The organism is Streptomyces sp. NBC_00212, from assembly GCF_045206365.1.
Classification (GTDB): Bacteria; Actinomycetota; Actinomycetes; order Streptomycetales; family Streptomycetaceae; genus Streptomyces.
On sequence record NZ_CP108115.1, the window covers coordinates 1,243,294 to 1,473,175 of the forward strand.

General features: G+C 70.4%; 198 protein-coding genes, 1 tRNA gene and 3 pseudogenes (2 of these 202 running past the window's edge). 98 read left to right on the forward strand and 104 right to left on the reverse strand.

What is annotated here, in order from left to right; all coding sequences use genetic code 11:
* Positions 1-474, forward strand: the 3' portion of a protein-coding gene (locus tag OHA17_RS05770; RefSeq protein WP_406504625.1) for a MerR family transcriptional regulator. Its footprint begins 315 nt before the window's first position; 474 of the gene's 789 nt are visible here — the last part of the coding sequence; its start codon lies beyond the left edge, outside the window; it ends in the stop codon at positions 472-474.
* Here OHA17_RS05770 and OHA17_RS05775 read toward each other — a convergent pair.
* Genes OHA17_RS05775 through OHA17_RS05790 form a run of 4 tightly spaced genes read right to left on the reverse strand, consistent with a single transcriptional unit; the run spans position 461 to position 6,269 of the window.
* Positions 461-2,635: a 3-hydroxyacyl-CoA dehydrogenase NAD-binding domain-containing protein gene (locus OHA17_RS05775; RefSeq protein WP_406504627.1), complete on the reverse strand. Its 2,175-nt coding sequence runs from the start codon at positions 2,633-2,635 to the stop codon at positions 461-463. The genes OHA17_RS05770 and OHA17_RS05775 overlap by 14 nt on opposite strands.
* Positions 2,636-2,685: 50 nt before the next feature.
* The gene (locus tag OHA17_RS05780) at positions 2,686-3,900 is read right to left on the reverse strand and encodes an acetyl-CoA C-acetyltransferase (protein ID WP_053725591.1); all 1,215 of its coding nucleotides are present in this window, start codon (positions 3,898-3,900) and stop codon (positions 2,686-2,688) included.
* A gap of 40 nt (positions 3,901-3,940) precedes the next feature.
* Positions 3,941-5,083, reverse strand: coding sequence for an acyl-CoA dehydrogenase family protein (locus tag OHA17_RS05785; protein ID WP_406504629.1), 1,143 nt, complete (start codon positions 5,081-5,083; stop codon positions 3,941-3,943).
* Between the two features lies 1 nt (position 5,084).
* Positions 5,085-6,269 carry a CaiB/BaiF CoA transferase family protein gene (locus OHA17_RS05790; RefSeq protein WP_406504631.1) on the reverse strand — a complete coding sequence of 395 codons (1,185 nt, stop codon included), beginning with the start codon at positions 6,267-6,269 and terminating at the stop codon, positions 5,085-5,087.
* Between the two features lie 212 nt (positions 6,270-6,481).
* Between OHA17_RS05790 and OHA17_RS05795 the strand changes: the two genes are divergently transcribed.
* Positions 6,482-7,663, forward strand: coding sequence for a saccharopine dehydrogenase family protein (locus tag OHA17_RS05795; RefSeq protein WP_406504633.1), 1,182 nt, complete (start codon positions 6,482-6,484; stop codon positions 7,661-7,663).
* Between the two features lie 3 nt (positions 7,664-7,666).
* Here the strand turns inward: OHA17_RS05795 and OHA17_RS05800 are convergent, their stop codons facing one another.
* Positions 7,667-8,380, reverse strand: coding sequence for an endonuclease V (locus OHA17_RS05800; RefSeq protein ID WP_406504635.1), 714 nt, complete (start codon positions 8,378-8,380; stop codon positions 7,667-7,669).
* Between the two features lie 61 nt (positions 8,381-8,441).
* On the opposite strand from OHA17_RS05800, the gene OHA17_RS05805 reads away from it, so the two are divergent.
* Both OHA17_RS05805 and OHA17_RS05810 read left to right on the forward strand, forming a co-directional pair.
* Complete coding sequence (locus OHA17_RS05805; RefSeq protein ID WP_406504637.1) at positions 8,442-8,861, forward strand: GNAT family N-acetyltransferase; 420 nt, start codon at positions 8,442-8,444, stop codon at positions 8,859-8,861.
* Positions 8,862-8,903: 42 nt separating this feature from the next.
* Positions 8,904-9,209 carry a YciI family protein gene (locus tag OHA17_RS05810; protein WP_398872533.1) on the forward strand — a complete coding sequence of 102 codons (306 nt, stop codon included), beginning with the start codon at positions 8,904-8,906 and terminating at the stop codon, positions 9,207-9,209.
* A 26-nt stretch (positions 9,210-9,235) separates the two neighbouring features.
* Here OHA17_RS05810 and OHA17_RS05815 read toward each other — a convergent pair whose 3' ends face one another.
* A complete protein-coding gene (locus OHA17_RS05815; protein ID WP_406504639.1) occupies positions 9,236-10,309 on the reverse strand; it encodes a WD40/YVTN/BNR-like repeat-containing protein in 1,074 nt (357 codons plus the stop codon).
* A gap of 346 nt (positions 10,310-10,655) precedes the next feature.
* Here OHA17_RS05815 and OHA17_RS05820 point away from each other — a divergent pair, with 346 nt between their 5' ends.
* The 3 genes from OHA17_RS05820 to OHA17_RS05830 all read left to right on the forward strand — a co-directional run bounded on the left by OHA17_RS05820 (position 10,656) and on the right by OHA17_RS05830 (position 14,291).
* Positions 10,656-11,072 carry an SsgA family sporulation/cell division regulator gene (locus OHA17_RS05820; protein WP_053725598.1) on the forward strand — a complete coding sequence of 139 codons (417 nt, stop codon included), beginning with the start codon at positions 10,656-10,658 and terminating at the stop codon, positions 11,070-11,072.
* Positions 11,073-11,427: 355 nt separating this feature from the next.
* On the forward strand, positions 11,428-13,068 hold the full coding sequence (locus OHA17_RS05825) for an ABC-F family ATP-binding cassette domain-containing protein (RefSeq protein WP_406504642.1): 1,641 nt from the start codon (positions 11,428-11,430) through the stop codon (positions 13,066-13,068).
* Positions 13,069-13,322: 254 nt separating this feature from the next.
* A complete protein-coding gene (locus tag OHA17_RS05830; RefSeq protein WP_406504643.1) occupies positions 13,323-14,291 on the forward strand; it encodes an acyl-ACP desaturase in 969 nt (322 codons plus the stop codon).
* 63 nt (positions 14,292-14,354) lie between these two features.
* On the opposite strand, the gene OHA17_RS05835 is transcribed toward OHA17_RS05830, so the two are convergent.
* The 4 genes from OHA17_RS05835 to OHA17_RS05850 form a co-directional block, all read right to left on the reverse strand.
* The gene (locus OHA17_RS05835; protein WP_406504645.1) at positions 14,355-14,624 is read right to left on the reverse strand and encodes a GMC oxidoreductase; all 270 of its coding nucleotides are present in this window, start codon (positions 14,622-14,624) and stop codon (positions 14,355-14,357) included.
* A 231-nt stretch (positions 14,625-14,855) separates the two neighbouring features.
* Positions 14,856-15,107, reverse strand: coding sequence for a WhiB family transcriptional regulator (locus OHA17_RS05840; RefSeq protein ID WP_053725602.1), 252 nt, complete (start codon positions 15,105-15,107; stop codon positions 14,856-14,858).
* Between the two features lie 127 nt (positions 15,108-15,234).
* On the reverse strand, positions 15,235-16,026 hold the full coding sequence (locus OHA17_RS05845) for a VOC family protein (RefSeq protein WP_406504647.1): 792 nt from the start codon (positions 16,024-16,026) through the stop codon (positions 15,235-15,237).
* Between the two features lie 227 nt (positions 16,027-16,253).
* On the reverse strand, positions 16,254-17,009 hold the full coding sequence (locus tag OHA17_RS05850; protein WP_406504649.1) for a GntR family transcriptional regulator: 756 nt from the start codon (positions 17,007-17,009) through the stop codon (positions 16,254-16,256).
* A 247-nt stretch (positions 17,010-17,256) separates the two neighbouring features.
* On the opposite strand from OHA17_RS05850, the pseudogene OHA17_RS05855 reads away from it, so the two are divergent.
* Positions 17,257-18,425, forward strand: a pseudogene (locus tag OHA17_RS05855) (PTS transporter subunit EIIC); the annotation flags it as partial.
* A 198-nt stretch (positions 18,426-18,623) separates the two neighbouring features.
* A complete protein-coding gene (locus OHA17_RS05860; protein WP_406504651.1) occupies positions 18,624-19,676 on the forward strand; it encodes an SIS domain-containing protein in 1,053 nt (350 codons plus the stop codon).
* A gap of 1 nt (position 19,677) precedes the next feature.
* On the opposite strand, the gene ligD is transcribed toward OHA17_RS05860, so the two are convergent.
* Positions 19,678-20,694, reverse strand: a complete 1,017-nt coding sequence (gene ligD, locus OHA17_RS05865) for a non-homologous end-joining DNA ligase (protein WP_406504653.1) — start codon at positions 20,692-20,694, stop codon at positions 19,678-19,680.
* 55 nt (positions 20,695-20,749) lie between these two features.
* On the opposite strand from ligD, the gene OHA17_RS05870 reads away from it, so the two are divergent.
* On the forward strand, positions 20,750-21,826 hold the full coding sequence (locus OHA17_RS05870; RefSeq protein WP_406504655.1) for an ATP-dependent DNA ligase: 1,077 nt from the start codon (positions 20,750-20,752) through the stop codon (positions 21,824-21,826).
* Here OHA17_RS05870 and OHA17_RS05875 read toward each other — a convergent pair.
* The 14 genes from OHA17_RS05875 to OHA17_RS05940 form a co-directional block, all read right to left on the reverse strand.
* The gene (locus OHA17_RS05875) at positions 21,812-22,915 is read right to left on the reverse strand and encodes a lytic transglycosylase domain-containing protein (protein WP_406510641.1); all 1,104 of its coding nucleotides are present in this window, start codon (positions 22,913-22,915) and stop codon (positions 21,812-21,814) included. The genes OHA17_RS05870 and OHA17_RS05875 overlap by 15 nt on opposite strands.
* 89 nt (positions 22,916-23,004) lie before the next feature.
* Positions 23,005-23,769: a hypothetical protein gene (locus OHA17_RS05880; protein ID WP_406504657.1), complete on the reverse strand. Its 765-nt coding sequence runs from the start codon at positions 23,767-23,769 to the stop codon at positions 23,005-23,007.
* 31 nt (positions 23,770-23,800) lie between these two features.
* The gene (locus OHA17_RS05885; protein ID WP_406504659.1) at positions 23,801-24,328 is read right to left on the reverse strand and encodes a nuclear transport factor 2 family protein; all 528 of its coding nucleotides are present in this window, start codon (positions 24,326-24,328) and stop codon (positions 23,801-23,803) included.
* A gap of 46 nt (positions 24,329-24,374) precedes the next feature.
* Positions 24,375-24,986 carry a hypothetical protein gene (locus OHA17_RS05890; protein WP_406504661.1) on the reverse strand — a complete coding sequence of 204 codons (612 nt, stop codon included), beginning with the start codon at positions 24,984-24,986 and terminating at the stop codon, positions 24,375-24,377.
* Positions 24,987-25,011: 25 nt separating this feature from the next.
* Positions 25,012-25,521, reverse strand: coding sequence for a hypothetical protein (locus tag OHA17_RS05895; protein WP_406504663.1), 510 nt, complete (start codon positions 25,519-25,521; stop codon positions 25,012-25,014).
* On the reverse strand, positions 25,518-26,810 hold the full coding sequence (locus tag OHA17_RS05900) for an MCE family protein (RefSeq protein ID WP_406504665.1): 1,293 nt from the start codon (positions 26,808-26,810) through the stop codon (positions 25,518-25,520). The genes OHA17_RS05895 and OHA17_RS05900 overlap by 4 nt, the downstream gene beginning before the upstream one ends.
* Positions 26,810-27,934, reverse strand: coding sequence for an MCE family protein (locus OHA17_RS05905; protein ID WP_406504667.1), 1,125 nt, complete (start codon positions 27,932-27,934; stop codon positions 26,810-26,812). The genes OHA17_RS05900 and OHA17_RS05905 overlap by 1 nt, the downstream gene beginning before the upstream one ends.
* Positions 27,931-29,079 (reverse strand): MCE family protein, encoded by a 1,149-nt coding sequence (locus tag OHA17_RS05910; protein WP_406504668.1) that lies wholly within the window; start codon positions 29,077-29,079, stop codon positions 27,931-27,933. The genes OHA17_RS05905 and OHA17_RS05910 overlap by 4 nt, the downstream gene beginning before the upstream one ends.
* The gene (locus OHA17_RS05915) at positions 29,076-30,080 is read right to left on the reverse strand and encodes an MCE family protein (protein ID WP_406504670.1); all 1,005 of its coding nucleotides are present in this window, start codon (positions 30,078-30,080) and stop codon (positions 29,076-29,078) included. The genes OHA17_RS05910 and OHA17_RS05915 overlap by 4 nt, the downstream gene beginning before the upstream one ends.
* A 149-nt stretch (positions 30,081-30,229) precedes the next feature.
* Positions 30,230-31,261: an MCE family protein gene (locus OHA17_RS05920; protein ID WP_406504672.1), complete on the reverse strand. Its 1,032-nt coding sequence runs from the start codon at positions 31,259-31,261 to the stop codon at positions 30,230-30,232.
* The gene (locus tag OHA17_RS05925) at positions 31,258-32,511 is read right to left on the reverse strand and encodes an MCE family protein (RefSeq protein WP_406504674.1); all 1,254 of its coding nucleotides are present in this window, start codon (positions 32,509-32,511) and stop codon (positions 31,258-31,260) included. The genes OHA17_RS05920 and OHA17_RS05925 overlap by 4 nt, the downstream gene beginning before the upstream one ends.
* Positions 32,508-33,311, reverse strand: coding sequence for an MlaE family ABC transporter permease (locus OHA17_RS05930; RefSeq protein ID WP_406504676.1), 804 nt, complete (start codon positions 33,309-33,311; stop codon positions 32,508-32,510). The genes OHA17_RS05925 and OHA17_RS05930 overlap by 4 nt, the downstream gene beginning before the upstream one ends.
* A 3-nt stretch (positions 33,312-33,314) precedes the next feature.
* Entirely contained in the window at positions 33,315-34,154 is an 840-nt protein-coding gene (locus tag OHA17_RS05935; RefSeq protein ID WP_406504678.1) for an MlaE family ABC transporter permease, read from the reverse strand.
* 2 nt (positions 34,155-34,156) lie between these two features.
* A complete protein-coding gene (locus OHA17_RS05940) occupies positions 34,157-35,140 on the reverse strand; it encodes an ABC transporter ATP-binding protein (protein ID WP_406504680.1) in 984 nt (327 codons plus the stop codon).
* Between the two features lie 783 nt (positions 35,141-35,923).
* Between OHA17_RS05940 and OHA17_RS05945 the strand changes: the two genes are divergently transcribed.
* The 9 genes from OHA17_RS05945 (at position 35,924) to OHA17_RS05985 (ending at position 50,389) form a co-directional block, all read left to right on the forward strand.
* Positions 35,924-36,556, forward strand: coding sequence for a hypothetical protein (locus OHA17_RS05945; protein ID WP_398880220.1), 633 nt, complete (start codon positions 35,924-35,926; stop codon positions 36,554-36,556).
* Between the two features lie 130 nt (positions 36,557-36,686).
* On the forward strand, positions 36,687-38,213 hold the full coding sequence (locus OHA17_RS05950) for a DUF6801 domain-containing protein (RefSeq protein ID WP_406504682.1): 1,527 nt from the start codon (positions 36,687-36,689) through the stop codon (positions 38,211-38,213).
* Between the two features lie 111 nt (positions 38,214-38,324).
* On the forward strand, positions 38,325-39,272 hold the full coding sequence (locus OHA17_RS05955; protein WP_406504684.1) for a hypothetical protein: 948 nt from the start codon (positions 38,325-38,327) through the stop codon (positions 39,270-39,272).
* A gap of 228 nt (positions 39,273-39,500) precedes the next feature.
* Complete coding sequence (locus tag OHA17_RS05960) at positions 39,501-40,709, forward strand: helix-turn-helix domain-containing protein (RefSeq protein ID WP_406504686.1); 1,209 nt, start codon at positions 39,501-39,503, stop codon at positions 40,707-40,709.
* Positions 40,710-40,874: 165 nt separating this feature from the next.
* Positions 40,875-44,810, forward strand: a complete 3,936-nt coding sequence (locus OHA17_RS05965; RefSeq protein WP_406504688.1) for a Pls/PosA family non-ribosomal peptide synthetase — start codon at positions 40,875-40,877, stop codon at positions 44,808-44,810.
* Positions 44,807-46,225: a M1 family metallopeptidase gene (locus OHA17_RS05970; protein ID WP_406504690.1), complete on the forward strand. Its 1,419-nt coding sequence runs from the start codon at positions 44,807-44,809 to the stop codon at positions 46,223-46,225. Before OHA17_RS05965 ends, OHA17_RS05970 begins: the two co-directional genes overlap by 4 nt.
* Before the next feature lie 317 nt (positions 46,226-46,542).
* Positions 46,543-47,541, forward strand: coding sequence for an urea transporter (locus OHA17_RS05975; RefSeq protein ID WP_406510642.1), 999 nt, complete (start codon positions 46,543-46,545; stop codon positions 47,539-47,541).
* A 74-nt stretch (positions 47,542-47,615) separates the two neighbouring features.
* Positions 47,616-49,688, forward strand: coding sequence for an MDR family MFS transporter (locus tag OHA17_RS05980; protein WP_406504692.1), 2,073 nt, complete (start codon positions 47,616-47,618; stop codon positions 49,686-49,688).
* Between the two features lie 83 nt (positions 49,689-49,771).
* Positions 49,772-50,389, forward strand: a complete 618-nt coding sequence (locus OHA17_RS05985) for a TetR/AcrR family transcriptional regulator (protein ID WP_406504694.1) — start codon at positions 49,772-49,774, stop codon at positions 50,387-50,389.
* Between the two features lie 9 nt (positions 50,390-50,398).
* Here OHA17_RS05985 and OHA17_RS05990 read toward each other — a convergent pair whose 3' ends face one another.
* A complete protein-coding gene (locus OHA17_RS05990) occupies positions 50,399-50,821 on the reverse strand; it encodes a hypothetical protein (protein ID WP_406504696.1) in 423 nt (140 codons plus the stop codon).
* Positions 50,822-51,062: 241 nt separating this feature from the next.
* On the opposite strand from OHA17_RS05990, the gene OHA17_RS05995 reads away from it, so the two are divergent.
* Positions 51,063-53,939 (forward strand): glycoside hydrolase family 2 TIM barrel-domain containing protein, encoded by a 2,877-nt coding sequence (locus tag OHA17_RS05995; protein WP_406504698.1) that lies wholly within the window; start codon positions 51,063-51,065, stop codon positions 53,937-53,939.
* Here the strand turns inward: OHA17_RS05995 and OHA17_RS06000 are convergent.
* Positions 53,929-54,348, reverse strand: coding sequence for a YchJ family protein (locus OHA17_RS06000; protein ID WP_406504700.1), 420 nt, complete (start codon positions 54,346-54,348; stop codon positions 53,929-53,931). The two genes, OHA17_RS05995 and OHA17_RS06000, sit on opposite strands and share 11 nt — an antisense overlap.
* Positions 54,349-55,018: 670 nt before the next feature.
* On the opposite strand from OHA17_RS06000, the gene OHA17_RS06005 reads away from it, so the two are divergent.
* The 5 genes from OHA17_RS06005 to OHA17_RS06025 all read left to right on the forward strand — a co-directional run bounded on the left by OHA17_RS06005 (position 55,019) and on the right by OHA17_RS06025 (position 60,785).
* Positions 55,019-56,266, forward strand: coding sequence for a hypothetical protein (locus OHA17_RS06005; protein ID WP_406504702.1), 1,248 nt, complete (start codon positions 55,019-55,021; stop codon positions 56,264-56,266).
* Positions 56,267-56,362: 96 nt separating this feature from the next.
* Entirely contained in the window at positions 56,363-56,971 is a 609-nt protein-coding gene (locus OHA17_RS06010; protein ID WP_406504704.1) for a GPP34 family phosphoprotein, read from the forward strand.
* Between the two features lie 49 nt (positions 56,972-57,020).
* Positions 57,021-58,055, forward strand: a complete 1,035-nt coding sequence (locus OHA17_RS06015; RefSeq protein WP_406504706.1) for an alpha/beta fold hydrolase — start codon at positions 57,021-57,023, stop codon at positions 58,053-58,055.
* Between the two features lie 197 nt (positions 58,056-58,252).
* Positions 58,253-58,912, forward strand: a complete 660-nt coding sequence (locus OHA17_RS06020; RefSeq protein WP_406504708.1) for a hypothetical protein — start codon at positions 58,253-58,255, stop codon at positions 58,910-58,912.
* A 100-nt stretch (positions 58,913-59,012) separates the two neighbouring features.
* Complete coding sequence (locus OHA17_RS06025) at positions 59,013-60,785, forward strand: FAD-dependent oxidoreductase (protein WP_406504710.1); 1,773 nt, start codon at positions 59,013-59,015, stop codon at positions 60,783-60,785.
* Between the two features lie 31 nt (positions 60,786-60,816).
* Here the strand turns inward: OHA17_RS06025 and OHA17_RS06030 are convergent, their stop codons facing one another.
* From OHA17_RS06030 to OHA17_RS06040, 3 genes are all read right to left on the reverse strand, one after another.
* Positions 60,817-61,623, reverse strand: a complete 807-nt coding sequence (locus OHA17_RS06030; protein WP_406504712.1) for an SAM-dependent methyltransferase — start codon at positions 61,621-61,623, stop codon at positions 60,817-60,819.
* Positions 61,624-61,691: 68 nt separating this feature from the next.
* Complete coding sequence (locus OHA17_RS06035; RefSeq protein ID WP_053725635.1) at positions 61,692-61,958, reverse strand: DUF397 domain-containing protein; 267 nt, start codon at positions 61,956-61,958, stop codon at positions 61,692-61,694.
* The gene (locus OHA17_RS06040) at positions 61,959-62,819 is read right to left on the reverse strand and encodes a helix-turn-helix domain-containing protein (RefSeq protein ID WP_406504714.1); all 861 of its coding nucleotides are present in this window, start codon (positions 62,817-62,819) and stop codon (positions 61,959-61,961) included. It lies immediately after the preceding gene.
* A gap of 206 nt (positions 62,820-63,025) precedes the next feature.
* Between OHA17_RS06040 and OHA17_RS06045 the strand changes: the two genes are divergently transcribed.
* Complete coding sequence (locus OHA17_RS06045) at positions 63,026-63,499, forward strand: ATP-binding protein (RefSeq protein WP_053725637.1); 474 nt, start codon at positions 63,026-63,028, stop codon at positions 63,497-63,499.
* A 107-nt stretch (positions 63,500-63,606) separates the two neighbouring features.
* The gene (locus tag OHA17_RS06050; protein WP_398880182.1) at positions 63,607-63,975 is read left to right on the forward strand and encodes a hypothetical protein; all 369 of its coding nucleotides are present in this window, start codon (positions 63,607-63,609) and stop codon (positions 63,973-63,975) included.
* A 50-nt stretch (positions 63,976-64,025) separates the two neighbouring features.
* On the opposite strand, the gene OHA17_RS06055 is transcribed toward OHA17_RS06050, so the two are convergent.
* Positions 64,026-64,883 carry an alpha/beta fold hydrolase gene (locus OHA17_RS06055; RefSeq protein ID WP_406504717.1) on the reverse strand — a complete coding sequence of 286 codons (858 nt, stop codon included), beginning with the start codon at positions 64,881-64,883 and terminating at the stop codon, positions 64,026-64,028.
* Between the two features lie 156 nt (positions 64,884-65,039).
* Here OHA17_RS06055 and OHA17_RS06060 point away from each other — a divergent pair, with 156 nt between their 5' ends.
* Positions 65,040-65,924, forward strand: a complete 885-nt coding sequence (locus OHA17_RS06060) for a helix-turn-helix domain-containing protein (RefSeq protein WP_406504719.1) — start codon at positions 65,040-65,042, stop codon at positions 65,922-65,924.
* 49 nt (positions 65,925-65,973) lie between these two features.
* On the opposite strand, the gene OHA17_RS06065 is transcribed toward OHA17_RS06060, so the two are convergent.
* The 3 genes from OHA17_RS06065 to tdh form a co-directional block, all read right to left on the reverse strand.
* A complete protein-coding gene (locus OHA17_RS06065) occupies positions 65,974-66,888 on the reverse strand; it encodes a LysR family transcriptional regulator (protein WP_053725640.1) in 915 nt (304 codons plus the stop codon).
* A 96-nt stretch (positions 66,889-66,984) separates the two neighbouring features.
* Positions 66,985-68,166, reverse strand: a complete 1,182-nt coding sequence (locus tag OHA17_RS06070; protein WP_406504721.1) for a glycine C-acetyltransferase — start codon at positions 68,164-68,166, stop codon at positions 66,985-66,987.
* 41 nt (positions 68,167-68,207) lie between these two features.
* Complete coding sequence (gene tdh / locus OHA17_RS06075; RefSeq protein ID WP_053725642.1) at positions 68,208-69,236, reverse strand: L-threonine 3-dehydrogenase; 1,029 nt, start codon at positions 69,234-69,236, stop codon at positions 68,208-68,210.
* A gap of 387 nt (positions 69,237-69,623) precedes the next feature.
* Here tdh and OHA17_RS06080 point away from each other — a divergent pair, with 387 nt between their 5' ends.
* Positions 69,624-70,559 carry a siderophore-interacting protein gene (locus OHA17_RS06080; RefSeq protein WP_406504723.1) on the forward strand — a complete coding sequence of 312 codons (936 nt, stop codon included), beginning with the start codon at positions 69,624-69,626 and terminating at the stop codon, positions 70,557-70,559.
* Positions 70,560-70,588: 29 nt separating this feature from the next.
* Here OHA17_RS06080 and OHA17_RS06085 read toward each other — a convergent pair whose 3' ends face one another.
* The gene (locus tag OHA17_RS06085) at positions 70,589-74,323 is read right to left on the reverse strand and encodes an AfsR/SARP family transcriptional regulator (RefSeq protein ID WP_406510643.1); all 3,735 of its coding nucleotides are present in this window, start codon (positions 74,321-74,323) and stop codon (positions 70,589-70,591) included.
* Positions 74,324-74,479: 156 nt separating this feature from the next.
* Between OHA17_RS06085 and OHA17_RS06090 the strand changes: the two genes are divergently transcribed.
* Positions 74,480-76,300, forward strand: coding sequence for a hypothetical protein (locus tag OHA17_RS06090; RefSeq protein ID WP_406504725.1), 1,821 nt, complete (start codon positions 74,480-74,482; stop codon positions 76,298-76,300).
* Positions 76,301-76,313: 13 nt separating this feature from the next.
* On the opposite strand, the gene OHA17_RS06095 is transcribed toward OHA17_RS06090, so the two are convergent.
* Positions 76,314-77,282, reverse strand: a complete 969-nt coding sequence (locus OHA17_RS06095; RefSeq protein WP_406504727.1) for an alpha/beta hydrolase family protein — start codon at positions 77,280-77,282, stop codon at positions 76,314-76,316.
* Between the two features lie 235 nt (positions 77,283-77,517).
* Between OHA17_RS06095 and OHA17_RS06100 the strand changes: the two genes are divergently transcribed.
* Entirely contained in the window at positions 77,518-78,111 is a 594-nt protein-coding gene (locus OHA17_RS06100) for a TetR/AcrR family transcriptional regulator (protein ID WP_406504729.1), read from the forward strand.
* Between the two features lie 13 nt (positions 78,112-78,124).
* On the opposite strand, the gene OHA17_RS06105 is transcribed toward OHA17_RS06100, so the two are convergent.
* On the reverse strand, positions 78,125-80,257 hold the full coding sequence (locus OHA17_RS06105; protein WP_406504731.1) for a tetratricopeptide repeat protein: 2,133 nt from the start codon (positions 80,255-80,257) through the stop codon (positions 78,125-78,127).
* Between the two features lie 113 nt (positions 80,258-80,370).
* Complete coding sequence (locus tag OHA17_RS06110) at positions 80,371-81,147, reverse strand: hypothetical protein (RefSeq protein ID WP_398880168.1); 777 nt, start codon at positions 81,145-81,147, stop codon at positions 80,371-80,373.
* A 263-nt stretch (positions 81,148-81,410) separates the two neighbouring features.
* Here OHA17_RS06110 and OHA17_RS06115 point away from each other — a divergent pair, with 263 nt between their 5' ends.
* The 7 genes from OHA17_RS06115 (at position 81,411) to OHA17_RS06145 (ending at position 88,819) form a co-directional block, all read left to right on the forward strand.
* Positions 81,411-82,076, forward strand: a complete 666-nt coding sequence (locus OHA17_RS06115) for a helix-turn-helix domain-containing protein (RefSeq protein ID WP_406504733.1) — start codon at positions 81,411-81,413, stop codon at positions 82,074-82,076.
* Positions 82,077-82,301: 225 nt separating this feature from the next.
* On the forward strand, positions 82,302-82,832 hold the full coding sequence (locus OHA17_RS06120; RefSeq protein WP_053725650.1) for a hypothetical protein: 531 nt from the start codon (positions 82,302-82,304) through the stop codon (positions 82,830-82,832).
* Between the two features lie 3 nt (positions 82,833-82,835).
* Complete coding sequence (locus tag OHA17_RS06125; protein ID WP_406504735.1) at positions 82,836-84,023, forward strand: MAB_1171c family putative transporter; 1,188 nt, start codon at positions 82,836-82,838, stop codon at positions 84,021-84,023.
* On the forward strand, positions 84,020-85,480 hold the full coding sequence (locus OHA17_RS06130; RefSeq protein ID WP_406504737.1) for an FAD-dependent oxidoreductase: 1,461 nt from the start codon (positions 84,020-84,022) through the stop codon (positions 85,478-85,480). Before OHA17_RS06125 ends, OHA17_RS06130 begins: the two co-directional genes overlap by 4 nt.
* Before the next feature lie 71 nt (positions 85,481-85,551).
* Complete coding sequence (locus OHA17_RS06135; RefSeq protein ID WP_053725653.1) at positions 85,552-86,835, forward strand: VWA domain-containing protein; 1,284 nt, start codon at positions 85,552-85,554, stop codon at positions 86,833-86,835.
* Positions 86,836-86,870: 35 nt separating this feature from the next.
* Positions 86,871-87,644 carry a hypothetical protein gene (locus OHA17_RS06140; RefSeq protein WP_406504738.1) on the forward strand — a complete coding sequence of 258 codons (774 nt, stop codon included), beginning with the start codon at positions 86,871-86,873 and terminating at the stop codon, positions 87,642-87,644.
* Between the two features lie 293 nt (positions 87,645-87,937).
* Positions 87,938-88,819, forward strand: coding sequence for an NAD(P)-dependent oxidoreductase (locus OHA17_RS06145; protein WP_406504740.1), 882 nt, complete (start codon positions 87,938-87,940; stop codon positions 88,817-88,819).
* Between the two features lie 19 nt (positions 88,820-88,838).
* On the opposite strand, the gene OHA17_RS06150 is transcribed toward OHA17_RS06145, so the two are convergent.
* Positions 88,839-91,076 (reverse strand): glycosyl hydrolase, encoded by a 2,238-nt coding sequence (locus OHA17_RS06150; RefSeq protein ID WP_406504742.1) that lies wholly within the window; start codon positions 91,074-91,076, stop codon positions 88,839-88,841.
* A gap of 527 nt (positions 91,077-91,603) precedes the next feature.
* Between OHA17_RS06150 and metG the strand changes: the two genes are divergently transcribed.
* Positions 91,604-93,328: a methionine--tRNA ligase gene (gene metG, locus OHA17_RS06155; RefSeq protein ID WP_406504743.1), complete on the forward strand. Its 1,725-nt coding sequence runs from the start codon at positions 91,604-91,606 to the stop codon at positions 93,326-93,328.
* Between the two features lie 68 nt (positions 93,329-93,396).
* Here the strand turns inward: metG and OHA17_RS06160 are convergent, their stop codons facing one another.
* Entirely contained in the window at positions 93,397-95,460 is a 2,064-nt protein-coding gene (locus tag OHA17_RS06160; protein WP_406504747.1) for a phosphocholine-specific phospholipase C, read from the reverse strand.
* Positions 95,461-95,635: 175 nt separating this feature from the next.
* Complete coding sequence (locus OHA17_RS06165) at positions 95,636-96,307, reverse strand: DUF6445 family protein (RefSeq protein ID WP_406504750.1); 672 nt, start codon at positions 96,305-96,307, stop codon at positions 95,636-95,638.
* A 505-nt stretch (positions 96,308-96,812) separates the two neighbouring features.
* Here OHA17_RS06165 and OHA17_RS06170 point away from each other — a divergent pair.
* The gene (locus OHA17_RS06170) at positions 96,813-98,057 is read left to right on the forward strand and encodes an ROK family protein (RefSeq protein ID WP_406504752.1); all 1,245 of its coding nucleotides are present in this window, start codon (positions 96,813-96,815) and stop codon (positions 98,055-98,057) included.
* Between the two features lie 107 nt (positions 98,058-98,164).
* On the opposite strand, the gene OHA17_RS06175 is transcribed toward OHA17_RS06170, so the two are convergent.
* The 3 genes from OHA17_RS06175 to OHA17_RS06185 all read right to left on the reverse strand — a co-directional run bounded on the left by OHA17_RS06175 (position 98,165) and on the right by OHA17_RS06185 (position 100,596).
* Complete coding sequence (locus OHA17_RS06175) at positions 98,165-98,584, reverse strand: PIN domain nuclease (protein WP_406504754.1); 420 nt, start codon at positions 98,582-98,584, stop codon at positions 98,165-98,167.
* Positions 98,584-98,838 carry a type II toxin-antitoxin system VapB family antitoxin gene (locus OHA17_RS06180; RefSeq protein ID WP_398880146.1) on the reverse strand — a complete coding sequence of 85 codons (255 nt, stop codon included), beginning with the start codon at positions 98,836-98,838 and terminating at the stop codon, positions 98,584-98,586. The genes OHA17_RS06175 and OHA17_RS06180 overlap by 1 nt, the downstream gene beginning before the upstream one ends.
* A gap of 114 nt (positions 98,839-98,952) precedes the next feature.
* The gene (locus OHA17_RS06185) at positions 98,953-100,596 is read right to left on the reverse strand and encodes a cytochrome bc complex cytochrome b subunit (protein WP_406504756.1); all 1,644 of its coding nucleotides are present in this window, start codon (positions 100,594-100,596) and stop codon (positions 98,953-98,955) included.
* Between the two features lie 279 nt (positions 100,597-100,875).
* Here OHA17_RS06185 and OHA17_RS06190 point away from each other — a divergent pair, with 279 nt between their 5' ends.
* The gene (locus OHA17_RS06190) at positions 100,876-101,943 is read left to right on the forward strand and encodes a polyprenyl synthetase family protein (RefSeq protein ID WP_406504758.1); all 1,068 of its coding nucleotides are present in this window, start codon (positions 100,876-100,878) and stop codon (positions 101,941-101,943) included.
* 289 nt (positions 101,944-102,232) lie between these two features.
* On the opposite strand, the gene OHA17_RS06195 is transcribed toward OHA17_RS06190, so the two are convergent.
* From OHA17_RS06195 to OHA17_RS06210, 4 genes are read right to left on the reverse strand one after another with little or no spacing between them, the layout of a single operon-like run.
* Positions 102,233-103,138, reverse strand: a complete 906-nt coding sequence (locus OHA17_RS06195; RefSeq protein ID WP_406504760.1) for a ribokinase — start codon at positions 103,136-103,138, stop codon at positions 102,233-102,235.
* A 57-nt stretch (positions 103,139-103,195) separates the two neighbouring features.
* A complete protein-coding gene (locus OHA17_RS06200) occupies positions 103,196-105,148 on the reverse strand; it encodes a substrate-binding domain-containing protein (protein WP_406504762.1) in 1,953 nt (650 codons plus the stop codon).
* Positions 105,138-106,697: a sugar ABC transporter ATP-binding protein gene (locus tag OHA17_RS06205; RefSeq protein WP_406504764.1), complete on the reverse strand. Its 1,560-nt coding sequence runs from the start codon at positions 106,695-106,697 to the stop codon at positions 105,138-105,140. Before OHA17_RS06205 ends, OHA17_RS06200 begins: the two co-directional genes overlap by 11 nt.
* Positions 106,694-107,710: a LacI family DNA-binding transcriptional regulator gene (locus OHA17_RS06210; RefSeq protein WP_406504766.1), complete on the reverse strand. Its 1,017-nt coding sequence runs from the start codon at positions 107,708-107,710 to the stop codon at positions 106,694-106,696. Before OHA17_RS06210 ends, OHA17_RS06205 begins: the two co-directional genes overlap by 4 nt.
* Positions 107,711-107,916: 206 nt before the next feature.
* Between OHA17_RS06210 and argG the strand changes: the two genes are divergently transcribed.
* Entirely contained in the window at positions 107,917-109,365 is a 1,449-nt protein-coding gene (gene argG, locus OHA17_RS06215; RefSeq protein WP_406504768.1) for an argininosuccinate synthase, read from the forward strand.
* A 165-nt stretch (positions 109,366-109,530) separates the two neighbouring features.
* Here the strand turns inward: argG and OHA17_RS06220 are convergent, their stop codons facing one another.
* Positions 109,531-110,565, reverse strand: a complete 1,035-nt coding sequence (locus tag OHA17_RS06220) for a helix-turn-helix domain-containing protein (protein WP_406504772.1) — start codon at positions 110,563-110,565, stop codon at positions 109,531-109,533.
* A 107-nt stretch (positions 110,566-110,672) separates the two neighbouring features.
* On the opposite strand from OHA17_RS06220, the gene OHA17_RS06225 reads away from it, so the two are divergent.
* Complete coding sequence (locus OHA17_RS06225; RefSeq protein ID WP_406504774.1) at positions 110,673-111,581, forward strand: alpha/beta hydrolase; 909 nt, start codon at positions 110,673-110,675, stop codon at positions 111,579-111,581.
* 42 nt (positions 111,582-111,623) lie between these two features.
* Positions 111,624-112,034, forward strand: a complete 411-nt coding sequence (locus OHA17_RS06230; RefSeq protein ID WP_406504776.1) for a cupin — start codon at positions 111,624-111,626, stop codon at positions 112,032-112,034.
* 232 nt (positions 112,035-112,266) lie between these two features.
* Here OHA17_RS06230 and OHA17_RS06235 read toward each other — a convergent pair whose 3' ends face one another.
* From OHA17_RS06235 to OHA17_RS06270, 8 genes are all read right to left on the reverse strand, one after another.
* The gene (locus tag OHA17_RS06235; RefSeq protein WP_406504778.1) at positions 112,267-113,523 is read right to left on the reverse strand and encodes a serine hydrolase domain-containing protein; all 1,257 of its coding nucleotides are present in this window, start codon (positions 113,521-113,523) and stop codon (positions 112,267-112,269) included.
* 162 nt (positions 113,524-113,685) lie between these two features.
* Positions 113,686-114,693, reverse strand: coding sequence for a lysylphosphatidylglycerol synthase transmembrane domain-containing protein (locus OHA17_RS06240; RefSeq protein ID WP_406504780.1), 1,008 nt, complete (start codon positions 114,691-114,693; stop codon positions 113,686-113,688).
* Entirely contained in the window at positions 114,690-115,277 is a 588-nt protein-coding gene (locus OHA17_RS06245; protein ID WP_406504782.1) for a hypothetical protein, read from the reverse strand. Before OHA17_RS06245 ends, OHA17_RS06240 begins: the two co-directional genes overlap by 4 nt.
* Positions 115,278-115,311: 34 nt before the next feature.
* Positions 115,312-117,903: a PEP/pyruvate-binding domain-containing protein gene (locus OHA17_RS06250; protein ID WP_406504784.1), complete on the reverse strand. Its 2,592-nt coding sequence runs from the start codon at positions 117,901-117,903 to the stop codon at positions 115,312-115,314.
* Positions 117,896-118,933 (reverse strand): Rieske 2Fe-2S domain-containing protein, encoded by a 1,038-nt coding sequence (locus tag OHA17_RS06255; protein ID WP_406504786.1) that lies wholly within the window; start codon positions 118,931-118,933, stop codon positions 117,896-117,898. Before OHA17_RS06255 ends, OHA17_RS06250 begins: the two co-directional genes overlap by 8 nt.
* Positions 118,930-119,973 carry an aromatic ring-hydroxylating dioxygenase subunit alpha gene (locus tag OHA17_RS06260; protein WP_406504788.1) on the reverse strand — a complete coding sequence of 348 codons (1,044 nt, stop codon included), beginning with the start codon at positions 119,971-119,973 and terminating at the stop codon, positions 118,930-118,932. Before OHA17_RS06260 ends, OHA17_RS06255 begins: the two co-directional genes overlap by 4 nt.
* Positions 119,970-121,115 carry a Rieske 2Fe-2S domain-containing protein gene (locus tag OHA17_RS06265; RefSeq protein WP_406504790.1) on the reverse strand — a complete coding sequence of 382 codons (1,146 nt, stop codon included), beginning with the start codon at positions 121,113-121,115 and terminating at the stop codon, positions 119,970-119,972. The genes OHA17_RS06260 and OHA17_RS06265 overlap by 4 nt, the downstream gene beginning before the upstream one ends.
* A gap of 4 nt (positions 121,116-121,119) precedes the next feature.
* Positions 121,120-122,082: a polyprenyl synthetase family protein gene (locus OHA17_RS06270; protein ID WP_406504792.1), complete on the reverse strand. Its 963-nt coding sequence runs from the start codon at positions 122,080-122,082 to the stop codon at positions 121,120-121,122.
* A gap of 894 nt (positions 122,083-122,976) precedes the next feature.
* Here OHA17_RS06270 and OHA17_RS06275 point away from each other — a divergent pair.
* From OHA17_RS06275 to OHA17_RS06290, 4 genes are all read left to right on the forward strand, one after another.
* Entirely contained in the window at positions 122,977-123,774 is a 798-nt protein-coding gene (locus OHA17_RS06275; RefSeq protein WP_406504794.1) for a hypothetical protein, read from the forward strand.
* Positions 123,771-124,493 (forward strand): hypothetical protein, encoded by a 723-nt coding sequence (locus OHA17_RS06280; protein ID WP_406504796.1) that lies wholly within the window; start codon positions 123,771-123,773, stop codon positions 124,491-124,493. Before OHA17_RS06275 ends, OHA17_RS06280 begins: the two co-directional genes overlap by 4 nt.
* Positions 124,494-124,667: 174 nt before the next feature.
* On the forward strand, positions 124,668-125,918 hold the full coding sequence (locus OHA17_RS06285; protein WP_406504798.1) for a cytochrome P450: 1,251 nt from the start codon (positions 124,668-124,670) through the stop codon (positions 125,916-125,918).
* A gap of 121 nt (positions 125,919-126,039) precedes the next feature.
* Positions 126,040-126,468 carry a protein-tyrosine phosphatase family protein gene (locus tag OHA17_RS06290; protein WP_406504800.1) on the forward strand — a complete coding sequence of 143 codons (429 nt, stop codon included), beginning with the start codon at positions 126,040-126,042 and terminating at the stop codon, positions 126,466-126,468.
* An 18-nt stretch (positions 126,469-126,486) separates the two neighbouring features.
* Here the strand turns inward: OHA17_RS06290 and uppS are convergent, their stop codons facing one another.
* A complete protein-coding gene (uppS, locus tag OHA17_RS06295) occupies positions 126,487-127,272 on the reverse strand; it encodes a polyprenyl diphosphate synthase (protein WP_406504802.1) in 786 nt (261 codons plus the stop codon).
* Between the two features lie 173 nt (positions 127,273-127,445).
* Here uppS and OHA17_RS06300 point away from each other — a divergent pair, with 173 nt between their 5' ends.
* The 3 genes from OHA17_RS06300 (at position 127,446) to OHA17_RS06310 (ending at position 131,125) form a co-directional block, all read left to right on the forward strand.
* The gene (locus tag OHA17_RS06300; protein ID WP_406504804.1) at positions 127,446-128,507 is read left to right on the forward strand and encodes a methyltransferase domain-containing protein; all 1,062 of its coding nucleotides are present in this window, start codon (positions 127,446-127,448) and stop codon (positions 128,505-128,507) included.
* A 78-nt stretch (positions 128,508-128,585) separates the two neighbouring features.
* On the forward strand, positions 128,586-129,827 hold the full coding sequence (locus tag OHA17_RS06305) for an MFS transporter (protein ID WP_406504805.1): 1,242 nt from the start codon (positions 128,586-128,588) through the stop codon (positions 129,825-129,827).
* A 131-nt stretch (positions 129,828-129,958) separates the two neighbouring features.
* Positions 129,959-131,125: a copper resistance D family protein gene (locus OHA17_RS06310; protein WP_406504807.1), complete on the forward strand. Its 1,167-nt coding sequence runs from the start codon at positions 129,959-129,961 to the stop codon at positions 131,123-131,125.
* 120 nt (positions 131,126-131,245) lie between these two features.
* Here OHA17_RS06310 and OHA17_RS06315 read toward each other — a convergent pair whose 3' ends face one another.
* The 3 genes from OHA17_RS06315 to OHA17_RS06325 all read right to left on the reverse strand — a co-directional run bounded on the left by OHA17_RS06315 (position 131,246) and on the right by OHA17_RS06325 (position 133,782).
* Positions 131,246-131,950: a rhomboid family intramembrane serine protease gene (locus OHA17_RS06315; RefSeq protein ID WP_406504809.1), complete on the reverse strand. Its 705-nt coding sequence runs from the start codon at positions 131,948-131,950 to the stop codon at positions 131,246-131,248.
* A gap of 165 nt (positions 131,951-132,115) precedes the next feature.
* Entirely contained in the window at positions 132,116-133,204 is a 1,089-nt protein-coding gene (locus OHA17_RS06320; protein ID WP_406510644.1) for an alcohol dehydrogenase catalytic domain-containing protein, read from the reverse strand.
* A 179-nt stretch (positions 133,205-133,383) separates the two neighbouring features.
* A complete protein-coding gene (locus OHA17_RS06325) occupies positions 133,384-133,782 on the reverse strand; it encodes a VOC family protein (RefSeq protein ID WP_406504811.1) in 399 nt (132 codons plus the stop codon).
* A 96-nt stretch (positions 133,783-133,878) separates the two neighbouring features.
* On the opposite strand from OHA17_RS06325, the gene OHA17_RS06330 reads away from it, so the two are divergent.
* Positions 133,879-134,889 carry a helix-turn-helix transcriptional regulator gene (locus OHA17_RS06330; RefSeq protein WP_406504813.1) on the forward strand — a complete coding sequence of 337 codons (1,011 nt, stop codon included), beginning with the start codon at positions 133,879-133,881 and terminating at the stop codon, positions 134,887-134,889.
* Between the two features lie 49 nt (positions 134,890-134,938).
* Here OHA17_RS06330 and OHA17_RS06335 read toward each other — a convergent pair whose 3' ends face one another.
* Positions 134,939-135,385 (reverse strand): RICIN domain-containing protein, encoded by a 447-nt coding sequence (locus tag OHA17_RS06335; protein WP_398880110.1) that lies wholly within the window; start codon positions 135,383-135,385, stop codon positions 134,939-134,941.
* A gap of 68 nt (positions 135,386-135,453) precedes the next feature.
* Positions 135,454-135,918, reverse strand: coding sequence for an RICIN domain-containing protein (locus OHA17_RS06340; protein WP_406504815.1), 465 nt, complete (start codon positions 135,916-135,918; stop codon positions 135,454-135,456).
* Between the two features lie 402 nt (positions 135,919-136,320).
* Here OHA17_RS06340 and OHA17_RS06345 point away from each other — a divergent pair, with 402 nt between their 5' ends.
* A complete protein-coding gene (locus OHA17_RS06345; RefSeq protein ID WP_406504817.1) occupies positions 136,321-136,842 on the forward strand; it encodes a putative immunity protein in 522 nt (173 codons plus the stop codon).
* Positions 136,843-137,038: 196 nt separating this feature from the next.
* The gene (locus OHA17_RS06350) at positions 137,039-137,605 is read left to right on the forward strand and encodes a GNAT family N-acetyltransferase (RefSeq protein WP_406504819.1); all 567 of its coding nucleotides are present in this window, start codon (positions 137,039-137,041) and stop codon (positions 137,603-137,605) included.
* Here the strand turns inward: OHA17_RS06350 and OHA17_RS06355 are convergent.
* On the reverse strand, positions 137,560-138,306 hold the full coding sequence (locus tag OHA17_RS06355) for a class I SAM-dependent methyltransferase (RefSeq protein WP_406504821.1): 747 nt from the start codon (positions 138,304-138,306) through the stop codon (positions 137,560-137,562). The two genes, OHA17_RS06350 and OHA17_RS06355, sit on opposite strands and share 46 nt — an antisense overlap.
* Positions 138,307-138,447: 141 nt before the next feature.
* On the reverse strand, positions 138,448-139,371 hold the full coding sequence (locus tag OHA17_RS06360; protein ID WP_406504823.1) for an alpha/beta hydrolase: 924 nt from the start codon (positions 139,369-139,371) through the stop codon (positions 138,448-138,450).
* Between the two features lie 42 nt (positions 139,372-139,413).
* Here OHA17_RS06360 and OHA17_RS06365 point away from each other — a divergent pair, with 42 nt between their 5' ends.
* Positions 139,414-139,884: a MarR family winged helix-turn-helix transcriptional regulator gene (locus OHA17_RS06365; RefSeq protein WP_398880098.1), complete on the forward strand. Its 471-nt coding sequence runs from the start codon at positions 139,414-139,416 to the stop codon at positions 139,882-139,884.
* 71 nt (positions 139,885-139,955) lie between these two features.
* Positions 139,956-140,693 carry an SAM-dependent methyltransferase gene (locus OHA17_RS06370; protein ID WP_406504825.1) on the forward strand — a complete coding sequence of 246 codons (738 nt, stop codon included), beginning with the start codon at positions 139,956-139,958 and terminating at the stop codon, positions 140,691-140,693.
* 55 nt (positions 140,694-140,748) lie between these two features.
* On the opposite strand, the gene OHA17_RS06375 is transcribed toward OHA17_RS06370, so the two are convergent.
* On the reverse strand, positions 140,749-141,243 hold the full coding sequence (locus OHA17_RS06375; protein ID WP_406504827.1) for a hypothetical protein: 495 nt from the start codon (positions 141,241-141,243) through the stop codon (positions 140,749-140,751).
* A 341-nt stretch (positions 141,244-141,584) separates the two neighbouring features.
* Here OHA17_RS06375 and OHA17_RS06380 point away from each other — a divergent pair, with 341 nt between their 5' ends.
* The gene (locus tag OHA17_RS06380) at positions 141,585-142,208 is read left to right on the forward strand and encodes an RICIN domain-containing protein (protein WP_406504829.1); all 624 of its coding nucleotides are present in this window, start codon (positions 141,585-141,587) and stop codon (positions 142,206-142,208) included.
* 110 nt (positions 142,209-142,318) lie between these two features.
* Positions 142,319-143,164, forward strand: a complete 846-nt coding sequence (locus OHA17_RS06385) for a peptidoglycan-binding protein (RefSeq protein ID WP_406504831.1) — start codon at positions 142,319-142,321, stop codon at positions 143,162-143,164.
* A gap of 300 nt (positions 143,165-143,464) precedes the next feature.
* On the opposite strand, the gene OHA17_RS06390 is transcribed toward OHA17_RS06385, so the two are convergent.
* On the reverse strand, positions 143,465-144,133 hold the full coding sequence (locus OHA17_RS06390; protein ID WP_406504832.1) for an antibiotic biosynthesis monooxygenase: 669 nt from the start codon (positions 144,131-144,133) through the stop codon (positions 143,465-143,467).
* A gap of 380 nt (positions 144,134-144,513) precedes the next feature.
* Between OHA17_RS06390 and OHA17_RS06395 the strand changes: the two genes are divergently transcribed.
* Together OHA17_RS06395 and OHA17_RS06400 are read left to right on the forward strand one after the other, a co-directional pair.
* A complete protein-coding gene (locus tag OHA17_RS06395; RefSeq protein WP_406504834.1) occupies positions 144,514-147,051 on the forward strand; it encodes a collagenase in 2,538 nt (845 codons plus the stop codon).
* Between the two features lie 244 nt (positions 147,052-147,295).
* Entirely contained in the window at positions 147,296-148,510 is a 1,215-nt protein-coding gene (locus OHA17_RS06400; protein WP_406510645.1) for a M20 family metallopeptidase, read from the forward strand.
* A 101-nt stretch (positions 148,511-148,611) separates the two neighbouring features.
* On the opposite strand, the gene phsA is transcribed toward OHA17_RS06400, so the two are convergent.
* On the reverse strand, positions 148,612-150,507 hold the full coding sequence (gene phsA, locus OHA17_RS06405; protein ID WP_406504836.1) for an O-aminophenol oxidase PhsA: 1,896 nt from the start codon (positions 150,505-150,507) through the stop codon (positions 148,612-148,614).
* Between the two features lie 289 nt (positions 150,508-150,796).
* Between phsA and OHA17_RS06410 the strand changes: the two genes are divergently transcribed.
* The gene (locus tag OHA17_RS06410) at positions 150,797-151,279 is read left to right on the forward strand and encodes a flavodoxin family protein (protein WP_406504838.1); all 483 of its coding nucleotides are present in this window, start codon (positions 150,797-150,799) and stop codon (positions 151,277-151,279) included.
* A gap of 50 nt (positions 151,280-151,329) precedes the next feature.
* Here OHA17_RS06410 and OHA17_RS06415 read toward each other — a convergent pair whose 3' ends face one another.
* The 3 genes from OHA17_RS06415 to OHA17_RS06425 form a co-directional block, all read right to left on the reverse strand.
* A complete protein-coding gene (locus OHA17_RS06415; RefSeq protein ID WP_406504840.1) occupies positions 151,330-151,779 on the reverse strand; it encodes a hypothetical protein in 450 nt (149 codons plus the stop codon).
* Positions 151,780-151,781: 2 nt separating this feature from the next.
* The gene (locus OHA17_RS06420; protein WP_406504842.1) at positions 151,782-152,465 is read right to left on the reverse strand and encodes a hypothetical protein; all 684 of its coding nucleotides are present in this window, start codon (positions 152,463-152,465) and stop codon (positions 151,782-151,784) included.
* A gap of 111 nt (positions 152,466-152,576) precedes the next feature.
* Positions 152,577-154,286, reverse strand: coding sequence for a purine-cytosine permease family protein (locus OHA17_RS06425; protein ID WP_406504844.1), 1,710 nt, complete (start codon positions 154,284-154,286; stop codon positions 152,577-152,579).
* Between the two features lie 704 nt (positions 154,287-154,990).
* Here OHA17_RS06425 and OHA17_RS06430 point away from each other — a divergent pair.
* Positions 154,991-155,626: a histidine phosphatase family protein gene (locus tag OHA17_RS06430; protein WP_406504846.1), complete on the forward strand. Its 636-nt coding sequence runs from the start codon at positions 154,991-154,993 to the stop codon at positions 155,624-155,626.
* A 142-nt stretch (positions 155,627-155,768) separates the two neighbouring features.
* On the opposite strand, the gene OHA17_RS06435 is transcribed toward OHA17_RS06430, so the two are convergent.
* From OHA17_RS06435 to OHA17_RS06450, 4 genes and pseudogenes are all read right to left on the reverse strand, one after another.
* Positions 155,769-156,848 (reverse strand): hypothetical protein, encoded by a 1,080-nt coding sequence (locus tag OHA17_RS06435; protein ID WP_406504848.1) that lies wholly within the window; start codon positions 156,846-156,848, stop codon positions 155,769-155,771.
* A 201-nt stretch (positions 156,849-157,049) separates the two neighbouring features.
* Positions 157,050-159,359 (reverse strand): annotated as a pseudogene (locus OHA17_RS06440) (hypothetical protein).
* Between the two features lie 3 nt (positions 159,360-159,362).
* Positions 159,363-159,435: transfer RNA gene (locus tag OHA17_RS06445), tRNA-Arg, on the reverse strand.
* Positions 159,436-160,618: 1,183 nt separating this feature from the next.
* Positions 160,619-161,230: a TetR/AcrR family transcriptional regulator gene (locus OHA17_RS06450; RefSeq protein ID WP_406504850.1), complete on the reverse strand. Its 612-nt coding sequence runs from the start codon at positions 161,228-161,230 to the stop codon at positions 160,619-160,621.
* 151 nt (positions 161,231-161,381) lie between these two features.
* Here OHA17_RS06450 and OHA17_RS06455 point away from each other — a divergent pair, with 151 nt between their 5' ends.
* Entirely contained in the window at positions 161,382-161,840 is a 459-nt protein-coding gene (locus OHA17_RS06455; protein WP_406504852.1) for a cupin domain-containing protein, read from the forward strand.
* Between the two features lie 62 nt (positions 161,841-161,902).
* Positions 161,903-162,709 (forward strand): alpha/beta fold hydrolase, encoded by an 807-nt coding sequence (locus OHA17_RS06460; protein WP_406504854.1) that lies wholly within the window; start codon positions 161,903-161,905, stop codon positions 162,707-162,709.
* 691 nt (positions 162,710-163,400) lie between these two features.
* On the opposite strand, the gene OHA17_RS06465 is transcribed toward OHA17_RS06460, so the two are convergent.
* From OHA17_RS06465 to OHA17_RS06495, 7 genes are all read right to left on the reverse strand, one after another.
* Complete coding sequence (locus tag OHA17_RS06465) at positions 163,401-166,088, reverse strand: ATP-binding protein (protein ID WP_406504855.1); 2,688 nt, start codon at positions 166,086-166,088, stop codon at positions 163,401-163,403.
* 130 nt (positions 166,089-166,218) lie between these two features.
* Positions 166,219-166,566 (reverse strand): YciI family protein, encoded by a 348-nt coding sequence (locus OHA17_RS06470; RefSeq protein ID WP_406504857.1) that lies wholly within the window; start codon positions 166,564-166,566, stop codon positions 166,219-166,221.
* A 76-nt stretch (positions 166,567-166,642) separates the two neighbouring features.
* On the reverse strand, positions 166,643-167,299 hold the full coding sequence (locus tag OHA17_RS06475) for a CatB-related O-acetyltransferase (protein WP_406504859.1): 657 nt from the start codon (positions 167,297-167,299) through the stop codon (positions 166,643-166,645).
* A 115-nt stretch (positions 167,300-167,414) separates the two neighbouring features.
* Positions 167,415-168,356, reverse strand: coding sequence for a GNAT family N-acetyltransferase (locus OHA17_RS06480; protein WP_406504861.1), 942 nt, complete (start codon positions 168,354-168,356; stop codon positions 167,415-167,417).
* Positions 168,357-168,364: 8 nt separating this feature from the next.
* Positions 168,365-168,934 carry a dihydrofolate reductase family protein gene (locus tag OHA17_RS06485; protein ID WP_406504863.1) on the reverse strand — a complete coding sequence of 190 codons (570 nt, stop codon included), beginning with the start codon at positions 168,932-168,934 and terminating at the stop codon, positions 168,365-168,367.
* A gap of 595 nt (positions 168,935-169,529) precedes the next feature.
* Complete coding sequence (locus OHA17_RS06490) at positions 169,530-170,504, reverse strand: FG-GAP repeat domain-containing protein (protein ID WP_406504864.1); 975 nt, start codon at positions 170,502-170,504, stop codon at positions 169,530-169,532.
* The gene (locus OHA17_RS06495) at positions 170,501-171,289 is read right to left on the reverse strand and encodes a glycoside hydrolase family 16 protein (RefSeq protein WP_406504866.1); all 789 of its coding nucleotides are present in this window, start codon (positions 171,287-171,289) and stop codon (positions 170,501-170,503) included. The genes OHA17_RS06490 and OHA17_RS06495 overlap by 4 nt, the downstream gene beginning before the upstream one ends.
* Before the next feature lie 617 nt (positions 171,290-171,906).
* Here OHA17_RS06495 and OHA17_RS06500 point away from each other — a divergent pair.
* The 5 genes and pseudogenes from OHA17_RS06500 to OHA17_RS06520 all read left to right on the forward strand — a co-directional run bounded on the left by OHA17_RS06500 (position 171,907) and on the right by OHA17_RS06520 (position 176,465).
* Positions 171,907-172,709 (forward strand): annotated as a pseudogene (locus tag OHA17_RS06500) (IS5 family transposase).
* Between the two features lie 210 nt (positions 172,710-172,919).
* Entirely contained in the window at positions 172,920-173,711 is a 792-nt protein-coding gene (locus OHA17_RS06505) for a GNAT family N-acetyltransferase (protein WP_406510646.1), read from the forward strand.
* On the forward strand, positions 173,708-173,932 hold the full coding sequence (infA, locus tag OHA17_RS06510; protein WP_406504868.1) for a translation initiation factor IF-1: 225 nt from the start codon (positions 173,708-173,710) through the stop codon (positions 173,930-173,932). Before OHA17_RS06505 ends, infA begins: the two co-directional genes overlap by 4 nt.
* Positions 173,933-174,809: 877 nt before the next feature.
* A complete protein-coding gene (locus OHA17_RS06515) occupies positions 174,810-174,932 on the forward strand; it encodes a hypothetical protein (protein ID WP_406504870.1) in 123 nt (40 codons plus the stop codon).
* A 624-nt stretch (positions 174,933-175,556) separates the two neighbouring features.
* A complete protein-coding gene (locus OHA17_RS06520) occupies positions 175,557-176,465 on the forward strand; it encodes a LysR family transcriptional regulator (protein WP_406504872.1) in 909 nt (302 codons plus the stop codon).
* Positions 176,466-176,510: 45 nt separating this feature from the next.
* Here OHA17_RS06520 and OHA17_RS06525 read toward each other — a convergent pair whose 3' ends face one another.
* The 4 genes from OHA17_RS06525 to OHA17_RS06540 all read right to left on the reverse strand — a co-directional run bounded on the left by OHA17_RS06525 (position 176,511) and on the right by OHA17_RS06540 (position 182,217).
* Positions 176,511-177,800 (reverse strand): aspartate aminotransferase family protein, encoded by a 1,290-nt coding sequence (locus OHA17_RS06525; protein ID WP_406504874.1) that lies wholly within the window; start codon positions 177,798-177,800, stop codon positions 176,511-176,513.
* Positions 177,797-179,095: an MFS transporter gene (locus OHA17_RS06530; protein ID WP_406504876.1), complete on the reverse strand. Its 1,299-nt coding sequence runs from the start codon at positions 179,093-179,095 to the stop codon at positions 177,797-177,799. Before OHA17_RS06530 ends, OHA17_RS06525 begins: the two co-directional genes overlap by 4 nt.
* Positions 179,092-180,360, reverse strand: coding sequence for a 5-aminolevulinate synthase (gene hemA / locus OHA17_RS06535; RefSeq protein ID WP_406504878.1), 1,269 nt, complete (start codon positions 180,358-180,360; stop codon positions 179,092-179,094). Before hemA ends, OHA17_RS06530 begins: the two co-directional genes overlap by 4 nt.
* A gap of 138 nt (positions 180,361-180,498) precedes the next feature.
* Positions 180,499-182,217, reverse strand: a complete 1,719-nt coding sequence (locus OHA17_RS06540; protein WP_406504880.1) for an acetolactate synthase catalytic subunit — start codon at positions 182,215-182,217, stop codon at positions 180,499-180,501.
* A 689-nt stretch (positions 182,218-182,906) separates the two neighbouring features.
* Between OHA17_RS06540 and OHA17_RS06545 the strand changes: the two genes are divergently transcribed.
* The gene (locus tag OHA17_RS06545; RefSeq protein ID WP_406504882.1) at positions 182,907-183,440 is read left to right on the forward strand and encodes a hypothetical protein; all 534 of its coding nucleotides are present in this window, start codon (positions 182,907-182,909) and stop codon (positions 183,438-183,440) included.
* A 28-nt stretch (positions 183,441-183,468) separates the two neighbouring features.
* Here OHA17_RS06545 and OHA17_RS06550 read toward each other — a convergent pair whose 3' ends face one another.
* From OHA17_RS06550 to OHA17_RS06560, 3 genes are read right to left on the reverse strand one after another with little or no spacing between them, the layout of a single operon-like run.
* Positions 183,469-184,440: an amidohydrolase family protein gene (locus tag OHA17_RS06550; RefSeq protein WP_406504884.1), complete on the reverse strand. Its 972-nt coding sequence runs from the start codon at positions 184,438-184,440 to the stop codon at positions 183,469-183,471.
* 30 nt (positions 184,441-184,470) lie between these two features.
* Positions 184,471-185,271 carry an arylamine N-acetyltransferase gene (locus OHA17_RS06555; RefSeq protein WP_398878841.1) on the reverse strand — a complete coding sequence of 267 codons (801 nt, stop codon included), beginning with the start codon at positions 185,269-185,271 and terminating at the stop codon, positions 184,471-184,473.
* Entirely contained in the window at positions 185,271-185,753 is a 483-nt protein-coding gene (locus tag OHA17_RS06560) for a cupin domain-containing protein (protein ID WP_406504886.1), read from the reverse strand. The genes OHA17_RS06555 and OHA17_RS06560 overlap by 1 nt, the downstream gene beginning before the upstream one ends.
* A gap of 201 nt (positions 185,754-185,954) precedes the next feature.
* Between OHA17_RS06560 and OHA17_RS06565 the strand changes: the two genes are divergently transcribed.
* Positions 185,955-186,716, forward strand: coding sequence for an SDR family NAD(P)-dependent oxidoreductase (locus OHA17_RS06565; protein WP_406504888.1), 762 nt, complete (start codon positions 185,955-185,957; stop codon positions 186,714-186,716).
* A 99-nt stretch (positions 186,717-186,815) separates the two neighbouring features.
* On the opposite strand, the gene OHA17_RS06570 is transcribed toward OHA17_RS06565, so the two are convergent.
* Positions 186,816-188,033 carry a Cmx/CmrA family chloramphenicol efflux MFS transporter gene (locus tag OHA17_RS06570; protein ID WP_406504890.1) on the reverse strand — a complete coding sequence of 406 codons (1,218 nt, stop codon included), beginning with the start codon at positions 188,031-188,033 and terminating at the stop codon, positions 186,816-186,818.
* Between the two features lie 82 nt (positions 188,034-188,115).
* Positions 188,116-188,958 carry a helix-turn-helix domain-containing protein gene (locus OHA17_RS06575; RefSeq protein WP_406504892.1) on the reverse strand — a complete coding sequence of 281 codons (843 nt, stop codon included), beginning with the start codon at positions 188,956-188,958 and terminating at the stop codon, positions 188,116-188,118.
* A gap of 269 nt (positions 188,959-189,227) precedes the next feature.
* On the opposite strand from OHA17_RS06575, the gene OHA17_RS06580 reads away from it, so the two are divergent.
* The 14 genes from OHA17_RS06580 (at position 189,228) to OHA17_RS06645 (ending at position 202,962) form a co-directional block, all read left to right on the forward strand.
* Positions 189,228-190,199 (forward strand): alpha/beta hydrolase, encoded by a 972-nt coding sequence (locus tag OHA17_RS06580; protein ID WP_398878851.1) that lies wholly within the window; start codon positions 189,228-189,230, stop codon positions 190,197-190,199.
* Positions 190,200-190,238: 39 nt separating this feature from the next.
* Positions 190,239-190,649, forward strand: coding sequence for a RidA family protein (locus OHA17_RS06585; RefSeq protein ID WP_406504895.1), 411 nt, complete (start codon positions 190,239-190,241; stop codon positions 190,647-190,649).
* An 86-nt stretch (positions 190,650-190,735) separates the two neighbouring features.
* On the forward strand, positions 190,736-191,314 hold the full coding sequence (locus tag OHA17_RS06590) for a TetR/AcrR family transcriptional regulator (RefSeq protein WP_406504897.1): 579 nt from the start codon (positions 190,736-190,738) through the stop codon (positions 191,312-191,314).
* Between the two features lie 97 nt (positions 191,315-191,411).
* Positions 191,412-191,714, forward strand: a complete 303-nt coding sequence (locus OHA17_RS06595) for a helix-turn-helix transcriptional regulator (RefSeq protein ID WP_406504899.1) — start codon at positions 191,412-191,414, stop codon at positions 191,712-191,714.
* A 342-nt stretch (positions 191,715-192,056) separates the two neighbouring features.
* A complete protein-coding gene (locus OHA17_RS06600; RefSeq protein ID WP_406510647.1) occupies positions 192,057-193,229 on the forward strand; it encodes a 3-deoxy-7-phosphoheptulonate synthase in 1,173 nt (390 codons plus the stop codon).
* A gap of 50 nt (positions 193,230-193,279) precedes the next feature.
* On the forward strand, positions 193,280-194,050 hold the full coding sequence (locus tag OHA17_RS06605) for a 2,3-dihydro-2,3-dihydroxybenzoate dehydrogenase (RefSeq protein ID WP_406504900.1): 771 nt from the start codon (positions 193,280-193,282) through the stop codon (positions 194,048-194,050).
* A gap of 22 nt (positions 194,051-194,072) precedes the next feature.
* Positions 194,073-194,729 carry an isochorismatase family protein gene (locus OHA17_RS06610; RefSeq protein WP_406504902.1) on the forward strand — a complete coding sequence of 219 codons (657 nt, stop codon included), beginning with the start codon at positions 194,073-194,075 and terminating at the stop codon, positions 194,727-194,729.
* A gap of 29 nt (positions 194,730-194,758) precedes the next feature.
* A complete protein-coding gene (locus OHA17_RS06615; RefSeq protein WP_406504904.1) occupies positions 194,759-196,651 on the forward strand; it encodes an anthranilate synthase family protein in 1,893 nt (630 codons plus the stop codon).
* Entirely contained in the window at positions 196,639-196,968 is a 330-nt protein-coding gene (locus tag OHA17_RS06620) for a hypothetical protein (protein ID WP_398878863.1), read from the forward strand. The genes OHA17_RS06615 and OHA17_RS06620 overlap by 13 nt, the downstream gene beginning before the upstream one ends.
* Positions 196,969-197,074: 106 nt before the next feature.
* The gene (locus tag OHA17_RS06625; RefSeq protein ID WP_406504906.1) at positions 197,075-197,587 is read left to right on the forward strand and encodes a shikimate kinase; all 513 of its coding nucleotides are present in this window, start codon (positions 197,075-197,077) and stop codon (positions 197,585-197,587) included.
* 243 nt (positions 197,588-197,830) lie between these two features.
* Positions 197,831-199,105, forward strand: a complete 1,275-nt coding sequence (gene aroA, locus OHA17_RS06630) for a 3-phosphoshikimate 1-carboxyvinyltransferase (protein ID WP_406504908.1) — start codon at positions 197,831-197,833, stop codon at positions 199,103-199,105.
* 44 nt (positions 199,106-199,149) lie between these two features.
* Entirely contained in the window at positions 199,150-200,355 is a 1,206-nt protein-coding gene (locus OHA17_RS06635) for a 3-hydroxybenzoate 6-monooxygenase (RefSeq protein WP_406510648.1), read from the forward strand.
* Positions 200,352-201,536 (forward strand): chorismate synthase, encoded by a 1,185-nt coding sequence (aroC, locus tag OHA17_RS06640; RefSeq protein WP_406504910.1) that lies wholly within the window; start codon positions 200,352-200,354, stop codon positions 201,534-201,536. The genes OHA17_RS06635 and aroC overlap by 4 nt, the downstream gene beginning before the upstream one ends.
* A 262-nt stretch (positions 201,537-201,798) precedes the next feature.
* Entirely contained in the window at positions 201,799-202,962 is a 1,164-nt protein-coding gene (locus OHA17_RS06645) for an IS701 family transposase (RefSeq protein ID WP_406504912.1), read from the forward strand.
* Here the strand turns inward: OHA17_RS06645 and OHA17_RS06650 are convergent.
* From OHA17_RS06650 to OHA17_RS06660, 3 genes are all read right to left on the reverse strand, one after another.
* Positions 202,938-204,896, reverse strand: a complete 1,959-nt coding sequence (locus OHA17_RS06650; RefSeq protein WP_406504914.1) for a helix-turn-helix domain-containing protein — start codon at positions 204,894-204,896, stop codon at positions 202,938-202,940. The two genes, OHA17_RS06645 and OHA17_RS06650, sit on opposite strands and share 25 nt — an antisense overlap.
* Positions 204,897-205,030: 134 nt before the next feature.
* The gene (tkt, locus tag OHA17_RS06655) at positions 205,031-207,169 is read right to left on the reverse strand and encodes a transketolase (protein ID WP_406504916.1); all 2,139 of its coding nucleotides are present in this window, start codon (positions 207,167-207,169) and stop codon (positions 205,031-205,033) included.
* Between the two features lie 227 nt (positions 207,170-207,396).
* A complete protein-coding gene (locus tag OHA17_RS06660; RefSeq protein WP_406504918.1) occupies positions 207,397-208,284 on the reverse strand; it encodes a BTAD domain-containing putative transcriptional regulator in 888 nt (295 codons plus the stop codon).
* Between the two features lie 256 nt (positions 208,285-208,540).
* Here OHA17_RS06660 and OHA17_RS06665 point away from each other — a divergent pair, with 256 nt between their 5' ends.
* Complete coding sequence (locus tag OHA17_RS06665) at positions 208,541-208,930, forward strand: ArsR/SmtB family transcription factor (protein WP_406504920.1); 390 nt, start codon at positions 208,541-208,543, stop codon at positions 208,928-208,930.
* Positions 208,931-209,193: 263 nt separating this feature from the next.
* On the opposite strand, the gene OHA17_RS06670 is transcribed toward OHA17_RS06665, so the two are convergent.
* From OHA17_RS06670 to OHA17_RS06685, 4 genes are all read right to left on the reverse strand, one after another.
* On the reverse strand, positions 209,194-209,838 hold the full coding sequence (locus OHA17_RS06670; RefSeq protein ID WP_406504921.1) for a DsbA family protein: 645 nt from the start codon (positions 209,836-209,838) through the stop codon (positions 209,194-209,196).
* Positions 209,838-210,320, reverse strand: coding sequence for a nucleoside deaminase (locus OHA17_RS06675; protein WP_406504923.1), 483 nt, complete (start codon positions 210,318-210,320; stop codon positions 209,838-209,840). The genes OHA17_RS06670 and OHA17_RS06675 overlap by 1 nt, the downstream gene beginning before the upstream one ends.
* Positions 210,321-210,412: 92 nt before the next feature.
* On the reverse strand, positions 210,413-210,814 hold the full coding sequence (locus OHA17_RS06680) for a DMT family transporter (RefSeq protein ID WP_406510649.1): 402 nt from the start codon (positions 210,812-210,814) through the stop codon (positions 210,413-210,415).
* Positions 210,815-210,859: 45 nt separating this feature from the next.
* Complete coding sequence (locus tag OHA17_RS06685) at positions 210,860-211,180, reverse strand: DMT family transporter (protein WP_398878887.1); 321 nt, start codon at positions 211,178-211,180, stop codon at positions 210,860-210,862.
* A gap of 217 nt (positions 211,181-211,397) precedes the next feature.
* Here OHA17_RS06685 and OHA17_RS06690 point away from each other — a divergent pair, with 217 nt between their 5' ends.
* The 8 genes from OHA17_RS06690 (at position 211,398) to OHA17_RS06725 (ending at position 217,280) form a co-directional block, all read left to right on the forward strand.
* Positions 211,398-211,847, forward strand: coding sequence for a MarR family winged helix-turn-helix transcriptional regulator (locus OHA17_RS06690; protein ID WP_382594674.1), 450 nt, complete (start codon positions 211,398-211,400; stop codon positions 211,845-211,847).
* Positions 211,848-212,099: 252 nt separating this feature from the next.
* Positions 212,100-213,569, forward strand: a complete 1,470-nt coding sequence (locus OHA17_RS06695) for an AMP-binding protein (protein ID WP_406504926.1) — start codon at positions 212,100-212,102, stop codon at positions 213,567-213,569.
* Positions 213,566-213,832: an acyl carrier protein gene (locus tag OHA17_RS06700; protein WP_053724010.1), complete on the forward strand. Its 267-nt coding sequence runs from the start codon at positions 213,566-213,568 to the stop codon at positions 213,830-213,832. Before OHA17_RS06695 ends, OHA17_RS06700 begins: the two co-directional genes overlap by 4 nt.
* A gap of 60 nt (positions 213,833-213,892) precedes the next feature.
* The gene (locus OHA17_RS06705) at positions 213,893-214,267 is read left to right on the forward strand and encodes an ectoine synthase (RefSeq protein WP_406504928.1); all 375 of its coding nucleotides are present in this window, start codon (positions 213,893-213,895) and stop codon (positions 214,265-214,267) included.
* Positions 214,268-214,375: 108 nt separating this feature from the next.
* The gene (locus tag OHA17_RS06710; protein WP_406504930.1) at positions 214,376-215,494 is read left to right on the forward strand and encodes an acyl-CoA dehydrogenase family protein; all 1,119 of its coding nucleotides are present in this window, start codon (positions 214,376-214,378) and stop codon (positions 215,492-215,494) included.
* A gap of 17 nt (positions 215,495-215,511) precedes the next feature.
* Complete coding sequence (locus OHA17_RS06715) at positions 215,512-216,195, forward strand: transglutaminase family protein (protein ID WP_406504932.1); 684 nt, start codon at positions 215,512-215,514, stop codon at positions 216,193-216,195.
* Positions 216,196-216,207: 12 nt separating this feature from the next.
* The gene (locus tag OHA17_RS06720; protein ID WP_406504934.1) at positions 216,208-217,020 is read left to right on the forward strand and encodes a maleate cis-trans isomerase; all 813 of its coding nucleotides are present in this window, start codon (positions 216,208-216,210) and stop codon (positions 217,018-217,020) included.
* On the forward strand, positions 217,017-217,280 hold the full coding sequence (locus tag OHA17_RS06725) for a DUF6253 family protein (RefSeq protein ID WP_406504936.1): 264 nt from the start codon (positions 217,017-217,019) through the stop codon (positions 217,278-217,280). Before OHA17_RS06720 ends, OHA17_RS06725 begins: the two co-directional genes overlap by 4 nt.
* A gap of 102 nt (positions 217,281-217,382) precedes the next feature.
* Here the strand turns inward: OHA17_RS06725 and OHA17_RS06730 are convergent, their stop codons facing one another.
* Entirely contained in the window at positions 217,383-218,627 is a 1,245-nt protein-coding gene (locus OHA17_RS06730) for an IS701 family transposase (RefSeq protein WP_406504938.1), read from the reverse strand.
* 628 nt (positions 218,628-219,255) lie between these two features.
* Between OHA17_RS06730 and OHA17_RS06735 the strand changes: the two genes are divergently transcribed.
* Positions 219,256-219,852, forward strand: coding sequence for a TetR family transcriptional regulator (locus OHA17_RS06735; RefSeq protein ID WP_406504940.1), 597 nt, complete (start codon positions 219,256-219,258; stop codon positions 219,850-219,852).
* 21 nt (positions 219,853-219,873) lie between these two features.
* On the opposite strand, the gene OHA17_RS06740 is transcribed toward OHA17_RS06735, so the two are convergent.
* Positions 219,874-220,653: an SDR family NAD(P)-dependent oxidoreductase gene (locus OHA17_RS06740; protein ID WP_406504942.1), complete on the reverse strand. Its 780-nt coding sequence runs from the start codon at positions 220,651-220,653 to the stop codon at positions 219,874-219,876.
* Positions 220,654-220,775: 122 nt separating this feature from the next.
* Positions 220,776-221,405: a ScbR family autoregulator-binding transcription factor gene (locus OHA17_RS06745; protein WP_406504944.1), complete on the reverse strand. Its 630-nt coding sequence runs from the start codon at positions 221,403-221,405 to the stop codon at positions 220,776-220,778.
* A 136-nt stretch (positions 221,406-221,541) separates the two neighbouring features.
* Between OHA17_RS06745 and OHA17_RS06750 the strand changes: the two genes are divergently transcribed.
* Together OHA17_RS06750 and OHA17_RS06755 are read left to right on the forward strand one after the other, a co-directional pair.
* Positions 221,542-222,501 carry a ScbA/BarX family gamma-butyrolactone biosynthesis protein gene (locus OHA17_RS06750; protein ID WP_406504946.1) on the forward strand — a complete coding sequence of 320 codons (960 nt, stop codon included), beginning with the start codon at positions 221,542-221,544 and terminating at the stop codon, positions 222,499-222,501.
* Positions 222,502-223,291: 790 nt separating this feature from the next.
* Positions 223,292-224,359 carry an integrase core domain-containing protein gene (locus tag OHA17_RS06755; protein ID WP_406504948.1) on the forward strand — a complete coding sequence of 356 codons (1,068 nt, stop codon included), beginning with the start codon at positions 223,292-223,294 and terminating at the stop codon, positions 224,357-224,359.
* Positions 224,360-224,463: 104 nt separating this feature from the next.
* On the opposite strand, the gene OHA17_RS06760 is transcribed toward OHA17_RS06755, so the two are convergent.
* Both OHA17_RS06760 and OHA17_RS06765 read right to left on the reverse strand, forming a co-directional pair.
* Positions 224,464-225,825 (reverse strand): DUF4157 domain-containing protein, encoded by a 1,362-nt coding sequence (locus OHA17_RS06760; RefSeq protein ID WP_406504950.1) that lies wholly within the window; start codon positions 225,823-225,825, stop codon positions 224,464-224,466.
* Between the two features lie 685 nt (positions 225,826-226,510).
* A complete protein-coding gene (locus tag OHA17_RS06765) occupies positions 226,511-226,828 on the reverse strand; it encodes a hypothetical protein (RefSeq protein WP_406504952.1) in 318 nt (105 codons plus the stop codon).
* 539 nt (positions 226,829-227,367) lie between these two features.
* On the opposite strand from OHA17_RS06765, the gene OHA17_RS06770 reads away from it, so the two are divergent.
* The gene (locus OHA17_RS06770; protein WP_406504954.1) at positions 227,368-228,660 is read left to right on the forward strand and encodes a CAP domain-containing protein; all 1,293 of its coding nucleotides are present in this window, start codon (positions 227,368-227,370) and stop codon (positions 228,658-228,660) included.
* A gap of 181 nt (positions 228,661-228,841) precedes the next feature.
* On the opposite strand, the gene OHA17_RS06775 is transcribed toward OHA17_RS06770, so the two are convergent.
* Positions 228,842-229,882: the 3' portion of an IS701 family transposase gene (locus tag OHA17_RS06775; protein WP_406503360.1), read on the reverse strand. It continues 204 nt past the right edge of the window; 1,041 of the gene's 1,245 nt are visible here — the last part of the coding sequence; its start codon lies beyond the right edge, outside the window — the gene reads right to left on this strand; the stop codon is at positions 228,842-228,844.

Genomic DNA, 229,882 nt, shown 5'->3' on the forward strand with positions numbered 1-229,882 from the left:
GCGAGCCGCGCCGAGCTGGAGCGGCGGGCCGGGCGGTCACTGTCCACCGACGACATCGACCGGCTCGCCGCGATGAACGTCCTGGAGCGGATTCCCGGCTCCCCCGACACCTTCCGCGTCGACCCCGGGCTCCTCGCGCTCGGGGTCCAGCTCCTGGACGTGCCGATCGCGCACGAGACGATCCTGGCGGCCCGTACGGTGCTCATGGAGCACACCCGCTCGGCCGCGCACGAGCTGACCCGGCTCTTCCGCGACGAGGTCTGGAACCCGTACCGGGAGCGGGAGTCGGACCCCGATCACGTCGAGGCGATGAAGTCCCTGTCCGCGCACATGCAGCCGATGGTCCTCCAGGCCCTGGTCACCGCCTTCCAGCGGTCGCTCAAGGAGGAGCTGCGGGCGGCGTTCGGATCGGCCGGAGGGCGCCCCGGGGAACACGACCCCGAGGCGCCCCCCGCGCGGGCTACGCGTCCTTGAACTTCTCGCCCTTCGCCGCCTTCTCCACCAGGAGGGCCGGCGGCTGGAAGCGCTCTCCGTACCGCTCGGCGAGCTCGCGGGCGCGGGCCACGAACCCGGGCAGGCCGCCCTCGTAGCCGTTGATGTACTGGATGACGCCGCCGGTCCACGCCGGGAAGCCGATGCCCATGATGGAGCCGATGTTGGCGTCGGCGACCGAGGTGAGCACGCCCTCCTCGAAGAGGCGGACCGTGTCCAGGGACTCCGAGAAGAGCATCCGCTCCTTCATGTCCTCGAACGGGATCTCGTACCCGGGCCGCGCGAAGTGCTCGCGCAGGCCGGGCCACAGCTTGCCGCGCTTGCCGTCCTCGCCGTACTCGTAGAACCCGGCGCCGCCGCTGCGGCCGGTGCGGCCGAACTCGTCGACCATGCGGTCGATGACCGCGTCCGAGGGGTGGCCGGGCCAGACGCCGCCCGCCTCCTCGACGGCGCGCTTCGTCTCGTTGCGGATCTTGCGCGGCAGGGTCAGGGTCAGCTCGTCCATCAGGGACAGGACCTTGGCCGGGTAGCCGGCCTGGCCCGCGGCCTGCTCGATGGACGCGGGCTCGATGCCCTCGCCGACCATCGCGACGCCCTCGTTGATGAAGTGGCCGATGACGCGCGAGGTGAAGAAGCCGCGCGAGTCGTTCACGACGATCGGCGTCTTCTTGATCTGGCGGACGAGGTCGAAGGCGCGGGCCAGCGCCTCGTCGCCGGTGCGCTCGCCCTTGATGATCTCGACAAGCGGCATCTTGTCGACCGGCGAGAAGAAGTGCAGGCCGATGAAGTCGGCCTGCCGTCGGACGCCCTCGGCGAGGCCGGTGATCGGCAGCGTCGAGGTGTTGGAGCACAGGAGCGCGTCCGGCTCGACGATGTCCTGGATCTCCTGGAACACCTTGTGCTTGAGCGCGGTGTCCTCGAAGACCGCCTCGATGACGGCGTCGCAGCCCGCGAGGGCCCCCGGGTCGGCGGTCGGCGTGATCAGCGCGAGCAGCGCGTCCCGCTTGGCCTCGGTGGTGCGCCCGCGTGAGAGCGCTTTCGCGAGGAGCTTCTCGGAGTACGCCTTGCCCTTGTCGGCGGCTTCCTGCGACACGTCCTTCAGGACGACCTCGATGCCGGCCCGCGCGCACGAGTACGCGATGCCCGCGCCCATCATTCCGGCGCCCAGGACCGCGACCTTGCGGACCGGGCGCGGCTCGATGCCCTGGGGGCGGCTGAGCCCGGAGTTGACGGCCTGGAGGTCGAAGAAGAACGCCTGGATCATGTTCTTCGCGGTCTGCCCGGTGACCAGCTCGGTGAAGTAGCGGGCCTCGATGGTGAGAGCGGTCTCGAAGTCGACCTGGGAGCCCTCGACGGCGGCCGCCAGGATGTTGCGCGGCGCCGGGTAGGGGGCGCCCTGGAGCTGCTTCTTCAGGTTGGCCGGGAACGCGGGCAGGTTGGCGGCGAAGCGCGGGTTGGACGGCGTGCCGCCCGGGATCTTGTAGCCCTTGACGTCCCAGGGCTGCTGGGACTCGGGGTGGGCGTCGATGAACGCGTGCGCCTTGGCCAGCATCTCCTCGCGGGTGGCCGCGACTTCGTGGACGAGGCCGTTTTCGAGGGCGCGCTGCGGGGAGTACTGGGTGCCCTGGAGCAGCACCTTGAGCAGGGCGTCCGCGATGCCCATGAGGCGTACGGTGCGGGTCACGCCGCCGCCGGCCGGGAGCAGGCCGAGGGTGACCTCGGGCAGGCCGATCTTGGAGCCGGGCGCGTCGAGGGCGACGCGGTGGTGGGAGGCGAGCGCGATCTCGTAACCGCCGCCCAGGGCCGCGCCGTTGATGGCCGCGACGACCGGCTTGCCCAGGGTCTCGATGCGGCGCAGCGAGCTCTTGATGGCGGTGCCGGTGTCGAAGGCCTGCTGGGCGAGTTCGGGGCCGACCTGGATCATGTCCTTGAGGTCACCGCCCGCGAAGAAGGTCTTCTTGGCGGAGGTGTAGATGATGCCCCGGATGGAGTCCTTCTCGGCCTCGGCGCGGTCCGCGACGGCCGCGATGGAGTCCTTGAAGGCCTGGTTCATGGTGTTGGCGGACTGGTTGGGGTCGTCGAGTACGAGGGTGACGACGCCGGTCTCGTCCTGTTCCCAGCGGATGGTCGTGCTCTTCGTCATTGCTGAAATCTCCGTATGGGTCCGTATGAGGGGGTGCCGGGACAGGACGGTCAGAGACGCTCGACGACGGTGGCGATGCCCATACCGCCGCCGACGCACAGCGTGGCGAGCCCGTAGCGCAGGTCGCGGCGCTCCAGCTCGTCGACGAGGGTGCCCAGGATCATCGCGCCGGTCGCGCCGAGCGGGTGGCCCATCGCGATGGCGCCGCCGTTGACGTTGACCTTGTCGAGGCTGAGGCCCATGTCCTTGACGAAGCGGAGCACGACCGCGGCGAAGGCCTCGTTGATCTCGACGAGGTCGATGTCGTCGATGGTCAGGCCGGCCTTGGCGAGTGCCTTGCGGGAGGCGGGCGCGGGGCCGGTCAGCATGATGGTGGGCTCGGAGCCGGAGACGGCCGCGGAGACGATGCGGGCCCGCGGGGTCATCCCGTACCGCTCACCGACGGCCTTGGAGCCGATGGCAACGAGGGCCGAACCGTCGACGATCCCCGAGGAGTTGCCCGCGTGGTGGACGTGGTTGATCTCCTCGACCCAGTGGTACTTCTGCAGCGCGACGGCGTCGAAGCCGCCCATCTCGCCGATCGCGGCGAACGAGGGCTTGAGGCCCGCGAGGGAGTCCGCGGTGGTGCCGGGGCGCATGTGCTCGTCGTGGTCGAGGACGACGAGGCCGTTGCGGTCCTTGACGGGCACGACGGACCGCGCGAAGCGGCCGTCCTTCCACGCCTCGGCGGCCCGCTCCTGGGACAGCTCCGCGTACTCGTCGACGTCGCGGCGCGAGTAGCCCTCGACGGTGGCGATGAGGTCGGCGCCGATGCCCTGCGGGGCGAAGTTGGTGTCGAAGTTGGTCATCGGGTCGGCGAACCAGGCGCCGCCGTCGGAGGCCATCGGGACGCGCGACATGGACTCGACGCCGCCCGCGAGGACGAGGTCCTCCCAGCCCGAACGGACCTTCATTGCGGCCATGTTGACCGCTTCGAGGCCGGAGGCACAGAAGCGGTTCTCCTGGACGCCGGCGACCGTGTCGGGCAGTCCGGCGGCGATCGCCGCGATGCGGGCGATGTCGGAGCCCTGGTCGCCGACCGGGCCGACGACGCCGAGCACGATGTCGTCGATGGCGGCCGGGTCGAGGCCCGGGAAGCGCGCCTGGATCTCGTGGATCAGGCCGACGACGAGGTCGATCGGCTTGGTCCCGTGCAGGGCGCCGTTGGCCTTGCCGCGGCCGCGCGGGGTGCGGATCGCGTCGTATACGTACGCTTCGGTGCTCAACGTCAAGCCTTTCGGATGAGGGTGATTCTGGGGAGCGTGGTCAGCCGAGCAGGGAACGGCCGATGATCTCCTTCATGATCTCGGTCGTGCCGCCGTAGATCGTCTGGATACGGCCGTCCGTGAAGGCCTTGGCGACCCGGTACTCGGTCATGTAGCCGTAGCCGCCGTGCAGTTGGAGACAGCGGTCGGCGACGCGTTTTTGCAGTTCGGTGGCCCACCACTTGGCCATCGAGGCGTGCACGGCGTCCAGCTCCCCGGCGGAGTGGTCGACGATGCAGCGGTCCAGGAAGGTGCGGGTGACGGCGCACTCGGTGGCCATCTCCGCGATCTCGAACCGGATGTGCTGGAGCTTGGACAGCGGCCGGCCGAAGGCCTCGCGCTCCTTGACGTAAGTCGTGGTGATCTCCAGGAGGTGTTCGGCGGCGGCGATGCCGGCGACCGCGATGCCCATCCGCTCCTGCGCGAGGTTGGTCATCAGATGGATGAAGGCGCCGTTCAGCTCGCCGAGGAGATTGTCCTTCGGGACGCGTACGTCGTGGAAGAACAGCTCGGCCGTGTCCTGCGCCTTCTGGCCGATCTTGTCGAGGTTGCGGCCCCGCTCGAAGCCCTCGGCGCCGCGCTCGACGACGATGAGGGACAGCCCCTTGGCGCCGCCCTCGGGGGTGGTCTTGGCGACCACGACAACCAGGTCGGCGAGGATGCCGTTGGAGATGAACGTCTTGGAGCCGTTCAGGAGCCAGTGGTCGCCCTTGTCCTCGGCGGTGGTGCGGATGCCCTGGAGATCGGATCCCGCACCCGGTTCCGTCATCGCGATGGCGGTGATCAGGGAGCCGTCGCAGAAGCCGGGCAGCCAGCGCCGCTTCTGTTCCTCGGTGGCGAGCCCCGTCAGATAGGGCCCGATGATGTCGTTGTGCAGGCCGAGCGCGAGGCCCGCCGCCCCGGCGCGGGTGAACTCCTCGGCGAGGACGGCGCTGTAGCGGAAGTCCGCGTTGCCTCCGCCCCCGTACTCCTCGGGCACGGCCAGCCCGAGCAGCCCCTGCTTACCGGCCGCGAGCCAGGCCTGCCGCGAGACGATGCCGTCCTTCTCCCACTGCTCGTAGTGCGGCAGGACCTCCTTGGCGAGGAAGGTGCGGACGGTCTCGCGAAACGCCTCGTGCTCGGCGGTGAAGATCTGCCGTTTCAACTCAAGCCTCCTGTACGGGAGTTGACGCCGGGCCCGCCGAGAGCGCCGGCAGGTCCCAGTCGCGGGCGACGTCCGCCGTGTCGGCGCCCGGCATCGCGGGGGGCCGCCGGATGGATCCGGGGGTGGCGGAGAAGCGGGGTGCGGGCGCGGGCTGGGTGATGCCGCCGTGCCCGGTGAAGGTGGCGCGGGCCGCCAGATGAGGGTGGTGCGGCGCTTCCTTCAGGGACAGCACGGGGGCGACGCAGGCGTCCGAGCCCTCGAAGACGGCCGTCCACTCCTCGCGGGTCCTGGTGCGGAACCGGTCGGCGATGGTGGTGCGCAGTTCGGCCCAGCGGGCCAGGTCCTTGCGGGCGGGGGCCACGTCCTGGATGCCGAGGAGCCGGATGAACTCGTCGTAGAACTGCTGCTCCAGGGAGCCGACCGCCATGTACTGGCCGTCCGAGGTCTCGTACGTGCCGTAGAAGGGGCAGCCGCCGTCGAGGAGGTTGGCGCCGCGCCGGTCCTGCCAGCCGCCGGCCGCCACCATGCCGTGGATCATCGTGGCGAGATGGGCGGCGCCGTCGACGATGGCCGCGTCCACGACCTGGCCCACTCCCCCTCCCCGGGCGTGCTGGAGGGCGGCGAGGACGCCGATGACGAGGTAGAGCGAGCCGCCCGCGTAGTCGCCGACGAGGTTGGCCGGGACGGTCGGGCCCTCGTCCGGGCTGCCGATCATGCCGAGGGTGCCGGTGATGGCGATGTACGCGATGTCGTGCCCGGCCCGCTGGGCGAGCGGCCCGTCCTGGCCCCAGCCGGTCATCCGGCCGTAGACGAGCCCGGGGTTGCGGGCCAGGCAGTCCTCGGGCCCGACGCCGAGGCGCTCGGCGACGCCGGGCCGGTAGCCCTCGATGAGGATGTCGGCGCGCTCGACGAGGTCGAGGACCAGACCCGGCCCCTCGTCCGCCTTGAGGTCGATGATCACGGAGCGCTTGTTGCGGTTGGTGAGGTCGTACGCCGGGTCGATGCCGAGGCCGGCGCCCCCCGGACGGTCCACGCGCACCACGTCGGCGCCGAGGTCGGCGAGGAGCATGGCGGCGAACGGGCCCGGCCCGATGCCCGCCAGCTCGACCACGCGCACCCCGGCGAGCGGGCCGGTTCCTGTCGCTGTCATCAAGCCCCCAGCACTGTGACACAACTGATGTAACATCAATGATGCTAAGAACACGTTCCACTCCGCACAAGCCCCAATGAGCAACCGCTCAGCATGTCGGGCAGCCGCACGGGCGCCGGTTGCCCGATACGCCGGGCTTGCCCATGCCCGATGGTGACCCGGGTGCCCCGACCGGGGGCCGCACGCTAGCCTCACAACCCGGCATCGGCCGACGGCGTCACCAGGCAGCTCAAGTGCGGAGGCACACGGTGGAACCCTCGAAGCGGAATTACGACATCGTGCTGTTCGGCGCGACGGGTTTCGTCGGGTCGCTGACCGCCCAATATCTCGCGACCCACGCCCCCGACGAATGCCGCTGGGCGATCGCCGGCCGCAACCGCACCAAGCTGGAGCGGCTGCGCGAGCGGCTCGCCGAGCTCAACCCGGCGTGCGCCACGCTGCCCCTGGTCACCGCCGACTCCACCGACCCGGCCTCGCTGCGGGCCCTTGCCGAGTCGGCGCGCGTCGTCGCCACCACGGTGGGCCCCTACGTCTGGTACGGCGAGGGCCTGGTCGAGGCGTGCGCCGAGGCGGGCACGGACTACCTCGACCTGACCGGCGAGCCGGAGTTCGTGGACACGATGTACGTACGCCATGACGCGCGGGCCCGCGAGCGCGGCGCCCGCCTGGTGCACGCCTGCGGTTTCGACTCGGCGCCGCACGACCTCGGTGTCCAGTTCACCGTCCAGCAGCTCCCGACCGGGGTGCCGCTGCGGATCGACGGCTTCGTGCGGACCAACGCGACGTTCTCCGGCGGAACGCTGGCCTCCGCGCTGACCTCGCTCGGGCGCGGCGCACAGACCGCGCGGGCGGCCAAGGAGCGCCGGCTGCACGAGCCGCGCCTGGTGGGCCGGCGGGCCCGCGCCCCGCTCGGCGCCCCGCACTTCAGCAAGGAGACCGGCACCTGGGCGCTGCCCATGCCCACCATCGACCCGCAGGTCATCGCCCGCTCGGCGGCGGCCGACGAACGCTACGGTCCCGACTTCCGCTACCGGCACTTCGCCGCGGTGAAGCACCTCCCGGTGGCCATCGGCGGGGTGGCCGCGGTGAGCGCCGTGGCCGCCGCCACTCAACTCCCGCCCGCGCGCGCGTGGTTGATGAGCCGATACGAGGCGGGCAACGGCCCGGACGAGGCGCGGCGCCGGCGCAGCTGGTTCACGGTCCGCTTCGTCGGCGAGGGCGGCGGCCGCCGGGTCTTCACCGAGGTGTCGGGCGGCGACCCCGGCTACGACGAGACGGCGAAGATCCTCGCCGAGGCCGCGCTCAGCCTCGCCTTCGACGAACTCCCGGAGCTGGCAGGCCAGTTGACGCCCGCGACCGCGATGGGCCCGGCCCTGACCGAGCGGCTCCAGAAGGCCGGGATGCGCTTCCGGGTGGCCGACGCGCGCTGAGCGTCAACTACCGCCGGGCCGCGCGGCCTGTTGGGCTTCCTTGAGTGCTCGGCGGCACAGGGAGTCGGCGTGCCGGGTGGACTCGGGGAGGCGGTAGCGCCGGGCGAGTTCGAGGGTGTGGGCACAAGCGCCGTCGAGGCTCACCCGGTGGCCGACCGAGACGAACACCGGCTTGGTGCCGTCCTGGGTCCGCAGGGCGCGGCCGACCTCGGCTCCGTCGTCGGCGAGCAGCGGCGAGCTGTCTCCGCGCCGGGGTCCCGGCTGCTCGAAGCTGAAGGTGAACGGGTTCTTGGCGACGCCGATGACGGGGAGCCCGGTGAGTACGCCGAGGTGGCTGGCGAGGCCGAAACGGCGCGGGTGCGCGAGCCCGTAGCCGTCGCAAATGACCGTCCCTGGACCGGAGTTGAGCCGTTCGAGGACCGCGAGCACCGTGGGGATCTCGCGGAAGGCGAGCAGACCGGGAACGTAGGGGAAGGCCACCCGGCCGACGGCGGTGGCCTCCTCGACCACCTCCAGAGTCGCCGCGTCGAGCACGACGGCGGCCGCGACGACGAGGTCCCGCTCGTCGTCGTACGCCACGTCGACCCCCGTGACGAGCCCGCTGCCCGGCGGCGGCCCCGGCTCGTCGAGCACGACCCTGCCGCGCAGTTCGTCCTGCACGGCCAGGGCGGCCGCCTCGCTGTCCGGCCAGGCCGCCGGAATCCCCGTGATCTCCATACTGCCCACCCTAATGTCCAGCGCTGGCGAATCCCGGCCCCCTGCGCTTAGCATGTAAGGCATGGATGACGCGATCGACCATTACGAGATCCGTGAGGGCGTGCCCTCCCCCGAGACCTTTCGGCACCTGCGTACCGTCGCTGGCCTGTCCGACCGATCGGCCGAGGCGGTCGCCCTGGCGCTGCCCAACACCTGGTACGGCGTGATCCTTTACGCGCGGGGGGAGCCGATCGGGATGGGCCGGATCATCGGCGACGGCGGCACCGCGTTCCAGGTCACCGACATCTGCGTCCACCCCGACCACCAGGGCCGCGGCCTCGGCAAGCGGATCATGACCGCGCTGACGGCGGAGCTGGAACGCAGGGCGCCCGCCACCGCGTACGTGTCACTGATCGCGGACGGCGAAGCACGCCGCCTCTACGGACAGTTCGGCTTCACCGAGACCGCGCCCGAGTCGGTGGGCATGGCCCGCGTGTTCTGACCCGGGGGGAGCCTCAAGCGGCTCAGGAGTAGCCTGGCGATCATGTTCATAGTTGAGTTGACCTACATCGTCCCGCTCGAACGCGTCGAGGAGCATCTCGCCGACCATGTCGCCTGGCTCGACGCACAGTACGAGGCGGGCGTCTTCATCGCCTCCGGGCGCAAGGAGCCGCGCGACGGCGGCGTCATCCTGGCTGTCGGGGACGATCGCGCGGCGATCGACAAGATCGTCGCGACCGACCCCTTCAACGTCAACGACCTGGCCACGTACCGGATCACCGAGTTCCTGGCCACCAAGGTGGCCCCCGAACTGGCGGCATTCCAGCAGGAGTTGCCGCCAGCGGCTTGATCGATGAGTCGCTCGGCCGGAAGCGGCTAGTCGGCCAGCCGGGCCACCCTGCCCTGCTCCCCCGCCGCCCAGCACCCGCCGTCCGCCGTGCAGTCGACCGTGTCGTACGAGCCGGTGTCCACCGTGCGCCAGGTGCGGCCCCCATCGCGGGTCAGGTCTGTGCCCGTCGGCCCGACGGCAAGCGCGGACGAGCGGGAGTGGGGCAGCCAGGCGACGCCGGAGCGGTAGGCGGCGACCGGGGTGGCGGCCTGACGCCAGGCCCGGCCGCCGTTCCCGGTGACGGCCGCCGCCTGCGGTGACGGCTGGCCCGCCCGGTAGTCGCCGCCGACCGCGATCCCGTGCGTACGGTCGCGGAAGGCGAGGCCGAACACCCCGCGGGCCGGGTCGCCGGCCGGGATGGTCGACTCGGCGGCCGTCCAGGTGAGCCCACGGTCCGAGGAGTGCAGCACGCGGCTGGTCGCGCCGCCGCCCGTGGCGAGCCAGACGTCGCGCGGCCCCGAGCTCGCCAGGCACTGGCCGCTCGCGGCGAACCCGGCCTCGCCGGGCTGCGCGGCCGGCATCCCCTTGCCGGGCAGGACGTTCCAGGAACGGCCGCCGTCCGCGGTGGACAGGATGCGGTACTTGCCGTCGACGGGGTCGCTCACCGCCAGACCGTGCCGGGGGTCGAGGAAGGTGAGACAGTCGTAGAACGCCTTCGGGTCGGTGTTGCGGAACGACTCGCTCCAGGTCGCTCCGCCGTCCTCAGTGCGGTAGACCCGGGACGCCTCGCCCTCACCGATGGCGAGGACGACGGCGCGCCGCCCGTCGAAGGCCTCCACATCACGGAACTCCAGGCCGGCCGCTCCGGCCGGCGACACGTTCCGCCAGCTGCGGCCGCCGTCGGAGGTCCGCAGGACCGTCCCCTTCGTCCCCGCGACCCACGCCGTCGACCGGCTGACCGCGGCGAGCCCGCGGAAGCGCGCGTCGGTCTTCGTGTCCTTCAGTTCCCACGCCGGATCGCCGTGCCCGTGTGCCTGGGCCGGCACGGTCAGTGCGGCCGCCAGCGCCACCCCGCCCAGCCCCACCGACAGCATGCGTCTCGTCTTCCCCATGGACCTCATGGCGTCGGAAGCTAGCCCAGCCCACCCGACCCGTCCAGGGTGCCTACGCCGCCGGCACTGAGGAGCCGGGTCCCAAGACGTATGCGAGACACGTCGAGCACCGTCCGATGCAGCACGGCGGCCTCGCCCTAAGGGCTGAAAAACATGTGCCGCGTGAGACACCGATGAAGTCGTGTGGCTGTGGTGAGAGCGGGAATCCGCCCTATTGCAAGCATTCCGGGTCACGCGCCGAGGCAACGGCGATCGACAGTGACGCAGGTCACGTGAACCTCCGGTGCACGGAACGCTGATTTTCGACGTCTCTCCGGGCGGCAGGAGAGAACCCCGAGGTTGAGGGAGCAGGGCTTTGTCCACCGTCATCGAGCAGCCCGTCCAGGTACGCCTGATCGCGTCCGCACCCCGCATGGAGACCGTGCCCGCGACGCTGCGCTACGACCCCGAGGACCCCTTCGCCGTGCACATGGCGTTCCCCGCGCCGGCCACCCTCGAAGGCACCGAGGTCTCCTGGGAGTTCGCGCGCGAGCTGCTCGAAGCGGGCATCGAGGCACCGGCCGGGGTCGGCGACGTCCGGGTGCGGCCATACGGATACGACCGCACGGTCCTCGAATTCCACGCCCGCGAGGGCGTCGCGATGGTCCACATCCGCACCTCCGAGGTGCGCCGCTTCCTCAACCAGGCACAGCTCCTGGTGCCGACCGGCCGCGAGCACCAGTACCTCGACATGGACGGAGACCTCGCCGCGCTGCTGCGCGACGCCTGCTGAGTCAGCCCTCCCCCGGAGGCGACCGCCTCCCGCACCGCCTCCGCTCCTGCCCGGTCGCGGCGGTGCACCGCCGTTCCGTGCCACCGGTTCCGCAGCCCGGATTTAATCGGTTGCGGGACCGCGCGCCACCCGCGTACGTTCGTGCCTGGCCCTGTTGTCGTCGAACGGAGTAGGACGTTGCTCGTCTGAGGCCCCTGAGACACCGTTTCGCGCACTCCCTTCCGTGTCGCGCGCCCCGGTGTGACCTCTGCCTCCGAGCCATGTCCTCCACCACGACCAGGGCCTTTTTCCTGCCCTGAGCGGTGTCTCAGAACCCCCGTTGCCCTCATTCCTTCCCCGCAACCGGGAGACCCGTATGTCAACTTTCCCCCCTCAGATCAGCTCGGCCGCGCTGTCCTTCGCGTGGCCGGACGGCACCACCGTCTTCGAGGACTTCCAGCTCGCCGTCGGCCCCGGCCGCACCGGCCTCGTCGGCCTCAACGGGTCCGGAAAATCAACCCTGTTGAAGCTGATCGCCGGTGAACTCACCCCGACCGACGGCACCGTCAAGATCGCGGGCGAGGTCGGATACCTGCCGCAGAACCTGGTCCTGGACACCGCCCTGCGGGTCGACCAGGCGCTCGGCATCGACGCGGTCCGCGCCGCGCTGCACGCCATCGAGGGCGGCGACGCGGACGAGCGGCACTTCGAGACGGTGGGCGACGACTGGGACGTCGAGGAGCGGGCCCGCGCCACCCTCGACCAGCTCGGTCTCGGCCGCATCGGCCTGGACCGCACGATCGGCGAGGTCTCCGGCGGCGAGTCGGTGCTGCTGCGCCTTGCCGCACTGCTCCTGCGGCGTCCGGACGTCCTGCTGCTCGACGAGCCGACGAACAACCTGGACCTGCCCGCGCGACAGCGCCTCTACAGCACGGTCGACGCCTGGGGCGGGGTGCTCCTGGTGGTCAGCCACGACCGCGAGCTGCTCGACCGGGTGGACCGCATCGCCGATCTGCGCGAGGGCCAACTCGCCTGGTACGGCGGCAACTTCACGGCATACGAGGAGTCGCTGCGGGCCGAACAGGAGGCGGCCGAGCGGATGGTGCGGGTCGCCGAGGCGGACGTACAGCGCCAGAAGCGTGAACTGTCCGACGCACAGGTCAAGTTGGCGCGGCGGCAGCGGTACGGACAGAAGAGCTACGACAACAAGGTGGTGCCGAGGATCGTCGCGAACAACCGCAGGCGCGAGGCGCAGGTGTCGGCGGGCAAGCACCGCATCCTGCAGTCCGAGCGCCTCGACCAGGCGCGTGAGCGGCTGGACCAGGCCGTGGAGCTGGTGCGCGACGACGAGGAGATCCGCATCGAGCTGCCGTACACCAAGGTGCATCCGGGCCGCTCCGTGCTGACCCTGCAAGAGCTCCAACTCCCGTACGGGGCAAGGGTGGAGGGCGAGCTCGATGTGCGCGGTCCCGAGCGGATCGCGCTGGTCGGGCGCAACGGGTCGGGCAAGACGACGCTGCTCAGGACGCTCGCCGGGCAGTTGGAGCCGGTGGCGGGCGAGGCGATCGTCCATGTGCCGCTGCGCTTTCTGCCCCAGCGTCTGGATGTGCTCGACGACGAGCTGAGCGTGGTGGAGAACGTGGCCCGCTACGCGCCGGGGGCGACCGACAACGCCATCCGGGCCCGGCTCGCGCGCTTCCTGTTCAAGGGGGCCCTGGCCGCCCAGCCGGCCGGGACCCTCTCGGGCGGCGAGCGGTTCCGGGCCGCGCTCGCGGCGCTGCTGCTCGCGGAGCCCGCGCCCCAGCTCCTGATGCTGGACGAGCCCACCAACAACCTGGACATGGCGAGCGTGCGCGCCCTCAAGGCCGCGCTCGACGCCTACGAAGGGGCGCTGATCGTGGCGAGCCACGACGTGCCGTTCCTGGAGTCGATCGGGGTCACCCGCTGGCTCCTCCTCGACGGTGAGCTCACCGACACCACGGCGGAGGAGGTCAGGGGCGGGCTGAGCACACGGTAGGCGCACCGCGAGGGGCGCGAGGGGGTGGGGCCGGTCGGATCCGACCGGCCCCACCCCCTTGTCTTTTTCCTGTCGTGCGAGGTGAGATGCCTCTCGTTCCACCTCCACGACCTGCCCATATAACAGAACGTAACCGGACGAAGGGGAAGGCGGGCTTGGCGTGGGCTTACGGCCGCCTTAACCTACGGTCTCGTAACCTACGTTTGCGTAGGTACGCCTGCCGTCCCCCTTTTCCGTCCCCCTGGAGCACCCCCGTGACGATCACTTCTCCCCACCTCGGCAGCTCGGACGCGTGGACCGACGCCCGGCTGCTGTTCGCGCTGGAAGAGGTAGTCGAAAAGGAGCTCAACCGCCACCTCAAGGTCGCCAAGGACTGGATGCCGCACGACTACGTGCCGTGGTCGGACGCGCGCAACTTCCCCGGTCTCTTCGAGGACGGGGAGGCCTGGGACCCGCAGCAGTCCAAGGTCACCGACCTCGGGAAGATCGCCCTGGTGGTCAACCTGCTCACCGAGGACAACCTCCCCAGCTACCACCACGAGATCGCCTCGCTGTTCGGCCGCGACGGCGCCTGGGGCACCTGGGTGCACCGCTGGACCGCCGAGGAGGGCCGGCACGGCATCGTGATGCGCGACTACCTGCTCGCCTCCCGGGCGGTGGACCCGGACAAGCTGGAGCAGTTCCGGATGGCCCACATGAGCGAGGGCTTCGAGTCGGACAACCGGCACTCGATGCTGCACTCGGTCGCCTACGTCGCCTTCCAGGAGCTGGCGACCCGGGTCTCGCACCGCAACACCGGCCACCAGTCCGGCGACCCGGTCTGCGACCGGATGCTGGCCCGGATCGCGACCGACGAGAACCTGCACATGGTCTTCTACCGCAACCTGCTCGGCGCGGCCTTCGAGATCGCCCCGGACCTGACGATGCAGTCGGTGCGCGACGTCGTCGTGAACTTCCGGATGCCCGGGCACGGCATGCCCGGCTTCGAGCGGGCGGCGGCGCAGATGGCGATCGGCGAGATCTACAACATGCGGATCCACCACGACGACGTGCTCCAGCCGGTCCTGCGTTACCTCAAGGTCCTGGAGATCGACGGGCTCGGCCCCGAGGGCCTCAAGGCCCAGGAGGAGCTCGGCCTGTACATGGGCGGGCTCGACAGCGAGGCAGCCAAGTTCGACGAGAAGCTCGCCGCGCGCAAGGCGCGGATGGCCGCCCGCGTCTGACCGCCGGGCCGATGCCGGGCGGGTACGGGTCGAGATTCCCGTACCCGCCCGGCGTCGCTCTGCTCAGCGGGCGTCCTGCCGGATCATTTCCGCGGCCTGCTCGGCTGTCGCCACCGTGGGCGCGTGCGTGTGGCCGCGGGTGATGCGCGGCATGACCGAGGCGTCCACGACGCGCAGGCCCTCCACGCCCCTGCCCCTCAGCCGCGGATCGGTGACCGAGTCCTCGTCGCTGCCCATGCGGCAGGTGCCGACCGGGTGGTACAGCGTCTCGGCGGCGTCCCGAACGCTCCGCGCGAGGCGCTCGTCGTCGACGGTGCCCGGGTAGGGCCCCATCGGTCCCGAGACGTACGGGGCGCCGCTGGAGCGCCGCGTCAGGTTCCGCCGCCCGCTGTTCCCCGAGCGTTCAACTCGGCCCCCTTTTCCCGCAGTTGTCGGTGCGGGCCAGCATGGACCGGCCGGGCGGCGCGGCGCCAGGGGACGTCGGGCGATCCGGCGCGATCGGGGCGGGTGGGCCCGGTCGGGCCTGCGCGGGCCCGGGTGGCTTCGAGGTCCGGGCGCGCCCTGTCAGCGCTGCCGGGTGCGTTGCAGCGTCAGCCGCTCCTTCTCGGAGAGGCCGCCCCACACGCCGAATCGCTCGTCGTTGGCCAGGGCGTACTCAAGGCAGGCCTTGCGTTGCTCGCAGGCTCCGCAGAGCTGCTTGGCCTCCCGGGTCGAGCTGCCCGGGGCGGGGAAGAAGAACTCGGGGCCCGCCTGGGCGCACAACGCGGTCTCCTGCCAGGCGAGTTCCGGGCCGATGGTGATGGTGTCGTTCAGCATGCTCCCCACGCTGCCGGGCACTGATCAACGTCCGGTCAACGAATGTTGAACGTCGGAGTTGATCGGCGCCCGATGCCGCTCACGGTCTGGGGACTGATCCGCGCCCGGCGCTGCTCACGGCACCCGACTACGGAGTCGGCGTCGCGTTCTTGATGATCGCGATGCGCGCTCCGTGCGGGTCTGCGAGCTTGGCGAGGCGGCCCACACCCTCGATGTCCACGGGCGCCATCCGGACCGTGCCGCCCAGCTCCTGCGCCTTGGCGGCGACCGCGTCGGCGTCGGCCACTTCGATGTACGGCATCCAGTACGCCCCCGCCTCGGCCTCCAGCGGGTCGCTGTCGAGCGGGACCACGCCGCCGAACATCGAGTCGGGGCCGGCGGCCGCGGGGTTGACCGTCGTGTACGTGCCGCCCGGGAAGGTCACCTCGGAGGTCTCCCAGCCGAACACCGCGTGGTAGAAGGCGGTGGCCGCCCGCACGTCCGGGGTGGCCAGCTCGACCCAGGACAGCGTGTTCGGCTCGTTGGCGGCTTCCATGCCGGGCATCTGTTTCGGCTGCCAGGCGGCGAAGCCGACGCCCGCCGGGTCCCGGAAGTACGCGCTGCGGCCGAGCTCCATGACGTCCATGGGCTGGACGACGACGGTGCCGCCGTCCCGCTCCACGGCCTTGGCCGTTTCGTCGGCGTCCGGGGTCCGGAAGTACACGTTCCACGCCGGGGCGCCCTGCTCGGGGGTGACGGTCATGCCGCCCGCGATGGTCCTACCGGCGGCTTGGAACGTGCCGTACCCGCCGATCTCCGGGCCGCCCGGCCGGAACGTCCAGCCGAAGACTCCGGTGTAGAACGCGGCCGCGGCGTCCAGGTCGGGGGTGCCGAGGTCGAACCAGCTGGGAGAGCCCGTGACGTAACGGGTGCTGAGCATGGTGAGCTCCTTCGTGTGTCCCGTTGTCCTGCCATCTTGAGTCTCGCACCGGACACTGACAATTCGGGACGGAGCCGTTCCGCGGCGCCTTGAAGGGGTGCTGGTGTGCGCGGGCGCGGACCCCGGCGGGGCCGGACGTCCGGGACCTTCGGGCCGCGCGGGCCGGCCGGGGACGAACGGCCCCCGCGTTCGCGCCCAATGGCGGCGGCCCTGCTCGTTCGGGCCTGTCAGCGTGGCTGGAGTGTGGTGCGCAGGCGGTAGCGGTCCCCGCTGTACTCGACGGTCGACAGGAGCACCGGGCGCTGGTCGCGCGCGTAGATCGTCTGGTCCAGGGCGAGCACGGGCGAACCCGGCTCGATGCCGAGGTGCCGGGCGAGGGTCTTGTCCGCGCCGCGCGCCTCGATGGTGGTCTCGGAGCGCTCCAACTCGACGCCGCGGGCGTGCAGTTCCTCGAAGAGCGAGGCCGTGGTGAAGTCGACCTCGTCGAGGCCGGGCGCGAGGGAGGCCACAAGGAGAGTGCGGTCGACGGCGATGCGTACGTCGTCGAGCAGCCGGACGCGCTCCAGGCGCAGCAGCGGGGCGCCGGCCGGTACGTCGAGGCGGTCGCCGTCGTCGAGGGTGGCGGGGCGCAGTTCCTGGTGCAGCACGAGGGAGCTCGGCCGCATGTGCTTGCGGCGGGCGGTCGTGGTGAACGACTCCAGGTCGTTGGGCCACTCGCGGGGTGCCACCGGCGCCGCGACGAACCAGCCCCGGCCGTGCGAGGCCGTCACCAGGCCCTGGTCAACGAGGTGCGCCAAGGCCTTGCGCAGGGTCACCCGGGAGATGTCGAGCCGTTCGCAGAGTTCGCGCTCGGCGGGCAGCCGGGCGCCCGCCGCCAGGCCGCGGCGCTGGATCTCGTCGTGGATGAGCTCGGCGGTCTGCGCCCACAGAGGGGCGGGCCCGCTGCTGCGGGCGGGGCGGGCGGGGGCGGCGTCGGCGCTCATCGGAAACCTCCAGCGGGATCCTCGGAGCGTACCACCGCATACCACTTGCCTTGGCGCAGCTCGCGGGCCAAGGGCCGGGTCCTGGGCCTTTGGTCACCGGATGAAAATCTGAGCAGACCACTATTGACCACTTGAATACCACTGCATACCTTTGGGTTGCGGCGGCCGGCGAGACCCGGCGGCCGACCGGCCCGACGACCACGCCCCTGGATGGCCACGGGACCGCATGCGCGATGGAGGAAGACGGATGAGTACGGGTCCAGCAAAGGCCGCCGGCAAGCAGCGCGGCGGCAGTGGCGTCATGGCGGTCCTGCAGCGCATCGGGCGCAGTCTGATGCTCCCGGTCGCGACCCTCCCGGCGGCCGCGCTCCTGGTCCGCCTCGGCGGCACGGACCTGCTGGGCCGCGAGAACTTCCCCGAGCTGATCCGCAAGCTCGGCATGGTCCTCGCCGCCGGCGGCCAGACCGTCTTCGACTATCTGCCGCTGCTCTTCGCCATCGGCGTGGCCATCGGCTTCGCCAGGAAGGCGGACGGCTCGACGGCGCTGGCGGCCACGGTCGGCTACCTCGTCTTCAAGGCGGTCCTCGCCAGCCCCGCCTTCCCCAAGGGGGTGGACGGCGAGCCGCTCGACGCCAAGGTCTTCGGCGGCATCGTCATGGGTCTCGTCGCGGCGCTGCTCTACCAGCGCTTCAGCCGGACCAAACTCCCCGAATGGCTGGGCTTCTTCGGCGGCCGCAGGCTCGTGCCGATCCTCTGCGCCTTCGCCGGCGTCGGCACGGGCATCGTCTTCAGCGTGGTCTGGCCGACGGTCGGCGGCTGGTTCTACCACTTCGGCGAGTGGCTGGTGGGCACCGGCGCCTGGGGTGCGGGCATCTTCGGCCTGGTGGTCCGCGCGCTGATCCCGATCGGCATGCACCACTTCTTCACGGTCTTCCCCTGGTTCGACGCCGGCACGTTCGTCAACCCCCACACCGGCGCCGAGGTCCACGGCGACATCGCGCGCTTCCTCGCGGGCGACCCGAGCGCCGGCCAGCCGCGGCCATGGCCATCGCGCACACCGCGCGGCCCGAGAACCGCAAGATGGTCAAGGGCATGATGATCTCGGTCGCGCTCACCTCGTTCGTCACGGGTGTCACCGAGCCCATCGAGTTCAGCTTCATGTTCGTGGCCCCGCTCCTGTACGCCGTCCATGCGCTGCTCTTCGGCGTCTCCATGGCGGTCTGCTACGCGCTCGGCATCCGCGACGGCTTCGGCTTCTCCTCCGGCGCCATCGACTACGTCGTCAACTACGGCATCGCCACCAGGCCCTGGCTCCTGATCCCGACAGGCCTGGGCTTCGCGGCGCTCTACTACGTGATCTTCCGGTTCGCGATCGTGCGCTTCAACCTGCCGACGCCCGGCCGCGAACCCGTGGAGGGCGATCCGAGCGAGGGAGATGCCGCCGACATATCCGCCGACGCACCTGCGGACACTCCCGTGCGCTCCCCTGACGCCATTCCCTCGGGCGCCGCCCTGGAGGACGATCCGGCCTCCAAGGCCTGACGCTCCGCCCGCTCCTCCCCAGTCCGCGCTCCCGCCGTCCACGTGCGGCGGGGCCTACGAAAGGATCCCTCGATGTCCGGATCGCGTATCACCTTCCTCGACGGCCAAAGTGGCCAGCCGCAGGCGCTTGAGCGCGTGATCGCCCAGGTGCGGCGGCAGCTCGACGGCCCGACGCTCGACCGGCTGCGCACGGCCGAGCGTCCGCTCCTGGCCGGGATCGGCGCCTCCTACGCGGCGCTCGCCGTCCCCGTCGAAGTGCTCCGCGGCCACGGCGTGCCCGCCCAGCGGGTGCTCTCCAGCGAGATCGAGGACGGGCTGCGCGGCTTCGACACCGATCTGCTGATCGGGGTCTCGCAGGGCGGCCGCAGCTCGGAGACGATCGCGGCGTTCAAGGCGGCCAAGGGCGTGCCGACGCTCGCCGTCCTCAATGTCACCCCCTCGCCGCTCGGCGAACTCGCCGACCTGACCGTGGACATGGGCAACGAGCCCGACTCGTACGCCTCGACCGTCGGCTTCACCGCCACGGTCGTCGCCCTCGATCTGATCGCCGGAGCCATCGCGGGCCGCCGGGGCGACCCCTGGGACGGCATCGCCGCGCACGCCGAGACCGTCCGTGGCCGCGCCGCCCAGGTGGTCGCCGCGCTGCGCTCGCGCGCGGCCCGCTGCGTGGCCGTCGACTGCGTGGCCTCCGGCGCCTCCCGGGTCAGCGCCGAGGAAGCCGCCCTGCTCCTTCGCGAGGTGCCCCGGATGCCGGCCGCGGCCTCGGTCACCCGCAACTACCTGCACGGCGAGATGGAGTCGGCGGGCAACACACTGCACCTCGTCTTCGGCGACGGACGCGAGGTCGAACTGGCCCGCTCCCTGTCGGCAGCCGGCCATCTCACCCTCCTGATCACCACCCAGGACGTGGAGGTGACCGACAGCCTCGGTGTCGTGCGCCTGCCCCAGTGCGCACCCAGCGCCCGGGTCGTCCTGGAGACGGTCGTCGTGCAGGAGCTGGTGGCGGCGCTCAGCGACGAACGCGGCGTGCCCATCGAGTCGTTCGTGTTCGCCAACGACGACACCAAGGAGGGCGGCGTCGACGCGGCGGACTTCGAGCTGGCCTCGCCGGTCGCGGTCGCCTGAGCTACTTGTCCTTGGCGGCGCGGCTCGGCTGTACCCGCTTGGGCTCCCCCGGCATCTTGGGGTAGTCCGGCGGGTACGGCATGTCGCCGAGCTCGTGGTCGCGCTCGTCCCGCTCGGCGAGTTCGAGCAGCGGCTCAAGGCCGAAGGCGTAGGTGTCCATGTCCGCGTGCAGATCGCCGAGTTCGGCGTAGCGCGCGGGCATGGTCCGCAGGTCGAAGTCCTTGGGGTGTACGTCGTCGAGCTCGTCCCAGCGCAGCGGCGCCGAGACCGGGGCGTGCGGCTTGGGGCGTACCGAATAGGCGGAGGCGATGGTGCGGTCGCGGGCGGTCTGGTTGTAGTCCACGAAGATCCGCTCGCCGCGTTCCTCCTTCCACCAAGCGGTGGTGACCTTGCCCGCCATGCGGCGCTCCAGCTCGCGGCCAATGGCGATGGCGCAGCGCCGCACCTCGGTGAACGTCCAGCGCGGCTCGATCGGGATGAACACGTGGATGCCCCGGCCGCCGGACGTCTTGGGCCAGCCCGTGATCCCCAACTCCCCCAGCAGGGCACGGAGTTCATGGGCTACGGGCACCGCGTCGTCGAAGTCGGTGCCGGGCTGCGGGTCCAGGTCGATGCGGAGTTCGTCGGGGTGGTCGGTGGCCTCGCGCCGCACCGGCCAGGGGTGGAAGGTCAGGCAGCCGAGCTGGGCGGCCCACAGGACTGCGGCGGGTTCGGTGGGGCAGATCTCGTCGGCGTGGCGGCCGCTGGGGAAGGCGATGCGGGCGGTGGGGATCCAGTCGGGGAGGTTCTTCGGGGCCCGCTTCTGGAAGAACGACTCGCCGTCGACGCCGTCCGGGTAGCGCTCCAGGGTGGTGGGCCTGTCGCGCAGGGCGCGCGTGATGCCGTCGGCGACGGACAGGTAGTAGTTCGCCACGTCCAGCTTGGTGTAGCCGAACTCCGGGAAGTACACCTTGCCCGGATTGGAGAGCCGCACGGTCCGCCCGCCGGCCTCCAGCTCGATCGCCTCGCCCTTGCCCATGCAGGCCACGGTAGGCGGCGGGCATCAATGCCGCATATCGGCGAGAATCGATTGTATGGATCTTCCGGTGATGCCGCCCATGAAGCCGATGCTCGCCAAGTCCGTGGCGAGGATTCCGCCCGGGATGCAGTACGAGGCGAAGTGGGACGGGTTCCGGGCGATCGTGCACCGCGACGGCGCCGAGGTCGTCATCGGCAGCCGCAACGGCAAGCCCCTGACCCGCTACTTTCCCGAGCTCGCGACCGCCCTAGTGGAGCGCCTGCCCGAGCGCTGCGTGGTCGACGGCGAGATCGTCATCGCGCACGAGGGGCGCCTCGACTTCGACCGGCTCACCGAACGCATCCACCCCGCCGCGTCCCGGGTGAAACTGCTCGCCGAACAGACCCCGGCGAGCTTCATCGCCTTCGACCTGCTCGCCCTCGGCGACACCTCGCTCCTCGACACCCCGCTGGCCGAGCGCCGCTCACTCCTGTCCGAGGCCTTGAAAGACGTCTCGCCACCCGTGCACCTCGCACCCGCCACCACCGACATCGAGGTGGCCCGGCGGTGGTTCGAGCAGTACGAGGGCGCCGGGCTCGACGGGGTGGTCGCCAAGCCGCTCGACCTTCCCTACCGGCCCGACGCCCGCCTCATGTACAAGATCAAGCACGAGCGCACGGCGGACGTGGTGGTGGCCGGATACCGCCACCACAAGAGCGGACCGGTGGTCGGCTCGCTCCTGCTCGGCCTGTACGACGCCGAGAGCGCTCTCCAGCATGTCGGCGTGTGCGCGGCCTTCCCGATGAAGCGCCGCGCGGAACTGATCGACGAGCTCGCCCCGCTGCTCATGGCCGACCCGGTGGCGGAGGGCCATCCGTGGGCCGCCTGGGCCGAGGAGGCGGCGCACGAAAGCGCCCGCCTCCCGGGCGCGACCAGCCGCTGGACCGGCAAGAAGGACCTGTCGTGGGTGGCGGTGCGCCCGGAGCGGGTGGTGGAGGTGGCGTACGACCACATGGAGGGCGACCGGTTCCGGCACACCGCGCAGTTCCGCCGCTGGCGCCCGGACCGCTCCCCCGGCAGTTGCACCTACGCACAGCTGGAGGAGCCGGTCCGGTACGACCTGGCGGAGGTGCTTTCGTCAGGGGGTGGGTGAGGGGCAGCCCGGTGCGGGCGGCGTGCCGGTGGGGTCCGGCGTCGTCGGCGCGGACGGCGACCCGGTGGGGCAGTCCGGCAGGCCCGGGCTGCCCGACGGCGAGGGCCCGGGACTCGTGCTCCCCGAGGGCGAGGGTGACGGGCCCGGGGAATCGGAGGCGGACGGGGAGGGCGAAGGGGACGGCGACTGCGGAGGCGGCGACGCGGACGGGCTGCCGCCGGGACGCGCGGGGACCGAGGCGGAGGGCCCGCTGCTCGGCTGGGGCCCGATGACGATGCCGCCGCCCTGCTTCTTTCCATGATCGTCGTCGATCTGCCGGGCGCTGCCCGCGCCGGGCGTGGTGGGCAGCACGCCCTTCCCGTCCGGTACGGCATGGGTGCCCCGGCGGTAGAACTCCAGCCACGACAGGACCGTACGCAGATAGTCCGCGGAGTGGTTGTAGCTCAGCACCGCGCGGTCCAGGTCACCGGGGACCGACAGGTCGCGGGAGTCCGCGCACAGATACACCCCGGCGGCGAGGGCGGCGTCGAAGACGTTGTTGGGGTCCTTCCGGCTGTCACCATTGCCGTCCTGGGCCCAGGTCGACCAGGTGGACGGGATGAACTGCATCGGGCCCACCGCACGGTCGTAGCGGGTGTCCCCGTCCAGGGCGCCGTGATCGGTGTCGGCGACGTCGGCGAAGCCCGCGCCGTTGAGCACGGGCCCGAGGATCGGCGTGAGGGTCGTGCCGTGCGCGTCGACCCGGCCGCCGCCCGCGTGCCCCGACTCCACCTTGCCGAGGGCGGCGAGGAGTTGCCAGGGCAGATGACAGCGGGGCTCGGCGTGCCGCAGCCGGGCTTCCGCCTGCTGGTACGCGGCGAGGACGGTGGCCGGGATGCCCTCCTGCGTCCACACCGGGTCGATCACGCCCACGGCCGGCGGTGAACTCGGGGGCCGTGGGGAGACCAGCGGCGGGAGCTCGGTGTGGTACGAGCCGTCGGCCGGCGGCTGTTCCCGTACGGAGGCGGAAGGGCCGGCCGCCGGTTCGTCCGGGCGCGGCGGCGCGGCAGGCAGGAGACCGGGGGCCTGCGACGCGGTGAGCGCGACCATGGCGACAGCCGCGACGGCCGTACCGGTCAGCCCGCGCCGAAACCGCTTCCCGCCCGGCAGCCGCGCGACGAGGTGGAACTCCGGGGCCTTCACGACCCCTGCCCGAAGGTGTCGATGCCGGAGATCCGCCAGGTGGCGCCGCTCCCCCGCACCAGGTCGACGGTGAACATCGCGGCGGCGTAGGTCGCTTCGGGCTTCGCGCCCGCCGTACGTGTGCTGCTCTGGTCGGCGTAGACGAGGACCCGGGCGCGAGAGCCGTCGATCATCTCCACGCCGCTCTCGGTCACGGTGGTCGTGAGCACCAGCTTCTGGTCCTTGGCCTGGGCCCGCACGGCGGCCAGCATGTCGTGGTGCTGCTGAACCGCCTTGCCGGTGAGGAGAGTTGATGCCGCCTTGTCGGCGGCGGCGGTGTCGGCGTAGTTGTACGAGAACAGCGCGGCGACGGCCTTGGCTGTCTGCCCCTTGACCTCGCTGGTACGGGCCGGATCGGTGAGGGCGGCGTTGCGCGCGGCCGGATCGGAGCGCAGCGAATCGGCCCGGGTGGCGGCGAGTGCGGCGAAGGCCCCGAGCAGGACGATGAGCACGCACAGGACGACGGGGGCCCGGACGGAGACCAGGCGCAGGGCACCGCCGAAGGAACGTCTGACGGATGGGCGGAGGGAGACAGAGAGACGGCGGCGGGGCCCGGCGCCCGCCTTGACCTCCGAACTCCCCTTCGCTTTAAGGGTGTTGGCGCCACCGGCGATATTGGTTGCTCTCTTCCCGCGTTCCGGCGGCGCCTCCGTGGCGACGCGGGCGGCGCCCGCGTTCGCGAGTCGGCGCTGACGGTTGACCAGGTGGCGGGTCGTCGACATGTGCGGCTCCTGTCCGGGGACGAGTAGGTGGTCAGTTGGCCGCGCTGTTGCCGACCGGCGCCTGGCCGAGGGCGCTGAGTTTCCAGCCGCCGGACGTACGGGTGAGTTCGCCGAGCATCCGGCTGTCCTTGGCGGCGGGCTTCTCCTTCGGCGCCTGCACGGTGATCCGCAGCGCCACCATCACCCTGGCCCGGCCCGCCCGGTCGTCGAGCTCGGTGACCGCGCCGTCGAGCACCTTGGCGGTCGTCACGGTCCCCGCCTGCTGCACCTGCTTCTCGAACTCGCTTCTGCCGTCAGCCAGTTGCTGGTGCAGGTCGCCGGTGGTGGAGTCCTGCCACATGTCGAGGCCGTGGGCCAGGTCCTTGTGGTCCAGGGTGGAGAGGTTCTGCACGGCCTGTTCGCCGGCCGCGAGGACCTTGTCGCGGGAGGCGGCGTAGGCGGCGGAGCCGTCGTGCGCCGCGCCGTACCAGGACCAGCCCGCCCACACCGCGAATCCGCCTGCCAGCAGGGTGAGCACCATCGCGGCGATGAGCAGGGGCTGGATCGTCATGCGTGCCATGTTCTTCGTGATCCCTCTCGCGGGGCCCGGCGGCAGCGGGCGCGTCCTAACGGGCTCGGATGTCGGTGATCTGCCAGTGGCCGTCGGTGAGTCGGGCCGTGATGGACAGCTGGGCGGCGGCGGTGGTGGCGGGCTTCGTCTCGCGCTGGGCCCGCTGGTCGAGGAAGACGAGCAGCTCCGCCGTGTCGCGGGTCAGCCGGGTGACCCCGGCCCGTACGACATGGGTGGTGAGGCTGAGCTTCTGGTCGGCGACCCGCTGCCTCAACTCGCCGAACAGGGCCGTGTATTGACCGGCGGCGCGCCCGCCGAGCAGCTTCTTCGCCGCGCCCTCGGTGGCGCGGGTGTCCTGGGGCACGTACGAGAACACCTTGCCGAGCGTGTTGCTGACGTCGCCGATGACCCGGGTGGTGGCTGAAGTGTCGGTGAGTGCGTGGTTGCGGGTGGCGGTGGTGTCGGTCAACTGCCTTGCCTGGAACAGGAGTCCGGCCCCGGCGAGGAGGAGCACGAGTACGCAGGCCAGGGTGAGGGCGCGGCGGAGGCGGCTGGTCGGGGCTGCGGCTTCGGCGGGGGTGGGGTCAGGGCCCGCCCTCTCGTCCTCGCACTCCACATCGTGCCCGGGCTCCGGCTCCGGCGCCGTCTTCAGCTCTGCTGTGCTCACGCTGCTTCTCCCTATCGGTCCGGGGTCAGGGGGCGGAGACCGGGACCGCGTTGAGTGCCTTCAACTTCCAGCCGGATCCGGTGCGTTCGAGCGCAGCCTCGAAGCGTTTGCGGTCGGTGGTGGTGGCCGCTCCGCCCGCCGGGGTGAGCTGGACCTGCACCGTCGCGATGAGCTTCGCCGTGCCGGAGCGGTCGTCGAGCTCGGTGACGGCGGCGTCGGTGACGCTGCCGCGCGCCGAGGTCGTCGGCTTCCCTGCCCCCGTACGGCGGAGCTCGTCGTGCAGCGGGCCAGTCGAGGCGTCGAGCCAGGTGCGCAGGGCGGCGTCGGGGTGGGCCGCGTCCAGCGTGGAGAGCGCGGCGATCTGCGTCCGGCCCGCCTGAAGGGCGGCGTCGCGCGAGGTGGCGTACGCGACCGTTGAGTCGTCCCGCGCGTCCAGGTACGCCCATCCCGCGAAGGCGGCGAAGGCGAGCGAGGCGGTGAGCGCGGCCACCACGAGTGCGCGGCGGAGTCGGGATGGGCCGGGGAGAGCGATCACGGGCGCACCTCCTTTCCACCGGCGGCGGGGCTCAGGCCGAGCAGTCCGGCCAGGTCCAGGGGGCCGCCGCTCGGCAGCGCGGGCAGGGCCAGGGCTCCCGGGAGCGTTGATGCCGGGGCTGCGGGCGCGACCTGTTGCGCAGGCGGAAGTGCCCCTGGCTGAGCGGGAGTTGGGACCTGTCCGCCGGTCGGAGCGTGTGCCGAGCCACGCACGTCGGTGCCACTGCTCGCGGGCGCGGCGCATCTCGCCTTCGTGTTGAGGTTCGGCGTGTCGAGGGTGTCGAGGCCGTTGCGGTAGACCGTGCCGCCGTATCCGTCGGTGCACGGAAGCGGCGCGAAGAAGGTGACTGCCATGCCGAGATTGGCGCCCTTGGCGTCGATGGCCGTGGCTCCCGCCGCTGCCAACGGCGGTAGTTTCACGAGGAGTTCCTCGATTCCGCGCTGCCGGGTCACGGCTACGTCGGCGGTCGTGAGGAGGTTGGCGAGCACCACGCTGAGCTGCGGGTTCAGATCCCTGAGCAGCCCGCTGATCTGCCCGGCGGCGTCGGGCGCGGCGGCGATGAGGCGGCGCAGATCGGTGTCCGAGTCCTTGAGCGTGGCAGCCAATTGCTGGGCGCCCGAAGCGAAGGATTTGATAGCCTGCCCTTCCTCGGCCTGGGTGCTGAGCACGGTCTGGCCGTCCGCGAGCAGCGTGGTCGTGGTGGGCAGCGCCCTGTCGGCCGCCTTCACGAAGTCGGTGCCGTTGTCGAGGAGCACCTGGAGGTCGTCGCCGCGCCCTTCGAAAGCCTTGCCGAACTCGGCGACGACGGTGCGCAGCGAGTCAAGCGGCACTGATGCGGCGAGATCGTTGACGCTGCTGAGGACGGTGGTGACGGGCGCCGGGGTGGCGGTGTCGTCCTGCTCGATCTCACCTCCGTCGCCCAGGTAGGGCGCCCCGCCGGCGGTGGGCCGCAGGTCGATGTACTGCTCGCCGACGGCGGACAGGTTGGCCACCACGGCCTTCAGCGCGGTCGGGATGGGCGGGGCCGAGTTGTCGATGCGCAACTCGGCGACGACGCCGTCGTCGGTGAGTCCGATGGGCCCGACCCGGCCCACCGACACGCCCCGATAGGTGACGTTGGAATGGGTGAACAGGCCGCCGGTCTCGGCGAGATGGACCTTCACCGTGTAGTAGTCGCGGATGCCGACGTAGTGGCCGATGTCGGCGTAACGGAACCCGGTGTAGCCGAGCACCAGCACCCCGATCACGAGGAACGCGAGGTTCTTGAGCCTCGTCGCCGTGGTCAGCATCAGCGCGTCCCTCCCGTTCCGCCGACGGACGGCAGGCCGAGCGGCGCCTGCTGCGCGGTGGCCGATGCGGGCGGCGTCGTCAGCGGCGGGATGACCTGGGTGCCGGGGGCGGCCGTCACGTCGAGGTAGACGTTGAGGTAGTCGCCCTTCACGCCGCGCAGCACCTCGTCGGTGAACGGATAGGTGACAAGCACCTGGAGGGAGTCCGGCAGGTCCTTGCCGGAGTCCGCGAGCGCCTTCAGCGTCGGTGCGATCGCCTTCAGATCGGCCACCATGTCGTCCTTGCTCTTGTTGATCGTCGAGACGGCGACCGTGGAGAGGGTGTCGAGCGACTTGAGCATCGTGAGGAGTGAACCCCGTTGGTTCTCCAGGACTTTGAGGCCCGGGGACAGTCCGGTGAGTACGGTGCCGACCTGCTGTTTGCGGGTGGCGAGGGTGGCGGAGAGCCGGTTGACCCCGTCGAGCGCGTCGGTGATGTCGGTGCGGTGGCCGTCCAGGTCGGTGACCAGCGTGTTGACGCGCTGGAGCATGGAGCGGACCTCGGGCTCGCGGCCGCCGATCGCCTTGTTGAGCTCGGTCGTGATGGTCTTGAGCTGGTTGACGCCGCCTCCGTTGAGCAGCATGGAGAGCGCTCCCAGGACCTCCTCGACCTCGGGGTTGCGGTTGGTCCGCGTGATCGGGATGGCGGCGCCGGGCCCGAGGCGCCCCTGGGCCGCCTCCTTGGTCTCCTTCGCCGGCGCGGAGAGCTGGACGAACTTCTCGCCGAGGAGGCTGGACTGTTCCAGCTGGGCGTAGGCGTTGGCCGGCAGCTTGACGTCTCCCCTGATCCGCATGGTGACCTTGGCGGACCAGCCGTCGGAGGCCAGCGACACCTTGGTGACCCGGCCGACGGCGACGTCGTTGACCTTCACCGCGGCCTGCGGCACCAGGCTCAGTACGTCGGCGAAGTCGGCGGTGATGTCGTACGGATGGCTGCCCAGGTCGGCGCCGCCGGGCAGCGGCAGCTGGTCGATCCCGGAGAACGACGGCACCGAGCAGCTGCCGAGGGTGAGGGCCAGGGCGACGACGACGGCGACACCGGCGCCCAGCGCGGCGCCGGTACGGCGTGTGACGCGGGCCTTCATCCCCGGCCCCCCTTCTTCGCCGAGGGGCCGGGGGCGGCGCCCTTCGCGGGGTCGGCCGCCGTCCCGTACACCGTGCCGACGGGGGGCAGGGGCAGGGTTGGGAGCGCTTTCAGGCGGGCCTGCGGCACCGGCACGAGCCCCGCGCTGCCCGCGACCGCCGGGTTGAGCGGGAACACGATGTCGCCGCCCATGCTGATCTCGTTGATGTTGCCGCGGCCGTCGAGGGTGCGGTGCGCCGGGTCGTAGGCGTTGAGAGCGTTTCCGGCGGCCAGGGGCGCGGTGTCCAGGGCCTCCGCGAGCGAGGCCCGCTGGTCGACGAGGATCTGGGTGAGCGGGGCGAGCTTGTCGACCTCGGCCTTGAGGCTGCCGCGGTTGTCCTGGATGAAGGTCTTGACGTTGCCGAGCGCGGTGCCGAGTTCCTTCAGCGCGCCCGCCAGGTTGTCCTTGTTGTCGGCGAAGAACGAGGTCACGTCGGCGAGTTGGTTCTGCGCGTCGCGCACCGCGCCGTCCTTGTTCTTCAGCATGGTGGTGAACGTCTGCAGGTACGACAGGGTGGCGAAGAGGTGCTCGCTGCTGCCGTCGAGCGTCTTGGCCGCCTTGCCGAACTGCTCGATGGAGTCGCCGATCGCGGCGCCGTTGCCGTCGAGGTTCTTGGCCCCGGTGTCGAGCAGCCCTGAGAGCGCTCCCGAGGCGTTCACTCCGCTGGGGCCGAGCGATTTGCTGAGCTCGGTGATGGAGGCGTAGAGCTGGTCGACCTCGACGGGGGTGGCGTTGCGCGAGGCCGGGAGTTCCGCCCGGTCGGCGATCTCGGGTCCACCGGTGTAGGCCGGGGTGAGCTGGACGTAGCGGTCGGCGACGACGCTGGGCGAGACGACGGCGGCCCGCGCGTCCTTGGGCACCCGTACGCCCCGGTCCAGCGTGACCACCACCTTGACCTGCCGGCCCTGCGGGGTGACCGAGTCGACCTCGCCGACCTTGACCCCGAGGATCCGCAGGTCCGACCCGGGGTAGATCCCGACGGCGTGGTCGAAGTAGGCGGTGATCCGCTTGCCGCCCGGGCCGGCGAACACGCGCAGCCCGCCGGCCACGGTCGCGGCGATCACCGCGAGGGCCAGGACGATCGTGAGAGCGCGTCGCCGGCTCATGGGTAGCCTCCGTTCTTCGGCGGCATGCAGCCGTGGTCCGGAAGCGACTTCGCCGGCAGGTAGTTCCTGGGGACGAGCCCGCAGATGTACGTATCGAACCAGCGGCCGTTTCCGAGGGTGTTGCCGACGAGCCGGTAGTAGGGGCCGGCCAGCGCCAGTGTGCGGTCGAGGCCCTGCTGGTTCTTCATGAGGACGTCCGTGACGCGGCCCAACGCCGTGAGGGTGGGCTTCAGTTGGGCCGAGTTGTCCTTGACGAGGCCGGTCAGCTGGGTGCCGAGGCCGCGGGTTCCGGTGAGCAGCGCCTGGATGGCGTCGCGGCGCTGTTTGAGTTCACCGAGGAGCAGTCCGCCGTCGTCGATCAGCGTCTCGAAGCTGCTCTTCTTGTTGGCCAGCGTCTTCGTCAACTCCTCGCTGCCTTTGAGGAGTTGGGCCAGTTGCGTGTCGCGCTGGGAGACGGTCTTGGACAGCGCCGAGAGCCCGGAGACGGCGGTGCGCACCTCGGGGGGCGAGTCCTTGAAGGTGTCGGAGATCGTCTCGAAGCTCTTGGCGAGCTGCGCGGTGTCGATGCCGCCGATCGTGTTGCTGAGCCCTTCGAAGGCCTGGGTGACGTCGTACGGGGAGGTCGTGCGGGCCAGCGGGATGCGGCTGCCGGGGTCCTGCTCGGCAGTGCCGAGCGGGTCTATGGCCAGGTACTTCTCGCCGAGCAGGGTCTTGATGGCGATGGCCGCGGTCGAGGCGTCGCCGATCCAGGCGTGCTTCACCTTGAAGGTGACCTTCACCTTGGCTCCGGCGAGCGAGACACCGCTGACCTCGCCCACCTTGACCCCGGCGATCCGCACCTCGTCGCCGTCGCGCAGCCCTGCGGACTCGGAGAAGTCGGCACTGTAGGTCGTGCCGCCCCCGATGAACGGCAGCGAGTCCGCGTTGTACGCGGCGACGCCGATCAGGGCCAGGAGCAGCAGCCCCACCAGGCTGACGGCGACGGGGTTGCGCTCTTTCATGGGCTTGAGGCGGGGGCGCTTCAAGGCCGGACGCTTCAGGGCGGGGCGCTTGAAGCTCGGGCGCGTGAAGACGGGGCCGCTCAGGGCAGGGCGCTTCGACGCGGAGCGCGGCAGGCGAAGGGGGCGGGGCCGGCGCGGTACGGGGAGTCTCATCCCTGGCACCTCGAATCGCTGACCGGGATTCCGGTGGGCGGCGGGCTGCCGTCCTCGGTCGTCACGCCGGACACCTTGGCCTCGCAGAGGTAGAGGTTGAGCCAGGACCCGTACGACGCGATCCGTGTGACGGCCCGCATCTTGTCGGGGGTCTTGCGCAGGAAGTCCTCGATCTGGGGAGCGCTCTCGGCGAGGTTGGCGGAGAGCCGGCCGAGCTGTTTGATGTCGTCCTTGAGCGGGGCGCGGCCGTCCTCGAACAGTCCGGCGGTGACGGTGGTGAGGTCGCCCATCGCGGCGATGGCCTCGCCGAGCGGCTTGCGGTCGCCCGCGAACCCGGAGACGAGTTGCTGGAGCGTGACCACCAGGTCGTTGAAGCCCGCTTCGCGGTCGTTGACGGTGGTCAGGACGGTGTTCAGATTGCTGATGACCTCGCCGATCACCTTGTCCTTGGCGGCGACGGTCTGGGTCAATGAACCGATGTGTTTCAGCAGGCTGTCGACGGTGCCGCCCTCGCCCTGGAGGACCTGCACGATGGAGCCGGCGAGCTGGTTGACGTCCTTGGGCGAGAGCCCTTCGAAGAGGGGCTGGAAGCCGTTGAAGAGCTGGGTGAGGTCGAGGGCCGGGGTGGTGCGCTCCAGCGGGATCGTCCCGCCGGGCGCGAGGGTCGCGCCGACCGCGCCGGTGCCCCGGCCCAGCTCGATGTAGCGCTGGCCGACCATGTTGAGGTACTTGATCGAGGCGGTCGCCGTGCCCGGCAGCGTCCGGCTGCGCTGCACGGAGAACGTGACCTGGGCGAGCCGCCGGTCGACGACCTCCACGCTGTCGACCTGGCCGACCTTCACTCCGGCGATGCGGACGCTGTCGCCCTCGATCAGGCCGGTGGTGTCGGTGAAGCGCGCCTTGTACGTCCGGGTGTCGCCCACCCCGGTGTTGGCGATGGACAGGGCGAGCACGGTGGTCGCGAGCGCGGTCACCAGGACGAAGACGAGCGACTTCACGAGCGGGCCCGCGATGCTGCGGCGCTTCACTTGATGGTCACCTCCGTCCCCCTCAGGGCGGGCCCGACGAGCAGGCTGCTCCAGTCCGGCAGGGACTGCGGAGCCTGTTGCAGACCGGGTGCGAGCAGCTCGTTCACCAGCTGGTTCTCCTGCGGCGAGTTCGCCGGCCCGAGCCCGGCGTCGGAGGCGGCCGCCGTGTTCGTGAGAGCGCTCTCGGCGGGCAGCGGGGCGCCGAGGTACGGCACCGGGTAGCAGTGCGGGCCGCCGCTCGCCGTGTACGCGGGGGTGTCGCGGCCGGGGACGTACTTGCCGAGCGAGGGCACGGCCTTGACGGTGACGTGGAGTCCGGGCTGATCGGTGCCCTTGCCGAGGGCCTTGTCCATCGCGGGGACGAACCCGGCCAGGGTGCGCAGGGTGCAGGGGAAGGACGAGGAGTACTTGGCGAGGAGCTCCAGGGTGGGTCGACTCACCGCGCTGAGCCGGATGATGTTGTCCTTGTTCTGCTGGAGGAAGGCCGTGAGGTCCTGGGCGGTCTTCGTCGTCTGCCCGTAGACGCCGAGGAGTTGGGTCTGCTGGTCGACGAGGGTGCCGGTGGTGGTCGTGGCGTCCGTGAGCGCTCTCAGGATGTCGGGGGCGGCGTCGCTGTAGGTCCCGGAGACCTTGACGAGCTGCTTCAGGTCGGCGTTGAGGGTGGGCAGGTCGGGGTTGAACTTCTTCAGGTGCGCGTCGAGCGTGACGAAGGTGTCGCCGAGCTGGGAGCCGCGGCCGCGCAGCGCCTGGGCGACGGCGGAGAGGGTCGACGACAGCTTGTCCGGCTTGACCGCGGTCAGCATCGGCAGGACGTTGTCCAGGACCTGCTCCAGCTCGATGGCGTTGCGGGACCGGTCCTGCGGGATGGTCGCACCGGCTGAGAGCGCTCTCGTGGACGGGTTCGGTGGCGGTACGAGCGCGACGAACCGCTCGCCGAACAGCGTGGTCGGCAGCATCTGCGCCCGCACGTCGGACGGGATGTGGCCGCGCTTGCCGGGCTGGAGGGCGAGGGTGAGCTTCGCGCCCGCTCCGTCGGCGCTGATGGTGCGGACCTCGCCGACGACGACGCCGCGCAGCTTCACCTCGGCGCCCGGGTGCATCTCGTTGCCGACGCTGCTCGTCTCGACGGTGATGGTGTCCGAGCGGGTGAAGTCCTTGTCGTACACGGCGATCGAGAGCCACACGAGCAGCGCCGGGACCACGAGGAAGACGACTCCGGCGAGGCGGCGGCGGACGGTGGGGGTGTTCATCCGGCCACCTTCACGGTCGTGGTGGCACCCCAGATGGCCAGCGAGAGGAAGAAGTCGGTGACGGCGATGAGCACGATCGCGTTGCGGACCGAGCGCCCCACCGCGACGCCCACTCCGGCCGGGCCGCCCGTGGCGCGGAAGCCGTAGTAGCAGTGGGCCAGGATCACCATCACGCTGAAGATCAGCACCTTGAGCACGGAGAGCAGCACGTCGGTCGGGGAGAGGAACAGGTTGAAGTAGTGGTCGAAGGTGCCGCGCGACTGGCCCTTGAAGACCACCGTGGTCAGCCGGGAGGCGAAGTAGGAGCTGAGCAGTCCGATCGCATACAGCGGGACGATGGCGACGACTCCGGCGATGATCCGGGTGGTGACGAGGTACGGGAGGCTGCGCACGCCCATGCCTTCGAGGGCGTCGACCTCCTCGTTGATGCGCATCGCGCCCAGTTGGGCGGTGAAGCCGGCGCCCACGGTGGCGGACAGGGCGAGGCCGGCGACCAGCGGGGCGATCTCGCGGGTGTTGAAGTAGGCGGAGACGAAGCCGGTGAAGGCCGCGGTGCCGATCTGGTTCAGCGCGGCGTATCCCTGGAGGCCGACCACGGTGCCGGTGAACAGGGTCATGGCGATCATCACGCCGATGGTGCCGCCGATGACACCGAGCCCGCCACTGCCGAACGCGACCTCGGCGAGCAGTCGCTGGACCTCCTTCGTGTAGCGCCGCAGCGTGCGCGGGATCCACAGCAACGCCTTGACGTAGAAGGTGAGTTGGTCGCCGGAGCGGTCGAGGAGGCTGAAGAGGGCCATCGGTCAGCCGCCCTTCGGGGGGACGATCTGGAGGTAGATCCCGGTGAGGACCATGTTCACGAAGAAGAGCAGCAGGAAGGTGATGACGACGGACTGGTTGACGGCGTCACCGACGCCCTTGGGGCCGCCGCGCGGGTGGAGCCCGCGGTACGCGGCGACGATCCCGGCGATGAAGCCGAAGATCAGCGCCTTGACCTCGCTGACGTACAGGTCGGGGAGCTGGGCGAGTGCGGAGAAGCTGGAGAGGTAGGCGCCCGGGGTGCCGCCCTGCATGATGACGTTGAAGAAGTAGCCGCCGAGGGTGCCGACGACGGAGACCATCCCGTTGAGCAGCACGGCGACGAACATGGTCGCCAACACCCTTGGTACGACCAGGCGTTGGACGGGCGAGACGCCCATGACCTCCATGGCGTCGAGCTCTTCGCGGATCGTGCGGGAGCCCAGGTCGGCGCAGATCGCGGAGCCGCCGGCGCCCGCGATGAGCAGGGCCACGATGAGCGGGCTGGCCTGCTGGATGACGGCGAGGACGCTGGCGCCGCCGGTGAAGGACTGGGCGCCGAGCTGCTGGGTGAGCGAGCCGACCTGGAGCGCGATGACGGCGCCGAACGGGATGGAGACGAGGGCTGCGGGCAGGATGGTGACGCTGGCGACGAACCAGAACTGCTCGATAAATTCCCGGAGTTGGAAGGGCCGTTTGAAGACCGCCCGGGTGACGGCGGCGGCGAGCGCGAAGAGCTGCCCGGTCTGGCGGAACGCGCCGAGTCCGGGGAGCGGGCGGCGCGGCGGCCGGGAGGTCGGGGGCTGAGGGGGTGTCGGGGTCGGGGGGTTTCTCTCGGCCTCCATCGTCACGGCGTCGCCTCCTGGGCCGGCGCCATGCCGTTCTCGATGGCGCGGCGGGCCGCGGGCGGCAGCTGGTCGAGCATGGCCATCACCCGCAGCTTGCGGCGCAGCACCGCCTGCCGGGCGGGCAGGCCCGGTGACGGTTCCAGTTGCGCGGGGATGCGACGCGGTGAACCGTTCTGCTCTCGGGGCGAGTTGAGCTGTTCCATGGCGAGCGTCGCCGCGTCCTTCTCCTCGGACATGCCGATGGGGCCCTCGCGGCGCCCGCTGAGGAACTGGGCGACGACGGGCTCCTCGCTGGTCAGGAGCACCTCGCGCGGGCCGAAGGTGACGAGGTTGCGGCGGAAGAGCATGCCCATGTTGTCGGGCACGGTCGAGGCGATGTCGAGGTTGTGGGTGACGATCAGCATCGTCGCGTCGATCTGCGCGTTCAGGTCGATCAGGAGTTGCGAGATGAAGGCGGTACGGACCGGGTCGAGCCCCGAGTCCGGCTCGTCGCACAGGATGATCTGGGGGTCGAGCACCAGGGCGCGGGCGAGCCCGGCGCGCTTGCGCATCCCGCCGGAGATCTCCCCGGGCAGCTTCTCCTCGGCGCCGAGCAGGCCGACCATGTCCACCCGCTCCATGACGATGCGGCGGATCTCGGACTCCTTCTTGCGGGTGTGCTCGCGCAGCGGAAAGGCGATGTTGTCGAAAAGGGACATCGAGCCGAAAAGCGCACCGTCCTGGAACATCAGGCCGAAGAGTTTCCGGGTCTCGTAGATGTCCCGCTCGGGGCTGCTCACCATGTCGACGCCGTTGATGAGGACCCGGCCGCGCTCCGGTTTGAGCAAGCCGATGAGCGACTTGAGGAAGACCGTCTTTCCGGTGCCGGAGGGCCCCAGCATGACGCTGACTTCCCCCGCGGGCAGGGTGAGGGTGACGTCCTGCCAGATGTTCTGCTTACCGAATGACTTGGTCAGACCTTCGACCACGACTTCAATTCCCATCCCACCTCCAGCAGGCACATACGGAGTGACGCGAGGGCACCGAGGGGCGCACGGTAAGTTGCGCAGCGGCGCCGAAACAAGATCCCGGACGGCCACATCGGTGAAATCCCTTTTCCTTGTCACTCGTTGACAAGTTTCCAAGTCGGCCTGGCGGACGACTGCGCAGCAATTGAGCAGTTGTGGGCAGCCGCGAAAGGACGGGGGCGCCGCGGCCGAGGGGAGCTTGACCGTGGCGCCCCCGCCCCGGGCAGCGAGCCCGGGCCCGGAATCAGGGACGGGCCTGGGGCTTCGCCCGCGCGGCTCCCGGCCTTCGGGGGCGTGGCCGGGAGCGTGGACGCCGGCGGACCGGATGCCGGGTGAGCGGACCGGACCGACCGCACACCGGACGCTACGGCCGGGTAACCTCGCTCTGCAATACCGGTTCCGGAAGTTTCCGCGACGCGGCTCACGACCGTCGGCAACTTGTCATCGCGGCAGTGCTTTCACTCCCGAACTTGTCATCTGGTGAGGAGTTTCACCTGTAACCGGCCGTCCGGCCAATCCTTATGAGGAGAGAACCGGGAACTTCGGCACGAATGACCTGACTCGCAGGACGGTATTGCGCACCAATCGACAAGAAAAACCGGCCGGTTGCTCATCCAGGGCACAAGGAAGGGCCTTGCTCGGCACAATCTTCAACGACAGGATTGTGCGCCGATGTTTCTCGCAAGTAACGTCCGCCTGGTCACGGATCGTACGTGGCCGAATCCGTACCCGTAGCTGGTGAAATCGGAGGAATTTACTGTGCGAAGCACCTTTGGAAAGCTTGCGCTGGTATGCGGCGCCGCGACGGCCGCATTCGCCCTCGCAACCGCGCCCGCCATGGCCGCGTCGCCCACGAACTGGGTGATCGGCCCCAACTCGCCCGAGAGTTTCACCGCCACGTCCAGCAATGTCGTGCTTTCCATCAACGGCATCGACATGACCTGCACCTACTCCGACGCCGGGGGCACCCTCCAGAGCGCCACCGGCAACCCGGCGGCGGTCGGCAGCATCGACCCGGTGCACTTCGGCAGATCGGGTGAGCCGTGCACCAGCTTCCTCGGTGCGGTCGACACGGTGGCGAACACTCCCTGGACGCTGAACGTGACCGACTACGACGCGGGCAGCGGCGTCTCGCAGGGCTACATCTCCGGCGTCAACGCCCGTGTCACCGTGGCGACTTGCGCCTTCACCGTGACCGGGACCGCGCACGGCACGTACACCAACTCCACCGGTGACCTGGCCATCGCGGCCAACCCCACCGAGCTGACGGTCTCGGACCCGACGGCGGGCTGCTCGGGCGTGGTGGCCGCGGGCGACCACCCGTCGTTCAACGGCGACTACTTCGCGGTGGTCAGCGGCACCAGCACGCACCCGACCATCGTCGGCTCGTAACGCCGCATGACGCATCGCGTACGCCCGGGACCGTCCGGTCGGCGCCCTTGGCCGGCCAGGCGGTCCCCCAGCCGCGGCGCAGGCGCCGCCGACCGTTTCGAGGAGCTGAGCGAGTGGAGCTGAACGCGACGTGACAGGGACCCTGGGCTCGGCCGGCCGCCGACGGAGCATGCGCGGGCGGGGTGCGGTCGCGGCGGCCACCGTGGTCCTGGCCGGGATCGTGCCGGGCGCGGACGTGGCCCTCGGTGACCAGCAGGTCAGCACCGAACTCGCCTACAGCTGCGCCTTCCCCGGCGGGGCGCAGCCGGTGAAGGTCGGGGTCGGCGCCAGGTTCCCCGACCGGGCGGCGGCGGGCGCGCCCATCCAGCCCGCCGAGGTCACGACGTCGCTGACCCTGCCCGATGCCGCGGCCACCGAGCTCACGAAGATCCATGCGGCCAAGACCGGCGCCACCACCCGCCTCACGACCGAGGTGGCCCAGAACGGCGCCGCGGCCGCGGCCTTGTGGCAGGGGGCCGCGCCCTCCGTGCCGCTCGCCGCGACGGGCGGCGTCACGCTCAAGGCGACCGGCGAGGTCCCCACCGTCACCGCGAACAGCCCCGGCGACCTCACCGTGACGGCGGCGGGCCTCACCATCGACTTCAGCCCGGTCACCGCCGAGGGCGCCGCAACCGAACCCGCCACCCTCTCGGTGTCCTGCACGCTCACCCCTGGCGGATCGGCGCTGCTCGCCAAAGTGCCGGTGATCGCGGCCAGTTCCCCGCCCACCCCGACCCCCAGCACCTCGGCGACGGACCCGGCGACCGGCGGGCCGCGACAGCCCTCGCCCGGCGCCCCGAAGGTGGTCCCCCCGAAGACCCAGGGCGCCCCGCCCGCCGCCGCCCCCGAGTGTCGCGGCGACACCGCCCAGCCGCTCGCCCTCTCGGCGTACGTCACCGGGTACTCGAACGTCACCAAGCTGGGCGGCGCCTCGCTGATCCCCGTCTACTGCGCCAAGATCGTCCAGGGGCCCAGTCAGCTCAAGCGGATCGAGGTCAGACCGGGCGTCTTCGAACTCCACCTGTTCCAGAGCTCGGTCGGCCGACTCGACTACCAGGGCCGCGCCCAGACCCCGCCCGCCCCCGCGACGTTCCTGACCTTCGGGTTCATGCCGACCACGGCCACGATGACGCTGGAGGAGACCGGGCCCATGGCCATCGACTCGGACCTCAACAACACCGCGGGGCACGGCGAGACGTACATCAGGATCCCGCTGGTGCTGCGGCTGAGCGACGTCAAGGTCAACGGGACACCGCTCGACGTCGGCCCCAACTGCCGTACCACCGGCTCCGTCTACTCCAACGATCCCGACCCGGCGAGGAACACCAAGGACCACCTGGTCCTGCTCGGGAAGCTCAAGAAGGGCACGGACACCGTCTGGCGCGGCTACTCGCTCTCCCGGGGCGGACCGCTCGACGGCTCCGTGACCATTCCGCCGTTCACCGGCTGCGGGGTGGGCGAGGACCTCAGCCCGCTGTTCACCGCGTCCGTGTCCGGACCCGCCAACACGGTCAAGCAGAACCAGGGGGCGCCGTGCGCGTCCGGCATCCCGGACGACCCCGCGAAGCTCTGCACCCCCGACAAGCAGCCGACGAACGTACCACTGCCCCTGCGCTGACCACCACGGCATGCAGATCCGGCCAACTCCCGTACAGCACAAGGCCGTTGCCGCACCCGCCCATACCCGTACAGGACGTCGCGAGTCGAGACGTCAAGAGGGGACGACCTCATGAGACCCGTATCCACCCGTCTGCGCGCGGGCCTTTTCGCCACCTGCACGGCCCTGACCGTCATGGGGACCGTGGGCCCGGCCGCCGCCGATTCCGCTCCGGCGACTCAACTCGGGGGCACCTGGGCGCCGTTCACCCGCTGCCCGGTGGACGACCCGGCGATGCTGGCCGCCGACGGGCGCGCCGAGATCGTGCAGTGCGTCGCCTCCCACGCGGCGAGCGGCTCCATCAAGCTGGGCAGCACCGAGGTCGTCACCGGCGCCAGTGATCTGCAGGTCGGTGTGGTGCAGCACACCGGCGGCGCGCCCACCCTGGTCGCACCGGCGGGCGGCGCGCTGATCGCCGACTCCGCGGACATCCCGGGTGGCCTGCTCGGCCTGATGTGTCCGAGCGACATCCCCGTCATCGGCGACATCTGCCGGCAGATCACCAACAGCACCCTCAACCGGGTCACCGCGACCGTCGAATCGGCCGGTGTGCCCACCGACTTCAACCTCACGGCGGGCGCCACCGCCGGGCAGCCGATCATCTCGCTCCCGGTCCGCATCCACCTCCAGAACCCGTTCCTCGGCGACTCCTGCTACATCGGCTCCGCCGCCCACCCCATCGTGCTGCGCCCGCAGAACGTCACCGCTCCGGCCCTCGGCATCAAGCGCTTCGACGGCAACGGCACACCCAACAACGCGGGCGTCATGAACCGGCTCAGCCTCACCGGCGCCGGCCAGACGGACACCACGTTCGCGGTGCCGGGTGCAAGCGGTTGCGGGCTCGCCGGGCTGCTCGACTGGGCGGTGAACCTCAAGACGGGGCTGCCCTCGGCGGCCGGCCACAACAGCGTCGTACTGGACAGCGCCTCGACCCATCTCGCCGGTCTGAACGCCCCCGGCACGGTCGTCCCGAACAACGGCAAACTGCTCTCCCAGTACTGGCATTCAGCGGCTCAGTAGCCTTCGCCGCCCCCTGCGACGGGCGGCCCGTGCGTGCTCCGGCCGGGCCGCCCCGGAATCGGCCGACAACCGATGCACCTTGAATCGACCGCTGCCCCAAGTGTTGTCCATCACACGGGAGTTGTTCTAGGTTCAGCAGTCCGCGAAAGGTACGCACCTGACGGTCGGTGGGAGCGCTTTCTCCATCGGCTCTCCCCCCACCGGGCGCCGTAGTGCAAGGGGAGTGAGATGCCCGCAGCCGCGCAATCACCGGACACCCATGAGCCGTTGGGACCGCTCCCACAGGAGTTCGCCGCGATCATGCGGCCCGAACTGCCGGGCCTGCTCAAGGAGATCGGCGCCGAGCTCACCCGCGCCTACCCCGAGTACGCCCGGCTGCTCGACGGGCCCTACGGCGAGGCGATCCGGGTCGGCGTGGAGCAGAACCTCGCCGTCTTCGTCGACCAGGTGGCGTCCCCGAGCGCGCCCTCCACGCTGCGCGACGAGATGTGCCGCCGCTTCGGCCGGTTCGAGGCGTACGAGGGCCGGAGCCTGGACACCCTCCAGGGCGCCTACCGGCTCGGCGCCCGGGTGGCGCTGCGCCGGGCCAAGAAGATCGGCCGGCGCTACAACCTCTCCCCCGCCGTCATGCTCAGCTTCGCGGACGCGCTCTTCACCTACGTCGAGGAGCTGGAAGCGCTCTCACGAGAGGGCTATCTGGAGGTCACCTCGTTCTCCGGGGAGCGCTCGGACGCGCTGCGAAGACGGCTGCTGCACCTGATCCTGGCCGGGTCCCCGGTGCCGCGCGCGGCGGTCGCCGAGCTCGCCGACCGGGCCCACTGGCCGCTGCCCGAGCGGGTCACGCTGGTCGCGCTCCGGTCCGGGACGGGGCTCACGCGGGCGGCGTTGGACAACGATGTCCTGCTCGATCCGGGCGAGCCGGCGCCGCACCTCCTCGTACCGGGTCCGGTCGACGAAGTACGAAGACGGATGCTGGACGCGGCGCTGCGCGGGTCCTGGGCGGCGGTCGGTCTGGAGGTCCCCATCGGCGATGCGTCCGATTCTCTGCGCTGGGCCCGTCGGGTCCTCGAACTCGCCGCATCGGGGGTCATCGACAGCGGCACCGGCACGCTGTACTGCGAGGACCACCTCGTCACGCTGTGGCTGCGCTCGGACCCGGCGCTCCTCGAACACCTCGGCCGCCGGGAGCTCGCGCCGCTCGACGCGCTGACGCCCGGGCGGCGCGACCGGCTCATCGAAACCCTGCGGACCTGGCTCGCGACCCGGGGCACGGCCGCCCAGATGGGCGAACTGCTTGACGTGCACCCGCAAACCGTGCGCTATCGGATGCGCACCCTGGAGTCCATTTTCGGCGAGCGACTCACCGACCCCGAACACCGGTTCGCCACCGAACTAGTGCTACGCGCGAGGGATCTCGGCCACCGCGATCGGCCCTGAACTTGCCCCGGTCGGCGCCATAATCATCCGATTCGCTTCGAAAACAACGGATAAATATCGTCAAGTCCCAAGGCCGGAGCGAACCCGCCGCTGGATATGCCCGTCTGAGTGGGCGGATGTCCGAAGGATGTCCGTACCACCCGCACTACGCCAGAGGCATACCGTATGTCTTCGCATCTGCCGGCTGTCTTCCGCGGAGCCGCCGCCCCGCACCCCCGCACCCTGCTCGACGTACTGGACGCGACGGCGGCCGCCCACCCGGGCGCACCCGCACTCGACGCGGGCGGCGAGAGGCTCACCTACCAAGACCTGTGCGACCGGATCACCGAACGCGCCGTGCGGCTGACCCGCCACGGCATCGGCCCCGGCGACCGGGTCGGCGTCCGGATCCCGTCCGGCACCTGCGACCTGTACCTCGCCATCCTGGCGGTCCTGCTGTGCGGCGCGGCGTATGTGCCGGTCGACGCGGACGATCCCGCGGAGCGCGCGGCGACCGTCTTCCGCGAGGCGGGGGTGTGCGCCGTGATCGAGGCGGAGGAGCGCATACTGCCGGGGCCCGTGGCGCCGCTGGCCGAGCGCTGGCGACCCGCGTCGCCCGACGACGACGCCTGGATCATCTTCACGTCCGGTTCGACGGGACTGCCCAAGGGCGTGGCGGTCACCCACCGCTCGGCGGCCGCGTTCGTCGACGCCGAGGCCCAACTCTTTTGCAGTGAACGGCCGTTGGGCCCGGGCGACCGGGTGCTCGCCGGGCTCTCGGTCGCCTTCGACGCCTCGTGCGAGGAGATGTGGCTGGCCTGGCGGCACGGCGGCTGCCTGGTTCCGGCGCCCCGCTCGCTGGTGCGGGCGGGCCACGAGCTCGGGCCCTGGCTGATCGAGCGCGGCATCACGGTGGTCTCCACGGTGCCCACGCTCGCGGCCCTCTGGCCGGACGAGGCACTCGACGAGGTCCGGCTCCTGATCGTCGGCGGCGAGGCCTGCCCGGGCGCCCTCGCGGACCGGTTCGCGGTCAAGGGCCGCGAAATGTGGAACACCTACGGCCCCACCGAGACGACGGTGGTGGCGACCGCCGCACGCATGCTGCCCGGCGAGCCCGTACGCATCGGACTCCCCCTGGCCGGTTGGGAGTTGGCGGTCCTGGACGCGGCCGGCGACCCCGTTCCGTACGGCGGCGAGGGCGAGCTGGTGATCGCGGGCGCGGGCACGGCCCGCTACCTCGACGCCGCCAAGGACGCCGAACGGTTCGCCCCGCTCCCCCTCCTCGACACCCGGCGCGCCTATCGCACCGGCGATCTCGTACGGGCCGAGGCGGCCGGGCTCGTCCATCTCGGGCGGGCCGACGACCAGGTCAAGGTGGGCGGGCGGCGCATCGAACTCGGCGAGATCGACGCCATGTTGAGGGCGCTGCCGGGCGTGCGCGCGGCGGCCGCGGCGGTGCGCGGCACCCCGGCCGGCGGCCAGATCCTGGTCGGCTACGTGGTGCCCGAGCAGGGCGGCTTCCGCGCCGACCAGGCCCGCGACTTCCTCGCCGAGCGCCTGCCCGCCGCCCTGGTGCCGCTGCTCGTCGAGGTCACCGAACTGCCGACGCGCACCTCGGGCAAGGTGGACCGGGACGCCCTGCCCTGGCCGCTGCCCTCCCCGCGCGGCCCCGTCGGCGACGCCGCTCAGGACGGCTCCACCGCCTGCCGCCTCGCCGGGGCGTGGGAGCGGATGCTGGGCGTGCGCCCCGAGGCGGACAGCGACTTCTTCGCGCTCGGCGGCTCCAGCCTGAGCGCGGCGCGCCTCGCCTCCGAACTGCGCGAGCACTACCCCGGGGTGTCCGTCGCCGACCTCTACCGCCGCCCCGTGCTGCGCGACATGGCCCAGCACCTCGAATCCCTCGAAGGCCCGGCCGCCGAGGCCCGGCCCGTCGAGCCGGTGCCGCGCGGCGCGGGAGCGGTCCAACTCCTGGTCACCACAGGCCTGTTCGGGGTCGCCGGGCTGCGGGGGCTCGTCGGTCTGGCCATGGCCGACAACATCCTGGGGTGGCTGGCGCCGCAGGCCTGGGCGCCGCACACCTCATGGTGGTTCGTCATCATCGGCATGCTGGTCCTGATGAGCGCGCCCGCCCGCTTCGCGATCGGCGGCGGGGCGGCGCGGCTCCTGACCCGGGGCGTGGTGCCGGGCGCGTATCCGCGCGGCGGTCGCGTCCATCTGCGGCTGTGGACGGCCGAGCGCGTCGTGGCCGCGTTCGGCGTCGCCTCCCTGCTCGGCACGCCGTGGGCCCGGCTGTACGCGCGCTCGCTCGGCTGCCGGGTCGGGCGCGGCGTCGCCCTGCACGCCATGCCCCCGGTGACCGGTCTCGCGACGATCGGCCGGGGTGCGAGCGTGGAACCGGAGGCCGACATCAGCGGCTGGTGGCTGGACGGCGCGACCCTGCACATCGGCGCGGTCCGCATCGGCGACGGCGCCCGGGTCGGCCACCGCAGCACCCTGATGCCCGGCGCGGTCCTCGGCGCGGACGCCGAACTGGAGCCGGGCGCCTGCCTGGACGCCCACGTCCCGCCCGGTCGTCGCTGGCTCGGCTCACCGGCGCGGCAGGCCGAATCGTACGAGCGCGTCGCCGGCACCGGCTGGCCCGCGCCGCGCCCCGAGCGCTCGCGCCGCTGGGCCGCCGCGTACGCGCTCTCGCTCATCGGCCTGCCGCTCCTCACCGTGCTGTCCACCGCGCCCGCGCTGGTCGGCGTGTACTACCTGGTGCGGTCCTGCGACACGCTCTCGGCGGTCGCCGTACGCCTGCTGCTCGCCGCGCCGCCCATCGCGGTGGTCACCACCCTGTGCTCGGCGCTGACGCTCGCCGCCCTGGTCCGGATCCTCGGGCGGGGCCTGAAGCCCGGCTTCCATCCGGTGTGCGGCGGTGTCGCCTGGCGCGCCTGGCTGGTGACCCGGCTGCTCAGCGGCGCCCGCGGCAGCTTCTTCCCGCTGTACGCGAGCCTCGCGACCCCGGTGTGGCTGCGGCTGCTCGGCGCCAAGGTGGGGCGGCGCGCCGAGATCTCGACGGTGCTGCCGCTGCCCTCGCTCCTGACCGTCGAGGACGGCGCGTTCCTCGCCGACGACACCCTGGTCGCGCCGTACGAAATCCGTGGCGGCTGGCTGCGGCTGGGGAGGGCGAGCGTCGGGCGCAGGGCGTTCGTCGGCAACTCGGGGATCGTCGGCCCGGACCGCCGGGTGCCCGACGGGGCGCTGATCGGCGTGCTGTGCGACGCGCCCGCGCAGAGCGAGCCCGACAGTTCGTGGCTCGGCCGGCCCGCGCTTCCGCTGCCGAGGGTGCCGACCGCGGCCGACCCGGGCCGCACCTTCGAACCGTCGCGGAGGCTCGTCCTCGCCCGGTCCGCGGTCGAGCTGTGCCGGGTGCTGCCGCTGATGTGCTCGGTGCTGCTCGCCGAGGCGGTCCTGATCGGCGAGCAGAGCGCTCTCAACCGGGGCGGGCCGGCGCTGGCGGCGCTGGCCGGGACGGTGCTGCTCGTGGTGGCGGCCGCGGTGGCGGGGCTCACGGCGACCGCCGCGAAGTGGATCCTGGTCGGCCGGTTCGAGGCGGGCGAGCATCCGCTGTGGTCGTCCTTCGTGTGGCGCAACGAGCTGTACGACACCTTCGTCGAGTCCCTCGCGGTGCCGTGGATGGCGGGCTCGTTCACCGGCACGCCGGTCCTCAACTGGTGGCTGCGCAGCCTCGGCGCGCACATCGGGCGCGGGGTGTGGCTGGAGACGTACTGGCTGCCGGAGACCGATCTGATCACGCTGGGGGACGGGGCGAGCGTGAACCGCGGGTGTGTGCTCCAGACCCATCTCTTCCACGACCGGATCATGCGCCTGGACACCGTGCGGCTCGCCGAGGGCGCCTCGCTCGGTCCGCACAGCATCGCGCTGCCCGGCACCGACGTCGGCGCCCGGGCCTCGGTGGGCGCGGCCTCGCTCGTGATGCGCGGCGAGAGCGTGCCGCCGGACACCCGCTGGGCGGGCAACCCCATCGCGGGCGAGCAGTCCCCTGAGGTCCAACCAGCCGTCAACAAGCCCTTGTTGACGATCCGTCAGGGTTCCTCGCGGGAAGGGAGCGCCGCATGACCCGGTGCACGCGGCGGTCGCTCGTCCGGGTCGCCGCCCTGTCCGCCCTCGGCGGTCTTGCCGTGGCGGACGAGGAGGTGATCGGCCACCGGGACCGGTACTTCCCGCAGCACGGCTCGTACGGGCACGACACGCTCGCCTATGACCTGCGGATCGCCTACGACTCGGTCAGTGGCCGGCTCGCGGGCACGGCGCTCATCCAGGCCGTCGCCCTGCGGCCGCTGGAGCGGGTCGAGCTCGACCTGTCCCGGCTCAGCGCGCACGCGGCGCACGTCGACGGCAGGGCCGCCCGCATCCGCCAGCGGCAGGGCAAGCTGTTCGTGACGCCCCGTCAACCCGTCGCGGCGGGCGAGCTGTTCACGACGAAGGTGCGGTACGGCGGGCGGCCGGGGCCGATCCGTTCGCCGTTCGGGAGCATCGGCTGGGACCGTACCGGCGACAGTCACGACGGCACCCTGGTCGCCTCGCAGCCGCTGGGGGCACCGTCCTGGTTCCCGTGCAACGACCGGCCCGACGACAAGGCCGCGTACACGTTCCGGGTCACGGTGCCGCGCGACCGGCAGGCACTCGCGAACGGCACCCTCACCGAGTGCCGCAGCGAGGGCTCCACCGATGTGTGGACCTACCACCACCCCGGCCCCATGGCCACCTACCTGGCCGCGCTCTACACCGGCCGCTTCCAGCACGACAGCGTGCTCGCACCGGGGCCGCCGGGCGGCAAGCCGATCCCGGTGCACAACGCCTATCCGTCCCGCATCGCCGAGGTGGCCCGGCACGACCTCGGCCGCCAGCCCGACATGCTGCGGTACTTCTCGGAACTGTTCGGGCCGTATCCGTTCGAGGCGTACGGGGCGGTGGTGGTCGACGCGGATCTCGGCGCGCCCGTCGAGAACCAGACCCGCTCGGTGTTCGGCCGCAATCACATCGACGGGCGGCGGGGCTGGGAGACGCTGGTGGCCCACGAGCTGGCGCACCAGTGGTTCGGCAACAGCGTGGGCATCCGCGAGTGGCGGCACATCTGGCTCAACGAGGGCTTCGCGACGTATGCCGAGTGGCTGTGGTCGGAGCGGATCGGCGAGGACAGCGCCGACGAGATCGCCCAGCGCGAGTGGCGGGGCCTCGCGCGGCGCAGTCAGAACCTGCGGCTCGCCGAGCCGGGCCCGCGCCGCATCTTCGACGACCGGCTCTACAACCGGGGCGCCTGCACCTTGCACGCGCTGCGCCTGACGCTGGGCGACGAGCGGTTCTTCGCGGTACTGCGCGGCTGGCACGCGGCGCGGCGCGGCCGCATCGGCGACACCGCCACCTTCATCGCGCACGCCGAGACCACGGCCGGACAAGCGGTACGCCCGCTGCTCCAGGCGTGGCTCTACGACAAGAAGCTCCCGGATCTGCCTACCCCGAAGGCGAATTGACGGTCCGTCATACGTAGTGCGTCCGATGCATCTGGCGCAGATCTTCCGGCGCGTACGCGGCCGCCACCGCGTGCCGCCGGATCTTGAGCGAGGGGGTCCGGCCGGGGCCGTCCGGGACCCCGCTCGTTCCATCGTCCGTAACCGCCCCCTCCGCTCTGTCGTCGTATACAAACCTTTCGGGCCGCGCGAGTTTCGGGCGCCTTTACGCCACATTCTGCCGATGTATGTCCCTTGCTAAGTCCCCTATGCCACCCCTTACTGTGCGCTTGGCCGTTACAGGCTGATTTCTTGATGGTCAGGGGGAGGGTCACGTGCGGATGCCGCAGGCGCGACGAGGGAGGCTGTTCGCGGTGCACGTGCTGCGCGGCCAGGCGCAGGTGCACTTCATGCCGAGCGCGCTGACCGGGGTGATCTTCACGGTCGCGCTGTTCGCCGCGGGCTGGCAGTACGGCCTCTACGGGCTGATCGGCACCGCCATCGGGACCGGCACCGCCCAACTGCTCGGGGTGGACCGGAGCCGGGTGTCCGCCGGGCTCGAAGGGTTCAACGCCTGTCTCGTCGCGGTCGGCTTCGCGGTGTTCCTCGGCCCCGCCCATCCGTCCACGATGGTGCTCGCGGCGGGCGGCTGCGCGGTCGCCACCGTGGTGACGGCGGCCGCCGCGACCCTGCTGCGCGGCTGGGGACTGCCCACCCTGACACTGCCCTTCTGCCTGCTGTCGAGCGCGATGACGATCGCGGCGCCCGGCTTCGAGCGGGTGTGGCACGGCGGTCCGGCGACGGCCGGGCTGAGTCGCGCCGCCGAGGGGACGGTCGCGCTGGCCGTCGACGACGTGGCCCGCGCCTTCTTCGCGAACATCGCGCAGATCCTGCTCATGCCGCAGTGGTACGTCGGCCTGATCTTCCTGATCGGCATCTTCGCGGCCAGCCGCACGGCGGGGGCGATGGCCTGCGTCGGCAGCGCCGTCGGCCTGGTGACCGCCTGGGCGCTCGGCGCCCCCACCGCCAGGATCGTGGACGGGACCATGGGCTACAACGCCGTGCTGGTCGCGATGGCGCTGTGCGGGGTGCTGCTCGCGGCCGACCGCTGGAGCCTCGGCTTCGCGGTGGTCGGCGCGGCCGCGGCCACCGTGCTCGGGCCCGCCCTGAACGCGCTGTTCGCGCCGGCCGGCGGGCACTCCTTCACGTGGCCGTTCGTTCTCACCACGCTGGTGTTCGTCGCCTCCGTACCGGCGCTGCCGAGGCTTCACCGCACGGAGCCACCGGCCGTCCTGCCGCTGGCCGAGCCGGTCGGTTCCGACGTCGTCCTCGGCGCCTGAGAGAGGCCTGGGGCGCTTCACTCGCACGGCCTACACGGCATGCGTGTCACCTGGGGCGGTGTGAGGGTGCCAGTGTGACCACCGCCAGCGATACAGCACCCGTGTCCGCGCCACCCGTGCTCGACGTCCGGCAGCGGAACATCGTGTTCGGGACGATCATGCTCGGGATGCTGCTTGCCGCGCTCGACCAGACCATCGTCGGCACCGCGCTCCCCACGATCGTCTCGGACCTCGGCGGCGCCGCCCACATGTCGTGGGTGGTCACTTCCTACCTCCTGGCGGAGACCGTCGCGACCGCCCTGGTCGGCAAGTTCGGCGACCTCTTCGGCCGCAAGGTGGTCTTCCAGGTCTCCGCGATCATCTTCATCACCGGTTCGTTCCTGTGCGGTCTGGCGACGAACATGTCGCTCCTCATTGCCTGGCGGGCGCTCCAGGGCATCGGCGCCGGCGGCCTGATGGTGACCGCGATGGCGCTGATCGCCGATGTGATCCCGCTGCGCGAACGCGGCAAGTACCAGGGCGCCATCGGCGCCGTGTTCGGCGTCTCGACCGTCATCGGGCCCCTGCTCGGCGGGCTCTTCACCGACCACCTGAGCTGGCGCTGGGCGTTCTACGTCAACGTTCCCATCGCCGTCCTCGTGGTGATCGCGGCGGCCCGGAACATCCCGTCGGTCCGCTCGGTCGGCAAGCCCGTCATCGACTACCTCGGCATCGGCCTGGTCGCGGCCGGAGCCAGCGCCCTGATCCTGGCGACGAGCTGGGGCGGCAACGAGTTCGCCTGGGGCTCGCCGACGATCATCGCCCTGTTCGCGGGCGGTCTGATCGCGCTCGCCCTGTTCTGCTGGGTGGAGACCCGGGCCGTGGAACCGATGCTGCCGATGCGCCTCTTCCGCAACCCCGTCTTCACCGTGTGCTCGGTCCTCAGCTTCATCGTGGGCTTCGCGATGCTCGGCGCGATGACGTTCCTGCCGACCTATCTCCAGTACGTCGACGGCGACTCGGCCACCGTCTCGGGCGTGCGCACCCTGCCCATGGTCATCGGCCTGCTCATCGCGTCGATCTTCAGCGGCAACGTGGTGAGCAAGACCGGCCAGTACCGGATCTTCCCCATCGTCGGCGCCCTCGTCATGGGGGTGGGCCTCTACCTGCTCTCGCTGATGGGGCCCGGCGTCAGCGCGTGGCTCGAATCGCTCTACATGTTGGTGCTCGGCCTCGGCATCGGGCTGTGCATGCAGGTCCTCACCATCGCCGTGCAGAACACCGTCGACTACGCGGACCTGGGCACGGCGACGTCCGGAGTCACCTTCTTCCGTACGCTCGGCAGCTCGTTCGGCACCGCGGTCTTCGGCACCATCTACGCCAACACCCTCAAACCGAACCTCCAGGACGGGGTGGCCGCGGCCGCGAAGCTAGGCGGCGCGAATCCGGCCCAGCTCGGGCAGGCCGCGCAGTCCCCGGCCGGGCTGCACCACCTGCCCCCGGCGACGGCCGCGCCCATCGTGCAGGCGTACTCCGACAGCCTCCACACCGTGTTCCTGTGGACGGTGCCGGTCGCCGCGGCGGGTTTCCTGGTGGCGCTCTTCCTCAAGCAGGTCGAGCTGCGCGACACCGCCCGGTCCGCCTCGACCGACATGGGCGAGGGCTTCGCGCAGCCGACCACGGGCGACTCCGCGAAGGTGCTCGAACTCGCCGTGGGCAAGATCGTGCGGGGCACGGACATGAACACCGCGCGGCGCATCGTCGCCGCCTCCGACACCCGGCTCGACGTGGCCGGGGCCTGGGCGGTCATGCAGGTCGAGCAGTACACGCGCATGGTCGGGCACGCGAGCCTCGGCCTGATCGCGTCCCGCCGCCATGTGCCGCCCGAGGTGCTTGTGCCGGTGTTCCAGCGGATGGTCGACGAGGGATTCCTCAGCCGCGAGGGCAGTTACTTCTCGCACACCCCGGCCGGTGAGCGCGAGGTCGGAGCCATCACCGACTCCTGGTCGGCGTGGCTGAACGAGCAGTTGGAGAAGGACCGCGGCCGCCCGCGCAGCGCGGAACTCCGCGCCGCCGCGGACACGATCGCCAAGCGTCTGATGGCCGAGGACCTGGCGAACGGACTGCCCTCGGTCCGCGAGAAGGTGGCTGCGGCCGCCCCCTCCTGAGCTCGCGGGCCGCGCCCCCGCGGTGCCTGATACGGTCGGGAACCGGCAGGTCAGGGAGTTCGGAGCAAGGGGTTGGTGGCGCGATGTCCGCTCGTCGGAGTGCCGATCCCGACCGGCCCACCTTCACCGAACAGGCCCGCCGCCGGCAGCTGGTCGAGGCCACCATCGACTCGATCGCCACCCGCGGCTACCCGGCCACCTCGCTCGCCGCCATCGCCGAACAGGCCGGTGTATCCAAGGCGGCCGTCCTCTACCACTACGCCTCCAAGGACAAGCTGACCGAGGCGACCCTGGCGCACGTGCTCGGACAGTTCATGGCGTACGTCACCGAACGCATCGAGCGCGAGGACGACCCGAAGGCCGCCCTCGTCGCCTATGTGCGGGCGATGATCGGCTACCAGCAGGCCAACCGGCGCCATGTGCGGGTGATCGTCGAGATGCTGCTCGACGACCAGGGCGGCACCCAGCTGAAGACGCCGGGCTCGCACGACACCGCCGGCCGCTGGCAAGGGCTGGCAGAACTACTGACGAAGGGTCAGGACACGGGCGGCTTCCGCGAGTTCGACACCCGTACGGTCGCGCTCGCCATCGGCGGAGCGATCGACGGGGTGATCGCGCACTGGCTCGTCCACCCCGAGCTCGACCTGGCCGCGGCGGCGGACGAGCTGGTGACGTTCACGCTGCTCGCCGTGGAGCGCTGAGGACCCCAACTACCCCTTCCTGCACGCGAATTGGGGTGCGCGCTCGGGCCGTATGCCGATGCCGCCCAGGTACGCGGTCACGCCGCGCAGCACCGGGAACCGCCGGACCAGGCGCAGCGGCAGCGGGAGGCGGTCGCCCCGCAGCGTCCCGTCGAGCGCGGGCTTCAGGAGCAGGTCGTGCTCGCCGCGCTGCTGCTTCTGCACGACGGCCACGGGCAGCTCACGACGGCGCTGGACGCGCCCCAACTCCCTTGCAGTAACGCTTCGTTGGTGCAGCGGCCCCGCGAGGATGCGGTCCGCGGCGACCGCGTCCTGGAACAGCCCGGCTTCGCGGGCCACCACCGAGTCCCGCCCGTCGCAGCCCACCGTGAGATCGGCGACCAGCTCGCCGGGACTGCCGCGCTCGTCCACGTACCCGCACGCCTGTGACACGGCCGCCCTCGGTGCGCAGCCCGGTCACGGCGGTGCGCATGCGCAGCGTGAACGACGGTTCCTCGGCCGCCGCTTCGACGAGCAGGCCGAGGAAGTTCCCCCGGCCCGCACAAGTACATCGCCATGGTGCCGCAGTGTCGGAGGATGCGCACGGCCGCGGGTGAAACTGCCCCGCCTCGGGGGCTTCCTCGACCGGCCGGTACGGCCGAGGATCTTCCCCAAGTCCCCGTGAAGGAGATTCATGAGCACTGCACCCTGGTACGAGGAACCGTCGCCCGGCACCGGCCCGTTGCAGCCGCGCGCCTGGTTCGCCGCCTCCGACGCGGCACGCCTCCCGCTCAACGGGACGTGGCGGTTCCGGCTGTCCCCGACGGCCGACGGCGAGGACACCTCGTTCGCCGCGCCCGGGTACGACGCGTCGGGCTGGGCCGAGCTCGCCGTGCCGGGCCACTGGGTGCTCCAGGGGCACGGCAGCCCGGCCTACACCAACGTCCGCTACCCCTTCCCCGTCGATCCCCCGCGCGTGCCCACCGAGAATCCGACCGGCGACCATCTGCGCACCTTCGACGTGCCGGACGCGATGCGGGCCGACGACGGCGAGGTGCTGCTGCGGTTCGACGGGGTCGAGTCCTGCGCCCGTCTCTGGCTGAACGGCACCGAGCTCGGCACCTTCATGGGCAGCCGGCTGCCCCACGAGTTCGAGGTCGGCGCGCTGCTGCGGCCGCGCGGCAACGTCCTGGCCGTGCGGGTCCACCAGTGGTCGGCCGGCAGCTACTTGGAGGACCAGGACCAGTGGTGGCTGCCGGGCATCTTCCGCGAGGTGACCCTGCTGCACCGGCCCCCGGGCGCGGCCGGCGACTTCTTCGTGCACTCGTCCTACGACCACCGCACGGGCCGGGGCGCGCTGCGCGTCGAGAGCGCGGTCCCGGGGCGGGTGCTCGTCCCGGAGCTGGGGCTCGACCTCGCCACCGGGGAGAGCGCTCTCGTCCCCGTCGAGCCGTGGACGGCCGAGACGCCCCGGCTGTACGCGGCCGAGCTGGTCACGCCCGGAGAGCGCGTTCGGCTGCGGATCGGATTCCGCACGGTCGCGGTCGAGGACGGCCTCCTCAGGGTCAACGGGCGCCGGATCCTGTTCCGCGGGGTCAACCGGCACGAGTTCCACCCCGGGACGGGCCGCACGCTCGACCTCGCCACCATGCGCGAGGACCTGGTCCTCATGAAGCGGCACAACATCAACGCCGTACGCACCAGCCACTATCCGCCGCACCCCGCGTTCCTGGACCTCTGCGACGAGCTGGGCCTGTGGGTGGTCGACGAGTGCGACCTGGAGACACACGGTTTCGAGGAGGTGGGCTGGCGCGGCAACCCGGTCGACGACCCCCGCTGGACGCCCGCCCTCCTGGACCGCGCGGCCCGCATGGTCGAGCGCGACAAGAACCATCCCTCGGTGGTGCTCTGGTCGCTCGGCAACGAGTGCGGCACCGGGCAGGGCCTGGGCGCCATGGCCGACTGGATACGCGCCCGCGACCCGGGCCGCCCGATCCACTACGAGGGCGACCGCTCGTGCCGGGACACCGATGTGTACTCCCGCATGTACGCCTCGCAGGAGGAGACCGGCCGGATCGGCCGCCACGAGGACACGGACGGGCCGGCCGAGCGGGCCCAACTCCCCTTCATCCTCTGCGAGTACGGGCACGCGATGGGCAACGGGCCCGGCGGTCTCACGGAGTACCAGGACCTGTTCGAGACGTACGAGCGCTGCCAGGGCGGGTTCGTCTGGGAGTGGATCGACCACGGTCTCGCGCACCCCGAGCTGGGCCACGCCTACGGCGGTGACTTCGGCGAGGCGCTCCACGACGGCAATTTCGTCTGCGACGGCCTCCTGTTCCCCGACCGCACCCCCTCCCCCGGGCTCGTCGAGTACAAGAAGGTGATCGAGCCGGTCAGGTTCGCCGGGGACGGCGCGGCGGGCACGCTGCACATCACCAACTGCCATGATTTCAGCGGGATTTCGCATCTCGCCTTCGACTGGTCGTACGAGGTGGAGGGCGAGGCGGTGGCCTCGGGGCCGCTCGCCGTTCCCGACCTCGCACCCGGTCGGAGCGTGGAGCTGAAACTGGACCCGCCGCCGGTCGCCGACGCCTCGCGCGAGGCGTGCTGGACGGTACGGGCGGTGCTCGCGCACGACACGCCCTGGGCGCCGCGCGGGCACGAGGTCGCGTGGGGCCAGCTTCCGGTGGTGCCGCGCCCGGCACCGGCTCCCGCCGTGGGGACAGCCCCGGTCCGTGCGGGCCACCGGGTCACGCTCGGTCCGGCCGCGTTCGACTGCCGGACGGGTCTGCTCACGGAGCTCGGCGGCATCCCGGTGGACGGGCCGCGGCTCGATGTGTGGCGTGCGCCGACCGACAACGACGCGGGTGCGGCCTGGGTGCCGCAGGAGCAGCACGCCCGGCAGTGGCGCGAGCTGGGCCTCGACCGCATGCAACACCGCCTGGACGGCGTCGAGTTGCGGGATGACCGGTTCGTCGTGCGCTCACGAGTGGCGCCCGCCGCGTCGGATCTGGGGCTGCGGGTGACGTACACCTGGAGCGCCGACGTGGATCGGGTGCGGCTCGCGGTCTCGGTCACCCCCGAGGGCACGTGGACGCTGCCACTGCCCCGGCTCGGCGTACGGATGGGGCTGCCGGGCACGTACGGGCGGGCCGAGTGGTTCGGCGCGGGGCCTGGCGAGGCGTATCCGGACACCCGGCGCGCCGCCCGCGTCGGCCGCTGGGGCATGTCCGTCGAGGCGATGCAGACGCCGTACGTGCGGCCGCAGGAGAACGGGGCCCGCACCGAGGTCCGGTGGGCCGAACTCGGCGATGGGCAACGGGGGTTGCGGATCGAGGGCGAACCGGAGTTCTGGTTCACCGCCCGGCCCTGGACGAGCGAGGAGCTGACCTCGGCCCGGCACCTGCCGGACCTGGCCCCCGGCGACCGTATCTGGCTCAACCTGGACCACGCGATGCACGGGATCGGCTCGGCGTCATGCGGTCCGGGCGTACTGACGGAGCATCAACTACGGGTGGGAGAGGCCGAGTTCGGGTTCATCTTCAGCCCGGTTCCGGTCATTCGGTGAAGACAGCGTCGAGGTAGACCCAGGCGCCGTCGACGCGCGAGAACCGGCTCCGCTCGTGCAGGGAGCCGGCCTCGCCGCCGTGGGTGTAGTGCGCCCGGAAGGTGACCATGCCGGTGGAGTGGAAGGCGCTGCCGTCGGCGGTGTCCAGGATCTCCAGGCGGGTCCAGCGCATGCCGGGGTCGAAGTCGATCTCGGCGGGCCGGGTGTCCGGGTGCCAGGTGCGCAACAGGTACGGCCCGTCCTGCACGGCGAAGGCGCTGAACCGCGAGCGCATCAGCGCCTCGGCGGTGGGGGCGGCGGCAGCGCCCGAGTGGTAGCGGCCGCAGCACTCGGCATAGGCGGCGGGCAGCCCGCAGGGGCAGGACGTGGGGACGGCGGGCCGTGCGGGGCGCTTGGTGCGACGGGACATGCCCTCATCTGATCACAGGGGTCCCCCTCCGCGGCATCGCCATCGGGCCGCGTGCGGCCGCTGTCCCGTCGGTATGGACGCGGCCCGGGTGAGTCCCCGAAAGGGGCAATGGGATGATCTAGGCGTGGTGGGGGTCGCGACGGCGGGCCTTGTCGTGTCTCGCGGCGCGCCTTCGCGTGTCTCACTGGCCGCCACGCGGCGGGGCGCACCAGCAGGCCGGGGCACCGGCTCGGTGCCGCCCCGGCGCGACAGGTGTCCGTTCTTGGTCGTCGGCCTCGGGACGGAGCCGTGCCCACGGGCGCGGCCCGTTCTTGGCCGTCGGCCTCGGGACGGACGTGCCCACGGGCGGGCGCCGCGTGTGTGATGTGTGTCTCGTGTGCCAACCAAGCGCCCCCTCCCGGGCGTAGGCATGACAAAGGACCGATCACGCGAGGAGCTGGGCTGCTGTTGACCGAGGAGGAGTTCACCGATGTGCCGCACCGCCTCGGCTCCACGGGCCGCCGGCGGGCCGTACCCCGCGACCGGCGTCGAGCCAGTGGGCCCGGGCCCGCCGGCCGGCCGGCCGTACGGCAGCGTCTGTGCGCCGCACCGCGCCACGGAAGCGCCCCGCCGACCCGCCCACCCGCGTCCCTCAGCACCGGCCACGCCGACCGCCTACCAAGAAAGCCTCATGAAGACTTCGACGACCACGGCGATCGGCGCCCAGCGAATACCGCCGCAGGCCCAGCACACCGCTCCCGCCGCCACGACCACCCGGCCGCCCGACGGCACGCCCCGCACACCCGCCAAGAGCACCTGGCCGCACAGAGCCTGGTACGCGATCCGGCCCGCGCTGGCGATCTACGCGACCTCCGCCGTCCTGCACCTCGTACTGCTTGCGGTCATGAGCCCGCCCGGCGCACCCGGCGTCCACGACAAGCTGCTCTCCTGGGACGGCGACCTCTACCGGTCCATCGCGCAGAACGGCTATCCCGACAGCTTCACCCATGACGCCGACGGAAAGCTCGTCGGCAACAACCTGGCCTTCTTCCCCGCCTACCCGGCGCTGATCCGCACCGTCCACGCCCTGACCGGCCTCGGCTACGGCACCGCCGCCCTGGTCGCCGCCCACCTCGCGATGATCGCCGCACTCGTCGCAGTCCACCTCCTGATGAGCCGGCTCTACGACCGCCGCACCGCCACCGTCGCCACCATCCTGCTGGCCTGCGCCCAACCCATGGCGCTGGCCTTCCTCATGGCGTACAGCGAGTCCCTGTTCCTGGCCCTGGCCGCCGCCACCCTCGTGGCCGCCCACCGCAAGGCATGGCTCACCGCCGGAACCTTCGCCTTCCTGACGGGGCTGACCCGGCCCGCAGCCGCAGCCGTGGCCGCGGCCCTGGTCGCCGCCGTCGTCCTGCACCTGGTGCGCGAGCGCCGCGTGACCTGGCGCCCCCTCGCCGCCATCGCCCTGGCCTGCACCGGAACCCCGGCCTACCTGTGGTGGGTGGGCCAACGCCTCCACAAGGCCGACGCCTGGTTCACCATCCAACAGGCCGGCTGGGACACCCGCTGGGACAACGGCAGCTCGTTCTGGCACTTCCTCGGCTACGCGTTCACCGAGGCCGACGGCTGGGTCCCCGTCAGCACGGCCGTGCTGCTCCTCGCGCTCATCGTCGCCACCGTCCTCGCCTGGCAGCGCGGCACCTGGCCACCGCTCCTGATCTACGGCACCGCGATCCTCGTCCTCACCCTCGGGCAGAGCAACTACTACCACTCCAAACTCCGCCTCGTGGTCCCCGCCCTGATCTTCCTCGTCCCCCTCGCCCGCGCCCTCAGCCACGCCCGCCCGCGCACCGCGGCCATCACCTTGACCGCGGCTTCCCTGTTCGGCTCCTGGTACGGCGCCTACATGCTCACCACCTGGCACTACGCCATCTGACCGCCCGGTGCTCACGGCCGGCGCCCACTTGGCCGGGACGGGCGCCGACGGTGAGGCGCACTCCCCGTGCCGCCCCTGGCTCACTAGGATCCGCGCATGACCACAGCACGGGACCTGCTGATCGTCAGCATGGATGGCACCGCCGCCGACCGCCCCGTCGAGCCGGGCGACCTCTCACTGGCCCTCGCCGGCGCCGAGCTGCTCGATCTCGCCGACGCCGAGATCCTCACCGTGGACGGCGACCGCATCGTCCCCGGCCTGGCGCGCGAGCTGGGTGACCGGCAGTTGACCGAAGCGGCTGCGGCCCTCGCCCGGCAGGCACCGTACGAGTCCGTCGAGGACTGGCTGTGGCGCCGGGGGCGTGGCCTGTACGCGGCCTACCTCGCCGCCCTGGAGACCGACGGAGGTGTCACCCGGCAGCACCGGCGCTGGATTCCGCTGAGCACCGGCCGGACGGCACTGGCCGACTCGCCCGAGCGGCGTCGCGCGGTGGAGCGCTGGGCCTCGGGCGAGCCCGTTCTCACCGGTCTGGCGGCCGCCGCCCGGCTCCGCGACGAGCCTCCCGAGGAGCTCGCGGACCGCACCGGCGACGCGGTCGTGACCGTGCTGGCCGCCGTCGACGAAGCGGTGACGGAACTGGCGGGCGTCCGCCAGCGGCGCAGCATCGAGGACGCCGCCTTCGACAACGTGTGGCGAGGCCAGTGACCCGGCGGTGAGCCACGCCGCTCCTTTCGGCGCACGTCCTCCGAGAGAGGTGAACGTCATCGACAGGCGTACGTTTTCCAGGCTGCTGGGCGCGGGAACGGCCGGAGCCTCGCTGACCCTTCCGGCGACATCGGCCGCGGCGAGTGCCGATACGGAGCTCCCCGTCGCCTCCCCACGGCCCGTCGTCCCCTTCGGCCCGCTCAAGCAGATCGATGCCGGAGCTCTGAACATCGGATACGTCGAGGCCGGACCCGCGCGCGGTCCCGCGGTCGTGCTGCTGCACGGCTGGCCGTACGACATTCACAGCTACGCCGAGGTGGCTCCGTTGCTCGCGGCGCACGGATACCGGGTGATCGTCCCGCACCTGCGCGGTCACGGCACCACGCGGTTCCGCTCGGACAAGGCGTTCCGCAACGCACAGCAGGCGGTGGTCGCGCTCGACATCGTCGCGCTGATGGACGCGCTGAGAATCGAGAAGGCGGTGCTCGCCGGCTTCGACTGGGGAGCGCGGACCGCCGACATCATCGCGGCGCTCTGGCCGCACCGCTGCAAGGCCCTCGTCTCCGTGACCGGCTATCTGATCACCAACCGCGAGCGCAACAAGGCTCCGCTGGCGCCCGAGGCCGAGTGGTCCTGGTGGTACCAGTACTACTTCGCGACGGAACGGGGGCGGCTCGGCCTCGAAGGGAACAGGCACGCGTTCGCGAAGCTCATCTGGCGGAACGTCTCCCCGACGTGGCAGTTCGACGACCCGACCTTCGACCGCACCGCCGCGTCCTTCGACAACCCCGACTGGGTCCCCATCGTGATCCACAACTACCGGTGGCGGCTGGGCCTGGCCGACGGCGACCCCCGTTACGACCACCTCGAACAGCGGCTCGCCCAAGGCCCCGCCATCGCGACGCCCACGGTCACCCTGGACGGCGAGCTGGACCCCTTCACGCCTCCCGGCGACGGCACCGCCTACCGCGATCACTTCACCGGCGCGTACGACCACCGCACCCTCAAGGGCATCGGCCACAACGTGCCCCAGGAAGCCCCCGAAGCCTTCACACAGGCGATCACCGACGCCGACACACTCTGATCCCAAACTCCGTACGCCCGCCCGCCCGTCGCGCCACAGCGGCGGGCGGGCGTCGGCCGTTCCCCTCGTCCTCCGGCACACCACTCGTTATCGGCCATACATGGAGTTACCGCCATTAACTCTGCGTCAGAACCCCTACGGTGATCCAGATGCGCCCGAGGCGCAGCAACGTGAGTCATTGGGCAGGGAGTTGAGGCATGAAGCAGAGGTTGCGCGTCCTGGTCGCGGTGGGGGTCCTGACGCTGGGAGTGGCGGGAGCGGGAACCGCGCAGGCCGCCACGGCGGCGCCCGGCTGCCCGACGGCGGAGATCTTCGCCACGAACAACACCGCGATCATCACCGATCCGGCCGACCCGCGCCTCAGGACCCAGCTCACCCGCTTCGACCACGAAGTACGCGGGATCGTCCGCGCCAACGGTGCCCGTCCCGGCGCGTCGAAGCTGCTCGACGGCGTCTTCTGGTCCGGTGACCTGAAGCAGACCACCTATGAGCGCTCGCGCGAGTTCGACGTCAACAGGGTCGGCCGCGACGGCCTTCACCACATCGCCGGGGTCATCGCCAAGCAGTACCACCAGGAGTCGGTGCTGACCTTCCGCTGTCTGCCGCGTACCTCGCCGGAGACCGACGCGGTCGAGATCCAGGCGCCCGGCGTCTCCGCGACCCAGTTGCATGACGCGCTGGTCGCGAACCCGGAGGCCCGCGACGAGCTCGGCGGCGGCTCGGTCACCCTCGACGGGCGGCTCACCCTCATCGCCCCGCTCGCCGATCTGCCGCTGGCCCAGAAGTTCACCAAGTCGCTGGGCGTCGACTGGAACAAGGCCCAAGTCCGTTACGGGGACGAGGAGTTCGTCTCATAATCGCCGTCGGCCGGACGCCCGGTCCGTCTTCCGAGATCGACGCGGCGACCGTATGCTCCTGCGCCGGACGTGACCGTTACCACCGGTAATAGGGAGCACTGTGGCGCGCACGGGCAGTACGAGACGGACTTTTGTCGCGGGTACGGCGGCGGGCGCGGTGGCCGCCCTCGGGGTCGAGGCGCCCGCCGCCTCGGCCGCGCCGAGCCCATCGGCGGCGGGCGGCCAGAGCGTGGCCGTGCTCGGCGGCGGGGTCGCCGGGCTCACGGCCGCCCATGAGCTCGCCGAGCGCGGGTTCCGGGTGACGCTCTTCGAGCGCCGGGCGCTCGGCGGCAAGGCCCGCTCCATGGACGTACCGGACAGCGCGAAGGGCGGCCGCAAGCCGCTGCCCGCCGAGCACGGCTTCCGGTTCATCCCCGGCATCTATCACAACCTGCCGGACACCATGCGGCGGATCCCGTTCCCCGGCAACCAGCACGGCGTCTGGGACAACCTGGTGGCGCCGAAGGAAATGATGTTCGCGCGGACCGGCCAGGAGGATCTGCGGCTGCCGATGCCCGGGGCCGGCACGCCCCAGCCGCTCACCCTCGACGACATCCGCCGCGCCCTGACCGGGGTGCTCGGCACCTTCCAGCGGCTGCCCGCCCGCGAGGTCGCCTACTTCGTGGACCGGCTCGCGGTCTTCCTCACCAGCTGCCAGGAGCGCCGCGACAACCAGTGGGAGACCACGCCCTGGTGGACGTTCACCCGGGCCGCGCAGATGAGTTACGACTACCAGCGCATCCTCGCCGTCGGCGTCACCCGCAACATCGTGGCGACCAAGGCCGAGGAGGCCAGCACCCGCACGGTGGGCAGCCTGCTCGAAGCCTTCATATTCAACGCCCTCGGCCGGGGCGCGGACGGCCCCCTCGACCGCATCCTGAACGCGCCCACCAACGAGTCCTGGATCGACCCGTGGGTCACTCAACTGCGTTCACTGGGCGTCGAGTTCAAGGTGGGCTGGACCGTACGCGAAGTCACGTACGGCAGCGGCAAGGTGACGGGGGTTCAGGTCGAGGACGAGGGCGGAGCCGTCCGGACCGTCACCGCCGACCACTACGTCTCGGCGCTTCCCGTGGAGCACGCGCGGCCCACCTGGAGTGCGGCGATGCGCGCGGCCGACCCGCAGTTGGCGCGCTGCGACCAGCTGCGCACCGACTGGATGACGGGCATTCAGTTCTATCTGACCGAGCGGCCCGACATCGTGCACGGGCACGTCGACTGCATCGACTCGCAGTGGTCGCTGACCGCCATAGCGCAGGCCGAGCACTGGCCGAGGCACCCCTTCGCCGCCGACTACGGCGACGGGACGGTCGCCGACTGTCTCTCGGTCGACATCTCCGAATGGGACAAGCCCGGGATCCTGTACGGGAAGACGGCCAAGCAGTGCACCCGCGAGGAGGTCGCGCGCGAGGTGTGGGCGCAGCTGAAGGCCGCGCTCAACGACACCGGCAAGACGGTCCTCAGCGACTCCAAGCTGCACTCCTGGTTCCTGGACCCGGGCGTCTCGGGGATCGGGACGCCGAACCCGCAGAACGAGGACGAGCTGCTCATCCACCCCACCGGCACCTTCCACAACCGCCCGTCGGCCGCCACGAAGATCCCCAACTTCTATCTGGCGGGCGACTACGTGGCCGTCCCCATCGACCTGGCCACGATGGAGGGCGCCAACACCTCGGGCCGGCTGGCCGCCAACGCCCTTCTGGACAGGGTGGGTTCGACGGCGCCGCGCTGCACGGTGACCCCGCTGTACAGCGCGCCGGAGCTCGACTTCCTGAAGGGGAACGACCGGCTGCGCCACCGGCTCGGCCTGCCGAACGTCTTCGACGTGGGGTGAGCGGGGCGGGCGCGGGAGCCGTCCCGCGCCCTCACACCTTCCGCGCCACGCCCGAGTACACCGGAATGGTGTCGTCGCCCTCGGCCGCCGGCTCGCCAAGGTCCGGGTGCCAGGCGGCGGCCAGGCCGACGCCCGGGGCGGTCAGTTCGCGGCCGTCGAAGAACCGGGCGACCTCGGCCTTGGTCCGCGGGCGCAGGGTGACGCCGCCGCCCTTGTAGAGCTCCACGGCGCGGGCCGCGCTCTCCGGGTCGAAGTCTCCGGTGATCTGCGAGAGCACCAGACAGCTGCCCGGCGCGAGGACGTCGAGGAGTCGGTCGACGATGCCGTACACATCGTCGTCGTCCCCGATGAAGTGGGTCAGCGCGATCAGCGAGAGGGCCACCGGACGCTCGAAGTCCAGGGTGTGCCGGGCCAGTTCGAGGATGCGCTCGGGTTCGCGGACGTCGGCCTGGATGTACTCGGTGACGCCGTCGGGGGTGGAACGCAGCAGGGCCTCCGCGTGCCGCAGCACGATCGGGTCGTTGTCCGCGTACACGATGCGGGCGTCGCTCGCGGTGCGCTGGGCGACCTGGTGGAGGTTGGGCTCGGTGGGGATGCCGGTGCCGATGTCCAGGAACTGGCGTACGCCCTGCTCGGCGAGCCAGCGCGTGGCGCGGTGCATGAAGGCCCGGTTGACCCGCGCGATGTCGCGGCCGCGCGAGTCGAGGGCGAGCAGCTGCTCGGCGAGCGCCTCGTCGACCGGGTAGTTGTCCTTGCCGCCGAGGAACCAGTCGTACACCCGGGCCGGATGGGGCTTGCTCGTGTCGATCGTCACGGCGGTGCGGTCTTGCCCGGTCATGTGCGCTCCACGGGGATGAAGGTCAGTGAACAGGTGGGGGAATCAAGGCAGTTGGGGGTGAGCTGGGATCACGTCAGCAGGAAGTCGGCCTGACCCGACTTCGCGCCCTGGATGAAGGCGGCGATCTCACCGGGTGTGTAGATCAGCGCCGGCCCCTCGGGATCGGCCGACTGGCGCACCGCGACCCTGCCGTCGGCCAGCTTCATGGCCTCGAAGCAGTTGCCGCCGTTGCCGCCGCTCCACGGCTTGTGCCAGCCCTCGGCGCCGAGTTCGGTGGCGGGCATGCCGTTGTAGATGTGCCCGTCCGCCGGCCCGCCGTCGTATATGTGATCCATTCACAGCTCCTTGCGGAGATCCTTGAGGATCTCCTTCGTGCGTTGTGCAGTCGCGGCCTGAGCCGCCATGCGGTCCATGACCTCCAGGTGGGTGGCCACCTCGGGGCGCGCGTCGAGGTAGACGGCGCCGGTCAGGTACTCGCTGTAGACCATGTCCGGCAGTTCGGGCACGGCGAAGCGGAAGAGGACGAAGGGCCCGTACGTCCCCGGATGGTGCCCGGAGGCGAACTCGGCCAGCTGCACGGTGACGTTGGGCAGCGTCGACGCCTCCAGTAGGCGGTCGATCTGGTCCCGCATCACCTGCGGCGAGCCGACCGGGCGGCGCAGCACGGTCTCGTCCATGACGACCCACAGTCGCGGGGCGTCCTCCCTGGTGAGCAGCGACTGGCGCTCCATGCGCAGCGCCACGTGCCGGTCGATGTCGGCCTCGCTGGTGGCGCCGAGCGCCCCGCTGCGCATCACGTGGCGGGCGTACTCCTCGGTCTGCAGCAGCCCGGGCACGAAGTGCGGCTCGTACGACCTGATCAGTGAGGCCGCGCCCTCCAGGCTGACGTACATGCTGAACCAGTCGGGCAGGATGTCGTGGAAGCGCTGCCACCAGCCCGGCTTGTTGGCCTCCTCGGCCAGGGCGATGAAACCTTCCGCCTCCCCGTCGCCGATCCCGTACGCCTTCAACAGCAGGACCACGTAAGGGATTTTGAGGGAAACCTCGGCCATCTCCATGCGCCGGACGGTGGCCGGGGCCACCCGCAGCACCTTGGCCGCTTCCTCGCGCCTGAGGCCGGCCCGCTCGCGCAGGTCCTGCAGGCGTCTGCCCAGCACGACCTGGCCCACGGTCGGGGCGGACCGGGGTTCACTCACTTCAGACCTCCCCACGCGCTGTTGCGAGCAGTGTGCCATGTCGTTGCAGAGAGGAGAACGGCACTCTGCAATTTTCAGAGTGCCCCTTGCCAAGTGTCCGCCGCGGGTACAAGGTAGGTCGGTGAACCAGTTCACACGCGGTGTTCGTGCACAGCCTTGGGGGAGGCCGTGCCGGGTGCTGCTTCCCCACTGTGAGGATTCCGGTCGTGGCTCCTGGTAACGCGCTCATCCCCCAGCTGACAGGCGCACCTTCCGGGACCGCTGTGCGGCGGTACGCCTTCGACGTGCCGGCCCGTACCGATTCGGTCTCTCTCGCCCGGCGGCGCAGCAAGGACATGCTGACCGGGTGGGGGCACCACGAGGACCTTCACGAGACCGCCGCCCTGGTGATCTCGGAGCTCGTCACCAACGCCGTCGTGCACACGGCCGGCGACCACATACTGTGCGAACTCACCGATCTCCAGCGGGCGTTGCGGATAGCGGTCAGAGACCTGGGCTGCGGCTCCGCGGGCCCGCGCCTTTGCTATTCGGACGACGAGGAGGAGCGCGGACGCGGGCTGCTGCTCGTGGACGCGGTGAGCAGCGCGTGGGGCACGCACGACGCCCCGTACGGGCCCGGCCGGATCGTCTGGGCCGAGCTCGCGCACGGCGGGCCCGGCAAGGCGGGCCGCCCGTGCTGAGAGAAAAGCTTCCTTGGGGACCCCGGTCCGGGCGACAGGGCCCGCGACCCGATGGGTCCGGATCCGCCGGGCCCCGTGGCCCCGTGCGCAGTGGGGGTGCGCACGGAGTGCCCGGGCCCGGCGGCTCCGCCGCTCGAACCGGCGGCGGGGTACTGCTGCCCGCCGTCCGGCCGGCCACGCTGGGCCGGGACGCGGTGGGAGTGCCCGCCGTGCACGGTTTCCGGCTCCTTTCCCGGCTGCCCCGGTCCGGCTGCGTCTTCGCCTCGGCCGACTGGTGGTGGTGGATCGTTCCGGCCGGCTCCGACCAGGATCTGCCCTGGCCCCGGCCGGTGCGCTACGCACCCGGGGCCGTGGTCCCGGACGCCGACCGCCCCCGTCTGATCAACTTCCCGGAGGGCGCGACGCCCTACACCCCGCCGATCCCGCTGTACCTGGTGGTCTGCCAGCTGACGGGCACGGCACCCGCCTGGGCCTGAAGGCGGCGGGGGTGGTCGTCGGTGGTCATGGCGTTGTGGAGGCGTTTCATTCACTCCGCCCGTACGGCGTGGGTCGTGGTGAAGGCGAGCAGCGGGGTGGCGGTCCGCGGGGGATCCTCCAGTATGGGTGAGTGTCCGAGACCGGGCAGCAGCTCGACTTTCGCGCCCGCGACCGCGCGGTAGTCGGCGGCGGACGCGGAACGCCACCTGCGGTCTTCCTCGCCGAAGAGCACCAGCAGCGGCTGGCCCAGGGCCTTCAGCCGGTCCGGGAGCGCCCGCTGCCCCAGATAGTCGTGGGTGGCCCGCATCGTTGCGGTGAGCGTGTGGTGGGTCATGCGGCGCACGTCGTCCAGGAGCTCTGGTGGGATCCGGTAGCCCGCCCGGCTGAAGGCGGTGCTCGCGAACCGGCGGATCTGCTCGTCGGTCGGCGGCCACTGCGAGAGTCCGGCCGCGGCGGACTCCGGTGCGATGAAGGCGTTCAGGCTGGGGCCGGTGTTGATGAGCGCGAGCGCGGTCACCAGGTCGGGGCGCTGTTCGGCGAGGGCGGTGGCGACGACGCCGCCGCTGGAATGACCGACGACCACGGCGTGCTCGACGCCGAGTCGGTCCAGCGCCACGCCGGCCCGGCGTGCCTGGTCCGGGATCGCGTAGCCGCCGTCGGCCGGTTTAGCCGACCGGCCGTGCCCGAGCAGGTCGATCCGGATGACGCGATGGGATCCGGTCAGCATCGAAACCAGCGGGTCCCACGAGCGGGTCGAGGACGCGGACCCATGGATGAGCAGGAGTGCGGGGGCGTCACGAGGGCCGCCCTGGCACACGTGGATGTCGCCGTCGTCCAGCGACAGAGTCGAATGCTCGGTGGTCTCGGCCCCACGGTTCACGTGCGGTACGCCGTCAGAAACAGTCATGAGCCCACGGTCGCCGCCACTGCCCACCGACGGATTGGACGAATGTTCCCCTCGGCGGGCTCACGTAGGCCGCGGCCGCTCACTGGGGTCTGTCCGGCGGATCTGGTCGCCCGCGATGCGGCTCAGCTCTTCGAGGACAGGCCCTGGCCTGGGACGGTGCGGACTTTCATGCACGGTGCGGAGGTGTGGGGCGTCGTATGCCCGCAGCGTCCCAGCAGGGTGGCCGGTGTCACCATGGCCGGGTTCCGCGTCCATGACCTGGGCGCGCTCCGGATGGTCCCGCACCCGGCCGTGACGCTGCTCCTGGAGTTCGGCGCCGGCTCGCCCGTCCTTGACTGTGCGGCCGGGCGGCAGCAGCGGGGAAGCGCCGTCGCCGGGCCCGGATTCGGGTCCGGGGGTGCGGTCCGGGCGCGGGGAGAGAACGTCGAGTGCGTGCAGGTGCGCCTGTCACCGGTGATCGCGCGCGCGGTTCTGGGCGTCTCCCCCGCCGACCTCGACGGCGCCGTCGTGCCCTTGGACGACCTGTGGGGCCGGGAGGCGTCCCGGATCCGCGAGCGGCTGGGCGACGTCTCGCCGTGGCGGGATCGCTTCGCGTTGACGGACGCGCTGCTAGCCGGCCGACATGAGGCGGGGCCGTCGGTGGACCCTGAGGTGGCCTGGGCCTGGCACTGGATCGTCAGCAGCCGGGGTCTGGCCCGGGTCGACGCACTCGCGGCCGAGGTCGGATGGAGCCGTAAGCGCCTGTGGTCCCGGTTCCGGTCGCAGCTCGGTCTGCCGCCCAAGCGTGCCCTGAAGCTGGCCCGATTCGACCATGCCGCCCACCGCCTGGTCGCGGGTGAAGGCGCGGCCCGAGTCGCGGCCGACGCAGGCTACGCCGACCAGTCCCACCTGCATCGTGACGTCATGGCGTTCACCGGGTTGACCCCCGCGACCGTGGCCGCCGAGCGGTTTCTCGCGGTCGACGACATCGCATGGCCCGGCCGCGGCACACCCGCCGAGCCGCACGTCTCCGGGGATCTCCGGCGACGGCCACCGCTCTGAACGTCGCGGCGGTCGCCTGCGGCCGATGTCCGGCCCTGGACTCCTGGGCCTAGTCGGTCGGCAGGCCGCGCGCCGCCTCCGCCAGTGCCTCCAGTACCGGGCGGAACAGCGGGTGGCCCTCGGCTCCTCTGCGTACCGCGGCGAACACCCGGCGGGTCGCCGCCGGGCCCGCCACGGGGCGTACCACGGTGTCCTTCTGCTCCATGCCGCGCAGCGCCGAACGCGGCACGAGGGCCACCCCGGCGCCCGCGCCCGCCAGCGCGACCACCGCCCGGAAGTCGTCCGAGGAATGCACCAACTTGGGCTGGAATCCCGCGAGTTCACAGGCGAGCAGCATCACGTCGTGGCAGGGGTTGCCCGGGTAGGGGCCGATCCAGTCGTCGTCGGCGAGGGCGGAGAGCGGCACCTGCGGGGACTGGGCGAGGGGGTGCGCCGCGTGCAGCACGGCGTCGAAGGGCTCTGCGTACAGCGGGACGCGAGAGAGCCTGCTGTCGTCCTCGCGGGGCGCGCCCCGGTATTCGACCGCGAGCGCCAGATCCGCCTCGCCGTCCAGGACCAGCGGCAGCGCCTCGTCGCCCTCGGCGTCCCGGACCCGGACCCGGATCGCGGGGTGGCTCGTGCGCAGCCGCGTGATCGCGGGCGCGAGGACCTCCGCGATGCCCGTCGCGAAGGCCGCCACGGTGACCTCTCCGGCGGCGCCGCCCGCGTAGGCGGCCAGCTCCGCCTCGGCCCGCTCCAGCTGGGCCAGGACCGCGTTGGCGTGCTCCAGGAGGATCTCTCCGGCGGCCGTGAGCCGTACCCCCTTGCCGCTGCGGGTGAGCAGGGTGTGCCCGGTCTCCTGCTCCAGGGCCGCGAGCTGCTGGGAGACGGCGGAGGGGGTCAGATACAGCGCTGCTGCCGCGGCGGTCACCGTACGGTGGTCCGCCGCGGCACGCAGGATGCGAAGCCGGCGGGGGTCGATCACCCAGCCATTGTCGCCCGGACCTCAGCCCCTCATCGCCGCCCGGGCGCCAGGCCGCGATCGACGCCCCGGCCTCAGGCCCTCACCGCGGCTCGCGCCTCAGGCCCCCATCGACGCCCGGGCGTCGACGAATGCGGCCACCGTCTTCTCGATGTCCTCGGTGGAGTGCGCCGCCGAGAGCTGGACGCGGATGCGGGCCGCGCCCATCGGGACCACCGGGTAGGAGAAGCCGATCACGTACACGCCGCGCTCCAGGAGCAGCTCGGCCATGCGGGCCGCCTCGGCGGCGTCGCCGATCATGACGGGTGCGATGGGGTGCTCCCCGGGCAGGATCTCGAAGCCCGCCTCCGTCATCCTCGTACGGAAGAGCGTGGTGTTGGCGGCGAGCTTCTCGCGCAGGTCACCGGCCGATTCCAGGAGGTCCAGGACCTTGAGGGAGGCGGCGGCGATGACCGGGGCGAGCGAGTTCGAGAACAGGTACGGGCGGGAGCGCTGGCGCAGCAGGGCGACGATCTCGGCGCGGGCCGCGACATAGCCGCCGGAGGCGCCGCCGAGCGCCTTGCCGAGGGTGCCGGTGATGATGTCGACGCGGTCGCTGACGCCGTGCAGGGCCGGGGTGCCCGCGCCGCCGGGGCCGGTGAAGCCGACGGCGTGCGAGTCGTCGACCATGACCATGGCGTCGTATCGGTCGGCGAGGTCGCAGATCTCCTGGAGCGGCGCGATGTAGCCGTCCATGGAGAACACGCCGTCGGTGACGATCAGACGGCGCCGGGCGCCGGACGCCTCCTTGAGCTTGGCCTCAAGGTCGGCCATGTCGCGGTTGGCGTAGCGGAAGCGGGCCGCCTTGGACAGGCGGATGCCGTCGATGATCGAGGCGTGGTTGAGGGCGTCGGAGATGACCGCGTCCTGCGCGTCGAGCAGGGTCTCGAATACGCCGCCGTTGGCGTCGAAGCAGGACGAGTAGAGGATCGTGTCCTCCTGGCCGAGGAACGCCGACAGGCGGCCCTCCAGCTCCTTGTGGACGTCCTGGGTGCCGCAGATGAAGCGGACCGAGGCCATGCCGTAGCCCCAGCGGTCCAGGGCGTCCTTGGCGGCCGCGATCACCTCGGGGTGGTCGGCGAGGCCGAGGTAGTTGTTGGCGCAGAAGTTGAGTACGTCGCCCGACGGCACGGAGACGGAGGCGCTCTGCGGGGTGGAGATAACACGCTCGGGCTTGAAGAGACCGGCTTCCTTGATCTCGTCGAGGGTCTTCTGGAGGTCGTCGCGGACGTTCGCGTACATGCTCGGGGCTCCTAGGGGTGTCCGGTGGTCCGGGCGGGGACTCAGACGGTCCAGTCGAGGATGATCTTGCCGCTGCGGGCGGTGGCGGCCTCGTCGAAGGCCGCGTCGAAGTCCTGGTAGCCGTACTTTCCGGTGATCACCGGGCTGAGGTCGAGGCCGCCTTCGAGCAGCACCGTCATGGCGTACCACGTCTCGAACATCTCGCGGCCGTAGATGCCCTTGATGGTGATCATCGAGGTGACGATCTTCGCCCAGTCCACGGCGAACTCCTGCGCGGGCAGGCCGAGCATCGCGATGCGGCCGCCGTGCGTCATGTTCGCGACCATGTCGCGCATCGCCTCGGGGCGGCCCGACATCTCCAGGCCGATGTCGAAGCCCTCCTTGAGGCCGAGCTGCTTCTGGGCGTGCGCGATGTCGTGCTCGGCGACGTTGAGCGCGAGGGTGGCACCGGCCTTGCGGGCGATCTCCAGGCGGGACTCGCTGACGTCCGTGATCACGACGCTGCGGGCGCCGGCGTGCTTGGCGACGGCCGCGGCCATGATGCCGATCGGGCCCGCGCCGGTGATCAGCACGTCCTCGCCGACCAGCGGGAACGACAGCGCGGTGTGCACGGCGTTGCCGAACGGGTCGAAGATCGCGGCGACGTCGAGGTCGACCTGGGTGCGGTGCACCCACACGTTGGAGGCGGGCAGCGCCACGTACTCGGCGAACGCGCCGTTGCGGCCGACGCCCAGGCCGATGGTGGAGCGGCACAGGTGGCGGCGTCCGGCCAGACAGTTGCGGCACTTCCCGCAGACCAGGTGGCCCTCGCCGCTGACCAGGTCGCCGACCGCGATGTCCTGGACGTCCGCGCCGATCGCGGCGACCTCGCCGACGAACTCGTGGCCCAGGATCAGCGGGGTCTTGACGGCGCCCTGCGCCCAGCCGTCCCAGGAGCGGATGTGCAGGTCGGTGCCGCAGATGCCGGTGCGAAGGACCTTGATCAGCACATCGCCGGGCCCGGTCTCCGGCTCGGGAACGTCCATGAGCCACAGTCCGGGTTCGGCGTGCTGCTTGACAAGTGCCTTCATGGGCGGGGCTCCCGGCGTACGGAGAGGGGCGGCCGGCCACGGATCGGTGGCCGGACGTGCGGGCTGAGGATCGGGCGGGTCCGACGAGTCCGACGTATCTGACGTATCTGACGCATCTGACGGATACGGACGCGCTGGAGGATCTTGCTGATCCGGATGACCCGGCCGATCTTGCTGATCACCAATCTGCCGAGCCCGGGCCGCAGAGTCCATCGAGGATTTCTTAAGCGGGTCAACAGCCGAGCTTCACGCGCGCCCCTCGCGCCCCACCCGGGGGACCTGTTGGACCGACCCTGTAGCCGGGATGTCGGCCATCTGTAGGCGTCTGCCGTGACGGTGGGGGCCCGGGCGTGAGACGCACGCCGGGGACAGGGAGGAAAAAGCCAGATGGAGCAGTCAGCAGCGGGGCAGGGAGCAAGGCAGTCGATTCCGGGTGGGCCGGCCGAGCACTCGGCGGCGGGCCGGTCGCTTCCGGTCCGGTTCGTCGAAGTGGCCGGGATCCGCAGGATCGCCGGGCACATGGTGCGGGTGACGTTCCGCGGCGCCGACCTCGCGGACTTCCGCGTCGAGGGCCCCGACCAGCAGGTCAAGCTGTACTTTCCCCGGCCCGGCCAGTCCGTGCCCGTACTGCCCGCGGCGGGCGCGGACGGCGACTTCATGCGCTGGTACCAGGCCTTCCAGGAGATCCCCGAGCCGCGGCGGCCGTGGATGCGGAGCTATACCGTCCGGGCCCACGACAGGGCGCGCGGCACGATCGACATCGACTTCGTACTGCACGCCGGTGCGGACGGCCCGGCGACGCGCTGGGCCCGGGCCGCGGCGCCCGGCGCCGTACTCGGCATGTTCGGCCCCTCGGCGTACTTCGCGACACCGGTGCCGATCGCGACCACGGACTGGATGCTGCTCGTGGCCGACGAGACGGGCCTTCCGGCGCTCGCGACGATCGTCGAGGCGCTGCCGAAGGGGGCACGCGCGGTGGCGTACATCGAGGTGAACGGGCCGCAGGACGAGCTGGCCCTGGAGTCGCCGGGCGAGCTGACCGTGCACTGGCTGCACCGGGCGCCGCTGCGGCCGGGGACCGGCGAAGTGCTGGTGCGGGCGGTGCGGGCGGCCGAATTCCCGCCGGGGTCGGTGCACGCGTGGCTGGCTGGGGAGGCGGGGGCGGTACGGGCCGTGCGCCGCCAACTCGTCGCCGAACGCGGCCTGCCCAAGCGGTCGGTGAGCTTCGCGGGCTATTGGCGCCACCGCCTCACCCAGGACGACGCCCCGACCGAGGCGGACCTGGCGGAGGCGCGGGAGCGGGCGCAGGGGTGGGCGCAGTAGGAAACCCGGCGGGAAGGGGGCGGGGTGGATCAGACCAGGGCGGCGGCCTGCCTCACGTCCAGGTCCGCTCCCTCGGCGTAGGCGCGTTCGTACGCCGCCGGGTCGAGCGTCCGGCGCAGTTCGGCCTCCGCCCGGCGCCGGGTCTCGGGCTCGGCGGGCAGCGGGCGGAATCCGAAGCTGTCACGTCCGGTCGAGTTCCGGTCGTACGCACCGAGCAGCCGGGCCCCGTCCACCGCCGCGCCCAGTTCGGCCTTCGCCCAGGCCGCGGACAGGAATTGACTGAGGATCAGGTTGGGGGCGACCAGATAGGCCTGACTCTCCAAGTGGCGCACGGCGTCCTGGATCCGGCCCCGGGCGTCGGCGTACTTGCCGTCCAGACAGTCGAGCCAGCCGTACATCCCGGCGACGAGACCACGGAAGAGCTCGGGCGTCAGTGCGGTGAACTCGCCTTCCATCAGCTGGAGTTGCTGGCGGGCGGCACCGGTGCGGCCGGTGCGGCCGAAGTGCTGGGCGAGGAGCATCCGGGCGGTTCCGAGGCTCTCCTGCGGGAACTGCCTCGACTCCTCGACGGCGTCCGCGAGCAGCCGCTCCGCCTCTTCCCGCTCGGCCGGAGTACGGGCCATCTCAAGGCGGGCCGAAGCCAACTTGCCCTTGAACACGGACACTTGGGCGTGCGCACCCATCTCGGTGACCCTCTGCAGAGCCCGCTCGAAGTCCGTGGCGGCCTCCTCGTACCGGCCTTCCCGCTCGTAGGAGTCACCGCGCGCGGAGAGGGATTCCGCGATTCCCCAGGGGTCGCCGACGCGCTCGAAGAGGGCGAGAGCGTCGTCGGCGTCGCTGCCGTCGAGCAGTTTCGCGCGGAGCAGGAGAGCGAAGGCGAGGTCCCACGGGTCGCCGTACTGCCGGGCGTCGGCGACCATCTCGTCGACGACCCGGTCGAAGCCGGTGAACTCACCCGTGAGGAGCCGGGCGAAGTACCAGACGGAGCCGGGCTGGCGGCTGTTCTGCGGGAGACCGGGTCCGTACGCCCGGACGATCCGGCGCAGATACGCCACGGTCTCGGGGCTGTTGAGCTCCGTGTCGCCCCCGCCCCTGGCCGCGAACACCATGAGCCGCACCCCGCGCCGGGCTTCCCAGAGCTGCTCCTCGGACCAGGGCGGCGGGCTGTCCGTGCAGCGGTCGGCGAGCGGGACGACGGGCCGCACGGGCTCGGCGAAGGGATCCGGACCGAGCTCGGCGACGGCCCCGGACCAGCTCCGCGCGTCCGCCTGGTGCCCCCGCAGCTGCCAGAACCAGGCCATGGCGAGGACGAGACACAGCGCGTCCTGCTCGCGCTCTCGCCCAACTGCCGTACGCAGGGCGGAAGTTATGTTGTCGCGCTCGGCTTCGAGGCGTTCGATGATCTCGCGCTGGCGCGGGCCGCGCAGTGCCGCCTCGCCCGTGCGGGCGAGTTCGCGGTACGTGACGAGGTGGCGCAGCTCGACCTCCGCCCGCTCGCCGGCCTCGTCGAGCCGCTGGGCGGCGTACTCGGCGACGGTCTCCAGCAGGCAGTACCGCATCGTCGCGCCGTCACCGTCGGGCGCGGCCGTGACGAGTGACTTGTCGACGAGGGAGCCGAGGAGGTCCAGGACATCGGCGGGGCCCACCCCAGGGCCTGACTTCCGCGGGCCTGGCTTCCGGGGGCCTGGCTTGCTGGAGCCCGACCTCTCGGGGTCCGTCTCCTCGGTCCCCGCCTCCTCCGGAGCCGCGCAGACGGCCTCCTCCTCCGGATCCGCGCAGACAGCTTCCGCCTCCGGCAGGGCGAAGCCGCCCGCGAAGACGGCGAGGCGTCGCAGGACGGCTCGCTCCGAGGCGTCGAGCAGGTCCCAGGACCAGTCGACCACCGCTCGCAGGGTCTGCTGTCTCGGCTGGATGGTCCTACTGGTGCGGGGGCCGGTGTTGAGCAGCCGGAACCGATCGTCGAGCCTGTCCGCGATCTGACGCGGCGTGAACAACCGCAGCCGTGCGGCAGCGAGTTCGAGGGCGAGCGGCAGCCCGTCCAGACGCCGGCAGATCTCCGCGACCGCGTCCGGATCGGCCTCGGCACTGAACTCCGGCCGGGCCGCGGCGCCACGCTGCCCGAACAGCCTGAGAGCGCTCTCATGCGGCAGCGGCCCGATCGCCGTCACCCGCTCCCCCGGCACACCGAGCGGCTCCCGGCTGGTGGCGAGGACTGTGACGTCCGGGCACGCCGTGAGCAGCTCCTCCACCAACTCGGCTGCTGCGGCCACGACTTGCTCGCAGTTGTCGAGCACGATGAGCATGCGCAGGCGTCCGCAGTGGGCCAGCAACTGCGCGAGCGGGTCCCTGGGCGCCGTCTCGGCCGGGCCGACGAGCCGTGTCTCCCGGGCGCCCAGCGCGGTGAGCACGGCCTCGGCCAGGCTGACCGCGTCCCGTACGGGCGCGAGCTCGACCAGCCACACCCCGTCGACCCACTCCGGCGCCGCGGCATCGGCCGCCTCCACCGCGAGGCGCGTCTTGCCCGCGCCGCCGGGCCCGGTGAGCGTGATCAGTCGCTCCTGCCGCAGATCGTCGTGCAGGGCACGGACATCGAGCTCCCGCCCGACGAACGAGGTGAGGCGCGCACGGAGGTTGCCGAGGGGGCGGACCGGTGAGGTTTCCGGCCCGGCATGGCTTGGGCGCGCCATGGGGGTGGTTCCGGGCGCGGGTGCGCGTACGGGCGCGGGTGCCGCATGTGGTGTCCGGGGCGCGGCGGGCGGTGGAGGAGTGCGGGGCGGGGCTGTGGGGGGTGAGGCCGCGTCGGGTGACGCCATGTGGAGTGATCCCGTGTGCGGTGCGGCCATGTGCTGCGAGCCCATGTGGGAGGACGCCATGTCGCGCGGAGCCATGTGCGGCGAGCCCGTGTGGGATGAGCCGACGTGGGGCGAGGACGTGTGGCGCGAGCCCGTGTGGTTCGGGGCCATGTCCTGCGAGGTCATGTGGGACGAGCCGGTGTGGCGCGGGCCCGTACGAGCGCTCTCCCCATGGCGTTCAGGGTTGAGCAATTCGGCGTGCAAGGCCAGCAGCTCCGGCCCCGGGTTCGTGCCGAGGCGTTCCGAGAGCGCTCCCCGTACGGATTCGTAGGCGGCCAGCGCCTCGGCCGAGCGACCGGCGGCCCTCAGCGCCCGGATGCGGAGGGCTTGGAGCGGTTCGTCGAGCGGGGCGGCGGCCGCGAGCGCGGTCAGCTCGCCGAGAGCGCTTTCGGCGCGTCCCAGCTCCACCTCCGCCGCCAGCCGATTGCGGCGGGCGTCGGCCTGGTGCCGTTCGGCCCGTACCACCAGCGGGTCGCCTTCCCACGCCGGAAGGTCGGCCAGTGCGGGGCCGTGCCACAGCGCGAGCGCGTCGTCCAGGAGTCCTGCCGCGCGCTCGGCGTCTCCGGCGGCGAGTGCGGTCGCGCCCTCCGCCACGAGACGCTCGAAGCGGAAGAGGTCGATCTCGTCGGCGTGGACGGCGAGCCGATACCCGCCTGGGACGGAGACCACCGCGTCCGCCCCGAGCGCCCGCCGCAGCCGTCCCACCAGGGCCTGCACCGCCGCGACCTCGTCGGCGGGCGGCGCGTCCCCTTCGCCCCACACCTGCGAGATCAGCACCGGCTGGGGCACCGCACGCCCGGCGCCGGCCGCGAGCGCGGCGAGGAGCGCTCTCAGGCGGGCGCCCGCGAGCCGCGCTTCACTGCCGTCAGGACGCAGGGCCTGCGTCGGTCCGAGTACGCGGTAGCGGAGCATCACCCGCCCATTCTCCAACGGGCGCCGACCAGGATCGCCCCGGCACCCGGTCCGCACCGCACAAGCCCGCCACCCGCGCGGATGCGGCCCAGCCCCTTGGCTATCGTGGCCGGACCACAACGAGGGGATGGCGGGCGTGAAGCTGGGGGTGGCGCGGTGAACGGGTCCGACGACCGGCGCATACGGGTGCCGGTCGGGGACGACGCCGCTCGGTGGGCGACTCGCGGCCGCTGCCGGCGCGTGCTGTTCGTGGTGCACAACGTGACATCGGCGACCCGGCTGCTCGACGTACTGCCCCTGTTCCACGACGACCTCCGCATACAGCTCCTGACCACGTGCACGGGTTCCTCGGCGTTCGAGGGTGGCGTGGAGGCTCTGCTCGCCGAGACCGGGCTCCCGGTGCTGCCGTGGGAGCAGGCCCTCGAAACCAAGGTCGACCTGGCGATCACAGCCAGCCTGGGCGGTCAACTCCACCTGATTTCAGGCAAGTTGGCCCTGCTCTCACACGGCGTCGGCTACAATAAGACGCTCTCCACACCGGACACCGGACACCGGACACCGGACACCGGACACCCTTCGCCCGATGCCTCAGGCTCAGGCTCAGGCTCAGGCTCAGGCTCAGGCAAGCATCACCAGCGCCCACCCGAATCCGAGAGCGCTCTCACCCCGCCTCCCGTCTTCGGCCTCTCCCCCGAGTGGCTGCTGCACGAAGGCATACCGGTCGCGGATGCCATGGTCCTCTCGCACCCCGAGCAACTGGACCGTTTGCGCGCCGCGTGCCCCCAGGCCGTGCCCACCGCGACCCTCGCGGGCGATCCCTGCTTCGACCGGATACTGGCCGAACGCCCGTACCGAGAGCGCTTCCAGAAGGCGTTCGGAGTGCGCCGGGGGCAGCGTCTGGTTCTGCTGAACTCGACCTGGAACCCCGAGTCGCTGTTCGGCGACGGCGGCGGGGACGACGTGCTCCCTTCCCTGTCGCCCCGGCTCACCGCCGAGCTGCCCGCCGACGAGTACCGGGTCGCCGCCGTGCTGCACCCCAACATCTGGCACGGGCACGGCCCCGGCCAGGTCCGGGCCTGGCTCGACCGGGCTCGGCGCGGCGGCCTCGTACTCGTCGACCCCCTGCACGACTGGCGCCAGGCGCTGCTCGCGGCGGACGCGGTGATCGGCGACCACGGCTCGGTGAGCTACTACGCGGCGGCTCTCGGCACCCCCGTACTGCTCGGCGCGGCCCCCACGGGCGGCCTCGACCCGCGATCCCCCGTGGCCGAATTCGTACGGCAGGCACCCCAGTTGGACCCGCACCTGCCGCTGGCCACGCAACTGGACGACCTGCTGGCGAAGCATCACCCGCTCCCGGGCCCGGCGAACCTCACCACGTCCTCCCCCGGCGAGTCGGCGGCCCTGTTGCGCGCCCTCTTCTACCGCCTGATCAACATCCCCGAGCCGCCGCGCCCCGCACTCCTCGAACGCCTTCGCACGCCCCCGCTCCAACGCGCACCCCTCACCGCTCCGTTGCACGTCCTGACCCGGGTGACGACGGACCCGCCCGAGATCCACGTGGCCCGGTACGCCGACCCCTGGTACGAGCCGGACGGCGAGGGCCACGCCCACGTAGCCGTCCACGAGGACACCCGGGATCCGTCCCAACTCGCCCTGACAGACGTGCTGTTGAGGCACGGAGCAGCGGACGACCCCCGCTTCGGATCACCCGAGCAGTGGACGTCCGAGGTGCTCGCCCGCCATCCGCACAGCGCCCTGGCCGCCTACATCACGGCCCCGGGCGAATGCACGGTACGAACGCGCACCGGTCCGCCCCTCCGCCTCACCGGCGCCCCGACCGGACTCGACCCAGCGGCCGCGGCCTCGGCCCTGCACGCCTGGCTGACGGCGGGCCACACCGTCGAGCAGGCGATGGAAGAGGGGTTGGCCGTACGCACGGGACACACCGTGCACCGGGTCACCGTCGCGAAATGACGGCCGAGGAGCCCTACTTGGATTCGACCCGGCCCAGCGGATCCGCCTTGCCCGCCAGCGCGTCCTGCGCCAACTCCCAGGCCGGGTCCCCCGGGTAGAGCTCGGAGCGGAGGTAGGCCCAAGTGAGGTGCTGGACCGCGGAGACCCGCTCGGGGTTCTCGTCCGTGGTCTCGGCGACGTCGTACCCGGAGATCCCGCCAAGGCCATGCTCCGCGTCGAAGAGGGTGAGCAGGGACTTGGGGGCCGGGGCGAGGGCGTACGGGTCGGTGTGCCAGTCGGGGCCGTTCACCGTCAGGTGGGCGGAGGCGTCCTTGTCGCCGGCCACCACCAGCGCGGGGGCCGTCATCCGGGAGAAGTCCGGGGTCCGGAGGAAGGGGAAGTCCTCGGCCATGCGCTCGGTGAGGGCGTCGCCTCCCCTGCCGGGGGCGGCGAGCAGTACGCCCGCCTTGATCCGGGGCTCGGCCAGGTTCACGTCCGTGCCGTCGTCCGGGTCGGTGAGCCTCGCGCCGAGGAGCAGGCTCGCGGTGTGGCCGCCCATCGAGTGCCCGGCGACGGCGACCCTGCCGCGGTCCAGGCGTCCGAGGAGCAGCGGTACCGCGGCCTCGATCGCGTCGAGTGCGTCGAGGGTGCGCGTCATGTCCTCGGCCCGCGATCGCCAGTACATGGGCGCCCCGGGGGTGGTGGGGTCCAGGCTCAGCGTCGTCGAACTCAGATGGGTGGGCTGGATGACCGCGAAGCCGTGCGCCGCCCAGTAGTTGACGAGCGGGGCGTAGCCGTTCAGTGAGGAGAGGTGGTTCGAGTGGCCCTGGCCGTGGGAGAGGAGGATGACCGGCAGGCCGGTTCCGCTGACCGGGGCGGAGACCCGTACCTCCAGGTCCACGGGCCGCCCGGGCGCCGACAGCACCACCGGACCGACCGAGAGGACAGGGGTGGGCGGCGGGGTGAAGGTGCCGGCTGCGTAAGTCGATGTCGGTGCGCTCATGGTGTGCGTGCCCCTTCGATATGCCTTTGATGTGTCTTCGATACGCCTGTGATGCGCTTGCGATGTGACTTTGGTGTGCCTTCAGTGGCCCTGACGGCGGCTTCATAGGGCTCGCGGCGCAGGGGGAAGGCGGTCGGGCGCGTCCGGCTTGAGCTAGGCTGCAAGCGGAACGTCGCTCCGTTTAATATACGGAGCACTGTTCCGTTTAGTCAATGGCCGTCGGAAGGAGTGCGCGGTGCCCAGGACGAGTCCCGCCGGGGAAGGTGCGGCCCGGAGCAAGCGGGCCGACGCGTTGCGCAACAAGCAGACGCTGCTCGACGCCGCCGCCGCCGTGTTCGTCACCTCCGGTGTCGATGCGCCGATCCGTGAGATCGCGGCCCGGGCGGGCGTCGGGATGGGAACGATCTACCGCCACTTCCCGACGCGAGCGGACCTCGTCGTCGCCGTCTACCGCCACCAGGTGGACGCGTGCGCCGAGGCCGGCCCGAGCCTGCTGGCCGACGGCGAATCCCCGCTCGCGGCCCTCCGCCAGTGGGTCGACCTCTTCGTCGACTTCCTCGTCACCAAGCACGGGCTCGCCAAGGCGATGCAATCGGACAGCGGCGGCTTCGACGCGCTGCTCACCTACTTCCAGGAGCGCCTCGTGCCCGTCTGCGCCGAGTTGCTCGACGCCGCGGTCGACTCCGGGGAGATCAGGCCCGGTACGCAGGCGTACGAGCTGATGCGCGGCATCGGCAACCTCTGCATCGGCCGCGACAGCGACCCCCGCTATGACCCCCGGCGGCTGGTCGAGCTGCTCCTTCGGGGGCTGGCGGCGCCACGGCCGTAGGGGCCGCGGCCCTTCACTCCCCCGCCGGGCCCTCGCACCGTTCGCGAACCGCCCGCAACCGGACCAACTGGTAGTGGGCCTGTTCGTTCGCCAGCGCCGCCATCGCTTCGTCGATCAGCGGCAGCGCGTCCGCCGGACGGCCACTCTCCTCGAAGGTCTCGGCGAGGTCCGTGAGCGTGCGGGCCGTGTTGTACGCCTCGTGGGTGCCGCGGAAGAAGGCGAGAGCGCTCTCAAGGCGGGCCGCCGCCTCCGCCCATCGGCCGAGGCCGCGCAGCGCCCGGCCCCGGTGGCGCTCCAACAGGGCGCGGGCGCGCGGGAGATCACCGCTTCCCTCGCCGTCGGCTGGCACCCCGTCGAGGATGCGGTCGGCCGCCTCGAAGCAGTGGTACGCCTCCGGGTAGCGCCACTCGCGCAGTCGCAGCAGTCCCAGGGATTCGACGGCGGTGGCGTGGCCCCGGACGTGGCCGACGGCCTGTTCGATGCGGGCGGCCGCGGTGAAAGCGCTCTCGGCCTCGGCCGGCCGGCGAAGTTCCGTGAGGTTCAGGCCGAGCAGGGTCTGCATGCGGGCGGCCTCGCGGGAGTTCGGGTCGTGGGCCTCGGTGGCCCGGACGCCCGCGCGCAGGGCGGGAAGCAGTTCGTCGTGGCAGCCCATCTTCAGCTGCACCGGCCACAGGGCCTGGTTCAGCCGGAAGACGGAGTCCGCGTCCCCCAACTCCTCGGCCGCGCCGATCGCTTGGAGGAGATTGCCCAGTTCGTCGCGCAGCGCCTTCAGCGCCTCGCCGGCGTCCGTATACCGCGCACCGGCCCGCGTCGGCTGCTCCGGACCCAGCCGCCAGCCTTGGCTGAGGGCGGCCTTGCTCGCCGGTTCGGCGAAGCCGACGCACCAGCGCACCGCGCGCCGCACCGCCTCTTCCACCGCGGCGAGGCCGTCCTCACGGAGCGCCTGCGTCGCGGCGTACTCCCGGGCCAGCGGTCTGACCCGGTACGTTCCGTTGGTCGCGCTCTCAAGAAGGCGGCTGTCCGCGAGTTCACCCAGGATGCGTTCGGCGACCGTCTCGTCAAGACCCAGTGTGGCCGCGGCCATCGGCGCGCCGATGGCGGGCCAGTCGCGCTGGGCGAGCAGCCGCAGGGCCCGCGCCACGTCCGGGCCGAGGTCGCGCATGCCGTCGGCGACGGCCGTGCGGGCCGCGTCGCCGCCCGGGTCCGCGTCCTGCCGCCAGTGCCGCGCGGTGAGACGGGCGGCGGCGGCGCGCAGCGCGAAGGGGGAACCGGCGCAGCGCGCGAGCACGGCGGGCAGGGCAGCACGGTCCAGCGGCACGTTCCCGGCCTTGGCGACCTCGGCGAGGAGCCGCCGCGCGTCCTTGTCGGCGAGCGGTCCGACCGGGATCCCCACCGCGTCGAGGCCGGGCAGGGGGTGGCGGGCCGCCACGATGACGAACACGCCGGGCGCGGAGGTGAGCACGGGCAGGATCTGCGCGGCGGACCGGGCGTGGTCGAGGACGATCAGCATCCGGCGGTCCGCCGTGCAGGCGCGCAACAGGGCCTGGCGGTCGTCGTGCCCCGGCGGGATCTCCGCCGCCGGGATGCCGAACTGCTGGAGCAGCAGCCGCAGTACGGTCGACGGGTCGGCCCCGGTGATGGAGCCGGCGCCGGGGCCGGCGCCGCGCAGATCTGCGTACAGCTGTCCGTCGGGGAAGCGGCGCAGTTCGGTGCAGCCCCAGTGGATGGCGAGCGCGCTGGTGCCGATGCCCTGCGGGCCGTGCAGCACGGCGATCCGGGGCCGGCCGTCCGCCTTGCGGAAAGCCTCCCGGCTCAGGGCCCGGCGCTGGCTGTCGCGGTCGGTGAAGAAGCGGGTGGAGGCGTGCAGTGCGGGCACTTGGTTCGGGTGGCCGGGGCGCGGGGCGCTGCGCGCGAACGCCGTCCAGGCGCGGGCGAGGGCGGGGTCCTGACGTAACGCCTCGTGAACCTGCCGGGCGACGCCGTCCAGTTCGTCGCGGTTTTGTGGGGCGCGGACCTCGCGGCCGACGGCGCGGCGGACCAGACCGCCGACGCTTTCCCAGGCGGCTTTGCCCGCTTCGTTCGCGAGGGCCGTGCCGACCGAGCCGAGTACGGCGGCGATGGCCGCCGTCGATGTGGGATCCAGCATGTCCCGCCCCCGATTCACCTGTCGCCCCGGCCTGCCGCGGCCACGCTAGCAACATCCTTTCCGGGGGACCGAGTTCGCCCGGGGTTGGCCGAAACCGTACGGTGCGGGCGACGCTAGCGGGTCGGCACCACGCTGAGGTGGGCGCGGCCGCGCCGGGGGGCGGCGGGCTCGGTCTCGCGGAGCACCAGCGTCAGCCGGCGCAGCCCGAACTCCCGTAGTGTGCGCGGGGATTCGCTGACGAGGCGGCAGCTGGTGCGGCCGCGCTCGGGGTCGGGGTGGCGCACGTGCCGTACCGCGCCGTCGTGGTGCACCGCCGCGTCGCCGACCGCCCGGACCCAGTGCGGCAGGCCGAGGCGGAAGGCGGCGTCCATGATCGGGTCGTCGGCGATCTCCTGGCGGATGTCCCGCAGCCCGGGAGCGCTCTCGTCGTCGGCGAACGCCTCGGCGAACTGGGCCAGCATCGGCAGGCACCAGGCGGTCTCGTGCTCGGCGAGCACACTGGCCGCGTCCGGGTGGAACAGCACGAAGCGCAGGAAGTTGTGGCCGGGCATGGCGGTCGGGTGCGGCCCGACGCCACCGAAGAGCGCGTCGTACGCCGGATTGGCGTGGGCCACGCCCCAGCCCGGATCGAGGACCACGGACGGGAAGGGCAGGGCGTCCGTCATCGCGAAGTAGTCGTGGACATAGGCCCTGAGCTCGGGGTCGTCCGGGAGCTCCCTGGCCACAGGGGCGCCCGTTCTTACGGTCGTCGTGTCGTCGGCGGCACGCTCCCCCGCGGCCGTCTGCTGTCCGGGCCGCTCCTGGACCAGGGCGAACGGGCGCCCCACCACCGGAGCGTGCGCTGTCACAACCTTGGTCACCGAATCCTTCGCCACCGATTCTTCCGCCATCGAGTACGCGACTCCTCTTGCTGGCCCGCGAGTGCGGCGGCCGGCCTTCGGGCCCGCCCGGGGCTCGGAGGGCGATCTTCACACCGCGTGGCGATCCTGATACCGCCGACACAATGATGTCAAGCATCGTGGCATTCCGGCCCCCCGAAGCATTGATTGCGCCACAACTGTGGCAAGTTCTGGTTGTTGTTGCCGGGACCCGCTAACCTCCGGAGCATCCACTGTTGTGCCCACCGACCTCGCATGATCTAGGAGAACTACTGGTGACGGACGGCTTCTTGGTTCCGGGACCGGCGGCCACGAGCCCCCTCGCGGCCGTCGTCGCCCGTGTGGCCGAGCTCGCCGCAAAGCTCGGAACGAGTCAGGCGGACGTGTTCGACGTCCACCGGCTCTCCGAGGCCTCGGGCGTTCCGGCCGACGTCGTGGGCGCGCTGCTCGACGGGCGGCCGGCCGGCGAACCCGATCTGCAGGCACGCTTCCTGCAGCGGTTCAGCCTGCTGCGCAGCACCCGGCGCAAACCCAACGGCCGGCCCCACACCCAGCAGGAGATCGCCGACGGCGCGGGCATGTCGCGCCAGCAGGCGGGCGCCCTGATCAACGGCGACCGGCGGCCGACGATGGAGCACTGCGACGCGATCCAGCGCTTCTTCGGGGTGCACGCGGGGTTCCTGACCGCCGACGACACCGACGCGCTCGGCGGCGCCCTGCTGCGCACCGAGCAGGAGCTGCTCCAGCAACTCGCGGGCCGAGAACGCGAGGGGGCGCTCGCCGGGACCCCCGGCGGGGACGCGCTGGAGCGCCTGCTCCAGGACCACGGGGTGCGCGGCATCGCCTGGCGCGCCGCCCAGCTCCCCACCGACAAGCACCGCGACAAGGTCACCGAGTGGCTCGACATGCTCCTGGAGAGCGTCAAGCGGTCGGAGTCCTGACATGATCCGCACCCCGCGGCAGCACCCTGCCGCACCCATCGGCCTGCCCGGACATCGCCGTCCGTTCATTTCAGGCCGTCATGTGATGCCGAGTTCAACGAACTCCGGCTCAATGTTGACTGGATCAATCGCGTACGGCTCGGCAGGCTGCACAGAGACGGGCTGCTCGACGAAGTGCTGCTCCATGAACGGCTGGCGGGGAGAACGGTGGGCATAGGCAAGGAGATGCGCCGGCTGTGCGGCGAGCTGGTCGCGGGAATCACGATCCCCGCCCCGGCGGAGCCGACCGCTCTGTACGCCGCCCTCTGCGAGGGCATGAGCAAGCGCCGGGGCCGCCCCGTCGAGTTCCGCATGGCGGCCTTCCCGCCCGGCACCGCGAGCGGCCTCTGGCTCGACATGGCGGACCGGGATCTGGTGGTGGTGGAGGAGCGCACGACACCCGACCACCAACTGGTCATCCTCGGGCACGAGTTGTGGCACATGGACGCGGGACACGGCAGCCACCATGTGGCGGGCGCGGCGGTCGCCGCCCGGCTGCTGACCGCGGACGGCGACCTGGGCGCGGCCGTACGCAAGGTGGCGGCCCGGACGCGTTCCCACTTGGCGGAGGAGTCCGAGGCGGAGAGCTTCGGGCTGCTGCTCGGCAGCAAGTGCCGCCCCTGGCTGCCCGGTTCAGGGGCATACGTGCCCGCACACCGGGACGCCATCGCCGGCCGGATCGAAGCCTCCCTGGGCTATCACCGACCACAGGGCTGACGCGTGAAGGACCTGGATTTCTACGTCCCGGCCGTGCTGCTCGCCATCGGGTTCGCCTGCCGGGTGCCCGGCATGCGCCGCACCTGGCGCGACCCGCTGCTCCGAACCGTCAACGCCCTTCTGCTCGTGGCCAGTTCGGTGCTCTTCTTCGCCGCGCCGACGACGATCGCGGAAGTCAACCGCATCACCGGGGTGCCGAACTTCTCCGCTCCGCTGGTCTACTCGATCCTCACCGCGTACAACGCCGCCTGCCTAGTGATGATCATCAACTGGCGGGGCGGCCCCCCGAAGGCGGCCCGCCGGGCGAGCCTGCGGTGTCTGGCGGCCTACGCCCTGGTGATCGTCGCACTGTTCACCCTGTTCGCTCTCGGGGACGCCTCCGAGGAGCGGCTCAGGGACCTGGACACGCACTACGCGAACACCCCGTACATCCGCGAGATGATCGTCCTCTATCTGGTCGCGCACTCCATCGCCTCCCTGGTCACGACCGTGCTGTGCTGGAAATGGTCGGTCCGGGTGCACGGCTGGCTGCGTACGGGCCTGATGCTCGTCGTCAGCGGGTATCTGCTCAACCTGGTCTTCGACGTCCTCAAGTTCGGCGCGGTCGGGGCACGTTGGTCGGGACACGACTGGGACTGGCTCAGCACCAACGCGGCCCCGCCGGTGGCGTCCGTCTCGGCGCTGCTCGTCGCCGCGGGCTTCCTCGTTCCGCTGATCGGGCCGAGGCTCTCGCACACTCGGCAGTCCTGGTCCGCCTACCGCAAGCTGGGCCCCCTGTGGCGGGCCCTGCACGCCGAGCCGACGGCCGCGGGCGGTTCGGTGCGGATGGCGTGGTGGTCACCGGCCGAGCTCCGGCTGACCTACCGCGAGGCGGGCATCCTCGACGGGGTCCTCTCGCTCGCCCCCTACTTCGACCTCGCGGTGCACACCGCTGCCAAGTCGGCGGCAGTCTGCGCCGGAGCCGACCCCCGGCGGGCCAAGGCGGTCGCCGACGCGGCCATGATCGCCGCCGCCCTCACGGCGCGGGCGCACGATCCGGAGGGCCTGGCACTGCGCGGCGAGCAGGTGGAGGCCCCGACCGCCATCGAGCGGGCGCGGGACCTGGTGCTGGTGTCCGAGGCGTTCCGCAACTCACGCATCGTCGAAGCAGCCCGCCGCGACCCGGCACGGGCGGGAAGCCAGCAGCCATGAACACACCGGACGCAACACCCTCGGGCTCATCGCACAGACCCGACCGAACCGCCTCGGCCCCCCTGCGCAAAGGCCGGGCCGTCATCGTCGGAGGCGGGCTCGCGGGCATGCTGTCGGCGGCCGCGCTCGCCGGACACTGCGACGAGATCACCGTCATCGAGCAGGACACCCTGCCCTCGGGGCCGCAGCCGCGCAAGTGCCTCCCCCAGGCCCGGCACGGCCACATGCTCTGGTGCGGCGGGGCCGAGGCGATGGAACGCCTGGTGCCCGGGGTGATGGAGGACTGGCTGGCCCGCGGCGCGCACCGGATACCCCTGACGTCCGGGATGGTCGGCCTGTCGGCGCAGGGCTGGTTCCGGCGCTGGCGTGATTCCCACTACCTGATCTCCTGCGGCCGCGACCTCCTGGACTGGGTGGTACGCGAACGGGTCACCGTCCGCCCCTCGGTGAGGGTGCTGCAGCAGACCAGGGTGCTTTCCCTGACGGGTGGCCCGGGCAGGATCACCGGTGTCCTGGTGCGTACGGAGGACGGTGTCGAGCGGGTCGTCGAGGCCGACCTGGTCGTCGACGCCGGCGGCCGGGGTTCGCGCGCCCAGCAGTGGCTCACCGAACTCGGCGTCCCCCTCGCGAAGGAGGAAGTGGTCGACGCCGGCACCGTCTATGCGAGCCGGCTGTTCCGGTCACCGGCCGGGAACGAGCCGTTCCCCGTGATCAGCCTGCAGGCCGATGTGCACGCGCCGGTCCCCGGTCGCACCGCGACGCTCCTGCCGATCGAGGACCGCCAGTGGCTGATCACGCTCTCCGGCACCCGGGGCGGCCGTCCCACCGGGGACAACGAGGCCTTCGTACCCTTCGCACTGGGCGCCCGGCATCCGGTGGTGGGCGAACTCATCGCCGAGGCCGAACCGCTGAGCGAGGTGAGCACCTATGCCAACACCGCCAACCGGCGCAGATACTTCGAGGGCGTGAGCCACTGGCCCGAGGGATTCGTCGCGGTCGGCGACGCGGTCGCCGTCTCCAACCCCGTGTACGGACACGGCATGTCGGTGGCCGCGCAGAGTGCGCTCGCCCTGCGCGAGGAGGTCGCCGCACGCGGTCTGACGGCCCGCGGACTCGCGCGCCGGATACAGCGGGCGGTGGCCCGCCCGGTGGGCATGGCATGGATCCTCTCGGCCGGGCAGGACGCGTTCTACCCAGGGGCCGCCGCGCACAGGCCCGGCCCGGCCGACCGGGCGCTGTCCCGCTACGTGGGCCGGCTCACGCACACCGCGACCGGCAACTACACGGTGGCCACCGCCCTCACCGAGGTCATGACGCTGTCGGGTCCCGCCACCGGGCTACTGCATCCCCGCGTCCTGCTCGCCGCGCTGGCCGGACCCGGCAAGCCGCGACTGACGGCCCCTCCGCTGACGGAACGTGAACTCGCCCTCGCACAAAGCCCGCAGAAGACCTCCTAGTCAGACATCGCGCATCCGACGCGGGGGCAGCCGATTTGGGGCGCGTATCGATGCTTCCATAGGATCCGGCGATGATCACCAGAAAACGGCTGGCGGCCGGAGTGTGCGCGCTGGTCGCCACTTTCGCCACCGGCATCCTCCCGGCCGCGGGCACGGCCTCCGCGGCCGTAGCGCCCGACGGGCAGTCCGAGCAGGCCGCACCCAAGGTCGACCTGGTCCTCGACGTCTCCGGTTCCATGCGGACCGCCGACATCGACGGCAAGTCCCGGATGTCCGCCGCCAAGCAGGCGTTCAACGAGGTCCTCGACTCGGTCCCGCAGGAGGTCCAGCTCGGGATACGGACGCTGGGGGCCAACTACCCCGGCGAGGACCGCAAGGTGGGCTGCAAGGACACCCGCGCGCTCTACCCGGTCGGCCCGCTGAACCGTACCGAGGCCAAGACCGCCGTCGCCACGCTCGCGCCCACCGGCTGGACGCCCATCGGCCCGGCGTTGCAGGGCGCGGCCGAGGACCTCAAGGGCGGTGACGCCACCCGCCGGATCGTGCTCATCACCGACGGCGAGGACACCTGCCAGCCGCTCGACCCGTGCGAGGTGGCCCGCGACATCGCCGCCCAGGGCATCCACCTCACCATCGACACGCTCGGCCTGATCCCGGACGCCAAGACCCGCGAGCAGCTCACCTGCATCGCCGAGGCCACCGGCGGCACCTACACCTCGGTGCAGCACACCGACCAACTCTCCGGCAAGGTCAAGCAGTTGGTGGACCGGGCGGCCGACCCCGTCGCCGTGCCCGTCGCCACCACCGGCACCGCGAGCTGCGAGAACGCCCCGCAGCTCAAGCCCGGTCTGTACACGGACCGCGAGAAGTTCGCCGAGCACCGCTCGTACAAGGTGGACGTGAAGCCCGGCCAGGAGCTGCGCGCCTCCGCCAGCATCGGCGTGGACCGGCAGACCAACCCCGACTACGGCGTGCTGCTGCGGGCGGTGACCGCGCACGGCCGCGAGATCGTCCGCGGTTCGGAGGCGGGCGACGGCCGTACGGACCTGATCTCGACGGGTCTGCGCTACCCCAAGGCCCCCGCCGACGACTCGGACGACAAGACGCCGGAGACCGTCTGCCTCCAGGTCTCCAACTCCTTCTCCGCACCGCCCGGCGTCAAGACGGACCCGGGGCTGCCGGTCGAGCTCGCCATCGACGTGGTGGACGGCCCCGACCACGCCTCCGACGTGGCCTCCTTCGGCCTCGGCCGGGGCTGGTGGCTGCTCGGCGCGCTCGCGCTGACCGGTCTCGTCGCGGGTCTGGTGTGGGGCTGGATCTCGCGCTGGCGCATCGCGGTCTGGCGGACCAACTGATGCTGAACACCACCTCTCACTCCGGGGGCCAACTGATGCGTACCGTACGGAAGTTGGCGATCACCGCCCTGGCCGGTGCGGCGCTCCTCGGCGGGGCGGCCGGGTCCGCGCTCGCCGACACGCCCTCGCCGAGCCCCTCCGCCTCCAAGAGCGATGCGGCGCCCACCGAGGCGGGTACCGCGTTCCGTACGGCGGTCGCCGTGCAGCAGGGCCAGAAGGCCACCGCGTCCGGGTCGACCGGTGACTACCTGTACTGGGTGTTCCCCGCCGACGCCGGGCAGCGCCCGACCGTCACCGCCAAGGTCACGCTGCCGGACGCCACCTCCCGGCACGGCGCCTCCACCTGGCGCATCGACGTGTACGACGGGCTGCGCCGCCGCCAGCCCTGCATGTACGGGATGCAGTCCCGCTCGGCGGCACAGGACGCGACCGCGGTCGAGCTGTCCTGCACCCTGCGGCCGACGGTCGCCTGGGCCGACACGTGGTCCAACGATCCGCTGCCGGGCAGCTACTACGTCCGCCTCACCGCCGTCTCGCTGCCCGAGACCGACCGGGGCCTGCCGTTCAAGACGGAGGTCGAGCCAACCGTCCTGGACACCGGCGGCGCGCACGCCGTGGACGGCAAGCTGGCCACCCCGCTCGGCGCGAAGTCCGCGGTCGAGCCGGACGGCGGCTGGGCATCGGGCTGGTGGACCGACCGCTGGCTGTGGACCGGCGCGGGCGGCCTGCTCGCCGCGCTCGCGGGCGTCGGCGGCTACAACCTGACACGGGGCCGCGGGCGGCCTTCGCGGGTGCCGCGGGGGGTGTGAGAGCGGAGGGACGCCTGAGAGCGCTCTCGCCGCCGAGGCGGTCGCGTCCCGCTCCCGCCGCACGGTGCGTGAGAGCGCTCTCAGTCTCTAAGTCGGCCCCGCTCCCTCAGGGCCGCGCCAGGCGCGAGAGCGCTCTCACGCCCCGCTGCCGAAAACGGGCCTGCCCGCCGTCCCCACCCCGGGGACGGCGGGCAGGCCCGTTTTCGGCGGTGCCGTACACCCCCGAGCGGCCCCGTCCGTACCAGACTCGGAGGTACGCGACCGAGCGCCACCCTCCGCGAAGGAGTTCCATCGTGCCCTCAACATCGAGCACGCCCACCGTCGCCGTACTCGGCACCGGGATCATGGGGTCCGGCATGGCCCGCAGTCTGCTGCGGTCCGGGCTGACCGTACGGGTCTGGAACCGGACCCAAGCCAAGGCCGAGGCACCCGCCGACGACGGGGCCACTGTGCACGCGGACGCCGGCGAGGCAGTGCGCGGCGCCGACGTCGTCCTGACCGCGCTGAACGACGGCCCCTCCGTGTCCGCCACCCTCGACGCCGCCTCCCCGGGCCTGCACCCGGGCCAGCTGTGGCTCCAGACCTCCACCGTCGGACCGGACGCGGCCCTCGAACTGGCCGCCCGGGCAGCCGAGTTGGGGGTGGTGTACTGCGACGCCCCGGTCCTCGGCACGCGGGGACCCGCCGAGGAGGGCAAGCTGACCGTCTTCGTCTCCGGGCCCGCCGAGGCCCGCGAGCGCCTCGCACCCGTACTCGACGCGATCGGGCAGCGGACCGTCTGGGTGAGCCACGAGCCGGGCGGCGCCTCGCGTCTGAAGCTGGTCGCCAACACCTGGGTGATCAATCTGGTCGGCGCCATCGCCGAATGCCTCGGCCTCGCCGAGGGGCTCCAGGTGGACCCCCGCCTCTTCCTGGACGCGATCGCCGGCGGCCCGCTGGACACCGCCTATCTGCACGCCAAGTCCGCGGCCCTCCTCACCGGCGACCTGACGCCCAGCTTCGCCGTCTCCACCGCCCTCAAGGACACCCGGCTGATCCTCGAAGCGGCCCAACAGGCAGGTGTACGGCTCGACTTGACCGAGGCGTCGGCCGAGCGTTTCGCCCGGGCCGAGGCCGCCGGGCACGGCGCCGAGGACATGGTCGCGACGTACTTCGCGGGCCGTACCAAGGAGTGACCGGCGGTCCGTTGCGGTGTTACGGCGTGCGGAACGTGTAGAAGCCACGGCCGAACGTCGCCGCGACCAGGCGGTGGTTGGTGTGGTCGTAGGAGAGGTCGTCGACCGGGACCAGCGGCAGGCCGCCACCAAGCCGCAGCCAGCGGGCCCGACCCTCGATCACGGCGCCGACGAACACACCCTGGTCGGTGGCGGCGTACAACACGCCCCCGGCGCCCAGGACCACATCGTTGACCGGTGCCTGCGGCAGGTTGCCCGACAGGTCGCTCCAGCTCGCGCCCGCATCCCCGGTACGCAGCACATGGGGCTGTGGGGAGCCGGCGCGGTAGCCGGACAGCGAGACGTACGCCGTCGCCGGGTCGGCGGGGTCCACGGCGATCCGGGTCACCCAGGGCTGCCCGGCGAGGACCTGGGTCCAGCGCCCGCCGAGGTCTCTGGTGACCCAGACCCGGCCGTCGTCGGTGCCCGCCCACACGGTGTGACCGTCGCGGGCGGCGGCGACGGTGGTGATGGTGCCGTACGGGTAGGTGTCGCGCCCGGGACCGCCGGTGAGGTCGGGGCTGATCGGCGTCCAGGTGGCGCCCCCGTCGGTGGACCGGTTGAGCCGGTTGCCGCCGTAGTAGAGGACATCGGGGGCGACCGGGTCGAACTGGACGGGAGTCAGCCAGTTGCGGCGGTCGGCGGTGGTCGAGTCGGTGTACTCGGTCAAGGTGGTCCCGCCGTCGGTCGAGCGGAAGCAACTCCCGTACTGGTAGCAGGCGTACACCTTGTTCTTGTCGGTCGGGTCGATCAGGTTCTGCAGTCCGTCGCCGCCGAGGTACTCGTTGAACCCGGGGCCGCCCCAGGACCGGATGGAGCCGTTGTCCTGTGCGCCGCCGGAGATCCGGCTGGTGTCCTGCGGGGTCGCGGCCACGGTGTAGAGCTGGGTCCACGGCTCGTACGCGGCCTTCGTCCAGCCGCCGTCGCCGCGTGCGTCGGAGCGGTAGACGCCTCCGTCGTCGCCGAGGTAGACGCGGCCGGGGCGCTTCGGGTCCCAGATCATGGCGTGCTGGTCGGCATGGACGGCGGTCTCCTCGGCAGTCCAGGTGGCGCCGCCGTCCTTGGTGGTCATCAGGGCCACCCCGGCCACATGCACGTGGCGGGCGTCGGCCGGGTCGACCCACACCTTGCCGAACCACCAGGAGTAGCTGGACTGCGAGTCGGCGAGCGCCGGATTGTCGGGCAGCCGGGTCCAGGTGTCACCGCCGTCGGCGGAGGTGAACAGGCCGCCGAAGCTGCCGTCGGTGGCGCCGACCACTGCGTACAGGCGGCCGGGTTCGGAGCGGGAGATACCGAGGCCGGTGCGGCCCGTGTCGGCGGTGGGCAGTCCGCCGCCGAGCCGCCGCCAGTGGGCGCCGCCGTCGTCGGAACGGTAGATGCCGGAGCCGGTTCCGCCGTAGGCCCGCTTGTCCGGTTCGCGGCGGTGGTCCCACAGGACGGCGTAGATTCGGTCGGCGTGGGTGGGGTCGCGCTGTACGTCGACGGCGCCGGTGAAGCCGTTCGGCACGTCCAGGACCCGCCGCCAGGAGGAGCCCGAGTCGTCGGAGAGGTAGACGCCCCGGTCGCCGCCCGCGTTGTAGAGCGAGCCGGTGGCGGCGGCGAGGACGCGGCGCGGCCGGCGCGGGTCCACGTCGAGGGCGCCGATCGCCCCGGAGTCGCGCAGCCCGGCCTGCTGCCAGCTGCGGCCGTGGTCGGTGGAGCGGTAGATGCCGGTGCCTTCGTAGGTGACGCTGCCGCCGCCGGGGTTGGGCTCGCCGGTGCCGGCGAAGAGGGTGCCGTCCGGGGCAGCGGCGACCGCTCCCATGGCCTGGGTCTGCTGGGCGGGCCAGACCGGTTCGAAGGTCTGGCCCGCGTCGGCCGAGCGCCACAGACCGCCGCTCGCGGCCGCCGCGTACACGGTGTCGGGGCGGCTCGGGTCCAGGGCCAGGGAGACGACCCGGCCTCCGATGTTGGTGGGCCCGGCGGACTGCCAGGTACCGGGGGTGGCGGGCAGCGCGGCCGCCTGCGACGCCGCGCTGTCGTAGGCGTGCCGGGGCAGCGACTGTCCGGGGATCGCCTTCTGCACATAGCTGTACTCGGCGGGCGCGGCGGGCCCGCCGTCCTCGTCGTCGTCCTGGATCCCGGCACCGGCCGCGTGGGCTCCCGGGGCCAGGAGTCCGGCGATCGCGAGGGCCAGGGCGGCGGTGACCCGCGCCCGGCCCGATCTTCCTGCGCGCATGGTTGGCTCCTTCCGCGTCCGGCGGGCCGGAGCGCGTCAAGTGGAAGAGCTTGCCGATCGCTTCCGATGGCTTGCGCGCGGTCCTGGTGACGCGGCAGACCCATCGGAGAGAGAGTTTTCATCAACTGCCGCTGTGGCACCAGCAGTTGGGCTCCACACCTGTCGGGTTCACGCCAATCGGGAGCTCGGTGCTGTGGTGCGCGTACTCCTGGTCGGCCTATGCCCCGCTCCAGTGGAGCGATCGCGGAGTGCCGCCGGTCACGGGTTCTCCGCCCCGCCCGCGAGACGACCGTCCGGCGGAGGCGGGCCTCCACGGCGGGGAGGGCCGGGCCCGGCCGGAGAATCCCTGCGCCGGGCGCGGCCCGGCCCCGAAACTCCGGCGAGAAGCGTCCGGGCGGTTCGATAGCATGGCTCTGCCCATCGGGCGGGGGTGTCACCTGGTGTGATCCTCCGGGTGGGCCTCCCTACCTGGGTTCGCCGCGGCCGCGCCGCGGTGCCGCACGCACGAACATAAGGAGCATCCGAGGATGTCTCGACACCTGATCACCAGCGCGCTGCCGTACATCAACGGAATCAAGCACCTGGGCAACATGGTCGGGTCGATGCTCCCCGCGGACGTCTACTCCCGCTACCTGCGCCAGCGCGGCCACGACGTGCTGTACATCTGCGCCACCGACGAGCACGGCACCCCGGCCGAGCTGGCCGCCAAGGAGGCCGGGCTCTCGGTCGCCGAGTTCTGCGCGCAGTCGCACGACACCCAGAAGGCGATCTACGACGGCTTCCAGCTGGCCTTCGACTACTTCGGCCGCAGTTCCTCGCAGCAGAACGTGGAGATCACGCAGCACTTCGCGCGGAAGCTCAAGGAGAACGGGTTCATCGAGGAGCGGGCGATCCGCCAGGTCTTCTCGATCGCCGACGACCGCTTCCTGCCGGACCGCTACATCGTCGGCACGTGCCCGCACTGCGGCTACGACAAGGCGCGCGGTGACCAGTGCGAGAACTGCACCCGCGTCCTGGACCCGACGGACCTGCTGGAAGCGCGTTCGGCGATCAGCGGCAGCAGCGACCTGGAGGTCCGCGAGACCCGGCACCTCTTCCTGCTCCAGTCCAAGCTCCAGGGCGAGGTCGAGGAGTGGATCGACCGGGTCGGCGCGGAGTGGCCGCAGCTCGCGTCGTCGATCGCCCGCAAGTGGCTGACCGAGGGCCTGCACGACCGCTCGATCACCCGTGACCTGGAGTGGGGCGTGCCGGTCCCGGCCGACACGTGGCCGGAGCTGGCCGCCGAGGGCAAGGTCTTCTACGTCTGGTTCGACGCCCCGATCGAGTACATCGGCGCGACGAAGGAATGGGCCGACCTCGACCCGGCGAATCGCGACTGGAAGTCGTGGTGGTACGAGCCCGAGGGTGCGGCCGACGTCCGCTACACCGAGTTCATGGGCAAGGACAACGTCCCCTTCCACACGGTGATGTTCCCGGCGACCGAGCTGGGTGTGCGCGAGCCGTGGAAGAAGGTCGACTACGTCAAGGCCTTCAACTGGCTGAACTACTACGGCGGCAAGTTCTCCACCTCGCAGCGCCGTGGTGTCTTCACGCACGACGCCCTGGAGATCCTGCCCGCCGACTACTGGCGCTACTTCATGATGGCGAACGCCCCCGAGTCCGACGACACGTCGTTCACCTGGGAGCACTTCACCGCGACGGTCAACAAGGACCTGGCGGACACGCTCGGCAACTTCGTGAACCGGGTCCTGTCCTTCTCGCGCAAGCGCTTCGGCGACGACGTCCCGGCGGGCGCCGTGGCCGGGGCCGCCGAGGCGAAGCTGGGCGAGGAGATCGCGGGGCTGCTCGCCGAGTACGAGGGCCACATGGAGGCGCTCCAGTTCCGCAAGGCGGCCGCTTCGCTGCGCGCCCTGTGGTCGGCCGGCAACTCCTACCTGGAGGAGAAGGCGCCCTGGCTGGAGATCAAGACCGACCCGGAGGCCGCGGCTCTCACGCTGCGTACGGCGATGAACCTGATCCACCTGTACTCGGTGGTGTCCGAGCCGTTCGTCCCGTCCTCGGCGAAGGCGATGCGCTCCGCGTTCGCGCTGACCGAGGACACGGCCTCCTGGGTGACGCCGGAGCAGGCCAGGGCGCTGGACACGGTTCCGGCCGGTACGGCCTTCACGGTGCCGCCGGTGCTGTTCGCGAAGATCACGGAGGAGGACCTGGAGTCCTACCGCGAGCGCTTCGGCGGCGCGGACGAGGTCTGATCCCCGTACGTCCCTGAGGGGCCCCTGCCCGGTCGGGCGGGGGCCCCTCGGCCGTGTGCCGGGACGGGTCAGGCCGTGAGCAGTGCCGGGTCGCTCACGCCCGTCGCGCCGGTCTCGACGTGGCCGGCGAACCGGCGCAGGAAGGTGGCGTCGGCGTCCGATGTCACGGACACGTCGTACCAGCTCTTGCTGGAGCGCAGGTCGACCGTGAACTTGACGGTGGCGCCCGCGGCCACGGTGAAGGTCTGGGCGGCCCCGCCGTAGACGCTCGCGTTCGCGACCTTGAGGTGGACGGTGGTCCTGCCCGCGTTGGTCATGGTGAGGTCGAGGTTGCCGGTGCCGGCGTTGTGGCGGGCGGTGACCTCGGGCCCGGCGGTCTTGCCGGGGCTCTGGAACGTCCGCAGGAAGCCGTTGGGCCCGAACACGCTCAGCTTGGTGACGCCGCTCGAATAGGTCGTGTTCCAGGCGTCGGAGATCGTCTTGCCCGCCTCCGTGGTGTAGGTCCACGGGCCGTCCGTACGGTTCGCGGACGTCACGAGGAACTGCGCGCCGGCCGAGGCGCCGCCACTGAAGGTGAGCGCGTACTTGCCGGTGCTCACGTTCGCCGACCCGTCCACGAAGGGCGCATACGGCAGCGGGCGGGTGGGCCGGGACCCGGACTCCTGCTTGGGGAGCGTGCCGGTGGCGGGCGGGACCGGCACGAAGTCGGGGTGCCTGTTGTGGTCCGGCGGGATGTAGGCGGTCGTCGAAGGCAGCGACGGGGCCGAGGAGTTGGTGCGGCTGAAGTCGAACGCCGAGGTCAGGTCGCCGCAGATCGCGCGCCGCCAGGGCGAGATGTTCGGCTCGTGCACGCCGAAGCGGCGCTCCATGAACCGGATGATGGAGGTGTGGTCGAAGGTCTCGGAGCAGGTGTAGCCGCCGGTGCTCCAGGGCGACACGACGAGCATCGGCACGCGCTGGCCGAGTCCGTACGTCCCGGCCGCGTAGCTGATGTTGCCCGGGAAGTAGTCGGGGGCGGTCGCGACCGTGGACAGGCCCTGGGAGGCGCCGGAGGGCACGAAGGGCGGGATCACGTGGTCGAAGAAGCCGTCGTTCTCGTCGTACGTGATGAACAGCGCCGTCTTGGCCCACACCGCGGGGTTGGAGGTGAGCGCGTCCAGAACCTGCGAGATGTACCAAGCCCCGTAGTTGGCGGGCCAGTTGGGGTGCTCGGTGAAGGCTTCGGGGGCGGCGATCCAGGAGACCTTGGGCAGCGTTCCGGCCTTGACGTCGGCCTTGAGGATGTCGAAGAAGCCGTCGCCGTTCTTGGCGTTGGTGCCGGTACGCGCCTTGTCGTACAGGGGGTCGCCGGGCTTGGCGTTGCGGTAGTTGTTGAAGTAGAGCAGCGAGTTGTCGCCGTAGTTGCCCCGGTAGGCGTCGCTGATCCAGCCCCAGCCGCCGGCCGCGTCCAGGCCGTCGCCGGTGTCCTGGTAGATCTTCCAGGAGACACCCGCCTGCTCCAGGCGCTCGGGGTATGTGGTCCAGCCATACCCCTTCTCGTCGTTGCCCAGGACCGGACCGCCACCGGTGTTGTCGTTGCCTGTGTAGCCCGTCCACATGTAGTAGCGGTTCGGGTCGGTGGAGCCGATGAACGAGCAGTGGTAGGCGTCGCAGATGGTGAAGGTGTCGGCGAGCGCGTAGTGGAACGGGATGTCCTCGCGGGTGAGGTACGCCATCGTCGTGGACGTCTTGGCGGGGACCCACTGGTCGTACTTGCCGTTGTTGAACGCCTGGTGGCTGCCCGCCCAGTCGTGGTTCAGGTCCTGGATGAACTGGAGACCGAGCTTGTCCGCCTTGGGCCGGAACGGCAGCACTTCCTTGCCGCCGCCGACCTGGTGGAACACCGACTTGCCGCTGGGCAGCGTGACGGGCCGCGGGTCACCGAAGCCGCGGACGCCCTTCAGGGAACCGAAGTAGTGGTCGAATGAACGGTTCTCCTGCATCAGGACGACGATGTGCTCGACGTCCTGGATGGTGCCGGTGCTGCCCGCGGCCGGGATGGACGCGGCCCGCGCGATGCTCTGGGACAGGGCGGCGAAGGCGGCGGTGCCGCCCGCGAGCTGCATGAACCGGCGCCGGTTGAGTTCAGCCATGAGTGGGGGCCTCTGCAAGCGTGAGGGAACAGGGGGGCGAGAGGGGTGTACCAAGAACACCCGGGACCGCGAAAGCCCCCATGTCGTCACTGTGACGTTTCGCGGTACGGGAAACGAACAGGAACCCCATGTGGTGGCCCACACCACAGGGTTGTGGAGTTCCTGTGTTCGCCACCTATGCCATCCAGAAGAAGACCGCGGTCATCCGCTTGTCGTCGATGGTGCTGCCGCAGTAGCCGGTCGCGCTGTGCATGGTGTTGGCGGTGTAGAGCAGCAGCCGGTTGTAGCGGTGCGCGACCCGCACGTCCTCGGTGAAGGAGTCCGGTGGCACGAAGCGCGTACCGAGCGCCTCTACGAGGTTGTTGTGCGGGGCGGTGACCATGTTGCCGCCCAGGACGCCGCCGGGCAGGCTCTGTCGGAAGAAGCTGGTGCCGCAGTCCTTGGGCGCCTGCGGGTTGAGGTAGAGCACCGCCGCGTAGCGGCACAGCGCGCGCGAGTCGGTGTGGGGGCGCGGTTCGCTCTCGCCGGCGCCGACGGCCTGGATGCAATTGTGGTTGAGCGTCGCCCCGCCGGGGGCGGTGGCCTGCCACAGTTCCTTGGCCCCGGTGTGCTGCTTGACCAGGCGCTCCACGCGGGCGAGCTCGGCGGGCGCCAGGCCGGGCATGGTGCGCAGTCCCGGCCAGGACTCGGGCTTGTGCGGATATCCCTCGACCCAGTCGTCCTTGGCCACACAACGCGCCCTGACTTCATCAATGTTGGGCAGCACATCGTCCAACACCCAGTAGTCCCGGCCGAGTTTGGGCTTGCGATAGGGAAGAACCGGGAGCACCGGACGATTGGGGGGCATGCGGCGACCATACTGGCGGGTCACCTGCGACTCTCCACCGAATGGGTCAACCTTTCGCCAATACAGGGGAATTGGCGTGAGCGCGATTTGAGCACTGCCTCGCAAATGTCCGGCAGGTGAATGCGCACAAAAGAAAGGGGAGGGCAAAGAAGGGCCATGGGCGGGTAACGGATCGCTCCGCTTTTCGTCAGGTGGTCGCTGTTCGGCCGATGGGCTCGGCCGGGGTCGCGGGCAGGGCCGGTCGAGGGTCCCGTCCGCGTCGCGCGGCACCCGGGCGGCGCCCAGCTCGCCACCCGGTGCGGCCCCGCCGATGCCCGGGCGGCTCACCGCGACCGTGTCCTGGGCCCCCTGGCCGACGACGACAACGCGTGAGAGCGCTCTCGGCCGACAGTCAATCCACGTCGCCCTCCGCGGTGCACGCACCGGAGAGCGCTCTCACGTGCCGCGCTCGACACAGACGGCCACCCCCGGGGCTTTCGGGGGCTGGGATTAGGCTCGCGGGTATATGGACGACCACTCGACTCCGCGCAGCCGGCCCGCCCCGCTCGCACCCAAGGCGGACAAGGACACCGTGCGCCGGCACAACCTCAGCCTGGTGCTGCGTGCCGTGCACGACGAGAGCGCTCTCAGCCGGGCCGGAGCCGCCGCCCGCACCGGCCTGACCAGGGCGGCCGTGTCCTCGCTGGCCGATCAGCTGATCCGGGGCGGGTTCCTCACCGAGTCGGGCAAGTCGTTCAGTGGGCAGGCGGGGCGGCCGGGCACCATGCTGACCCCGGCCCGCACCGGTCCCGCCGGGGCCGGGGTCGAGGTCAACGTCGACTACGTATCGGTGTGCGTGGTGGACCTCGCCGGGACGGACCGGGTGCGCCTGACCGAGCACCTCGACAACCGGGGCGAGCCGCCGGCCGACGTGCTGGCCCGGGCGGCCCGGATCGCCGCCCGCGCGCTGGACTCGGCGGCCGAGCAGGGGCTCCTCCCGGTCGGCGCGGAGCTGGCGCTGCCCGGCCTGGTTTCCCAGGGTGCCGTGCGCCAGGCCCCCAACCTGGGCTGGAACCAGGTCGAGGCTGAGGAGATGTTCAGCAGGGCCCTGCTCTCCCTGCGCCCCAACTCCCCTGCCCTGCCTGTCAGTTCGGACAACGAGGCCAATCTCGCGGCGCTCGCCGAGCTGTGGTTCGGCGGCCCGAGCGGGCGCGTGGACCACTTCCTCTACCTGACCGGGGAGATCGGCGTCGGCGGGGCGCTGGTCGTCGGGGGTGAACTGCTGCGCGGCGCGCACGGCTTCGCCGGGGAGATCGGGCACGTGGTGGTGGACCCGGACGGGCCGGAGTGCCGCTGCGGTTCGCGGGGCTGCCTCGAACAGTACGCGGGCCAGCTGGCGCTGCTGCGGTCGGCGGGCCTCGACGAGAACGCCGGGATGCCGGGCGTCACGGAGCTCGAACGCCGGGCCCGGGCCAATGATGAGAGCGCTCTCGGCGCGCTCGCCGACGCGGGCCGCACTCTGGGCGTCGTCCTGTCCGGCGCGGTCAACCTCTTCGACCCGGACGCGGTCGTCCTCGGCGGCATCTACCGCACCCTGATGCCCTGGCTCGCCCCCGCCGCCGACCGCGAGCTGACCCGCCGGGCCGTGTCGGGCCTCTGGCACCCGGAGAGCGGCCGCCTGCGCGCGTCATCGCTCGCGGGCGACGCGGCCCGGGGAGCGGCGGCCCGCGTCGCACGGAGAGTCCTCGCGGACCCGCTGGCTTACGGGTAGGCGGCTCCGCCACAACGTCCTCTCGCCGGCGACAGTCAACTCCGGGCGTATGCAAGGCAGTTGATGCGATCAGGCGACGATGAAGGCGAGAGCTGTCGGACTGACACTCAGCGGTCGGCGGTGCCTGGTGGGACGACCCATTCGCTGGGTTGGCCGGTGAGGGAGGCGATCATGTCGAAGTCGCCGTCGTAGTGGAGGATCGTCCGCCGGTTGAGTTTCGCCGTGGCGGCGATCAGCAGGTCGGGGAGGGACAGGGCGCGGTGGAGACCTGCGTTGAGGGCATGGCGCTGAATCTGGAGCGCGCGGATGAAGGTGGCGTCGTCGGTGCCGAGGTAGTCGAAGGCGTGCAGCCAGATGCTGATTCGTGTGGCCTCGGAGCTGTCGCGTGCGGAATGGATCATCTCGTACTCGGTGGGCCGGCACACGGCAAGGAGGTAACGGTCGTGCAGGGGCTGGAGTACCTTCTTGACACTTGGCTTCGTCCAGCGGGCGAGGGCGGACTTGTCGATCAGGTAGCGGTCCTGCATCAGGCGGCCTGACCTCCGTCGCAGTGACCGTGATGCTTGAGGGAGCCGTCGGCGTTGCGGGGGCCGGTGTTCTCGACGATCTCGCTGAAGTCGAATTCGCCGGCGTCCATGGCGTCGAACCCCTCCTGCCGCAGGTGCCTTTTGACGGCGTCTTCCATGGCCAGACGGACAGCCTTGGCTTTGGTCTTGGTTCCGAAGATGCGCATGGCCTCGGCGACCATGTCTTCGTCGAGGTCGATGACGGTTCTAGCCACGTGAACAGCCCTTCCGCAGATGACCTTGCCAGCAAAACGATACCATCGAGTGTCACTCATAGATATCATTTTGGCGGGAAGTCTGGCCGGGCCCCGGCCCAAGAGGCGCCCCCCTCAGCGATGCCCGTCCCCCCGGTTGAGTTCCAGATACTCCTCGGCCGTCGGTTTGGGGATCTGGGTGCCGGGGCCGTACATGGCCTTCGCCAGGCGGGCCCGCAGTCGGTCGGAGCGGCGTGGTTTGCGTACCACTCCGTTCGCGTCGACGGTGGGCCCGAGCTCGTAGGGCCGGGGCTGTTCGTGGGCGGTGAGGGTGTACAGCTCGGCCTGGGTGAGCGGGGTGTGGACCTCCACGTACTCCCCGTGCGGCAGGCGCTTGACGATGCCCGACTCGCGGCCGTGCAGGGCCTTGTCCCGGTCGCGGCGCTGGAGCCCCTGGCAGAACCGCTGGGCGACGACGAAGGCGATGGCGGGGCCCACGAAGACCCCGATGCGCACGAACCAGGTGATCGCGTTGATCGACACATGGAAGTGGGTGGCCCACAGGTCGTTGCCGCCGCCGATGAGCAGCACCCCGTACAGCGTCAGCCAGGCGACGCCGATGCCGGTGCGGGCGGGTGCGTTCCGGGGCCGGTCGGCGATGTGGTGCTCGCGTCTGTCGCCGGTGATCCACGCCTCGATGAACGGGTACACCGCGATCGCCGTCATGATCAGCGGGAAGAGCATGAAGGGGATGAAGACGCCGAGTTGGAGGGTGTGGCCCCAGGCGTTGATCTCCCAGCCGGGCATGACCCGGATGAGCCCTTCGGAGAAGCCGAGGTACCAGTCGGGCTGGGCTCCGGTGGACACGAGGTCGGGCCGGTAGGGGCCGATCGCCCACAGCGGGTTGATCGTGGCGACCGCGCCCAGCACCGCGAGCACCCCGAACACGAGGAAGAAGAAGCCGCCCGCCTTCGCCATGTAGACGGGCAGGAAGGGCGCTCCCACCACGTTCTTCTCGGTCCGGCCGGGCCCGGCGAACTGGGTGTGCTTGTGGTAGAAGACCAGGATCAGATGGACCACGACCAGGCCGAGCATGATGCCGGGCAGCAGCAGGACGTGGATCGGGTAGAGCCGCGAAATGATGTCGTGGCCGGGGAACTCGCCGCCGAAGAGGAAGAACGAGAGGTACGTTCCGATCACCGGGACGGACAGGATCGCGCCCTGGGCGAAGCGGATGCCGGTGCCGGAGAGCATGTCGTCGGGGAGCGAGTAGCCGGTGAGCCCGGTGAGCAGGGCCAGCATCAGGATCGTCCAGCCGAACAGCCAGTTCACCTCGCGCGGCTTGCGGAACGCGCCGGTGAAGAACACCCGCATCATGTGCACCATGAGTCCGGCGACGAAGACGATCGCCGCCCAGTGGTGGATCTGCCGGATGAGCAGACCCCCGCGCACGTCGAGGCTGATGTTCACGGCGGATTCGTACGCCCGCGTCATGCGGATGCCGCTCAGCGGCACGTACGAGCCGTGGTAGACGACTTCGACGCCGCTCGGCTCGAAGAACAGGGTCAGCCAGATGCCGGTCAGGATGAGGATGAGGAAGCTGTAGAGGCAGATCTCGCCGAACATGAACGACCAGTGGTCCGGGAAGATCTTGCGCAGGTTGGCCTTGGCCAGCGTGTGGATGCCGAGCCGGCCGTCCGCCCAGTCCGCGAGCCGCTCGCCCTTGCCGGTTTCGGGCGGCCGTCCGTTGGTTCGGGTGCCTTCGATGCGTCCGCTCATGCGTCTCCCCTTCAGGCGGATACCAGGGTAGACACGGCGTCCCGTCGCGGCCAACAGTGCCTGTGGCAAAGGAATGTGATCCACAGTCAGGTGGTGGCCGCATTCGGACGGGCGGCGGCACGTTCGGCGCGGGTGGTGCGTTCGGGTCGTGCGGCGGTGCCCCGCCCCGGCCGCCGCACTCGGTGTCCGGGCGGCCATTCCCGCTGATTTCGGTGGCCGTCCGCGAGAATGCCGTACCGCAGTTTTTGAGGGGCTCGCTCGACAGACGGGACTCGGCACATGACCGAAACCGAAGCGTCTCGCACGGCGCCGGAAGCATTCGAGGCGGGCTTCCGGCTGCGCGATGTGGTGGTGCGTGAGCTCGACGCGCGCTGGCCGGCCGGGGCGGACGGCCTCGACGAGGTGTGCCGGCACTCCCTGTTGCCGGCCGGGAAGCTGTTCCGGCCCTGCCTGCTTCTCGCCGCCGCGCAGGCCGTCGGCGGCGACCCGATGAGCGTGGTTCCGGCGGCGGTCGCCGCGGAGTTCGGGCATGTCGGCAGCCTGATCCACGACGACATCATCGACGCGGACGCGGTCCGACGGGGGCGTCCCGCGGCTCACCGCAAGTACGGGGTCGACGAAGCCATCGTCGCGGGCGACCTGCTCTTCTTCTCGCTCTTCGAGTGCCTTGCGGACTGCCGCGAGCGGGGTGTTCCGGCCGACCGCGTGGTGACCGCGGTCGCCGCGATCGCGCGGGCCGGGATGGACCTGTGCCGGGGCCAGAGCCTGGAGGCCCGGCTCACCGGGTGCCGGGTGTTCGAGGTGGGCCCGTATCTGGAGATGGTCCGCCTGAAGACGGCGGCACTGTTCCGCGCGGCGTGCGAGGTCGGCGGGATTCTGGGCGGGGGCGGCCCGGCCGCGCTCGCCTCGCTGGTCTCGTACGCGAACCGGCTGGGCGTGGCCTTCCAGGTCCACGACGATCTGCTGGCCTACACCAGTGATGCGCAGAGCGCGGGCAAGGCGCCGACGAGCGACATCAGGAACGGGCGGCCGGTGCTGCCGGTCATCCTCGCCCACCGCGATGGCGGCGAGTCCACCCGGCGTGAGATCGAGGACTGTCTCTCGGGGCGTACGGATCCGGCCGAGGCATTGGCCGCGCTGGCCTCGATCCTGCGGACGTCGGGGGCGATCGACAAGTCGCTCGCGCTGGCGGGCCGACACGCGAACGCCGCCATCGGCGCGCTCGACGGACTGCCGCCCGGTGAAGGGCGCGATCTGCTCGCCGAGTTCGTGACCCGGGCGCTGGCGGCGCTGCCGGGCGCACAGTCGGGCGTGAGGAGAGCCACGGCCGGGAACCGGCCGGGCTGAGCTGCGTTACGAGGCGCCCCGATCCGGCGGGCGCGCGCCCTGCCCGTGTCGCCCCGGCTCGTCACCGGGGCGACACGGGCGGCGGCTTTTACTACAGGCCGAGCAGGCTGGTGACGAGTTTGACGAGTCCGCCAAGCAGATCTCCCAAACCTCCCATGGCAATGTCCTTTCTGTGACTGAATGCCTGGTTCAAGGAACTCCGACGCTACCCAGGGCCGTGGGGTGGCGCCCTCCGACTCACCCATTCGGGTACTCGGCCCTCCGTTGACGGCGGCCGCTCGACCCGCGCCTAAAGGCCGCCGGCCGAGAGCTCCTCCGCCGTCGGATACGACGCCTGCGCCCCGCGCCGGGTCACCGCGGCCGCCCCCACCCGTACCGCGAACTCCGCCGCCACCGCGAGCTCTTCCCCCGTCCCCAACCGCCACGCAAGCGCCGCCGTGAACGCGTCGCCCGCGCCCGTGGTGTCGACCGGGGCGACCTTCGGGCTCGGCACCCGTACACACCCGTCCGAGGAGGCGACGAGGGCGCCGTCCGCGCCCAGCGTGACGACGACCGAGCGCGGACCGAGGGCGAGCAACGCCCGCGCCCAGTCCTGTGGCCCCTCCCCCGCCAACTCCCCCAGCATGAACCGCGCCTCGTGTTCGTTGACGATCAACGGGTCGCAGGCCGCCAGGACTTCGGCGGGGAGGGGGGCGGGCGGTGACGGGTTCAGGACCAGGCGGGCGTCCGGCGCCAGCGAGCGGGCCACCTCCGTCACCGTCTCCAGGGGGATCTCCAGCTGTACGGAGACGACCGGGGCCAGGGCGAACAGGGTCCGGGCGGCGCGGATGTCGTCGGGGGTCAGGCGCGCGTTGGCGCCCGGGGACACGACGATGCTGTTGTCGCCCGACGGGTCGACGGTGATCACGGCGACCCCGGTGGGTGTGTTGTCCACCAGCACGCCCACCGTGTCCACCCCTGCTCCCCGCAGCGAGCCCAGCAGCAGCCGTCCGTGATCGTCGTCGCCCACCTTGGCCAGCAGGGCCGTACAGGCTCCCAGGCGGGCGGCGGCCACCGCCTGGTTCGCGCCCTTGCCGCCGGGGTGGACGGCCAGGTCCGAGCCGAGCACCGTCTCGCCGGGGGCGGGCCTGCGCTCCACCCCGATCACCAGATCGGCGTTCGCCGAGCCCACCACCAACAGGCCGTAGTCGTGCATGAAATCGTTCCTCATTGCAGATGATGGATCGTCAGACGCTGGTGTCGTGCGCCTCGTTCACGAGAATTCCGCCGCGTTCTTCTTCGTCACCACCTTCACCGGCACCTTCACCGCGCTCTCCGGCTTCTCACCTCGGGCCGCCCGGACCGCGTTCCGCACGGCCATCCTGCCGAGTTCCGCCGGCTGCTGAGCCACCGACGCGTACAGCGTTCCCGCCTCAACTGCCTTGATTCCGTCGGGTGTTCCGTCGAAGCCGACGACAGCGACCGAGCTGCCCGCCCTGCCGCCCAGCGCCTTGACCGCGCCCAGCGCCATCTCGTCGTTCTCGGCGAAGACCCCGGTGATGTCGGGGTGGGACTGGAGGAGGTTGGTCATGACGTCCAGGCCCTTGGTGCGGTCGAAGTCGGCGGGCTGGCGGGCGGCGACCTCGATGCCCGGGTACGCCGTGAGGCCTTCGGCGAAGCCCGCGCCGCGCTCCCGGCTCGCGGAGGTGCCCGCGGTGCCCTGGAGAATCACGATCTTCCCCTTGCCGCCGAGCTTCTCGGCGAGGGTCTGCGCGGCGAGCCTGCCGCCCGCCACGTTGTCGGAGGCGACCAGTGTCGCGGTCCGGGCCTTGTTGACCCCGCGGTCGGCGGCGACCACCGGGATGTCCGCCTGGTTGGCGCCGCGTACGGAAGGTCCGACCGCGTCCGAGTCCACCGGGTTGACGATGATCGACTTCATGCCGGAGCTGGTGAAGTTCTGTATCTGGTTGGCCTGTTGGGACGCGTCGTTCTGCGCGTCGGTGACGGTGAGATCGATGCCCTCCGCCTTCGCCTCGGCCTGTGCGCCCGCCTTCATCTGTACGAAGAAGGGGTTGTTGAGGGTGGACAAGGACATGCCCAGTTTGATGGTCGTCGTGCCGGACGCCCCCGGGTTGAGGAGGTACCCCGCGCCGACGACGGCCGCCAGGCACACCGCGGCCACCGCGAATTTCACCGCGCCGGGCCCCTTCCTGCCGGGCCCGGCCGTGCCGGAGGGGGCACCGGGCGTCGCGCCCGCCCTGCGGCGCAGGGTGTCGAGCAGGACCGCCAGCGCGATGACGACGCCGATGACGACCTGCTGCCAGAACGCCGACACGGAAAGGAGGTTGAGCCCGTTGCGCAGCACCGCGAGGATCAGCGCGCCGATCAGGGTGCCCGACGCCTTGCCGACGCCGCCCGACAGGCTGGCCCCGCCGATGACGACCGCGGCGATCGCGTCGAGCTCGTAGCCCTGGGCCGCCTGCGGCTGCGCGGAGGCGAGCCGGGAGGCGAGGACGATGCCCGCGACGGCGGCGAACAGGCCGGACAGCGCGTAGATGACGAGCTTCTGCCGCTTCACGCGCAGGCCGGAGAGCCGCGCTGCTTCCTCGTTGCCGCCGATCGCGTACATCGAGCGTCCTATGTACGTACGGGACAGGACGAGTGCCGTGACGAGTCCGGCGGCGATCATGACGAGGACCGGGACCGGCAGCCAGCCGCCGAGCGTGTCGCCGAGGACCGAGACCGAGTCGGGGAAGGCGATCGGGCTGCCCTGGGAGATCACCAGGGACAGGCCGCGGCCGACCGACAGCATGGCCAACGTGGCGATGAACGGCGGGAGTTCGCCGTACGAGACGAGCACGCCGTTGACAAGGCCGCAGGCGATGCCGGTGGCGACGGCCATCAGGACGGCGAGCCACACGGGCACGCCCTCGGACGTCGCCGACCAGGCGAGCACGGTCGCCGAGAGCGCGGCCACCGAGCCGACCGACAGGTCGATGCCCGCCGAGACGATGACGAAGGTGACGCCGAACGCGAGGATCGCGGTGACCGCGGCCTGCACGCCGACGTTCAGCAGGTTCTGCGTGGTGAGGAAGTCCCCGGAGAGCAGCGCCATCGCCGCGACCAGGACCACCAGGGCGCTGAGCGCGCCGTTGTCGAGCAGCAGGCGGCGCACGGTCGCGGCCCCGCTCCCGCCCGTACGGTTGTCGAGCGTGTCAGTGGCCACGGGAGCCCACCCCTTCTTCCTGGTCGTGCTGTGCGTTCGGTGCGGCGACGGCCAGTGCCATCACGGCGTCCTGGGTCGCCTCATGTGCGGGGAGTTCGCCGGCGATGCGGCCCTGGTTCATGACAAGGACCCGGTCGCTCATGCCGAGCACTTCGGGCAGATCGCTGGAGATCATCAGGACCGCGTGCCCGGAGGCCGTCAGCTCGTTGATGAGCTGGTAGATCTCGACCTTGGCGCCGACGTCGATGCCCCGGGTCGGCTCGTCGAGGATCAGCACCTTGGTATCGGCGAGCAGCCATTTGCCGATGACGACCTTCTGCTGGTTGCCGCCGGACAGAGTGCGGACCTGCTGGTCGAGCCCGGCCATGCGCACCCCGAGCTGCCCGGCGATGCGGGCGGCCGCCGTGCGCTGGCCCTTGAGGTCGACGAGCCCGGCGCGGCTGGCCGAGCGCAGGGTGACCAGGCCGAGGTTGTCCTGTACCGAGGCGTCGAGCACCAGGCCCTGCCCCTTGCGGTCCTCGGGCACGAGCCCGACCCCGGCGCCCATCGCGGCGTTCACATCACCCCGGGCGAGCCGTTCGCCGCGTACCTCGACGGTGCCCGCGTCGTAGCGGTCGGCGCCGAACACCGCGCGGACCACCTCGGTGCGCCCGGCGCCGACGAGCCCGGCGAGGCCGACGACCTCCCCGGCCCGCACCTCGAAGCTGACGTCGTGGAAGACGCCGTGCCGGGTCAAGCCGTTCACCTGGAGCAACGGCCGCCCCGGGTCCGGGCGTTCGCGCGGGTACTGCTGCTCGATGCTGCGCCCCACCATCAGCCGTACGAGCTCGTCCTCGGGCGTCGAGGCGGGCACCTGGTCGATGCTGCGGCCGTCGCGCAGCACCGTGACCCGGTCGCCGAGTGCCGCGATCTCTTCGAGGTGGTGGGTGATGAAGACGATGCCCACGCCGTCGTCGCGCAGGGTGCGCACGATCCGGAAGAGCTTGTCCACCTCTTCGGAGGTGAGTACGGCGGTCGGCTCGTCCATGATCAGCACGCGGGCGTCCAGACTCAGCGCCTTGGCTATCTCCACCATCTGGAGCCGGGCGATGCCGAGTTCGCGCACCTTGGTGCGGGGCGAGACGTCCACGCCGACCCGCTTGAGGAGCTTCTCGGCGGCCGCTTCCATCGTCCGGCGGTCGATCATTCCGAAGCGCCGGGGCTGGCGGCCGAGGAAGATGTTCTCGGCGACGCTCAGCTCGGGCACCAGGTTGAACTCCTGGTGGATGGTGGCGATGCCGAGGCGTTCGGCGTCCTGTGCGCCGTGGATGCGTACCTCGCGGCCTTCGGCGAGGATGCGTCCGCCGTCGGGCCGGTGGGCGCCGGAGAGCATTTTGATGAGGGTGCTCTTGCCGGCGCCGTTCTCGCCGAGCAGGACGTGCACCTCGCCGCGCCGCAGATCGAAGTCGACCCCGTCGAGGGCGACCACACCGGGGAAGGCTTTCCGGACCTCTTCGATGCGCAGCAACTCGCCTGTGTCAACGGCCAGTTGAGACTCCAGGTGGCTCACTGTTCGCTCCTCGGGTTCGGGGCGCTCTCGCCGCAGGAACGGCGTACGACGAGGGAGGCGGGGAGGGTGACGGACTGCGGGGTCCGGCCCTCGATGAGGTCGGCGAGTGCGCGCACGGCGGCCCGGCCGAGCTCGCCGGTCGGCTGGGCGATCGCGGTGATGGGCGGGTCGGTGTGGACGAACCACGCGATGTCGTCGAAGGCGGCGAGCGCGATGTCGTCGCCGATGCGCAGCCCGCGGGCGCGCAGGGCGTCGAGCGCGCCGAGCGTCATCAGGTTGTCGGCGGCGAAGACGGCGTCGGGCGGCTCGGGCAGGGCCAGGAACCGTTCGGTGGCCCGGCGCCCGCTGGCCGCCTGGAAGTCGCCCTGGCCCACGTAGGCGTCGGGGAGCGAGCTGCCGTGCTCGCCGAGCGCCGCGCGGAACGCCTCGACGCGCTCGCTGCCGGTGGTGGTGGCGGCCGGGCCCGCGATGATGGCGAGCCTGCGGCGGCCGAGCCGGTGCAGATGGGCGACCAGGTCGCGGATGGCGGCGCGGCCGTCGGCGCGCACCACGGGGACGTCGATGCCGGGGATCCAGCGGTCGACGAAGACCATGGGGGTGCCGCCGCGGGCCGCCTCCAGCATGAGCGGGGAGCCGCCGTCGGTGGGCGAGACGAGCAGCCCGTCGATGCGGCGGTCCAGGAGGGTGCGGACGTGGTGGTCCTGGAGCTCGGGCCGCTCGTCGGCGTTGCCGATGATCACGCTGTAGCCGAGCGCCCGGGCCGCCTCCTCGACGGAGCGGGCGAGCTCGGTGAAGTACGGGTTGAGTACGTCGCTGATGACCAGGCCCAGCGTGCGCGTCTGGTCGGTGCGCAGCGAGCGGGCCACGGCGTTGGGCCGGTAGCCGAGCGTCTCGACGGCCGCGAGCACCCGGGCGCGCGCCGCCTCGCTGACCGACGGATGACTGTTGAGCACCCGCGACACCGTGGCGACGGACACCCCCGCCTCGGCCGCGACATCCTTGATGCCCGCCATCGCCGGACCACCTCCTCGTGGAACCTGGACTCCCGGATTCCGCGGACCACAGCCGGTCGTGGAATCGATTACACGCAGGCATTGGAATCGATTACACGGGGGTCGGGCAAGACCCGAAGGGGGTAGCGAGACCGGATCGTGACAGGGAATTCGCCGAGCACTCCGAGTGGGTTGCATAAACATTCGCCTTGATGCATACTCTTCCCATGTCCAAGGTTCTCACCTCCCTGCCCGCCGGCGAGCGCGTCGGCATCGCCTTCTCCGGCGGACTCGACACCTCCGTCGCGGTCGCGTGGATGCGCGACAAGGGCGCCGTCCCGTGCACCTACACCGCCGACATCGGCCAGTACGACGAGCCCGACATCGCGTCGGTGCCCGGCCGCGCGAAGGCCTACGGTGCCGAGATCGCCCGCCTGGTCGACTGCCGTGCGGCGCTGGTCGAGGAGGGCCTGGCCGCGCTCGCGTGCGGCGCGTTCCACATCCGCTCGGGCGGCCGCGCCTACTTCAACACCACCCCGCTGGGCCGCGCCGTCACCGGCACGCTCCTGGTGCGGGCGATGCTGGAGGACAACGTCCAGATCTGGGGCGACGGCTCGACCTTCAAGGGCAACGACATCGAGCGGTTCTACCGGTACGGCCTGCTCGCCAACCCGCACCTGCGGATCTACAAGCCCTGGCTGGACGCGGACTTCGTGACCGAGCTCGGCGGCCGCAAGGAGATGTCGGAGTGGCTGCTCGCCCACGACCTGCCGTACCGGGACAGCACGGAGAAGGCGTACTCCACCGACGCCAACATCTGGGGCGCCACCCACGAGGCCAAGACGCTTGAGCACCTGGACACGGGTGTCGAGACCGTCGAGCCGATCATGGGCGTGCGGTTCTGGGACCCGTCGGTCGAGATCGACACCGAGGACGTGACGATCGGCTTCGCCCAGGGCCGCCCGGTGACGATCAACGGCAAGGAGTTCGCCTCCCCGGTCGACCTGGTGATGGAGGCGAACGCGATCGGCGGCCGCCACGGCATGGGCATGTCCGACCAGATCGAGAACCGGATCATCGAGGCCAAGAGCCGGGGCATCTACGAGGCCCCCGGCATGGCGCTGCTGCACGCGGCGTACGAGCGCCTCGTGAACGCGATCCACAACGAGGACACCCTCGCGCAGTACTACAACGAGGGCCGGCGGCTCGGGCGGCTCATGTACGAGGGCCGGTGGCTGGACCCGCAGGCGCTGATGGTCCGCGAGTCGCTCCAGCGCTGGGTCGGCTCGGCCGTGACCGGCGAGGTGACCCTGCGGCTGCGGCGCGGCGAGGACTACTCGATCCTCAACACCACGGGCCCCGCCTTCAGTTACCACCCGGACAAGCTGTCGATGGAGCGCACCGAGGACTCGGCGTTCGGTCCCGTGGACCGGATCGGCCAGCTCACCATGCGCAACCTCGACATCGCCGACTCGCGCGCCCGCCTTGAGCAGTACGCCGGTCTCGGCATCGTCGGCACCGCGCACCCGGAGCTGATCGGCGCCGCGCAGGCGGCGGCGACCGGCCTCATCGGAGCCATGCCGGAGGGCGGCGCGGAGGTCATCGCCTCCCGCGGCGAGGTCTCCGACGCCGACGAGCTCCTGGACCGCGCGGCGATGGAGTTCGGCACGGACTAGCGCTCCGCGGGAAGCGGAGTTCTTCGTCCGCGGGCCGGTGGGGGCTGATCGCGCCGTTCCCCGCGCCCCTTTCGGGGCGCGCCCGCCGCACCGGACTTCGCCAAGACCGCTTGGACGGCATGGCGTCTCGGTCCGCTCCCCTCGCAGGGAGCGGACCGACGTGTTTCAGTCGTCGAGCAGCCGCCGGGCGGTGAGGGCGAGCCGGACTCTCAACAACCCGGTGGGCTCGGTGAGTTCGATGCCCAGGGTCTTCCCGATCAGCTCCAGCCGGCGGGCGACGCTGCTGTGGTGCAGATGGAGCAGGTCGGCGGCCCTGCGCAGGGAGCCGGTGGCGCAGTACGCGTCCAGCGTCTCCAGATCCTCCGGGTGGCCGGCGAGGCGCGCGATCGCGGCCACGTCGGCGTTGTCCCGCGAGACGCCCCGCGGCACCTCGGCGAGGAGCGCCAGCGCCCCCAACTCGCCGTAATGGACGACGGGTTCGCGCACGGTGGTGAAGCGCAGTGCGGTACGCGCCTGGCACCACGACCGGTCGGGGCTCTCGGCGGCGCCGATGCCCGCGCGTACGCCTGCCGGAAGCCGGTCCGGATCCACGCTCGCGGCCAGGACGACGCCCACGTCGCCGAGCGGTGCCGCCTTCACCGGACGCGCGGGGCAGAGCAGCGCGCCGATCTTGTCGAGCGGAAGGTGCGACCGTACGGCGACGACGCGGACCGGCGCCTCGGCGGCGAAGCCAAGCAGCCGTAGGGCCCGGGCGCGGGTCGCCTCCTCGCTGCCCGAGCTGACGACCAGTTCGACGAGTGCGGGGTCGGCCATGGTGGTGCGGGCCGGTCCGTACCGCTCGACGGCCGCCGCGACGGCGATGGAGAGCCGTTCGAGCACCATGTCGTCGAGCGGTCCCGTCGCGCCGGGCCGCTCCAGCCACACCGTGCCGATCTCCTCCTCGTCGAGGGTGATCGGAGCCGTGCTGGACGGAGGTGGCGGCGGGGCGGACGCCGCCGTTCCGTCGGGTGCGAAGCGGACCGCCCTCCCGGTGCCGTGCAGCCGGATCCCGGCCACGCATTCGGCCAGGCCCGCCGAGGCACGGGCGAGCCCCGGGAGATCGACGCGTCGGCGCATCAGCGTGTCGTAGAACATGACGACGCGGATGGCGCCTTCCGCCGCGGAATCCAACTGCGACAGCCGTATGACCAGTGCCTCCATGACACCTCCTAGACAGGAGGGTAAGCGCCGAGCGGCGCGTGATGCGGGCCCGATGCCCGACGCCCGGCGGATGCTCCGGGCGGCCGGGCGGACCGAGGATGGTCCGCATGGACCACAAACTCGACCCCGAACTCGAAGCATTCATCTCGCTGTTCCCCCGCGCCGACCTGACCGACCCGGTCAAGGAGCGGGTGAACTTCGCCGCGTTGGCCGCCTCGGTACCAGCACCGGACACCTCGAACCTGGACGTCGAGGACCTCATGGTGCCCGCCGCTCCCGAGGTGCCCGTACGGATCTACCGCCCGCGCGAGGCGCAGGGCGCCATCATTTGGCTGCACGGCGGCGGATTCGTCATGGGCGACGTGGAGACCGAGCACCCGTGGGCCGCCCGCATCGCCGAGGCCTCCGGCGCCGTGGTGATCTCGGTGGGCTACCGCCTGGCCCCCGAGAACCCGTTCCCGGCCGCGCCGGACGACGCCTATGCCGTACTGACCTGGGCGGCCGGGCACGCGGCCGAACTCGGCATCGACCCGGACCGGATCGCGGTGGGCGGCCACAGCGCGGGCGGGGGCCTCGCGGCCGCGATCGCGCTGCGGGCCCGTGACGAACAGGGCCCGCGAATCCACTTCCAGCTGCTCAACCAGCCGGGCCTCGACGACCGCCAACAGACCTGGTCCGCACGGGAGTTCACCGACACACCCTGGATGACCCGCGACAAGATCACCGCATCGTGGCGCCACTACCTGGGCTCCACACCGGCCTCCCCGTACGCCGCCCCCGCCCGCGCCACCGACCTGTCCGGCCTGCCGCCCGCGTACATCGCCACCGCGGAGTACTGCCCCAACCGGGACGAGGACATCGCCTACGCGCTGCGCCTTTTGCAGTCGGGGGTGTCGGTCGAACTGCACCAGTGGGCCGGCACGTTCCACGGCTCGCAGGCGCTCCTGCCGGCGGAGGTGTCACAGCGTCAGATAGCCGAATTGGGCGCGGTGTTGTGCCGAGCCCTGGCCAAGTGACCCGAACCGCAGACCCGAACCGCAGCGTCGAAGGAAGAACACATGGGAATGACCGACACCGCCATCACTCCCCCGATAGACCTCTTCGCCCGCTTCATCCACCTCGGCGACGGCGGCCAAGTACGCCCGGAACCACAGGAATTCAAGGATTCGGGTAGCGACGGCTGGCATCTGATGACGTTCCGCGTGGAGACCGCCGCCGACGTCCACGCCGACCACTGGGAAGTCCACCCGGAGGCGGAGGAGCTCGTCTCGTGCCTCACCGGCGGGATACGCCTCTACTTCCGCGCCGAGCAGCAGGGCGAAAAGGAGGCCGAGATCAAGCTGGCGGCGGGCACCGCGGTCATCGTGCCGCGAGGCCGCTGGCACCGCATCGAACTCGACGCCCCGAGCGACATCATGTCCGTCACGATGCGAGGTGGGAGCCGGCTGGAGAGGCGGGAGGAGGTGTAAGCCGCGGCAGGTGGCGGGCGCAGGTGTTGCCCTGCGTCCGCGCGGCCCTGCTGGAGACGGGGGCCGGGACCAGGTCAGCCCGCCGTGCTGGTGTCCGGCTCCGCCGCACACGCAAACGGCCCCCGTCCGGCCCGAAGGCCGGCCAGGGCCCGAAAGGTCCGAGCACACCCACCCGGACGAGCAACTCCGCACCCTGGCAAGGAGGTTGCTGGTGGCGAGCCGGCTCCTCACGTCACCCAGAACTGCTCGGTGAGGACGACGGCGACGACGACGCATAGGGCTCCACGACCGGGATGTTGTACACGTGCTTCGGAGTCACGATCTTGGTGATCGCCTGGCCGAAGAGGGTGCTTGGCTCATTCTCGTTGTGCAGGATGTCCGTGTTGAGGACCAGGGTCACCGTGGCCTTCGCCTCGGGGAGGTACATCGTCAGGGCCTCGTACCCGGGCAGTGACCCGTTGTGTCCGATCCAGCCCTGGATGTTGAAGATGCCCAGACCGTAACCGGCGCCCGGAATCGCCGTCGGGTTGGTCTTGAGGCGCTCGGCCTGCGTCTTGGGCGACAGCAGAGTGCCGGTGGCGAGGGTGGTGGCCCAGCTCTTCAGGTCGGACAGGTCGGAGATCATCGCTCCGGCCGCCCAGCCCCAGGAGGGGTCCCAGTTGGTGGATTCCTCGACCTTTCCGGACGGGGTCTGGTTGGTGTAGCCCTGGGGGTGCGGGCTGGGGAACGCCGCGTTCGTCGGGAAGCTGGTGTGGGTCAGCCCGGCCGGCTTCACGACCTTCTGCTCGATGAACTGGTTGAGCGGCATGCCGCCCGCCTTCTCCACGACGAGCCCGAGCAGGATCAGGTTGGTGTTGCAGTAGAGGAACTCCTTGCCCGGCTGGAACAGGACCGGGTGTTTGAAGGAGTAGTCCAGCAACTGCTGCGGTGTGAAGGGCTTCGTCGGGTTGGACTCCAGCGCCTTGACGAAGCCGTCGTCCGCCGAGTAGTTGAACAACCCGCTCCGCATCTCGGCGAGTTGACGCAGGGTGATCTTGTCGCCGTTGGGGACGCCCGAGATGTACTTGCCGATCGGATCGTCCAGGCCCACCTTGCCCTGGTCGACCAGTTCGAGCAGCGCGGTCACGGTGAAGGTCTTGGTGATGCTGCCGATGCGCGTGTACATGTCCGGCTTCATGGGGGCGCCCGTGGCCTTGTCGGCGACGCCGAAGCTCTTGACGTAGCTCCCCTTGCCGGGTGCCGAGAGACTCACGCTCACGCCGGGGACACCCGTCTCTTTCATGACCTGCTTGATGGCAGTGTCGAGCTTCGCGGCGACGGCCGGGCTGAGCTGGGCGAAGTCGCCGTTGCTGGCACTCGATGCCGAGGCGGAGGGGGACGGGGCCACGGTGGCTCCGTACGCGGTTCCCGTGACGGCCGGGACGGTCAGCAGCGCGGCCGCGGCGACCCCCACTCCCGCTCTGCGCCACTGGATCTGTGAATACCTCACGGGCAGGCCTCCTGCCGAACGAGGAACGCCCGGACATCGACATCCGGGCGAGGACATCACTCGCTTTCCACGCTAGGCCCGCCGAGCCGCCCCCGCATGGCGGCGCCCGGGTTGCGGGCCCCGCCCGGCCGTGCATCCCCGCGGGTGAGCGGCTCCCGCCAGTCACCCGCCGACCGGGCTGTGCCCCGCCCCCTCGCGCCCCTGCTGCTCGGCCCGGGGCGGGTTCGCGTCCGGATGCCGCCCCGTGAGCAGCAAGCGCAGTTCGAGCGGGAGCCCGACGGCGACCTGGGGCAGCACCTGCTGGAGGTGGAAGAGCAGAGCGAAGGCCAGTGCGGCGTCCTGCTGGACGTGCAGGACGCCGAGTCCGTACAGGGCGCCGACCTCGAACGTGCCGACGTGGCCCGGCGCGATCGGCACCAGGTTGGAGAAGTCGATCAGGAACAGGACCATGATCGCGCCGGCGACGGGCACCTCGATGTGCAGCGCGTAGAGCACCGCGACCGCCCCCGCGGCGTCGGCCGACTCACCGAGCAGCATGACGGCGAGCATGCCGCCGGTGCGCCGGGGAGAGCGGAGGAAGTACATTCCGTCGACCACACCGCGCAGCGCTTTGGGCACCCTCGCGGAAGCGTCCCTGCGCGCGACGACGACGAACACCACCAGCTGCACGACCATGACACCGGCGAACAGGGCGATGAAGCCGCCGACCACCCCCGGCAGTCCGGAAAGGAGCCACGGCACGGGAGCCACCAGGAGCGCCATGGCGATGGCCCCGAACAGCTTTTCCAGCCAGATGAGGGCGCCCGTGGTTCCCGGCGGGACCGCGTCCCGTTTGAGGAACCAGAACCGGATCACCTCGCCCGCCCGCGCGGGGCTCACCACCGACGCCGCCTGCGCCGCGAACTCGTAGCGCAGCAGCCTGCGGTACGGCACCCGGTGGCGGGGTTCCAGCATGATCCGCCAGCCCCAGGCGCTCAATACCTGGCTCGCGACGTTGAACAGCGCGGCCACCACCAGCGGCCACAGCATGGCGTGTTCGAGAGCCCGGCCGAGCGCGTCGACGTCGATCCCGCGCAGGAACCACCACAGCGCGCCCACCGTGCTCAGTACGAAGACGACGCGGACGCAGATCCCCAGCCACCGCTTCGTGCCGGGCCCGAGGCTCTTCATTCCTGCCGCCCGGGCACACCACGGGGAAGGCGGGTCGGCAGGCGCTGGGCGGCGGCGCTCGCGGGCCACAGTGCCCGTTCGCTCGCGTACACCGTCGCCAGCCGGCCGGGGTCGATCCCGAGCGACTGGCGGATCTCGCCGAGCGGACGGTCGAGCAGGCTCCGCCAGGGCACCTGGTGCAGGCGCGCGATGCCCGCCTCGCCGGCGAACTCGACGCCGAGGTCGAAGACGAGGCAGTCCACGCGGGAGAAGCGGAACACGCTGCGGTACAGGCGGCGGGCGCACAGCCGGTAGAGCTGCCGTTGCCACATTCTCAGCCGCCCGCTCGCACCCATCGTCACGCCCAGCACGAAGGCCTCGTCCTGGGACAGCGTGCCGCGTCCGAGCACGATGTGGACGCAGTCGTGGCCGAACAGGTCGATGGCCCCGGGCAGCGCGAGCGGGCTGGCCGGGTTCTCCAGGAGTCTGACGTACCAGGGGATCGCCGACGCGTCGTCGCCGGGCATGGCCTCGTAGGCGGCGCGCAGGGTCGTGGCGTCGTCGAGGCCGGGCGTCCAGGCGGCCAAGGACCCGGGTGTCGTCATGTCGCGGTCCCCTCTCCAGAGACTCTCAAGAGACTCAATAGACAAGGCCTCGGTCGCCGTCGACCGTGACGATCTGGCCGTCCTGTATCCGCTTGGTGGCATGGGTCGTCCCCATCACCGCGGGGATGCCGTACTCCCTCGCCACGATCGAGCCGTGCGACAGCGCCCCGCCGGTGTCGGTGACGACAGCCCCCGCCAAAGCGAGGAGCGGCGACCACGCCGGGGTGATGTAGGGCGCGACCAGTACTTCTCCGTTCCGCAGTGAGGCGAAGTCGCGTACGGAGGTCACGAGTCGGGCGGGTCCTGTGACGCGGCCGGGGCTCACCGCGGAGCCGTGCAGTCCCGATCCGGTGCTCGCTTTGGGGCGCTGGCCGAGCAGCGCCACAGCGGTGACGTCCAGCTTTCCCATGTAGATGCGTACGTCCTCGGGCACTTGGGCGGGCGGGCTCAGGAGGCGCTGTTGTTCGCGGCGGGCCCGGCGCTCCCCCACCGTCTCCCGCCAGGTGCGCGGCTTCGCCCCGCGCCCGATCGCGCGGAGCTCGGCCTTCAGTTCGTCGCCGGTCAGGAAGAAGACGTCCTCGGCGGTGTCGAGCGCGCCCGCCGCGGCCAGGCGGCGGCCGAGTTCGACATAGCCGCGCCGGATGACGGGCCAGCCGAGCGTGAAGTGGAACAGGGCGTGGTCACGGACCTGTCCGTAGCGGCGGTTCCAGCGCAGCAGCGCCTGGAGCGTGTGGCGCTTGAGGGGCGAGCCGCGCAGTGCGGAGTCGATGCGTCGGCGGGCCTCGTCCCTGCGTGCGGCGAGTGCCCGCAGCCGTTGGAGGGGGTCCTCGGCGCGGCCGTCGCGGTAGGCCTCCATGGTGGTGCGGAACGACGAGGGGTCGTCCGCCGGGGTCGGTTCGGCGAAGTCGAGGTGGTAGACCTGATGGCCGTACCGGTTGAGCAACTCCTCGAACCGGCACCCCTGTTCGGCCTCGTCGGCGTCGGAGACGGCCAGCCGGTGGAGTGCGCTGTCGGTCTCGGTGGTCTTGCTGGGATACCCCTGCAGAAGGACACCGTGCCCCGGCAACTCGGCTCCGTCCAGGGCGAGTTGACGGATAATCCTGGGATAGAGCTGGGCGAGGAGCCATTCGCCGGCGTTCCAGTACCAGGCGAGGCCGCCGAGGATCGCCCAGTAGCGGCCGCTCAGTTCCTGTGCCTCGTCGATGAGGGCGAGGAGTTCGTCGGCGCTCAGCGCGGACGGGTCCTGGCGGCGCATCGCTCCGAGGCGCTGTACGTGGCGCGGCAGGATCAGGGTGCGCCAGCGCCGCTCAAGCCGGCCGAGGTGGAACTTGTAGCAGTTCAGGGCCAGTTTGACGGTCCTGAGCGGGTACTTGTTCATCGGGTAGTCGAGGCGCAGGTAGCCGAATCCGTTGATGGTGCCGGCCATGGGCCGGGGAATGAGGGGGTTGTCGCTCTGGTCGGCGACCGAACCAGCCCAATTCCGGAGCCAGTTGGTGACCAGGCACGGGAACAGCGTGGTCGCGAACAGGGGTGAGAGGGGTTCGGGCAGCCAGGAGTCGCAGATGCTGATGCGGGCCCACCACGCGCCGTACACCGGGCTCTCCCAGCGCACGTCGGGCGGTGCGGCCGGGGCGGGCTCGCGGTGGGTGAGGGGCCTGGCCTGGAGGACGGATATCCGGCCGTCCGAGAGCACCCACTCCACGTCCTGGGGGCGGCCGAAGCACGCTTCGATCGCCAGGCCGTGCAGGGCGAGTTCGACCGCTTGGGCGGAGGTCAGCGAGGCGGCTTCGCGCCGCGCCTCGGGAACGTCCACGACGGCCGTACCGCCACCGGACCGGTCTTCGCCCGAAGTGGGCACCACCATCAGGGACTTGGCCGACACTTCACAGCTCTCGACCTGGTGGTCGCCCCGCGAGACGCGGTACCGGTCCGGAGTGACGATGCCGCTGACCACGGCCTCGCCGATCCCCCAGCTCGACTCGATCACGACGGACCCGGCGGAGGCGACCGGTTCGGCGGCGGGCGGCGCATCGTGCGGATCCCGGGTGAACATGACCCCGGCGCTGTCCGCCGGCGCCATGGCCTGCACGACCACCGCCATGGCCGCGTCCTGGTGCGCCACGCCCTGACGTTCCCGGTAGCGGAAGGCATGCGGCTCCCACAGCGATGCCCAGCACTTCCGCACGGCGTCGACGACGGCCTCGAAGGAACGCACCCCGAGTTCGGTGTGGTACTGCCCGGCGAAGCTCGCGGCCGCGGAGTCCTCCGACGTGCCCGACGACCGCACCGCGACGCTGCCGCCGTCGGGGCACAGCCAGCGATGGGCCTCGCGGAGTTTGGCGAGCAGCTCCTCGGGGAGTTCGACCGATCCGACCGTCTCGCGCAACTCACCCAAGTGCACGGCGAGTTGGTGCTCCTTCTCACCTTGCGCCAGACCGGCTGCGAGGAGGTCGAGCGCGGGCGCGAGCACCGGGCCGGCCGTGTCGCGGTACACATGGGTCGGCAGGCAGAAGCCGTCGGGCACGGGCACGCCCGCGGAGATCAGCTCCCCGAGGTTGGCGGCCTTGGCGCCCGCCGAAACGGCGTCGCCCGCGCGCAGGTCTCTCAGCATCACGATGTCACGCATGGTCCGACACCCGTTCCACCCACTGTTGGTAGTGCTTGCGGAATGTGCGTACGCCGCGGTCCCGTTCCAGGTAGATGCCGTGGCGGTCGCCCGGCTCGATGGTGTTGAAGACCGGCAGGTCCTGGTTGGACGCGGCGGTAACCTCCAGCCGACTGATGGCGTAGTGCAGGAGGTCGGGCCAGAACCGCCCGGTCCGCTCGATGGTCACGGCGATGTGCTGCACCGTCCTGTTGGGCGCGATCGGCGTGGTGGCGAGCAGCAGCCGGTACTGCGGGACCCCGTCGGCGTAGTACGAGATCCGCTGGCCGCTGGGCCAGCCGTCCACGCGCAGGACGAACCGGCGCGCGTTGGTGCCGAGGAGCCGGGTGACCGCGCCGAGCCGTCCGGCGTACCGGGGCCAGGTCAGCTCCGCGCCCAGCCAGGCCTCGTGGGCGATCGGCGGTCCGTGGTCGGGCGTCTCGTGGGGGCCGTCCAGCATGCGCAGGCCGAGCGGTCCCGCGACGTCGAGGCCGTGCAGCGCGACCAGGTGGTCGGGGTCGTAGGTGTTCTCCAGGATGCGCCGCACGGTCGCGTTGGTGGTGTCCGCGAGCCGGAATCCGCGGCGGCGCGAGGTGCCTGCCGCGAGTGCGGGCAGCTCGGGCAGCGGGAACAGGGGTTCCTCGCTGCCGTACCAGGCCCAGATGTAGCCGTGCCGCTCAAGGGTCGGGTACGGCCGCAGGCGCGCGGCGCGCGGGATGTGTCCGGCGCCGGGTACGGCCGCGCACGCGCCCGTGCCGTCGAAGCGCCAGTGGTGGAAGGAGCAGCGGAGCTGTCCGTCGACGACCTTGCCGTCGGCGAGGCTGGCGCCCATGTGCGGGCAGGCTCGCGGCATCAGGACGGGTCGGCCGTCGCGATCGCGCCACGCCACGAGGCGACGTCCGAACAGGTCAACTGACTGGGGTTTATGGGTGAGTTGACGGGACGTCAGGGCTACGTACCAGCTGGCCGCCAGATTGAACGCGGGGCGTGTTCGGGGCGCTACGGAGGTCATGAGGTCACCTGCTCCCTCCGCTCGGCCCGCTCGGCCCGGCGCACCCACGTCCGGTAGTGCTTGCGGAAGGCGAGCACGCTGTGGTCGTACGGGACGGGGACGGCGGCGTGCGCGTCGTCGGCGGTGCGGTAGATCGCGAGGTCCTCCCGGGTGCCGAGCCAGTGCTGGGCGCGGTACATCAGATACGCCGACGCGTCCCGCAAGGGCCGGCCGGTCCGGCGCACGAGGGACCAGCCCTGGAAGACGGTGTGGCCGTCGGCGACCGGCGTGATGCCGAGGAGTTCCTTGGCGACGACTTCCCCGTCCAGGAAGAACGTGAGCCGCTGGCCGCCGGGCCAGCCGTCCACGAGGAGCGCGAACCGCTTCCCCGTGATGCCGAGGGCGGTGAGCGCCTTGGGCAGTTGGAGGTCGTGCGACTCCAGGCGCGCCCCGAGCCACGCGTCGGCCGCGATCGGCGGCCCGTTCTCGCTCGCCGCGCCAGGGTCGGTCAGCATGGTCAGGCGCAGGTCCTCGGCGGACCGCACCCCGTGCAGGGTCATGAAGTGGTAGTGGTCGAAGGCGTTTTCCAGGATGCGGCGGGGCGATGCGGGCGTCCGATGGGCGAAGCGGTAGGTGAGGTAGCGGCTCGGCCCGGTTTCGAGGGCCGGGAATTCCGGCAGCGGATAGAGGGGTTCGTCGCCGCCGTACCAGGCCCACACGAAGCCGTGGCGTTCGACGACGGGGTACGGCCTGAGGCGGGCGGTCGGCGGGATGCGCCGCACCCCGGGGATCGCGACGCAGGCGCCGGACGCGTCGAAGCGCCAATGGTGGAAGGGGCAGCGCAGCGAGCCGTCGACGACCTTGCCGAGCGCGAGGCTGGCGTTCAGGTGGGGGCAGTGCCGCGGCACGACGACGGCGCGGCCCCCGCCGTCCCGCCATGCGGCCAACTCCCGTCCGAACAGGTCGAGTTCACGGGGCCGGGCGCCCAGATCCGACGAGGCGAGTGCGATGTACCAGCCGGCGGCCAGCGCGAGCCCGCCGGCCGGCGTCCCGGGCGTCATGTCGCGCCGCCGGGACGTACGGGGTCCGCGTCGACGCGGTCGACCCACGACTGGTAGTACCTGCGGTACTTGACGAGGGTGCTGTCGTAGCGGACGTATGTGGGGTTCCCGCCGGTCGCGGTGGTGTCGTAGATCGGGATGTCCTGGCGGGTGCCGCCGCGGTTCTGGGCGTAGAAGAGAAGGAAGTACAGGAACGTCTTCCAGTCCTTGTTCCCCTTCTTCACCAGCGCCCAGCCCCGCTGGGTGGTCCGGTGGGCGCCGGTCGGCGTAATGCCCATCAGGACCTTGGAGATCTCCTGGTCGTCGATGTACGTGGTGAAGCGCTGGCCGCCGGGCCAGCCGTCCACGAGGAGCTTGAAGCGGGTGCCGATCCCGAAGGTGGTGACTACCGAGTACACCCACTTGGCGGGGTTCGTCACGGGGTTCCAGGTGTCCACGGTGCCGTCGACGCGGACGCCGAACCAGGCGTCCTCGGCGATGGCCCGGCCGTTGTCACGCGCGTCCGCCTGGTCGTGGAGCTGCTCGAAGCGGACGGGGTTCATCTCCAGGCCGTGCAGGGTCATGAAGTGGAAGTAGTCAATGGCGTTCTCAAGGAGCTGCCGTGTCGTTCCGCGGCTCGCGTCCGAGAAGCGGAAGCCCACGTAGTCCCCGCGGTCGTCCTCAAGGGCGGGAAAGTCCGGCAGGTCGAAGGCGGGCTCGCCGCCGCCGTACCAGACCCAGACGAATCCGTAGCGTTCGACGGTCGGGTAGGGCCGTCGGCGGGCGGTCGCCGGTATGCGGTCCACGCCGGGGATCGCGGTGCAGGTGCCGGACGCGTCGAACTGCCAGTGGTGGAAGGGGCAGCGCAGCGAGCCGTCGACGACCTTGCCGAGCGCGAGGCTCGCTCCCATGTGGGGGCAGTGCCGCGGCATGATCACCGGTCGGCCGATGCCGTCGCGCCACGCCACGAGCGGCAGGTCGAAGAGTTCGAGGGCCCGCGGCCTGCGGTGCAGTTCCCTCGACGAGAGCGCGATGTACCAGCTGGCGGCCAGGTTGAGACCGTGCGGGTTGGGCGGGAGGCCCGGCGTCGCGGCGTCGTCCTCGACGCCGGGCAGGGGGCGCGTCGTACGGTCGGGTCGGGTGATGCGATCAGGTCGGGTCATGCGATCAGCTCGTCCTCGTGCAGACGAAGTCGGCCATCGCGAGGAGCGGTACGGCGCGCCCCCCGAACGGGGCGAGCTCCCGCTTCGCCTCGTCGACGAGTTCGCGGGCCTGCCGCATGGACCCTTCGAGACCGAACAGGCTGGGGAAGGTGGCCTTGTGGGCCTTCTCGTCCTTGCGGGGCGTCTTGCCCAACTGCTGCCGGGTGGACGTCACGTCGAGGACGTCGTCGACGATCTGGAAGGCGAGCCCGACCCTGCGCGCGTACCCGGAGAGCCGCGCGATGGTGTCCTCGTCCGCGCCGCCCAGGATGGCCCCGGTCACCATGGCCGCGTCGATCAGTGAACCCGTCTTGCGGGAGTGGATGAACTCCAGTGTCGCGAGGTCGACGTCGTCCCGCCCCTCCGACTCGACGTCCACCACCTGCCCGCCGACCAGGCCGGAGACCCCGACCCTGTTGATCAGGGTCTGCATGACGCGCAGCAGCCGATCGGCGGGGACGCGGCGGGTGTTGAGGAGGATGAACTCCAGGGCGTAGGAGAGCAGGGCGTCTCCCGCGAGCAGGGCCATGCCTTCGCCGAACACCTTGTGGTTGGCGAGCTTCCCGCGCCGGTAGTCGTCGTCGTCCATGGCGGGCAGGTCGTCGTGGATCAGGGACGCGGTGTGCAGCATCTCCAGGGCACATGCGGTGGGGATGGCCAACTCCCTTTCCCCGCCGCCCAGTTCACAGCCCGCGAGACACAGGACGGGCCTGAGCCGCTTGCCGCCGGACACCAGGGAGTACCGCATCGACTCGAAGATCTTCTCGGGGTATCGAGGCATCAGGGCACGTTCGAGATGGCTCTCGACGACGGCCTGCCGGGAGAGCAGGTAGCCGGATAAGTCGAACTCCACGGCCGGGTCGGCGTCGACTTGCATGGCCGGGTCATCGCCGATCGCTATGGCCGGCTCAGCCTCGATTCTGTCCAACGACCTCACGTGAGACCTCGATTCCTTGATGTGGCATGCGTGGAGCGGGCATGACAGTGCAGGGTGAGTGCCTGGTGCGGGACGTGCGGCGGCGAAGCCCATGGGCGGGCGGAGCCCCGATGAGGCGGCGGGCGCGGAGCCGTCACCTGGACGCGCTCGGCGCGGCGTCGAACTCGGGGCAGCGCACGGGGAGTTGCACGGACGCCGTCTCGCGGCCGGGCCGGGCGGCAACCCCGGCACGGCGGGAAGCGGATCTACGACGACCGAGTGCGGCGACGGCTCGCCGTGATGGTGGGCGATCTGAAAGATCATGCATTGCGACGGAATTGGCTCGACTTAAAACGCATTCCCCCATCTCGCCAACGTAACATGATCATTCATCGTGCAGCAAGACCGTGTTCGCCTGGGATCCACCCTCCGTTCACCTGACGGCGCGGGCCGGGAAGCGGTCCGATTCGGCCTCTCCGGGGAAGTGCGCAGAAGGCCGGAGGAACTACAGGGGGTACGAAACTGACGGATTGATCCGGACATATCAACAGTCGGTTGATCGACCGTCATCGCCACCGCATCGCGGTGATCGCACTCTGGCGCCCTCTCTCGGGGACGTAGTATGCTCGTCGGCCATTAACCCCGTTCGTCCGCCCGTGGATTCGCCGGTCGCGCAAGCGCCGGCCATAGGGAAATGGGGCTTCAGCTCATGTTCCGTACACTCCCGCATACCGCCATCCGCAGACCACGAGTCCGGCTCTTTGCAGCGCCGTCCTCGCCTTTCCTGGAACGCCCGCACCAGTTCACCGGACTGTTATGAGTGGCCAACTCACCGACTTACGCGCCCGGTTCGCCACTTTCACGGAACGAGCCCATACGAGGGACCGTCCCGCGTCCTTCACATCGTTGCGTGAACGCATACGGAGCTCGCTCGATGTTCCGGCGAAGGCGACCGGAATCTTCAAGGACTACGCGGTCGACCTCTATTTTCCCGCGAACCGGATGACGCGGCTCGAACGCATCCGGTGCGCACCGGTGCTCCTGCTGATCGAATACCTGGTGTACAAGGTCGATTCGATCACCGAGGGGGCGAAGAGCATCGATCTCGACGTCGCCAGGAACGACGACTACGGCGCATTGCACCGCTACAAGCGGAAGTTCGAGAAACTGCTGCGCCGAGCGCACGCCTACAACAGCACGGTCGCCTGTCAGATCGAGTGCGGCGAGCAGTACGTGCGCCTGGAGAACAGAGTTACCTCCCATCGGTCGGCCGGTCATGCCGAGGTGATGCGCCTCGCGGAACTCCGGCCGTCCGACGTGCGCCTCCTACACGGAATGATCTTCGCGCTCCTGAACCGGACAGCTGACGACGCCCTGGTCGAGGCGCTGTGGCCGGTCGAGGTCCTGGCGGACATCGGCAACGACCTGGCCCACTACGAACGGGACGTGGCCACCGGCCAGTTCAATACCTACGCGATGTTCGTGAACCTTTACGGCCGCCACGCACCCGAGCGTCTGCGTGCCGAAATCGCGGGCTACGAGAAGTCGTTCCACAGCGCCCTGGAAAGAGTTCCGCCACATCGCCGAGCGGAACTCCTGTCGTTGTGCGAGCGGCGCTACCGGGGCTCGACATCCGTGATCCCCGAGCCGATCCCCCAGCCGGCGTATCTGTCGCCGACACATACGCACGAGGCGGATCGATGACAGATCCCCCCATTGTCGTCGCCACCGGCGTCCTCTGCGTGTTCTTCTGGATGGTCGCCTACTTCGCCCTCATCTACCGGGGTTTCAAGGACAGGACATTCGGGATGCCCGTCGCGGCACTCGCCGCCAACCTGTCGTGGGAGTTCACGTACTCCTTCATTCTCGACCCCATGGGCGACCATATCCACGCGTTGAGCATTCCCTGCTTCTTCATCGACCTGGTCATCGCGTGGCAGTGCCTCAAGTACGGCAGGAAGGACTTCGACGCGCCGTTCGTCCGGCAGTTCTTCCCACTGATCTTCCTGGCTGCCACCGCGATCGCGTTCCCGATCGTGTACCTGGCCTTCTCCGAGTTCCACGACCCGCTCGGCGAGTACACCGGGTTCGGCATCAACTTCATGATGTCGTTCCTGTTCATCGCGATGCTCCTGCGGCGCGAAGGGGCCGGCGGACAATCGATGTACATCGCGATCTCCAAATGGCTCGGCACCCTTTTCGCCTACATGGCGACCGCCCTCACGGTGACCACCAGCCAGCGGGATCCGCTGCCGGAGAGCTTCACTTCTTTCGTGGCCGAAAGTGTCACCCACGATTCGTATCCGCTGACCCGGCTGATCAATGTGATGTACCTGGTCATCTTCCTCGTCGACATCCTCTACATCGTGCTTCTGCGTGCACGGCTCAAGGAGTGCGGCATCAATCCGTGGCGGAGACTCTGACGGGCCACGGCGGGAATGACCCTTCTCGGCCACGCGACGTGAGGCCCCCGCGCGGGCGATCCCTCACCCGGGCGGCGCTCGGCGCGGGCGAGGCACCACGACAACACGCCCGCTGCCGGCGTACCGGCAGCGCACCCCTTGGATCCCCGGCCTCTCGGATTGGAGAGCATCCAGATGACCACCCCTCCCACACCCACCTCCACGTCCACCGGGCCGAACATCCTGGACCCCGCACTCATCGCCGACCCGTACGGCGGCTTCGGCGCCCTGCGGGAACAGGCACCACTGGTGCTCGGCCGGAGCGCCGACACCACCCTCACGTGGTACGTCACGCGGTACGAGGACGTACGCGCCGTGCTCACCGATCCCCGGTTCGTCAACAACCCGGACGCGATGCCCGAATCGGAGGCGGCACAAAACCGGGCCCGGATGCTCGCCATGCTGGACATCCCGCGCGAGTTCTACCCGTACGTCAGCGAATCGGTGCTCGACATCGACGGTGAACGGCACGCCCGGGTAAGAGGGTTGGTGTCCCGCGCCTTCACGGTGCGCCGCGTCAACGAGCTGCGTCCGCGCGTCGAGGCGATCACTTCGGGGCTGCTCGACGGCCTCGGTGACGACGTCGACCTGATCTCCGCCTTCGCCTACCCGCTGCCGATCGCGGTGATCTGCGAGCTGGTCGGCGTCCCCGAGGCCGACCGCGAACTGTGGAGCACAGCGGGCTCGGCCCTCACGTCGATCGCCCCCGGGTCGAAGGGCACAGCCGCCCGCCAACTGGTCGACTACACCCACCAGTTGGTCGAGGCGCGGCGGGCGGAGCCGGCCGACGATCTGATCTCCGAACTGATCGGGACACGGGACGAGGACGGCGACGGCCTCTCGGACCTGGAACTGGTGACCATGGTCCTGGGGCTCGCGACGGCCGGTCACGAGACCACGGCGCACCTGATCGGCAACAGCGTGCTCGCCCTTCTCCGCCACCCGGAACAGTTGTCGACCCTCCGTCGCGACCCGGGCTTGTGGCCGTCGGCCGTCAACGAGTTGACGCGCTGGTGCGGATCGATCCTGATCACACAGGTGCGGTACGCGACCGAGGACGTCCGCATCGCCGGCCAGACGGTCAGGGCCGGCGAAGCGGTGCAGCCCATTCTCGCGTCGGCCAATCACGACCCGCGCGCGTTCGACCGGCCCGAGCGGCTCGACGTGTGCCGCCACCACGACGGGCGGGGCGACGGGCACATCGGGTTCGGCCTCGGCGCGCACTACTGCCTGGGGGCGGCGCTGGCCAAGCAGGAGTGCGAGGTGGCGCTGCGCGGCCTGTTCGCACGCTTCCCCCGGCTGCAACTCGTGGACCCCGAGCCGACATGGGCGCCCGTGCCGGGCCTGCGCCAGCTGGCGGCGCTGCCGGTCCGCCTGAACCGATGACACCGGCGACTCCGACGGGTGACATCGGCCTGAAGCGCAGTTCGATCAAATCCCGTCAACGCGCCGGACACTCAGGGTTGTTGGGCGCAAATTCACCTTTTGGAAAGGTTAGGCTCGCCCCATGAACACTACTTGGGAACCTACGGCGGAGGGCGTCTTACAACTGCCGTCGGGACTGCTCGTGCGCGGCCGTGGCCTGCGCAACCCCCTCCCGGACGGCCCGAAGCCCGAGTTCGCACTCCACCTGCGCGGCCGCCGGCCGGCGCCGGTCGAGTGGGATCACCAGTGGCTCCGCTGGCCGGACTTCTGGCTGCCGACCGACCGGCCCGCCTTCGCGCAGGCACTGCGCACCCTGCTGGCCCGGGCCGAGAAGGAGCGCGTGGAAGTGGCCTGCGGAGGCGGCTTCGGCCGCACGGGCACGGCCCTGGCCTGCCTCGCCGTCCTGGACGGCGTCCCCAACGCGGACGCGGTCGCCTACGTACGGGAACACTATTCGCACCGGGCGGTCGAAACGCCCTGGCAGCGGCGGTTCGTGGCGAATTTCCGGTAGGGCCGGGCCGGTCCCGGGTCAGGAGCCGTAGCGCCGCTGCCGGGCGGCGAAACTGCGGACGGCACGGAGGAAGTCGATCTCCCTGAAGGCGGGCCAGTACGTGTCGCAGAAGTAGAGCTCCGCGTAGGCGCTCTGCCACAGGAGGAAGTTGGACATCCGCTGCTCTCCGCTGGTGCGGATGACGAGGTCCGGGTCGGGCCGGCCGGCGGTGTACAAGTGGCGCGTGAGGTCGTCCGCGCTCAGGGTGTGGGCGACCTCGTCGAGGCCGCGACCGGCGGCGGCCTGTTCGTACAACAAGTCCCGTACGGCGTCGGTGACTTCCTGCCGTCCTCCGTATCCGATGGCCAGGGTCAAGTGCGCGCCGGTGGCGCACTCCCGCGTGGCTTCCACCGCCTTCTTGAGCGCGTGCGCGGTGGAATCGGGCAGGAGGTCGAGCGAGCCGGCGATGTGCAGCTGCCAGCGCGCGTCGGGGCGGGCGAGGTGTTCGGCCGCCATGGTCTCGATGACCTGCATGAGGAAGGCGACCTCGGCGTCACTGCGACCGGTGAGGTTCTCGGTGGAGCAGACGAACACGCTGACGTGCCGGATTCCCAGGAGTTCGCACCACGACAGCACTTCCTCGACATGGTCGGCCCCGTGCTTGTGCCCGAGGCCCGGGTGAGCCAGGCCCATCTGGCGTGCCCAGCGCCGGTTGCCGTCCATGATCAGACCGATGTGCCGGGGCAGCGGCCCGGAAGCGACCTGTTTGCGCAACTTCCTGGCATAGAGGGCGTAGAGGGGCCCGGAAAGTTTCGAAGGTTTCATGGCGTCCTTTCGCATGACCGGCGCGCGGCGGTCGGCTGGGTGCTCAAGGGCCAGGCCACTTCGAGCAGCCTCATGTGGCGAGTTCGCCGCCATCCGGCCCCTCGGGCATACTACGAGGCAATTAGCACGCGGCGCGTGTCATTGCAGCGTTCAGCCCGAGGGAGCAACCAGAAATGCAGACGACCGACGCCCAGTTGCTCGTCCTCTGCGTGCTCGCACGCGGCCCTCTGCACGGGTACGCCATCAACACCGCCGTCGAGGAACTGACCGGACAGCGCCTGGGACGGGGCAGCCTCTCCAGCGCCCTGACCCGGCTGGAGGGCAAGGAGCTGATCGATCCGCTCCCCGCCCGAGGTAGACAGCGTCCACTGCAACTGACCTCGGCGGGCCGCCAACTCCTTGAGCAGGAGCTGGAGTTCACGGCTCGTATCACCCGGCGCATGTTCGAGTCGGCCGTGCCCGACAGGGCCGACTACCAGGAGCGGCTGGCGACGACCGACGCCGCCCGCGCCTACAAGAACGTCATGCGCCGGGCGCTGGCCGCGCTGCCCGGACAGACCGTTCTGGATCTCGGCTGCGGCCCGGGGGGCAACCTGGAGACCCTGGCCGATGCAGTCACCTCTTCGGGCCGCGCACTCGGCGTCGACCACGACCCTCACATGGTGAAGCGCGCACGCACCCGCCTGGCCGAGCGCTCCCAGGTTTCCGTCCTGCAAGCAGACGCGCACGCGCTCCCCGCCGGGGACGCGAGCGTCGACCTCGCCTGGACCGACCGGACCCTCCAGCACGCGGCCGACCCCGACGGGGTGCTGGCCGAAGTGCACCGCGTGCTGCGCCCGGGCGGGCGGCTGGTCATGGCCGAGCCCGACTGGGAGTCCCTCGTCTTCGACCACCCGGATCCGGACGCCTCGCGCGCCTACACCCGCCACCTCGTGGACCGAATGGTCCGCAACGCCCTCATCGGACGCCAGCTCCCCCGGCGCGCCGCACGAGCCGGGTTCGACGTCGGCGAGGTCGTTCCCGTCACCTCGGTACTGCGGGACGCGCGCGAGGCCGACCGGATCCTGGGCCTGCGGCGCAACGCCCAACGGGCGGCGAAGGCCGGTTATCTCACCGCCGCATCGGCGCAAGGGTGGTTGGACGCACTCGCCCATGAGCCCTTTCTCGCGACGGTCACGTTGTACGTGGTGGTCGCCGACCGGCCTGCCCAGGCCCTGTCCGGCCAAGACGTATGACACGGACCCCTTGCCATAACGCGTAATAAGCAACAGGTTAAGGCAGTCCTTACTGCCGCCCATGAAACGGACCCTGCCGTGGCCTACCTGTTGCCGGAGCCAGGACCCCAACGCACCCTCGCCGCCTCGAACTTCGTCTACACCGTCGGCAGCGGTCTCTATCTGACCGCCGGGGTGCTCTACTTCACGCACGACCGTCACCTGCCGGCAGCCCAGGTGGGTCTCGGGCTCGGCATCGCAGGCCTCCTGTCGCTCGGGGTGGGCATCGCCGTGGGGCACCTCGCGGATCGGCTCGGCGCGCGCGGGGTGTACGCGACAGCCCTTGTCGTGCAGGCGCTGGCCACCGCCGGCTTCGTACTCGCGCACGGCTTCTGGCCGTTCGTGCTCGCGGTGTCCGTGGCCACCGGAGCGAAGGGGGCGGGAAATGCCGCGCGGGGTCCGCTCATCCGGCACCACGGCGGGGACCGGCCCCAGGCATTCCGTGCCTATCTGCGCGCCGTGACCAACATCGGCATCTCGCTGGGAGCCGTGCTGGCGGGGTGGGCCGTACAGGTCGGCACCCACAGCGCGTACCAGGTCCTCGTCCTCGGCAACGCCCTGGCCTTCGTGGCATCCGCGGCGGTCCTGCTGCTCCTGCCGCCGGTCGCGCCGGAGCCCGCCGCGAGCGGGCCTCGCTGGGCGGCCCTGCGAGACCGGCCCTACCTCGCGCTCACCTTCCTCGACGGGGTCATGGCGATCCAGTTCAAGGTGCTCACCGTGGCCATCCCGCTCTGGCTGGTCGCCGCCACCGCGGCCCCGCACTGGCTCATCTCGGGCACCATGCTGCTCAACACCGTCATCGTCATCGCGTTCCAGGTGCGTGCGAGCCGCAATGTCGACACCCCGGCCGGCGGCGCACTCGCGTACCGCCGCTCAGGCGTCGCCTTCCTCCTTTCCTGCGCACTCATCTCGCTGTCCGCCGGGATACCGGCCTGGGCGGCGGCAACTCTCCTGCTGGCAGCGGTAGTTGTGCACACGATCGGTGAACTGTGGCACGCCGCCGCGGGCTTCGAAGTCTCCTTCGCTCTCGCCCCCAAGCACGCCACCGGTCAGTACCTCGGCGTCTTCGGACTCGGCGCGGGCCTGGCCGAAGCCGCCGGTCCGGCCCTGCTGATCGCCCTGTGCATCAGCTGGGGCCGACCCGGCTGGTACGTCGTCGGAGCGCTGTTCGCCCTCGCCGGCCTTGCGGCACCTCTCGTCGTGAGGTGGGCACAGCGACACCAGCCGCCCGCCCCGCAGCCGCTCGCGAAATCCGCCGGGAAGCGGTCGGCCACGATCTGAGGAGATCCCCCCAACGCGCCCCCTCACCTCCGGGTGCAATTCCGACTCCCGAGGGCAAAGGCACACCTTCCCCGTCCGATCGGAGGACGATGTAACCCACCATCGAGATACTTAGGTTAGCCTCACCTCTCATGAATCTCGTTCACCTGGCCGCCTCGGCCGGCTACACCACGCCCCCGCTCTGGCGGATTCTCACGAAATCGGGCTATTTCGCAGGCCTGTGCGGGGCCATCGGCGCCACAGTGACGTACGCGGCGACAGTCCGCCCGGCACTGCGCGCGCCGGGGAACGAGCAAGGTGACGTCGACGTGCTGCGTCGGCGGTCGGCGACGTACCTGGCGTGGGCCGGGGTCGTGCTGCTGGTGACCGGGTACCTCCAGCTCGCCGGCCGCGTGGCCCGGGCCGGGAAGGGCATGCCCTTCGGCGAGGCGCTCGCGCCGGGGAACATCGGGGACTTCCTGCGCGCACCCGCGACGGAGGGCGCGTGGGTGGCCCAGGGAACGATCTACATCGTGCAGAACGTCGTCCTGGTACTGGCGGCCGCGGCGCTGATCGCGCTCTTCCTCCCCCGCGTTCGAAGACACCTCGACCCCCTCGCTCTCACCGCCCTCCCCCTCACGCTGGCGGTGTCGCTCGTCGCGGCCATACCCGCCACCGCGCCCAAGGACGCGGAGAAGGTGATCGACCTCGTATGCGACCAGGTCCACATCGTGAGCGGCACGGTGTGGATCGGCGGCCTGGTGGTCCTCGCCGTGCTCGCCACGGCCCGCGGCCGCCTCAGCGAGAGCGCCGGCGCGCTGTGGGCAGACCTGTGGCGCCGCTTCAGCCTTGTAGCCCTGATCTGCGTCGGCGCCGTGCTCACCTCCGGACTGTGGATGAGCTGGAAGCACGTCGGCGGCATCGGGCAGCTGTGGAGCACGAGTTACGGTCTCTTCCTGCTCATCAAGATCGCGTTGGTGCTCGGCATGGTCACGGCCGGAGGCGTCAACCAGTTCTGGCTGATGCCCCGCATCGCCCAGGCCCGCCGCGCCGACGCCAAGGCATCCCTCCTGTACCTGACGCTGCGTCACTTCCCTAAGGTCGTATGGGCCGAGGTCGCCCTGGGAATCGCCGTCCTGGCCGTGATCCCCTTCCTCAGCGGCTCGGCCCGCTCGGAGGCGGGCAGCGCGCCGGCCGTCACGAGCGGCAGCATCATCACGGTGGGCGCCGCCCTGGTCCTCACACTCGCGGCGTCCCTCTGCATCACGGCGAGGACGTCGGACGCCCTGGCCCGCCGCGGAGACCTGGCTGTGGCCTGATCCCGTACGGGGTGGTTGAACACCTGATGGGGCCGGCCGCCAGAAGGGACGGTCGGCCCCACGGAGTCGGTTGCAGAGCGGTCGAGTTGGTGTGGTTCCCCCTGGTACGGCCCGTCGCGCTCAGAGAAGCCCCAGATCGCGGAGTTCCTTGTGCAGGTCGGCGCGGCCCGAGTCCAGCGGATCGGAGGCGCGCCCCGCGCCCGACACGGCGGTGGGACGGCGACCGTCACGCAGCAGATAGGCACCGACCATGCCGCCGACCAACCCACCAAGGTGCGCCGGCCAGCTGACGCCGGGCGTGCCGGGGACGGCGACCGTCACCATGTACGCGAAGGACGCCGCCATCACCAGGCCGATGAGCGTGTCGACGAGCCGCCGGTCGAACAGGCCGCGCAGCACCACGTATCCGAAGTAGCCGAAGATCACGCCGCTGGCGCCCACCACGAGGGTGTCGCCGCCCTGGAAGAGCCAGACGGCGAGGCCGCTGGTCACCGCGACGAGCAGGGTCAGCCACAGGAAGCGGACGACACCGCGGTACGCCGCCAGGAACCCGAAGACGAACAGGGGCCCGGAATTGGCCTCGATGTGGTCCCAGCCGAAGTGCAGGAACGGCGCGGCCAGGATGGCCCCCAGCCGACTCGGGTCGTGCGGGACGACTCCGAAGTCCATGTCCAGGCGGTAGTCCGACAGCCAGTTGACGAGTTGCAGGGCCCAGACGGCCACCATGAATCCGAACATGACGAAGAACGCCTTGCGCGCCTCCGCGATCATCTCCTCGGCGCTCCGCTGCCCCGTCCGATCCCACCCCTGCAGCAGCCTGCCCACCGCATACGCCCCCTGTAGCCCTGTGCTCGAAACTCTAAAGAGGCATAGTAAACCCGCATGAAATGGCCCATGAACGGGTGACTCGGGCGGGCAACGGACGGCTCAGGCGGGCCAAGCTCCGAGCGCCGTGCTCCGGCCGCGACCCCGCCCGTCAGCGGCAGGTGGTCACCGCTGATCGGGCCGGAGCACGGTGGTCCTGAACGCACCCCCTTCGGCCGCAGCATGGGCGACGGCCTCATTGGCCTCGTCCAGAGCGAATTCCGCAACGTCGTACTCGGTCAGATCCAGGAGGCCGGACCTGATCAGTGCGATCAGTCGGGCGACGGCCCCCGCCGGGTACATCCACCGGCCCCGGACCGTGACGCTGTTCCGCATGAGCCACGGGTAGGGCAGGCGGAGGTCCTCGCCGCCCTGCATGCCCACGCCTCCCATCAGGACGACCCGGCCGAACTCGCGGACGGTCATCGCGGCGGTCCGTACCGGGGTCGGCCCGGCGCCGGGCGGGAGCAGGTCGAGTACGCAGTCGATGGCGCCCGGGGCCGCCCGGCGCATCCGTTCACCGTCCTCGTCCTCGTCACCGGTGAGCCGCACGGGCCGGACCCGTGGCCCGAAGCGGCGTACCAGGTCGTCAAGGACCTTCTCGTTGCGGCCGGGCGCCACCACACAGCCCGCCCCCATCGCCAGGGCGACGTGGACGGCCCCGCTGCCGAAGTAACCCGTCGCGCCGCTGACAAGGACCGTCTCGCCTGCCCCCAACTCCGCCGCGAGGAAGCCTCCGTACGGCACCAGGAGCGGTCCGAGTGCGCACCAGCGTCCGGCGTCCGCGGCGTCGATCGGGCCGATCGGGATCGCGTTCTCGGTCGGGATCAGCATCTGCTCGGCGAAGGGGCCGTGGCGGAAGTGCCGCTGCAGGCGCAGGCCGCCGTCACCGCGCGCGCTCAGGCCCTGGAGTGTGATGTCGGGAGTCCGCGCGTCGTCGCGCGAGCGCACGGTGGGATCGCAGAACACCCAGTCGCCGACGGTCAGCCGCGTCGCGTCGGGCCCGACCGCCCGCACCCTGCCGATCGCTCCGACCCCCGGCACGAGTGGCAGTTGGAGCAGGTACCCGCGCTCGCCGCTCAACACCTCGCCCATATAAGGGAGTACGGAACTTGCCACGACGTCGACCACCACCTCCCCCGTACCGAGGACCGGGTCCTGCAGTGTCTCGACCACCAGTGGTGATCCGAACGACTTGAGCAGTGCGGCCTTCATGGTCACGGCCCTTCCCTGGAGGTCTCTGGAGTGGGACCAGCGTGGCAAGTCCTCCCGCCCGCATCCAGGAGTGGGATCGTCCTAGGACTGCCAGGCCCCTGCCTCGGGCAGTGCTGTGACCGCATCGATTCGACGGGTTGGGGTCCGTTCCCGCCCGCGAGGCGAACGGGGAGGCCGATTCAGCCGGTGAGCCTCTCGATCGCGGCAGGTGTGACGGGGGTGAAGAAGTTCACGAGGTTGCCGTCGGGGTCGCGGAGGAGGAGTGAGCGGTTGCCCCACGGCATCGTGGTGGGCTCCTGGACGAACTCCTGGACGTGGGCGGTCAGGTTGCGCGCGACGTCGTCCACGTCGTCCACCCGGAATTCGAGGATGACGCTCCGGTTGTCGGCCGGGTGCGCGGCGCCCGGCGCGAACATCGGGACGGTACGGGTGCTGCCGATCGCGAGGGTGGCCGTGGCGGTCCTGAGTTCGGCGAAGTCCTCGGTGGACCAGCTCGCCCGCACGCCGGTCGCGCGCTCGTAGAAGTCGACGAGGCGGGTGATGTCATCCGTGATGACACGGATCGAGACGAAGTCCATGGGTGGTCTCCCTGGGTGAGTGTGTTGGGGCTTCCCGTCGCACGCTACGACCAATACCGGGCAGAACCCGCCCGGTATTCGCGAGAGACTCCGACCATGCCCCGACCCACCGCCCGCGTACTCGCCCTGCTGGAACTCCTGCAGTCGGGCGGCGTCCGCAACGTCGCCGAACTCGCCGATCAGCTCGCCGTGGACGAGCGCACGGTGCGGCGCTACGTCCAGCACCTCATCGATCTCGACGTGCCCGTCGAGTCGGTGCGCGGCCGGTACGGCGGCTACCGGCTGGCCTCCGGCTTCCGCATGCCTCCGCTCATGCTGAGCGACGACGAGGCGCTGGCCGTGCTCCTCGGTCTGGTCGCCGGTCAGCGGGCCGGCCTGATGACGAGCACCGGCGCGGCGAGCGAGACGGCGGCGGCCAAGGTCCGGCGGGTCCTGCCCGCGCGGCTCGGCCGCCGGCTCGACGCCGTGCTCGACTCGCTGGCCTTCACCGCCCCGCCCGGCGAGTCGGTCGCGCCCGAGAGCACGGTCCTGCTCACGATCGCCGACGCGGTGCGCCACCACCGGCCGGTCTCGATCCGGTACGCCGCCGCCGACGGCCGGCGCAGCGAGCGCACCCTGCACCCGTACGGGCTCGTCGCCCACTCGGGCAAGTGGTACGTGACCGGCACGGATACCGCGATCGGCGAGGACCGGACGTTCCGGCTCGACCGCGTCGCCGACGCGAGGACCCTGCCCGGCTCGTTCGTGCCGCCCGCCGGGATCGATCCGGCGCAACGCGTCCTGTCCGGGCTCGCCACGGCTCCGTACCGGCATGAGGTGACCCTGCGGATCCAGGGAACGGCCGAGCAGATCCGCGCCCGGCTGCCCGCCGGCCTCGCCGGCCTGGCGGAGTTGCCGCCCGCGAGCGGTCCGGTCGCGTCGGCCGGGCCCTGGTTCCGCGTCGAGCTGCGGGTGGAGCGGCTCGACTGGCTGCCGGGTGAACTCGCCGCGCTGGACCGGCCGTTCGTCATCGAGCGACCGGACGAACTCCGCGGTCTCGTCGCTGCCCTCGCCGACCGGCTGGCCGATTCAGCCCGACGGCTCGGCGGCGACGGGAGTCATCGATGACCCTCCGAAAGAGACCTCAGAGCGTTCGGCGGATCCTCCCGTCGGGCCCTCACGACCAGAGCTGGTAGACGTTCCCGTCGTTGCACTCGTGCGTGTAGACCTGATTCTTGTCGTTGGCGTCGAGGCATTCGCCGGTGGCCACGTTCTGCAGCTTCCAGCCGTCACCGGTGTTGAGCTCGCGCCAGCGCTGGTAGTCGTTCTGGCCGCTGCTGCAGGCCTCAACGTAGGCGTCGTGGTCGGTGTACCCGGCGAGGCAGGACCCGGGGACCTCCGCCAGCCGCTCGATCCAGACATTGCCTCCGACGTTGACGTCGTGCCACTTCGCGGCGCCGAACGAGCAGGGGTAGAGCCCCACGTTGTTCCAGCCGAAGTGGTGGTCCCACATGCCGGAGAGACAGCCCCCGCCGTTCTTGTGGTTCCACACGACGTCACCGTCCGCATGGGCCGCGGCGCTCGCCCCGACGACCAGGAGCGGCGCGACAAGTGCCGCCCCCAACACACGCCCAATACGCTGCCGAATCACTTCAGTTCCCTCTCGTTGTGGTGGTCTTGCGGCAGGTCGTCTCAGTACCAGAGCTGGTAGACGTTCCCGTCGTTGCACTCGTGCATGTAGACGGAGCTCCCGTTGCTGTCGAGGCATTCGCCGGTCTGCCGGTTCCGCAGCTTCCAGCCGTTACCGGTGTCGATCTCGTCCCAGCGCTGGTAGTTGTTGCCGCTGCAGGACTCCGCGTAGACGTCGTGGTCCGTGTAAGCCGTCATACAGAAGTTGGTCTTGCCCGAGACGGTCTCCAGCCAGCTTCCGTCGCCCTGGTGCACGTCGTGCCAGAAGGGGACGGTGTTGTGGCAGCTGTCGATTTCGACGTCGTCCGGCGTGCCGGCCCAGTTGTAGTGGGGCTCCAGGCACTTGTTGTCCGGCTTGTGGGTCCAGTGGACGTCCGAGTCGGCGTGAGCCGCCGCGCCGGTCGCCAGGACGAGGAGCGGAGCGAGCACCAGCGTTCCGACCGCCTGAGCTACGCGCTTGACACGCATGTCTGATCCCCCTGTTGCGGATGTCTACGGATTACGGTCCGGACTCACCCCGAGCCCGGACCAGGTGGGCGCCGGCTCCCGGCCTGACGACCCACTCCTCAACGGTATGCAGCCACCCACGGCCGAGCCGTACTCAAAGGTTCCCGGGAAACGTCCCGCCGTCATCCCACCTACCTGACCTGTGACTTGGGACACCGAGCACGCGCGTCCCCGGGACGTCCCGCGATGCCGCGCACGCCAACTCGCCGAGGGCGTAAGGGAATTACCATGTACACGAGCCATCGGGATGGGCCGCGGCGTACTGCGCGCCAGGCATCCGCACCCGGGACGGTTCCCGCCGTACACGGGTTGGCGGCCTGGGGCCTGATACCGCTTGAGCACCACAACCACCAGGATGTACGGGTGAACCAGGTGACCATCAGCGAAGAAGACCGCCGGGCGCTCGGACTCTGGGCCGCCGAGTGCGTGGAGCACGTGCTGCCCCTCTTCGAGGCGAAGGCTCCCTCGGATGCCCGCCCTCGCGAGGCGATCGCGGGCATCCGGGCCTTCGTACGCGAGGGGAAGCGGACCGGTCGGCTGCGAGCCGTGGCCTGGGCGGCTCTCGCAGCTGCCCGAGACGTGGACGACCCGGCCGCCACGGCCGCCGCCCGCGCCGCGGGCTACGCGGCGGCGACCCCGTACATCCACCCCTTGGCCACCCCGCACCAGTCGAGGCACGCGCTCGCGCCCGCGGTGTACGAAGCTCGCGCGAGCGAGCTGGCGGCGGGCGACGAGGCCGCGGTCGGTGACAAGGCGATCCGACGGGCGATCAGCCTCGCCCCACCGGAAGTCCGCGAACTGCTACGCCGCATGCCACCGCGCGGCCCCGGCCGCAGCCGCCTGGACACGCTCTACTACGAGCTGGATGCGGCCCTTCGCAGCTGAATGGGCGAACGTGACGGCGGGCCGGGGCATGGGCGTCCGTCGCCTGTTCCCCTCCCCAACGACTCGTGGCGAATGCCCAGTTGGTGCGGGTGCCGCGAGGGAGACCCTTCGCTGGTCAACTTCCGCAACGCAGCACCGCAGCCACCCCCGGAGCCCGTTGGGTCCTCCACCGATCCCGGCCCGTACCGTGAGCCGCATGGTGCGAGTGAGGGTCATGGACGACGCGGATGTCCCGGCGGTGGCCGAGATACGGGTGCGGGGCTGGCAGAAGGCGTACGCGGGCATCGTGCCCCGCTCCTACCTCGACGCGATGAGCACCGGGGAAACGGCCCGCAGGACACGGGAGCGGCTGGCCGACCCGGCGGGCACGACCACCGATCTGGTGGCTGTCACCGACGACGGCGAGATCCTCGGCTGGGTCGCCCATGGCCCGAACCCGGACGCCGGTTGGGCCCTGCACGCCCTCTACGTGCGCCCCGGCCGCATCGGCATGGGAGTAGGGCGGGCCCTTCTTGCCGCCGTCCACGAGGCCGTTGATCCCGGGGCCGGCGTCGAGCTGTGGGTCCTGCGGGACAACGCCCGTGCCCGCCGCTTCTACGAACTCGCCGGGTACGCCCCGGACGGCGCCGAGGAGCAGGAGGACTACGACGGAGTCCCCGTCACCGAACTCCGCTACCGGCGGGCACCTGCCAGGCCACCAGGACGTCCCATCAGCCGTCAGGCGCGGCAGCGCAGCATCTCGAAGGACGGGTTGGCCCGGTAGTCCGCCCAGAAGTCGGCGCCGTACGCGGCGATCCCGGCGGGCGACACCTCGGTCGGCACCCACGTGATCTCGCTGAACCCGGCCTTGGCCAGGCACGTTTCGAACACCTCGCGGCGCGCCAGGCCGGAGGTGAACGAGATCGGCGCGCCCTCAAGCAGTGCGGTGACCTTCACCCGGGGCCCGGTGCCGGCCTCTTCACCCGTCAGCTCGGTGAGGAACCCGTACGGGCGCGGCGACGGCCCGGAGAAGTCGTAGTCCGGCGTCTGGTGGAGCATGAAGAACTCTCCGCCGCTCTTCAGGCTCTGGTGCACCTTGCGACACAGGTGCTCGAACTCGGCGACGGTTTCGGCGTAGTTGAGCAGCATCACCGCGGTGGCCACGTCGAAGCGTTCCTCCGCCAGTGACAGGTCGGCCACGTCGCCGACCTGGTAGCGCACGCCCAGTGGGTCGGCCTGCTCGATGCCCGTCGCGGCGCCGATCATCTCGCCGGAGATGTCGACGCCGAACACGTCCGCCGCGCCGCGCCGCTTCAACTCACGGCTGTAGAAGCCGGTGCCGCAGGCCAGGTCGATCACCCTCTTGCCGGTGACGTCCCCGACCATGCCGAGGAAGCTGGGCGCTTCCACGTACTGGGCCAGCGGCAGGGCCTTGAACCCCTCGAACGCCTCGCCGATCTCGTCGTACGTCTCCTGCGCGCTCATCGAGCACTCCTCCCGTTGTGGTGTCCTGTCCCGGACACCGGCAGTCTCTCCACACTCGGCGGCAGGCCCGTACTGGCAGAAGCTACGAAAGATCAGGCTGTCGGGGCGGTGGTCACACGAACGCGGGGCCGTCGGCCGGTCTCACCCCGCAGCCATACTCGCAACGTCCGGCGTGCGGATGTGCTGGGTGAGGAAGAGGGCCGCGCGATCCAATGCCTCGTCGGCTTCGTCGAGGACACCGGCGAACGACTGGAACACATGGGGTACGTCGGCGGTGATGTCGAGGACGACGTCCACTCCGGCGGCCCTCGCGCGCGCGGCCATGCGCGTGGAGTCGTCCAGGAGCACTTCGTTGGTGCCCACTTGGAGGAGCATCGGCGGGAAACCGCTCAGGTCGGCCCGGATGGCCGGGCTGAGCATGGGGTGTTCCGGGTCCTGCCCCGCGAGGTACATGGCTCCGGTGTGCCCCAGCGATTCGCGGGTGAAGAACGGGTCGATGCCCGCTTTGGTGTCCATGCTCGCGCCCGTCCGGGTGGCGTCGAGTCCGGGCGAGAACGCGACGATCGCCGCAGGGAGGGGGAGGTTCGCGGCGCGGGCGGCAAGGCAGGTGGTGACGGCGAGCCCACCGCCGGCGGAGTCACCGGCGAACACGATGCCGGAAGGATCTTCGCCGCTGTCGAGCAACGCGCGGTACGCGCTCAGCGTGTCCTCGATCGCGGCCGGGAACGGGTGCTCGGGGGCGAGCCGGTAGTCCAACGAGTAGGCCCTGGCCCCGGTCTTGGCCACGAGGTTGCCCGTCAGCGACAGTGCGGTCTCGGGTGAACCGAACACGAAGCCGCCGCCGTGGAAGTACAGGATCGTCCCGGCGCGTGCGCCGTCGACCGGTTCGACCAGCAGTGCGGGGCGTGCGGCGAGCGTCGTGGCCGTGGTGCGGATTCCGTCCGGGACGATCATCGTGGCCATCATCGCCCTGAATCCCGCTCGCAGCGCCTCAACCGGTTGAGGACCCTCGGGTCGGGGCTGCCGCAGCATGGCGTCGATCATCGTGCGCTGTTCCTTGCTCATCCCAGGCCTCCATCGTAAGTAGCTGCCGCTACACTATATGCCGTGGCATACAAATCGAGCACTGCCGATCTCCCGGGCTTCTTCTCCGACCTCGTCCGTTGCGAGACACGCCTGTACAACGCCCTCAACGACCGCCTTCGCGAGCGGCACGGCATCGTCACGTCCCAGTTCGAGTTCCTGCGCCACCTCCGTGACCACCCCGGGTCCCGGGTGGCGGACCTCGCCACCGAGTTCGCGGTCGGCATCGGGGCGACCAGCAAGGGGGTCGACCGCCTGGAGAAGCAGGGCTGGGTCGTCCGGCAACGCAATCCATCGGATCGCCGGTCATCGCTGCTGGCGCTGACCGATGAGGGCCTGGAGCTGGTCGACGCGGCCGACCGCACCTTCACCGAGCGGCTGGCCGAGCTGATCGGCGGCGCTCTCGAAGGAACCCGCCTGACGGCCATGGCGCAGCCCCTCTCGGAGCTCCGTTCCGTACTGGAACGCGACCAGATCGGCATGCCCACGGGCTGAGAGGACCCGCAATCCAACTCCCGGGAACAAAAGGGGTGCGTACACCCTCCGCCCCCTGCCAGGCTCCCCCAATGAATCGTGAACAGATCTCCCGGCATGCCCACGCGGACCATCCGATCGCGGCCCCGCTCGACGACGACTCGGTACGTCAGCTGCTGGAACGCGGCGTCCCGCGCGCCGACGCCCGCGTACTCGACCTCGGCTGCGGCGGCGGGGAGTGGCTCCTGCGTGCCCTCACCGCGCACCCGCACCTACGGGCCGAAGGGGTGGACGTCTCCGAGAGCTCGCTGACCCACGCACGCGAGGCCGCGCAGCTCGCCGGCGTCCAACAGCGCCTCGTCCTCCATCAGGCCGATGCCGCGCGGTTCACCGCCCCACACGCCTTCGACCTGGTGCTCAGCGTCGGGGCCACGCATGCCTTCGGCGGCCTGCTCCCCACCCTCGCGGCGGCACGCGAGCACCTGGCTCCCGGCGGGCGCGTCCTGGTCGGCGAGGGATTCTGGCTGCGCGAGCCCTCCCCCGAGGCCGCCGAAATGCTGGGCGACCTCAGCGACCTGCCGACCACCCTGGACCACGTCGTCGCTGATGGCTGGACCCCCGTCCAGGCACACATCAGCACACGTCAGGAGCTCGACGCCTACGAATGGGCATGGACGGGATCCCTGGCCTCATGGGCCCTGGACCACCCGGACGACCCCGACAGCCCTCAGGCCCTGGCGGCAGCCACCACCCACCGCGACGAATGGCTGAAGGTGTACCGGGACGTCTTCGGCTTCGTATGCCTGATCCTGCGGCCGACGTCCGGGTGAGGCATGCCGAACGGGCACTTCGGCCCTGGGCAGCGGTACGTCACAGCCCCCGTCGTCAGCCGCGCACCGGCTGTTCGACATCGGGGCCGCCCCGGTGCGGTGTGGGAACGTACCCCTGCGCAGGGGCGGGGAGGGCATCGACGCACCGTGACGAGCAGGCGTTCACCAGCAGGGGCAGGGCGTCCGTCGCGACCCGCCGCGATGTCCACACCTGCCGAAGGGAGCCTCCTGCCACCGCCTGGTCACAGACGCTGCACGTGACTATCCCCGTGGCGCCCCACCCGTGGGGGTCGAGGTCGCCGAGATGCGGCTCGTCCACTGCCGCGCCCGTCGGCCTCAGCCGGGGAAACGGCGGCCGGTACTTGAAGTTGCCGTACAGCGACCGCGTACTCACCGTGCTCTCCCGCAGGTTGGCGCACCGCGTGATCTCGTAGGGAAACCAGTGCAGTCGGTGTGACGTGTACGGGCTGAACTCCTCCAGGCTTGTCATCGCCCCGATCTCGGGCGGGATGCGCACCAGGTTGCTGCCGTACAGCACCAAGTGCTTCACCGCCGTGAGCTTCGCGATGGTCGGCGGCAGCGTGACGATCCCCCGCCGCTCCCGGGGGGCTCAGTTCCACTAGGAGAGGACCGGCTGATCTTCGTCGCTCATGACGTCAAGATACGGAGTCACGAAGGCATCCACCCATGGGTTGGCCAACCTTGTTGGAGCTGTCCCCGCACCCGCCGGTCGAAGGCGGTCACTGGCGCTTGGCGGGCGCTCCGTCCCGGGATGTCCCGACATGGCTGTGGGACGGCAGTAACGGGCCGTGGGGCGGCAGTGAGTGGCCGCGGGACGGCAGTTCGGGGTTCACGGGACGGCTACGTTTCTCAGCGACGCCGTCCGACGCGGTGGACAGAGACCCGCGTCGTCGCAAGGCGCTATGTCCACTCTCGCAATTCATTCCGCGGGGCGGGTCCGACAGGACCCCCCTGCCACCGACACATCACGGGATCCTTCATGCGCATACGCACTGCCGCCCTGGCCACGGCCGCCGCAGCCACCCTCGGGACGGTGCTGACCGCCGCTCCGGCCCAGGCTGCCCCCGCTACAACATCTCGATCAACATCGCGGACGCCTTCTGCCTGGACATCCCGAACAGCAACCCCTACAACGGGCACGTTGTCCAGCAGTGGACGTGCAATGACAGCAACGCCCAGAAGTGGAACGTCCTCGACTCCGGCTCCCACTACTTCAAGGTCCAGAGCGCCGCGTGGCCGCAGTTTTGCCTCAACAACTGGAGCGGTGGTGGAGCCCAGGGCGATTACATCAAGCTCGACAACTGTGACAGCGTGGACAGCAACTTCAACACGGTCGGCGCCGACTTCGGCAATTACTGGCAGTTCCAGCCGATGAAGGCCTCGGCGAACTGCTTAAACATGTACGGCGGTCAGGCCCCGGGCGCCGTCATGCGCCTCTTCCCCTGCAGCGACACCGGCCCCAACTCGCGCTTCCGCCTGTATCCCATCTGGTGACAGCAGCGCCCGGACAGGCGGGCCGAACGGGCAACCGCGCCGAAATGGCTCTCCCCGGCATCGAATTCCCGCACCCATGACCCCGAGCCCCGCTCACCAGAAAGAGAAACATGGCGGACGACAAGGTCCTCGCTGCCCAGAAATGGGTCAACGCCACTTACGCGAACGTCCCCGGCTATGCGAAATGCCCCGAGGACGGGCGCACCGGCTGGTCGACGATGTTCTCGCTGACGATGGCGCTCCAGGCGGAGCTGGCCATGGCCCCGCTCGTCGCGAGCTTCGGCCCGGGCACGCTTTCCGAGCTCGCGAAGCGCGGCGACATCGGCCCGAACGAGTCGAACGTCAACATCAAGAAGATCATCGAGCACGCGCTGTTCTGCAAGGGCTACTGGGGCGGCGACGGCTCGGGATCGTATGGCGCCGCCACCGACAAGTCGGTCAGGGCGCTCAAGAACGACGCCGGTGTCGACGCTTCGAACGGCCTGGTGCAGCCCAAGATCTTCAAGGCGCTCCTGAGCATGGACGCGTACGTCTCGGTCACCGGCGGCACCGACACGGTCCGCGCGGTGCAGCGCTGGCTCAACAGCCGCTATGTCAACCGGTCGTCGTTCTTCATCGGTCCCGCCGACGGCGTCTACTCGCGTGACGTGCAGAAGTCGCTGATGAAGGCGATCCAGTACGAGCTCGGCATACCCGACGACCAGGCCACCGGAGCCTTCGGCCCCGGCACCCAGGCCGGTCTGAAGAACCATGCGGTGAAGGAAGGTGACTCGGGCATCTTCGTCCAGCTCTTCTCCGCCGCGTGTGTGTTCAACTCGCCGGTGGTCACGCGACGGCGACGGCCCGGGCCGTCGGCGGAGGCCCGGCCCCCGATCCCCCGCGCGGCCAACGGGCCCGCCCTCGCTCACCCGCCGAGCCCCGGCCCCGGCCTGCCGCAGGCGCCGCGATTTCGGTGACCGCCATACCTCCGCCCAACGGAAGCGCGCTCCCCTCCTGAATCGGCCGGATCCGGCCGACAGGACAAGGCAGTTCAGCGCGGGCTCGCGGCTCACTCGGGCGGCCGGGGTGCGGCGCGCTGCCGCGCCGGTACGAGACGACCGACCTCAGGTCGCGACTGGCGCGACTGGGGAGTTCATCGGACCGGGCGGCAGGGGGTGAGCCACACGGCGCACCGCCGCGGCTACCGCTCGCCCCAGCGGCCGCCGCCCCGGGACCGGTCGCCTGTCGAGGTTGGCGGCACCGCTGTCCGGAGTCGGCTACGCCCTGCCCGCGCCGTCAGAGCGCCCAGTCCCCGCTGAGCCCGCGCCGTCCGCACCGGCGCCCGGCCCGGCGACGGCGCCGAGCAGCCGGTAGGGCCGCGCACCGACAACGCCGTTCGCCTGGGTCACCGGTGCGTAGAGCAGGCCGTGTGCGCCGTCCTCGCTCACGAAGACGTGGGCGGCGCCCATGCCCAGGGGCGGAGCCGACCGGAGCCGGTCGGCGGTGGCCTCGGCCCATCGCTCGGCATGGGACGCCGGCTCACTCTCGGCGCGCGCGACGACGATCATGTCGGTCGTGTCGTCGCCGGTGCCGTCCGGTACTACGGTGTGCGCCAATCGGTAGCGGACCAGCCCAGGGCGCCTGATCCCCGGGACCTCACGGTCGATGCGGCTGACCACGTCAGCCCGGTGCTCGCGGACGAAGGCGAGGTGGGCCTCGTCGCTGGTCCACTGCGCGACACTGAGCAGCACACGCCCGTCCGCGCTGGCGAAGCAGCTGAGCTGCAGGAAAGCCTTGGGGCGAACGCTGGCCGAGAGCTCGCCCCACTCCCCAAGCAGCGCACGGCCCGCCCGGTCCTGCCGGTCCGGCGTGTCCACGATCCACTCGCTGATCAGCGTGGTCCCGGCGTCGGGCCGGGCCAGATCCGGCAGCTGATGCGTCGTCACACGAAACTCCTGTCGTCGCCCTGTGCCAAGCAGCATGGAACATCAAGCGCGGTTGAGGTCAAGCCGGAGCTCAGAACCCGAGTTGCCGCCCGCTCGGGCGATGTCCACGCGGCTCAGAAGGACCGTCAAGTCGCCCCCGTCTCCCAGGAATTGCCTCCGGTTTACCCGCACTCCCTTCACAAGCCATGTGACATATGCAATTTTACAGACCGTAGAACCAATGAACCAAGCCGCGTTCATGCCAATTGATCAGCACGACCCGCGGGTCACCCGGGTCCGCTCCGTCGCGTCCCGAGGTCGGGGGCGGCCGGGCGGGCCAGGCCCGCGGTACCCCCACCCGCCGCGCGCCGGAGCGCGGCCACACCGCTGGGAGGCGGCACGTGAACACCCGACCGGACAGCCAGAGACGAAGTCTCACCGGCTTCCTGATACTTGCCCTCGCGCTCTGCCTCGGCATCGCCATGCTCGCCCAACCAGGCCGGGCCGCAGCCGCGGACGGCCACCCGGGGCCGGCCACTCCGTCCGCCAAGAACGGCAAGACCCAGGCCGCGCCGCCGCCCGTCGGCTCGACGGCCGCCATGTCCGACCGTTCCGACGCCCGCCGCAGCCCGATCGACGCCGCTCACCTTCCTCCGAACAGGCCGTTGACCTCGCCGACCCCGCAGAAGTCGAAGAGCAACGCGGCCAAGGGCGCCGCCGCGGCGTCCTGTACCCCGGGCGACTTCGGCAGCCGGACCGGGGCCGACCTGGTCGCGTTCGTCCAGGCGTCGACCACCGACTGCGTCAACACGCTGTTCAGCCTCACCGGGACCAACGCCTACAACGCGTTCCGCGAGGCGCAGATGGTCACCATCGCGGGCGCCCTGCAGAACACGGCGCGCACCTACCCGGGTGACAACTCCACCAACGTGTGGCAGCTCGTGCTGTTTCTGCGTGCCGGGTACTACGTGCAGTCCAACAACGCCTCCGACGTCGGCCCCTACGGCCCGACCCTGGCCACCGCCAGTGAGGCCGCCCTGGACACCTTCACCGCGTCCTCGCACTTCATGGACGTCAGCGCGGCCAACGGCGACATCATGGGCGAGGTCCTGATCCTCACCGACAGCGCCAACGAGCAGGCCCGCTACCTGAATACGTACAAGAAGGTGCTCAACGCCTACAACAGCTCCTACGACGCGTACTGGAGCATGGACACCGCCGTCAACGACGTGTTCACCCCGCTTTTCCGCGGCCACTGGAACCCCGCGTACATCTCGGCGGTGACCGCCGACCCGAGCATCATCGACACGCTGAGCACGTTCACGCTGAGCCACCTCGCCAAGCTCAACGACACGTGGTTCTACCTGGATTCCAACGCGGGTACGGAGATGGCCCGCTTCCTCGACACCCCCGCGCTCCAGGCCAAGGTGCGTCCGCTGGTCAAGGGCCTCCTCGGCGCGTCCGCCATCACGGGCTCGACCGCGCCGCTGTGGGTCGGGGTCGCCGCGATGACCGACGCCAACGACAAGGCCCAGTGCTCGTACTACGGCACCTGTGACTTCGTCGGCCAGCTCACCAAGGCCGCGCTGCCGATCACGTACAACTGCGACGCCGACCACACCTTCCGCGCCCAGTCCCTGACCGACGCGGCCCTCACCGCCGCCTGCACCAGCGTCAAGGGCCAGGACGCGTACTTCCACAGCATCGTCAAGGACAACGGCCCGGTGGCCGACGACCACAACACCAACATCCAGATCGTGACGTTCGCCAGCCCGAAGGACTACCAGACGTACTCCGGCTGGATCTTCGGCAACAGCACCAACAACGGCGGCGAGTACCTGGAGGGCACCCCCTCCGACCCGGCCAACCAGGCTCGTTTCCTCTCCTACGTGAAGAGCGTCAACGACGGCTTCCCCGGCGACATCTGGAACCTGAACCACGAGTACACGCACTACCTCGACGGCCGCTACGACATGGCCGGTGACTTCAACGCCGGGCAGGTCGTCCCGGACATCTGGTGGATCGAGGGCTTCGCCGAGTACGTCTCGTACAGCTACCGCGGCCTGCCCGACACCGAGGCGATCTCCGACGCCGCCCAGCACACCTACCCGCTGAGCACGTTGTGGCAGAGCTCGTACTCCAACTCCGACCAGACCCGCACCTATCCGTGGGGCTACCTCGCCACCCGCTACATGGTCGAGAAGCACCCGGCGGACGTCCAGAACATGCTGGCCAAGTTCCGCTCCGGCGACTACGCCGGCGCGTACGCCGTCTACAACACCGGCATCGGCACCCGCTACGACGCCGACTTCAACACCTGGCTCGACGCCTGCGCCGCCGGCGCCTGCGGTGTCACGAGCGGCGGCCCGGCCGCGGCCTTCGACGCCACCGTCTCGGGCCTGTCGGTGAACCTGACCGACAAGTCGACCGACGCGGGCAGCACCATCACCGCCCGTGCGTGGGACTTCGGCGACGGTACGACCTCCACGGCCACCAACCCGTCGAAGACCTACAAGGCCCCCGGCACGTACACGATCACCCTGAAGGTCACGGACGCGAAGGGCCTGACCAACACCACCACCAAGTCCGTCGCGGTGACCGGCGCCCTGCCCACCTGCACGAACGCCGACCCCCGGGTCATGGACCGGAACTGCTCCCGCTCCGGCCGCGCGGCCACGGCGGGCAACCTGGACTACATGTTCCTGTACCTGCCGGCCGGAACGGTGACCCTGCACATCACCACCACCGGCGGCACCGGCAACGCCGACCTCTACTACAACCCGAGCAACTGGGCGACCAACACGTCCTACACGGCCCGTTCGATCAAGGCCGGCAACACCGAGAGCATCACCGTCACCAACAAGACCGCCGGATACCGGTACCTCAGCCTGTACGCGAAGACCGCGTTCAGCGGGGTAACGGTCACGACGGCCTACTGATCCCGGCCTACTGATCCCGCTCGGTGCCGGTCCGCGGAAACGGGCCGGCACCGAGCCGCGTCCAGGAGCCGGTGGGGCTGTCCCCACCCCTGCGTGGTGGTCAGCCGGATGGGCAGCGGGGTCTGCGTGCGGCGATCGTGTCGTGACAGGAATTCCGCACGAAGGGGGAACAGTGAAGCATCCCGTGAAGCACGCTTTCGCTCGCCGTACGGTGCTGGCCGGCGCAGCGGCAGCAAGTGCCGCAATGGTGTGGGGTACTGCCGGGAGGGCCGTCGCCGATGGGCGGACGGGGCCAGTGGAGCAGGGATCGGTGGACGCCGAGGTGGCTCGCCTGGAGCGCGGGCTGGTCGCGCTGCGGCGGGACATCCACCAGCACCCCGAGCTGCCGGGTCAGGAGCAGCGTACCGCCGGTGTGGTGGCCCGAGAGCTGCGAGCGGCCGGCCTGGAGGTCACCACCGGGGTGGGCGGCAACGGCGTTGTCGGCGTGCTGCGGGGCTCGCGTCCGGGCCGGACCGTCGCGTATCGCGCGGACATGGACGCGGTGCCGCCCCAGGACATCGTTGGGGGCGGCCCGGCGGCGGCCCACGTCTGCGGGCACGACATCCACACCACCGTGGCGGTCGGCGTCGCGCAGGTCCTGGCGCGGCTGCGCCGGCAACTGGGCGGAACGGTGGTGTTCGTCTTCCAGCCTGCCGAGGAGAGCCTGTCCGGGGCGCGAGCGATGATCGACGCGGGCGTGCTGGAGCGCACCCGCGTCGAGGAGATCCACGCGCTGCACTGCGGGCCGTTCCCCGTCGGCCAGTTCGCCGTGGCCCCGGGCTTCGGGCTGCCGGGCCAGGACAAGGCGGAGGTGACTCTCTCCGGACCGGACGCGCCCGACGCGGCGCGGCGGATGGCTGCCGAGATCGGCGCGCTCTCGACCGTGACACCGCCACAGACGCCCGCGGACATCGAGCGGCTCATCGCCGACGCCCAGACACCCGACGGACCGCTGGCACGGTTCGTGACCGTCCGGGCCAGGGCGCAGGAGGCCAAGGTGAGCGTGTCCTACCGCTGCTGGCCGCAGGAGCGGTACACGGAGGTACGCCAGGACATCCGCCGCCTCGCCTCCTCATACCCGGAGGCCGAGGTGAGCTTCCCCGCCGACCCGTTCCCCGCCATGGTCTGCCCAGAACGCGACGCCCGCACGCTCGCCCACCACCTGCGCCACACACGGGGCCGGGACGCGGTCACCGTGCTCCATGCCGCCTTCCCTCCCTTCAGCGGCGAGGACTTCGCCCTCTACTTGGACCGTGTCCCGGGCACGTTCACCTTCCTCGGCGTCCGTGCTCCCGGCGCACCCATCACAACGGCCTACCCGCACTACCCCGACTTCGCCCCGGATGAGCGCGCCATCGGCGTCGGCGTACGGGCGATGACCGGCTGGCTCGCGGAGCGAACCACAGGGCGCGGAGCCTGACCGCGACGCGCATCCCAACAGAGGCCGGGGAGGCTCCTGTTGGGGTGCGCTCTGGCAGGCAGGTCTCCACCCGTGCTGATGGAGAAGGGTGTTGCCCCCGTTCAGCCGGTGTGCCCCTCGTGGCCGCCGTGTCCGGCTCCGTGGTCGAACGCCATCGCCTCCTTGGGCATGACGACGAACGGCCGCATCATTCCCATGTCCTCGTGCTCCAGCAGATGGCAGTGGTACATGAACCGCCCGTACGCCCCCTCGAACCGGCCCATCACGCGCAGAACCTGACCACCGGGCACCCGGAACACGTCCTTGTAGCCACGCTCGTTCGGCGCGAGAGGTATCTGCCGCTGCGGGTCGAACGCCACGGGAGTGCGTGTGCCGCCCACCGTCGGGTCGAACCCCGACACATCGTACGGATCGCGGCCGAGCAGCTGGAAATCGGCCAGGTGGATGTGCATCGGGTGCGTGACGGGCGGGTTCACCGCGAGGTTGAGGAAGCTCCACTGCTCATAGGCGCCCTCGGCGATCGTGAAGCCCAGGCCGTCGTTGAAGGTGCGCGCGATGCGGCGGTACGTCTTGGTCGCGCCGTCCGCGCCGCGCACCTGGATGACGCCGTCGGCCGGCAGCCGCAGGTCCCCGGTGTCCTGGACCTCGGCCATCTCCCAGATCTCGGGGTGCCCGCCGCCACCCTTCGTGCCGGGCGGGGTCAGCACGACGAGGCGGTGGCCGTGCTCGACGTCGTGCGTGATCCTGCGGAACGAACCGGACAGGACGCTCGGCAGCTCGAAGCCGTCGCCCTCGCCCGGCTCCCCCGGGTCCTCGCACGTGCCGACGCGGAACTCCATGACCTGCGGATAGCGCACGTCCCCCGCCACGTCGGGCACGCCCGGTGCCGCGTTCGGCCCCTTGTTGACGAAGCGGACGGCCCGGCCCGCCAGCGCCCGGAAGTCGATGAGGAGGTCCATCCTCTCGGCCGGGGCAATGGTGAGCGTGGGCAGGTCCTGGTCGAAGTCGACGGACACGGGGCTCGGCATGAGCCCCCCGTCGCTGCCGATCTGGTGGAGGACGCCCGGGACCGGCCGGTCGTCCTCGTCGACGAGCACCAGGTCGTAGATCCGGGCGTTGGACGCGTTGACCAGCCGGAAGCGGTACCAGCCGGGGTCCACGTCGGCGTACGGCCAGATGCGGCCGTTGACCGTCGTGTACGGGCCGGTGAAGGGCAGCGTCACCGGCTTGCCCGTCTCGGCGTTCTTCGGGTCGACGACGACCGTCTTGTGCAGCAGCCGGCCGGTGAGCCGGCCGTCGTCGTCCGTGTCCAGATTGCGGTCGGCCAGCAGAAGCGGTATCTCCCGCTCACCGGACGGGAGTTGGAGCGCGTCCTCCTCGTCGTCCCTCACCAGGTACGTGCCGTACAGACCCGTGTGGACGTTCCACCGGGTGATGTTCATCGCGTGGTCGTGGTACCACCACTGCACCGCCCGGTGGTCGTTCGGGTACTCCGAGAGCTGGGCATCGCCGTACCCCACGGCATTGTCCGCCCAGCCGTCGTTGCCGCCACCGGTACGGGCGCCGTGCAGGTGCGTCACCGTCCAGGCCGGCAGCGCCGCGACGCCCTTGTTGGGCTCCGCGCCGCCGCGCCCCGGCTCGGTGGACGGCGAGGGCGTGGCCGGCGGAACCTCGACGGAGGTGACGGGATACTCACTGCCCTTCGGGACGCGGTTGGTCCACGCGATGCGCACCCTCTGTCCGCGCCGCACCTCAATGGTGGGTCCCGGCACGTGCCCCTCGTACCCCCACATCAGAGTGGGCGGCAGCTGCGGATGCAGCCTCACCCACGTCGGCCGTACGGCGATCGCGGTCTCCTCGCGTACGTCACCGGAGGCGGGGCGCAGCACCGGCGGGACGGGCAACTGCGCGATGTACGGCGTCAGTTCACCGTCCTTCGGGGTCGGTGACGCCTCGCCGGTCAGCCGGTCCGCGATGCGTTCGATGATGTCGGTCAAGATGGAACACCCCCGTGTTCTCGTCTCGTGCACCGCCGCGCAGGTCAATGCGCGCGGTGACCCCCATTGGGCGGCCAGGTCAACGGCCACCCACATCACTAGACGTCCGGCGCACCACGAAAGTTCACTGAATCCCTCATTCCGCACTAAAAGCCCGCGGAGTCGCGCGGCATCGGCTCCGGGCGTTCGACCGGACGAGGGTGATGGGGGTCACAGTCGTGCGGTGTCACGGTCTCGGGTCGGGCCGTGTCCCATGGGCGGAAATTGTGGAAGTGAAAGGAGCATCGCCATGAAGGCCATGATCGTGTGTGTCTCCGTGTCGCACGGCAACACCAAGAGGATCGCCGACGTCATGGGCCACGTCCTGGAGGCCCCCGTCGTCACCCCCGAACAGGTCGATCTGGCGGAACTCTCCGCCTGCGACCTCGTGGGATTCGGCTCGGGGATCTTCTCCATGGCCTTCCATCCACGACTGCGCGAGTTCGTCCGGTCCCTCCCGAAGGAGGATCGGGGCAAGGCATTCGTATTCGCCACCAGCGGACTTCCCGAAGCACCGTTCCGGCCCTTCACCCGCCCTCTGCTACAGCTTCTCCAGCAGAAGGGTTTCGAGGCGGTCGACGCCTTCTCGTGCCGTGCGTTGGACACCTGGCTTCCGTTCAAGCCGATCGGCGGCATCAGGAAGCAGCGCCCCAACGCCGCCGACCTGGAGGCGGCGCGGACGTTCGCCGAGGGCCTGCGAGCGAGGATCCACACCCCGTCCCGGCCGGCCTGACCGGGCCACCACGCGATCGTCGGCTTCGCGTGGGGCCCCGGCCGGGGCGCTCAGCCCTGCTGTCGCCGCTGGTCGTCCTGCCGCAGGGCGTCGAGGATCTGGGCGGCCTCCGCGAGGTCCGCCTTCCGGGCCCGCTCCGCTGCCGTGGCCAGGCGGGCGATGGCCTCCTTGAACCGGCCCAGGCCGTTGCCTTCGACGAGGGCGGCGATCCGGGCGGCTTCGGCGCGCGGCACTTCGCCGTGCTCCCCGCCCTGTTCGTAGGCGGCGATGGCGGACTCCACCTCGACCAGGGCCGCCGGGAAGGCTTCGGCCTCCGCCAGGACGCGGGCACGCCGGTAGTGCACGGCGCCCGTCTCGCACCAGGGGACGAAGCCCTCGGTACCGTCCGGCACAGCGGCCCGGACCGCGTCGGCCTGGGCCAGGTGGTCCAGTGCCGTGTCCAGGCCGTCGGCCCCGCGGGCCAGCATGACGAGGCGCGCGAACTCGCACATCATCTGCACGATCAGGGACGGTCTCGGCGCCTCGGCGTGTGCCGCGACGGCACCTCCTGGGGAGTCTCCATCCCGCCGCCGGGTACAGGGGCTGCCGCGACGGCCGCGGGCGAGGGCGAGCGGGGCAGGGAGGTCCGCAGTCCGAGCGGCAGCGGCTCGTCGAGCAACGGCCGCCGGGCGAGGCGCAGTTGACGGCGCTGCGAGACGGCCGTGGAGCCGTTGCGCTCGTCGAACGCCTTGGTGAGCCGGTCCGCCTCGGAACGTACGTGGGTGAGGAGTTCACCCGTCGTCCAGTTCCTTCCCACAGGCCCGGCGGCCGCGGTGCCGTCGTGTCCGTCCGCGACGAGGCGGGCGAGCAGAACTTCGGTGCCGGTGAGGAAGTCCAGGTGGGCCAGCGGGGCGCCGGCCGCCTCGAAGAGCGAGCGGTTCTCCGCGAGGATCTCAAGGCCCCGGCCCTCATTGCGGGAGAGCGCGCAGAACTCCAGGTGCAGGCCGACCTCGTCCTGCATGCCCGTGTTGCCCCGGACCCGCCGGTAGCCGGTGAGGTGGTGGGAGCGGGCCTCGTCGAGGCGGCCCGTCCGCAGCAGCGGCAGCAGGGCGCGCGCCTGGCTCATCTGCGGCTCCTCGGTGCAGCCCATGCCGTCGGCGAGGACCGGCCGCCAGGTGTCGAGCGCCCCGGCGTCGTCGCCCGCCAACACCTGGTGCCAGGCGAAGTGCCGGTGCCGTTCGAGACCACCGACGGCAACGTCACCCTGGAGGAGTTCGCGCGGCTCGCGGGCGCGCCCACTGCTACGGAACTCGGGCCATCAGACCGTGGTACGCACGGTCGGCAGCGGCATCAGGACCGGGCCCGCCGCCGGAGCCTTGCGGCAGGCATCGCCGCACTCGGCGTCGAGCGAGCAGCACAGCGAGCAGATCGGCCCGGCTTGCACCGGGCAGTCGGCGATGTCCGGGAGCTCGTAGGCCGTCTCGCAGACCGCGCAGGTGTGGGTGGCCGTCACGTCCGCCACAGCCACCTCCGGTCCGTTCACCGGGTTGGGGCGGGCGAGGTAGTACCTGCCTTGGGTGGCCCAGGCGATCAACGGGCAGAGCACGAGGGCGATTCCGGCCGCGATGAAGGTCGAGAAGGCTTCGGCGTACCGGCCGAACAGACCGAAGAAGGCCAGGATGGAGACGACCGAGGCGATCGCCATCGAGCCGAACCCGGCCGGGTTCACGGCGTACAGATAAGCCCTCTTGAACTCGATGCACTTCGGGCTCCAGCCCACGCGCTTGTTGATGACGAGGTCCACGGCGACGGCCGTGATCCAGGCGATGCCCACGTTCGAGTAGAAGCCGAGCAGCTTGTTGAGCGCGGCGAACATGTTCATCTCCATCAGCGTCAGCGCGATGGCGAGGTTGAGGAAGATGTACCAGACCCGGCCCGGGTGGCGGTGGGTGAGCCGGGAGAAGAAGTTCGACCAGGACAGCGAACCGCTGTAGGCGTTGGTCACGTTGATCTTCACCTGCGAGACGATCACGAACAGCGCGGCGGCCGGCAGCGCGAACGAACCGAGCCAGGGGCGCAGGGCTTCGATCTGCGGGGCGATCGGCTCCAGGGCGTGCGTCTTGCCGACCGCGTCCAGGGCCACGAAGGCGAGGAAGGCGCCGCCGAGCTGCTTGGCAGCACCGATGATCACCCAGCCGGGTCCGGCGGCAAGCACGGCGAGGTTCCAACGGCGCCTGTTCGCCTCGGTCTTGGCGGGCATGAACCGCAGGTAGTCCGCCTGCTCGCCGATCTGCGCGATGAGCGAGAGCGCCACGCCCGTGCCGAGCCCGAAGCCGATCCAGGAGAAGCCGGAGCCCGCCCCCTCGGTGCCGCCGAAGGACCCGAACGCGCCCCAGGCGTCCGGGGCCTCGAAGGCCAGGACCAGGAACGGCAGGACCATGCCGGTGATCCAGAGCGGCTGGGTCCAGGCTTGCACCTTGGCCAGCGCCCCCATTCCGCGAAACACGATCGGGATCACGATGAGCGTCGTCACCAAATATCCGACCTGGACCGGGAGTCCAATCGCCTGGTGCATGGCCTGGGCCATGATCGAGCCTTCGAGGGCGAAGAAGATGAAGGTGAACGAGGCGTAGATGAGGCTGGTGAGGGTGGACCCGAAGTAGCCGAAGCCGGCCCCGCGCGTGATCAGGTCCATGTCCAGGCCGTACTTGGCGCAGGCCCGCGCGATCGGGATACCGGTGACGAAGATGATCGTCGCGGCGGTAAGGATCGAGGCGAGCCCACTGGTGAAGCCGTAGGTGAAGACGATGGACGCGCCGATCGCGAAGTCGGCGAGGTAGGCGATGCCGCCGAGCGCGGTGGACGCCACCATCGTGGGCGACCAGCGCCGGAAGGAGTGCGGGGCATAGCGCAGCGAGTAGTCCTCGCGGCTCTCGTCGGCGGCCATCCTGGCGTAGCTGCGCCGGGGCCCGCCCTCCGGCGGCGGCTGCGCGCCCGTCCTGGCGGATGGTGCGGCGGTGTCCGTCATCGCGGCTCCCCGTTCGTCGGTCCGGTGTGCGGGTACGGACCGGAAGGTAGGAGCCGGACATGACAGCACGCCGCCACCCGGGATTGCCCGCACGTTAAGGGAGCCCGCCGCGGGTTAACTCCGGGTCACACGGAACGGACGCGGGCCCGGGGACACCGGCAACCGATACGTGCCCCGGCGCCCGTCGCCGTACCGCACCGGCAGGTGGTTGAAGTCCCGGTACCGGTCCTCCGGGGCGACGACGTCCGCCGTCTCCAATGCGAGGCTGGTCATCCGGGGTTCGGGAGGGCTTCGAGGCGTGTGATCGCACCGATGATGATGTCGGTGCAGGGCCAGTGCCGGGTGAATCTGATGTGTCGGCAGCGGCCTGTGGTGACGAGCTGGGATGCGGCGGAGAACAGGCGGACCGCAGGCGGCCGACTCCCACCTGCGGGTATGGCTCGTGAGGGCGAGCATTGGCATCGACGCGAGGAGGTCGAGAGCGATCTCTACGTCGTCGAGCAGACCTTCGCTCTGCTCCACCAGTCAAACGCCTCGCCGTCCGGTGGGAACGGCACCTCGAACTCCACGACGCCTTCCTCTCGTTGGCCTACAGCCTGATCTGCCGACGACGACGCAGGAAGGCCTGATCGTGATCGTGTTGGCTAAGGTAGCGGGCCGTGACCTGCAGGACAGGGCGCCAGTCACACGAAGGGCAGGCTCTCGTGCGCACTCTTTACGTCGTGACCCACCCGGAGGCGACGCACCACGTCGAGGGAGTCGTAGGCGGATGGCACGACTCCCGCCTGACGCCCACCGGCATCCGCGCAGCGGCCTCCATCGCCCAGGCACTTCGGGCCCAGATCCCGGACGGCGCCGAGGCTGACCGGTTCTCCTCGGATCTGCAGCGCACCCGGCAAACCACCGAGCAGGTAGCCGAACTGTTCGGCGTGAACCCGATCCTCGACCACAGGCTGCGGGAGAAGTCCTACGGTGTGGCGGAGGGAAAGCCACAGGAGTGGCTGGACCGACGCTTCGTCCCACCGCCGCCCGTCGGCGAACGGATGGACCACGACGAGGGCGTGGAGGGCGCCGAGACGAAAGCGGAGTGGGCGCAGCGCATCTACACGGCCATGGACGAGATCCTGCAGCGTCCGCGCGAACACCAGATCATCGTGACGCACGGCGGCTCGCTGACCTTCGTCGTGGCGTCCTGGATCAGGATGCCGATCGAGTCGGCCGGTTACGCCAGTTTCCGGGCTCCCTCCGGCAGCATCACCACGCTGCGCGAAGACGACTTCTTCCACAACCGCCAAGTCGTCAGCCTCGGGGACACTCACCATCTCGACCCCGCGCCGTAGCCGTGAACCATCGCCTCGACTGCACTCGATCAGGGCGCTTCAGCAGATCCTCTTATTACGAGCACTGAGCCAACCACCAGCCTCCGAGCATCCCGCCCAACCGGCATCGCCGCCAGTGAGCTGTGGGGCAACCCGTCGCCCGTCAGTCCAGGCGCGCCTCTTCTGCCCACTGGTCAAGGTCCCCGCATGTCGGGGTGGGAAGACGGGAGCGTTCAGTGAGTGTGATCAGTGAGTGGCGAAGCTCCGTCCTCAACCGGGGAAGCCACAGGCCGGTGCGGCCGGTCTGATAGGAGAGCAGTCGGAAGTAGTTGAGGGATGCTTTCTCGTTCTCGTCCGTGTGCTCGGCCGGTTTGGCGGCCAGGATTTCGGTCTCGTTCTTGGTCGCCGTCGCCTCGGTCACGGCAGCCAGGGGTATTCCGTGCAGCATGGCGATGGACCCGGGGCTGCCCGCCGCGACGGCATCGGCCACGACGGCGTGCAGGGCCAGGGCCGCGAACGTGGCGATCAGGCTCTCCCCCTTCGCCGGGTCGATCTGCCATGCGTGCAGGCGTTCACGCCGTTTGTCCTGACGCCACGGTTCCTGGTCCACCAGAGGCAGAACACAACGGCCCAGGCGTACGCACTGGCGCCACACGATGTCGCGGTCCGATATCACGTACGCCTCCTCGAACCAAGGCCCTGGGGCGGGCAGTTGTCCTGCTCCACTCCAGCTTCCCTGGCATCCGGCATTAGCGCAGGGCACGTACAGGACGGAGCTGTAGGCCTCTTCGGTTGATGTGGTGCCAAACGCCGACGCCGACGCCGACGGTGCGCCAGCTTCTCCTTGGGCTGGCTCACACAAGTCATCGCGGCCGGCGGTCCAGCGCGCTGGGGCGGACAGCTGTACTGGCGGGGACTGGCGGCGCCGGTCATCCACCGACTGGAGAACTCCTTGTAGAACTCCAGGTCCACGTCGCTGGAACACGAGCACACGGCATGCGGGGCGCCGAGACCTTCCGGCGGTGGGGAACCGGCCCAGCCGGCCGAGTTCTTCACCCTGCAGGGCCAGGTGCAACGGATCGAGAAGCTGCTGGCTGGATACCGAGCCGACACCGTCTAGCCGGGCGTGGTATTCGCCGACGATCAGGTGGTCGGGCAGGTCACCATCGGAGGCATCCTGCCGCAACTGCACCTGCGCCGCGGCTCCGTCGGATACTGGATCGCCACCGTCGCCCAGGATCATCCGGGAGGTCCTCTCCCGTGTACCTCCACCACATACGAGTCCGCCGCTCGGTTGCCCCGGCCGTCGAGAGCGACTGCGGTTCCGAGCGGACGTATCTGTGGTCGTCGGCAGTCGTGCGACATCGGGTGACTCCGCCACAGGCGCCCGGCCCCAGCCGACCGCAGTCGAAAACCTCCCCTTCCGAGGAGTGCTCACCTCACCTCAGCTCGGCTCGTCGCGCATCCAGTGCCGCCCCGTCGTCCACCCCAGGAACCGGCGGGGCACGGACGCACCGTCCACGGTGCCGCTCCCCGTGCCGTCCGCCGCGAAGGAGCCGCCGTCGGCCGCGAGGCGCAGGCCGGCCAGGGCCGGTGCCAGGCGGGCTGCGACATGTGCGGGGTGGCGTGCGGTTTCCTCCTCCAGCCGGGCCAGGAAGGCGCGTTGGACGTCAGGCGGGCACAGCGAGAGGTGGAACAGCATCTGGCGCCACGCGTACGCGGCGTCCTTGACGGTGCTCAGCGGCCGGGGGTTGCCGTGCACCCGGGCCACAAGACGGCACACGACATGGAACGCACGCCGCGCCAGGTCGTCCCAGCCAGGTGCGGGGGCAACGCCCACACGGTGCACCAGGGTGGCCAGGTTGTGCGTGGTGAGGATCTGGGCCTGCTCGATCACCTTGCCGTTGGCCGCCACCGACCAGCCCCCGCCCGTAGTGCCGGCCCGAGCCGCACACAGCTTCGCGAAGCCGGGCGACGTCCGGGCGCCACCCCTGCGCAGCAGCCCCTCGCCCGCCTCCAGGACCGCCAGGTTGCGCACGGCCGTGTAGTCGATGCCGTAGTAGCGCTCGTACAGGGTCCCGGCGAGCAGCTCGCCCGCCACCCGCGCCGCGGCGAGGAACTTCGGGGTGAAGGTGCCCATGAAGATGTCGGCCGCGAGTTCCTCGACCAGCGGTGCGCCGAGCTCGGCCTGCCCGGCGAGCACGGCGAGTTCGCGGATCAGCGGGTTGGGCAGGATCGTGCCCGGGAAGCCTTGCACCGCCAGTTCGCCGAGTTGCCGCAAAGTGGTGTGCGCGGACTCCTCGGCCGCCCCTTCGCGGTGCTGCGTGGCCAACGCCCGTACCCATGGCAGCTCTTCGAGCCGCGCCTGCCGCTGCACATTGAGCAGCGAGCGGCGGTTGCGGAAGGCCCGGTAGTGGGCGGCGGCCAGGGTGCGCAGCGGCTCGTCGGCGTACGCCTGCGCGGTGGTGCCGGCGACCAGTTGCGGGACGAGTTCGGCGAGGACCTCGGCCGAGGGCACGACGCCGCGCTCGACGAGCACGCCGATGGGGGCGCTGGTTGCGGCCTCCACCACATGGCACAGGGCCGCGGGGACCGGTGCTCCCTCGGGCAGCCCGGTATCCCGGTGTTCCTGTTCCCTCACGGGCGCGACCAGCGGTGCGACGTCGGCCGCGCCCATGTCCTGAGGCAGTTCGCAGGCCCGGCGCAGGACGAGTTGGGCGAACGCGTGGTGCGAGGGCAGCGCGGCGTGGGCCGCCTGCCGCTCGCGCAGCGCGGCGTGCCGGTCCGAGCCGGGCAGTCCACGGCGGCGCACCATGGAGTCGATGGCGTGCCGCAGCAGGCCGAGGCTTCGCGCGTCCAGGGCTCACCCGGCGAGGGTCTCCTCCAGCGCACCTCGCAGGATGGCGAGGTTCTCTTTGGATTTGCGATGCTTGGTGCAGCGGGTGTGCTCAGCGGCCAACTTCCGGTAACGGTCGATGAGTTCGGCGCCACGCCGGTGCCAGGAGGCGTCGGGGGTGCGGTCAAGGATCCGGCCCTGACCGGTGGTTCGCAGCCAGTGAGCGAGCAGTTCGTCGCCGAACGGCTGCCAGACCGCAAGGGCCTCGCGCTGGGTCTCGATGGCAGCGTTGGGCCGCCGCCGCGCCAGACTCGCGCCCACCTCGGCGACCGTGCGCCAATGTACGGCCACGGGGTCGGGCGAGGGCGCGTCGCACGGCCGGGGCGTGAAGCGCAGCCGGTCGCCGAACGGCTCGATGGTGGCGACCAGTTCGACCGCCGCGGTCACCTCACCGGCCCGCACCAGCCAGGCAACGGTGAGCAGAGCGGCTTCTTCGGGGACCGTCACCTCGTAACGTCCGCTGTCGAGGAGCGCGCCCAGCCGGGCGAGGCCGGGCTCGGTGAGGCAGTACTCGAACAGCGAGCGCCGTTCAGCGGGCACACCGGCCCTGCGTGCCGCTTCGATCTCGTACGCCTGGAGCGGGCCCCCGGCGCTCGCGGCCCCGGTGGCGAACCCGCCGCGCAGGACCTCGGGGGTCACCCAGGCGGGCAGATCGGCCACGGGGGTGCGCGAGCCCACGTTCAGGCTGCCGTCCGCCATACCCGACAGCACCGCACGCCAGCCGCGGACCCGGTCCTCGGCACGTTGCCTGGTTGCCGCGTCGGCGTGGGTCAGCGCGGTGACGAAGGCCTTGGCCGACTGGGCCTGCGGGTAGGAAACGGACGCGGTCGGAAGCTGCTGCTCAGCGTCGTGGTTCATAAGCCGACGTGGCAGGTTCCGCCCCTGCGCCCTCCGGGTCCGGAGCCCGGCGCTCTGGCTACTGAGCTACACGTCGTTCATCCACGAACCTAGCCGCCGTCTCAGGCGTCACACAACGCGATTTCCCTTCTGTGCCGCTCGGTTGGCCAGGTATCGGCGTACGCAGGACGGCCATGCTCGCCTGCGGCCAGCAGAAGGTGCTCGGCTGCCCGCGGTGTCGACGCCCTCTACGGTTACGTGGTTTGTGATGGCTCGACGATGGGTGGCGCGGATCAATACAGAGACCAGAGTCGCGAGGTCAAGGGCGCCGGCCGGGTCATCCGCGTAGCGCGTGGTCTACAACGGCCCCACTTCGTCCAAACGCACTCCCCCGCCTCCAAGATGTGGGCGAGGCCCAGCAGCGCCAAGCGGGCGTTACCGTCCGGGGCTGGCATTCCACCACCGTAGAGCCGCCCTCACCATCACCGACTCACATCAGGTCGGCACGGCTCACTGAGGTTGGACACTGGGGACGGGGGCGCGGTGGCGTATCGAGGGATGAGGTCGACGGCGAGGCCCGACGCTGGCAGCAGTCCAAGCCGTCTGCTTCGGAGAGAGCAATGTTGGTGAAGGCGTCGAGGAGACGGTCGGTGGACACGTGGGCGAGGTTGTCCGGGTCACGGCCGCGCCCCTCGTTGAGGATGACGGTCCAATCCTCCGGCTCGGTATTGGGCCGCACCAGCCAGTACAGGAAGCGCCCTGCACTCTCGGCGAATCCCCGGGGCACCGGCCGGACATCACCGTCCTGGAGTTGCAACGGCCGGTCTTCATCGGCCGCCCAGTGCTCTTCGAGGACCCCCGCCCGTTCCTCGCTATGAGCGATGAGTCGTACATGGCATCCGGCTACCCGGGCTCCAGCAACCAGAGCGTGCCCGCGAAAAGTCCGCCACCGTAGACCTCGATGAGCCGGTTGTCGTCAGCCGGCAGGATCGTTGGAAGTAGCGGCTCTTGAGAGCTCGAAACAGGATGACGAGCTGGCCTTCTTGGGGCGCCGCCCGCAATGCAGACTGCGGGCCAACAAGGCGTAGGCATAGCGGCGTTCGCCGCCCGGAGTAGCCGGTCCGCCATCCCTGCATGGCTTCAAACCGGCATGGCGCCCACTCCAGCAGGTGTCGCCGGACGGCAGACGTGTGCCCGGCCGCCTGCGGCAGGACGATCAGCACTGCGGCGCACGAACTCTGCGCCCCGGCCGTCCACAACGCCTTCCACGGATGGGTGACTCACCCCCGCCGGGCCGTGCGCATCGCGGCTTCGGTGAGCGTGGTCGCCGTGCGTACGGCGCTGTCGATGGCGTCGTCGGGGGCGAGACCGCACAGGTCGGTCAGGGTGAAGAGGGCTTCGGCGCTGACGACCACGGCGAGGTCCCGCTTCAGCTGGGCGAGGGCTTCCGGGGCCGTGCTGCCCAGCGTGTCCTCAAGTGGGGCGAGCGCGTGGTCGATCAGTCCGAACCGGACGCCGGGCCTCGCGGTTGCCGCTGTGGGCCGGGTGATGGTGGCCGCGATCATGGCGCGCACCGCCCCCTGGCGTCGCAGTACGCCGCGCAGGAGGAACTCGCAGGCGAAGGCGACCCGTTCGGCGGGGTCGATGGAGTCCGCGACCGGGGCGAGGGCCTCGGCGGGGGGCGGCCAGGTGCCGGCCAGGGCCTCGCTGATGAGCGACGGGAGGTCGGGGAAGTACCGGTAGGCGGTGGGTTCGGAGACCATGGCCGCGCGCGCGATGGTGGGCATGCTCACCTCGCCGCCCGCGGCGATGAGTTCGCTCGCGGCTTCGACGATCGCGGCGCGCGTGCGTCGCTTCTGGTTGCTGCGGCCGCTGTCGATCGGCATCGCCATCGGCGTGCCCCCTTCCCGTACGCCATTCCTGCCCGTCCCGTCCACGACGACCATATCAAGGCGAACTCTCATCATGAGAGTTCACTTGCATGAAGCGGGGCCGACCTCTAACCTCCTTCATGAGAGTTGGCTCTCACGAAGGGAATTGGTGATGACACTGGCATCCGTCGTCGGCCCGGAGGACGGCGAGACGATCCGTCTGGGTCCGGCACAGATCCGCATCCTGGAAGACGGCAGCACCACCGGTCACCGGATCGGTATCGGCGAGATCACCCTCGCCCCGCGCACCGAGGGCCCCCCGCAGCATCGCCACGCCCAACACGACGAGGGTTTCTACGTCGTCTCCGGCACCGTGCACTTCACCGTCGGCGAGACGACACATGTCGCGCCGGCCGGCACGCTCGCGATGATCCCGCCCGGCGCCCCGCACACCTTCGCCAACCACGGCGACGAGCCCGCGGTGATGCTCAACACCTTCACGCCGGACCTGTACGTGCAGTACTTCCGCGACCTGCGCGACATGATCGCCGGCGGCCAGGAGCTGACTCCGCAGGCGACCGTCCAGGTGATGAGCCGTTACGCCACCGTGGCCGCCACCGACTACGCATGACGGGCCCAGCTCACCGAGCCCGGGCAGGCAAGCACACACACGCAACCGATGGGGAGTCCTCCATGACCACGATCACCGTCACCATCGACTCCGACGGCACAGACCTCGACATCACCGTCGACGACCAGGGCGAGGGCCGCCCCTTCCTGGTCCTGCACGGCGGCGCGGGCCCGCAGACCGTCTCCGACTTCGCCGGGCTCCTCGCCACTCATCGACCGGCCCGGGTCATCACCCCCGTCCACCCCGGGTTCGGCGGCACCGCCCGGCCGGACGGGCTGTCCGATGTCCCCACCCTCGCCAAGGTCTACGGACAGCTCCTTGAAGAACTCGACCTGACCGACGTCACCGTCGTCGGCAACTCCATTGGCGGCTGGATCGCCGCCGAGATGGCCCTGCTCCGCAGCGACCGGATCAGCGCCGTCGTCCTCGTCAACGCGGTGGGCATCCATGTCCCCGCCCACCCGGTCGCCGACCCGGCCACCCTCACACCCGCCGAACTGTCCGCCCTGGCCTTCCACGATCCCGCGAAGTTCGCCGTGGATCCCAGCACGTTCTCCGAGGCTCAGCGAGCGGTCGCAGCGGCCAACCGGGCTGCCTTGCAGGTCTATTCGGGCCCGCACGCGATGGCCGACCCCACCCTGGGCGAGCGTCTGGCCAAGGTTACGCATCCAGTCCTCGTCGCATGGGGCGAGAGCGACCAGGTCGTCGACACCGCGTACGGAATGGCGTACGCCGCCGCCATTCCCGGCGCCCGCTTCGAGCTGCTGCGCGGCACCGGTCACATGCCCCAGATCGAGACCCCGCAGGAACTCCTCCCCGTCGTGTGGGGTTTCGCCGACACCAGCATCGCCGAGGGGGTCGAGGGCTGAGCGGACTGCCGCCGGTCCCGGCACTCGGTCGACGTCGACGGCGGTCGAGCCGTCCGGCGCCGCGTACCGCTCTTGGCGTCTGGCGTCGGGGCCGATCGTGCGGATCATGGTCGAGCCTTGGAGAGACCGTGCACAGCCGTCCAGCGGAAGCGCGTACTGGCGCAAGCCGCCGCCCGCGGCCAGCGGCAGGCTGCCTTCGTGGACCGGATGCTGCTCGACCCGGACAGCTGCGCGACCTCTTACTGCCGATGCCGGTTACCCCTGCCAGGGGCACGGTCGCCGGAGCGGCGGCCGCCGGTCCCTCCACGGGCCCGACGGCGAACGCGGTAGCTGCCAGCACCCTGTCGTCGCGGAGATCACCGTCGACTGCGACTCCCCCACGCTCACCGACCGCAACCAGCACCCCGTGCTCTACCGCGCGCCGTAAGAATCCCATGGCGCCGAGGTCCTGGCTCTTCTGAATGTACTGGGAGCTGAGCGCTTCAATGCGAGCGGAACGCTCTGACGAAACTTCACGTCCCTGTTGAGCCCGGGACGCCTCGGATACCACCGCAGCACCGACCGTCATCCAGGGACGGCCGTGGTCGCGACGGCCGTATCGGTCCGCGGTCAATGACATACGAGAGTTGGAGTAAGAGGACTGTTGTTGATCAGAAACTCATTGGGTCCGTGGTCACGGACCTCACCACTGTCAGGAGGCGAGCAGGTCGGCGAGTTCGGTTCGTGAGCTGATGCCCAGCTTGGGGAACGCGCGGTAGAGGTGGTGTCCCACGGTGCGCGGGCTCAGGAACAGTTGGGTGGCGATTTCACGGTTGGTGGCCCCGGTCGCTGCGAGTCGGACGACTTCGCGTTCCTGTGAGCTCAGGCGGCTGATGGGTGAGTCGATGGCATCCGCCGGGTGCGTGGTCTCGCCGGCGGCCTGTAGTTCTGTGGCGGCCCGGCGGGCCCATGGCTGTGCGCCCAGCTTGTCGAAGAGCTCCCTCGCGGTACGCAGATGGTCGCGGGCGTCGAGCTTGCGGCGGCCCCTGCGCAGCCACTCGCCGTAGAGCAGTTCGGTGCGGGCCCGCTCGAAGGTACAGCCCTCGGGGTGCAGTTCAAGGGCCGATGCGTAGTGCCTCTCGGCCGACGCGTCCGGACCGGTCAGGGCGGCACAGCGGTGGGCCTGTGCCGTGAAGTGGGGCTGTCGGAGGTCTTCCGCCCAGCTCATGAGCTGTTGCGCGGGTTCCCTCGCCCGCTCCGGATGGCCCGCGCGAACGGCGGCCTCGATCAGATCGGGCATCAGGTGCCGGGCCAGGAGGGGGTGACCCACTGCCCGCCGGGCCGCTTCCAGGTGTGCCAGCGCGGCCTGAGCACGCCCGAGGCCGAGGTCGAGCTGCCCCAGCGCCCACAGCGCGTCCGCCGTGCCCCGTCCGACATCGCGGGGGCGCGTGTACTCCAGTGCCAGGCCGGCCAGTTCCCGGGCCTGTTCCTCCTCCCCCCGGACGGCCGCGAGCACCGCGAGCAGGGCACGCAGGTGGGCCGCTCGGTGGTCCAGGTCGTAAGCCTCCGCGAGCCGGAGCCCTTCGGCGGCCTGTTCGTGTGCGTCGTCGTGCCGGCCCAGTGCCAGCTCCACTTGGGCAAGGAGATGCAGCGTGGTGGGCAGCCATCCGCCGATGCCCTGCTCCCGGCAGTGGGTGACTGCTGCGGCGGCCAGTTCGTGCGCGCTCTCGTGGTCGGCGACCAGATGGCGGTAAATCCCGGCCATCAGCCGGTCCATGAGGCCGCTTCCGGCGAGGCGAGCGGTCGCTACGTAGTCGTCCAGCGTCCGAAGTGCGCCGGGAATGTCGCCGGCGAGCAGCTTCGCGGGCGTTGCCACCCCGGGCAGGCGGGGAGTGCGTACGGCGATCTCCGCCATGAGGGTTGCGTCGCCGGCCGAGAAGGCCGCGTGGATGGCGTCGGTCAGCAGAGGGGCGAGTTTGTCGGGACGGCTGACGGAAACCGCGTCCGTGCATTCGGCCAGCAGGCGGGCGGCCTGCCCAGGGCTGCCGTAGCCCAGCTCGACGACCGAGCGTACGCGGGCGAAGTCCGCCGCCATGCCCGGGTCCAGGAGAGGCAGCGGCACCTGGTCGGTGAGGGCACGGCATCGTTCGTCCTGGCCGGCTTCGCTCGCCTTCTGCGCGGCGTTGATCAGGCGACGGGCGCTCCTCGACGTATCCGAAGTGAAGTGAGCGGCTCGCTCGTACGCGGCGGACGCGGATGCCATGGCCTGCCGGCTGCCCGCCCACTCGGCGACCCGCTCCAACTCACCGGCGACCTGCTCGTCCGGGCCGGTCGTCGCGGCGGCCAGATGCCAGGCGCGTCGGTGCGCGTGCGCGTCACCGTCCAGGACCGCGACCAGCGCCTCGTGCACCGCCAACCGCCAGGCCAGCGGCGCACGTTGATAGGCGGCGAACCGAATGAGGGGATGTCGAAAACGCAGCTTCTGCGCGGAGACGAAGATCAGCTCCGCACGCTCGGCCGGCTCCAGATCTCCGACCTCCCCGCCCAGCCTGGCTCCGGCGGCCAGCACCGTGGGCAGGTCCCCGGTGTCGTCCGCGGCGGCCACTGTGAGCATGCGCTGAGTGGCGTCGGGGAGGCGGCGGATCTGCTCGGCGAAGGTTTCCTGCAGTCGGCTCGGCGGCGCCGACTGCGCATCGGGCAGCGTCAACGGGCCCAGCTGCCCGGCCCGTTGAGCCGGAGTCAGAGCCGCTGCCAGTTCCTGCAGCGCCAGCGGATTGCCCTGGGCCTGGTCGATGATCCACTCGGTGACCGGGGGTGCGAGGCCGGACAGCAGCGACGCGGCCGACTGCCGGTCCACGCCGGTGAGGAGCGCGTGGGGCAGAGCCTTCGTTCCGCCGGCCGAGGAGGTTTCGCGAGTGGCGAAGAGCATGACGACACCTTCGGCCCGCAGCCGCCGGGCGGCGAAGACCAGCGCGTCCACGGATGGTTGGTCGAGCCACTGCACGTCGTCGACCACACACAACAAGGGCTTTTCGGCGGCCGTCTCGGAGAGCAGCGACAGCGCCGCGAGCCCGATGGTGAGACGGTCCCGCACGGTCTCGTCGCTCAGGCCGAAGACCGCCCGCAGGGCCCCGGCCTGCGGGGGCGGCAGCAGGTCGAGCCGATCCAGCACCGGCAGGAACAGCTGGTGGAGCCCGCCGAAGGCCAACTCCATCTCCGACTCGATGCCCTCCACCCTCAGCACACTCATGCCGTCGGCATGGGCGACCGCGTACTCAAGGAGGGTGGTCTTGCCGATGCCGGCCTCGCCGTGCAGGAGCAGGCAGTTGCTCTCCCCGCGATGCGCGTCGGCGAGTATGTGATGGATGTGGCGCTGCTCTTTCGCACGTCCCTGCACCACGCGCTCCCCCGCTCCGCGTCGCCGGCCGCAACCGGACGTCAAGATCGCCACTATACGTCTGGGGGTTGTGGCCCGGTGGTTGGATACGCGCCTTCCGGGCACCATCTCTGTCCCCGTGAGGCGGTGCGACTCAGGCCGTTTCGAGCAGGGGCCAGATTTCGACCGTCTCGGGGGTACGGAGGCCCTTGGCCAGTTCTATGGCTTCCTCACGATCGGCGACGTCGATCACGAACCAACCACCGAGGGTCTCCTCACCGGGGTGCGCCGGCCCTTCGGTCACGGTGGCCGCCCCGTCCGGGGTCTTGCGCACGGTCACCGCGGCGATGCGCTCAGTCTGAAGGGCATCGCCACTGACCAGTTTGCCCGCCGCAGCGATCTGCCCGATCCAGCTTTCGTACGCTCCTCGGTGGGTGCCCCGGTCGGTCTGGATCCTGCTGCGCGACTCGTCCGTCTCGAAGATCACGAGTGCGTATTTCATGAGGTTCTCTTTCGTTGGGTGTGTCGTTGGTGTGTTGTACGGAAGTACTGTTGCTCAGACTTCCCGAGCAAGTCGATCAACTGCCGGTTCCGCCGCGCCGGTTGGCGATGATCTCGATCTCTGCCGGGGTCCCGGCCATGATGGTGCGGGTGTGTTCGGTGACCAGCTCGACGGGCCAGTCCCACCACGCGGCGTCCAGGAGACGCTTGATGTCGTCGTCGGCGAAGCGCTGACGGATGAGCCGGGCCGGGTTGCCTCCCACAATCGTGTAAGGCGCCACGTCGCTGGTGACCACGGCGCCGGCCGCGATGATGGCACCATCTCCGATCCGCACCCCGGGCATCACCGTCACCTGGTGGCCGAACCAGACGTCGTTGCCGACGACCGTGTCACCACGACTCGGCATCGCGGTGACGATGTCCAGAGTCTGCTCGGCCCACCGGCCACCGAACATGGTGAAGGGGAACGCGGACACCCCCATCGTCGGATGCTCGGCACCGGCCATCAGGAACTTGGTGCCCGCGGCGATGGCGCAGTACTTACCGACGATCAGACGCTCCGGCCCGTAGGCGTAGAGCACGTTGCGATGTTCAAAGTCTGTGGCGCCGCCGGGGTCGTCGTAATACGTGTAGTCGCCCACGACGATCTTCGGTGAGGAGATCACTGGTCGGAGGAACACCACACGGTCATGGGCAGGCAGCGGGTGAACGGTGTTCGGATCGGGAGACAACATAACGTCCTTCGTCAATGGGGCCGGTGGTCCGAAAGAGGCGCTCGCCCAGAGGGCTTCGCACGGGGGGTAGGGGGGTCGTCCGGTCTGCCGGACGCGGGGTGTGTCGCGTGCGTCCTCATGCGGCCGGCGCTGAATAGATCATGCGGATCTCTGTGATCCGGTAGCCGGCGCGTTCGAAGGCCGCGGCCATCGGCGCGTTGCCGGTGTCCGTCGTGGCGGTGATCAGCTCGGTGCCCGTGTCCGCGTGCATGCGGGTGATCTCGGCGAGCAGTTCGTCCACGTACCCACGGCCACGGAATTCGGGTACGACACCCAGATAGCCGACGTTGCGGGCGTACGGTGTCGCGGACGGGAGAGCGAGCCCGACGACCTGGCCGTCGGGGGCGTATGCCAGCCTCCACCAATCACGTCGGCCGGGGCAGCCGAGGTAGAAGTCCATCTCGCCCCGAGCGGTGGCTTCGGCGCCCTTGGCCTCCAGGTTTCTGCGGGTCTCGTCGTCCAGGCTGCCGACGGCTATCCGCCGGAACAGCCGGAGGAACTCCTCGTCCGCCGCAGGGGCGAAGGTCAGCTCTCCCCTGGCCGGGGGGAGACCGGAATCCGGTGTCCACTCCAGGCGCAGCCGTTCCACTTCCCGCGTGAGCCCAGCTCCTGCCGCAGCCCGGCCCCGCCATTCGACGGCTGCCGTCGCAGCAGGGTCGTCACGCCAGCCCACGGGCAGCGTCAGGTTGTACAGCGGGGGGTTGGGTGCACCCTGAGCGGCGAACGCCTGCAGCCCAGCGGCCAGTAGCCCTGCCGCGATTTCCGCCCGGTCGGCGCATGCGGGGTCGATGTGCAGGCAGTCCAGGGCGATGGGGTGAGCGCTGTCCGTCTGACCCCACCACAGGGCTCGCCCCACCACCCGTCCTTCATCCTCGGCAATCCAGGTCCACTCGGGCCGGTACATCCCCTGCCGCAGCTCGGTCAGATAGCGGTCGGCGCCTATCCAGCCCACGGGCTCATCCACTATCACTTCTACGACGCGGTCCAGATCGGCCTCGGTCGTGGGTCGAAACAACACGTGCTCTCCTACTGCTTGGCGTATGTGGTGACGGTCGTGCCGGTGGTGAAGACCCGCGACCCGGTCAGGGTGAGGTGGGAAGGGGCGAACGAGGTACGGAACAGGGGAATGCCGTCGCCGAACACCACCGGGTGGCGATGGACGATCAACTCGTCGATCTCCCCGAGCAACTGACCGGCCAGCACAGCACCACCGCCCAGCCAGATACCCATGCCGGGCTCCCGTTTCAGCCCCCGTACGAACTCCACCGGGTCGTCGGCAACGACATCTACCTCAGGGCCGGGCCGGATCAGGGTCGAGGAAAACACGTACTGCCGCAAATGGGGATACGGGCTGGTCACGCCGGTCGCCCGAGCCGTCTCGTAGGCACCGCGCCCCATGACGACAGTGTCGAACCTCCTGTTGGCCGCGCCGACAACGCCCAGGAACCTGCGGATGTGGTCCGGAACGGTCTCGGGGTGCTCAGCAAGAATCGCGGCCTTGAGGTCACCGTCGAACCCGGAGGAATCGTGTTGTCCGTCCGGCCCGGCAATGAAGCCGTCGACACTGCAGCCGATGAAATACGTCAGCCGACGCATGCTGGCCCGCTTTCGATCCGTTGCTGTCAGGGACGACACGACACTAGGCAGCCGGCTTCAGGAGGGCATCGGTCGACCCGACGTAATGTGACCCGTCACGACGGGGACTTGCCCGGCGCGGCATCAGTAGCGGCATCGGTAGACGAATCGACGCCGGCTGTCACCCAAACCTGCATCAGCCCCAGTCGCCTCCGACACCCTGTGTGGCTGTCGGCCCGGCGGAACAGGTGCGGGCCCCCGGGACAACCACCTCTCACCTGGCGCGCCTGCTGCCTCCGGCGCATCACGTCGGGCGTCGGTCCAGTGCCGAACCACCTGCGAGCGACAGCCGAGCCGTCGCCGAGCCACCTGTGACGGAAGCCGGCACCGCCGGACTTCTGGGCGTAGCTTTTTCGTGTTCGACACCGCTCAGCATGGCCGTGAAGGCGGTGCTGATCATCGGGGCGGGCCGGTGGTGGACCATCGAACCGATCGGTCCGGGCGTCCAGTTACGTACCGGCCTTGGTGCGCCGCTGGTCCGCCGGTGGCGCTGCGGGGGAAAGGGGTGGCGGCAGAGGTTGTCCGCCACCCCTGGCAAGAACTTGCCTGCGCGCCGTCAGTTCATGAACGCGGTGCCGCCTCCCCAGCAGGTGCTCTCCCAGGCGGTGGCCGGGCTGTGCAGGGCGCCGGTGCCGTAGGGGTCGGCTGTGAGGGTGGAGATGGCCTGGTGGGCGTTGCCCGCACAGGTGGCCCCGGAGGCGCCGTAGTCCTTGAACAGGGCTATGTCGCTCTTGCCGTCCCCGTTGTAGTCACCGGTGGTCATGAACTTCGTGCCGGCGCCCCAGCGGGTCCCGTCCCAGCGCGGGACCAGACCGCCGAACCCGCCGCTGCCGTTCGGGTTCGCATTCAGGGTGAGCAGGCTGACGTGCCCGGCACCGTAGTCGTACAGCAGGGCCAGGTCGCTCTTGCTATCGCCGTTGAAGTCACCGGAGTTGAGGAATGCGGTACCGCCTCCCCAGCACGTGCTCTCCCAGACTGTCTTGGGTGACTGAAGTGTGCCGTTGCCCTTCGGGTCGGCGAGCCATTCGACGATTGCCACGTGGTTGGTGGGTGAGCAGGTGGATCCTGTGGATCCGTAGTCGTAGAACGCGGCTACGTCGCTCCTGCCGTCGCCGTTGAAGTCGCCGGAGGTGACGAACTTCGGGCTGACGGTCTCGCAGGGGCTGTCCGACAGGGGGGTGATGCCGCCCAAGCCTCCGGAACGGTCGGCCTTGCCGGACAGGCTGAACAGCGCGGTGCGCCTGGCGCTTCCGTTCTGGGCACAGCCGGTGGCGCTGCCCTTGCCGTAGTCGTACAGCAGGGAGATGTCACCGATACCGTCGCCGTCGTGGTCGTTCGCGGGACTCTTCGTGGGCACGGTGTCGACGAAGTGGGTGCCGCTCGCGTAGTAGCCGTTGACGGCGGCGTCCACCTGCGCAGGTGTCTGGGCACCGGAGTCGTTGTAGTAGACCCAGTTGACCCTCTGGTCCCAGGTACGGGTCTGGCCGGGGGACACCAGGTCGATGAACCACTCGTTGAAGTTCAGTGTCATGGGCTCGCGCGGGGCGTACTTCGCGGACGGGCTGAAGTACTTCCGCCGTCCAGGTAGAAGTCGACCGCACCATTCACGGCCGTCATCTGCAGGGTGTGCCAGCCCTGGAGCGAGGTGACCGCGTTCTCCTTGTTGTACGTCTCCTTGTCCGCCGGCTCCGTGTCGTGCCACGCGGTGGTGAAGTGCGAGGAACCGGGGGCACCCCAGCCGCCGTTGGGCAGGTACTCGTGGTCGAGCTCGCTGTAGAGCGGGTTCTCCGGGGTGATGGCATAAAAGGTCTGGACCGGGTGGTCCACGGGGCGACCGTCACTGTCGCCGGCGGTGGGTCTGTCGGTGAAGAAGACGCGCGCGGCGTAGGTGCCGCTGTAGAACTTGCGCTGGGCGGTGCTGACCTGGGCCTGTACGGTGCCGGCGGCCGTGCCGTCGGTGCTGGCTCGCAGTTGCATGGCCCGGCCGCCCTGCGCGGTGGCGCCAGCGGGGAAACTCACCGCGTTCGGCGACCATTTCGCGCCGATCGGGCCGGGCCCGCCAGTCTCCCCGCGTATGGTCCAGCCGTGCGCGGTGAGGCGGGGATCGTCCGGGTCGGTGTAATTGAAGTCGTCGAACAGGGTCCCGCTCGACGGCGGCGCGGTCGTGGCCGCGCTTCGCACGTCTGGCGAGGTGGACGAAGCCGCCGAGGTGGTGACACCGACGGTGCCGAGCACGGTCGATGCGAGAGCTAGAGCCGCGCCCAGGAGCGCGCGGTGTCTGCGGCCCGTGCGCTCGCGGGAATGTACATGGTCCATCGGTTCTCCATAGGGGCAAGGAAAGTGGGCGGAGCCACCGATCCGGCACAGCCCGCGGCACACGGCACGTCGTGCGGGAATTCACTTTGGCCTGGGCTACGAAGCTGCCTCTGCTCGCCATGGCTACTGGAGCCATGGCCGCAAGCCGTTGCGTGTCTCCTCGGATCGAACGGCAATACGGGCAAGATCAGGACAAGCCAGGTACTGATCAGATCACTGGGCTCATCGCCCGGTCAAGGCGGAGGTGGCTCGGCCACAGGGAAGGGAAGCGAAGCCACCAGGTGCGCGTGTGGCCGAGTGCTGGACGGCTTCATAGGGGTCAAGGGTGGAGGCAGTCGGCGGGGGGAGACTCATATTGAGACACCGGAAGAAATGCGCACCACCTTCGAGCGATGGGCAGAAGGTGCACAGAAGCAACCGCCGACAGCCGTTGGAAAGTTCAAAGAGGTCCGGTCCATGACGATCTGTCAGCTCGGCCGCCTTCCGAGAGCAACGCAGGGCACGGACTTCCAAGATCGTGGAGTTCCCGACGCCCCGTGACCCAAGTGGAGGACCCTGCCTGCCCTTAAGACGTCATCTCATTTGGCTGCCTCGGTAGGCTGTCGGTTGTGGTGGGGATTGTTGAGCGGCTAGTGCCGGACGAGTTGTGGGCACAGTTCCAGCGGGCCGAGCCGGAGGCTCCGGTGCGTCCTCAAGGTGGCGGGCGACATCGGCACGGCGACCGGGAGGTGCTGGCCGCGATCGTGTTCGTCGCGACGTCCGGCTGTACCTGGCAGCAGTTGCCGTCCGCGTCCTTCGGGCCGTCGGGAGCGACGGCCCATCGGCGGTTCGCCGAGTGGAACCAGGCCAGGGTGTGGGGGAAGCTGCACCGCCTGGTCCTCGACCAAATCGGCTCCCGTGGGGAGTTGGACTGGTCGAGGTGCGCGATCGACTCGGTGAACATGCGGGCACTGAATAGGGGGACCTGACGGGTCCGAATCCTGAGGACCGGGGCAAGTACGGCTCGAAGATCCACTTGATCACGGAGCGGACCGGTCTGCCCCTGTCCGTCGGGATCTCGGGGGCGAACGAACCTGCACGACAGCCAGGCGCTTGAACCCCTGGTGCGGGGTATCCCGCCCATCCGCTCACGCCGCGGACCTCGGCGGCGGGAGCCCACAAAGCTGCATGCCGACAGGGCTACGACTACGAGCATCTGCGCCGGTGGTTACACGGCCGCGGCATCGCCCGCCGGGGAATCGAGAGCTCCACCCGCCTGGGGCGGCACCGCTGGACAGTCGAGCGGACATGTTCGTGGCTGGCCGGCTGCCGCCGACCTCACCGCCCCTACGAACGCAAAGCCGACCACTTCCTCGCCTTCGCCGGCATCGCCTGCACCCTCATCTGCCACCGCAGGCTAGCCAAACGAGATGACATCTAGATCATTCAGGAGCGCCGCGCCTTGAGAAAAGGAATGGAGCAAGGTCACCCCACTGCTACTTTCGTGGTGGATCGTGAAGTCGTCGTATGGAGGTGAGCCCCGTGAACACAGTCACCCATGGGTGCTCCCTCAATCCGTCACGGTCCGGCGGCTGACGTTCGGTCTCGCCAGGAGCGCCTGAGATCTAGGCACTTCTGGATGGAGCCTCCGATGAACACGAAGCTTTTCACATCTGGCCTGAGCGAGGACGCGGTGATGATCACGCGCGTCGCGGACAGGCAATGGCATGCACTGGATGACGACCTGGTGGTCGGCCGCGGGCATGCGGAGCACCGGCCCGACGGTCGCTTGTTCGTCAGCATCGACGTCTGGCACGACGCCATCTTCGACCGGCTCGCCGAGGCGATGCTGGCGGATCTGCCGGCGGCGCTGTACACGGTGGTCGACGAAGCCGACGTCGAGCTGACGGCCAGCTGGCTGCGGGCCGGGTTCACGGTCCGGCGCCGCGAGTGGGAGTACGTCGTCCCGACCGACCCGCGGGTCACAGGGCTCGAAGCAGTCCTGCCGCCTTCGGGCGTGACGATCGTGCCCGCCGGTCAGGCGGACGAGAGTCTGCTGCGGGCGGTGGACCGCGCGATCCGTGACGAAGTCGAGGCGACCGTCGGGTGGCAGTCGATGCCCGCGGAGGTCATTCCCCGCACCGAAGGCGACACCATCGTCGACCCGGCGAAGTACGCGGTGGCCGCAGCGCCGGACCGCTACCTGGGGCTGTTCCGGGTGGTGACGGTGAACCGGCCGCGCATCGGCCTTGTCGCGGTCCGGGCCGGCGAGCAGCGTCGCGGCATCGCGCGGGCGCTCCTTGCCCACACGCTGGACACGCTGCACAGCTCCGGGTTCGCCACGGCTTGGACCGAAGTCCACGAGTCCAACCAAGCAGCCTCGGCGCTGTTCGAGGGCATCGGCGCCCGGCCGATGAGCAGCAACCTGGAGCTGGTTCGATGACCAAGGACAAGAACGTCATCGAAGTCGAGGGCAAGGTCGTCGAGTGCCTGCGCAGCGCCATGTTCACCGTGGAGCTAGAGAACGGCCACCAGGTGCTCGCGCACATCAGCGGGAAGATCCGCAAGCACTACATCAAGATCTACCTGGAAGACCGGGTGCTGGTGGAGCTCCCGCCGTACGACCTGACGCGCGGCCGGATCGTGTTCCGGTACCGGAACTAGCGGCGGTCGGCACCTTCCGCGGTAGCTGATCCCGGGCCCGGGTCACGGCGTCACCGTGACTCGGGCCCCGATGACGGCTCGCACGGCTGCGGCGGCCCCACGCCAGCAGGTGTGGCCCTATCCGAACCCCCGCTCCAGGGGCAGCAGTTGCCAGGCAATCGATCAACCTCACCTACTACGCGGAAGAGCGCGTTGTGACCATTGAGTCACAACTCGCTCTTCCGCGTACACGTATGTTGTGTCCGACGGGTGACACTGGCCATAGGCACACGCCGCTGGTCAGCGGCGAAATCTCGCTCGCACGATAAGCCATGATCGCCACACGGCGCCCGGTCACGGACAGTGTTGCCCATTCCATTCGGACGTCTCTCACCCTGCTCAGGCTGCGCGTCGGTCTATATGCCTCAATCCAGTGACGCTGCGGGGCACTTCTGACGGAATGAACTAGGTCACCGGCGACCGCGCAGAGGCCTCCCGCTGCTGGGTCGGTACGCGCCCTTCGCTATAGCGAGAAGCGATTTGCGGGAGCAGATCGCCCGCCTTGAGACAGTTGATCCAAGACGCGGACTCTTCCGCAGGTCAGATGGAACGTCATCCAGCAGGCGGAGTTTACAAACGCCCCTGGGAGGGGGTCGTCCAGGGGCAGCCGCTCATGCGTCGCTCACGCATGGAGGGGGGATGAGCGCCGCCGACCACCGGGGTCACCCCCGATCAGCACCGGGAGGAGCTCGGTAGGCGGTGCGGAACGCGCAAGCAGAGTGGAGCACTTCGAGAACAAGGGCCGCATCGAAGAACACATCACCGCACTCGGCCTGCCCGCGACTGTGCTGCGCCGCCACTGGCCGAGTTGCTGCCACTCAGCGAAGAAGTCGCGGCCATGTTCGGCTCGTTCGACGCCCACGAGTTCCGAGCGGGCCTGCCCGCTCTGCGCACGATCCATCCGGGACTCGTCTCCCTGGAGGCATGGGCCGCCGAGCATTGGGCGCAGCCCGCTCGGTGACGGCGCGCCAGGCGCGGCGCCCGGCTCCGAAGAGCCGGGCCCAATCTGACCTGCGCGCAGCTATGTATTGGTCAGTGTGCCTGGCGGTCGCTGCCACCGTGTGTATCGGGATTTCGAAGTCGACAGCCCATCGTGGACGGGCCATCTCGGTTCCTGATCCGGTCCCGGGCCGGGGTGTAGGGCCGGCTGCACGAAGCAGTGCCCCGATGCCCCGACGCCATTCCGGCGAGGCCAAGGACGGCGCCCTCGGCCGGGTCGTCATGGATATCCGGAGTACCGTCTCGACCCGATCGTCCTCTGCGGCCGTGCGGCATCGCCGGATGGCGCGACCGGTCCTGCCGCCCGCTCGTCCCGGGACGACGAAGCGGGCTCCCGGGGCGGCCCTCATCGATGGTGATGAGCCATTGAGCGCGCATTTCCCATGTCCAGTCACTACCTGATGGTCCTGACGGAACTCCGCTTCCTTCATCGCTTCTGTATCGGCCTGGCGAACCGTCAGCCTCACAGCGCGTCGGCGTGTGACGGTCCGCACACCCCAGTACCGGTGTTGTCGCTCCGTGGCGCTCCGTGGCGCACCGCATGATCAAATCGGAGGGCGAGAGACTCATCGGGAAAGGCGAAAACGTGGAGTTACGGCGCCTGCGGTATTTCGTGGTGCTCGCCCGGCAGTTGCACTTCGGGCGGGCGGCGGCGGAGATCGGCATCGCCCAACCGGGGCTGTCCCAACAGATCAAGGTCCTTGAGAAGGAGTTGCGAGCCGAGTTGTTCGTCCGCGGCCGGGGTGAGGTGCGGCTCACCGCAGCCGGTGAACAACTGGCCCGCGAGGCACCCCAACTGCTCGACGAATGCGAGGCGTTGGCGCGCTCGGTACGCAGCGCGGCACGCGGCAGTGCGGGGGTGCTGCGGGTCGCGTACACCCGGTCCGGGGCCGACCTGCGCCTCGGCGAGCTGGTCAGATCGTTCCGTACCCGCCACCCGCGCTACCAGATCGAGGCGTTGACCGGCTGGACGAGCTGGAACCTGGAGTTGCTTCAGGACCGTACGGTCGATGTCGCGTTCATCCGGGGGCTGGAGCGGCCGTCCGGGGTCGAGGTGCTGGAGCTGGGTGCCGAGGACATGGTCGTCGCGCTGCCTGAGGGACACCGGCTCGCCGAGCGGGAGGCCATCCAGGTGGCGGAACTGGCGGAGGAACCGGTGGTGCTGTGGCCCCGGCATCAGGGGCCGGTGTTCTACGACCGGATCGTCCAGCAAGTGTGGCCGCAGACCGGGCCCCGATTGGTGCAGGAGGAACCGGAGTCCGAGCAGATCCTCGCGGCCATCGCGACCGGGGCCGGGCTCTCGGTCCTCGACCGCAGACGGGCGCAGAAGCTCTGCCCGCCCGGCGTGGTGCTGCGGCCGTTCGCCGGCGAGCCGCTGCGGGTGCCGGTGGGCCTCGCCTGGCGGCAGGGTGACGAGACCGCGGTGGTCGGCGACTTCGTGGCGTACTGCAGGTCCCATGGCCGCGCATGGGTGGAAAGTGACCACAGAACTTGAGGGTGTGACCGCCCGCGGGGCCGGGCGGCCACGGCAACGTGACAGCTACGCGGGCACGGCGCCGACGGTCGACGTCATACGGGCGGCCAGCGTGTCCAGCGCAGCGTCCAGCCGCCGCGCGAGCTCGTCCAGTTCCCCCTCCGTACTCGTCAGCGGGGGCGCCACCATGACGCTCTCGGTGACGTGGTCGATGCCGCCGGGGCACAGCACCAGACCGTGCTCCCGGGCGCTGGAGACCAGAGCGCGCGACACCGCCAACGGGTGCTCCGGCTGACCGTCGAGCCCCAGCGCCAGCATCAGTCCGCGTCCACGGACCTGCGTGACCACCGGGTGCTGTGCGGCCAGTACGGCCAACCGCGCTGCGAGCCCCGCGCCCAGCCGGGCGGCTCGCGCGGGCAATTCGTCCGCGCGCAGCCGGTGCAGCACGGCCAGGCTCGCTGCGGCGGCGACCGGATTGCCGGACATGGTGTGGCCGAGCACCACAGAACCGAGCGGCTTGTCGAAGGCGCCCGCCACTCGCTCTGCGACCATGGTGACCGCCAGGCTCGTATAACCACCGGTCAGCCCCTTGCCCGAGGTGAGCAGGTCGGGCGCCACGCCCGCGTGGTCGCAGCCCCACCAGCGGCCGGTCCGCCCGAAACCGCACATCACCTCGTCCGCGACGACCAGGAAACCGGACCGGTCGGCCTCCGCGCGCAGCCAGCGCAGCGTCTCGTCGTCCATCGGCGCGGCACCGGATGACGCGCCGCCCACCGGCTCGACGAACACGGCGGCCACCCGCTCGCGACCGACCCGGTCCAGCGCAGCGGCCCACTCCCGGCGGCCGGCGCGCAGTGCGCCGGGAACGGGCAGCACGCGGCTGCCGTCAGCGGTCGTGGCGTTGGTGAGCAGCGGGGCGAACGACGCGTCCACCTTGGGAGGTTGGCCGGTGAGCGCCAGCGCGCCCGCCGTCATGCCGTGATAGCTCGGCTGCTCGGACATCACGACCGTACGGCCGGGGGAACCGGTGCGGTGGTGGAAGGCGAGGGCGATGCGGAGCGCGCACTCATTGGCCTCGGAGCCGGAGTTGGCGTACTCCACGTGTGAGGTGCCGACCGGGGCCACCGCCAGCAGTTGCTCGGTCAGTAACCGCAGTGGACGTGAGGAGAACTGGGAACGGTGGACGAACGCCACCTTGCCCAACTGTTCGGTGATCGCGGCGATGACCGCGGGATCGCCGTGCCCCAGATTGACGTTGAGGACCCCCGACGAGGCATCCAGGTAGTCCCGACCGGACTCGTCGTACAGATACGAACCCCGGGCGGAGGCGACGTGTGGGAGAGGAGTGGCCGTCATGAGTGTCCTTCTGCCGTGGTGTGCGACGTGGTGGCCCGCGATTGCGCGGGACACCGATCCAGGTGGTGCGGTACCGCTGTCTTCTTCGCGGCGGCGAGGACGCCGAGCGAGGCCAACGCCGCCGCGATGCCGAACGCCCCGGCCAGCGTGGCGAATCCGGCCCCGCCGACCGTCAACGCGCCCAGCAGGCTGGTGCCGACCGCTATACCGGCATTCATCATCGCGTTGTTCCAGGACACGACCGAGGCGCGCTGCGTGGGGTCGACGGTGCTGAGGTAGGACTGCTGGGTGCTGTAGAAGGCGCCGCCCGCGACGAACCACACGAAGAGGCCGGCCAGGCTCACCCAGAGAGCCGTGGCAGTCACCGCGACCACGACCCCGGCCGTGAACACCATGGCCCACAGCACCGACAGCCGGATCTCCTGCCCGCCACGCTGCCGCACCCGGTCCACCAGATGCCCCGTCAGCGTCGATCCGACGACGGACGCGAACCCGACCAGCAGCCCGACCAGGCCCAGCTCACCGAGCGTGAGACCGAACCGCCCGCTGAACAGCACGCCCGCGAAGGTGTACGTGCCGAGCCGACCAGCCTGTAGCAGCGCCGTGGCCAGCAGTCCGAGCCGGATCCGCCGGTCCGCCCAGGGCCGGACGATCGCCCCGATGCCGCGTGCCCCGCCGGTGGGCCGGGCCCCGCGCAGCCGGGTCGCCAGCACCGGAACCGTGCAGGCCAGGCCGATGCCGATCGCTGCGAACGGCCAGCGCCAGGAGGCGAGCCCAGCCACCAGCGTGCCCAGCGGCACGCCGAGGACCTGGCCCAGCGAGTAGATCGAAGCGCCCCAGGACACCGCCTTGCCGCGCTGTGCGGGAGCGCTGCGCTCGGCGAGATACGCCCAGATCGCGGGGGCCGCGGCGGCCCCGCCCAGGCCGGTCACCGCGCGGGCGGCGATCAGCAGCGGGAGCGTGGGAGCCAGCGCGCACAGCACATTGCCGACGACGAAGAGGGCCACGCCCCAGGTGATGAACATCCGCCGCTCGACCCGGTCGGCCCACACCCCGAGCAGCGGGCCTGCGATCGCGTACGTCACGACGTAGGACGTGACCAGCGCGGCCGCGGCGGCGGTGGACGAGCGCAGATCGTGGGAGATGGTCGGCAGCAGCGGCGAGACCAGATACATCTCCGCGCCCATCAGGAAGAACACCGCGTACAGCAGGGCGAAGCGGCCCCAGGGCGTGCGCACGCCGGGCGGTGCGGGGGCGCCGCGCGCGGGTGGCGGCTGGGTGGAGGTGGGTGTCACAGCGTGGTCCCCGCCCCGACGGGAGTGACGCCCGCCGCGGCCTTCGGCACGGGCGCGGCGCGGGGCAGGCCCAGTTCGTCCCACACCTCGTCGACAGCGCTCACGAAGTGCCGCACGGCGGCCGGGCTGTGCACCGGCGACGGGTTGATGCGCAGTCGCTCCGTGCCGCGCGGCACACTGGGGAAGTTGATCGGCTGGGCATAGCAGAGATGGTCATCGAGCAGCCGGTCCGCCAGCCGCTTGCACAGGTGCGGGTCGCCGACCAGCACCGGCACGATGTGGCTCTCGGTGGACACCAGCGGAATCCCGGCCTCCTGGAACAGGCCCTGCAACATGCCGGCCCGGTGGTGCAACAGCAGCCGCTCGTTGTCGGACTCACGCAGATGACGAACGCTGGCCAGGGCGGCCGCGGCCAGCGCCGGCGGCATGGCGAGCGTGAAGATGAAAGCGGGCGCGAAGCTGCGCACCGCGTCCACCACAGGGCCGTCGCCGACCACATAGCCGCCCGCGGTGCCGTACCCCTTCGCGAATGTGCCCATCAGCAGATCGACCTGGTCGGCGCAGCCCATCTGCGCCGCCATGCCCGCGCCGCCGGGCCCGTACATGCCGACCGAGTGTGCCTCGTCGACGTACACCAACGCGTTGTGCCGCTTGGCGACCGCGCAGAGTTCCGGCATCGGCGCCACATCGCCGTCCATCGAGTAGATCGACTCGAAAGCGACCACCTTGGGGGCTTCCGGATCGGCGGCGGCCAGCAGCTCTTCCAGATGCGCCGGGTCGTTGTGGCGGAAGATGCGGCGCTCGGCGCGGGTGGCACGCATGCCGAGGATCATCGACGCGTGGTTCTGCTCGTCGGAGAAGAAGATCACACCGGGCAGGAGTTTTCCGAGGACACCGAGTACCGCGTCGTTGACGGCGTAGCCGGTGATGAACGTCAGCCCGCGCTCCTTGTTGTGGAGTTCGGCGATCTCCCGCTCCAGCAGGACGTGGGTTCGGTTGGTCCCGGAGATGTTGCGGGAGCCGCCGGCCGCCGCACCGGACCGTTCGATCGAGCCCTGCATCGCGGCGACGACGGCAGGGTGCTGCCCCATGCCGAGGTGGTCGTTGCTGCACCAGACGGTGATCTCCCGCGGGCCGTCGGGGTGGTGGTGGATGGCTGCGGGGAAACGGCCGGCGAGTCGCTCGATCTCGACGAACGTCCGGTACTGCCCATTGGCCTGGATCTCGGCTATTTTATCCGTGAAGAAGGCGCGGTAGTCGAGCACAGCGTTTTCCTTTCGAAGGAACCTGTGAAGGGATTTCGTTTTTGGGATTTCACGTCGCGCAAATGCGCAACGGGACATTCTGGAGAGCGCGTTGGGGAATGCGCGGGGAAAGAGTGCGTGGTTGTCGGTGCGCCCCGGTCAGCCGAGCCGGGGGTCCTCGTCCCAGCCGGTCAGCGGCGGAAACGCGCCGGGGTCGACGGCGATCCGGACCAGCGCCGGCCGCTCCGCGGTGAGCGCTTCCTTCAGGGCGTCGGCGAGCCCGGCCGGCTCGGTCACCTCCAGGCCGAGTGCCCCGCAGGCCCGCGCGATGGCCGGGTAATCGACCGTTCCGAGGGACACGGCGCTGGTTGCGGCGGCGTAGGTGTGTACCTCGGCGTGCTTCTGGTAGCCGAGCAGCTGGTTGTCGAGCAGCAGCACGGCCACGGGCAGCCGTTCGCGCACGGCTGTCTCCAACTCCGCCCAGACATGCGCGAATCCACCGTCACCGGTCACGCAGATCACCGGCGCGTCGGGCCGGGCCAGCCGCGCGCCGAGCGCCATGGGCAGTCCCCAGCCGAGCCCGGCCAGCCCGCGCGGGCTCACGAACCGCTGCCCGGGGCGGCGCGCGCGCAGATAGTTGGCGGTCCAGACGGAGGAGTAGCTGGCGTCGGAGACCACGATCGAGTCGGGGGTGAGCAGCTTGTCCAGCTCCGCCATCACGCGTTCCGGGCGAACCGGGGCCGCGTCCGAGGTCCTTACGCCCGCGCTGCCGGCCTCGTACGAACGGCGGGCGGCGGCCAGCGCCCGCTCGGTCTCGCCGCGGGCCGCGCGCAGCGCACCGGCGCCCACCCGCTCCAGCTCCGCGCGCAGATCGGCCAGGCCCGCCCGGACGTCGCCGATCAGCCGCAGCGCCTCGTAGTTGCGGCCGACCTCCTGCCCGTCGATGTCCAGGTGGGCGTAGCGGGCGGTGGACGGCAGGGTGCGCCAGGAGTCGGTGCCGTTCTCGTTCGTACGGGTCCCGACCAGCAGCACCGCGTCCGCGTCCGCCAGCCAGGGCAGCAGGCCGTGCGCGATGCCGCGCGGGCCCATGAAGTGCCCGATGACGCCGCCGGACAGCGGATGCCCTTCGTCCACCGCGCCCTTGCCCATCGGCGTCGTCAACACCGGGAGCGCGGCCTCCTCCTGGAGCGCCGCGAGCTGCCCGGAGGCGTCGCTGCCGTGTACGCCGCCGCCGGCGATCACCACCGGTCGGCGTGCCCGGGCCAGCAGTTCGGCGGCCTCCCGTACGGCCGGTGCGGCGGGCCGTGGCCGGTCCAACGGCACCCGCCCGAGATCGGCGGAGCGTGTCGGCGTCCCGCCGGGGGGTGCGGCGCTGTGCGGCACCTCCTGGTCCAGCACGTCCTTGGGCACGAGCAGCACGGCGGGCCCCGGGCGCCCTGAGGATGCGGCCGTGAACGCCATGTCGGCGTAGTCGTCGGCTCGTGCCGGGTCGTCCAGCCGCCGCACCCACTTCGCACAGGAGCTGAACAGCGCGAAGTGGTCCAGCTCCTGGAAGGCGTTACGGTCCCGGTGTCCGGTCGGCACGTCCTGGACGACGGCGACCAACGCGGTCGAGGCCCGCATCGCCTCGGCGAGCGGTGCGACCAGCAGCGTCGCGGCGGGTCCGTTCTGTGCGGCGACCACGGCGGGCCGGTGCGCGACGCGCGCGAAACCGTCGGCCATGGCTCCGCCCGCGTTTTCCGTGCGGTAGGCGACCTGTCGGATCCCGCGGTTCTCGGCGGCCAGCAAAAATGCCGTGGGAAGACTCTGTCCGAAGATTTCCCGAACGCCGTGCCGCACCATGGCCGCGGCCAGCGCGTGTGCGACTGAGTTCTGCATGAGCCCTCCACTCGTGGTGTGTCCACAAGCCTTGAGCATCCGCCGCACACTGTCCAATACCGGTTTTATATTGCGGGATAAAGAGCTTTTATCGGCGTCGTTTTATTTACTCCGATTTATCGGCCGGGTAATTTCGGCAGAAGATGCGGGATGCTATGCGCGCGGCGCCGGGGGGCTGACACGGCTGACACGGGGCTGTCGAGGGGTCTCGTGGGCGCGGGACACATCGGCGCCACGCCAGTCCCAAGAGCGCGGCGTTTTCCGGGCGTTCAGCCCGCGTAAGGGTACGGGCGTGGCGCTGCGCTCACCTCTCGGTGCCGGTGGCTGCTTGGCGTTGCGGCCGTGAACCCCGCGTCGGTTCCGGGCAGTGTCAACGGGCGGGCGGCGGACCGCGACGGAAGGACCGGCCGTGCGGGTGCGGGACGACAGGGGGGGCTCGGCGCACGTGCAGACCCCCGAAGCAGCCGCGGATGATGTGACGTGTCCACCGAGGTGACCGCCCGGCAGATCCTGCACGCAGACCCGGAAATCAGCTGAGAGTAGAGGGGTGCCATGACGCCGCGACAGCGGTTGGCCGAGGCGTTCGTAGCGTTATCCGGCAGCACGACGGAGGGGCCACTGGACATTCCACAACCCTCTCCGTCCTCGCGGACCGCACGCCCTGTCAGCTCGGCGCCCGCGCCGCGGCGGTGGTGTTCGCCCCCGAGCAGGACGGGGCGGTGCAGGTGGCGGGTTCCGACCCCGAGGTGCACCGGCTGGAACACGACACGGCCGGCTGGCGCGAAGGCCCCGGCCACGGCTGTCACCGCCGTCACGCGTTGCCCGGCCTGACGGTCCTCGACGGCCATCCGGCCCGACAGAGGTGGCCGCACTACGCCCCGCGGGCAGTGAGCCTCGGCTGCTCAAGCGTGGTGGCCCTGCCACTGCGGGAGCACACCCGATCCATCGGCGCGCTCGTCCTCCTGTCGGACGGGCAGAGCCCCTTGCCCTCGGACATGCTGGCACTCGGCCAGTCGATGGCCGACTTCACCGCAGTCGTCCTGCGACGAGCGCGCGAGGCCGACAACAGCCGGGCCCGGACCAGCCACTTGGGGCGCGCCCTGGCCACCCTCATCATCATCGAACAGGCCAAGGGCATCATCGCGACCCGCTTCTCGCTGGCGCCGTTGGACGCCTTCCAGATCGCCTTCGGGGGGCGGCTCACCGCCGCCACCGGCAGCTGACACCTCAACAACCAAGATCATCCATTGATCAGACGGTCCCGCGCAGCTGCTCGGCCAGACGCGGGAACAGTTGCAGGGCATTGGTTCGGCCGATGGCCGTGCGCTGTTGGTCGTTCCAGCCCGGGTACGTCGCGAATCCGGTGACGTTTTCGGTGGTGTGGGCGGCCGGCATGAACGGGAAGTCGCTGCCGAACAGAATCCTGTCCGGGGCAGCCAGTTCGGTCAGGGCCGGCAGGGCGTAGGGGTTGGCCGACATGGCGATGTCGTAGTAGAGACCGCGCAGGGACGCGATGACGTCGCTGGGTGCACGCTCGGTCAGGTACTTGCCGATCGTGGGGCCATAGGTGAGGCGCTGGGCGAGGAACGGCAGGGTGCCGCCGGCGTGGGAGACGATCAGCTTGAGATGGGGCAGCCGCTCCAGTACGCCGTTGAAGAGCAGGCTGACCACGGTACGGGTGGTCTCGAATGTGAACTCGTACAGCGACGGCGGCAGGTCGAAGGCGGCCAGGTCCTTGGCCGGCGGGGTGCCCGGGTGGACGTGGACGGGCAGGCCTCGTTCGGCGATCTCGGCGAGCAGCGGCTCGAACTCCGGATCACCGAGGTAGCGGTTGCCGTAGCTGGTGAGCAGCCCGATGCCGTCGAGCCCCAGCTCGTCGACGGCGTAGGCGAGTTCGTCCTTGGCCGCCGCGACGTCGGGCAGGGGAAGGATCGCGAACGCGCCGAAGCGGGCCGGGTGGCGGGCGATGAGTTCGGCGTAGTACTCGTTGACCTGGCGGGCCAGGTGGCGGGCCTCGTCGCGGTCGGCGAAGGTGACGCCGGGCGCGGTGATGGACAGGACGGAGGCGGCTATGGAGTGGCGGTCCATTACCTCCAGGCTCTCCTCCGGCGTCCAGGTGGGGTAGTCGACGCCCGGGATGGCGACGCGATCGCCGAGTGCCTGGGCGTAGGCGGGCGGTATCGCGTGGTGGTGGACGTCGATGAGGTCGGTCGCCTGCGGCATGGTGTGCTCCGATGGTGGTACTGGCTGGGGTCAGGTGTCCTGGGGGGCGCCGGTTGTGGGGGGCGGCGCAGCGAGTTCGATGCCGAACCAGGTGCGGTACGCGTCCAGGACCGCGGGGTCGTCGGTCAGTTCCTGCTTGGTCTTGTGCCCGCCCACGGTGCGGGTGAGGGTGCGGCCGGCCAGAGTGACTCGTCCGTCGGCGGTGGGCAGCGAGCACACCTGGCGGGCCAGGAACGGCGATTGTGGAGCGCTGCGGAACCACCACACCATGGGAGCGAAGTCGGCGAGCTCACGCGGCCGCAGCTCAAGTCGGTACTGCACCTCCCCGTCACGCAGCAGGTCCAGATCGCCGAGGGGGGTCTCGGCCAGTTCGAAGGTGCCTTGCGCGTCGGACTGAGGGGTGCGGGAGGCAAGGAGCAGGGGATGCCGGAAGCCTTGGCCGTAGCCGACGTCGGCGAGCCAGGGCCCGTCCTCGTCTTCGGTCTGCACGCCCAGGGTCAAGTGGCCCAGCAGAGGCCCGAATTCGCCGTCTTCGAGGACCCGGCCGGCGAGCGGGACCGCGTCGAAGCCGAGAGAGAGCAGCAACTCGTAGAAGGCGCCGTTGAGTTCGTAGCAGCAGCCGCCCCGGTTCTGGCCGATGATCTTGTCCAGGGCCGGTTCGCCGAGACCGACGGGTGGGCTGGGCCGGCCGAGGGCGAAGTCGATGTTCTCGAAGGGAACGCTGAGGACGTGGCGTTCGTGGAGGTGGGCCAGCGCCTGGGTGGTGGGGCGCTCGGGGCGTTTGGCGCCGATGCGTTCCAGGTAGGCGTCGACTGTCTTTGCATCGAGCATCAGATGTACTCCGCTGCGTAACGTGCCACGATGCTCTCCGCCTTCGCGAGGTCCCGGGCGTACTGCTCCGCGTCGGCGGCGGGCATGTCGCCCTCGCCGGACACACCGAGTTCGGTGAAGAAGCGCTCGAATCCTGCGGGGGTGAAGATGATGAGCATCTTGCAGGGCTTGTCGCCGATGTTCTTGAAAGCGTGGACCTTGCCGCGGGGCACGAAGACGAACGCGCCCGTCCCGACGACTTCGGAGCGCTGTTCGTTCGAGATCTGCAGCTCTCCGTCGATGAGGTAGAAGGCCTCGTCGCTGTCGTGGTGGATGTGCAGGGGCGGCCCGCCACCGGGGGGCACGAGTGCCTCGATCAGGCCGAGGGATCCGTGGGTGTTCTCCTTGTCGGCCTTGATCGTGTAGTGGTCACCGAACACCCAGCGGGACACTCCGGCCTTCGGCGGGATGTAGACGATCCCCTCGGATTCCTCGAAACTCACCGGTTTCCTTCCGTGGTCGGTGCGTGCGCTTCCATCCCACACCGGGCCGACGGCCGTCCGGCATCACGTGAATCCGGGGTTTTTCCCGGTCACTGGCGTGGATACGGGATGGCACCGGCGCGGCCAGACGTCATGGTGTGCGGAGCGTCGCGCGCGGACTGTGCGTGCCGGCGTTCTCCGTACCGAGGAATGGATGGGAACATGACTGCTCGCTTCACGGGCAAGGTGGCTCTGGTCACCGGTGGCGGCTCCGGAATCGGCCGGGCGACCGCGTTGGCCTTCGCTCGGGCGGGGGCAACGGCGGTCGTTGCGGGGCGCACCGTGGAGCACCTGGAGGAGACGGTCCGCCTGATCGAAAAGGACGGCGGCCGCGGTGGATTCGTGGTGGCGGACATCGCTCAGGAACCGGATGTCGAGCGTCTGGTCGGCACGGTGGTGGAGCGGTTCGGCTCCCTTGACGTCGCCGTGAACAACGCGGGCCACCTGCCGCAGCCGGCCGGCCTCGCCGAACTCGACCACGAGACGTTCTCGCGCACCCTGCAGATCAACCTGCTGGGCACCTGGCTGTCGATGAAGCACGAGATCCTTCACATGCGGGCCAACGGTGGCGGCGCCATCGTCAACGTCGGGTCGGTGGTCGGCGCGCATCTGACCATCCCGGGTGCGGCTGCGTACGGGGCGAGCAAGGCGGCGATCGCGGCACTGACGCGCAGTGCGGCACGCGAGTACGCGGCCGACGGCATCCGGGTCAACACACTCAGCCCGTCGTCCATGGAGACGCCGATGTCACTGCTGGAGAACGAGACCGAGGCCGAGCGGGTGGAGCGGGCCAAGGGGATGTTCCCGTTGGGCCGAATCGGCACTGTTGAGGAGGGGGCGGCGGCCGCGCTGTGGCTCGCCTCCGACGAATCGGGCTTCGCCCTCGGCCATGACCTGGTCATCGACGGCGGCATCACGTCCTGAACCTCGCGGTTGCCAGTGTCCGTTGTGGCCGTGCCCCCGTCCGCCGCTGCTTCTGTGCGGCGGACGGGGGCACGGCGCTGTTCTGCGCACCGGGTCGGGTCAGCGGTGGGTCGCCGCGGCCGCCTTCTGGCGCGCCGCACCGTGGGCGACGACGTCGCTGGGGCGGGGGGTGCGGTACTGCAGCCGGCCTGCCCAGAGGGCGCCGACAAGGGCCACGGCGCCGAGCGCGGCGCCCACCCAGGCGACGGAGGCGTAGCCGAAGCCGGCGCTGATGACCATGCCGCCGAGGGCGGGTGCCAGCGTGTTGCCGACGTTGAAGGCGGAGGTATTGGTCGCGCCGACGAGGGTGGGCGCGCCCGGTGCCACGACGAACACCCGTGACTGCAGAACGGGGTTGGTCACGTAACCGGCCAGGCCCAGGACGAAGACCAGGACGACGGTGGCGACCGTGTTGTGCGCGGTCACGGCCAGCAGCGCGGAGGCGACCACCAGGACGCCCATGGCCAGAACGAGGGTGCGGATGGGATAGACCTCGGCGACCTTTCCGCCGATCACCATGCCGATCAGGCCGCCGACGCCGAAGAGCGCGAGGAGGACGGGCACCCAGCCCTCGGGCAGGCCGGTGACGTCGGTGAGCAGTGTGGCGAGGTAGCTGAAGGTGACGATGACCGCGCCGAAGGCGAAGGCTGTCACGGCGTACGAGAGCCACAGTTGGGGGCGGGCCATGGCCCTGAGTTCGCTGCGGACCGTGCGTTGTTCGTCCGCGGCTCCCTTGCCGCCGGGGATGGCTGCCAGGGAGCACAGCAGGCTGATGAGGGTCAGGGCCGCGACGCCCCAGAAGGCGGCGCGCCAGCCGGACACCTGGCTGAGCACCGTACCGGCGGGCACGCCGACGATCGTGGCGAGGGTCAGGCCGGAGGCGACGACGGCGACCGCCTTGCCCTTGGCGTCGGCGGGGACGAGTGCGACGGCGGTGGCCACGGCGACGCCCCAGAATCCGGCGTAGGCGAGGGCGCTGATGATCCGGGTGGCGAAAAGGACGCCGTAGCCGGGTGCGAGCGCACCGGCGACGTGTGCGGCGATGAACACGGCCTGGAGGGCTGCCAGGGCGGTGCGGCGCGGCCACTTCAGGGTCGCGACGGCCAGCAGTGGCGCACCAATCACCATTCCGATCGCGAAGGCGGAGATGAGCAGACCGGCGTCGGGAATGGAGACACCCAAGTCGTGGGCCATGTCGGGCAGCAGTCCGGACAGCATGAACTCCGACGTGCCTTGGGTGAAGATTCCCAAGCCGAGTACGTAGACGGCAAGGGGCATGGAATGCCTCCAGATGCAGGGGAACAGAGCAGGGGAGCGGGCGGCCGCGGGGCGACGCTAACACAGTTTTGAAGCGACTGATTCAAAATGAGTGCGGTCCGCCGTGCTGTCGTGAACTCTCCTGTTCACTACGCCAGTTGCCGGGGGCGTTCAGCTGCCACAGCAGCAGCGCCGTCTGGATCCGCTGACGCCCGTGTGCATCACTCAGCGACACTCGCAGAATCCGCTCGATGCGCCGTATGCGATGCGCCACCGCACTGTGGTGCAGGCACAAGATCTTGGCGGCCTCCCGCAGCGATGAGCTGCGGCACACCGCCTCCAGCGTGGCCAGGGCCTGCTCTCCGTCCGGACCGCAGCCCAGCCGTGCGAGGGCCGCAACATCGGGATGGGCGACGGCAGTTGGTGCCGGGAGGTCGGCGAGCAAAGCCAGCGCGCCCAGGTCCTCGGCCACGACCGCGCGCGGCCATGTGGGCCCGAGACCGGCAAAACGCGCCGCGCGCCGCGCCTGCGCCCACGAGTCCGGGAGCTGCTGGGGGCCCGTCGCCGGCCCCACCCCCATCGCCGTGTGGGCCGGCCCGGGTTCCGCCTCCGGCGGGACGGCTGCCGAACCGGGCAACAGAACCGCCCCGACCGTCGGCCAAAGGGCTGCCACATGAGCAGCCGTGGGAGCGCCCTCGCGGCCGCCCAGGCGTTCCGCGCAGCCGTGCAACGCCCGGTGCAGCAGGCCGGGTTCGCACACCACGACCGCTACGGCGCGCACGTCGGCCCGAGGGCTCAGTCCCAGGAGTTGCAGGGCCCGGGAGCGCTCGGCCTCGGGGAGCCGCGCGGACAGCGCCGCCTGCACCAGACCGGGATCCCCCAGACGCAGCGGCCAGCGCGCCCCTGGCGCACAGCCCTCTCCGTCCGCGCCCGGGTGCCCCAGCATGGCGGTTCCTGCCCACCCTCCTCCTTCCCACCCTTCGAGGATGGGATCGAAGCGGGGGACGGGGCCGTGCACGGCCCCCTGTCCAGAGACCGGATACGGCGGGTTCGGTGTCGGTGGGTACATCCGCGGAGGCTAGGCCGCACCCCCGCCCGGTCGGCTCGCGGCAACAGCAGTCCGTCAGGTTGCCGCGCCAATCGGCGCATGCGCGGCGGGCAATGGGCGACAAGTGGCGGAGGCGGACGACGCTGCTCCCACCGCAGGATGACCCCATGAGTGACACCACTTCCCGTTCCACGGGCCAGGCACCGACCCGGATGAATCTGCGGCCCGATCTGGCGGCTCTGGTGGAGGGCATCCCGTATCTCGACGTGCGCGACCCGCAGGCGGCCCGCGCCACGCTCAAAGAGCTTGAGGCTCAGTGGGAGCCCGCGGACACGAGCGCGATCACTGTCGCCGAGCAGTTGATCCCCGGGCCCGAAGGCGCCCCGGACGTCGTCGTGCGGGTCTACAGCCCCAAGGCGCCGGGGCCGCACGGTGGCCTGCTGTGGATCCACGGCGGCGGCTTCGTCATGGGCAGCCTGGAGACCGAGCACAACCAGTGCGTCTGGTTCGCTTCACAGGCCAAGTGCGTCGTGGTCAGCGTTCAGTACCGGCTCGCGCCCGAGCACCCCTTCCCCGCGGGCGCGGAGGACTGCTACGCCGCGCTGCGCTGGCTCGCTGCCCAAGCCGGGGAACTCGGCGTGGTACCGGGCCGGTTGGGAGTGGCGGGGTGCAGCGCGGGCGGCGCCCTGGCCGCGGCCGTCGCCCTCATGGCGCGCGACCGGCAGGGCCCCGAACTCGCCCTGCAGCTTCTGACGTTCCCGGTGACGGACGACCGGATGGACACGCCGTCCGCGCGCCGGTTCCACGACACCCCGGTCTGGTCCACGCCGCAGTCCGAGGCGATGTGGCGGCACTACCTCGGCGAGGGGCACGAGCAGCGCGAGACGTCGCCGTACGCGGCACCGAACCGGGCCGCGACCCTCGCGGAGCTGCCCCCCGCTCACATCGTCACCGCCGAGTACGACCCGCTGCGCGATGAAGGCATCCGCTATGGGCAGCGACTGCTCGAAGCGGGCGTCCCGGTCACACTGCACCAGTGGTCCGGCGCCTTCCACATCTTCGACTCCTTCGGCACCGCCACGGGCGAGCGCTCCATAGCGGAGCTGGTCCATGCCGTGCGTGAACATCTGGGTGACTGACCGCCCCCTTCCCACCCTGGTCCTGCCGCGAGGAGCATCATGACTGCAGTATCCGGCGCGTCTCGGCCCGAGCGCGTCACGGCGGAGAACGACTGGTACTCCCCCGCCGGCATCGCGCTCGGCGTACGCGTGGGCGACCTCGTCTTCACCTCCGGCCAGGCGCCGGTGGACGAGCACGGGGTCACCGTCGGCCGGGGCGACTTCGAGGCACAGGCCCGCAGGGCCCTGACCAATCTCGCCACCGTCCTGGACAACGCCGGGTCAGGTCTCGGCCACGTCGTCAAGGCGACGGTGTTCGTCACCGACATCGCCCGGCACCAGGACGCGTTCGCCGCGCTGCGTGCGCAGTACTTCACCGCGCACGCGTTCGCCGAGTCGTTCGTCGAGGTCTCCTCCTTGGCCGACCCGGACTGGCTGATCGAGATCGAGGCGGTCGGGGTGGTGGCGTAGTGCGAGACCGGAGCACGTTCGCGGGCGACGTCGGATTGTGTCGCACGTTTTTTGTGCGACCGCTCCAAAACCATTAGGGTACGAGCATGGCCAGGCCCAGGAAGTTCGACGAGACGCACGCGCTCACGTCCGCCATGGAGGCGTTCTGGCAGCACGGCTACGAAGCGACCTCCACCCGGGACCTGGCCAACTGCACGGGCCTGGGCCAGTCGAGCCTGTACAACACGTTCGGGGACAAGCAACAGCTGTACCTGCGCGCCCTGCGTCGCTACTACGACACCACCACGGCCGAGCAGACCGCTCTGCTGCGGCGGCCGGGCCCGGTCAAGGACCGGCTCCGGGAGCTGATCGTCGGGGCCATCGACGCCGATCTCGCCGATTCGGAAACGCCGGGCTGCTTCGCCATCAACGCCTCGGTGGAGAAGGCGAGTTCGGATCCCGCCGTGAAGGAAGAGGTGCGGCGGCACTTCACCACGGTGGAGGAGGCTCTGCGCGAGGCCATCACTCGCGGACAGCGGGCCGGCGAGATCACCGCAGCACACGACGCCAGGACCCTGGCGGGCCAAGTGCTCAGTACCTATTACGGCCTGCGGGTCCTGGCCAGGGTGCACAGTGACCGCCAGGCCCTGCTGAACGTGGTGGACGGCCTGCTGGGCGGGTTCTAGCTCCGGGCGGCATCCGTCCTCAACGCCCGCCGCAGAACATGACAGACTCACGCATTCCGTATTGCGGCTCACCCCCGGCGCGGGCAGGGTCGGCCGGGTGATACGAGCCAACGCGGACTCCCGGCCGACCCTCAAGAACGTTCCTGACGCCACACTCCCCGCAGCGCGCAGCGCCTTGCGCCCCGCGGCCCCACGCCATGGGTGGGCAGCTCTGACCCGCGCCGAACTGCGGGTGGCGAACCTGGTCGCCGAGGGGCTGACCAATCGGGCCGTCGCCGCGCAGCTGTCCGTCTCGCCGCACACGGTCGACAGCCACCTGCGGAACATCTTCGCCAAACTGGGCATTTCCAGCCGGGTCGCGCTCGTCCGGCTCGCCGTACTGGCCGACCTCGCCGCCTGACCCTTCGAGCCGGTTCACCTCACCGAGTGCCACCGGCGATGCCCGGCGAAGGTCGCGAGCGGTCAACTGCCGCCCACAGAGCGTCACTTGACGGACTCCTCCATTAACCATTGCAGGAGATTATTTATCTCCTGATAGTGGTATTCGCCCCGGTCGGCCCGTCTCCAGGGGGACGGGCCGCATGCATTCGCATCGCCCCGGAACGCTCCGCACTTGAGCCGCTGCAGGACGAAGAGCGCCGGGCAGGGCATACCGGCGGCGCGCCACCTGCCCGTGCCGCCGCCGACCTACCACGCCCACCATCCGCCGGACCTGTTCCGGCATGCTCGCCGAGGGAAGTCGATGATCGACATTCAGTCCTACCTCCGTTCCCTACCCGCCCTCCAGCAGCCCGACTGGGCAGCCGACCCGCGCCTTGCCGATGTCAGGGCGGATCTCGTCCGGATGCCGGCCCTGGTGGACTCCGAGGCGGTGCGCCGGCTGCGCGCACTGCTGACGGAGGCCGCCGCCGGACACATACAGGTGATCCAGACCGGTGACTGCGCCGAGGACCCGGCCGAGGCCACCCCGAACGACGTGGCCCGCAAGGCCGCGCTGCTCGACGTGCTGGCCGGCACGATGAAGCTGTCCTCCGGCAAGCCGGTGCTGCGGGTGGGCCGGATCGCCGGCCAGTACGGCAAGCCCCGCTCCAACGCGACCGAGAACGTCGCAGGCACCGAACTGCCCGTCTACCGGGGCCACATGGTCAACCACCCGGAGCCGGACCCCGAGCTGCGCCGCCCCGACCCCGGCAATCTGCTCACCGGCTACCGGGCCGCCAGCGACACCATGCACTACCTCGGCTGGCGTGGTACCGCCGGCCGCTCCGAGCTGGACGTGCCGGTGTGGACGAGCCATGAGGCCCTACTGCTCGACTACGAACTGCCGATGCTGCGCCGGGAAGGTGACGGATCTCTGCTGCTGGCCTCCACTCACTGGCCCTGGGTCGGAGAGCGCACCCGCCAGCTGGACGGTGCGCACATCGCCCTGCTCGCCGCCGTGTCCAACCCGGTCGCGGTGAAGGTCGGTCCGTCCATGACACCGGACGAGTTGCTCGCCCTGTGCGACCGGCTGGACGGCCAGCGCCTCCCGGGCCGGCTCACGCTGATCGCCCGCATGGGCGCCGAGAACGCGGAGCAGAAGCTGCCCGCGCTCGTCGATGCCGTGAGCCGGGCGGGCCACCCCGTGCTGTGGCTGTCCGACCCCATGCACGGCAACACCGTCGCCGGGCCCGACGGCCTCAAGACGCGCTATGTGAAGACCGTGGTGCGCGAGGTCGAGGCCTTCCAGAGCGCCGTGTTCGAGAACGGCGGCACCCCGGCCGGTCTGCATCTGGAGACCACCCCCGAGAGCGTCGTCGAGTGCGTCCTCGACTCCGGAGAACTCCACCACCTGGGCGACAAATACCTCAGCTTCTGTGACCCGCGCCTGAACGCGCGGCAAGCCATCGAAGTCGTCTCGGCCTGGCGCGCATGAACCCGGCCCCTGGTGCGCGCCGACACCCATCTCGTACGGAGGTTGTGAACGTGGAAGAACCCCTCGCCCTGGTCACGGGCGCCGCGGGCGGCATCGGCGCGGCAGTCACCCGGCTGCTCGCCGAGCGGCAACTCAAGGTCGCGGCGGTGGACCTGGAAGGCAGCTCGATCGAGGAGACCGTCGCGAAGATGCGCGCGGACGGGCTCGACGTCACTGCCTTCACGGCCGATGTCACCTCAAGTCCCGCGGTGGAGCTTCTGGTTCAGCAGGTGGAGGACGAACTCGGTCCGATCGAGCAGCTGGTGAATGCCGCCGGCGTGCTTCGCCAGGGAGCGGCGCACACGCTGTCCGACGAGGACTGGGCAGCGACGTTCGCGGTCAACACGACCGGGGTGTTTCACACTTCGCGGACCGTGGTCAACCGGATGATCCCGCGCGGACGGGGCGCGGTCGTCACGGTCGCGTCGAACGCCGCGGGCACGGCCCGCGCCGGAATGGCGGCCTACGCCGCTTCCAAGGCCGCCGCGACCGCCTTCACCAAGTGCCTGGGGCTGGAGGTCTCCGCGCACGGCATCCGCTGCAACGTCGTCGCCCCCGGTTCCACGGACACTCCGATGCTGCGCGGCATGCATGCCGCGGACTCCGCGGCGAAGAAGTCGATCGCTGGTGACCCTGCCGCGTTCCGGGCCGGCATACCCCTCGGCAAGGTGGCGACACCGCACGACATCGCGGAGGCCGTCGCCTTCCTGCTGTCGGACGCCGCCGGGCACATCACGATGCACGAGCTGACCGTGGACGGCGGTGCGACGCTCGGTGTCTAGCTCTGAAAGGACCGACCAGCCCGTGCCCGGAATTCCGGCCGTCGAGCCGTACCCGATGCCCTCCGAGGGCGAACTGCCGGCCAGCACCGCCCAGTGGGCCGTGGATCCGGAGCGCGCGGTGCTTCTGCTGCACGACATGCAGGAGTACTTCCTCAAACCCTTCCCACGATCCGGCGAGCCCGGCGGCTCCCTGATCGCCAACACCGCGCTGCTGCGTGAGCGTTGTGCCGCACTGGGTGTTCCTGTTGCCTACACCGCCCAGCCCGGCAGCATGACGCCCGAGCAGCGCGGTCTGCTGAAGGACTTCTGGGGCCCCGGCATGAAGGCGACGCCCGAGCACCGGCGGGTGGTCCCACCGCTCGAACCGACGCCGGGTGACTGGGAGTTCACCAAGTGGCGCTACAGCGCCTTCCACAAGTCGGACCTGCTGGAACGGATGCGCTTCCACAACCGGGACCAGCTGATCATCTGCGGCGTGTACGCGCACGTCGGTGTCCTCATGAGCGCGGTGGACGCGTTCACCAACGACATCCAGCCGTTCCTGGTGGCGGACGCGGTCGCCGACTTCTCCGCCGACTACCACCGGCTGGCACTCGACTACGCGGCGCAGCGCGCCGCCCGTGTCGTGACCACCAAGTCCGTGCTGACCGAACTCGATACAGCCGAGGTGGCGCGCTGAACGCGCCGGCCGCGAAAGGAACGACTTCCATGGCACGACAGGACGACGCGCAGAAACTGCTCGCGCGGATCCTCGGCGGCACCTCTGGCCCGTTCGCGCTGCTGCACCGCCCCGAGTCGGCCGGCCCGGACACCCTGGAACTGCTGACGGGCGACATCGCGCAGGTCGACTCGCTCGCCGGACTCGACCTGCCCGAACAGCCCCGGCCGGGGGCGCACCACGAGTTGCTCGCGCTGGTGCCCTATCGCCAGCTCGCCGAGCGGGGCTTCGCGGCACCCGACGACGGAGAGCCGCTGCTCACGATGCGGGTGCGCGAGCAGGCAACACTGCCGCTGTATGAGACGCTCGCGCGGCTGCCCAATGAACCGGTGAAGATCGCTGACGGTCGCTTCGACGTGGACGACGCGGCATACGCCGACATCGTGCGCCAAGTCGTCGCCGACGAGATCGGCACCGGCAAGGGGGCGAACTTCGTCATCAAGCGCTCCTTCACAGCCCAATTGCCGGGCTTCACGCCCCGATCGGCACTGTCGTTCTTCCGCCGCCTGGTCGAGCGGGAGGCAGGCGCCTATTGGACGTTCCTCGTACACACCGGTGAGCGGACCTTCGTCGGCGCAACCCCGGAGCGGCACATCAGCGTTCATGACTCCACCGCCGTGATGAACCCGATCAGTGGCACCTACCGGTACCCGGCGAGCGGTCCCGACCTGGACGGCGTCCTTCGGTTCCTGGCCGACCGCAAGGAGACCGACGAGCTGTACATGGTCGTCGACGAGGAACTGAAGATGATGGGCCGCATCTGCCCCGAAGGGGGACGGGTCGTGGGCCCGTACCTGAAGGAGATGGCCCGGCTCGCTCACACCGAGTACTTCATCGAGGGCCACACCGACCGCGATGCGGCCGACATCCTGCGCGAGACGCTGTTCGCGCCGACGGTGACGGGATCTCCGCTGGAATCGGCGGCCCGGGTCATCGCCCGCTATGAGCCGGCCGGGCGCGGCTACTACAGCGGGGTGGCCGCCCTGATCGGCCGGGACGCGTCCGGCGGCCGCACCCTGGATTCCTCGATCCTGATCCGTACCGCCGACATCAACGCGAGTGGGCAGCTGCGGATCGGAGTGGGGGCGACGCTGGTACGCCACTCCGACCCGGAGTCCGAGGTGCACGAGACCCGTGCGAAGGCCGCGGGACTGCTCGCCGCCCTCGGCGAGCCGGAGCCCACCCGGTTCGGGGCACACCCGGCGGTGCGTGAGGCGCTGGACGAGCGCAATGACCTCGTCGCCGGGTTCTGGCTGCAGGAGCAGGGCCGGCGCGGTCAGGCGGTCGAGTCGCTGACCGGTCGGCGTGTCCTCATCATTGATGCCGAGGACACCTTCACCGAGATGATCGCCCAGCAGATCCGTTCACTGGGCTGCCAGGTGGTGGTGCGCCGTTTCGACGAGCCGTACGGCTTCGACGCGTATGACCTGGTGGTCATGGGGCCGGGTCCGGGCGACCCGCAGGACACCGGCCATCCCAAGATCGCACACCTGCGGACGGCGGTGGCCCAACTCCTGGAGGAGCGCCGTCCGTTCCTGGCGGTGTGTCTGAGCCATCAGGTCCTCAGCACTCTGCTCGGTCTGGACGTCGTGCGCCGGCCCGTTCCCAACCAGGGGACGCAGCGGGAGATAGACCTGTTCGGCCGCACGGAGCGGGTGGGCTTCTACAACACGTTCGCCGCCCAATGCGCCGATGACGTCATCACCCACCCGGTGCACGGCCGGATCGAGGTCAGCCGGGACGCCGAAGGGGGCGAGGTGCACGCGCTGCGCGCCGACGGCTTCGCGTCGATGCAGTTCCATGCCGAGTCGATGCTCACTGTCGACGGACCTCGGATCATCGGTTCCCTGCTCCAGGCGGTGGCGTCGACATGCACGCGGTGATCGTCTGGTGGGACCTGACCGAGTCGCGGCAGAGCATCTCCTCGCTGAGAGGGTTCCTGCGCGACGAGGCTGTGGAGCGCTTCTCGAAGGTGGCGGGGCTGCGCCTGAAGGTCTGGATCTCGGATCCGGCCACGAACCGGTGGGGAGCGGTGTTGCTGTGGGAGTCGGCCGAGGCCGCCGCGGCGCCGATCCCCGCACGGGCGGCGGAGCTGATCGGTTACCCGCCCACCGAGCGGTACGCCTTTGACGTGGAGGCCACCGTCGAGGGCGAATTCGCCGCTGCCGCGCTCGCCGGGCGCGGGCTGGCGCTCAAGTAGCCGAGGCGCCGGGCCGACCGTTCAATCGGGTGTCCCCTGTAGCGTCCCTCCGATTCTGCATGCGGAGGGACGCCACAGGGACCCCCTGACACCTTACGGAGCAGCCATGAACGGACCTGCGGTGGTGCTCGTCGGAATGCCCGGCACGGGCAAGTCCGTTGTCGGGCAGACCCTTGCCGACCACCTCGGCCTCGCATTCCGCGATACCGACCACGATCTGGAGCGGCTGACCGGGCAGCCGACGCACGAGATGCTGGGCTCCGGTGGCGAGGTCCGCTTCCGTGCGTGGGAGCGCCGGGCTGTCGAGGTGGCGGTCCGGGAGCACGCCGGGGTTCTGGCGCTCGGCGGGGGTGCGGTGTTGCATCACGCAACGCGTCTCCAGCTCCAGGAGTGCCGCGTCGTGCATCTATGGGCCGGCCTGGACACTCTCGCCGAGCGGGTCGGCAGTGCGAAGTCGCGGCCGCTGCTCACCGAGGACCCGCGGCGCAGGCTCGCGCAGTTGATGCAGGAGCGTCTGCCGCTGTACGGGGACGTTGCGACGGTGTCCGTGCGGGCCGAGCACCGCGAGCCGGATGAGATCGCTGTGGAGATCGCCGTCGCCCTCGCGGCCCTTGTGTGAGCAGTGGTCCCACTCGCCGGGGCACGACCGCTTCGGTGCGGGCCCGACTTGACGGACTGACCTCGATAGTGACGAACCGGGATGTATCGCTTTGCCGATCACGCGTACCGGGAGCCAGGGTCGCCCTGACGGGGCCGGCCGTTCCAAGCAGTGCCCTGGCCTCCGCCTCACCCCTCTGTCCAGGACCGACCGCGGGGACCGGCTGACCGCTGCCGCGTCGGCCGCACTCAATGAAGGAGAGCGATGACCGCCGCATCCCCCCCTGCCCGCCAAGCCCGCATCCCCGGGTCGAAGTCCCTCACCAACCGGGCGCTGTTGCTCGCCGCGGCCGCGCGCGGAACCAGCGTCCTGAAGGCCCCTCTGGTGAGCGATGACACCGTCGCCTTCCGGCATGCCCTGACGGGTCTGGGCGTGCGGATCGAGCGGGAGTCCGGCGACCGCGCCTGGGTCGTCGCGGGTCTGGGTCGCGGGCCGACCGGGAGTGGCAGCGTGTGGTGCGAGGACGCGGGGACCGCGGCCCGTTTCCTGCCGCCGTTCGCCGCGGCCGGGCAGGGCGACTTCCGCTTCGAGGGCACCGCCCAGCTCACGGCACGGCCGGTGGCCCCCCTCGCCGAGGCGCTGCGGCACCTGGGCGCCGACGTCCGCACCGAGCCGGACGGACGGCTGCCGCTGCGGGTGCGCTCCGCCGGCCTGGACGGCGGGGAGTTGGGCCTGGACGGGAAGCTCAGCAGCCAATTCCTGTCCGGGGTGCTGATGGCCGGTCCGCTGATGCGCCAGCCGCTGGTACTGACGGTGCACGACTTGGTCAGCCGCCCTTACGTCGATATGACCCTGGCTTTGATGCGGCGCTTCGGGGCGCACGTCGGTGAGGACGTTCCTGGTGTGTTCACCACCGACCCCGCGGGATATCGGGCGGCGGAGCTGCACATCGAACCCGACGCCTCCACTGCCTCGTACTTCTTCGCCGCTGCCGCGATCACCGGCACCACCGTGACGGTGGCCGGCCTCGACCGCGGCAGCCTCCAGGGCGACTTGCGCTTCACCGAGGTGCTGGAACGGGCGGGGGCACACGTCGAACGTACGCAGGAGGCGACCACGGTCACCGGGACAGGTGCTCTGCGGGGCGGATTCACCGTCGACATGGGCGAAATCTCCGACACCTTCATGACCTTGGCCGCCATCGCGCCCTTGGCCGACGGCCCGATCACGATCCGTGGCATCGCCCATGCCCGCCTGAAGGAGTCGGACCGCATCGCCGCCGTCGCCGAGAACCTTCGTGCTCTCGGTATCCGCACCGACGTCGGGCACGACCGGATCACCATCCACCCCGGCCCATGTGCGCCCACCGAGATCGCCTGCCACCGCGACCACCGCATCGCCATGGCGTTCTCGGTCCTTGGACTGCGCGCCGACGGCATCACCCTCGACGACCGCGGCTGCGTGGCAAAGACGTTCCCCGGTTTCCACGAGGAATTGGACCGGCTCTTTCCGCAGTACAGGCCCGCCACCGTCAAGTGAAGGGCCACCACCAGCACGTGAACAGAGAGGACGCGACGTACAACATGGCTCACATCGTGATTGCCGGCGGCGGTATCGGAGGGCTCGCCACAGCTCTGTCGCTCGCCCGGCACGGGCACCGCGCCACCGTCCTGGAACGGAGCAACACCTTCGCCGAGATCGGCGCGGGCATTCAACTGGGCCCCAACGCCTTCCACGCCCTGGACCGGCTCGGGGTGGGCGACGGGGTGCGAGAGCGTGCCGTGTTCATCGACGAACTGCGCTTCATGGACGGCACGACGGACGAGATGGTCACCTCGATGGAGTTGGCCGGCGCCTACCGGGAGCGGTTCGGCAATCCGTACGCGGTGGTGCACCGGGGCGATCTGTATCAGCCGCTTCTCGCCGCCTGCCAGGCGTCGGACTCCGTGGAGCTGGTGGCCGGTGCGGCCGTCGAACGCTACGAGCAGAGCCCCGACCGCATCACCGCGCACACCGAGGACGGACGGACGTTCACCGGGGCGGTTCTGGTCGGCGCCGACGGCATCCGCTCCACCGTGCGCGCACAGATGCTCGACGACGGCGGGCCGCGGGTGTCCGGGCACACCATCTACCGTTCGGTGATCCCGATCGACAAGGTGCCTGAGGAGTTGCGCTGGAACACGGTCACCCTGTGGGCCGGCCCCAAGTGGCACTTCGTGCACTACATCATCGGCGGGGGCGAGTTCCTCAACCTCGCCGCCACCCGCGACGACGGCGCCACCGAGGCCGTTGCCGGCCGCCCCGCCGAGCGTTCCCATGTCCTTGGCCAGTTCCCTGATCTGGGGGCGACCGCCCGCCGACTGCTCGAACTCGGCGAGGGCTGGCGGGAGTGGGTGCTGTGTGACCGCGATCCGGTTGAGGCCTGGACCGACCGGCGGGCCGTGCTGACCGGTGACGCCGCACACCCCATGCTGCAGTACGCGGCGCAGGGAGCCTGCCAGGCCCTGGAGGACGCGGTCGTCCTCGGCGACCTGCTGGAAGGGGTGCGAAGCGACGATGTGATGCAGCACCTGGAGAAATTCAACGCCGCGCGCCGCGCGCGCACCAACCGCACCCAACTGGTGGCCCGCCGCATCGGCCACGAGTTGTACCACCCGGCGGGCGAAGAGGCGTTGGCGCGCAACGGCATGCTCTCCGCCTTCTCCCAGGAGCAGTTGCACGACGAGGTGTCCTGGTTGCACGGAGACAGGGAATTCACCCGCAGCGGCGTTGAGGAGTGGGAGGTATGAGCAGGTTGCGTTGGCTGACCGCTGGGGAGTCCCACGGACCCGCACTTGTCGCGACGCTGGAGGGTCTTCCCGCCGGCGTGCCGATCACCACGGAGCTGGTGGCCGACCACCTGGCCCGGCGGCGGCTGGGCTATGGGCGCGGCGCCCGTATGAAGTTCGAGCGCGACGAGGTGACGTTCCTCGGTGGCGTGCGGCACGGCCTGTCGATGGGCTCGCCGGTCGCGATCATGGTGGGGAACACCGAGTGGCCCAAGTGGGAGCAGGTCATGTCGGCCGATCCGGTGGCGCCGGAGGTCCTCGCCGAGCTGGCCCGCAACGCCCCGCTGACCCGTCCGAGGCCCGGCCACGCCGACCTCGCGGGCATGCAGAAGTACGGCTTCGACGAGGCCCGGCCGATCCTGGAGCGCGCCAGCGCCCGGGAGACCGCGGCCCGCGTCGCGCTCGGGGCGGTGGCCCGCTCCTACCTGAAGGAGACGGCCGGCATCGAGATCGTCTCCCATGTGGTGGAGCTGGCCGCGGCCAGGGCCCCCTACGGGCTCTACCCGACCCCCGCCGATGTCGAGAGGCTGGACGCCGACCCGGTGCGCTGCCTGGACGCGGACGCGTCGAAGGCGATGGTCGCGGAGATCGACCAGGCCCACAAGGACGGCGACACTCTCGGCGGGGTCGTCGAGGTGCTCGCCTACGGCGTGCCGGTCGGTCTCGGTTCGCACGTGCACTGGGACCGGCGTCTGGACGCCCGGCTCGCCGCCGCCCTGATGGGCATTCAGGCGATCAAGGGCGTCGAGGTCGGTGACGGCTTCGGCCTGGCCCGGGTGCCCGGTTCGCAGGCACACGACGAGATCGTGAACACGGCCGGGGGCGTCCGGCGCGCCTCCGGCCGCTCCGGCGGCACCGAGGGCGGCCTGACCACCGGTGAGCTGCTGCGGGTACGGGCCGCGATGAAGCCCATCGCGACCGTGCCGCGCGCGCTCGCCACCATCGACGTCGCCACCGGCGAGGCCGCCAAGGCCCATCACCAGCGCTCCGACGTGTGTGCCGTGCCGGCCGCCGGCATCGTCGCCGAGGCCATGGTCGCGCTCGTCCTCGCGGACGCCGTCGCCGAGAAGTTCGGCGGCGACAGCGTCCCCGAGACCCGCCGCAACGTCGAGTCCTACCTCGACGCGCTGTCCATTCGCTGACCTGTGACCAGGGCCGATGCGAGCCGTGCCCCACACCGGCCCGCTCCCCTGGTGCCCGGGGCAACACCACCCTGCACGGGAGGCTTTACCGCTCTGTCCCGGCACGCGGCAACGACGGCTTCCTGCGCCGGGCCCTGGTGGTGTGCCGAGTGACGGCAGAGACAACCAGGTGCGTGGAGAACCTCGTTCGGGCAGGCGCGGGGCGGACATGGTGGGCATACGCCAGCACAGGGTTGCCGACCAAGCCGGGAGCGTCGTGAACATGTCTGCTTTCAAGCAACGAGCGATCTTCGACGATGTCGTCGGCGAGCTCAGCGCCGCGCTGTTCTCCTCCTTCCGCCGCAAGGACCAGCGGCACAAGGCGGAGACCTACCTGCACGGCCTCCTCACCACCGTCGGGCGCAAAACCATCCGCAACATCGCTGCTCAGGTGGGCGGTCCCGCCGACACCGAGCAGAGCCTGCATCACTTCATCAGCAGCTCCCCCTGGGACTGGCGGCCCGTACGTGCCGCGCTCACCGACTATCTGGAACAGATGAGTTCACCGCAGGCTTGGGTGGTGCGGGCCATGCAGATACCCAAAGGGGGCGAGTACTCGGTGGGCGTCGACCGGATTTTCGCCCCGCATCTGGGCGAGATGTTCCGCGGGCAGCAGGCCTTCGGGGTGTGGCTCGCCTCCGAGGAGCTGAGCGCGCCGGTCAACTGGCGCATGCTGCTGCCGGACCAGTGGGTCAGCGACCCCGAGCGCAGGGGCCGCGCGGGAGTCCCCGACGGGGCCCGCCCGGAGACCCCGGACGAGTGCGCAGTCGCGGCCGTGCTGGACACGGCACAGTACGGAAGCCCTGCACGCAGACCCGTAGTGATCGACTTGCGGCGGGGCGACCCGCACACGGCGATGCCCCACCTCACCGCGTCGGGTGTCCCGGTCCTCGCCCGCATCAGTTCTTCCTGCCGAGTGACCGTGGCGGACCGGGCGTTGCCCGGATTCGGCGCCGGAGCACTTCCGGCTCGACGGATCCTGGAGGCGGTGAAGGGACTTCGCCGCCCGGTGTCCTGGGCGGACCCGGCCGCCCACGGGGCCACGAGGACTTCGCTCGTCGCGGCGATCCCCGTGTCCTTCCCCTCGCCGGAAGGGGTCCGGCCGCGGCCGCTGCTGTTACTGGGCGAATGGCTCGACCCGTCGCGCCCGCCGGTCCAGCTGTGGCTCACCGATCTGACGCAGATGCCGATGGCGGCGCTGCTGCGCCTGACGAAGCTCACGCACCGGGTCGACCGGGACTTCGCGCACGTCGGCACCACGACCGGTCTGCTGGATTACGCCGGCCGCTCCTTTCAGGGCTGGCACCGGCACATCACCCTCGCCTCGGCAGCCCATGCGGCCCATGTGTTGACAGCCGAAAACTATGTGATGGGCCGCGCCGCCTGATGGCTCGCCGCGGCGGTCCTTTGCCGTTGCAGGAGACCGCGAGTCTGCTGAAGTCGCAGCGCCAACTGCACCTCAAGCATCTTTTCCGGCTGCTGCCACTGGGGACCCAGGAGTTCGGTGATGCGCTTGAGACGGCGCCAGACGGTGTTGGGGTGCACATGAAGCGATTCGGCCGCATTGGTCGGGCTGCCTCCGCCGGCGAAGTAGGCACCCAGGGTGGCGACGAGTTCGGTCTGCCAGTCACGGTCATGGCTCAGCACGGGGCCGAGAGTCGATTCGATGAACCCTTCGGCATCGTGCTGGTCGGACAACAACAGCCCGAGGAACCCCAGTTCCCGGGCGGACGCCGTGCTGCCCCGTGCGTTGAGCGCGGTCAGCGCGTCCAGGCAGCGCAGCGCTTCGTGGTAGATGCGGCCGGTGTCGGCCGGCCCCTTGCCCGGGCCGCCGACACCGACCGATACGGAGTGGCCGAGAACGGAGGACAGTTCCTCAGCGACGGCCCGGGCTGCCCCGGGCGGGTCCTCGCCGGGTAGCAGCAGCACGATGCAGCCGTCGCGCGCGGTCTTGAGCCCGGACATCCGGTGTGCGTAGGAGGAGGCCCAGACCAGAGCACGGCCTGGTTCGCCGCCTTCGGGTCGGACGACGAGCAGGACGTACGGCGCGTCCAGGTCGAGACCGAACTGGCCGACGCGCTGGGCCATGTGCTGCAGTTGGTGCGCGGCGCGCGGGTGCGAGGCCAAAAGGTCGTCGAGGAGCTCGTCGCGTACGGGCCCTTCGGCCATGGCGGTGGAGCGCTGGAGCAACAGCTGGATCGCGAAGGCCTGGGCGGTGAGGTACAGCAGGCGCTCGTCCTCGCCGACCAGGGCTGTGGCGGGGCGCAACACCAACTGGCCGAGGTTCTCGGCTCCGGCGATCACGGGCGCCACCCATGTGTTGCCGACGGCGGCTACGACACCGCGGCGCGCATGGGCGTCGAGGGCGCCTTCGGCCACAGCGGTTTCGTCCAAGTCGGCGATGTCCCCGCCGGCCAGGATCCGGCCGCCGGGATCCCGCAGTTGCAGGGTCCCGTCCAAGGCATCACCGGCTGCCTTCGCCACGCTGGTGAGGTCGGCGCCGGCCAGGAGCATGTTCATGGTGCGGCTGTGGGCCTCGCTGAGCTGTTGCATGCGTACGAGGCTGGTGCGGGTGCGAAAGCCGTCCAGTTCGAGCTCGTCGATATCGCCCCTGGCCTGTTCGAGGCGCTCGGCCCTCTCGATGGCCACGGCCGCCAGTACGGCCAGTGAGCAGACCACGCCGAGTTCGTCGGGGCAGAAGTGCCGTACCGTGCGGCAGGCGCCGTAGAGCACCCCGACGGTACGGTCGCCGTTGACGAGCGGCACGGCCATGAGGGCGTGCAGGCCTTCGGCCTGGATCACTTCGTTGAGGCGCTCCCGGCCCTCGATGCCATCGTCGTCCCGATAGTCGGCGGTCCACACCGGGGCTCCGGTGGCCAGGGCGCGATGTCCCAGACCCCAGCCCTGGTCGATCTGAAGTCCGTTGACCAGGGCGGTGATCGAGCCTTCTGAGGTGTGTATGTACATCGCACCCTGCCCATCGAGGAGGGCAACGCACGTCAGATCGAAGTTGAGGAGCCGCCTCACGCGCCTGGTGACCACCCGTAGCAAGGAGTCGAGGTCGTGCGGGAACGTCAGGTCACGAGCCGTGTCGACCAGATCCGCCAGGCTGTCTTCGCGCTGCCGGCGTCGGCCCTGCGACACGTGGATCCTGCCCGCGAGTGCGACGGCCCGCTCCAAGCGAGCGAGGTTCCGCGGAGGTTGGCCGGCCCGGCGTGCCCGCTGCAGCAACTCCTCCAGCCTGCCCGGCGGTGCCTCCTCGGCAAGGAGTTCGAGGATGGTGAGCAGATCGGTCTCCGTGGTGCCCGATTCATCCGTCATGCGCTGCTCCCCTAGGGCACTCCATTCACAGATAGGCTGAACGTAATTCTTTGGTGATCTTTAAGTCAATCGGTGACCTGCGGTAATGACCATCCGCTACGCCGCGACGTCCGCGCGGGCCCGCACCTCGCCGGTCACGGCCGAACAGCACGCTTTGCGCGCTGAAGGCTGCTGCGGGCGGCTGCTGCCACCCGGTCCGGGGTGAGGCCGAACCGCTGGTAGAGCGACGGGTAGGGAGCGGAAGCACCGAACTGCTCGATACCCATGGCCTCTCCGGCATCCCCGATGAAGGCGTGCCAGCCCAGCGAGGTGCCGGCCTCCACAGAGACCCGGGCCTTCACGTGGGGCGGCAGCACAAGGTCGCGGTAGTCCTGGTCCTGTTCGCGGAACCATTCCACGCACGGCATCGACACCACACGGGTGCTGATTCCCTCCTCCTTGAGGAGGCCGCGTGCGGCCAGGGCGATGTGAACTTCGCTGCCGGTCGCGATCAGGATCGCCTCGGGGGCATCGTCACTGGCCTCGGCCAGGATGTATCCCCCGCGGGCGACTCCCTCGGCCGGGGCCAGACCTGAGGAACCGCTCCGGTCGAGCACGGGCAGGTTCTGCCGGCTCAGGCACAGCCCCGCGGGCCGGTCGGTGTGTTCGAGGACGGTCCGCCAGGCGATGACCGTCTCGTTGGCATCCGCGGGGCGGACGATGTCGAGGCCGGGGATGCCGCGCAGCGCCCAGAGGTGCTCGATCGGCTGGTGAGTGGGACCGTCCTCGCCGAGCCCGATGGAGTCATGGGTCCAGATGTAGGTGACCGGCAGCTTCATCATGGCGGCGAGGCGGACCGCCGGACGCATGTAGTCGGAGAAGACCAGGAAGGTGCCGCCGTAGGGGCGGGTACCGCCGTGCAGGGCGATGCCGTTGAGGATGGCGCCCATGGCGTGTTCGCGGATGCCGAAGTGGACCGTGCGTCCGTAGCGGTGTCCGGCGAAGGCTTCGGTCGCGAACTCCTCGGGGACGAAGGAGGGCTCCCCCTTCATGGTCGTGTTGTTGCTCTCGGCCAGGTCCGCGGATCCGCCCCACAATTCGGGCAGTACCCCGGCGAGGGCGGAGAGCACTTCGCCGGACGCCTTGCGGGTGGCCATCTCCTGGCCGGGGGCGAAGACCGGCAGGTCCTGCGCCCAGCCTTCGGGGAAACGGCGGACGGAGATCCTGTCGTAGGCTGCGGCCCGCTGGGGGTGTGCGGTGCGCCAGTCCGCGTAGAGCTTGTCCCACCGCCCGTGCGCTTGAAGCCCGCGGTCCGCGGCCCGGCGGGCGTGGGCGAGGACCTCCGGGGGCACGTCGAAGGAGCGTTCAGGATCCAGACCCATGGCGGCCTTCGCGCCCGCTGCCTCCTCGCGGCCGAGAGCGGCGCCGTGGATCTTGCCGGAGTTCTGCTTGTTCGGGGCCGGCCAGCCGATGATGGTGCGCAGCGCCACCAGTGAAGGCCGGTCGGTGACTTGGCGCGCCTGCTCCAGTGCGTCGTGCAGGGCGGGAACGTCTTCCTGGTAACCGTCGGGGGTGGTCCAGTCGACCTGCTGCACGTGCCAGCCGTAGGCCCGGTAGCGGGCGGCCACGTCCTCGGACTGGGCGATGCGGGTGTCGTCTTCGATGGAGATGTGGTTGTCGTCGTAGAGGACGACGAGGTTGCCGAGCTTTTGGTGGCCGGCCAGGGAGCCGGCCTCGTGGCTGATGCCCTCCTCCAGGTCGCCGTCGGAGGCGAAGACCCACACGGTGTGGTCGAAGGGCGACTGTCCCGGTGCGGTGTCGGGATCGAACAGGCCGCGCTCGCGGCGCGCCGCCATGGCCATGCCCACCGCGTTGGCCAGGCCCTGGCCCAGCGGGCCGGTGGTGGTCTCGACACCGGGCGTATGGCCGTACTCGGGGTGAGCCGGAGTGAGGCTTCCTTCGGTGCGCAGCGCCTTGATGTCGTCGATCTCAAGGCCGTATCCGGACAGGTACAGCTGGTTGTAGAGGGTGAGGCTGGAGTGCCCGCAGGACAGTACGAAGCGGTCCCGGCCCGCCCATCGCGGGTCGGCGGGGTCGTGGCGCAGCAGCCGCTGGAACAGCAGGTAGGCAGCCGGAGCAAGGCTCATGGCAGTACCGGGGTGGCCGTGGCCGGCGGTCTCCACCGCGTCGACCGCGAGGGCTCGGGCGACATCGACCGCGCGGCGATCGAGCTCGGTCCACTCGAAGGAGGCGGACAGCGGGGCCGGGGGTGTCGTACTCGCCTGGGGGTTCACAGGGTGCTCAGGGCTCCTAGTCGAGGAAGGATCTACGAGGCGGAAGCGGCTAGAGCCGGGCCTGTCTCAGCCGTCCCGGCCGACAGTGCGAGCCGGCTTGAGCCGTCCCCACCGCGGTCATCCTGAAGGGGGTGGGAGTGGTGGCCAACGGCCCCGGCGACAGCCCGTCAAGTCGGTCGGGAGTTCATCAAGTCGGTCCTGGTCGGGCTGCACGGCTCGCGGTTGGCTCAAGCCATGGCGCGGACTCCCGCAGCAGCACGTGGCCCCCCTGCGTACGTCTTTCGCATCACCGGGGCGCCGACCGCGCTCTGGGGTCCCCGGGAGGCGGATGTCGCGGCCCAGCCGGCTGGGCGGGGAATGATGCCGCGCAGGGGTGCGTTGGCGGGAGCAGCGGCTTGGCTTCGCCGACGCACCCGCTGGTAGGTCGCGAGAATGCCGCGGGGGTCGCCGGTGTGGCGCAGCTCGTGCATCAGCCCCTCGTACAGCGGCTGTTGGGCGCGGAACCGCGAGAGGAACAGCACCAGGTCGTCCAGCAGGGCGCGGCCCCGCCCCAGTTGCGCCTCGGCGGACATCCACTGGTCCAAGGCCCGCTGCCAGGAATGTTCGAGTCGGGATGCGTGGGCGCGCAGGTGGGGGCCAATCAGCACGCCGGAGTACGGTTCGCCGGACCACAGGGCCAGGGCGCCTCGCAGCCGGCCGGCCGCGGTCTCGAAATCCTCGGTCTCCAGCGCGCGGTAGCCGGCGCCTGCTTCCCGCTCGAAAGCCGCGACGTCACTGGTGCCTCCCCCGCTGTGGAGACGGTAGCCGCCCGGTAGTCCTGCCAGCACGGTATGGGCGGTGCGGCGCTCGCCGTGGGTGTCACCGGCGCGCCCCTGGGCGTGGGCGAGGGCAGCCTGGATGAGGGCTCTCACGTGCCGGACATGTCCCTCCAGCATGTCGGTGGCGCGGCGGGGCGGACCCGCGGGCCACAATTCCTCGACCAGTACCGCCGTGGGCACCATGTGGTCGGCCTGTGTCGCAAGCAGCGCCAGGACCTGCCGCGTCTGCGCTTCGGTGGGTGTGATGGGTGTTCCGCCCTCGTGCACGGACAGTTCCCCCAAAAGCTTCAAGTCCATTCCGCCCCCTCGGTGTCCCTCGCGCTCGTCGCCGCGCCTGTTGAGCGCGCGCCGCAGCCTGGTGCGCTCCCCAATGCACCCAAGTACACTAAATAATAGTAGTTTTTTTCTTTTTTTGAAACCCCGTGACACCGGAGAACGAGGCCCGCATGCACAGTCGGCCGCTGTACGGCAAACCTCAACAGGCCTCGCGCGCCCACCGCTTGAAGAAGGGACCGCCTCCAGCGATCCGGCGCATGCGGAACTGACAAGATCGATGAAAACCGTCGAGCACGAAAGGGCAGTGAACAGCACACCGATGAGCCGCGAACTCCTTCACCCCACCCTTGACGAAATCCGCCTGGAGAGCGTCATGAAGGCCCTGTCGGACCCGGTCCGGATGCACATGGTCCGCGAACTCTCGCGCACGACAGGTGAGTTGTCCGGCGCGTCCATCGATGTGCCGGTCAGCAAAGCCACAGCCACTCACCACTACCGGGTGCTGCGCGAAAGCGGGGTGATCCAACAGAACTACCGGGGCACCGCCAAGATGAGCAAGTTGCGGCGAAGCGACCTCGATGCTCTTTTCCCCGGCTTCCTCGACGCCGCACTCACCGCGGCCGTGCACGAGATGGCTCGCCACAACGGGTGTGTGAGTCAAGGGTGAGCGTCTGGACCAACGGCCCAGCGGGGGTGCGCGGAGCCGTGTGACGAGACGAGTGCATGGCGAGTATCGCCATGCACTCGTGCCCCGGTCCGGCCCGCCAGATCTTCGACCACACGCCTTGACTCGCCCGGTCGGACGGGCCGTGCGGCGCTGGTATCGCTCCAGCGCCCCGGGTATCTCCTAGCGGAGGGCGAGGACGTGCCGCCCTTCCTCCGCTTCCGGTCCCTCCCGGGTGGGACCGAAGGGTACGCGGACGCCCGTCGTCAGCAGCCCCCGTTCACTCCGCACGCCCCGCCGAACTCCGTATCCTGCTGGGCCTGGGCGTCGAGGATCGCCTTGCGCAGCTGGGCGGGGCTCGGCACACCCTCGATACGGATGTCACCGACCAGGAGGGTCGGCACGGACTGCACGCGGTGCGCCTGCGCCTCGCGGAGCGCGTCCTGGTGCTTCTCGCTGTACGTGCCCTGCTCAAGGGCCGCACGGAACGCGGCGCCGTCCAGTCCGATCTCCTCGGCCAGCGGCTGCAGGACGTCGAGATGACCGAGGTCCCGGTCCTCCTGGAAGAAGGCGCGGAACATACGACGCGTGTACTCGGTGCCCTTGCCGTGCTCGGCCGCGAATTGGTAGCCCTCGAAGGCGAGACGGGTGTAGGGCTGCGGAGAGACGGTGGGCAGGGTGATGTCGACATCCAGGCGGCGGGCCATCGGGTACACGGCGCGCCGCCAGATGTCGGGCAGGTAGGCGTCCTCGGGCCGCAGGGTGGGCTGCGGATGGGGCCGCAACTCGAAGGGCTTCCACTCGATCTCGACGTCGAGGTCGTTCGTCGCCTCTTCCAGCGGCCCCTCGGCCAACATGCAGAAGGGGCAGACGTAGTCGGACCAGACCTGGATCTTGACGGGGGCGCTCATCACAGTCGGCCTTTCCGGCCGGTCAAGAACTCTTGGAACGGCACTTCGTGCCCCTCGATCGGGGCGTGCGTCACCTTGATCGGCCAAGTGGTGGGGTCGGTGGAGAAGATGGAGTACGAGTCGGCGTAGCCGAAGCCGTACGCGTCGGCGGTCCTGCGGTCGGCCGCGTACACGATGTGCTCGATGTTGAAGTAGAGGGCGGCCATGTAGCACAGGGCGCAGGGCTCGCCCGAGGCGATCAGGGTGGATCCCGCAACGCCGTACCTGCCGGCCTTCTTCGCCGCGGCGCGCAGCGCGACGACTTCGGCGTGTGCCGTGGGGTCGTTGTCCTCGTGGACCCGGTTGAAGCCGGTGCCCAGGACGAGGCCGTCCCGTACGACGATCCCCGAGAAGGGGATGCCGCCTTCGGCGACGTGACTACGACTGATCTTGACGGCTTCCTCCACGTAGGGAGTCAGGTGATCGAGGGGGTCGCTTTGCATGGCGGAGTTGGTCCTTGAGAGGGAGCGGGGGCGTTGGTCGAGCACGGGGCGGCGTCGTGGCCGAGAGCTGCCCCGGTGCGGTGGAGGTGTCCTCAGACGCCGACGCCCTGGGCCTCCTGCGGCCGCTCGACGGGCTGTTCGGTGCTGCTCTGCTTGTCGGCGAGCTTGAGCCAGACGACGCCGAGGATGATGACGCCGAGCCACAGGGACTGGACGAGGGTGAGGCTCTCGTCGAAGAAGACGGGTCCGAGGGCCGCCGCTCCGGCCGCTCCGATTCCCGCCCAGACGGCGTAGCCGATGCCGACGTCGATGGTGCGCAGCGCGGCACTCAGCGCCCACAACGTCAGAAGGAAGAACACGACGGCAACCAGCGACCAGGTCAGGCGGGTGAAGCCGTGGCTTCCGCCCACCGAGAGCGCGTAGCCGATTTCGAAGACGCCGGCGAGGAGGAGCATGAGCCAGGAGTTGGCGGCGGAGGGGCTGGTCGAGGACATGAGGAAGGTGCCTTTCATGAGGTTCGGATGGTGGGCGGGCGACTGTCAGGCGCCGCCGCTGAGCTGGAGTCCGACGACCCCGGCGATGATGGCCACGATGCCCAGCGCCTTGCGCCAGCTGAGGCGCTGGCCGAACAGCAGGGCGCCGAGGAGGCTGATGCCGACGCCGGAGACCGAGGTCCACAGGGCGTATCCGACGCCGACGTTGAAGGTCAGCAGGGCCTGGCTCAGGAAGTAGGTGCCGAGGGCGCCGCTGACGAGGGTCACGGTCGTCCACTTGCGATTGCGGAAGCCTTCGGCCTTGCCGGCCGCGATCGCGACGCCGATCTCGAAGACGACGGCGATGGCGAGGTAGAGCCACTGCATAAGAGGGAGTCCTTTCGGTTTGATGGCCGCGTTTTCCGGGCCGGCCACGCTGGGGGGCGGGGGTGAGGTGCCGCCGTTGCGACACTTCTATAGATGTTGCTTGTACATGCAAAGATAAGATGCCCGAGCGCACCGGAAGGCTCGACCGGGGGAACGTCAGGAGCTTGCATGAGCATGTACTCTGATGTCAAACATCAACCCCGGGGAGGCCGCGACTATGGCAACTTCACACCCCGTGCCCCCGCGCACGTCCGACCACACCGCATGGAACCGCGTCCTCGCACTGCACGCACACGTGGAACGCGAACTGACCCAGGCGCTGCAGAGCCGGCACGCGATCGGCCTGTCGGAGTACCGCTCCCTGGAACACCTCGACCACGCCGACGACAGCGAGCTGCGCATGCAGGACCTCGCCGAGAGGGTGGGCCTGGGGCAGTCATCGGTAACCCGCCTGGTGGGGCGGTTGGAGACGGCCGGCTTCGCGTACAAGGACCTGTGCCCGTCGGACAAACGCGGCGTCTACGCAGTCATCACCGACGAGGGGCGGCAGCGCTACCAGGCCGCGCGCGCCACCTATACCGAGGTCCTCTCCTCGGCGCTGAACGCCTTCACCGCCGACCCGGAACTGGGACCCACGGTCCAGGCCCTGCGCGCCCCCCGGAGCTGATCCCCGACTCCCCCGAACCACATCGAGCACATCGCCCCGACACTCCCCGACACCCCCGGACGCCTCAGGCGTCCGGGGGTTTTTAGTTGCACACACAATTACCTGCGATCTGGATCACACCCACTTCGCCAAGTGCATGCTTGACCAAGCATGCACTTGGCCGGATACCTTCGCCCTCGACACCGCACGATTCAACGAACAGTCGAGCGACACCTGTGGCCGCCGACTGCGCCGACCGCAAGGAATCCCGCCGTGCCATCGCCCCGTCTGGCCGAGATCATCGCCGTCCACGGCCACCACCGGCTCCACGACACAGCGCTCCACTTCAACGACCAGGCCGTCACCTACGGCGAGTTGAGCGAGCTGACCCAGAACCTGCGCAGCCACGTGCTGCGGCTGAATCTCCCGGCAGGCAGCACCGTGTGTGTGCCGGCGCACAAGACGCCGCAGACCATTGCCCTGTTGCTGGCCGTCTTCCACGAGGGCCACATCGCCCTCGCGCCCTCCCCCGACCTGGGCAGCGCCGCGCTTGAGCGCCTGGCGCAACAGGCCCGGGTCTCCCACCTGCTCACCGCGGCCGCCGACGGCGAGCTCACCGCGACGCCGGTGCGGGCGGATCAAGAGCAGGCCCAGCACTTCGCGACACCGGATCCGGCACGGACACGGCTGCTGCTGACCACATCCGGCTCGACCGGAACTCCGAAGATCGTTCCGATCGAGTCCGCCGGGTTCGACGCGTTCACCGACTGGGCCGTCCACGAGTTCGGCCTGTCCCCCCATGACACCGCGCTGTCCTACGCCCCGCTCAACTTCGACCTCGCTCTCCTCGATGTCTGGACCTTCCTGCAACTGGGGGCGGAAGTCGTCCTGGTGGACCAGGGCAGGGCGACGGACGGCCCGCACGTCCGGACGCTGGTCACGGAGCACGAAGTCACCTTCGTCCAGGGGGTGCCGATGGTCCACCGCCTGCTGGTCGAGGCCGACGAGGTCTACCGGACCGTACGCCGCATGATCTTCACGGGGGACAGCATGCCGGCCTCGTTGCTGGCGCAGGTGGCATCGGCCTTCCCCGGAGCCCGCTTCCACAACGTGTTCGGCTGCACGGAGACCAACGACTCGTTCATCCACGAGTACGACCCTGCCGCGCCGGTCGGCACGATGCCGATCGGCCGGCCCGTCGCCGGCACACGAGCGCTCGTCCATGCCCCGGACGGAACGGTCGTGGAGTCCGCCGGGACCGGTGAACTGCTGGTGGCCACGCCCTTCCAGACCCACGGCTACCTCAACACCGCACTGAACCCCGCGGCGTTCACCGTCGTCGACGGAGTCAGCTATTACCGCACCGGCGATCTCGTCTCCCGCGACGAGCACGGCACGTACAGCCTCCAGGGCCGCGCGGACTGGCAGGTCAAGGTCCGGGGAGTGCGCACCAACCTCCAGGAGGTGGAACGTGTGATCGCCACGCACCCGGACGTGGCCGAGGCCGTCGTCGTCCCGCTGCCCGACGAACAGGCGGGAGTCCGGCTGCACGCACACGTCAGCAGGCGCCCCAGCAGCACGCTGACCAGTCTGCAGCTGCGTACGCACACGGGAAGACACCTGCCGCGGCACGCGATTCCCACCTCCGTGCACATCACGGACGCTCCCCTTCCCCGCACCTCCACGGGCAAGCCCGACCGAAACCAGATCAAGAGCAACCGAATGAAGGAAATCAACGCATGAGCAGCAAGGACACCGCCGCCGAGATCCGCGACTTCGTCGTGACCCAGTACCTGTCCGGCGAGGACGCGTCCGATCTCACCGACGACTACGACCTCATCGAGTCCGGAGTCATCGACAGCCTCGGCCTTGTGCGGCTCATCTCGCACATCAGCCAGGCCTACGACGTCCCTCTGGACGACATCGAGTTCGGCCCGGTCAACTTCCGCAGCATCAACGCGATCACCGACCTGATCACCTCCCACACCGAGGCCCTCGCGGCCTGAAGCACCCCGTCGACACCTTCAAGACCTTCGACACCTTCCAGTTACAAGGAGAAACAGCACATGATCGTCCGCAGCATCGACACCCTCGCCCCGGTCGAGTGGGGCAACGGCCTCAGCTACCGCGTCCTGACCGAGTCCGACGGCATGGGTTTCGCCGTCTGCGACACCCTGGTCCGCCGCGGCACCACCAGCGCCCTGCAGTACCGCAACCACCTCGAAGCCTGCTACTGCGTAGGGGGGTCGGGTGAGGTCGTCGAGAAGGACGGCACCCGCCACAAGATCGTGCAGGGCACGATATACGCCCTCGACCAGCACGACCCCCACTATTTGGTCGCCTCGGACGACGAGGACCTACATCTCGTCTCCATATTCAACCCGCCCATCAACGGCACCGAGAAGCACAGCCTGTCCGAGGACGGGTTCTCCCACTACTGACATGGCGGGGCGACGGCCCCTGTCCCCCCGCCGACGGCGCCCGCCCCCACCGGGTGCCGTCGGCGGGGCACGCCACCCACCTCACCCGCAGCGGACCTAGGACAACCCTTGAGCGACGACCTCTTCCACCTCGCCACCCCGTGGGCCGACGAACTCAACGCCAATCTGGAGGAATTGGATGCCTCCGCCGCCTTCCCGCAGGACAAGTGGAAGGCCATCCGGAGCTCAGGGATCCTGCGCACCCCCTTCCACCCCGACTTCGGCGGGAGCGGCCGCAGCCTCACCGAGACGATGCGCGCCCTGGAGGGACTGGGGTACACCTCACGCGACGCGGGCCTGTCCTTCTCCACCTCCACCCAGATCGTGTCCGTCGGCATCCCCGTGCAGCGGTTCGCGACGCAGGAGCTCAAAGAGCGGTACCTGCCCGGAATCATGGACGGTGAGCTGATCACCGCGCACGCGATCACCGAGGAGTCCGGCGGGTCGGACGCGATGAACCTGTCCACCGTCGCGCACCGCGACGGCGACCACTACGTGGTCAACGGCGGCAAGATGTTCATCACCAACGCCCCGATCGCCGACCTGTTCCTGCTGTACGTACGCACCGGCAAGCCCGGCCCGTTCGGTCTGACCACGCTACTGGTCGAGGCCGGCACCCCCGGCCTGTCCGTCGGGCCCACGATGGACAAGCTCGGACTGCGCACCAGCCCGATCGGCACTCTCTCCTTCGACGAGCTGCGCATCCCCGTCGCCCAGCGCGTCGGCGGTGAGGGGGCAGGCTTCCTCGTCCTGGACTACGTGATGAAGCGCGAGGTCCTCTTCGGCTTCTCGCTCACGCTCGGCGAGATGACCCGCCGGCTGGAGGAGACCATCGACTTCGCCAAGGCCCGCACCCAGTTCGGGCAGCCGATCGGCAAGTACCAGGCCGTCTCGCACAAGATCGCCGACATGAAGATGCAGGTGGAAACCGCCCGCAAGTGGCTCACCGACACCGGGGCGAAGGTCGAGGCGGGGCAGGACGCCTCCCTCGACCTCGCGGCCACCAAGACGATCGTGTCCGAAGCCAACGTGCAGACCGCTCTGGACGCGGTACAGATCCACGGCGGGCGCGGGGTGCTCACCGAGCACGGCATGGAACGCGAACTGCGCAATTCGATCGCCGGGACCATCTACTCCGGCAGCTCGGAGATCCAGCGCAACCGCATCGCCGCCCTCATCGGCCTCTAACCACCACAGGACACGCCATGACTGCTGACCTTCTCCAGCTGACCCGCCCCACCAAATTTCTCGACTACGAGACCGACGAGGTCCAAGACTTCATCGACCACGTCGTCAAGGACCGCTCGGCCGACAAGAAGACGAACGCGATCGAGCTCTACTACGCCGTGCGCGACGGCATCTTCTACGAGGTCTACGGCGCCGACCTCTCCCCCGAGGGACTGAAGGCCTCGCACACCGCCAAGGTCAAGTCCGGGTTCTGCCTCCACAAGGCCGCCCTGTACGCCGCAGCGGTACGCGCCCTCGGCATCCCCTCCCGCGTCGTGTACGGCGACGTGCGCAACCACCTTGCCTCGCCTCGGCTCATCGAGCACATCGGCGGCAACGTCTTCTTCCACGGCCTGACCCAGGTTCACCTGGACGGCAAGTGGGTCAAGGCCACACCGGTGTTCAACAAGATGCTCTGCAAGCTCTACGGCATGGAGGCCCTGGAGTTCGACGGCACCCACGACAGCCTTTACCACCCGTACGGCGAAGGCGGGGGCTCCATGGAGTTCCTCGTCGACCACGGTGCCTTCGACGACGTTCCCTACGACTTCATCATCGCGACCATGCGGTCCAAGCACCCCAAGTTCCTCGACAACGCCGGGACGGGCACCGTCAGCGGCGGGCGGCTGGCCGACGAGTCCACCCTCACTCCGTCCAAGTAGGAGATCTCCCTCATGTCAAGGCCCAGCAGCACGCCCATCGACGGCTGGGATGCCAGCACCCGCATCGGGGTCGTCGTCCCGCACGCCGACGTCGGCCCGGAGGCCGAACTCCAGGCCATGGCCCCTGCCTCGGTATCCATCCACGGCTCCCGCATCCATTTCGCCGCCATGCGCGCGGGCGGCGAAATGGATGAGAAGATCCCGCACGACCCGGTCAGGGCATTCGTCGAACCGCCCTTCCTGGACCAGGCCGTGGAACTCGTGGCGGCCTCCCCGCTGCACGCGCTCACTCTCGGCTTCACCTCCTCCAGTTACGTGCTGAAGGCCAAGGGCGAAGAGGAGTTGTACGAGCGGCTGGCGCCGGTCACACGCGGGCTGCCCATCACCGGCACGACAAAGGCCGCCCGCGCCGCGTTCCACGCACTGGGCGCCCAACGGATCGCGATCGTGAACCCGCCGTGGTTCGATGACACACTCTCGGGCCAGGGCGCGGACTACTTCCGCGAGTTCGGCTTCGACGTCGTCCACCACGGGCCGTGCGGCCTGCCGTCCAACCAGAAGGCGATCACCCCCGGCAACCTGTCCGCCTGGATCCGCACCACGGTCGCCGACCACCGCCCCGACGCCGTTCTCGTGGCGGGCAACGGCATCCGGGCCGTCGGCACCATCAAGCCCCTTGAGGACGAGCTCGGATTCCACGTGATCACCGCGAACCAGGTGATCCTCTGGCACGCGCTCCACCTCGCGGACGCCGCCCACCTTGCCGCGGACATCACCGACTACGGGCACCTGTTCACCACCACCCCGAAGGGCGAACACGCGTGAGCCTGCTGGACGCCGACGGGTACGAAGCCGTGTTCGGCACCCCTGAAGGAGACATCTACCGCTTCCCTCTCGTGTGCTGGCACGACGACGGCACCCATGTCTCCGGAATGGTGCTGCACAAGGGGCAGCTCAGGCGTGCCGAGCTGGTCAGCGGCTTCATGCGCTACGACACCCGACCCGCCCCCCTGCCGGTGGACGCCTACTCGTCCCCACTCGCCGATGCACCGCCACGGACCCACCTGCCCGCAGCCGTGAGGTGACACCGTCGCCGACGGGCGAAATACCAGCGGGGGCGCGCTCTTCGACGTACGAAGCGCGCGCCCCCGCTGTTCCGTGACCGTGCGGTCGCCTGGTGCGCGTGGTCAGGCGGTTTGTCGGTCTTGTGTCTGCTGCCGGCCAAGTGACCGCCACGGCTCCGTGTAAGGATCGGGCGCTGTCCTGCTGTTCGAGCCGAAACCGCTGATGCTCCGCATGTCCTGGTGCGCTGTCAGCCGAGCGTAAGTGAAGGCCGCGGAGACCAACGTCATGTGGTGGTGCCATCCGGGGAACGAACGGCCCTCGAAGTCCCGCAGGCCGAAGTTCCGTTCGAGGCGGCCCACGGTTCCGGCCGCCTCCGCACGCCGGCCGGCCAGTCCGACGAGGTCTCCGAGCGGCTGGTTCACCATGTTGGTGATCCACAAGCCGCCGCGGCGGCCCCGGCCGTCGGGTTGGGTGAACAGCCGATAGGTGTGCTGGGGCCCAGGCAGCGAACGGGGCCGAGGCAAGTGAACGAGCCCCATCGAGTACGGCCGTCCATCGGCCGGCGCGGACACACGCTGGGGGATGAGGCCGGTACGTTCATGTTCACTGATGAGTCGGACGGCGGCCACGGGGCCGGCCTCGGGGCACTGCCGGGCTGCCAGGTGACTGCCGGGCAGGACCAGCAGGTTGTCCGGTACGGCGACGACGAGGTCGTGGCCCCGGGCACTGAGTCCGTTGATCAGCGCGGCAGCGTCCAGGTACCCGGTCGCGTCGGCCACCACCGGCATCGGGCCGTGGGCCGCGTGCACGGCCAGCTCGTCGGTCAGATTCAGGAGCCACTCCTCCGCCGAGGCCGTGACGTCGCTCGGAATGCGGGCCCGTAGCCGTCGTGCCTCGTCGGACCACTCGTCGGGAAGCAGCATGCTCCAGGCGACCGGAAGGTCTTCGGTGTCCGACGACAGGAACACCCCGAATCCGATCTGGCAGTTGACGGTGCGGCCGGCGTGCGGAATGAAGCGGCGGTGCACCCCGCAGGACTGCGCGCCCCGCTTGGGCAGTACGGCGGGGGCGATGGTCCAGCACCGGGGCCGGGTGCGCTGCGCGGCCCATCGCATGAGCTCAGCGCGGATGGGCCCCCACTCCCAAGGGCTGGAATTGATGAACTGGTGCAGGGCTTGCGCCGCCGTCGACGAGTCGGTCACCTCGGCAGCCATGCGCCGGACCGTCTTCTTGCCCGGCGTACTGAGCAGGCCCTGCACATAGGCAGCCGCCCATCTTCGTTGGTCGATCCTGGGCAGATGTCTGAAGAGCTCCTCAGCGAACCCGCTGAAGGACTCCGATCTGGCCACCCCATGCTGCGCAGTCATTTCTGGGTTCCCCCCTGTCTCCACCTACGCTCGTGGATCACGCCAAAGAGTTCCGGCTGCCGGTGCACGCGCAGCGCTTCCCCCTCCGTGCACAGATAAAAATAGTTGATTTTTTCTTTTTTTGTAAAGGGTCGCCCATGAACGAACGCGGCCCCGGAGCACGGACACGCCCCGCTCCACCAGAGGTGGACGCTCGCCGGCCGCATTCCGGTCCGATGCCGAGGCGATCACGCGCCGCCTCACACCACTTGGCGAGATCCGCCACGAGCGCGATCGCCAGCACCCCGACCCGCCGGCCGCGCGACAGCCCCGGAAGCGGCTCACAGGCGGCCATGACCGACGCCCCCGGCGATGCTGCGATCATTTCAAGACACATAGAATAGTGATTGCTATCTTTTTTTTGGAGCCCAAGAAGCCTAGGCATACCCTGGGCCGCGCGCCTGCCCAGCTGAGACGGCTCTCAGGGCGCCGGGGCGGGCGGCCGACCCCCTCGGGGCTCTACCAGGTCTGGGGTGCACCTTCACCTCGGCATGGCAAGAGGGTGTGCCGTCGTCCCCGTGTGCTGGCGAGATGAGCCCCATAGAACGCGACGCACACTGGTGTGCCTGCCCGACGGAAGGTCAACGGGATGCAGGAACGAGCTGCACGCACACGGCAGGCCTTGGTCCATGCCGCGGCCCGGGAGTTCGATGACAACGGGTACGCCGCCGCGTCCCTGACCGGCATCGGCAAGGCCGCGGGCACGTCAACGGGCGCGGTGACCTTCCACTTCACGTCGAAGGCGGCGCTGGCCGACGAGGTGCACGCACAGGGCGTGGCAGTGACACGGCACGCCCTGCAGCAGGTGGATCACCAAGCCGGCCCGCTGCGGTCGGCGATCGCCATGGCGTGCGCGGTGGTGCGATGTCTGGAGAACGACGTCGCGGTTCGCGCGGCAGCACGTCTGGACCGGGATCGCGAGGACTGCCCACCCAACTGGCGCGCCGTGTGGTCAACGGCCGTTGAGGAGGAGCTGGCCAAGGCGGCGGGCACGCCATCGTGCGCGTCGGCCAACCCCTCCCTCGTCCTGGCGCTCGTCCTCTACCTCGTCCACGGGGCGGAGGTGGACGTGCGGGCACAACGGCGCGGGGGGGCGCCCGAGACCCGGGCCGGCAGTGCGTCGGACCTGTTCACCCGGATGTGCGAAATGCTCCTCCCGGCGGTGGAGGGCTCCCCGTCGTCGTGAACTCCCCTGCCGCCGGCGGTGTCACACGGCGCTGCAGCCACCGTCCACCGGAACCCCCGCTCCGGTCATGAACGACGCCTCCGGACCGCAGAGCCAGACGGCCACGCGGGCGATCTCCTCCGGCTCGGCAAGCCGCTTCTGGACCGCCCGCGCGACGGCGGCCTCCTCCAGCCCGGGCATCTCCCGCAGCGCCTGCTCGATGAGTTCGGTGCGTGTGATGCCGACCATCAGCGCGTTGACCCGGATGTCCCGGTCGCCGTACTCGGCCGCGGCGGCCCGGGTCAGCCCGAGGACAGCGTGCTTGGCCGCCACATAGGGGGCTACGGCACCGGTGGCGAACTGGCCCGCGGTACTGCAGGTGTTGACGATCGACCCGCCCCTGCCCTGAGCGAGCATCACGGGTATCTGGTGGCGCAGGCAGTTCCACACGCCGCGCACATTGACGTCCATGATCCGGTCATAGAGGTCGTCCTCCAACTCGTGCAGGGGCATGGCCGCCGTGCCCCAGCCGGCGTTGTTGAATGCCGCGTCCAGCGAGCCGAACGTGTCCACCGCGGTGGACACAGCCCGTTCCACGTCCGCCGACACGGTTACGTCGCCCGGCACGGGCACCGCCGTGCCGCCCTCCGCGGCGACGGACGCGGCCAGCTCCCGCAGCCGCTCCTCCCGCCGGGCCATCAGGACGACGTTCGCCCCGCGCGCGGCGAACAGCCGCGCGGCCGCCGCACCGATTCCGCTGGAGGCCCCGGTGACCATCACCGTCCTGCCTTCGAGCTCCCCCGGGCCTCTCTTCGCGGACATCTCCATCTTCATCCCCCACCATTCGTTCACCATGAATTGATCGCGCCCAGCACAGCACAGCACATCCCGGGGCCCGGAGATCATCCGGGACGGCACTCGACTGTCCTCGGACGATCCACCGGTCAGCCCCGCCTGCCGCGCGCCTGCCCGAACTCAAGGCGTGCCACGGCGCTCGGCACGGCGATCGACGGCAGCACGATCCGCCACATCTCCTCGATACGCTGCGGCAGGTCGGCCCGGCCCGACTCTATGGAGGAGTGCATCTGGGCGCCGGTACAGGCGTTGACGATCAGCCGTGCCACCGCCTCGACGTCGACAGCCTTGCGAACCTCCCGCCCGGCCTGTGCGACGCGGAGGTCGGAGGCGATGATGTCCGTCCACTGCCGGTGCGAGTTCTCCTCTGGAGCGTTGAACTGCTCCTGTTCCATCACCAGGCGCGCGCCCGCGAACAGCACGGCGTCTTCAGCGAGTCCGTACGCCCAGGTCAGCGTGATGTCGACGGCGTGCTGCAGACCCTCGGACTGATGCTCCGGCCGGACCCTGCTGGGCTGGGAGAGCACGATTTCCCGAGCGAGCTCCTCCTTCGACTTGAAGTGGAAGTACATCGCTCCGAGCGTGAGCCCCGCTCTGTCGGCGATCTTCGAGACGCTCGCGCCCGCGAACCCGAGCTCTCCGAAGACCTGGGCCGCCGCCTGCACGAGCGCCTCCCTCGTTCGTACCGCGCGTTCCTGCTTCACGGCTCGCTGCGCCATCCCGCCTCCTCCATGTAAATGCTCGGCCAAGTAAATGCTCGACAAAAAAAACAACGGGCACTATTTTATTTCTTGATCATGCTCGGCATCCAACCCTGCCCGTCAAGGTCGAAGCAACTCTGGGGGGAGTAGCACCATGTCTCACAGCACTGCTGTAACACCATGCACTTTTGAAGCACCATCGATCACGTCTCCGCAAGTCCGCACCCACATCGCTCTCAAAGAGTGTGTCGGCAAGCGGGACCTGTCGGAGGTCTTCGTCGTCGACTGCCTGCACCTGTGCGGCAGCGAGCAGATCGTCACCGTCGAATGGCCGCGGGCGCACGACTTCTACACACCGACCCCGCAGGCCCACAGCCCCCTGCTCTTCACCGAGAGCGTGCGCCAAGCACTCGCCGTGTCCTGCCACACGGCGCATGACATACCCAGGGGCTACAGCCTGGGGTGGGAGCACCTGACCCTGGATGTGGTCGCCGACGCGCTGCGGACCACTGGGTCTGCGACCACTGTCCAACTACAGGTCATCCACTCGGCGATCAAGCGCCGCCGAATGGGCTCGGTCCAGTTGGTCGCCCATGTGCAGGGCACCGTGGACGGCGTGTACGCGGGTTCTGCCGAGGTCCACTACAGCGCCCACCCGAGCAGCATCTACAACCGGCTCCGCGGCCCCTACGCCGATCGCGCAGTCTTCCTGAGGGCCGCCCCGCCCACTACGCCCGTCGCTCCCGAGCGCGTGGGGCGCACGAACGCACGGGATGTCGTCCTGTCCCCCACCGGCGAGGCGGGCCGGTGGCAGATGCGGGTCGACACCAGTCATACCGTCCTCTACGACCATCCCCACGACCACATACCCGGCATGGTGCTCCTCGAAGCTGTGAGCCAGGCGGCCCAGGCGAGCCTCAAGACACCTGCGGCCCCGGTCGCCTTCGACACCACCTTCGATGGGTACGTCGAGTTCGACGCGCCCTGCTGGCTCAACGCCACCCCTCTGAGCCCTGATCTCCAAGGCCGTCCGCGCGTACTGATCGAGGCACACCAGCGCGAACGGCGGGTCTTCAGCGCCACAGTGGTACTGGCTCCCCACGGGGCCCGCTGAAGCACCGCCAGGCCTGGACTCCCGTCACAGCACGACGGGAGTCCAGGCCTGCCCGCGGCACACGTCCACCTGGCATCCCGCGATGAACGCGCGGTTCATGACCTCCCAGAACGCGATGCTGCGCTGCGCTTCCCGGGGCACGGATATCGCACTCAGGTGGCGCAGTCGGGGCGGGGCCCTCTACCAGCGCCTCTCCGGTCGGAGCGAACCGGTAGGCCGGGACCAGCAGTTGGCGGGCCAGGTCGGGCTGGGCGTCTCGATCCGGATCAAACACTTCGCCGAGAACGTGCAGTTCCTCGCCGCCCCGGACGATGTACGGGCCCTGTACGAAGCTCTCGGGCTGAAACTCACCTGCTACACAAAAGAGCGAGTCGTGACCGTAGAGTCACAACCCGCTCTTCCATGTGAACATGCTCTGTGTCCGAGGGGGAACACGGGCCATAGGCACACGCCGCTGGTCAGCGGCGAAATCACGCTCTCGCGATGAGCCAAGTTCGTCACGCAGCGCCCGATACGTCACGGGCAGTGTTGCCCATTCCATTCAGACGCCGCTCACCTTACTCAGACTGGGCGCTGGCCGGCATCCCCCAATCCAGTGACGCTCTCGCCACGCGCTTCCGCCGCATCTCCGCCCGCCGGGAAGGGAAACGCGCCGTAGCCGCGGTCATGCACAAGCTCACAATCGTAATCTGTGCGACCGACTGCCCTCGTAGCGTCCCAGAATGGGTTCACCGGTCCTGACCTCGGGGAATGCACGCGACCTACCATCTGTCCGGCATGATCAGTCCTCATGCTGGTACGGCTTGTCTACCTGATCACCATGCGGATCTTCGCGTGGCTGGTCCTGCTGTCTCGATCCTCTGCGGGCAAGAACGCCGAGATCCTGGTCCTGCGGCACGAGCTCGCAGTTCTGCGCCGGCAGATCACCGCACCCAAGCCCGGCTGGCCGGACCGGGCGCTGCTCGCCACCCTGGCCCGACTGCTCCCCCGAGCCCTGCGCGGGCAACGGATCGTCTCACCGCGCACCCTGCTGGCCTGGCACCAGCGTCTGGTGAAGCAGAAATGGACGCAACCTCCGCCCCCGGGACGCCCGCCCCTGCCAGAGGTGATCCGCGACCTGACCATCCGGCTCGGCACCGAGAACCATCGATGGGGCTTCCGGCGCGTCCACGGCGAACTGCGCCGCCTCGGACACAAGGTCAGCCCCGCTACCGTCCGACGGGTGCTGCGCGCTGCCGGGCTCGGCCCCGCGCCGCGCCGCCAGTCGGCGCGCGGCGAGTGGACCGCCTTCGTCAAGGCACAGGCCAGCGGCCTGCTCGCGACCGATCTGTTCCATGTCGACACCGTGGCACTGCAGCGGCTCTACGCGCTGTTCGTCATGGAGGTACGCACCCGCACCGTCCACATCCTGGGCATCACCGCCCACCCCACCGCGGCCTGGCCCACCCAGCAGGCCCGGCAATTCCTGTGGCAACTCGGCGATCACGCCGCAGAGTTCACCCACCTCATCCGCGATCGGGACGCGAAGTTCACCGTCGCCTTCGACGCCGTGTTCGCCAGCGAGGGCATCGTCGTGGCCAAGATCCCTCCGCGCAGCCCCAACTGCAACCCCCACGCGGAACGGTTCATACGCTCAGCACGGGAGGAGTGCACCGACCGGGTCCTGCTACTCGACCGCGGTCACGCCGAGAAGATCCTCCACGACTACGCCCATCACTTCAACAGCCACCGCCCCCATCAGGGACGCAACCAGCTCGCGCCCAACGACGACCCGAGCGTCATCCCCCTGCCCGCAGCCCGGATCGAACGCCGACAAGCCGTCGCCGGCCTCATCAACGAGTACCACCGAGCCAGCTGACCATCGGACAAAATCCCAGCTCACGGTCGGCGAAGCCATTCTGAAGCACTACGGGGGGCCAGTCAGCGGTACCAGGCAGATGCCCCCGCGGCGGGCGTATCTTATTAGCCCGGCGACACGTCCATCAAATTATCTCCGAACTCCGCGGCCAAATTCTGGAGTTCCTCATATTCGCTGTCGTAAGAATCAGAGGAGACTGACATGCTGTCGGATTCGTGGTCGGATTCATCGCCTGAGGAGTCTGACATGTCTGCCAAGTTCTGATAGGCCCCGTTGGTCAATGCTCCAGTGTAGGCATGGGCTCCACCAGCCTGGGCCATGGGGAATCGGTCCAGGAACTCATCTACTCCGTTCGGCCCTGTGTTGTTTGCTAGGCGGAGAAGAGCGGCTCGAAATGGCTTGGCTGCTCCGGCGAACCTAATTTCCTCGGCTTTGGTGACAATCCCGTAAAGGACTGCGGCGGCTCGCTTCTGAGTGGGGGTCATGCTGTTTAGGGCGGCCGGGGACACCGTCCCGCCTTTTGTGGCCTGCGCGAGCGCGCGTAGGTGAGCAGGAGACCGGAGGTGCGCAAGCAAAGTGGTGTATCGCTCTCCTACCGTTCCGGCGCCTGGGTGTTGATTACCGTTCGACTGGACGTAGGGGCCAGGGCCGTAAGGTGACCTCCGGAAGGTGTAGGGACCGAAAGGACTGTTCTCCTGTGTGGTCTGTGCGGGGACGGTCGGCTGGCCGTCGCGGCCCTCCGCACGCTCGTGCATCCTCTCCAACCTGCCTTGCGCCGCTTCCTGCGTGGCTGCATTCATGCGCTGCACGGCTGTGCCCAGCTCGCTCGCCTCGCCTCCTGGGCCAGCGCTTTGATTGTGTCGAGCTGGTGGCTGTCCACCGAGTGCGCGTCGCGCGCTGGTTTCTGCTTCGCGTTCGAACCGGTCAGACGGGTCGGACACCTTGAGCCCACCACCGTTGTCAGTACCAGCAACAGGCCCTCGACGTTGCTGGATGACGTGGGTGAGTTCGTGGGCGAGGGTGTGCTTGTCGCCGCCGCCGTCGCCGATGACGACGTGGTTGCCGGAGGTGTAGGCGCGGGCGCCGACTTCGGCGGCGGAGGCTTTGGCGGCGCTGTCGTTGTGGATGCGGACGTCGGAGAAGTCGGCGCCGAGCCGGGTTTCCATGTCGGTGCGGGTGGCGTCGTCCATGGGCCGTCCGCCGGTGCGCAGGACGTCGTGGACAGCGGAGCGCTGCACTGCGGGCTGTTCGGTCTGCTGGTGGCCGCAGCCAGCATTGTGCTGGTGCTGCTCCTGGGCCCAGGGGTGGCCGGCTTGGCGGAGCATCTGGACGACGGCGGCATTGCCCGCGCTGCTCTGGAGAGCAAGGAGGCCGGCGGGAATACCGCCCCCTGGCGCAGGGGTTCTGGAGGCAGTGCGGGCAGGCTTCTTGCCGTTCGGGGTCTGAGCCTGTTCGTTGGCGTGCATTGGGTCCTCTCGCGGGCGCCACGACTAGCGCTACGGGCCGGTCCGGGCTATGGCAGCTGGCTGGTTATGCCGACATCTACGGGCGCAGCCGCCGACCCTCTCAACAGCTGGCAACGTTCCGCTAACGCCGCGTTCCCTGCACCGTTAGCAGCAGTAGACTCCGAGGGCGGTTGGCCGCGCGCAGCACCGTCCCGATTTCCTCGACGGCTTCATCGCCGAGACCGGACTCACCCTGCCCCCGCCATAACGTCACCCCGAACCGAGAACCTCAGAAGCCAGTTCAGATGTCACCCGATCGTGCACCAGACCCGGATGTCGTGGCGGCGGTCATGCCGGAATTTTCATCCGGGTCCCGCTTCGCCGTGCCCGTCACCCGCTGATTGGTTGTTGGACGACTCTCTGCATGAGCACGTGGGTGAGGGTTTGCGACAGTCACGGTGGACATGAGTGCTGATCTTGGTGGGCAGTCTGATCTTGCTTCGTGCACGACGACGCGGTGTGCACGAGGTGGAGGTAGCGAGTGCTCATCGTCGACACCGACGTCGTCCTGGTGGAACGCCGGCTGCGGGCTGGTGAGTTGGCTTGCCTGATGCAGGGCTTCGCCTCCGAAGCCGTCGACATGGCCAGGGTGCCTTCGAGCAGGCCAAAGGCCAGGCCGCCCCGCAGGTGTTGGCGTCCACCAAGCTCATCGAGGCTCGCGCCCATGCCGCGAGAACGCCCCCCATTCGAGCGCCTCGGCGTCGACGAACACCTCGAGCAGTGCCCCGCCTGGATACACGCCCACGATCGTGTCGAGGAGGTCGACCTCCATGCCGTCCGGCGCGTCGATGCCGTCGACCGAGGTGAAGCCGCTCTCGATCAGCGCGACGGCCCCGGCACGCTGCAGCGGTCCATCTCCGGAGTTCCCTCCGAGATGCAGATGTCTACGGTCACTACGTACGTCACGTGTCCGAGCCTGGCAGACGGAACGGAGCCGAGGGGGAGAATCGAATTGGTTCGTCAAGCCGTCGCCCCACGAAGGCGACTGCCACCCCCGCTCCGACTCGCTTGCACTACGTTGCGTAGCTCGGCACGACGCTTGAATCAGGCCCTGGCCAGCGGCGCCCTGCCCTCCCGGGCAGCAGCGGCTGGGGAGAATCTGGGGAGAATGAAGGCCCGTTGGGGAGCGGCTGGGGAGGATCGGCCGTACAAACGGGCAGCACGGTGAAAGGGTCGGAAAGGCCGATCGTCGCATGTCGGACCGCCTGTTCGGGCGATTTCCGCAGGTCAGCGCCGCGTGGGTGACGACTTCGACTGGCGGCCGTCCCTCCCATGGGACCTACGGCCGTGCCCACGAGCCGGGAAACACCGACAGGGTCCGTGCGCGGCACGGCCGCACCACTTCGCAGGCAGTCCTGTTCGATTCCTCCGACTGCTCCCCATCCTGGTTCCCGGCGTCCCGAGAATCACGACTTCGGGAACCGGCCCCTCCCCCGTCAGCGTTCTCTCACCAGCAGGCGCTCCGCGCGCCCAGGTGACGCGGGCCGTGAACAGGTGGTGGCGATGGCCGAGTTGGTCCCCGGAGGCAATCAGCCGCTCCCGGACGGCGTCTTGAAGATCAGCGTCCCCGGCCCCTTCGACCTGTCCGTCCTCATCACTGATGACACCGGCCAGGTCAGCGGCGACGCCGACTTCGTCTTCTACAACCAGCCGTCCGCACCAGGCACACGGCTGGACGCCAATGTCATCACCTTGGAACCCGCCCGGCTACGGCCGGGAGCCAGCCGCGTGACCGTGGTCGTCAGCCCCGCCGAGCAGGGAACACTGCTGCGGCGGCTGCCCGCTCCCGTCATGTCCCTCACCAGCGGCAGCGGAGCGACCTGCACACGGTTCACCCCGCCGAAGCCGGTCCACGAAACCGTCCTGCTCCTCGCGGAGATCTACCGTCGCGGCACCGCATGGAAAGTGCGTGCCCTCGGCCAGGGATACGCGGACGGCCTGGCCGGCATCGCCCGCGACTTCGGCGTGGACGTATCCGACGACGCCCCGCAGCCCGCACCGGGACGGGACACGCTGACGGACGACTTCACCGCACTGGTCAACGCCGAGCGGGCTCGCTCCGGTGTCCCGCCGGTGGCCCCGGACGCACGGCTCACCGCCGCGGCGCAGGCCCATGCCAGGGCCATGGCGGGCCAAGGCCGGCTGAGCGTGGAGAGTCCCGACGGCACCTCGGTCTACCAACGCGTCACCGCCCAGGGCTTCGCCTATCTCGCCATCGCCGAGCACCTGGTCTCCGGCCCTCGGACACCCACGGATCTCCTCGCCTACTGCCTCAGCAGCCCCGCGACCCGGCGTCCCGTACTGGACCCCGCTCTCACATCGGCCGGGACCGCCCGGAGCTCTGACGACCGCGGCGGCGACGCCTACTGGACAGCGCTGTGGGCCGGGCCCTTCACCCCGGACGGACTCGCCCGCACGGCCGCCGAGGTCGTCGCCCTCACCAACGCGCAGCGGGCCACGGCCGGGCTCCGCCCCCTCGCCGCCGATCCGGGGCTGGCCTCGGTCGCGCAGGCGTACAGCGCGGACATGGCGACCCGCGGCTTCTACTCCCACACCTCCCCCGAAGGACTCGCACCGTGGGACCGTGCCAGAGCGGCAGGCTGCACGCACCACGGCATCGGCGAGAACATAGCCTGCGGGCAGCGCACCGCCGCGGAGGTGGTCCACGGCTGGATGAACAGCCCGGGCCACCGGGCCAACATCCTCAAGCCGGACTTCAACCACATCGAGGTCGGCTACGCCGGGGGCGGCCGGGCAGGAACGTACTGGACCCAACTGTTCGGCCTCGCCCCGTAGAACACACCCCGAAACCGTCCTCCCTGGCTCCCCGCCACGGCGAACTGCCCTGCCCGTCACGCCGAAAGAGGCCGCCGGACGCCTTAGTACTCCAGTGAGAATTTGTGTCCTGGGCTGGTTCTTCTTTGGTAGTGGCAGCGGCGGGCGGTGGCTTGGTGGTGTCTGCGCCAGTGGGACCAGTTCAGTGCGTGAAGTCGTCTGTCCTGGTGGGGTCTTGGGTGGGGAAGCAGAGTGTCCAGAAGGCGCCGGATCTCCGCCACGGTGAGAGGGACGAGGCTGGCGGTGTCGTTTCTGCAGCCCCCTTTGCGGCCTCCTGGGCCTGGGCCGCGAGGGCGGTCAGGAGTGCGTGGGCGAGCATGGCCAGGGTGATGTGCCGGTACCAGCCCACGTAGCGGCGGACCTCGTATTCGTCCAGGCCGCACTCGTTCTTCGCAGCCTGGAAGCATTCTTCGACGGCCCAGCGCGAGCCGGCGATCCGGGCCAGGTCGCCCAGGTCCGCATCGACGGGTGCGTAAGCGAGGTAGTAGGCGAGTTCGCTGGGGTCGGAGAGGCTGCGGCGGGCCATCACCCAGCGGTGGTGGGTTGGTGGGTCCGGATCGAAGACGATGTTGACGGGGAGCTTCGCCGCCGCCCAGTCGAAGACGCGTGGTCCCTTGGCACCGTTGCCACAGGACAGGGTCTGCCAGGCGTCGGCCGGGGCGTCGTCGATGAGCTCATCAATGCGCCAGACGCCGGCCAGGGACTTGATCTGCTGGGACTTGGGGACGGCCACCACGTAGCCGAGGTTGTGTTGTTCGAGCAGGCGGCGGAAGGACCAGTCCTGTCCGTATGCCTCGTCTGCGGTCACCCAGGCTGCCGGAAGGCCGGCTGCCAGGCAGCGGCGGACCATGGCTTTGGCCAGCTCGCCTTTGGTGGCGAAACCCCGGGCGTCGGGGATTTTGGCCGCCCGGCACCGCTCACGGTCTGTCGTCCAGGACTTGGGAAGATAGAGTTCGCGGTCCACCAGGGCCCGGCCGCGTGCGGTGGCATAGGCGGCGAACACCCCGATCTGGCAGTTGTCGATCTTTCCGGAGGTTCCGGTGTACTGCCGCGACACACCTGCCGATGTGGTGCCCTTCTTGATGAATCCCGTGTCATCGACGATCAGCACGCCGTCCGGGCCGAGGTGTTCGGCGACGTATCCACGCACGTCGTCCCGCACCGCATCAGCATCCCACCGGGC

What these genes read in the sequence shown, in the direction of transcription:
- OHA17_RS05775 (WP_406504627.1), bottom strand. Translation starts at nt 2,635, where the DNA reads ATGACGAAGAGCACGACCATCCGCTGGGAACAGGACGAGACCGGCGTC.
- OHA17_RS05790 (WP_406504631.1), bottom strand. Translation starts at nt 6,269, where the DNA reads ATGTTACATCAGTTGTGTCACAGTGCTGGGGGCTTGATGACAGCGACA.
- OHA17_RS05800 (WP_406504635.1), bottom strand. Translation starts at nt 8,380, where the DNA reads ATGGAGATCACGGGGATTCCGGCGGCCTGGCCGGACAGCGAGGCGGCC.
- OHA17_RS05805 (WP_406504637.1), top strand. Translation starts at nt 8,442, where the DNA reads ATGGATGACGCGATCGACCATTACGAGATCCGTGAGGGCGTGCCCTCC.
- OHA17_RS05810 (WP_398872533.1), top strand. Translation starts at nt 8,904, where the DNA reads ATGTTCATAGTTGAGTTGACCTACATCGTCCCGCTCGAACGCGTCGAG.
- OHA17_RS05815 (WP_406504639.1), bottom strand. Translation starts at nt 10,309, where the DNA reads ATGAGGTCCATGGGGAAGACGAGACGCATGCTGTCGGTGGGGCTGGGC.
- OHA17_RS05825 (WP_406504642.1), top strand. Translation starts at nt 11,428, where the DNA reads ATGTCAACTTTCCCCCCTCAGATCAGCTCGGCCGCGCTGTCCTTCGCG.
- OHA17_RS05835 (WP_406504645.1), bottom strand. Translation starts at nt 14,624, where the DNA reads ATGGGGCCCTACCCGGGCACCGTCGACGACGAGCGCCTCGCGCGGAGC.
- OHA17_RS05840 (WP_053725602.1), bottom strand. Translation starts at nt 15,107, where the DNA reads ATGCTGAACGACACCATCACCATCGGCCCGGAACTCGCCTGGCAGGAG.
- OHA17_RS05845 (WP_406504647.1), bottom strand. Translation starts at nt 16,026, where the DNA reads ATGCTCAGCACCCGTTACGTCACGGGCTCTCCCAGCTGGTTCGACCTC.
- OHA17_RS05850 (WP_406504649.1), bottom strand. Translation starts at nt 17,009, where the DNA reads ATGAGCGCCGACGCCGCCCCCGCCCGCCCCGCCCGCAGCAGCGGGCCC.
- OHA17_RS05860 (WP_406504651.1), top strand. Translation starts at nt 18,624, where the DNA reads ATGTCCGGATCGCGTATCACCTTCCTCGACGGCCAAAGTGGCCAGCCG.
- ligD (WP_406504653.1), bottom strand. Translation starts at nt 20,694, where the DNA reads ATGGGCAAGGGCGAGGCGATCGAGCTGGAGGCCGGCGGGCGGACCGTG.
- OHA17_RS05870 (WP_406504655.1), top strand. Translation starts at nt 20,750, where the DNA reads ATGGATCTTCCGGTGATGCCGCCCATGAAGCCGATGCTCGCCAAGTCC.
- OHA17_RS05875 (WP_406510641.1), bottom strand. Translation starts at nt 22,915, where the DNA reads ATGGTCGCGCTCACCGCGTCGCAGGCCCCCGGTCTCCTGCCTGCCGCG.
- OHA17_RS05880 (WP_406504657.1), bottom strand. Translation starts at nt 23,769, where the DNA reads ATGTCGACGACCCGCCACCTGGTCAACCGTCAGCGCCGACTCGCGAAC.
- OHA17_RS05885 (WP_406504659.1), bottom strand. Translation starts at nt 24,328, where the DNA reads ATGGCACGCATGACGATCCAGCCCCTGCTCATCGCCGCGATGGTGCTC.
- OHA17_RS05900 (WP_406504665.1), bottom strand. Translation starts at nt 26,810, where the DNA reads ATGCTGACCACGGCGACGAGGCTCAAGAACCTCGCGTTCCTCGTGATC.
- OHA17_RS05905 (WP_406504667.1), bottom strand. Translation starts at nt 27,934, where the DNA reads ATGAAGGCCCGCGTCACACGCCGTACCGGCGCCGCGCTGGGCGCCGGT.
- OHA17_RS05910 (WP_406504668.1), bottom strand. Translation starts at nt 29,079, where the DNA reads ATGAGCCGGCGACGCGCTCTCACGATCGTCCTGGCCCTCGCGGTGATC.
- OHA17_RS05915 (WP_406504670.1), bottom strand. Translation starts at nt 30,080, where the DNA reads ATGAAAGAGCGCAACCCCGTCGCCGTCAGCCTGGTGGGGCTGCTGCTC.
- OHA17_RS05925 (WP_406504674.1), bottom strand. Translation starts at nt 32,511, where the DNA reads ATGAACACCCCCACCGTCCGCCGCCGCCTCGCCGGAGTCGTCTTCCTC.
- OHA17_RS05930 (WP_406504676.1), bottom strand. Translation starts at nt 33,311, where the DNA reads ATGGCCCTCTTCAGCCTCCTCGACCGCTCCGGCGACCAACTCACCTTC.
- OHA17_RS05935 (WP_406504678.1), bottom strand. Translation starts at nt 34,154, where the DNA reads ATGGAGGCCGAGAGAAACCCCCCGACCCCGACACCCCCTCAGCCCCCG.
- OHA17_RS05940 (WP_406504680.1), bottom strand. Translation starts at nt 35,140, where the DNA reads ATGGGAATTGAAGTCGTGGTCGAAGGTCTGACCAAGTCATTCGGTAAG.
- OHA17_RS05955 (WP_406504684.1), top strand. Translation starts at nt 38,325, where the DNA reads ATGAGACCCGTATCCACCCGTCTGCGCGCGGGCCTTTTCGCCACCTGC.
- OHA17_RS05960 (WP_406504686.1), top strand. Translation starts at nt 39,501, where the DNA reads ATGCCCGCAGCCGCGCAATCACCGGACACCCATGAGCCGTTGGGACCG.
- OHA17_RS05965 (WP_406504688.1), top strand. Translation starts at nt 40,875, where the DNA reads ATGTCTTCGCATCTGCCGGCTGTCTTCCGCGGAGCCGCCGCCCCGCAC.
- OHA17_RS05970 (WP_406504690.1), top strand. Translation starts at nt 44,807, where the DNA reads ATGACCCGGTGCACGCGGCGGTCGCTCGTCCGGGTCGCCGCCCTGTCC.
- OHA17_RS05975 (WP_406510642.1), top strand. Translation starts at nt 46,543, where the DNA reads ATGCCGCAGGCGCGACGAGGGAGGCTGTTCGCGGTGCACGTGCTGCGC.
- OHA17_RS05985 (WP_406504694.1), top strand. Translation starts at nt 49,772, where the DNA reads ATGTCCGCTCGTCGGAGTGCCGATCCCGACCGGCCCACCTTCACCGAA.
- OHA17_RS05995 (WP_406504698.1), top strand. Translation starts at nt 51,063, where the DNA reads ATGAGCACTGCACCCTGGTACGAGGAACCGTCGCCCGGCACCGGCCCG.
- OHA17_RS06000 (WP_406504700.1), bottom strand. Translation starts at nt 54,348, where the DNA reads ATGTCCCGTCGCACCAAGCGCCCCGCACGGCCCGCCGTCCCCACGTCC.
- OHA17_RS06005 (WP_406504702.1), top strand. Translation starts at nt 55,019, where the DNA reads ATGAAGACTTCGACGACCACGGCGATCGGCGCCCAGCGAATACCGCCG.
- OHA17_RS06010 (WP_406504704.1), top strand. Translation starts at nt 56,363, where the DNA reads ATGACCACAGCACGGGACCTGCTGATCGTCAGCATGGATGGCACCGCC.
- OHA17_RS06020 (WP_406504708.1), top strand. Translation starts at nt 58,253, where the DNA reads ATGAAGCAGAGGTTGCGCGTCCTGGTCGCGGTGGGGGTCCTGACGCTG.
- OHA17_RS06030 (WP_406504712.1), bottom strand. Translation starts at nt 61,623, where the DNA reads ATGACCGGGCAAGACCGCACCGCCGTGACGATCGACACGAGCAAGCCC.
- OHA17_RS06035 (WP_053725635.1), bottom strand. Translation starts at nt 61,958, where the DNA reads ATGGATCACATATACGACGGCGGGCCGGCGGACGGGCACATCTACAAC.
- OHA17_RS06055 (WP_406504717.1), bottom strand. Translation starts at nt 64,883, where the DNA reads ATGACTGTTTCTGACGGCGTACCGCACGTGAACCGTGGGGCCGAGACC.
- OHA17_RS06070 (WP_406504721.1), bottom strand. Translation starts at nt 68,166, where the DNA reads ATGTACGCGAACGTCCGCGACGACCTCCAGAAGACCCTCGACGAGATC.
- tdh (WP_053725642.1), bottom strand. Translation starts at nt 69,236, where the DNA reads ATGAAGGCACTTGTCAAGCAGCACGCCGAACCCGGACTGTGGCTCATG.
- OHA17_RS06080 (WP_406504723.1), top strand. Translation starts at nt 69,624, where the DNA reads ATGGAGCAGTCAGCAGCGGGGCAGGGAGCAAGGCAGTCGATTCCGGGT.
- OHA17_RS06085 (WP_406510643.1), bottom strand. Translation starts at nt 74,323, where the DNA reads ATGCTCCGCTACCGCGTACTCGGACCGACGCAGGCCCTGCGTCCTGAC.
- OHA17_RS06095 (WP_406504727.1), bottom strand. Translation starts at nt 77,282, where the DNA reads ATGAGCGCACCGACATCGACTTACGCAGCCGGCACCTTCACCCCGCCG.
- OHA17_RS06105 (WP_406504731.1), bottom strand. Translation starts at nt 80,257, where the DNA reads ATGCTGGATCCCACATCGACGGCGGCCATCGCCGCCGTACTCGGCTCG.
- OHA17_RS06110 (WP_398880168.1), bottom strand. Translation starts at nt 81,147, where the DNA reads ATGGCGGAAGAATCGGTGGCGAAGGATTCGGTGACCAAGGTTGTGACA.
- OHA17_RS06120 (WP_053725650.1), top strand. Translation starts at nt 82,302, where the DNA reads ATGCGCCGGCTGTGCGGCGAGCTGGTCGCGGGAATCACGATCCCCGCC.
- OHA17_RS06130 (WP_406504737.1), top strand. Translation starts at nt 84,020, where the DNA reads ATGAACACACCGGACGCAACACCCTCGGGCTCATCGCACAGACCCGAC.
- OHA17_RS06135 (WP_053725653.1), top strand. Translation starts at nt 85,552, where the DNA reads ATGATCACCAGAAAACGGCTGGCGGCCGGAGTGTGCGCGCTGGTCGCC.
- OHA17_RS06140 (WP_406504738.1), top strand. Translation starts at nt 86,871, where the DNA reads ATGCGTACCGTACGGAAGTTGGCGATCACCGCCCTGGCCGGTGCGGCG.
- OHA17_RS06150 (WP_406504742.1), bottom strand. Translation starts at nt 91,076, where the DNA reads ATGCGCGCAGGAAGATCGGGCCGGGCGCGGGTCACCGCCGCCCTGGCC.
- metG (WP_406504743.1), top strand. Translation starts at nt 91,604, where the DNA reads ATGTCTCGACACCTGATCACCAGCGCGCTGCCGTACATCAACGGAATC.
- OHA17_RS06160 (WP_406504747.1), bottom strand. Translation starts at nt 95,460, where the DNA reads ATGGCTGAACTCAACCGGCGCCGGTTCATGCAGCTCGCGGGCGGCACC.
- OHA17_RS06165 (WP_406504750.1), bottom strand. Translation starts at nt 96,307, where the DNA reads ATGCCCCCCAATCGTCCGGTGCTCCCGGTTCTTCCCTATCGCAAGCCC.
- OHA17_RS06170 (WP_406504752.1), top strand. Translation starts at nt 96,813, where the DNA reads ATGGACGACCACTCGACTCCGCGCAGCCGGCCCGCCCCGCTCGCACCC.
- OHA17_RS06175 (WP_406504754.1), bottom strand. Translation starts at nt 98,584, where the DNA reads ATGCAGGACCGCTACCTGATCGACAAGTCCGCCCTCGCCCGCTGGACG.
- OHA17_RS06185 (WP_406504756.1), bottom strand. Translation starts at nt 100,596, where the DNA reads ATGAGCGGACGCATCGAAGGCACCCGAACCAACGGACGGCCGCCCGAA.
- OHA17_RS06190 (WP_406504758.1), top strand. Translation starts at nt 100,876, where the DNA reads ATGACCGAAACCGAAGCGTCTCGCACGGCGCCGGAAGCATTCGAGGCG.
- OHA17_RS06195 (WP_406504760.1), bottom strand. Translation starts at nt 103,138, where the DNA reads ATGCACGACTACGGCCTGTTGGTGGTGGGCTCGGCGAACGCCGATCTG.
- OHA17_RS06210 (WP_406504766.1), bottom strand. Translation starts at nt 107,710, where the DNA reads ATGGCGGGCATCAAGGATGTCGCGGCCGAGGCGGGGGTGTCCGTCGCC.
- argG (WP_406504768.1), top strand. Translation starts at nt 107,917, where the DNA reads ATGTCCAAGGTTCTCACCTCCCTGCCCGCCGGCGAGCGCGTCGGCATC.
- OHA17_RS06220 (WP_406504772.1), bottom strand. Translation starts at nt 110,565, where the DNA reads ATGGAGGCACTGGTCATACGGCTGTCGCAGTTGGATTCCGCGGCGGAA.
- OHA17_RS06225 (WP_406504774.1), top strand. Translation starts at nt 110,673, where the DNA reads ATGGACCACAAACTCGACCCCGAACTCGAAGCATTCATCTCGCTGTTC.
- OHA17_RS06230 (WP_406504776.1), top strand. Translation starts at nt 111,624, where the DNA reads ATGGGAATGACCGACACCGCCATCACTCCCCCGATAGACCTCTTCGCC.
- OHA17_RS06240 (WP_406504780.1), bottom strand. Translation starts at nt 114,693, where the DNA reads ATGAAGAGCCTCGGGCCCGGCACGAAGCGGTGGCTGGGGATCTGCGTC.
- OHA17_RS06245 (WP_406504782.1), bottom strand. Translation starts at nt 115,277, where the DNA reads ATGACGACACCCGGGTCCTTGGCCGCCTGGACGCCCGGCCTCGACGAC.
- OHA17_RS06250 (WP_406504784.1), bottom strand. Translation starts at nt 117,903, where the DNA reads ATGCGTGACATCGTGATGCTGAGAGACCTGCGCGCGGGCGACGCCGTT.
- OHA17_RS06255 (WP_406504786.1), bottom strand. Translation starts at nt 118,933, where the DNA reads ATGACCTCCGTAGCGCCCCGAACACGCCCCGCGTTCAATCTGGCGGCC.
- OHA17_RS06260 (WP_406504788.1), bottom strand. Translation starts at nt 119,973, where the DNA reads ATGACGCCCGGGACGCCGGCCGGCGGGCTCGCGCTGGCCGCCGGCTGG.
- OHA17_RS06265 (WP_406504790.1), bottom strand. Translation starts at nt 121,115, where the DNA reads ATGACCCGACCTGATCGCATCACCCGACCCGACCGTACGACGCGCCCC.
- OHA17_RS06280 (WP_406504796.1), top strand. Translation starts at nt 123,771, where the DNA reads ATGACAGATCCCCCCATTGTCGTCGCCACCGGCGTCCTCTGCGTGTTC.
- OHA17_RS06285 (WP_406504798.1), top strand. Translation starts at nt 124,668, where the DNA reads ATGACCACCCCTCCCACACCCACCTCCACGTCCACCGGGCCGAACATC.
- OHA17_RS06290 (WP_406504800.1), top strand. Translation starts at nt 126,040, where the DNA reads ATGAACACTACTTGGGAACCTACGGCGGAGGGCGTCTTACAACTGCCG.
- uppS (WP_406504802.1), bottom strand. Translation starts at nt 127,272, where the DNA reads ATGAAACCTTCGAAACTTTCCGGGCCCCTCTACGCCCTCTATGCCAGG.
- OHA17_RS06300 (WP_406504804.1), top strand. Translation starts at nt 127,446, where the DNA reads ATGCAGACGACCGACGCCCAGTTGCTCGTCCTCTGCGTGCTCGCACGC.
- OHA17_RS06310 (WP_406504807.1), top strand. Translation starts at nt 129,959, where the DNA reads ATGAATCTCGTTCACCTGGCCGCCTCGGCCGGCTACACCACGCCCCCG.
- OHA17_RS06320 (WP_406510644.1), bottom strand. Translation starts at nt 133,204, where the DNA reads ATGAAGGCCGCACTGCTCAAGTCGTTCGGATCACCACTGGTGGTCGAG.
- OHA17_RS06325 (WP_406504811.1), bottom strand. Translation starts at nt 133,782, where the DNA reads ATGGACTTCGTCTCGATCCGTGTCATCACGGATGACATCACCCGCCTC.
- OHA17_RS06330 (WP_406504813.1), top strand. Translation starts at nt 133,879, where the DNA reads ATGCCCCGACCCACCGCCCGCGTACTCGCCCTGCTGGAACTCCTGCAG.
- OHA17_RS06340 (WP_406504815.1), bottom strand. Translation starts at nt 135,918, where the DNA reads ATGCGTGTCAAGCGCGTAGCTCAGGCGGTCGGAACGCTGGTGCTCGCT.
- OHA17_RS06350 (WP_406504819.1), top strand. Translation starts at nt 137,039, where the DNA reads ATGGTGCGAGTGAGGGTCATGGACGACGCGGATGTCCCGGCGGTGGCC.
- OHA17_RS06355 (WP_406504821.1), bottom strand. Translation starts at nt 138,306, where the DNA reads ATGAGCGCGCAGGAGACGTACGACGAGATCGGCGAGGCGTTCGAGGGG.
- OHA17_RS06360 (WP_406504823.1), bottom strand. Translation starts at nt 139,371, where the DNA reads ATGAGCAAGGAACAGCGCACGATGATCGACGCCATGCTGCGGCAGCCC.
- OHA17_RS06370 (WP_406504825.1), top strand. Translation starts at nt 139,956, where the DNA reads ATGAATCGTGAACAGATCTCCCGGCATGCCCACGCGGACCATCCGATC.
- OHA17_RS06385 (WP_406504831.1), top strand. Translation starts at nt 142,319, where the DNA reads ATGGCGGACGACAAGGTCCTCGCTGCCCAGAAATGGGTCAACGCCACT.
- OHA17_RS06400 (WP_406510645.1), top strand. Translation starts at nt 147,296, where the DNA reads ATGGTGTGGGGTACTGCCGGGAGGGCCGTCGCCGATGGGCGGACGGGG.
- OHA17_RS06410 (WP_406504838.1), top strand. Translation starts at nt 150,797, where the DNA reads ATGAAGGCCATGATCGTGTGTGTCTCCGTGTCGCACGGCAACACCAAG.
- OHA17_RS06425 (WP_406504844.1), bottom strand. Translation starts at nt 154,286, where the DNA reads ATGACGGACACCGCCGCACCATCCGCCAGGACGGGCGCGCAGCCGCCG.
- OHA17_RS06435 (WP_406504848.1), bottom strand. Translation starts at nt 156,848, where the DNA reads ATGATCCTGGGCGACGGTGGCGATCCAGTATCCGACGGAGCCGCGGCG.
- OHA17_RS06450 (WP_406504850.1), bottom strand. Translation starts at nt 161,230, where the DNA reads ATGGCGATGCCGATCGACAGCGGCCGCAGCAACCAGAAGCGACGCACG.
- OHA17_RS06455 (WP_406504852.1), top strand. Translation starts at nt 161,382, where the DNA reads ATGACACTGGCATCCGTCGTCGGCCCGGAGGACGGCGAGACGATCCGT.
- OHA17_RS06460 (WP_406504854.1), top strand. Translation starts at nt 161,903, where the DNA reads ATGACCACGATCACCGTCACCATCGACTCCGACGGCACAGACCTCGAC.
- OHA17_RS06470 (WP_406504857.1), bottom strand. Translation starts at nt 166,566, where the DNA reads ATGAAATACGCACTCGTGATCTTCGAGACGGACGAGTCGCGCAGCAGG.
- OHA17_RS06475 (WP_406504859.1), bottom strand. Translation starts at nt 167,299, where the DNA reads ATGTTGTCTCCCGATCCGAACACCGTTCACCCGCTGCCTGCCCATGAC.
- OHA17_RS06485 (WP_406504863.1), bottom strand. Translation starts at nt 168,934, where the DNA reads ATGCGTCGGCTGACGTATTTCATCGGCTGCAGTGTCGACGGCTTCATT.
- OHA17_RS06490 (WP_406504864.1), bottom strand. Translation starts at nt 170,504, where the DNA reads ATGACACTGAACTTCAACGAGTGGTTCATCGACCTGGTGTCCCCCGGC.
- OHA17_RS06495 (WP_406504866.1), bottom strand. Translation starts at nt 171,289, where the DNA reads ATGGACCATGTACATTCCCGCGAGCGCACGGGCCGCAGACACCGCGCG.
- OHA17_RS06505 (WP_406510646.1), top strand. Translation starts at nt 172,920, where the DNA reads ATGAACACGAAGCTTTTCACATCTGGCCTGAGCGAGGACGCGGTGATG.
- infA (WP_406504868.1), top strand. Translation starts at nt 173,708, where the DNA reads ATGACCAAGGACAAGAACGTCATCGAAGTCGAGGGCAAGGTCGTCGAG.
- OHA17_RS06515 (WP_406504870.1), top strand. Translation starts at nt 174,810, where the DNA reads ATGTTCGGCTCGTTCGACGCCCACGAGTTCCGAGCGGGCCTGCCCGCT.
- OHA17_RS06525 (WP_406504874.1), bottom strand. Translation starts at nt 177,800, where the DNA reads ATGACGGCCACTCCTCTCCCACACGTCGCCTCCGCCCGGGGTTCGTAT.
- OHA17_RS06540 (WP_406504880.1), bottom strand. Translation starts at nt 182,217, where the DNA reads ATGCAGAACTCAGTCGCACACGCGCTGGCCGCGGCCATGGTGCGGCAC.
- OHA17_RS06550 (WP_406504884.1), bottom strand. Translation starts at nt 184,440, where the DNA reads ATGCCGCAGGCGACCGACCTCATCGACGTCCACCACCACGCGATACCG.
- OHA17_RS06555 (WP_398878841.1), bottom strand. Translation starts at nt 185,271, where the DNA reads ATGCTCGATGCAAAGACAGTCGACGCCTACCTGGAACGCATCGGCGCC.
- OHA17_RS06565 (WP_406504888.1), top strand. Translation starts at nt 185,955, where the DNA reads ATGACTGCTCGCTTCACGGGCAAGGTGGCTCTGGTCACCGGTGGCGGC.
- OHA17_RS06570 (WP_406504890.1), bottom strand. Translation starts at nt 188,033, where the DNA reads ATGCCCCTTGCCGTCTACGTACTCGGCTTGGGAATCTTCACCCAAGGC.
- OHA17_RS06575 (WP_406504892.1), bottom strand. Translation starts at nt 188,958, where the DNA reads ATGCTGGGGCACCCGGGCGCGGACGGAGAGGGCTGTGCGCCAGGGGCG.
- OHA17_RS06580 (WP_398878851.1), top strand. Translation starts at nt 189,228, where the DNA reads ATGAGTGACACCACTTCCCGTTCCACGGGCCAGGCACCGACCCGGATG.
- OHA17_RS06585 (WP_406504895.1), top strand. Translation starts at nt 190,239, where the DNA reads ATGACTGCAGTATCCGGCGCGTCTCGGCCCGAGCGCGTCACGGCGGAG.
- OHA17_RS06590 (WP_406504897.1), top strand. Translation starts at nt 190,736, where the DNA reads ATGGCCAGGCCCAGGAAGTTCGACGAGACGCACGCGCTCACGTCCGCC.
- OHA17_RS06600 (WP_406510647.1), top strand. Translation starts at nt 192,057, where the DNA reads ATGATCGACATTCAGTCCTACCTCCGTTCCCTACCCGCCCTCCAGCAG.
- OHA17_RS06615 (WP_406504904.1), top strand. Translation starts at nt 194,759, where the DNA reads ATGGCACGACAGGACGACGCGCAGAAACTGCTCGCGCGGATCCTCGGC.
- OHA17_RS06620 (WP_398878863.1), top strand. Translation starts at nt 196,639, where the DNA reads ATGCACGCGGTGATCGTCTGGTGGGACCTGACCGAGTCGCGGCAGAGC.
- OHA17_RS06625 (WP_406504906.1), top strand. Translation starts at nt 197,075, where the DNA reads ATGAACGGACCTGCGGTGGTGCTCGTCGGAATGCCCGGCACGGGCAAG.
- aroA (WP_406504908.1), top strand. Translation starts at nt 197,831, where the DNA reads ATGACCGCCGCATCCCCCCCTGCCCGCCAAGCCCGCATCCCCGGGTCG.
- OHA17_RS06635 (WP_406510648.1), top strand. Translation starts at nt 199,150, where the DNA reads ATGGCTCACATCGTGATTGCCGGCGGCGGTATCGGAGGGCTCGCCACA.
- aroC (WP_406504910.1), top strand. Translation starts at nt 200,352, where the DNA reads ATGAGCAGGTTGCGTTGGCTGACCGCTGGGGAGTCCCACGGACCCGCA.
- OHA17_RS06645 (WP_406504912.1), top strand. Translation starts at nt 201,799, where the DNA reads ATGTCTGCTTTCAAGCAACGAGCGATCTTCGACGATGTCGTCGGCGAG.
- OHA17_RS06650 (WP_406504914.1), bottom strand. Translation starts at nt 204,896, where the DNA reads ATGACGGATGAATCGGGCACCACGGAGACCGATCTGCTCACCATCCTC.
- OHA17_RS06660 (WP_406504918.1), bottom strand. Translation starts at nt 208,284, where the DNA reads ATGGACTTGAAGCTTTTGGGGGAACTGTCCGTGCACGAGGGCGGAACA.
- OHA17_RS06665 (WP_406504920.1), top strand. Translation starts at nt 208,541, where the DNA reads ATGAAAACCGTCGAGCACGAAAGGGCAGTGAACAGCACACCGATGAGC.
- OHA17_RS06670 (WP_406504921.1), bottom strand. Translation starts at nt 209,838, where the DNA reads ATGAGCGCCCCCGTCAAGATCCAGGTCTGGTCCGACTACGTCTGCCCC.
- OHA17_RS06675 (WP_406504923.1), bottom strand. Translation starts at nt 210,320, where the DNA reads ATGCAAAGCGACCCCCTCGATCACCTGACTCCCTACGTGGAGGAAGCC.
- OHA17_RS06680 (WP_406510649.1), bottom strand. Translation starts at nt 210,814, where the DNA reads ATGTCCTCGACCAGCCCCTCCGCCGCCAACTCCTGGCTCATGCTCCTC.
- OHA17_RS06685 (WP_398878887.1), bottom strand. Translation starts at nt 211,180, where the DNA reads ATGCAGTGGCTCTACCTCGCCATCGCCGTCGTCTTCGAGATCGGCGTC.
- OHA17_RS06690 (WP_382594674.1), top strand. Translation starts at nt 211,398, where the DNA reads ATGGCAACTTCACACCCCGTGCCCCCGCGCACGTCCGACCACACCGCA.
- OHA17_RS06700 (WP_053724010.1), top strand. Translation starts at nt 213,566, where the DNA reads ATGAGCAGCAAGGACACCGCCGCCGAGATCCGCGACTTCGTCGTGACC.
- OHA17_RS06705 (WP_406504928.1), top strand. Translation starts at nt 213,893, where the DNA reads ATGATCGTCCGCAGCATCGACACCCTCGCCCCGGTCGAGTGGGGCAAC.
- OHA17_RS06715 (WP_406504932.1), top strand. Translation starts at nt 215,512, where the DNA reads ATGACTGCTGACCTTCTCCAGCTGACCCGCCCCACCAAATTTCTCGAC.
- OHA17_RS06720 (WP_406504934.1), top strand. Translation starts at nt 216,208, where the DNA reads ATGTCAAGGCCCAGCAGCACGCCCATCGACGGCTGGGATGCCAGCACC.
- OHA17_RS06730 (WP_406504938.1), bottom strand. Translation starts at nt 218,627, where the DNA reads ATGACTGCGCAGCATGGGGTGGCCAGATCGGAGTCCTTCAGCGGGTTC.
- OHA17_RS06735 (WP_406504940.1), top strand. Translation starts at nt 219,256, where the DNA reads ATGCAGGAACGAGCTGCACGCACACGGCAGGCCTTGGTCCATGCCGCG.
- OHA17_RS06740 (WP_406504942.1), bottom strand. Translation starts at nt 220,653, where the DNA reads ATGTCCGCGAAGAGAGGCCCGGGGGAGCTCGAAGGCAGGACGGTGATG.
- OHA17_RS06745 (WP_406504944.1), bottom strand. Translation starts at nt 221,405, where the DNA reads ATGGCGCAGCGAGCCGTGAAGCAGGAACGCGCGGTACGAACGAGGGAG.
- OHA17_RS06750 (WP_406504946.1), top strand. Translation starts at nt 221,542, where the DNA reads ATGTCTCACAGCACTGCTGTAACACCATGCACTTTTGAAGCACCATCG.
- OHA17_RS06755 (WP_406504948.1), top strand. Translation starts at nt 223,292, where the DNA reads ATGCTGGTACGGCTTGTCTACCTGATCACCATGCGGATCTTCGCGTGG.
- OHA17_RS06760 (WP_406504950.1), bottom strand. Translation starts at nt 225,825, where the DNA reads ATGCACGCCAACGAACAGGCTCAGACCCCGAACGGCAAGAAGCCTGCC.
- OHA17_RS06770 (WP_406504954.1), top strand. Translation starts at nt 227,368, where the DNA reads ATGGCCGAGTTGGTCCCCGGAGGCAATCAGCCGCTCCCGGACGGCGTC.